The sequence below is a fragment of the Aquirufa regiilacus genome (assembly GCF_032470275.1).
Taxonomy (GTDB): Bacteria; Bacteroidota; Bacteroidia; order Cytophagales; family Spirosomataceae; genus Aquirufa; species Aquirufa regiilacus.
Genome location: NZ_JAVNWW010000001.1, coordinates 403,701 through 634,386 on the forward strand (window position 1 = coordinate 403,701; position 230,686 = coordinate 634,386).

General features: G+C 41.7%; 199 protein-coding genes and 2 tRNA genes (2 of these 201 only partly in view). 107 read left to right on the top strand and 94 right to left on the bottom strand.

What is annotated here, in order from left to right; translation table 11 throughout:
* The 14 genes from PQG45_RS01740 to PQG45_RS01805 all read left to right on the top strand — a co-directional run.
* Positions 1-1,066: the 3' portion of an amidohydrolase gene (locus tag PQG45_RS01740; protein ID WP_315575792.1), read on the top strand. The gene continues 257 nt to the left of window position 1, outside the view; only the last 1,066 of its 1,323 coding nucleotides appear in the window; its start codon lies off the left edge, out of view; it ends in the stop codon at positions 1,064-1,066.
* Positions 1,067-1,154: 88 nt separating this feature from the next.
* Complete coding sequence (locus tag PQG45_RS01745; RefSeq protein WP_315575790.1) at positions 1,155-3,485, top strand: alpha-L-rhamnosidase-related protein; 2,331 nt, start codon at positions 1,155-1,157, stop codon at positions 3,483-3,485.
* Between the two features lie 53 nt (positions 3,486-3,538).
* A complete protein-coding gene (locus PQG45_RS01750) occupies positions 3,539-5,617 on the top strand; it encodes a bifunctional aldolase/short-chain dehydrogenase (RefSeq protein ID WP_315575788.1) in 2,079 nt (692 codons plus the stop codon).
* Positions 5,618-5,622: 5 nt separating this feature from the next.
* Positions 5,623-6,882, top strand: coding sequence for a TIM barrel protein (locus PQG45_RS01755; protein ID WP_315575786.1), 1,260 nt, complete (start codon positions 5,623-5,625; stop codon positions 6,880-6,882).
* Positions 6,883-6,885: 3 nt separating this feature from the next.
* Positions 6,886-8,169 carry a carbohydrate kinase gene (locus PQG45_RS01760; protein WP_315575784.1) on the top strand — a complete coding sequence of 428 codons (1,284 nt, stop codon included), beginning with the start codon at positions 6,886-6,888 and terminating at the stop codon, positions 8,167-8,169.
* Position 8,170: 1 nt separating this feature from the next.
* Entirely contained in the window at positions 8,171-8,884 is a 714-nt protein-coding gene (locus tag PQG45_RS01765; protein WP_315575783.1) for a (Fe-S)-binding protein, read from the top strand.
* Positions 8,877-10,220 carry a lactate utilization protein B gene (locus PQG45_RS01770; protein ID WP_316070189.1) on the top strand — a complete coding sequence of 448 codons (1,344 nt, stop codon included), beginning with the start codon at positions 8,877-8,879 and terminating at the stop codon, positions 10,218-10,220. Before PQG45_RS01765 ends, PQG45_RS01770 begins: the two co-directional genes overlap by 8 nt.
* Positions 10,217-10,714: a LutC/YkgG family protein gene (locus PQG45_RS01775; protein WP_316070190.1), complete on the top strand. Its 498-nt coding sequence runs from the start codon at positions 10,217-10,219 to the stop codon at positions 10,712-10,714. The genes PQG45_RS01770 and PQG45_RS01775 overlap by 4 nt, the downstream gene beginning before the upstream one ends.
* A gap of 220 nt (positions 10,715-10,934) precedes the next feature.
* Positions 10,935-12,191: a Gfo/Idh/MocA family oxidoreductase gene (locus tag PQG45_RS01780; RefSeq protein WP_315575778.1), complete on the top strand. Its 1,257-nt coding sequence runs from the start codon at positions 10,935-10,937 to the stop codon at positions 12,189-12,191.
* A gap of 5 nt (positions 12,192-12,196) precedes the next feature.
* On the top strand, positions 12,197-14,755 hold the full coding sequence (locus PQG45_RS01785; protein WP_315575776.1) for a 3-keto-disaccharide hydrolase: 2,559 nt from the start codon (positions 12,197-12,199) through the stop codon (positions 14,753-14,755).
* A gap of 2 nt (positions 14,756-14,757) precedes the next feature.
* Positions 14,758-15,219 (top strand): (2Fe-2S)-binding protein, encoded by a 462-nt coding sequence (locus tag PQG45_RS01790; RefSeq protein ID WP_315575774.1) that lies wholly within the window; start codon positions 14,758-14,760, stop codon positions 15,217-15,219.
* Positions 15,216-17,300, top strand: a complete 2,085-nt coding sequence (locus PQG45_RS01795; protein WP_315575773.1) for a xanthine dehydrogenase family protein molybdopterin-binding subunit — start codon at positions 15,216-15,218, stop codon at positions 17,298-17,300. The genes PQG45_RS01790 and PQG45_RS01795 overlap by 4 nt, the downstream gene beginning before the upstream one ends.
* The gene (locus PQG45_RS01800) at positions 17,300-18,307 is read left to right on the top strand and encodes an acyltransferase (RefSeq protein ID WP_315575771.1); all 1,008 of its coding nucleotides are present in this window, start codon (positions 17,300-17,302) and stop codon (positions 18,305-18,307) included. The genes PQG45_RS01795 and PQG45_RS01800 overlap by 1 nt, the downstream gene beginning before the upstream one ends.
* A 38-nt stretch (positions 18,308-18,345) precedes the next feature.
* Entirely contained in the window at positions 18,346-18,861 is a 516-nt protein-coding gene (locus PQG45_RS01805; RefSeq protein WP_315575769.1) for a T9SS type A sorting domain-containing protein, read from the top strand.
* Position 18,862: 1 nt separating this feature from the next.
* On the opposite strand, the gene PQG45_RS01810 is transcribed toward PQG45_RS01805, so the two are convergent.
* Genes PQG45_RS01810 through PQG45_RS01835 form a run of 6 tightly spaced genes read right to left on the bottom strand, consistent with a single transcriptional unit; the run spans position 18,863 to position 29,814 of the window.
* Complete coding sequence (locus PQG45_RS01810; RefSeq protein WP_315575768.1) at positions 18,863-19,549, bottom strand: ABC transporter ATP-binding protein; 687 nt, start codon at positions 19,547-19,549, stop codon at positions 18,863-18,865.
* Between the two features lie 2 nt (positions 19,550-19,551).
* Entirely contained in the window at positions 19,552-20,805 is a 1,254-nt protein-coding gene (locus tag PQG45_RS01815; RefSeq protein WP_315575767.1) for an ABC transporter permease, read from the bottom strand.
* A complete protein-coding gene (locus tag PQG45_RS01820; protein WP_315575766.1) occupies positions 20,805-21,884 on the bottom strand; it encodes an efflux RND transporter periplasmic adaptor subunit in 1,080 nt (359 codons plus the stop codon). The genes PQG45_RS01815 and PQG45_RS01820 overlap by 1 nt, the downstream gene beginning before the upstream one ends.
* A 40-nt stretch (positions 21,885-21,924) precedes the next feature.
* Complete coding sequence (locus PQG45_RS01825; protein ID WP_315575765.1) at positions 21,925-22,698, bottom strand: hypothetical protein; 774 nt, start codon at positions 22,696-22,698, stop codon at positions 21,925-21,927.
* Positions 22,688-29,083: a beta strand repeat-containing protein gene (locus PQG45_RS01830; protein WP_315575764.1), complete on the bottom strand. Its 6,396-nt coding sequence runs from the start codon at positions 29,081-29,083 to the stop codon at positions 22,688-22,690. The genes PQG45_RS01825 and PQG45_RS01830 overlap by 11 nt, the downstream gene beginning before the upstream one ends.
* A 5-nt stretch (positions 29,084-29,088) precedes the next feature.
* Positions 29,089-29,814: a hypothetical protein gene (locus tag PQG45_RS01835; protein WP_315575763.1), complete on the bottom strand. Its 726-nt coding sequence runs from the start codon at positions 29,812-29,814 to the stop codon at positions 29,089-29,091.
* Positions 29,815-29,935: 121 nt separating this feature from the next.
* Here PQG45_RS01835 and PQG45_RS01840 point away from each other — a divergent pair, with 121 nt between their 5' ends.
* The 7 genes from PQG45_RS01840 to PQG45_RS01870 all read left to right on the top strand — a co-directional run bounded on the left by PQG45_RS01840 (position 29,936) and on the right by PQG45_RS01870 (position 42,602).
* Complete coding sequence (locus PQG45_RS01840; RefSeq protein ID WP_316070191.1) at positions 29,936-30,628, top strand: 6-phosphogluconolactonase; 693 nt, start codon at positions 29,936-29,938, stop codon at positions 30,626-30,628.
* 6 nt (positions 30,629-30,634) lie between these two features.
* Positions 30,635-31,987, top strand: coding sequence for a 3-oxoacid CoA-transferase (locus PQG45_RS01845; protein ID WP_316070192.1), 1,353 nt, complete (start codon positions 30,635-30,637; stop codon positions 31,985-31,987).
* A 105-nt stretch (positions 31,988-32,092) separates the two neighbouring features.
* The gene (locus PQG45_RS01850; RefSeq protein ID WP_316070193.1) at positions 32,093-35,107 is read left to right on the top strand and encodes a SusC/RagA family TonB-linked outer membrane protein; all 3,015 of its coding nucleotides are present in this window, start codon (positions 32,093-32,095) and stop codon (positions 35,105-35,107) included.
* 19 nt (positions 35,108-35,126) lie between these two features.
* Positions 35,127-36,803, top strand: a complete 1,677-nt coding sequence (locus PQG45_RS01855) for a RagB/SusD family nutrient uptake outer membrane protein (RefSeq protein WP_316070194.1) — start codon at positions 35,127-35,129, stop codon at positions 36,801-36,803.
* A gap of 54 nt (positions 36,804-36,857) precedes the next feature.
* A complete protein-coding gene (locus PQG45_RS01860; RefSeq protein ID WP_316070195.1) occupies positions 36,858-38,123 on the top strand; it encodes a metallophosphoesterase in 1,266 nt (421 codons plus the stop codon).
* A gap of 71 nt (positions 38,124-38,194) precedes the next feature.
* A complete protein-coding gene (locus tag PQG45_RS01865) occupies positions 38,195-40,624 on the top strand; it encodes a bifunctional YncE family protein/alkaline phosphatase family protein (RefSeq protein ID WP_316070196.1) in 2,430 nt (809 codons plus the stop codon).
* Between the two features lies 1 nt (position 40,625).
* Positions 40,626-42,602: a TonB-dependent receptor plug domain-containing protein gene (locus tag PQG45_RS01870; protein WP_315575752.1), complete on the top strand. Its 1,977-nt coding sequence runs from the start codon at positions 40,626-40,628 to the stop codon at positions 42,600-42,602.
* Here the strand turns inward: PQG45_RS01870 and PQG45_RS01875 are convergent, their stop codons facing one another.
* The 7 genes from PQG45_RS01875 to atpA all read right to left on the bottom strand — a co-directional run bounded on the left by PQG45_RS01875 (position 42,603) and on the right by atpA (position 51,966).
* Positions 42,603-45,278 carry a bifunctional YncE family protein/alkaline phosphatase family protein gene (locus tag PQG45_RS01875; RefSeq protein WP_316070197.1) on the bottom strand — a complete coding sequence of 892 codons (2,676 nt, stop codon included), beginning with the start codon at positions 45,276-45,278 and terminating at the stop codon, positions 42,603-42,605.
* A 59-nt stretch (positions 45,279-45,337) separates the two neighbouring features.
* Positions 45,338-46,555: a GNAT family N-acetyltransferase gene (locus PQG45_RS01880; protein WP_316070198.1), complete on the bottom strand. Its 1,218-nt coding sequence runs from the start codon at positions 46,553-46,555 to the stop codon at positions 45,338-45,340.
* Between the two features lie 657 nt (positions 46,556-47,212).
* Positions 47,213-47,289: transfer RNA gene (locus PQG45_RS01885), tRNA-Arg, on the bottom strand.
* Positions 47,290-47,330: 41 nt separating this feature from the next.
* Positions 47,331-48,608 carry a GTPase HflX gene (hflX, locus tag PQG45_RS01890; protein ID WP_315575747.1) on the bottom strand — a complete coding sequence of 426 codons (1,278 nt, stop codon included), beginning with the start codon at positions 48,606-48,608 and terminating at the stop codon, positions 47,331-47,333.
* A 60-nt stretch (positions 48,609-48,668) separates the two neighbouring features.
* Positions 48,669-49,490, bottom strand: a complete 822-nt coding sequence (locus PQG45_RS01895; protein WP_315575745.1) for a DUF2911 domain-containing protein — start codon at positions 49,488-49,490, stop codon at positions 48,669-48,671.
* 4 nt (positions 49,491-49,494) lie between these two features.
* A complete protein-coding gene (gene atpG, locus PQG45_RS01900) occupies positions 49,495-50,373 on the bottom strand; it encodes an ATP synthase F1 subunit gamma (protein WP_315575744.1) in 879 nt (292 codons plus the stop codon).
* 12 nt (positions 50,374-50,385) lie between these two features.
* A complete protein-coding gene (gene atpA / locus PQG45_RS01905) occupies positions 50,386-51,966 on the bottom strand; it encodes a F0F1 ATP synthase subunit alpha (RefSeq protein ID WP_315575742.1) in 1,581 nt (526 codons plus the stop codon).
* A gap of 232 nt (positions 51,967-52,198) precedes the next feature.
* On the opposite strand from atpA, the gene PQG45_RS01910 reads away from it, so the two are divergent.
* The 8 genes from PQG45_RS01910 to porD all read left to right on the top strand — a co-directional run bounded on the left by PQG45_RS01910 (position 52,199) and on the right by porD (position 59,978).
* Positions 52,199-52,951: an FKBP-type peptidyl-prolyl cis-trans isomerase gene (locus tag PQG45_RS01910; protein ID WP_315575741.1), complete on the top strand. Its 753-nt coding sequence runs from the start codon at positions 52,199-52,201 to the stop codon at positions 52,949-52,951.
* Position 52,952: 1 nt separating this feature from the next.
* Positions 52,953-55,052: a carboxy terminal-processing peptidase gene (locus PQG45_RS01915; protein WP_316070199.1), complete on the top strand. Its 2,100-nt coding sequence runs from the start codon at positions 52,953-52,955 to the stop codon at positions 55,050-55,052.
* On the top strand, positions 55,049-55,852 hold the full coding sequence (locus tag PQG45_RS01920; protein ID WP_316070200.1) for an inositol monophosphatase family protein: 804 nt from the start codon (positions 55,049-55,051) through the stop codon (positions 55,850-55,852). Before PQG45_RS01915 ends, PQG45_RS01920 begins: the two co-directional genes overlap by 4 nt.
* Before the next feature lie 2 nt (positions 55,853-55,854).
* On the top strand, positions 55,855-56,016 hold the full coding sequence (locus tag PQG45_RS01925; RefSeq protein WP_315575735.1) for a FeoB-associated Cys-rich membrane protein: 162 nt from the start codon (positions 55,855-55,857) through the stop codon (positions 56,014-56,016).
* Complete coding sequence (locus PQG45_RS01930) at positions 56,006-57,760, top strand: ABC transporter ATP-binding protein (RefSeq protein ID WP_315575733.1); 1,755 nt, start codon at positions 56,006-56,008, stop codon at positions 57,758-57,760. The genes PQG45_RS01925 and PQG45_RS01930 overlap by 11 nt, the downstream gene beginning before the upstream one ends.
* Before the next feature lie 18 nt (positions 57,761-57,778).
* Positions 57,779-58,669 carry an outer membrane protein assembly factor BamD gene (locus tag PQG45_RS01935; RefSeq protein WP_316070201.1) on the top strand — a complete coding sequence of 297 codons (891 nt, stop codon included), beginning with the start codon at positions 57,779-57,781 and terminating at the stop codon, positions 58,667-58,669.
* A 61-nt stretch (positions 58,670-58,730) separates the two neighbouring features.
* Entirely contained in the window at positions 58,731-59,048 is a 318-nt protein-coding gene (locus PQG45_RS01940; protein ID WP_315576186.1) for a DNA-directed RNA polymerase subunit omega, read from the top strand.
* Between the two features lie 21 nt (positions 59,049-59,069).
* Positions 59,070-59,978, top strand: coding sequence for a type IX secretion system protein PorD (gene porD / locus PQG45_RS01945; protein ID WP_316070202.1), 909 nt, complete (start codon positions 59,070-59,072; stop codon positions 59,976-59,978).
* A gap of 122 nt (positions 59,979-60,100) precedes the next feature.
* Here porD and tilS read toward each other — a convergent pair whose 3' ends face one another.
* Positions 60,101-61,432, bottom strand: coding sequence for a tRNA lysidine(34) synthetase TilS (tilS, locus tag PQG45_RS01950; protein WP_316070203.1), 1,332 nt, complete (start codon positions 61,430-61,432; stop codon positions 60,101-60,103).
* A gap of 57 nt (positions 61,433-61,489) precedes the next feature.
* On the opposite strand from tilS, the gene PQG45_RS01955 reads away from it, so the two are divergent.
* Both PQG45_RS01955 and PQG45_RS01960 read left to right on the top strand, forming a co-directional pair.
* A complete protein-coding gene (locus tag PQG45_RS01955; protein WP_316070204.1) occupies positions 61,490-63,022 on the top strand; it encodes an OstA-like protein in 1,533 nt (510 codons plus the stop codon).
* Positions 63,023-63,115: 93 nt separating this feature from the next.
* Positions 63,116-63,715 (top strand): T9SS type A sorting domain-containing protein, encoded by a 600-nt coding sequence (locus tag PQG45_RS01960; protein ID WP_315575725.1) that lies wholly within the window; start codon positions 63,116-63,118, stop codon positions 63,713-63,715.
* 127 nt (positions 63,716-63,842) lie between these two features.
* On the opposite strand, the gene htpG is transcribed toward PQG45_RS01960, so the two are convergent.
* A complete protein-coding gene (htpG, locus tag PQG45_RS01965) occupies positions 63,843-65,657 on the bottom strand; it encodes a molecular chaperone HtpG (protein ID WP_316070205.1) in 1,815 nt (604 codons plus the stop codon).
* Positions 65,658-65,746: 89 nt separating this feature from the next.
* Here htpG and PQG45_RS01970 point away from each other — a divergent pair, with 89 nt between their 5' ends.
* The 12 genes from PQG45_RS01970 (at position 65,747) to PQG45_RS02025 (ending at position 79,431) form a co-directional block, all read left to right on the top strand.
* Complete coding sequence (locus PQG45_RS01970) at positions 65,747-66,664, top strand: type IX secretion system membrane protein PorP/SprF (RefSeq protein ID WP_316070206.1); 918 nt, start codon at positions 65,747-65,749, stop codon at positions 66,662-66,664.
* A gap of 250 nt (positions 66,665-66,914) precedes the next feature.
* Positions 66,915-69,638: a 2-oxoglutarate dehydrogenase E1 component gene (locus PQG45_RS01975; RefSeq protein WP_316070207.1), complete on the top strand. Its 2,724-nt coding sequence runs from the start codon at positions 66,915-66,917 to the stop codon at positions 69,636-69,638.
* Positions 69,639-69,647: 9 nt separating this feature from the next.
* On the top strand, positions 69,648-71,174 hold the full coding sequence (odhB, locus tag PQG45_RS01980; protein ID WP_316070208.1) for a 2-oxoglutarate dehydrogenase complex dihydrolipoyllysine-residue succinyltransferase: 1,527 nt from the start codon (positions 69,648-69,650) through the stop codon (positions 71,172-71,174).
* A 45-nt stretch (positions 71,175-71,219) separates the two neighbouring features.
* Positions 71,220-72,626: a dihydrolipoyl dehydrogenase gene (gene lpdA / locus PQG45_RS01985; protein ID WP_316070209.1), complete on the top strand. Its 1,407-nt coding sequence runs from the start codon at positions 71,220-71,222 to the stop codon at positions 72,624-72,626.
* Between the two features lie 559 nt (positions 72,627-73,185).
* Positions 73,186-73,398: a helix-turn-helix domain-containing protein gene (locus tag PQG45_RS01990; protein ID WP_315575715.1), complete on the top strand. Its 213-nt coding sequence runs from the start codon at positions 73,186-73,188 to the stop codon at positions 73,396-73,398.
* A 172-nt stretch (positions 73,399-73,570) separates the two neighbouring features.
* Positions 73,571-73,756 carry a hypothetical protein gene (locus tag PQG45_RS01995; RefSeq protein ID WP_315575714.1) on the top strand — a complete coding sequence of 62 codons (186 nt, stop codon included), beginning with the start codon at positions 73,571-73,573 and terminating at the stop codon, positions 73,754-73,756.
* Positions 73,757-73,760: 4 nt separating this feature from the next.
* Positions 73,761-73,931 carry a hypothetical protein gene (locus tag PQG45_RS02000; protein WP_316070210.1) on the top strand — a complete coding sequence of 57 codons (171 nt, stop codon included), beginning with the start codon at positions 73,761-73,763 and terminating at the stop codon, positions 73,929-73,931.
* Positions 73,932-74,220: 289 nt separating this feature from the next.
* A complete protein-coding gene (locus tag PQG45_RS02005; RefSeq protein WP_315575711.1) occupies positions 74,221-75,276 on the top strand; it encodes an HlyD family secretion protein in 1,056 nt (351 codons plus the stop codon).
* A 1-nt stretch (position 75,277) separates the two neighbouring features.
* A complete protein-coding gene (locus PQG45_RS02010) occupies positions 75,278-77,437 on the top strand; it encodes a peptidase domain-containing ABC transporter (RefSeq protein ID WP_316070211.1) in 2,160 nt (719 codons plus the stop codon).
* Between the two features lie 279 nt (positions 77,438-77,716).
* The gene (locus tag PQG45_RS02015; protein ID WP_315575707.1) at positions 77,717-77,959 is read left to right on the top strand and encodes a hypothetical protein; all 243 of its coding nucleotides are present in this window, start codon (positions 77,717-77,719) and stop codon (positions 77,957-77,959) included.
* Positions 77,960-78,020: 61 nt separating this feature from the next.
* The gene (locus PQG45_RS02020; protein WP_315575706.1) at positions 78,021-78,914 is read left to right on the top strand and encodes a M48 family metalloprotease; all 894 of its coding nucleotides are present in this window, start codon (positions 78,021-78,023) and stop codon (positions 78,912-78,914) included.
* Positions 78,907-79,431 (top strand): stage II sporulation protein M, encoded by a 525-nt coding sequence (locus tag PQG45_RS02025; RefSeq protein ID WP_315575704.1) that lies wholly within the window; start codon positions 78,907-78,909, stop codon positions 79,429-79,431. Before PQG45_RS02020 ends, PQG45_RS02025 begins: the two co-directional genes overlap by 8 nt.
* Here PQG45_RS02025 and PQG45_RS02030 read toward each other — a convergent pair.
* Complete coding sequence (locus tag PQG45_RS02030) at positions 79,428-79,679, bottom strand: hypothetical protein (RefSeq protein ID WP_315575702.1); 252 nt, start codon at positions 79,677-79,679, stop codon at positions 79,428-79,430. The two genes, PQG45_RS02025 and PQG45_RS02030, sit on opposite strands and share 4 nt — an antisense overlap.
* 291 nt (positions 79,680-79,970) lie before the next feature.
* Here PQG45_RS02030 and PQG45_RS02035 point away from each other — a divergent pair, with 291 nt between their 5' ends.
* Entirely contained in the window at positions 79,971-80,885 is a 915-nt protein-coding gene (locus PQG45_RS02035; protein WP_315575700.1) for a DUF6734 family protein, read from the top strand.
* A gap of 70 nt (positions 80,886-80,955) precedes the next feature.
* Here the strand turns inward: PQG45_RS02035 and PQG45_RS02040 are convergent, their stop codons facing one another.
* The 5 genes from PQG45_RS02040 to asnS are packed head-to-tail and all read right to left on the bottom strand — an operon-like array spanning position 80,956 to position 86,097.
* Complete coding sequence (locus PQG45_RS02040) at positions 80,956-82,338, bottom strand: MATE family efflux transporter (protein WP_316070212.1); 1,383 nt, start codon at positions 82,336-82,338, stop codon at positions 80,956-80,958.
* Positions 82,316-83,623 (bottom strand): UDP-N-acetylglucosamine 1-carboxyvinyltransferase, encoded by a 1,308-nt coding sequence (gene murA / locus PQG45_RS02045; protein WP_315575696.1) that lies wholly within the window; start codon positions 83,621-83,623, stop codon positions 82,316-82,318. Before murA ends, PQG45_RS02040 begins: the two co-directional genes overlap by 23 nt.
* A 5-nt stretch (positions 83,624-83,628) precedes the next feature.
* The gene (locus tag PQG45_RS02050; RefSeq protein WP_315575694.1) at positions 83,629-84,291 is read right to left on the bottom strand and encodes a DUF4290 domain-containing protein; all 663 of its coding nucleotides are present in this window, start codon (positions 84,289-84,291) and stop codon (positions 83,629-83,631) included.
* A gap of 1 nt (position 84,292) precedes the next feature.
* Positions 84,293-84,667: a diacylglycerol kinase family protein gene (locus PQG45_RS02055; RefSeq protein WP_315575692.1), complete on the bottom strand. Its 375-nt coding sequence runs from the start codon at positions 84,665-84,667 to the stop codon at positions 84,293-84,295.
* The gene (asnS, locus tag PQG45_RS02060; protein ID WP_316070213.1) at positions 84,667-86,097 is read right to left on the bottom strand and encodes an asparagine--tRNA ligase; all 1,431 of its coding nucleotides are present in this window, start codon (positions 86,095-86,097) and stop codon (positions 84,667-84,669) included. The genes PQG45_RS02055 and asnS overlap by 1 nt, the downstream gene beginning before the upstream one ends.
* A gap of 101 nt (positions 86,098-86,198) precedes the next feature.
* Here asnS and rpoN point away from each other — a divergent pair, with 101 nt between their 5' ends.
* From rpoN to PQG45_RS02105, 9 genes are all read left to right on the top strand, one after another.
* The gene (gene rpoN, locus PQG45_RS02065) at positions 86,199-87,638 is read left to right on the top strand and encodes an RNA polymerase factor sigma-54 (RefSeq protein WP_316070214.1); all 1,440 of its coding nucleotides are present in this window, start codon (positions 86,199-86,201) and stop codon (positions 87,636-87,638) included.
* Positions 87,639-87,696: 58 nt separating this feature from the next.
* Positions 87,697-88,908 carry a PQQ-dependent sugar dehydrogenase gene (locus PQG45_RS02070; protein ID WP_316070215.1) on the top strand — a complete coding sequence of 404 codons (1,212 nt, stop codon included), beginning with the start codon at positions 87,697-87,699 and terminating at the stop codon, positions 88,906-88,908.
* Between the two features lie 121 nt (positions 88,909-89,029).
* Positions 89,030-89,103, top strand: a tRNA-Arg gene (locus PQG45_RS02075).
* Positions 89,104-89,635: 532 nt separating this feature from the next.
* Positions 89,636-89,935, top strand: coding sequence for a hypothetical protein (locus PQG45_RS02080; protein ID WP_315576744.1), 300 nt, complete (start codon positions 89,636-89,638; stop codon positions 89,933-89,935).
* A gap of 50 nt (positions 89,936-89,985) precedes the next feature.
* Positions 89,986-90,648, top strand: a complete 663-nt coding sequence (locus tag PQG45_RS02085) for a hypothetical protein (protein ID WP_315576742.1) — start codon at positions 89,986-89,988, stop codon at positions 90,646-90,648.
* A gap of 257 nt (positions 90,649-90,905) precedes the next feature.
* Positions 90,906-92,807, top strand: coding sequence for a hypothetical protein (locus PQG45_RS02090; protein WP_315576740.1), 1,902 nt, complete (start codon positions 90,906-90,908; stop codon positions 92,805-92,807).
* 57 nt (positions 92,808-92,864) lie between these two features.
* Complete coding sequence (locus PQG45_RS02095) at positions 92,865-93,767, top strand: glycosyltransferase family 2 protein (RefSeq protein WP_315576739.1); 903 nt, start codon at positions 92,865-92,867, stop codon at positions 93,765-93,767.
* A 1-nt stretch (position 93,768) separates the two neighbouring features.
* Positions 93,769-94,926 carry a glycosyltransferase gene (locus tag PQG45_RS02100; RefSeq protein ID WP_316070216.1) on the top strand — a complete coding sequence of 386 codons (1,158 nt, stop codon included), beginning with the start codon at positions 93,769-93,771 and terminating at the stop codon, positions 94,924-94,926.
* A 33-nt stretch (positions 94,927-94,959) separates the two neighbouring features.
* Positions 94,960-96,003, top strand: a complete 1,044-nt coding sequence (locus PQG45_RS02105; RefSeq protein ID WP_316070217.1) for an alkane 1-monooxygenase — start codon at positions 94,960-94,962, stop codon at positions 96,001-96,003.
* On the opposite strand, the gene PQG45_RS02110 is transcribed toward PQG45_RS02105, so the two are convergent.
* Complete coding sequence (locus tag PQG45_RS02110; RefSeq protein ID WP_316070218.1) at positions 95,995-96,462, bottom strand: Lcl C-terminal domain-containing protein; 468 nt, start codon at positions 96,460-96,462, stop codon at positions 95,995-95,997. The genes PQG45_RS02105 and PQG45_RS02110 overlap by 9 nt on opposite strands.
* Before the next feature lie 119 nt (positions 96,463-96,581).
* Between PQG45_RS02110 and PQG45_RS02115 the strand changes: the two genes are divergently transcribed.
* From PQG45_RS02115 to PQG45_RS02125, 3 genes are read left to right on the top strand one after another with little or no spacing between them, the layout of a single operon-like run.
* A complete protein-coding gene (locus PQG45_RS02115; RefSeq protein ID WP_316070219.1) occupies positions 96,582-99,599 on the top strand; it encodes a tetratricopeptide repeat protein in 3,018 nt (1,005 codons plus the stop codon).
* On the top strand, positions 99,600-101,279 hold the full coding sequence (locus PQG45_RS02120) for a hypothetical protein (protein WP_316070220.1): 1,680 nt from the start codon (positions 99,600-99,602) through the stop codon (positions 101,277-101,279).
* Position 101,280: 1 nt separating this feature from the next.
* A complete protein-coding gene (locus PQG45_RS02125) occupies positions 101,281-101,958 on the top strand; it encodes a hypothetical protein (RefSeq protein ID WP_316070221.1) in 678 nt (225 codons plus the stop codon).
* 3 nt (positions 101,959-101,961) lie between these two features.
* Here the strand turns inward: PQG45_RS02125 and PQG45_RS02130 are convergent, their stop codons facing one another.
* The 4 genes from PQG45_RS02130 to rsmA form a co-directional block, all read right to left on the bottom strand.
* Positions 101,962-102,288 carry a nucleotide pyrophosphohydrolase gene (locus PQG45_RS02130; protein WP_316070222.1) on the bottom strand — a complete coding sequence of 109 codons (327 nt, stop codon included), beginning with the start codon at positions 102,286-102,288 and terminating at the stop codon, positions 101,962-101,964.
* Positions 102,285-102,740, bottom strand: coding sequence for a D-aminoacyl-tRNA deacylase (dtd, locus tag PQG45_RS02135; RefSeq protein ID WP_316070223.1), 456 nt, complete (start codon positions 102,738-102,740; stop codon positions 102,285-102,287). Before dtd ends, PQG45_RS02130 begins: the two co-directional genes overlap by 4 nt.
* 3 nt (positions 102,741-102,743) lie before the next feature.
* Complete coding sequence (gene mgtE / locus PQG45_RS02140; RefSeq protein ID WP_316070224.1) at positions 102,744-104,120, bottom strand: magnesium transporter; 1,377 nt, start codon at positions 104,118-104,120, stop codon at positions 102,744-102,746.
* Positions 104,121-104,193: 73 nt separating this feature from the next.
* The gene (rsmA, locus tag PQG45_RS02145) at positions 104,194-104,976 is read right to left on the bottom strand and encodes a 16S rRNA (adenine(1518)-N(6)/adenine(1519)-N(6))-dimethyltransferase RsmA (protein WP_316070225.1); all 783 of its coding nucleotides are present in this window, start codon (positions 104,974-104,976) and stop codon (positions 104,194-104,196) included.
* A gap of 74 nt (positions 104,977-105,050) precedes the next feature.
* Here rsmA and PQG45_RS02150 point away from each other — a divergent pair, with 74 nt between their 5' ends.
* Positions 105,051-108,332, top strand: coding sequence for a PAS domain S-box protein (locus PQG45_RS02150; protein WP_316070226.1), 3,282 nt, complete (start codon positions 105,051-105,053; stop codon positions 108,330-108,332).
* Positions 108,333-108,446: 114 nt separating this feature from the next.
* The gene (gene clpB / locus PQG45_RS02155) at positions 108,447-111,050 is read left to right on the top strand and encodes an ATP-dependent chaperone ClpB (RefSeq protein ID WP_316070227.1); all 2,604 of its coding nucleotides are present in this window, start codon (positions 108,447-108,449) and stop codon (positions 111,048-111,050) included.
* Positions 111,051-111,344: 294 nt separating this feature from the next.
* On the opposite strand, the gene PQG45_RS02160 is transcribed toward clpB, so the two are convergent.
* From PQG45_RS02160 to PQG45_RS02180, 5 genes are all read right to left on the bottom strand, one after another.
* Complete coding sequence (locus tag PQG45_RS02160; protein WP_316070228.1) at positions 111,345-112,817, bottom strand: aldehyde dehydrogenase (NADP(+)); 1,473 nt, start codon at positions 112,815-112,817, stop codon at positions 111,345-111,347.
* A complete protein-coding gene (locus PQG45_RS02165; protein WP_316070229.1) occupies positions 112,814-113,641 on the bottom strand; it encodes a fumarylacetoacetate hydrolase family protein in 828 nt (275 codons plus the stop codon). The genes PQG45_RS02160 and PQG45_RS02165 overlap by 4 nt, the downstream gene beginning before the upstream one ends.
* Before the next feature lie 71 nt (positions 113,642-113,712).
* Entirely contained in the window at positions 113,713-113,931 is a 219-nt protein-coding gene (locus PQG45_RS02170; RefSeq protein ID WP_315576712.1) for a DUF2442 domain-containing protein, read from the bottom strand.
* On the bottom strand, positions 113,928-114,182 hold the full coding sequence (locus PQG45_RS02175; protein ID WP_315576710.1) for a DUF4160 domain-containing protein: 255 nt from the start codon (positions 114,180-114,182) through the stop codon (positions 113,928-113,930). The genes PQG45_RS02170 and PQG45_RS02175 overlap by 4 nt, the downstream gene beginning before the upstream one ends.
* Positions 114,183-114,270: 88 nt before the next feature.
* The gene (locus PQG45_RS02180; RefSeq protein WP_316070230.1) at positions 114,271-114,864 is read right to left on the bottom strand and encodes an IMPACT family protein; all 594 of its coding nucleotides are present in this window, start codon (positions 114,862-114,864) and stop codon (positions 114,271-114,273) included.
* A gap of 23 nt (positions 114,865-114,887) precedes the next feature.
* Between PQG45_RS02180 and PQG45_RS02185 the strand changes: the two genes are divergently transcribed.
* Complete coding sequence (locus PQG45_RS02185) at positions 114,888-116,450, top strand: NFACT RNA binding domain-containing protein (protein WP_316070231.1); 1,563 nt, start codon at positions 114,888-114,890, stop codon at positions 116,448-116,450.
* An 80-nt stretch (positions 116,451-116,530) separates the two neighbouring features.
* Positions 116,531-118,204, top strand: coding sequence for a sodium/sugar symporter (locus PQG45_RS02190; RefSeq protein WP_315576704.1), 1,674 nt, complete (start codon positions 116,531-116,533; stop codon positions 118,202-118,204).
* Positions 118,205-118,388: 184 nt separating this feature from the next.
* Here PQG45_RS02190 and acs read toward each other — a convergent pair whose 3' ends face one another.
* The 7 genes from acs to PQG45_RS02225 all read right to left on the bottom strand — a co-directional run bounded on the left by acs (position 118,389) and on the right by PQG45_RS02225 (position 127,240).
* Positions 118,389-120,278 (bottom strand): acetate--CoA ligase, encoded by a 1,890-nt coding sequence (gene acs, locus PQG45_RS02195; RefSeq protein ID WP_316070232.1) that lies wholly within the window; start codon positions 120,276-120,278, stop codon positions 118,389-118,391.
* 12 nt (positions 120,279-120,290) lie between these two features.
* A complete protein-coding gene (locus PQG45_RS02200) occupies positions 120,291-120,662 on the bottom strand; it encodes a response regulator transcription factor (protein ID WP_316070233.1) in 372 nt (123 codons plus the stop codon).
* Between the two features lies 1 nt (position 120,663).
* Positions 120,664-123,234 carry a sensor histidine kinase gene (locus PQG45_RS02205; protein WP_316070234.1) on the bottom strand — a complete coding sequence of 857 codons (2,571 nt, stop codon included), beginning with the start codon at positions 123,232-123,234 and terminating at the stop codon, positions 120,664-120,666.
* A 258-nt stretch (positions 123,235-123,492) separates the two neighbouring features.
* A complete protein-coding gene (locus PQG45_RS02210) occupies positions 123,493-123,711 on the bottom strand; it encodes a DUF6814 family protein (RefSeq protein WP_316070235.1) in 219 nt (72 codons plus the stop codon).
* A 22-nt stretch (positions 123,712-123,733) separates the two neighbouring features.
* The gene (locus PQG45_RS02215; RefSeq protein WP_316070236.1) at positions 123,734-125,290 is read right to left on the bottom strand and encodes an MFS transporter; all 1,557 of its coding nucleotides are present in this window, start codon (positions 125,288-125,290) and stop codon (positions 123,734-123,736) included.
* 33 nt (positions 125,291-125,323) lie between these two features.
* A complete protein-coding gene (locus tag PQG45_RS02220; RefSeq protein WP_316070237.1) occupies positions 125,324-126,706 on the bottom strand; it encodes a porin in 1,383 nt (460 codons plus the stop codon).
* A 108-nt stretch (positions 126,707-126,814) separates the two neighbouring features.
* On the bottom strand, positions 126,815-127,240 hold the full coding sequence (locus PQG45_RS02225; RefSeq protein ID WP_315576692.1) for an IS1/IS1595 family N-terminal zinc-binding domain-containing protein: 426 nt from the start codon (positions 127,238-127,240) through the stop codon (positions 126,815-126,817).
* A 93-nt stretch (positions 127,241-127,333) separates the two neighbouring features.
* Here PQG45_RS02225 and PQG45_RS02230 point away from each other — a divergent pair, with 93 nt between their 5' ends.
* The 3 genes from PQG45_RS02230 (at position 127,334) to miaA (ending at position 130,189) form a co-directional block, all read left to right on the top strand.
* Positions 127,334-127,792: a hypothetical protein gene (locus PQG45_RS02230; RefSeq protein WP_316070238.1), complete on the top strand. Its 459-nt coding sequence runs from the start codon at positions 127,334-127,336 to the stop codon at positions 127,790-127,792.
* Positions 127,793-128,004: 212 nt separating this feature from the next.
* Entirely contained in the window at positions 128,005-129,294 is a 1,290-nt protein-coding gene (locus PQG45_RS02235; RefSeq protein WP_316070239.1) for a DEAD/DEAH box helicase, read from the top strand.
* Between the two features lies 1 nt (position 129,295).
* A complete protein-coding gene (miaA, locus tag PQG45_RS02240; protein ID WP_315576687.1) occupies positions 129,296-130,189 on the top strand; it encodes a tRNA (adenosine(37)-N6)-dimethylallyltransferase MiaA in 894 nt (297 codons plus the stop codon).
* Here miaA and PQG45_RS02245 read toward each other — a convergent pair.
* From PQG45_RS02245 to PQG45_RS02265, 5 genes are all read right to left on the bottom strand, one after another.
* Positions 130,171-130,452, bottom strand: a complete 282-nt coding sequence (locus tag PQG45_RS02245; RefSeq protein ID WP_315576685.1) for a rhodanese-like domain-containing protein — start codon at positions 130,450-130,452, stop codon at positions 130,171-130,173. The two genes, miaA and PQG45_RS02245, sit on opposite strands and share 19 nt — an antisense overlap.
* 1 nt (position 130,453) lies before the next feature.
* Entirely contained in the window at positions 130,454-130,753 is a 300-nt protein-coding gene (locus PQG45_RS02250) for a rhodanese-like domain-containing protein (RefSeq protein WP_315576683.1), read from the bottom strand.
* Positions 130,754-130,755: 2 nt separating this feature from the next.
* Positions 130,756-131,526, bottom strand: coding sequence for a PASTA domain-containing protein (locus PQG45_RS02255; protein WP_315576681.1), 771 nt, complete (start codon positions 131,524-131,526; stop codon positions 130,756-130,758).
* 367 nt (positions 131,527-131,893) lie between these two features.
* Positions 131,894-133,219 carry a Gfo/Idh/MocA family protein gene (locus tag PQG45_RS02260; protein WP_315576679.1) on the bottom strand — a complete coding sequence of 442 codons (1,326 nt, stop codon included), beginning with the start codon at positions 133,217-133,219 and terminating at the stop codon, positions 131,894-131,896.
* 8 nt (positions 133,220-133,227) lie between these two features.
* On the bottom strand, positions 133,228-134,595 hold the full coding sequence (locus PQG45_RS02265) for a 3-keto-disaccharide hydrolase (protein WP_315576677.1): 1,368 nt from the start codon (positions 134,593-134,595) through the stop codon (positions 133,228-133,230).
* A 168-nt stretch (positions 134,596-134,763) separates the two neighbouring features.
* Here PQG45_RS02265 and PQG45_RS02270 point away from each other — a divergent pair, with 168 nt between their 5' ends.
* From PQG45_RS02270 to PQG45_RS02295, 6 genes are read left to right on the top strand one after another with little or no spacing between them, the layout of a single operon-like run.
* Positions 134,764-135,930: a trans-sulfuration enzyme family protein gene (locus PQG45_RS02270; RefSeq protein ID WP_315576676.1), complete on the top strand. Its 1,167-nt coding sequence runs from the start codon at positions 134,764-134,766 to the stop codon at positions 135,928-135,930.
* The gene (locus PQG45_RS02275) at positions 135,930-137,018 is read left to right on the top strand and encodes a complex I subunit 1/NuoH family protein (protein WP_315576674.1); all 1,089 of its coding nucleotides are present in this window, start codon (positions 135,930-135,932) and stop codon (positions 137,016-137,018) included. The genes PQG45_RS02270 and PQG45_RS02275 overlap by 1 nt, the downstream gene beginning before the upstream one ends.
* Before the next feature lie 54 nt (positions 137,019-137,072).
* Complete coding sequence (locus PQG45_RS02280) at positions 137,073-139,475, top strand: TonB-dependent receptor (RefSeq protein ID WP_315576672.1); 2,403 nt, start codon at positions 137,073-137,075, stop codon at positions 139,473-139,475.
* Between the two features lie 2 nt (positions 139,476-139,477).
* A complete protein-coding gene (locus PQG45_RS02285; RefSeq protein ID WP_315576670.1) occupies positions 139,478-140,620 on the top strand; it encodes a DUF4249 domain-containing protein in 1,143 nt (380 codons plus the stop codon).
* Between the two features lie 22 nt (positions 140,621-140,642).
* Positions 140,643-141,653 carry a ferrochelatase gene (hemH, locus tag PQG45_RS02290; RefSeq protein WP_315576669.1) on the top strand — a complete coding sequence of 337 codons (1,011 nt, stop codon included), beginning with the start codon at positions 140,643-140,645 and terminating at the stop codon, positions 141,651-141,653.
* A 1-nt stretch (position 141,654) separates the two neighbouring features.
* The gene (locus PQG45_RS02295; protein WP_315576667.1) at positions 141,655-142,524 is read left to right on the top strand and encodes a DMT family transporter; all 870 of its coding nucleotides are present in this window, start codon (positions 141,655-141,657) and stop codon (positions 142,522-142,524) included.
* A gap of 319 nt (positions 142,525-142,843) precedes the next feature.
* On the opposite strand, the gene PQG45_RS02300 is transcribed toward PQG45_RS02295, so the two are convergent.
* From PQG45_RS02300 to pdxA, 7 genes are all read right to left on the bottom strand, one after another.
* On the bottom strand, positions 142,844-143,734 hold the full coding sequence (locus tag PQG45_RS02300; protein WP_315576665.1) for a YicC/YloC family endoribonuclease: 891 nt from the start codon (positions 143,732-143,734) through the stop codon (positions 142,844-142,846).
* Entirely contained in the window at positions 143,731-146,178 is a 2,448-nt protein-coding gene (locus PQG45_RS02305; RefSeq protein WP_315576664.1) for a YfhO family protein, read from the bottom strand. Before PQG45_RS02305 ends, PQG45_RS02300 begins: the two co-directional genes overlap by 4 nt.
* Before the next feature lie 6 nt (positions 146,179-146,184).
* The gene (locus PQG45_RS02310) at positions 146,185-146,613 is read right to left on the bottom strand and encodes an FKBP-type peptidyl-prolyl cis-trans isomerase (RefSeq protein ID WP_315576662.1); all 429 of its coding nucleotides are present in this window, start codon (positions 146,611-146,613) and stop codon (positions 146,185-146,187) included.
* Between the two features lie 118 nt (positions 146,614-146,731).
* Positions 146,732-147,232: a tetratricopeptide repeat protein gene (locus PQG45_RS02315; RefSeq protein WP_315576660.1), complete on the bottom strand. Its 501-nt coding sequence runs from the start codon at positions 147,230-147,232 to the stop codon at positions 146,732-146,734.
* A complete protein-coding gene (locus PQG45_RS02320) occupies positions 147,232-149,664 on the bottom strand; it encodes an endonuclease MutS2 (RefSeq protein WP_315576659.1) in 2,433 nt (810 codons plus the stop codon). Before PQG45_RS02320 ends, PQG45_RS02315 begins: the two co-directional genes overlap by 1 nt.
* On the bottom strand, positions 149,661-150,569 hold the full coding sequence (locus PQG45_RS02325; RefSeq protein ID WP_315576657.1) for an NAD(P)-dependent oxidoreductase: 909 nt from the start codon (positions 150,567-150,569) through the stop codon (positions 149,661-149,663). Before PQG45_RS02325 ends, PQG45_RS02320 begins: the two co-directional genes overlap by 4 nt.
* Before the next feature lie 3 nt (positions 150,570-150,572).
* Positions 150,573-151,580 (bottom strand): 4-hydroxythreonine-4-phosphate dehydrogenase PdxA, encoded by a 1,008-nt coding sequence (gene pdxA, locus PQG45_RS02330; protein ID WP_315576655.1) that lies wholly within the window; start codon positions 151,578-151,580, stop codon positions 150,573-150,575.
* A 198-nt stretch (positions 151,581-151,778) separates the two neighbouring features.
* On the opposite strand from pdxA, the gene PQG45_RS02335 reads away from it, so the two are divergent.
* The 6 genes from PQG45_RS02335 (at position 151,779) to PQG45_RS02360 (ending at position 160,268) form a co-directional block, all read left to right on the top strand.
* Positions 151,779-155,639 carry a pyruvate carboxylase gene (locus PQG45_RS02335; RefSeq protein ID WP_315576653.1) on the top strand — a complete coding sequence of 1,287 codons (3,861 nt, stop codon included), beginning with the start codon at positions 151,779-151,781 and terminating at the stop codon, positions 155,637-155,639.
* Positions 155,640-155,644: 5 nt separating this feature from the next.
* Complete coding sequence (locus PQG45_RS02340; RefSeq protein ID WP_315576651.1) at positions 155,645-156,382, top strand: hypothetical protein; 738 nt, start codon at positions 155,645-155,647, stop codon at positions 156,380-156,382.
* Positions 156,383-156,788: 406 nt separating this feature from the next.
* Positions 156,789-157,682, top strand: coding sequence for a sugar phosphate isomerase/epimerase family protein (locus PQG45_RS02345; protein ID WP_315576649.1), 894 nt, complete (start codon positions 156,789-156,791; stop codon positions 157,680-157,682).
* Between the two features lie 25 nt (positions 157,683-157,707).
* A complete protein-coding gene (locus PQG45_RS02350; protein ID WP_315576647.1) occupies positions 157,708-158,919 on the top strand; it encodes a TCR/Tet family MFS transporter in 1,212 nt (403 codons plus the stop codon).
* Positions 158,920-158,999: 80 nt separating this feature from the next.
* Positions 159,000-159,731 carry an outer membrane lipoprotein-sorting protein gene (locus PQG45_RS02355; RefSeq protein WP_315576645.1) on the top strand — a complete coding sequence of 244 codons (732 nt, stop codon included), beginning with the start codon at positions 159,000-159,002 and terminating at the stop codon, positions 159,729-159,731.
* Between the two features lie 87 nt (positions 159,732-159,818).
* Positions 159,819-160,268 carry a hypothetical protein gene (locus PQG45_RS02360; RefSeq protein ID WP_315576643.1) on the top strand — a complete coding sequence of 150 codons (450 nt, stop codon included), beginning with the start codon at positions 159,819-159,821 and terminating at the stop codon, positions 160,266-160,268.
* Here PQG45_RS02360 and PQG45_RS02365 read toward each other — a convergent pair.
* Genes PQG45_RS02365 through PQG45_RS02375 form a run of 3 tightly spaced genes read right to left on the bottom strand, consistent with a single transcriptional unit; the run spans position 160,265 to position 162,252 of the window.
* Entirely contained in the window at positions 160,265-161,185 is a 921-nt protein-coding gene (locus PQG45_RS02365; protein ID WP_315576641.1) for a sugar phosphate isomerase/epimerase family protein, read from the bottom strand. The two genes, PQG45_RS02360 and PQG45_RS02365, sit on opposite strands and share 4 nt — an antisense overlap.
* Before the next feature lies 1 nt (position 161,186).
* Complete coding sequence (locus PQG45_RS02370) at positions 161,187-161,540, bottom strand: transmembrane 220 family protein (protein WP_315576640.1); 354 nt, start codon at positions 161,538-161,540, stop codon at positions 161,187-161,189.
* A gap of 10 nt (positions 161,541-161,550) precedes the next feature.
* Positions 161,551-162,252 carry a tetratricopeptide repeat protein gene (locus PQG45_RS02375; protein WP_315576639.1) on the bottom strand — a complete coding sequence of 234 codons (702 nt, stop codon included), beginning with the start codon at positions 162,250-162,252 and terminating at the stop codon, positions 161,551-161,553.
* 198 nt (positions 162,253-162,450) lie between these two features.
* Between PQG45_RS02375 and fsa the strand changes: the two genes are divergently transcribed.
* Positions 162,451-163,107: a fructose-6-phosphate aldolase gene (gene fsa / locus PQG45_RS02380; protein WP_315576637.1), complete on the top strand. Its 657-nt coding sequence runs from the start codon at positions 162,451-162,453 to the stop codon at positions 163,105-163,107.
* 12 nt (positions 163,108-163,119) lie between these two features.
* Positions 163,120-163,791: a cell division ATP-binding protein FtsE gene (locus PQG45_RS02385; RefSeq protein WP_315576636.1), complete on the top strand. Its 672-nt coding sequence runs from the start codon at positions 163,120-163,122 to the stop codon at positions 163,789-163,791.
* Here PQG45_RS02385 and porX read toward each other — a convergent pair whose 3' ends face one another.
* On the bottom strand, positions 163,792-165,357 hold the full coding sequence (porX, locus tag PQG45_RS02390; RefSeq protein ID WP_315576635.1) for a T9SS response regulator signal transducer PorX: 1,566 nt from the start codon (positions 165,355-165,357) through the stop codon (positions 163,792-163,794).
* Positions 165,358-165,486: 129 nt separating this feature from the next.
* Here porX and PQG45_RS02395 point away from each other — a divergent pair, with 129 nt between their 5' ends.
* A complete protein-coding gene (locus tag PQG45_RS02395) occupies positions 165,487-165,783 on the top strand; it encodes a HesB/IscA family protein (protein ID WP_315576634.1) in 297 nt (98 codons plus the stop codon).
* Positions 165,780-166,679: a Ppx/GppA phosphatase family protein gene (locus PQG45_RS02400; RefSeq protein WP_315576633.1), complete on the top strand. Its 900-nt coding sequence runs from the start codon at positions 165,780-165,782 to the stop codon at positions 166,677-166,679. Before PQG45_RS02395 ends, PQG45_RS02400 begins: the two co-directional genes overlap by 4 nt.
* Here PQG45_RS02400 and PQG45_RS02405 read toward each other — a convergent pair.
* From PQG45_RS02405 to PQG45_RS02430, 6 genes are read right to left on the bottom strand one after another with little or no spacing between them, the layout of a single operon-like run.
* Positions 166,668-167,558, bottom strand: a complete 891-nt coding sequence (locus tag PQG45_RS02405) for a DUF3078 domain-containing protein (protein WP_315576632.1) — start codon at positions 167,556-167,558, stop codon at positions 166,668-166,670. The two genes, PQG45_RS02400 and PQG45_RS02405, sit on opposite strands and share 12 nt — an antisense overlap.
* 31 nt (positions 167,559-167,589) lie before the next feature.
* Positions 167,590-168,486 (bottom strand): aldose 1-epimerase, encoded by an 897-nt coding sequence (locus PQG45_RS02410; RefSeq protein ID WP_315576631.1) that lies wholly within the window; start codon positions 168,484-168,486, stop codon positions 167,590-167,592.
* Positions 168,477-169,256 (bottom strand): TIGR02757 family protein, encoded by a 780-nt coding sequence (locus PQG45_RS02415; protein WP_315576630.1) that lies wholly within the window; start codon positions 169,254-169,256, stop codon positions 168,477-168,479. Before PQG45_RS02415 ends, PQG45_RS02410 begins: the two co-directional genes overlap by 10 nt.
* Before the next feature lie 3 nt (positions 169,257-169,259).
* Positions 169,260-169,424, bottom strand: coding sequence for a hypothetical protein (locus tag PQG45_RS02420; RefSeq protein ID WP_316070240.1), 165 nt, complete (start codon positions 169,422-169,424; stop codon positions 169,260-169,262).
* Position 169,425: 1 nt separating this feature from the next.
* Positions 169,426-170,280 (bottom strand): LysM peptidoglycan-binding domain-containing protein, encoded by an 855-nt coding sequence (locus PQG45_RS02425; protein WP_316070241.1) that lies wholly within the window; start codon positions 170,278-170,280, stop codon positions 169,426-169,428.
* Positions 170,267-171,016: a hypothetical protein gene (locus tag PQG45_RS02430; protein ID WP_316070242.1), complete on the bottom strand. Its 750-nt coding sequence runs from the start codon at positions 171,014-171,016 to the stop codon at positions 170,267-170,269. Before PQG45_RS02430 ends, PQG45_RS02425 begins: the two co-directional genes overlap by 14 nt.
* 63 nt (positions 171,017-171,079) lie before the next feature.
* On the opposite strand from PQG45_RS02430, the gene kdsB reads away from it, so the two are divergent.
* From kdsB to metF, 3 genes are read left to right on the top strand one after another with little or no spacing between them, the layout of a single operon-like run.
* Positions 171,080-171,832: a 3-deoxy-manno-octulosonate cytidylyltransferase gene (gene kdsB / locus PQG45_RS02435; protein WP_315576623.1), complete on the top strand. Its 753-nt coding sequence runs from the start codon at positions 171,080-171,082 to the stop codon at positions 171,830-171,832.
* A gap of 49 nt (positions 171,833-171,881) precedes the next feature.
* Positions 171,882-175,643 carry a methionine synthase gene (metH, locus tag PQG45_RS02440; RefSeq protein WP_315576621.1) on the top strand — a complete coding sequence of 1,254 codons (3,762 nt, stop codon included), beginning with the start codon at positions 171,882-171,884 and terminating at the stop codon, positions 175,641-175,643.
* A gap of 6 nt (positions 175,644-175,649) precedes the next feature.
* Positions 175,650-176,603: a methylenetetrahydrofolate reductase [NAD(P)H] gene (gene metF / locus PQG45_RS02445; protein WP_315576619.1), complete on the top strand. Its 954-nt coding sequence runs from the start codon at positions 175,650-175,652 to the stop codon at positions 176,601-176,603.
* Here metF and PQG45_RS02450 read toward each other — a convergent pair.
* Positions 176,600-177,130 (bottom strand): NUMOD4 domain-containing protein, encoded by a 531-nt coding sequence (locus PQG45_RS02450; protein ID WP_315576617.1) that lies wholly within the window; start codon positions 177,128-177,130, stop codon positions 176,600-176,602. The two genes, metF and PQG45_RS02450, sit on opposite strands and share 4 nt — an antisense overlap.
* An 89-nt stretch (positions 177,131-177,219) precedes the next feature.
* Between PQG45_RS02450 and PQG45_RS02455 the strand changes: the two genes are divergently transcribed.
* The gene (locus PQG45_RS02455; protein ID WP_315576615.1) at positions 177,220-177,576 is read left to right on the top strand and encodes a CoA-binding protein; all 357 of its coding nucleotides are present in this window, start codon (positions 177,220-177,222) and stop codon (positions 177,574-177,576) included.
* A 1-nt stretch (position 177,577) separates the two neighbouring features.
* On the opposite strand, the gene purS is transcribed toward PQG45_RS02455, so the two are convergent.
* Genes purS through selD form a run of 6 tightly spaced genes read right to left on the bottom strand, consistent with a single transcriptional unit; the run spans position 177,578 to position 181,716 of the window.
* Positions 177,578-177,829 (bottom strand): phosphoribosylformylglycinamidine synthase subunit PurS, encoded by a 252-nt coding sequence (purS, locus tag PQG45_RS02460; RefSeq protein ID WP_315576613.1) that lies wholly within the window; start codon positions 177,827-177,829, stop codon positions 177,578-177,580.
* Positions 177,826-178,542: a CDP-diacylglycerol--serine O-phosphatidyltransferase gene (gene pssA, locus PQG45_RS02465; protein ID WP_315576611.1), complete on the bottom strand. Its 717-nt coding sequence runs from the start codon at positions 178,540-178,542 to the stop codon at positions 177,826-177,828. The genes purS and pssA overlap by 4 nt, the downstream gene beginning before the upstream one ends.
* On the bottom strand, positions 178,539-179,180 hold the full coding sequence (locus PQG45_RS02470; RefSeq protein WP_315576609.1) for an MBL fold metallo-hydrolase: 642 nt from the start codon (positions 179,178-179,180) through the stop codon (positions 178,539-178,541). Before PQG45_RS02470 ends, pssA begins: the two co-directional genes overlap by 4 nt.
* Positions 179,181-179,210: 30 nt before the next feature.
* A complete protein-coding gene (locus PQG45_RS02475) occupies positions 179,211-179,912 on the bottom strand; it encodes an SAM-dependent methyltransferase (RefSeq protein ID WP_315576607.1) in 702 nt (233 codons plus the stop codon).
* Positions 179,909-180,670: an alpha/beta fold hydrolase gene (locus PQG45_RS02480; protein ID WP_315576605.1), complete on the bottom strand. Its 762-nt coding sequence runs from the start codon at positions 180,668-180,670 to the stop codon at positions 179,909-179,911. The genes PQG45_RS02475 and PQG45_RS02480 overlap by 4 nt, the downstream gene beginning before the upstream one ends.
* Complete coding sequence (gene selD, locus PQG45_RS02485) at positions 180,670-181,716, bottom strand: selenide, water dikinase SelD (RefSeq protein ID WP_315576604.1); 1,047 nt, start codon at positions 181,714-181,716, stop codon at positions 180,670-180,672. Before selD ends, PQG45_RS02480 begins: the two co-directional genes overlap by 1 nt.
* A 255-nt stretch (positions 181,717-181,971) precedes the next feature.
* On the opposite strand from selD, the gene PQG45_RS02490 reads away from it, so the two are divergent.
* Positions 181,972-185,289, top strand: a complete 3,318-nt coding sequence (locus PQG45_RS02490) for a TonB-dependent receptor (protein ID WP_315576602.1) — start codon at positions 181,972-181,974, stop codon at positions 185,287-185,289.
* A gap of 457 nt (positions 185,290-185,746) precedes the next feature.
* Here the strand turns inward: PQG45_RS02490 and PQG45_RS02495 are convergent, their stop codons facing one another.
* From PQG45_RS02495 to PQG45_RS02510, 4 genes are all read right to left on the bottom strand, one after another.
* The gene (locus PQG45_RS02495; RefSeq protein WP_315576600.1) at positions 185,747-186,718 is read right to left on the bottom strand and encodes a UDP-glucuronic acid decarboxylase family protein; all 972 of its coding nucleotides are present in this window, start codon (positions 186,716-186,718) and stop codon (positions 185,747-185,749) included.
* Positions 186,719-186,723: 5 nt separating this feature from the next.
* On the bottom strand, positions 186,724-188,034 hold the full coding sequence (locus PQG45_RS02500) for a UDP-glucose dehydrogenase family protein (RefSeq protein WP_315576599.1): 1,311 nt from the start codon (positions 188,032-188,034) through the stop codon (positions 186,724-186,726).
* A gap of 76 nt (positions 188,035-188,110) precedes the next feature.
* Complete coding sequence (gene pafA / locus PQG45_RS02505) at positions 188,111-189,724, bottom strand: alkaline phosphatase PafA (RefSeq protein WP_316070243.1); 1,614 nt, start codon at positions 189,722-189,724, stop codon at positions 188,111-188,113.
* Complete coding sequence (locus PQG45_RS02510; protein WP_316070244.1) at positions 189,711-190,178, bottom strand: type I restriction enzyme HsdR N-terminal domain-containing protein; 468 nt, start codon at positions 190,176-190,178, stop codon at positions 189,711-189,713. The genes pafA and PQG45_RS02510 overlap by 14 nt, the downstream gene beginning before the upstream one ends.
* A 72-nt stretch (positions 190,179-190,250) precedes the next feature.
* Between PQG45_RS02510 and PQG45_RS02515 the strand changes: the two genes are divergently transcribed.
* Complete coding sequence (locus PQG45_RS02515; protein ID WP_316070245.1) at positions 190,251-191,024, top strand: AMP nucleosidase; 774 nt, start codon at positions 190,251-190,253, stop codon at positions 191,022-191,024.
* On the opposite strand, the gene PQG45_RS02520 is transcribed toward PQG45_RS02515, so the two are convergent.
* From PQG45_RS02520 to argS, 4 genes are read right to left on the bottom strand one after another with little or no spacing between them, the layout of a single operon-like run.
* Complete coding sequence (locus tag PQG45_RS02520; protein ID WP_315576594.1) at positions 191,025-192,377, bottom strand: tetratricopeptide repeat protein; 1,353 nt, start codon at positions 192,375-192,377, stop codon at positions 191,025-191,027.
* A 13-nt stretch (positions 192,378-192,390) separates the two neighbouring features.
* Positions 192,391-193,299 (bottom strand): 1,4-dihydroxy-2-naphthoate octaprenyltransferase, encoded by a 909-nt coding sequence (gene menA / locus PQG45_RS02525; protein WP_316070246.1) that lies wholly within the window; start codon positions 193,297-193,299, stop codon positions 192,391-192,393.
* A gap of 3 nt (positions 193,300-193,302) precedes the next feature.
* Positions 193,303-193,881 (bottom strand): glutathione peroxidase, encoded by a 579-nt coding sequence (locus tag PQG45_RS02530; RefSeq protein ID WP_316070247.1) that lies wholly within the window; start codon positions 193,879-193,881, stop codon positions 193,303-193,305.
* 46 nt (positions 193,882-193,927) lie between these two features.
* On the bottom strand, positions 193,928-195,712 hold the full coding sequence (gene argS / locus PQG45_RS02535) for an arginine--tRNA ligase (protein WP_316070457.1): 1,785 nt from the start codon (positions 195,710-195,712) through the stop codon (positions 193,928-193,930).
* A 111-nt stretch (positions 195,713-195,823) separates the two neighbouring features.
* On the opposite strand from argS, the gene PQG45_RS02540 reads away from it, so the two are divergent.
* From PQG45_RS02540 to PQG45_RS02550, 3 genes are all read left to right on the top strand, one after another.
* Positions 195,824-196,390: an L-threonylcarbamoyladenylate synthase gene (locus PQG45_RS02540; RefSeq protein ID WP_315576589.1), complete on the top strand. Its 567-nt coding sequence runs from the start codon at positions 195,824-195,826 to the stop codon at positions 196,388-196,390.
* Positions 196,391-197,842 carry a CCA tRNA nucleotidyltransferase gene (locus PQG45_RS02545; protein WP_315576587.1) on the top strand — a complete coding sequence of 484 codons (1,452 nt, stop codon included), beginning with the start codon at positions 196,391-196,393 and terminating at the stop codon, positions 197,840-197,842.
* 70 nt (positions 197,843-197,912) lie between these two features.
* Positions 197,913-198,110: a helix-turn-helix domain-containing protein gene (locus PQG45_RS02550; RefSeq protein WP_315576585.1), complete on the top strand. Its 198-nt coding sequence runs from the start codon at positions 197,913-197,915 to the stop codon at positions 198,108-198,110.
* 7 nt (positions 198,111-198,117) lie between these two features.
* Here PQG45_RS02550 and PQG45_RS02555 read toward each other — a convergent pair whose 3' ends face one another.
* The 6 genes from PQG45_RS02555 to PQG45_RS02580 all read right to left on the bottom strand — a co-directional run bounded on the left by PQG45_RS02555 (position 198,118) and on the right by PQG45_RS02580 (position 200,682).
* Complete coding sequence (locus PQG45_RS02555; RefSeq protein ID WP_315576583.1) at positions 198,118-198,378, bottom strand: hypothetical protein; 261 nt, start codon at positions 198,376-198,378, stop codon at positions 198,118-198,120.
* Positions 198,379-198,415: 37 nt separating this feature from the next.
* Positions 198,416-198,571 (bottom strand): hypothetical protein, encoded by a 156-nt coding sequence (locus tag PQG45_RS02560; protein WP_315576581.1) that lies wholly within the window; start codon positions 198,569-198,571, stop codon positions 198,416-198,418.
* A 7-nt stretch (positions 198,572-198,578) separates the two neighbouring features.
* Complete coding sequence (locus tag PQG45_RS02565; protein WP_316070248.1) at positions 198,579-198,752, bottom strand: hypothetical protein; 174 nt, start codon at positions 198,750-198,752, stop codon at positions 198,579-198,581.
* A 182-nt stretch (positions 198,753-198,934) separates the two neighbouring features.
* Positions 198,935-199,564, bottom strand: coding sequence for an NAD(P)H-dependent oxidoreductase (locus PQG45_RS02570; RefSeq protein WP_315576577.1), 630 nt, complete (start codon positions 199,562-199,564; stop codon positions 198,935-198,937).
* 74 nt (positions 199,565-199,638) lie between these two features.
* Positions 199,639-200,205 carry a YceI family protein gene (locus PQG45_RS02575; RefSeq protein WP_315576575.1) on the bottom strand — a complete coding sequence of 189 codons (567 nt, stop codon included), beginning with the start codon at positions 200,203-200,205 and terminating at the stop codon, positions 199,639-199,641.
* Positions 200,206-200,217: 12 nt separating this feature from the next.
* Positions 200,218-200,682 carry a MarR family winged helix-turn-helix transcriptional regulator gene (locus PQG45_RS02580; protein ID WP_315576573.1) on the bottom strand — a complete coding sequence of 155 codons (465 nt, stop codon included), beginning with the start codon at positions 200,680-200,682 and terminating at the stop codon, positions 200,218-200,220.
* Between the two features lie 100 nt (positions 200,683-200,782).
* Between PQG45_RS02580 and PQG45_RS02585 the strand changes: the two genes are divergently transcribed.
* A complete protein-coding gene (locus PQG45_RS02585) occupies positions 200,783-201,394 on the top strand; it encodes a Maf family protein (protein ID WP_315576571.1) in 612 nt (203 codons plus the stop codon).
* On the opposite strand, the gene PQG45_RS02590 is transcribed toward PQG45_RS02585, so the two are convergent.
* Positions 201,391-201,717 (bottom strand): HesB/IscA family protein, encoded by a 327-nt coding sequence (locus tag PQG45_RS02590; RefSeq protein WP_315576569.1) that lies wholly within the window; start codon positions 201,715-201,717, stop codon positions 201,391-201,393. The genes PQG45_RS02585 and PQG45_RS02590 overlap by 4 nt on opposite strands.
* 144 nt (positions 201,718-201,861) lie before the next feature.
* On the opposite strand from PQG45_RS02590, the gene sufC reads away from it, so the two are divergent.
* The 6 genes from sufC to PQG45_RS02620 are packed head-to-tail and all read left to right on the top strand — an operon-like array spanning position 201,862 to position 206,283.
* The gene (gene sufC / locus PQG45_RS02595) at positions 201,862-202,614 is read left to right on the top strand and encodes a Fe-S cluster assembly ATPase SufC (protein ID WP_315576567.1); all 753 of its coding nucleotides are present in this window, start codon (positions 201,862-201,864) and stop codon (positions 202,612-202,614) included.
* A gap of 3 nt (positions 202,615-202,617) precedes the next feature.
* Entirely contained in the window at positions 202,618-203,862 is a 1,245-nt protein-coding gene (sufD, locus tag PQG45_RS02600; RefSeq protein WP_315576564.1) for a Fe-S cluster assembly protein SufD, read from the top strand.
* Positions 203,863-203,864: 2 nt separating this feature from the next.
* Complete coding sequence (locus tag PQG45_RS02605) at positions 203,865-205,091, top strand: cysteine desulfurase (RefSeq protein WP_315576562.1); 1,227 nt, start codon at positions 203,865-203,867, stop codon at positions 205,089-205,091.
* Position 205,092: 1 nt separating this feature from the next.
* On the top strand, positions 205,093-205,515 hold the full coding sequence (locus PQG45_RS02610) for a SufE family protein (RefSeq protein ID WP_315576561.1): 423 nt from the start codon (positions 205,093-205,095) through the stop codon (positions 205,513-205,515).
* 12 nt (positions 205,516-205,527) lie between these two features.
* Entirely contained in the window at positions 205,528-205,839 is a 312-nt protein-coding gene (locus tag PQG45_RS02615; protein ID WP_315576559.1) for an iron-sulfur cluster assembly protein, read from the top strand.
* Positions 205,840-205,869: 30 nt separating this feature from the next.
* Complete coding sequence (locus tag PQG45_RS02620) at positions 205,870-206,283, top strand: BrxA/BrxB family bacilliredoxin (RefSeq protein WP_315576557.1); 414 nt, start codon at positions 205,870-205,872, stop codon at positions 206,281-206,283.
* A gap of 72 nt (positions 206,284-206,355) precedes the next feature.
* On the opposite strand, the gene PQG45_RS02625 is transcribed toward PQG45_RS02620, so the two are convergent.
* Positions 206,356-209,163 (bottom strand): M16 family metallopeptidase, encoded by a 2,808-nt coding sequence (locus PQG45_RS02625; protein ID WP_315576555.1) that lies wholly within the window; start codon positions 209,161-209,163, stop codon positions 206,356-206,358.
* A gap of 96 nt (positions 209,164-209,259) precedes the next feature.
* The gene (locus PQG45_RS02630) at positions 209,260-210,663 is read right to left on the bottom strand and encodes a tetratricopeptide repeat protein (RefSeq protein ID WP_315576553.1); all 1,404 of its coding nucleotides are present in this window, start codon (positions 210,661-210,663) and stop codon (positions 209,260-209,262) included.
* 91 nt (positions 210,664-210,754) lie between these two features.
* Here PQG45_RS02630 and PQG45_RS02635 point away from each other — a divergent pair, with 91 nt between their 5' ends.
* The 6 genes from PQG45_RS02635 (at position 210,755) to PQG45_RS02660 (ending at position 216,839) form a co-directional block, all read left to right on the top strand.
* Positions 210,755-211,675, top strand: a complete 921-nt coding sequence (locus PQG45_RS02635) for a Ppx/GppA phosphatase family protein (protein WP_315576551.1) — start codon at positions 210,755-210,757, stop codon at positions 211,673-211,675.
* A 99-nt stretch (positions 211,676-211,774) separates the two neighbouring features.
* Complete coding sequence (locus PQG45_RS02640; RefSeq protein WP_315576549.1) at positions 211,775-212,446, top strand: MotA/TolQ/ExbB proton channel family protein; 672 nt, start codon at positions 211,775-211,777, stop codon at positions 212,444-212,446.
* An 8-nt stretch (positions 212,447-212,454) separates the two neighbouring features.
* Positions 212,455-212,865, top strand: coding sequence for an ExbD/TolR family protein (locus PQG45_RS02645; RefSeq protein WP_315576547.1), 411 nt, complete (start codon positions 212,455-212,457; stop codon positions 212,863-212,865).
* 1 nt (position 212,866) lies between these two features.
* On the top strand, positions 212,867-213,379 hold the full coding sequence (locus tag PQG45_RS02650) for a DUF421 domain-containing protein (RefSeq protein WP_315576545.1): 513 nt from the start codon (positions 212,867-212,869) through the stop codon (positions 213,377-213,379).
* Between the two features lie 66 nt (positions 213,380-213,445).
* Complete coding sequence (gene thrA / locus PQG45_RS02655; protein ID WP_315576543.1) at positions 213,446-215,908, top strand: bifunctional aspartate kinase/homoserine dehydrogenase I; 2,463 nt, start codon at positions 213,446-213,448, stop codon at positions 215,906-215,908.
* A gap of 1 nt (position 215,909) precedes the next feature.
* The gene (locus PQG45_RS02660) at positions 215,910-216,839 is read left to right on the top strand and encodes a homoserine kinase (RefSeq protein ID WP_315576541.1); all 930 of its coding nucleotides are present in this window, start codon (positions 215,910-215,912) and stop codon (positions 216,837-216,839) included.
* On the opposite strand, the gene PQG45_RS02665 is transcribed toward PQG45_RS02660, so the two are convergent.
* Both PQG45_RS02665 and rpsU read right to left on the bottom strand, forming a co-directional pair.
* Complete coding sequence (locus tag PQG45_RS02665) at positions 216,836-217,711, bottom strand: tyrosine-type recombinase/integrase (RefSeq protein WP_315576539.1); 876 nt, start codon at positions 217,709-217,711, stop codon at positions 216,836-216,838. The genes PQG45_RS02660 and PQG45_RS02665 overlap by 4 nt on opposite strands.
* A 39-nt stretch (positions 217,712-217,750) precedes the next feature.
* Positions 217,751-217,945, bottom strand: coding sequence for a 30S ribosomal protein S21 (gene rpsU, locus PQG45_RS02670; protein ID WP_315576537.1), 195 nt, complete (start codon positions 217,943-217,945; stop codon positions 217,751-217,753).
* A 126-nt stretch (positions 217,946-218,071) separates the two neighbouring features.
* Here rpsU and metG point away from each other — a divergent pair, with 126 nt between their 5' ends.
* The gene (metG, locus tag PQG45_RS02675) at positions 218,072-220,102 is read left to right on the top strand and encodes a methionine--tRNA ligase (protein WP_315576536.1); all 2,031 of its coding nucleotides are present in this window, start codon (positions 218,072-218,074) and stop codon (positions 220,100-220,102) included.
* A 213-nt stretch (positions 220,103-220,315) separates the two neighbouring features.
* On the opposite strand, the gene PQG45_RS02680 is transcribed toward metG, so the two are convergent.
* On the bottom strand, positions 220,316-220,792 hold the full coding sequence (locus PQG45_RS02680; RefSeq protein ID WP_315576535.1) for a hypothetical protein: 477 nt from the start codon (positions 220,790-220,792) through the stop codon (positions 220,316-220,318).
* 248 nt (positions 220,793-221,040) lie between these two features.
* Entirely contained in the window at positions 221,041-221,601 is a 561-nt protein-coding gene (gene pth, locus PQG45_RS02685; RefSeq protein WP_315576534.1) for an aminoacyl-tRNA hydrolase, read from the bottom strand.
* An 80-nt stretch (positions 221,602-221,681) separates the two neighbouring features.
* On the opposite strand from pth, the gene PQG45_RS02690 reads away from it, so the two are divergent.
* Positions 221,682-222,431 carry an SDR family NAD(P)-dependent oxidoreductase gene (locus tag PQG45_RS02690; protein ID WP_315576532.1) on the top strand — a complete coding sequence of 250 codons (750 nt, stop codon included), beginning with the start codon at positions 221,682-221,684 and terminating at the stop codon, positions 222,429-222,431.
* On the opposite strand, the gene rlmB is transcribed toward PQG45_RS02690, so the two are convergent.
* Positions 222,428-223,222: a 23S rRNA (guanosine(2251)-2'-O)-methyltransferase RlmB gene (rlmB, locus tag PQG45_RS02695; protein ID WP_390825806.1), complete on the bottom strand. Its 795-nt coding sequence runs from the start codon at positions 223,220-223,222 to the stop codon at positions 222,428-222,430. The genes PQG45_RS02690 and rlmB overlap by 4 nt on opposite strands.
* 41 nt (positions 223,223-223,263) lie before the next feature.
* Positions 223,264-223,866 carry an alpha-ketoglutarate-dependent dioxygenase AlkB family protein gene (locus tag PQG45_RS02700; RefSeq protein ID WP_315576528.1) on the bottom strand — a complete coding sequence of 201 codons (603 nt, stop codon included), beginning with the start codon at positions 223,864-223,866 and terminating at the stop codon, positions 223,264-223,266.
* A gap of 57 nt (positions 223,867-223,923) precedes the next feature.
* On the opposite strand from PQG45_RS02700, the gene PQG45_RS02705 reads away from it, so the two are divergent.
* Positions 223,924-224,694: a class I SAM-dependent methyltransferase gene (locus tag PQG45_RS02705; RefSeq protein ID WP_315576527.1), complete on the top strand. Its 771-nt coding sequence runs from the start codon at positions 223,924-223,926 to the stop codon at positions 224,692-224,694.
* Complete coding sequence (locus PQG45_RS02710) at positions 224,694-225,332, top strand: O-methyltransferase (protein WP_315576526.1); 639 nt, start codon at positions 224,694-224,696, stop codon at positions 225,330-225,332. Before PQG45_RS02705 ends, PQG45_RS02710 begins: the two co-directional genes overlap by 1 nt.
* Here PQG45_RS02710 and PQG45_RS02715 read toward each other — a convergent pair.
* Positions 225,329-226,864, bottom strand: a complete 1,536-nt coding sequence (locus tag PQG45_RS02715) for a LysM peptidoglycan-binding domain-containing protein (protein ID WP_316070249.1) — start codon at positions 226,862-226,864, stop codon at positions 225,329-225,331. The genes PQG45_RS02710 and PQG45_RS02715 overlap by 4 nt on opposite strands.
* Before the next feature lie 118 nt (positions 226,865-226,982).
* On the opposite strand from PQG45_RS02715, the gene PQG45_RS02720 reads away from it, so the two are divergent.
* Positions 226,983-227,555 carry a DUF3109 family protein gene (locus PQG45_RS02720; RefSeq protein WP_315576523.1) on the top strand — a complete coding sequence of 191 codons (573 nt, stop codon included), beginning with the start codon at positions 226,983-226,985 and terminating at the stop codon, positions 227,553-227,555.
* Complete coding sequence (locus tag PQG45_RS02725) at positions 227,555-227,884, top strand: MGMT family protein (RefSeq protein ID WP_315576522.1); 330 nt, start codon at positions 227,555-227,557, stop codon at positions 227,882-227,884. The genes PQG45_RS02720 and PQG45_RS02725 overlap by 1 nt, the downstream gene beginning before the upstream one ends.
* On the opposite strand, the gene mtgA is transcribed toward PQG45_RS02725, so the two are convergent.
* From mtgA to PQG45_RS02740, 3 genes are all read right to left on the bottom strand, one after another.
* Entirely contained in the window at positions 227,879-228,658 is a 780-nt protein-coding gene (gene mtgA, locus PQG45_RS02730) for a monofunctional biosynthetic peptidoglycan transglycosylase (RefSeq protein WP_315576521.1), read from the bottom strand. The genes PQG45_RS02725 and mtgA overlap by 6 nt on opposite strands.
* 215 nt (positions 228,659-228,873) lie before the next feature.
* Positions 228,874-230,013 (bottom strand): radical SAM family heme chaperone HemW, encoded by a 1,140-nt coding sequence (gene hemW / locus PQG45_RS02735; protein ID WP_316070250.1) that lies wholly within the window; start codon positions 230,011-230,013, stop codon positions 228,874-228,876.
* Positions 230,003-230,686 carry the 3' portion of a M16 family metallopeptidase gene (locus PQG45_RS02740; protein WP_315576517.1) on the bottom strand. 546 nt of this gene lie beyond the right edge of the window, so the window shows 684 of its 1,230 coding nt (coding positions 547-1,230); its start codon lies off the right edge, out of view; its stop codon occupies positions 230,003-230,005. The genes hemW and PQG45_RS02740 overlap by 11 nt, the downstream gene beginning before the upstream one ends.

Below are 230,686 nucleotides of genomic sequence, written 5' to 3' on the forward strand. Positions count from 1 at the left end.
AGGCGGAAAGCCAGGACCCGTTGTCGCATTACGCGCCGACATGGATGGTTTGCCGGTAACAGAACGAGGGAGTTTGCCATTTAAATCCCAAGTGACAGCCGAATTCAATGGCCAAAAAACGGGTGTTATGCATGCCTGTGGACACGATTCACATGTGGCAATTTTGATGGCTGTAGCTGAGATTTTAGCTTCTGAGAAAGCAAATTTGGCAGGTACGGTGAAATTTATTTTCCAACCCGCTGAAGAGGGTGTTTACAATGACAAAGGGGAAATGATCCTTTCTGGTGCCGAATTAATGGTTAAAGAAGGTGTGCTAGAAAACCCTAAAGTTGATGTGATTTTTGGATTGCATATTGCCGCAGGTTCGGATAATGGTGTATTGGAATATAAACCAGGCGCAACCATGGCGGCAGTAGACCAATTGGATATCAAAGTCAAAGGAAAACAAGCGCATGGCGCGAGTCCCTGGACGGGAATTGATCCGATTGTCATCTCGTCTCAAATCGTGATGGGATTACAAACCATTGTTTCTCGTTCCGTGAACATTACGGAGGATCCTGCCATCGTAACCGTGGGAGCCATTCACAGTGGTATCCGTCAAAATATCATTCCGGAGTCTTCTCACATGATTGGGACGATTCGTACGTTTGGGGTTGAACAGCGTCAAATGGTTCACCAACGAATCAAAGAAATTGCAACAAACATTGCCGAAAGCGGTGGTGGAAAAGCCGAAGTAACAATTGGTACAGGTTATCCCGTAACCTATAATAATCCGCAATTGGTCGAAAAAATGTTGCCAACGCTACAAGGGGTGAATGGTAAAGATCGTGTTCGTACTATCGCAGCCCATACAGGTGCGGAGGATTTTTCGTTCTTCCAACAAAAAATTCCTGGATTCTTCTTTTTCCTAGGAGCTCGTCCAGATAACAAAAAAGCTGATGAAGTTGCGGGTCACCATACACCAGATTTTCATTTAGATGAAGGCCATTTCCAAGTGGGTGTGAAAGCTTTGAGTAGTTTGGTTGTGGATTACATGGATATGGCACAACCAAAGAAAAAGAAATAGTCTATACTCCCCAGGTTAAAACCTGGGGTTATTAAAATTTGTTAACCCCGGGCTTAAGCCTGGGGTTTATTATGTAAAAGGTAAACCTATGAAAAAACTCATTCTATTCTTGCTCCTGGCAGGCCCTTTGGCCTATGCCCAAAATCTTAAACCCGAACTTTGGAATAAACCTTGGAAGGCCTCTTGGATTACTTATGCAGAAAATCCAAATCATGTTTATTCCTTGACCGGTTTAAAGGATTATGGCGTTTTTAAATTTCAGAAGAAAGTTAATCTAGCGGAAAAACCAAGCAAATGTCTCATTCACGTTTCCGGTGATAATCGCTACAAATTATACATTAATGGCACTTGGGTTTCTGCGGGTCCGGCACGAGGGGATTTGTATTTCTGGAACTTTGAAACCTTGGACATTGCACCTTATTTAAACGCGGGGGGGAATACCATAGAAGCCTTGGTTTGGAATGAGGGGAAAGGAAAATCAGAAGCCCAAATTTCGTATGCCACAGGTTTTATCTTACAAGCAGATGATGCTGCACAGGCTATTTTCAATACCAATATGGATTGGACGGTTGCCAAAAATGCGGGTGTCAGTCCGTTAGCCGTTCGCGTTCCCGGTTATTATGTGGCCGGTGCAGGAGAATTACAAGAATATGCCAAAGGTTGGTCTCCTTTCATCTCCGCAAAATCACTAGGTCCTGGTTTAACGAAAGGGGCGTCTATTGATGCGAAAGGCTGGATGTTGTATCCGTCTGCTATTCCTTCCATGGAACTAACATCACAACGATTTGCTTCCATTCGAAAAGGGGAGGGGGACTTGATTCACGGGAAGGCAATGACGATTCCTGCAAATTCTTCGGTGGATCTCTGGATCGACCAAGGAGTGTTGACAAACGCATATCCCCAATTGACCTTTAGCGGAGGGAAAGATGCCAAAATAGGTATTACTTATGCAGAGGGGCTATATGAGAAAAAGGCATTAAGCACAACCACAAAAAATAGTAATCACAAAGGCAATCGAAACGATATCGAAAATAAATACTGGTTGGGCCGCAAGGACAGCCTCATCGCCGATGGTGCTTCCCATACTTTTGAATCGATGACCTATCGTACTTTTCGTTATGTGCGTTTGACAGTAAAGACCGAGGCGGAGGCTTTGACCTTACAAGATTTCAAAAGTGTATTTACAGGTTTTCCTTTGCAAGCCAAAGCGTCTTTAAAGTCAGATAACCCGTTAATTCCGCAATTACTTGATGTGGGTTTCCGCACGGCGCGTTTGTGTGCGATGGAAACCTACATGGATTGTCCCTATTACGAACAATTGCAGTACATCGGTGATGCACGGATTCAAGCACTCGTAAGTATGTATTATGCGGGTGATGAGCGTTTGGTTCGACAGGCTTTGGACCACATGGATCATTCGAGAATTGCGGAAGGAATAACGCTGAGTCGCTATCCGACCGATTTGCACCAACAAATTCCGACGTTCTCTTTATGGTACATCGGGATGTTGCATGACTATTTGCGATATGGAAAAGATCCTTCATTCTTGAAAAACAAATTGGCCGGCATGCGCGGCATCTTGGATTATTTTGCCCGTTTCGAAGGAGCAGATGGGACATTGCAAAATATACCTTATTGGACATTTTCGGACTGGGTGAATGCGTGGCCACGGGGAATTGCTCCCGTGAGTCCTTCGGGTCGCTCGGCGGTGATTGATTTTCAGTACATGTGGATCTTGCAAAATGCAGCAGAGATTGAACGCTACTTCGGATATGCGGATATGGCGGCGCGCTATGAAGCAAAAGTGAAATCGATGAAACCTGTTTTGAAGTCCTTGTATTGGGATGCTGGTAGAGGTTTATTTGCCGACACGGAAGTACATGATAAATTTTCCCAACACGCAAATTCCCTTGCCATTTTGGCCGGTTTTGACGCTGGCGGGGTGTCAAGCAAGTTGCTGACTGACAAGGATTTAGCGCCCGCGTCAATCTACTTTAAATACTACCTTCATTTGGCATTAACCAAAGCGGGCAAAGGAAATGACTACGTAAGCTGGCTTGATAAATGGAAAGAAAACATCGACATGGGCTTGACGACTTGGGCGGAGACTTCCGACATTTCTACTTCGCGCTCCGATTGCCATGCCTGGGGTTCAAGTCCGAACATCGAATTTTTTCGAATTGTCTTAGGGGTTGATTCTGATGCACCAGCATTTGCCAAAGTCAAAATCGAACCACATTTAGGCGAGCTGAAAGAGGTAGATGGGGTTGTTCCGCATCCGCAGGGTGAAATTCAAGTAAGTTATAAACCTGGTAGCGCTTCGATTACATTGCCGGGAACGGTGAATGGTAGCTTTGTTTGGCAAGGAAAGAAATACCCTTTGAAAGCGGGTAAAAATAATTTGACTATCCCTAGGTAGGATAGGACGGTTGGCCGCTTTTGCCTATGTAGTTTTAAGAAAAAATAATTACCATGTACAAACACGTATCTTATCTCTGGGATGATGCCAAAGCGGCTGCACTCGCAGGGAATGAAGTTGACTTATTTATCTACCGTTCCAACATCTTAGGTGCGGATTTACGCATCACGAATTATGGCGGAGGAAATACCTCAGTCAAATTGCAGGACAAAGACCCGTTGACAGGTACAGAAACCGAAGTGATGTGGATCAAAGGTTCCGGTGGTGATATCGGGACATTGAAGAAGTCGGGCTGCGCGGCCTTGTACGTGGATCGTTTACGTTCGTTGACAAATGTCTACCGCGGTTTGGAACACGAAGATGAGATGGTGGAATTGTTCAATCATTGCATTTTTGATTTGTCATCCAAAGCGCCTTCGATCGATACACCTCTGCACGGATTCTTGCCTTTCAAACACATTGATCATTTGCATCCCGATGCCGCCATTGCGATTGCTGCGTCGAAAGATGGGGAGCAAATTACGAAAGAGCTTTTCGGCGGATTAATTGGCTGGGTAGGTTGGCAACGTCCAGGCTTCGATTTGGGCTTACAATTAAAAGCCTGTTTAGACGAAGCAGCTTCACGCGGTGTGCAATTGCGCGGCATCATGTTAGGTTCACACGGCTTGTTTACTTGGGGAGATACCTCGTACGAATGCTACGTGAATACGTTAGAGGTCATTGAAAAATGTGCGGATTACATTGAATCGAAAACGGCAACCGTTTTTGGCGGTGCTCGGATGTCTTCGTTTTCTGCAGAAGAAAGAGCTGCAAAGGCAGCTGCCTTAGCACCTGTTCTTCGCGGATTCTGTTCGTCGCACGTTCAAATGGTGGGACACTTCTCCGACGATGAACGCGTGTTGCAATTCATTAATTCGAATGATTTAGATCGTTTGGCACCTTTAGGAACTTCTTGTCCGGATCACTTCTTGCGGACGAAAATTTCGCCTTTGGTCTTGGGGTCGGATGTTTCCGTGGAGGCATTGACTCCTTTGTTCGAAGATTACCGCATCATGTACGGATCGTATTACGATTCTTGCAAACACGCGAATTCCCCCGCGATGCGTGACCCGAATCCGGTTGTTATTTTATACCCGGGTGTGGGTATGTTTACCTTTGCCAAAGACAAACAAACTGCCCGCGTTGCCGCCGAATTTTATACGAATGCCATCAACGTGATGCGTGGCGCGGAGGCGATTTCATCTTATACTTCATTACCTCGTCAGGAGGCTTTTGATATCGAATATTGGTTGTTGGAAGAAGCAAAACTCCAACGCATGCCAAAACCAAAAGCCTTATCTGGCCGTGTCGCATTTGTGACTGGATCCGGTGGGGGAATCGGAAAGGCAATTGCTAAAAAGATGGCGCAAGAAGGCGCCTGCGTGATTTTAAATGATGTGAACGCGGATCGTTTAGCGGAGGCGAAAGCGGAGTTTATTGGCTTATTCGGGAAAGATGTTGTTTCGACAGTCATTGCCGATGTGACCAATCAGGAATCGATTGAGGCAGCGATGAAGCAGACTTGCTTGGATTTTGGTGGGGTGGATTTGATCGTAAATAATGCGGGGATTTCTATTTCAAAAGGGATTTTGGAGCATACCCAAGCAGATTGGGATAAATTATATGATATTTTAGTGAAAGGTCAATACTTGGTTTCGCAGGCGGCGATTGCCGTGATGCGCAAGCAGGGTTTAGGTGGCGACATCGTGAATATCGTGTCTAAAAATGCTTTTGTTGCGGGACCGAATAACGTCGGTTACGGCAGTGCGAAAGCAGCGCAGGCGCACATGACACGTTTATTAGCCGCTGAATTAGGACCGGATCATATCCGTGTGAATACGGTGAATCCAGATGCGGTCATCGCGGATTCGAATATTTGGGCAGGCGGTTGGGCCGAAGGTCGCGCCAAAGCCTATGGCATCACCGTGGCTGAATTGCCAGCCTATTACGCGAAACGTACCCTATTAAATGAATCTATTTTGCCAGATGATATTGCCAATGCATGTTTTGCATTCGTGGGAGGCTTATTGAATAAGTCGACGGGAAATGCGCTAAACGTAGATGGTGGTGTAGCCGCTGGATTTTTAAGATAAGAACCATGAATATTTCGAATCATAACGAGGCATTATTAGCCCAACATACCCGCAGACTGGATTTCTTGAAATCCGAGGTGAACTTGCCAGCTGGCATTTTACAGAAATTAAAGGATTTTCAAATCGCGATTCCTTCTTGGGCTTTAGGCACGGGAGGAACCCGTTTTGGCCGCTTTTCCGGCGGAGGCGAACCGCGTAATTTGGAGGAAAAAATCGCGGATGTGGGTTTGTTGCATGCTTTAAATCAGTCATCGGGTGCGATTTCGCTGCACATTCCTTGGGATATCCCTACGGATCCTGCGGCGATTCGTACGCTCGCAGCCCAACACGGTTTAGCGTTCGATGCGGTGAACTCAAATACCTTTCAAGATCAAGCTGATCAAGCGCATTCCTATAAGTTTGGGTCTTTGCAACACGTTTCTGCGGCAACTCGGAAACAAGCGATTGTTCACAACATTGAGGTGATTAAACACGGCGTTGAACTCGGTTCCAAAGCTTTAACTGTTTGGTTATCTGATGGTTCTTGTTTTCCAGGTCAGTTGAACTTCCGTCATGCCTATGAACGCACGGTGGATAGTTTGCGTGAGATTTATGCGGCGCTACCTGCCGACTGGTCTTTGTATTTGGAATACAAAGCCTATGAGCCGAACTTCTATTCGACGACCGTGGGTGACTGGGGTGCGTCGTATTCGATGGTAAATAAACTAGGTCCGCAAGCGAAGACTTTGGTCGACTTAGGTCACCATTTACCCAATGCCAACATCGAGCAAATCGTATCGATCTTATTGATGGAAGGTAAATTGGGTGGTTTCCATTTCAATGATTCGAAATATGGCGATGATGATTTGACGGCAGGTTCGATCAAACCCTATCAGTTGTTCTTAATCTTCAATGAATTGGTAGACGGAATGGATGCCAAAGGAATGAATCATGCGAAAGATTTAGGTTGGATGATCGATGCTTCACACAATGTCAAAGATCCCTTAGAAGATTTATTGCAATCCGTGGAAGCGATTCAGATTGCTTATGCACAAGCGCTATTAGTGGACCGAAAAGCTTTAGAGGCGGCTCGTGAAGCGAACGATGTGGTGCGTTGCCAAGAAATTTTACAAGCTGTGTTCCGTACGGATGTGCGCGCACTAGTTGCTCAAGCACGTTTGGAATTAGGTGGAGCTTTGGATCCGATCGCCTTGTTCCGTCAAGAGAAATTGCGTGATCAATTAATCAAAGCACGTGGTGCGAAAACGGTCGCGACAGGATTGTAAAATATGAGCGTTAAAACACCTGTCATCGCGGTATTTGATATCGGAAAGACCAATAAAAAGGTGTTTCTGTGGGATACTTCGTTTCAGATTGTGTTTGAGAAACAACAGCATTTTGCAGAGATTGTAGATGAGGACGGCTTCGCTTGCGAAGATTTGGCAGCGCTGCAGCAGTGGATTGTTTCGACTTTTACGGAGATTTGCCAAATGCCTGAATTCGAATTGATCGGTTTGAATTTCTCGGCCTATGGCGCGTCGTTTGTTTATGTCGATCGGATGGGAGAACCTGTGGCGCCTTTGTATAATTATTTGAAACCTGCTACAGTGCCATTTCCCTATGCGGATTTTGGCGGTGAGTCGGAATTTGCTCGTAGGACGGCATCGCCTATCTTGGGCAATTTAAATTCGGGTTTGCAGGTGTATGCTGCGACTTATAAGCTTTTTTGGCCGGAAGTGTTTCAAGCCTTGCATTTACCTAATTACTTAGCTTCGCTTTTCACAGGGCGGTTTCTTTCAGAAATCACATCCATCGGTTGCCATACGGCGCTTTGGGATTTTGATTTAGGTCAATATCATCATTGGGTTTCAACCATCGAAGATCGTTTGGCACCCATTTCTTCTGTCGCTTTTGAGGAAATTGATGGCATCCATTACGGTTTAGGATTACATGATTCCTCGGCTGCTTTGGTTCCTTATTTACGGAGTATTTCGGAGGATTTTGTGCTTTTATCAACCGGTACTTGGTGCATTGCGATGCATCCGTTCAATGATTCGCCCTTGACTTCTAACGAATTGGCGAATGACGTCTTGTGTTATTTACAGCCAAACGGAAAGTCGGTCAAAGCATCTCGCTTGTTTGGAGGACATTTTCATGAGGAGCAGGTGGCTCGGTTAGAGCAGCATTTTGGGGGATCGTACAAGGATTTGAAATTTTCAGACGAGGTGTATGTATTAAAACCGAAAGCATCTTCCGTTTTCGAATGTTCCTTCGCTTCGCGAAATTTAGATGATTTTACAGATTTGGCTTCGGCGTATGATCAATTCATGGTAGATTTGGTAGGCCAACAAATCTTTAGTTTGAACCTATTGTTGAAAGATGCATCGGTCAAACAATTGCTTGTCGATGGCGGTTTTAGTAAAAACGAATGGTACATGCGCTTGTTGGCACATGCCTTTCCCAAACTAGAAGTTTATGCCGCAGAAGTGGCACAAGCAAGTGCTTTAGGTGCTGCTTTGATGGTTTACAAGGGAGAAATCCCTAAGAATTTAATTCAATTGAAACGATATTAGGATGCGCGTTGCCCTGTTTGTTCCATGTTACATTGACCAATTCTATCCGCAGGTTGCGGTGGCGAGTTTGGAATTGTTGGAGAAGCTGGGTTGCGAAGTCATCGTACCTACAGACCAAACCTGTTGTGGCCAACCGATGGCCAATTCCGGTTTTGCCTCGTCTACTGAGGGTTGTGATACTAATTTTACTAACAATTTTGCCGGTTTTGATTACATCGTGGGGCCATCCGGTTCTTGCGTGTTGCACCTGAAGGAACATCATCCTTCAGAGAAAATACGGAATTCGGTGTTTGAGATTTGCGAGTTTTTGACGGACGTGCTTCGAATCACGTCTTTATCAGCGAAATTCCCACATCGAGTCGGATTGCACCAAAGTTGCCACGGCCAACGTGGTTTGCGTTTAAGCTCGATGTCGGAGCGAAATGAAAAGCCCTTCTCAAAATTAGAAGATTTATTAAGTCTGGTGGATGGTATTCAAATTTCAAAGCCAGAACGTGCAGATGAATGCTGCGGTTTTGGTGGAACCTTCTGCGTAACAGAAGAAGCCGTTTCCGTGAAAATGGGACAGGATCGCATCAAAGAACACGATGCGAATGCAGTAGAATATATTGTGGGGGCGGATACTTCGTGCTTGATGCACATGGAGGGGATATTGCGCCGACAAGGTTCAAAGGTTCAGGTAAAACACATTGTCGAAATATTGAATCATGGGTAATCACGCGGAGGCTTCGGAGAAATTTATTGCGGATGCTGAGCGAACCGACTGGCATGATGAGACCTTGTGGTTTGTCCGTGAGAAGCGGGATAAGGCGTCTAAGGTTTTACCCGAATGGGAAGCGTTACGGGAACATGCCTCACAAATCAAGGACCATACCTTAGCGAATTTAGGCAGTTATTTGCAAGCCTTTGAGGCCAGAGCGCAAGCGAATGGCATTAAAGTGCATTGGGCTGCAGATGCTGCGGAACACAACGCGATCGTTCACCAGATAATTGCCGATCAAGGTGCTAAAATCTTGGTGAAGAGTAAATCCATGTTGACGGAGGAATGTCATCTGAACGATTATTTGGCAAATAAAGGTATCGAAGTGGTAGATACCGATTTGGGTGAACGCATTGTCCAATTCCGCCACGAAGCGCCGAGTCACATTGTTTTGCCCGCGATTCACTTGAAAAAGGAGGATGTGGGGGAGACCTTTCATCAACATTTAGGAACGCCCAAAGGAAATAAAGATCCACAATTTTTAACGGAGGCGGCCCGCCAACATCTTCGTGGTCATTTTCTGGCTTCAGAAGTTGCCATCACGGGTGTCAATTTTGCTATCGCAGAAACGGGCGAATTTGTGGTTTGTACGAACGAAGGTAACGCGGATATGGGGGCTCATTTGGCCAAAGTTCATATCGCCTGCATGGGCATCGAAAAAATTATTCCTAAACGGGAAGATTTAGCTGTGTTTCTACGATTGCTTGCTAGAAGTGCTACCGGGCAATTAATCACGACGTATTCGTCGCATTTCCATCAACCACGCGAAGGTCAGGAAATGCATATTGTTTTGTTGGACAACGGTCGGACGCGTCAACTCGCCGATCCGAAATACAAGAATTCCTTGAAATGCATTCGCTGTGCGGCTTGTTTCAATACTTGTCCGGTTTACCGTAGAAGCGGGGGACATAGCTATCACCAGCCAGTTGCGGGTCCTATTGGCTCTATTTTGGCGCCCAATATTGATAAAAAAGCAAATGCTGATTTGCCTTTTGCGAGCACACTATGCGGTTCATGTTCCAATGTATGTCCGGTGAAGATCAATATCCATGAGCAATTGTGGTTTTGGCGCCAAGACTTGATGGCAGCTGGATTAGCACCAGTTAGCAAATCGATTGGTATGAAATTGATGGCCTTCGTATTAGCTCATCCGGCAGTTTACAGGGTAGGAGGGGCACTGATGCGAAGATTTGCACCCATCTTAAATACGCGTTTAAATCCTTGGTACAAACAGAGGGAAATGCCGGTGGCACCCAAGGAGAGTTTTCAAGCATGGTATAAAAAACGATGAGCGCAAGAGATCAAATATTAGGTAAAATCGGTTCACAAGACACGGTCAAACATCCAGGAGTTTTTCAGGGAGCTTCGGAGGACTTTGATTTCAGGGCTTCCTTAGAAGTTGTGGGAGCCCATGTTGTTTCACAAGAAGAATTAGAAAATATTTTTCCGGGTCGGCGACGCTATGACTCGACCTTGGATGGTTTGAGTTTAGCGGAGATAGAGGTCCTGGAGATTGATGGTGCGTTTGGGGTTGCGGAGAATGGGGCGATTTGGTTAACCGAAGAAGCCTTACCTCATCGGGTGGCGCCGTTCATCTGCCAACATTTAGTCATTCATGTTTCTAAAATCGTTCCGAACATGCATGCCGCATACGAGGAATTAAAAAAGCCGAGCTCGAGTTTTGGTTTGTTTTTAGCCGGTCCATCGAAGACCGCAGATATTGAGCAATCGCTCGTGATTGGTGCGCATGGCGCTCGGAGTTTAACTGTCGTGATCAGAAGTTGATCGCTGCCGGGGTCGTAGACTCCCCGTCAGCGTCAACTTTTTCGAAGCGAAAGATACCCGTTTATTCATTCAGGAACTTGATTATTTTCATGGAAAGCTGATATTTTGGCTTGTTTTGCAGTACTTTGAGGGTGGTTTGGGGTGACGCTGCCGGGGTCTGCGACCCCGGCAGCGTCTATCAGAAAAATTTCCTATCTTGGGTCGCAAAACCTATTTAATTATGTCAGTTTCAAGAAGAAAATTCCTGGGTCAATCCGTCCTTTCCTTAGCAGCTTTCAGCATTGTACCCCGCCATGTGCTCGGCAAAGGCTTTATTGCGCCTTCCGACCAACTCACCAAAGCGATCATCGGTACCGGAGGCATGGGCCGCGGACATATTCCCTATGCGGGAACGAGAGTCGTTGCCTTGTGTGATGTCGATAAAAAAAACCTACAACTCGGATTAGATAAAGTAGAGAAAGGGGTGAAAGCCTTCTCCGACTACCGTGAAATGATCCAGCTTCCTGAAGTTGATATCGTGCACGTGGCAACTCCACCGCATTGGCATGGCATCATGGCAGCAGATGCGGCGCGCGCGGGCAAGGATGTTTGGTGTGAAAAGCCGATGACCCGTACAATTGGAGAAGGTCAGAAATTAAAAGAAGCCATTCAGCAACACGGTCGTATATTCCGATTGAATACTTGGTTCCGTTTTGAAGGGAATTTCTACGGATTAAACTGTCCTGTGAAACCCATGAAGAAATTAGTGGATTCAGGTCTTTTGGGATGGCCTTTAAAATTTACCGTCAGCAAACACACGGGTTTCGACTGGAAATTCTATTGGGTAGGTAAAACGGATTTGACGCCGCAGCCCATTCCGCCTGAATTAGATTACGATGCTTGGCTCGGGCCAGCGCCCTATAAACCTTACAACGTTCATCGTACCCATCAAACCTTCCGAGGTTACTGGGATTACGACGGGGGAGCCTTAGGTGATATGGGCCAACATTACATGGATCCGATTCAATATATGCTAGGTAAAGACAACGAAAGCCCGGTCTACGTTGAGGTGGATGCCCCCGTTCAAGATAAAGATGCTGTCGGAATCTTCAATCGCATTACCTATACCTATGCAGACGGATGCCAAATTGTTTTAGATGGCGAAGCCAAAGACGAAAAAGTTGCCTATATCGAGGGACCCAAAGGTAAATTATACCGCAATTTCAAGTCGGACATCCCCGATTTAGAACGGAGATTAGCGGAGTTTCCGGAACCGCCGGCCCAACAAATTGATTTTGTGGATTCGGTGAAAAATAGGACGCAATTCGCTTTGAATGAAGATAACGGTCATCGTTCATGTACACTCATCAACATGGGTTTAATCGCGATGCGTTTGCACCGAAATCTTAAATTTGATCCCATTAAACAAGTATTCATCGGTGATCCTGAGGCGAATAGCCTGATTAATCAGCCGATGCGTGCACCCTATATTCTTTAATGCTCATGAAATATCTATTCTTACTTTTCATCAGTTTACAGGCTTTTGCACAAAGCACCCGTGAACAACAATTGAATTTTCGTACGCAAGGAGCAAACGCTGCCTTGAAAACGGCTGCTTATGCGAGTAAGGGCCTATACGAACCGACTCAATCAACTGAAGCGTACATTTTAGCAAATGCCAAAAACATCGCGGAGTTGAAAGCCTTTCTTCGTGCAGACCTACCTGAAGCGACGCAATGTCAAATCATCAGTCTGATTGCCAAGCAAGATGAAAGTATCTTGCTGGCGAAGTATCCAAATTCAAAACCACAAGTAAGCGCTTTTATTTTGAAGCAATTGTTGGCTAAACCGCGCACAAACATCTCGTTGAAATCCTGGGATGCAGCGCATCAAAAAGCCTTCATTATTGCCGTTGGGACCTATAAAGCAAGCTGGGCTTTGCCGTTCATTCAAAATTCGAATTTCAAAACGGAACAGATCATTGCCCAGTTACAAGTTCAAGGAGCTAAAGGCTTGCCAGCTGTTTGGGACCTATTGAAAACCAATCAAGTAGATGCACAAAAAATTGCCGACCTAAGTACCACATTAGCGGCAAATGTGTTTTTAACGGAAAAGCTGAAGGCTTATGACCAGGCGTCAACAGCACAAAAAACGGTTTTCTTGACCTATGGAAGCGGTCGAAGATGGCCTGAGGTGAAAACCTTGGTTTGGCGTGCCGTGCAATCGAATCATCCGGAACGTGCGGCTGGTTTTGCTGCATTGACATCTTGGGTGGAGTTGAAAGATTTTGATCTGATTGCTGAAAAATTGTCCATTGCGCAATTGCCGAATGAAGTTAAAGCATTGCAAAATTGTATGGCCCAGCTTGTAAAACTGGATGGCACGCGCAATAGTAAAATCACCGCATTTGCACTTTCTGCCCCTCAAATAATCAATTGGGTTCCTTTCGTTCAGGAAGTAGCCAACTTGGATTGGTTGTACGCCCTAGGAAAGAAAAATGAAGAGGCGTTGAGTGCCTTTGTGCGAATTAACGGAAAGGCATTTTCGAATGTCGATCAACAAGTTTTGCGCTACCGCAATGCCTTGGATTTGACACAAAACTTAGAAACACGGGAACAGATTTATAAAGGATTAGCGAAATGCAATTCGTTATCGGCTATGCGGACTTTGTATTTGGGATTGAAAGAACCCAATATCAAGCAAATCGCCGTGGATGGATTAGCTGCCTTATATGTAGCCAGCCCCGATTTTCAAGGACAAATGACAAAAGAATGGGTTTTGGAAAATCAGTGGCAAATCTCCGACGGAGCCATTCGCGATCAGGTAATGAAGAGCAATCCAGTCCGAGGATTTTATACGATGTACAATGGCATCGATTTACGCGGATGGAAAGGTTTAGTTGCTAACCCAGTGAAGCGCAGATTAATGTCTGCGGATACCTTGGCCTTATTACAGCTAAAAGCGGATAAAGTTATGCAAGCTGGTTGGGAGGCGAAAGGAGAGGAATTGCATTTTACGGGTCATGGCGAAAATCTTTGCTCAGTGAAGGATTACCAAGATTTTGAAATGTTTGTGGATTGGAAAATCGAAAAAGAGGGTGATGCGGGACTTTATTTACGCGGTTCGCCTCAGGTTCAAATCTGGGATATTTCACTGACACGCGTAGGAGCTCAAGTAGGTTCAGGAGGTTTGTACAACAACCAGATCAATCCAAAGAATCCTTTGAAAGTGGCCGACAATCTTGTGGGTGAATGGAATACGTTTCGTGTTATGATGCGTGGAGAACGCGTAACGGTCTACCTGAATGGAGAATTAGTCGTAGACAATGTCATTTTAGAAAATTATTGGGATCGTAAAATTCCGATTTTCATCAAAGATGCGATAGAATTACAGGCACATGGTAACCACATTGTTTACAGGAATATTTATGTCAAAGAATTAGTACCACAGCCCACTTACAAGCCTGAAGAGATTGGTTTTGAGCCTCTTTTTGATGGCTCTTCCTTGTTCCAATGGACGGGAAATACGACCGATTATGTGCCTGTGAATGGAGAATTGGTGGTTGACCCGAAACGCGGAGGAAAAGGAAATTTGTATACCAAAAAGGAATACGGTGACTTTCATATGAAATTTGAATTCCAGTTGACCCCTGGTGCCAACAACGGTTTAGGCATTCGTACACCACTAGATGGTGATGCAGCTTACGTAGGTATGGAATTGCAGATTTTGGACAATACCTCACCCATGTATGCCAAATTACAACCTTATCAATACCACGGTTCTGTGTATGGAATCATTCCTGCAAAACAGGGATTCTTGAAACCAGTAGGCGATTGGAATGAGGAAGAGGTCATCGCGGAAGGGAATCACATCAAGGTTATATTAAATGGTGAAATAATCACGGATGGCGACATTGTGCTAGCCACCAAAAATGGAACTCCGGATCATAAAGAACATCCGGGTTTGTTAAACAAAACGGGACATATTGGGTTTTTAGGTCATGGTTCACCCTTGAAATTTAGAAACCTACGTATTAAAGAAATCACTAAAAAGAAAAAATAGTCATGGCAATTACATTGACGATTAATCGAAAGAAAGTAAGCTTGGACATTGACTCCAATACGCCACTTTTGTGGGCTTTGCGAGATCATGTAGGTTTATTAGGAACCAAATTCGGTTGCGGCATTGCCCAGTGTGGCGCTTGCACCGTTTGGGTCAATGGGGAACCGATGCGCTCCTGCGTCTTGCCCATTTCGGCTGTTGGTAATGCTCAGATCACCACGATTGAAGGCTTGGATCCTGCAGGAAAACACCCGATTCAAGCGGCATGGGATGAATTAGACGTAGCGCAGTGCGGGTATTGCCAAGCAGGTCAAATCATGACGGCTGCGGCATTACTCAAGAAAAATCCGCACCCTTCGAAACAAGAAGTTGTCGACGGCATGGCCGGAAATATTTGTCGGTGTGGTACCTATCACCGCATCCAAGAAGCCGTTTTATTAGCCTCTAAAAAAGCCAAAAAATGAAAACGACACGTAGAAATTTTATCCAACAGACTGCGCTCTTTACGAGTGTGTTTACTTTGGGATTTGATTGGTTTGAATCCAAAGGTGCTGCGATGGCAATTGCGAATGAGCCAGGCCGATTTAACGCTTTTTTGAGCATAGATGCCTTAGGCAAAATTCGTTTATATTCCCCCAATCCGGAGATTGGACAAGGGATTAAGACGGCCTTTCCTGTCGTTGTGGCTGAAGAATTGGATGTGGATTGGAGGCAAGTGGAAGTTCTGCAGGCCAATTTAGATACGCAAAATTTTGAACGCCAATTGACCGGCGGTTCGGGTGCATTGAAACACTCTTGGGAGCGTTTACGTAAAGCGGGTGCGAGTGTGCGTCAGATGATGGTGCAAGCAGCCGCGAATCAATGGAAAGTTGATGCAAGCACTTGTAAAACCTCCAAAGGATTTGTTTTAGGACCTTCGGGTCAAAAGGCCTCCTACGGTTCATTGGCAGCTGAGGCTGCTAAATTGCCAGTACCTGCAACGGTTACATACAAAGACCGAAAGGATTACCAAATCATCGGTACACGCGTACGCGGCGTTGACAATAAATCGATTGTGACCGGGAAACCTGTTTTCGGAATAGATGTTCGTAAGCCGGGTATGGTGTTTGCGCAAATTGTCCGTCCGCCATTTGGGGCGACCTTAAAGTCGTTTTCGGCGGAGGATGTGAAGAAAATGCCTGGCATCATTGATGTCGTTTCGTTCAAAAATAAGGTCGCGATTGTTGGTACGAGCACCTATGAAATCATGCAAGCACGTCAGAATTTGACTTGTTCTTATGGTTCTGAGGCACCTTTGGAAGGCAATGATACCCATCAGGCTTGGTTTGATGCGGGGATGAAATCGGATAAGGCGACGCTCCAACGGAAAGATGGAGATTTTGCAAAAGCCATTTCGGAGGCGACCAAAGTGATCGAAGCTACTTATGAATGTCCGTTCATTTCGCATAGTCCCATGGAACCGATGAACTTTTTTGCGGATGTAAAACCGGGATCTGTTTTATTGGCCGGTCCAACCCAAGTTCCCCAACCGGCACAAAAAGCGATTGCGACTTTGTTGGGCGTTCCTGAAAATACGATACAAGTTGAGTTAACAAAAATGGGCGGAGGTTTCGGTCGGCGCTTAAGCAATGACTTTGCCTTAGAAGCTGCGGAATTATCGAGTATCATCAAAATGCCAGTTTTGGTGATGTGGACACGTGAGGATGATATGGGTGGAGGAACTTACCGACCGGCTGTACGATACCATTTCAAAGCAGGTATTGATGCCAAAGGAAATATAACAGCATTTTACCTGCGTGGAGTAGGCTTGAATGCAGGAAATTCTACTCGTCAAGATAATTTTCCAGTCGGAGCCATTGACCATGTATTGATCGAATCGGTGGATCAAAAATCTGCGGTGACGACGGGTCCTTGGCGCGCGCCGATTACCAATTTCTTGGGATTTGCTGAGCAAGCATTCTTAGATGAGGTGGCCGAAGCAGCAGGAAAAGATCCCATTCAGATGCGATTGGATTTACTTGCACGTGTAAAATCAAATCCCGTGGGTAAGATTACGTATGAGCCTGATCGTTTTGCAGAAGTCATTAAGCAGGTGGCTGAAAAGTCACAATGGAAGAAGAAACCAGGTGTACATCAAGGATTTAGCGTGTATTTTTCACATTTTTCTTATGTAGCGCAAGTGGCTGAAGTTCAGGTTAAAAATGGAAAAGCGCAAGTCACGCAGGTGACAGCCGTGACGGATTGTGGTGAGGTGATCAACTTGAGTGGCGCTGAAAATCAAGTTAAAGGAGCGATTATCGACGGTATGGGTCATGCGATGTTTGCCAAATTGAATTTTCAGGCGGGCGTGACGAGCCCAACGAATTTTAATGCCTATCGAATGATCCGCGGTAATGAAGTTCCGAAAATAGATGCTTATTTTGTAGATAATGGTATTAGTCCTACGGGACTCGGGGAGCCAGCATTGCCACCCACGGGTGGTTCGATTGCGAATGCGATCTATGCGGCGACCAAAAAACGATTCTACAAACAACCCTTTTATTGATGGCAACTCCCAAAGTTCAATATTTAGATAATTTACGCGTCACAGCCACGCTGGCTGTATTGCTGATCCATTCGGCAGCTAATGTCTTGTTGAGCTTTGGGAAAACGCCTGATTCTGCTTGGTGGTTTGCTAATCTCTATAATGGCGGATTTCGCTATGCGGTGCCCATTTTCGTGATGTTGTCGGGTGCTCTATTGTTGCCACGAGAAGAAGAAATGGATTCTTTTTTTAAGAAGAGTTTTCAACGAATCATCGTTCCTTTTCTGTTTTATAATTCAGTGTTCGCCATTTTTAATTGGCAGGTAAGATACGGGGGTCGTTCGCTCGGTTTTGATTGGGTTTTTAACCAATATTTCGAGGGTGCCTCCTATCATTTTTGGTACATCTACATGATCGTTGGGGTATATTTATTTATACCCATCATAGGAACATGGGTTCGTCAAGCGAAAGAAAGTCACATTCAATTCTTTTTAGGCATGTGGTTGGTAACCATTTTGTTTGATAATCCCCATTTTCCAGGCTTATCGCTTCCGATTAAATTACCCTATTTTACGGGTTATTTGGGTTATTTGGTATTAGGTTATTATGTTGCTCGGCATGATTTTTCGCGCGTATTTGCTTGGGTTTTATTTCTTATGGGTACGCTTTGGACGATGGAAGGAACTTACCTGCATTCGCTCGAGGATGGGAAGTTTTATGGCTTGCTTTATGCGAATTTCTCCCCGAGTGTAGTCATGTCGACGACGGGATTATTCATGTTGTTTAAATCCTACGAAGGAACCTTACCGGGTACGATCGCAGTGCGGGATTGGATTAGCTCCCATAGCTATGGGGTTTACTTGGTGCATATTATGGTTTTGTTTTATTTGGTGAAAATCAAAATATATGGCGGGATGTGGCATCCGAGTATTGGAATTCCTTTGACAGCCTTTACCTGTTTATTGATATCGGGTACAATTGTGTGGGTTTTGCGAAGAATACCCTTTGGGAAATACATCGCAGGTTAGAATAAATTCGTAACTTTAAATCAAACTAGTTCGATGATATGAAAATTTACACACTGATTCTTGTCTTTTGTGCCTCACTTTCAGGTGTTTTTGCACAGACTATTAGTTCTTCTACGATAGCAGCTGGTGGTGGTACGCAGCAGATTAATGGTAAATATTATTCGCATGTCATTGGACAAGCAAGTGTCGTAACGGGAACGAGTGTACAGTCGGGCCTAACGATGCGTCAGGGTTTTAAGCAGCCGAATTTATTAGCGAAAAGTATCCAAAATTCAGGTTTGAAGATCCAAGTAGCGATTGAAAATCCCATCAGCTTTACCGTTTTCCCTAATCCATTCAAGGATAAATTACGTATTTCCTTTTCGGCGGAAAGCACAATGCCAACCTATGTTGCCATTTATGATATCGTAGGAAGTACCATGTGGCAGGCGACATATCCTGAGAAAATTTCAGAAATCAATTTGACGGAGTTTCAAAATTTCCGTCAAGGCAAATACATTCTACATGTATTGCAGAAAGGAAAGCCATTCGTTACCTCAATCGTTAAAGAATAAGTTAGTTGATAATTTTGCCATCTTGCATTTCAATAATGCGTGATGTTTTGCTGGCAAATTCATTGTCATGGGTAACAATTAGCAGCGTTTGCTGAAATTCTTCTGCTAGCTGCTGAAAGGTATGGAAGACGATATCGCTATTTTTCTTGTCTAAATTTCCTGTAGGTTCGTCACCCATGATCAATAATGGGTCATTGATTAATGCCCTTGCGATTGCGACGCGTTGTTTTTGTCCCCCCGATAATTGATTCGGCATTTTGAGCGCTTCATGTTCGATGCCCAATACTTTCAGTTTCTCATACGCCCGGTGTTCTACTTCTTTTTCACTGTATTTGCCAAGTTTTAGGCCGGGTAACATGACGTTTTTTAAGACGTTGAATTCATTCAATAGGTAGTGGAATTGAAATACGAAACCAATTTTCTCATTCCGGACTTGCGCGAGTTCCTTTTCATTTTTATCTCCCATTAAGACAGAATCAATGAATAGATCGCCTTCATAGTCGGTGTCCATCGTAGATAATATATACAAGAGGGTCGACTTCCCGCATCCCGATTTACCAATCACCGAAACAAATTCGCTTTGATTTAAGCTGAAATTAATTTCATCCAATACCTTGATCGTCATGGGATCATGGAAGTATTTGGTGATGTTTTTAGCCCGTAAAACTTCTTTATGGAGATGTGTCATACTTATTTACCGCGGATGATGATGACAGGATCTATTTTGCTGGCTTTTCGTGATGGAAAATAACCTGCTAAATAGGTTGTTACGATGGAAAAAATTGAGGCAATGATGTAAAAAATGGGGTTGTAGTTGATCGGGAATGTCTTGATTGTAGGTAATGAATCCGTGTTAAATGGAATGTTGTCGATAATATTGGAAATGCCAAAACCTACAAGTAAACCCATCGCGCCACCGAAAACGCCGATACTTAAGGCGATAAAAATGAAGATCATGTTTACATCCTTGCCTGAAAATCCAATGGCCTTCATGATGGCAATGGAATCCATTTTTTCGTAAATCATCATGTTCAGGATGTTGTAAATTCCGAAACCCGCTACGACCAATAATGTCACACCTACCGCATAGGAAATAATGGTCCTGACTGAACTACCCGTTTCAAATTGGGAATTTGCTTGTTGGATATCGATGGCATCCGTTTCATAATAACGTTGGTATTCAATTGCCATGGCCGGCGCTTGAAGAATATCTTCTAACTTAACTTGAATGTCGGTGATGTAATTATTCGATACCCCAAGCAGTTTTTGTGTGGTACTGATGGAACAATAACTTTGCACACGGTCCAAATCTTGAAGTCCGGATTGGAAAACGCCGACAACTTTTAATTGTAAACGTTCTCCTTTGCTAGTGGTTACTTGTACGACATCGCCAATGTTGGCCGCCATTTTATCAGCAACACCTTTGCCCAAAATAATGCTGTTCGGAATGTTTTTTAAATCCAGGTAATTGCCTGCTGTGACATAATCAGAAAACATAAATAGACGGTTTTCTTCATCGGGGTCTATTCCATTGATAACACCTGTTAGATCAACGCTTCCGACATTATAAAAGACCTGCGCATTAATTTTAGGTGCAACGCCGAGCACGCGGTCATCGCGTTTGATGGCCTGCATGATTTGTGCACTGTTGTAAATTTCCAGTCGTTGGTTTTTGGGTTTTACAGAACGAACAAAGTTTTTCGTTTGGGGGGATAGTAAATCAACGGGTTGAATTTTAGATACATTGATGTCGTGGTACAAGCGAATATGAGCCGTACGATTCATTATTAAGCCATCGAGTAGGTCATTGAGTCCATTCATGAAACCGAGTAAGGTTACAAACATGGCAATACTAAACGTAACGCCTACGGCCGCGACCAAGGTTTGTTTCCATCTGGCTAAGAGTAGTGAAATGGATACCTGAATGATTAGCTTAATATTCATTATTCGGGTTTAATCACTTGGTCTTTTGCTGTTAATCCGCTCACGATTTCTGCTTTTTGAAAGTCGGTCAATCCCAATTTAACGATCCGTGTACTTCCATCAGCTAAGCTAATGATTGAGTCGTTTTTGATGTAATTTCTTGGCAAGATGAGTACATTTTGCTTGGACTGCAGGATGATGTTTGCTTCGAAGGTAACGTTCGGATATAGTTTTTGGGGAGCCTTTGTAAAGACAGCTTCAATTAAGAATGTTTTGTTTCGTTCATTCATGATGGAGGCGATTTTGCTAACCTCAGCTTCAAAATATTCGTTTTTGTATGCGTCAAAAGTTATGGCAACTTTTTGGCCTAATTTCACTTTAAAGATATCGTGTTCATCTACCTGCATTTCCAATTTGTAATTTTGGGTATTGCCTAATGTCGCGATGGGTGTTTGTGGACTTACAAGTTCTCCTTTTTCTTTTAGCAGGCTAAAGATGGTCCCTTTTACCTTACTTTTTAAAATGAAGTCATCACTTTGTCTTGCCGAAATTTGTACATTTTTTTTAGTCTGAGCGGAGCTAAAATTGATTTGGCGCTTGAGGTCTTTATACCGTTGATTGGCTGAAAGGTAATTGGCTTTAGAACTTTGGTAATTGAGTTCTTTTTGTTCGAATTCAACGCGTGTGCCTACTTGCTGTGCCCATAATGCTTTTTGACGCACAAATAAACTAGAGTCAAGTTTCAATTTCGCTTTTGCGGTTTGTGCGAGCGCTTCGGCTTCCATTATTTTGCCTTGGTTATTCGCTGCATCATTGAAATTGGCTGCCAATTGGGCATTTTCCAAATTGAATTTTTGGGTCTCATTGGAAACGCGAAGTAGGGGAGTCCCCACATCAACGTTTTGTCCTTCTTTAACGTAAATTTCTTCGATAATTCCACTGACAGAAACGAAAGCTTGGTATTGATCCACTGATTTAACTGTACCCGAAGCGTAAATCGATTCGGTGATGTTACCCGTTGTAGGATTGATGCTTTCTTTCTTTTTTGAACAAGCGAATAGACTTATTCCAGCTAAAATGAGTAATGCTTTTGCTTTCATTTTGCTAAATTAAGCTTTTCACTCCATAGAAAAAATGATATTAGTCTCGAATGCAACGGACACTGAATCCGGCATCTTTGTCGTTTGTAGAGGTCGTTGACCTTCCGCTTAGGGTTGGAATTACATATGCGCGTGCATGGGTTGTCGAATATGATGTATTCGACCAATAATGGACCGTGCTTCCTCTTTCCCCAAGCGTCCCAGTAAGGCCTAAGTATCCCGCGGCATGCATTTTTAATTCCGAATTAAATAGACTTGTTAAATTTGTGGCAGCCAATTCTACTGCCTGCCATTCGACATAAGTGGGTAATCGCCAGCCGGTTCCTAATTCAATCGTACAAGGATCGTTTCCCGTCGCCCAATCTGTATTAACTAGCGCTTGGGCTGGCCATGCAGATGAAGGTGTTCGGGAAGATGTATATTGATATCCTTTTTTAGCCCCAAATTGCCAATACCAGCCTGAAGCTCCTTCTGTATTATCTGTTGCACTTGCCGGCGCTGAAGCTGATCCTAAGTTCTGTAAAATCCAACATTTGCTCTCTCCCGTAATGCTTGAATAGGCCAAGTTGTAGATAACCGTTTTCGCCACAGGTGCTACTCCTCTGCTCGTGATATGATTGACGATCATGTTGGTGCAAGGAGGCAAAATATTGAGTCTTCCTGTTGGTTCAACTCCATCAAGTGTTTGTTTCTTCCCCGCTTTGTTAATGAATTCTGCTCGCGTAGTGGATAGTCTTCCCTCTACCGTGATTGACTGCGCATAGACTGTGTTAATCGTAAGCAATACGATTCCGATGAAATATCTAGTATTCATAATCAAATTGGATTCGGTCGCCTGCAGCCAATGTAAACGCACTGTTGTTTGCAGGGATGTAGGTGACAGTTCGAGTACTCAAGGTATAGGCATTTTTATCAATCCGTACGCCATTGATAAACATTTGCACTTTACTGTTTGAGGCAGGTGTTTGTGTTAATGTAAAAGTTGTTTGTCCTACCGTAGCAGTAAACTGGTCACTTTCATCTGTATCTGGTGCCGAGACAGTCCAGGTAGACCCTACTACCTTGAGCACATATCCTGCTGTACTCGGAGCAAGACTTGTCACGGCACCTGTTCCGTTACCAATCAAAAGCGCTCCTGATGTAAGGGTTGTAGCTCCCGTACCTCCTTGATCGACCCCAACCGTTCCTGAAGAACTCAGTATTTTTGAGGCATCGGAGAAAACGACTTTGGAAGCTGTTAAGGCTGAATTGGTCAAATTACCCGTTACGCTTAAGGTTCCTCCAACACTACTGTTACCGGAACTTGTAATGCTCGCAAAGGTTTTCGCACCACCAAACGTTTGTGCCCCTGTATTGACTATACCAGGATTTGTAGCATCAGCAGGGCTGAGGCTTAAGACATTGTTACTGATTGTTAAGCCATTCGTTGTGCTAGTTCCCACAGAACCCACCGAAATAGCTGTTGGGATTGTCGCTGTCCAAGATGTGCCATTCCATGTCAAAACCTGACCATTGCTAGAAGGGACAATCGTTGCGATTGAACTCGTTCCATTTCCGATAACAACCCCATTCAAGGGAATACTTGCTAGCCCGGTTCCACCTTGCGCAACGCCAACGGTTCCACTCGAACTTAAGTTTTTACTAATATCGGTGAAGACTACTTTGGATGCCGTTAATGCCGAATTCGTTACAGTTCCAGTCACACTTAGGTTTCCACCGACACTTCCATCTCCTGTGCTTATAATGCTTGAGAAGGTTTTGGCACCAGCAAAAGTCTGAGCTGCTGTTGTCATGATACCCGCATTGGTCGCATCTGCAGGACTTAAGCTAATTTCCCCACCCGCGGTGATGGTTAAACCTTTCGCGGTAGAACTTGCATTTACTGTGCCGAGTGTAACCGTTGGGGATGCGTTTTCCACATTCCAAACTCCCAAACGAGAAACTAAGATTTGACCATTGGTACCTGGGTTGATTGTCGATAGGGCAGATGTTCCATTGCCTACGATAATTCCCCCACTTGTGAAAGTGCTGGCACCCGTACCTCCTTGATCCACGCCAACTGTCCCTGAAGAACTTAAGACTTTAGAGGCATCGGAGAAAACAACTTTAGATGCGGTGAGGTTTGCATTTGATAAATTTCCCGTCACACTCAAGGTCCCAGAACTTGTGATGCTTGCAAAAGTTTTAGCACCAGCAAATGTCTGCGTCCCGGTAGTTATTATACCCGGATTTGATACATCCGCAGGACTTAAACTTAACACATTGTTTGTGATTGTTAAGCCATTGGCTGAACTACTTCCTACGCTTCCGACCGTAACAGCAGTGGGTATCGTCGCAGCCCATGATGTGCCATTCCAAGTGAGAACCTGTCCACTCGCATTGGGTACGATGGTGTTAATGGCACCTGTTCCGTTTCCAATCAAGACTCCATTGGAAGAAATCGTTGATAAACCCGTTCCCCCCAAATTAACCGGCAAGCTTGCTGTAGATACCAATAAATTATTGGCATCCGTCATTACGACCTGACTCGTATTTGTTCCCGTCGTTTTCAATCCTGTAAATGCGCCGGTCGATGGGGTAGTCGAGCCCACGGGGGTATTCTGAATGCTTCCTGCTTGAATTGCCCCAGCCGTATTCATCCGCGTAATATTAGCATTCCCTAATTGAATGGTATTGTCGGCATTCACAACGGCTCCCGAACCAATCGCGATGGTATTGCTTAAGTTACCACTACCTACTCCTGCACCTTGTCCGATGGCGGTATTCCCAATTCCTGTCGTATTAGTACTCAAGGCTCCAGCTCCTATTCCTGTGTTGTTTGTCCCACTGGTGTTCACGGTTAAACTTTGATAACCGATTGCCGTATTGTTTGATCCAGTTGTATTGCTTGTAAATGCACTTTTACCCACCAACGTATTTGCATCGAGTCCTCCACCACCATTACCAATCATCAATTGATTGATTTTAAGATCTTGCGCAAAGGTTTTAGCTCCTGCAAGTGTTTGTGTTCCAGCAGTTAAAACACCTGGATTAGTCGCGTCTGCTGGACTTAATTTCAATTCTCCTCCTAAGAGCGTCATCCCATTTGGGGTACTGCTTGAATTAAGGCTACCCACGGTTGTGGCAACACCTAAACTACTAATTGCATTAGCTGACCACGTACTACCATTCGAGCTTAGGACATATCCTGATGCACCTGGGCTGATATAACCCATCGTGGTGCCTCCTACGAGTAAAGCATTATTTGTTAAGCTAGTTACACCTGTTCCACCGTTAGCAATCGCAAGCGTGTTCGTCACTTTCGTACTTAAATCAATGTTTCCTGCCAACATGGAATTGCTTACTTTCGAAGCGCCAATTGTCGTGACGCCCGTATTATTCATGGTAATATCTCCCGAAAGATTTCGTTCGACCGCGGCATTACTTGCATTTCCAATCAGCACTTTGCCATCATTTAAAATGGTGCCTGCCAAGGTAGTGTTGGACAAAGGAATTTCAGATACATTGGAAATACGACCTTTTGCATCAACGGTGATTTGCGGTATCAAAGCATTACTTCCATATACGCCCGCAGTAACGGTGGTATTGGCTAATGTCGTACTGATGGCCCCTGTTCCAGATCCCGTTAGATCACCACTCAATGTGATGGTTTGATCCCCTGTATTCGTTCCCGATATACTAGCATCACTCGCAACCGTTAAGATCTTCGTAGTCGTTCCACCCGCAATGGTAAACCCTGTAAGATTGCTTGTTAATTGTAAGCCATTGATGGTCTTATTCGTCAATGCTTCAGCCCCAGCTAAGGTAGTTAATGTACCGCTAGTAGGTAAGGTTACATTCGTTGCGGATGTTGTATTCAATATTAGGGCATTTGCTCCGCTTGTTGTCAAATTGCCACCCAAAGTAATGGTCTTACCTGTGTTGTTCACGCCTGTTCCTCCTTTTGCTCCCGATATTGTGCCTGTTATTTTGTCGTCCGAAACAGAACCTGAAGCTAATTTAGCATTGTTGATGGCACCATTGGAAATAATTGGATTAGTGGCTGATGAACTTGGTCCTGCCAAATCACCTCCTAAACGGACTTTGCCTAGTGTTAGGTTTGTCGCTTCCGTTGTGGAATTTGTTACCTGAGCGTCTACATAGTTCTTGTTAGCGACATCCGAAGATGCGGTAGGTGCATCCGTTTGTTGAATTTTTGTGCCCGTTGGGAAGACCAAATTTCCTCCCATGGTTGAACCTGTCAATTTCACATACCGAGCATCCAATGCTGCCTGACTCGTCGTGATTTCATTCCAAATACTACCATCGTAAATGAATGCTCGTCCATTGTTTGTTGCCGTAGGATCTGCTGAAACAATGTAGACGTCACTGTTAATAGGAGAACTAACAACAGGTGAAAAATTGCCTCCATTGTAGATACCCGTGTATGTAGTACCAAATCGGAGCGCAATGTTGCCATTGGCATCCGGTAAATAGCCATTGACTTTCTGAACGGCGCCTGTGATATCGCTTACGGGAATGGACGAAACTGTGGAAAACGGATTGCCTGCTTTCACATAACCAGCTGTTAAACTAGCTGTTCCTAATCCTCCATTACTTGTGGCCAGAATTGCATTGCCACCAATCGTTCCATTTAATAAAACGTTACTCATGGTTGCGCCTGTCGTTCGGACAACACTTCCAGTTCCAGATGTTGAAATCTCCGAAGGTGTTGCGGCCGTTGCGCCAAAATTTCCGATCAATTTATCAGGATTGATCGTCTGAAAATTTGCTAAGGAAATGCTTTGAGTCGCTAATTTGTTCTCAACATATATTTTTACGGCATGTTGCGTGGGGAATTCAATCGAACTATTTGCATCAATACTTCCATCTGATTTATTCGCCGTGTTCTCTTTCAGATTTAAAGCGGTTTGCGTTGCTGATCCAATATTGCCGGCTGCTGATGCATCTACATAGCTTTTGACTGCTTTTTGACTTGGGTATAATTGATCGCTTGGAGCGGTATTGCCTAGGTCGGTAGCGATGGATTTATTGCTGCTCAATTCTGCGCCAACAACATCAGCCACAGGAATCGTTAGATTACTCGTCATCGCTGCACTGCCGTTTCCTTTAATATAACCTGTCAAGGTTCCGTTTGTACCTGTACCACCATGAGATGAATTGACAATCCCGTTAACATTTTCTGCGTTTCCGGGAATACTGCCGGCTACTTTTGTGCCATCAACTCCAACTATTTTGGCATTCGTTACAGCTAAGTCCGCAATTTTGTTGCTGCTAATGCTATTGTTGGTAATCACGGGTGCACCAGCTGTGGACCCTGTTCCAGCTAAATCACCCCCTAATTTAATTTTACCAAAAATACTTGTTGTGGCATCCGGTATGGTTCCTTGTGCAATTTGGTTATCTACATAAGTCTTGACGGCTGATACACTTGGATATTTGGTGCTAGATGGAGCATCCGCTGCAATATCACTGCTTTTATTGGTTGAGGCTTCTGCTCCACTAATATCGGCAACGGGTATGGTGCTAACCGCCTGCATGGCAGATGTACCGAAACCTTTTACGTAGCCATTCAAAGTTCCTGCAACACCCGTACCGCCATGGGTAGGCAAGACTGTACCCGTTACGTTTGAAGCTTCTCCGGCAATATTTCCATTGACCTTCGTACCCGAGATTCCTGCAATTTTTACATCAGTGATAGCGGCATCCGCTACCTTACTCGTACTAATCGCATTATCGCGAATAATCGGGTTATCAGCGGTACTAATACCAGCTGCTAAATCACCTCCTAGGCGAATTATCCCCTTATCAGTCAAACTAGCATCTTGAATGACCACTGCGCCAAAACGCGCGTCTACGTAGGATTTGACTGCGTTTTGTGTAGGATACAAAGTATTACTTGTGCCTAATGCGGTTGCCGTTGACTTGTTTGACAGGTCTTCCTTGGTAGCATAATTGATTGATGCGGCTGATAATTCCTGCTGGACAAATGATGTCGTTGCTAATTGATCTGAATTCGTACCCACACCTTGTCTTACCCCAATTGTTCCCGTCGGGAGCGAGGGAGTTCCTGAAAATATAGGCGATATTTTGTCTGCTTTCGCGTTCAAATCGGCACTTAGTGCAATGCCCTGGGTGGCTTGATCCACATACGTTTTCACGGCACGCGCACTTGGGAATTTGATGTCGGATGTTCCATCGGTAGGAATGCTCAAGGTCTTGTTACTGGTATTTTCCTTTAAGACTAAACCTGGCACCGTGGGATTAATAGCCGTTCCAGCCAAATCGCCTGCCAATTGTATTTTTCCAGCTGCTAATGTTGTTGCATCCGGTGTGCCTGAGACCGTTACGGTCGAAATCACTTGATCTACATAGGTTTTTACGGCCCGCTGACTGGGGTATAATTGATTACTCGGATTCGTGTTTCCTAAATCCGTCGCGGCTGATTTATTTCCTAAGGATTCAAATGAACCACCTAAACCATTGATTTGATTAACTAACGTCGTTTGATTCTGATTAATTTGATTGTTTTGTTGGTCAATGCGAGCACTGAGATTCTGCGTGATAAGTATCGTTTCATTTAACAACTTGCCTTGTTCCTCTATTTTGGTTTCGAGCGTCAATTGTTGATTCTTGATTAAAGTAAACGTAGTTAAATTCTCTGTTTGGTTATCTGTAATTCTTTTCTCTAAAGGCTTCAAATCATTTGCAATCAAATAACCCGCGTCATTTGTAAAGTGTGAAACAGCTTTAGGGGCATTATTGATGTTTTTATATTCCACCGCGTCCGCATAAAGCGCATATGGGCTATATAAAAGTGTCTGATTACTTACTTCCAGGAAATTGGATTGCCCCTCGATTTTGACCGCAACCACGAGTACCTTGTTTTGGCCACTCCATACCAATTGGTCAAAATTTGAACCTGTTGATTTTTTGCCTTTACCAATTGTCAAATTGATTAAACCAAACTCATCCGTTTGCGTCTCGTGTGTTTCTTCAAAATCAATCGAGTTATTCGTTTTTAGCGTAAAACGAATTGTGACGGTCTTGTTTTGAAGTGCTTGGCCTTGAATAAAAGTTCCTGGAATTTGATAAGGACTTGGATCCTGAATGACAGCCTGGTATTGGATTCCTTTCGTTTGCGCAAAACTTATGAATGCAAACGGGATGAACATAAGAATAAGTAAATATCTTTTCATCTGATTTATTTTGATAGTGGTTGAATGGTAATTCCAAAGAGAATACTCGTGGGACTGATGGCTAAACTCGTTCCTTGTGATTGTTTGGGGGATAGGCTCGATACTTGACGGTAGGCAATGGAGATGCGAATATTATCAGATATTGTTTGTTGGACCCCTACCTGATATCCTCCCATTCCCAAGATTCCATTAAACTGAATGTCATCCTTCAAATCCATGAACCGATTGTTTACCCATTGATTTCCATGAAGTAACTGTGAAATCTGTAAAATACCGGATGCCTGCATGCTCAAGCCTTTGTAGAGTTGTTGCGTGTATTGAAGGGATGGGCTAATTCCGATATAATCTGTTTGGTAGCTATAGGATACATTGGCAGCATCTCCTACTGCATTGTATTGGTTGATATTTAGTTCTACGCCCCACTTGAATTTACCCAGGAGCTTCGCTAATCCTGTATGTTGATTGAAGAAAATGACCTTAGGGCTTGATTTTAACAATAGGGCAGCCGTGTCAACTAATTTTCGCTGGTATTGTACGGCATAAATATTGCCTGAACCCGTTTTAATGCCTGCAATCGCATTGCCCGCATTGTTTTTAAAATCAAAGGTCGTCAGATTAGTCCCTGCGTGAAAACTCCATTGTTGGGCGCTAGATGTATAGGTTATGAATAGGAATAATAGCCATATAGCTACTTTTCCCTTCATCGCCTGGGCGATTAGGTGTGCGAACATATTTTATTAGAACTAGATTATACTGCAAAGTAGCAATTTCAATCGGTAATAAATATCAGAAAACTGATAATCTGTTGCTTTATGCGGAGGCATTACGTTATTTTAGTGAAAAGATTGAAATATGAGAATATCAAGAGTTGCCAACTATCAGGAATTGAGTGCATTAGCAGCTAGCTACATCGTTGAAGAAGTTAAAGCAAAACCCGATTTGCTTTTTTGTGCAGCCACTGGTGGATCTCCTACGGGGATGTACGCGGAAATGCGCAAAGAGAAGGAAGTATTTCATCAAATGCGGGTCATTAAAATGGATGAATGGGGAATTATTCCTTCAGAGCATCCTGACTCTTGCGAGTCCTATCTACAAAAACACTTATTGGAGCCGCTCGACATTCCAGCGAATCGATATGTGAGTTTTGATCCTAATTCAGCAGTTCCAGAAAAGGAAATTCAGCGCATTGAATCCTACATTCAGGCGAATAGCCCGATGGATATCTGCATCCTTGGTTTAGGAAAAAATGGTCACATTGCCTTCAATGAACCTGCCGAATTTCTGCAGCCTGGTTTTCATAAGGCCACATTAGCTGAATCAACGATTCAACATGACCCTGCCTTGTCGCAAGGCGCCGAACCAGCTTTCGGTTGGTGTGTCGGTATGCAAGGTATTTTGCAATCAAAAAAAATCATCTTCTTGGTCACTGGAAAAGGCAAAGAGGCCGCATTGGAGCAAATATTAACCAAACAAATTAGTACGGATTGTCCGGCATCTTTTCTTTGGTTGCATTCTAATGTGGAATTAATCACGGATTATCAATAGCCGACAATGAATAAAGTTTTCAATAACGCCGGAGAAGCTATCCATGACATACATGCAGGTGTGAGTATCCTCATGGGTGGTTTTGGTTTAACGGGTGTGCCTGAAAACTTAATCACTGCGCTGGTTGACCGAGGAACTTCTGAAATCACATGTATTTCCAATGAAGCTGGTTTAGCCAATTTTGGTATTGGCCGATTGCTCAGTCGAAAACAAATTTCGAAAATGATTTGCTCCTATATCGGGGAAAATCATTTGTTCGAAGATTTAATCATCCATGGGCATCTGGCCGTGGAATTAGTCCCCCAAGGCACCTTGGCTGAGCGCATTCGTTGCGGAGGCGCAGGCATTCCAGCTTTTTATACGCCAGCAGGAGTCGGGACGGAGGTCGCTGCAGGGAAAGAAACCTGTGAATTTGAGGGTAAAAAATATTTATTGGAAAAGGCCATTACAGCCGATTATGCTTTTGTCAAGGCATGGAAAGGGGACACAGAGGGTAATTTAATCTATAAAGGAACTTCTCAAAATTTCAATCCTGTCGTGGCCATGGCGGGTAAAATCACCATTGCCGAAGTAGAAGAATTGGTTCCTGCGGGTTCTTTGGATCCGAATCAAATTCATACGCCAGGCATTTATGTGCAGCGCATTTTTCAAGGAAAGGACTACGAAAAGCCGATCGAGCACTTGACGCATCAATTGGATGCGGAGGAAATCAAGGAGCTAAGTCCGGAGGATCTCAAGAAAGAAATCATTGGAAAGCGTCTTGCCCAAGAAATTAAGGATGGCGATTATGTGAATTTGGGAATTGGTATTCCAACCCGCGTTGCGAATCACATCCCAAAGGGAATGAAAGTGATTTTGCAATCGGAAAATGGTTTGTTGGGCATAGGTCCATTTCCATTGGAAGGGCAGGAGGATGCAGATTACATCAATGCGAGCAAACAAACCATTACCGTTGAGTCGGGTGGATCTGTTTTCGGATCCGAACAAAGCTTTGCCATGATTCGTGGGAACCATATTGATGTGACGATTTTGGGTGGAATGGAAGTTTCGGAACAGGGGGATTTGGCCAACTGGAAAGTACCCGGAAAAATGGTCAAAGGCATGGGCGGCGCGATGGATTTGGTCGCTTCAGCGGATAAGGTGATTGTTGCGATGTTGCAAACTACTTCGGATGGTAAATCTAAACTGGTCAGTTCTTGTTCTTTGCCCTTGACGGGCGTCCGTTGTGTGACCCGTGTTATTACGGAATTAGGCGTGTATGATATTTTGCCAGGAGGAGGATTTAAGCTCATTGAAATCCAACCGGGTGCGACATTTGAGCAAATTCAAGCCGCAACGCGTGGTCGATTAGTCAAATAGTATTTTTTGATGATTTAATTTTTTAACATTCGCATAATAATCGTCTAATCGAGTTTGTAAAAGCCTTGTATATTTTTATGGCTTACAAACTTAATTAAACTATTTATGAGACTACTCGTACGCGTTTATACGTTAGAGCTCTTACAAAAAGGACGTAAAATGTCATTTTTGTTGGCTGGCGTAATTGCCTTACTTTGTTTGCAAACGGTTACCGTATATGCACAAAGTTTAAAGGTTTCCGGGAAACTAATTGATGCCACGACCAAAGAGGCTCTTGTGGGCGGATCTATTTCAGTTAAGGGTACCAATCAAGGAACAACAGCGGATGCTTCAGGTCAGTATTCGATTTCAGTGAATTCCTCAACAGCAGTTCTTGAATTTAAATACGTTGGTTATGCCACTAAATCCGTGGCTGTGGGAAATCAATCGATAATCAATGTATCCTTAGCACCGAATGCGGCCGACTTAGAACAAGTGGTTGTCGTAGGTTATGGTACGCAAAAGAAAACGGACGTTACGGGTTCTGTGAAGTCTGTTGCTAGTGCAGCGTTTAATAAAGGAATCATCAACTCTCCTGAGCAGTTATTGCAAGGTAAAGTAGCCGGTGTCAATGTGACTTCCGCAACGGGTGAGCCTGGTGGAACTCAAGGAATTACGATTCGTGGACCCGGAGGTATTCGTTCAGGATCTACACCTTTATTTGTTATTGATGGTTTAGCGTTGGATAACTCATCGACGGGCGGTGGAAATCCGTTGAACTTTATCAATCCTCAAGACATCGAAACAATCGACGTGTTGAAAGATGCCTCTGCCACAGCTATCTACGGTTCACGTGGTGCGAATGGTGTCATTTTGGTTACAACCAAAAAAGGAAAAGCTGGAACATCTAAAATTGAATTTTCTACGTCAGTTGGTGTAAGTTCAATCACTCGCGCTTTACCTGTTTTATCTGCGACAGAATTCCGTAAGCAAGTAGTAGCAAATAGCGGTATTTTAGAAGATTTTGGTGCAAACACGGATTGGCAAAAAGAAATTACACGCCAAGCGATGACTAAGAATTACAACCTAAGCTTAGGTGGTGGTGCTAATAAATTGACTTATTATGCTGCTTTCGGTGCACAAATGCAACAAGGTATTTTGAAAAACAATCAATTGGATCGTTTAACGGGCCGTATGAATGTGAATCAAAAATTCTGGGATGATCGTTTAAACTTAGATGCTAATTTAAGCTTCTCAAATACGGTTAATGAGCGTCCTGCGATTGAAAGTTTATTGGGTACAGCACTTTCGAATAACCCAACGCTTCCAACGTATGCTCAGGATGGAAAAACACCCGCAACTTTTGTCAGTCAATCTAACCCATTGACCACGTTGCAATTGTTTAAAGATATCAATACGACAAACCGCTTTATCGCCAATATTTCACCTTCAGTGAAATTGACAAAAGGTTTGGTATATCGTATGAACTTTGGTTATGACAACTCTACTTCGGTACGTGATGTGCAGACGTTGGCAAGTAACGTTCCTAAGATCGATGGTCGTTTAGATACCTATAACACAAGCAATTTGAACAATTTGATTGAAAACTATTTGACCTATAACCTTGATCTAGGAGATCATAGTTTTGCGGCTTTAGTGGGTCATTCCTATCAAAAAATTCAATACCAATGGCGTACGTTTAGTATCAATAAATTCCCTATCGTGCCTACGGAGCCAATCTACAATCCAGGTATTGGTCAGGAATTAACATTGGCAACGAATAAGCCGGCTGGTTCTGCCTTTATCAATGAATTGCAGTCGTTCTACACACGTTTGAACTACCAATACCAAGATAAATACTTAGCTACAGCGACGGTTCGTGGGGATGGTTCATCTAAATTTGGTTCAAACAATCGTTATGGTATTTTCCCATCCTTCTCTTTGGGTTGGAGAATTTCAGAAGAGCCTTTCTTGAAAAACACCTCGATCAGCAACTTGAAATTACGTGGCGGCTGGGGACAAACGGGTAACCAAGAAATCCCACCCAAAATTACGCAACCTTTATTTACCGCAACCGTGGGTTCTACAACTTCATATCCATTGGAGTCAACAGGTAGCTATCCGGCAGGTATCACGTATTCTCGTTTAGCGAATCCAGATATCCAGTGGGAGGTTTCGACGCAAATGAACCTTGGTTTGGATTTTGCCTTCTTAAATGGTGCTTTGTCGGGTTCGATCGATGCGTTTAATAAGGTGTCTACAAATATGTTGTTAGAAGTTATTCCTGCGGATCCTGTTCAGCCTGCTAGTTCCGTTTGGACGAATGTGGCCAACATGGAAATCGTGAATCGTGGGGTTGAAATGGATTTGGATTATAAATTCGAAACTAAATCAGGCATTAAATTCAACGTGGGTGGTAACTTAACCTTGATCAATAACGAAGTAAAAGGATCTCCTTACTCGGTGATTCCTTCAGGTTCAGCTTCTGGCTCGGGCTTGACTTCAGCAACAATTAATGGCTATATCAATGGCCAACCGATAGGAACATTTTTCTTGAAAGAATTTACTGGTTTTGATGCGAATGGAATGAGTGTTTATAAAGATCAGGACGGTGATGGAATTGTAACAGATAAAGATCGTATTGCAGCGGGTACAGCTTTGCCTACGACGCAGTACAACTTCTTTGGAAATGCATCCTACAAAGGATTTGATCTTTCATTGCAATTCAATGGGGTATCTGGAAACAAAATCTATGACAATACTGCGAATGCTTCCTTTTACAAATTGAAGATTGCGAAGAACACAAACGTTACGCCTGCTGCTTTTGCAGATTCAAAAGAATCAATCAATAATGCGGCGCCTATTTCAACACGTTATTTGAAAGATGCCGCGTTCCTTCGTTTAAACAACTTGACTTTGGGATATCAGTTGCCAACGGCCAAAATGGGCATTAGCAAGTTTATCTCAAGCGCTCGTTTGTCGCTAACGGGTCAGAACCTTTGGGTTAAAACGAAATACGATGGATATGATCCAGAAGTTAATAAGGATAACTCAATCAATGGCGTCTTGTCTTATGGTATTGATTACCTAAGCTACCCGAAAGCTAAATCTGTGATTGTTGGTTTAAATCTTACATTCTAATTTGAATACCTACATAGAAATGAAAAAGTTAAGAAATATAGCCATGATAATGGTGGGGATGACAGCCTTAGTAGGTTGCTCCGATTTAAATGAAAAAGTTTTGGATGAGTACAATGCTGCCGGTTTAACAGATAAGCAAGCTGCTGATGGGATGATTGCGCCGGTATATGCCGTGTTGCCTACAATATTCCAACATACTACTTTGTTTGCCTTACAAGAGATCTCTACCGATGAGGCGATTTTGCCCTACCGGGGCGGTACAGACTGGGGTGATAATGGAATTTACTTGTCATTGCATAAGCATGAGACAACAAGTACGGATCCTAACGTCCGTAATGTGTGGAATGCAGTTTTGGCAGGTATTTCACGTTCTGTGACGGCAATTAATTCATTGAAATTGAATAGCGATCCGAATTCTAAATTATACCTTGCTGAGGCGCGTGGTATGCGTGCTTACTACAACATGATCATGTTGGATTTATATGGTTTGGCATTTTCCAAAGAGGATTTGAGTGAAGTCACAACAATTTTGCGTGGTGAGGCGGCGATTGCTTATATCAAAAGTGAATTGTTGGCAGTTGAGCCTGTTCTATCAACATCGGTAGGCCCAGGTCGTCTAACTAAAGGCGGAGTTTGGGGTTTATTGGCACGCTTGCATCTAAATGCGGCCGCTTGGCGCGATCCTTATGGAGCACATTCGCATAAAGCAGAAGATATGGATAAGGTTATCGAATATACAGATAAGATTATCAATTCGGGACAATATGCCTTATCAGCAGATTATTGGGATATCTTCTCGAATGCCAATCATACAAATAAGGAATTGGTGTTTGCGATCGATCAACGTGCCGAATTGAATGGTCACAACCGAATGTCTTATTTCTCGTTGGCCAATGATCAGCGTCCATTGCCAGCTTATCCAGCGGCAAATGGTACAGACGGTCCAGCCATCACGCCTACGTTTTATCAATCATGGGTTTCTGCCTATGGTTCAGTAGATCCAGCTGAGGCTGACCCACGCTTCTATAAGCAAAATGTAAAAAAAGAGGATAACCAATGTGTGGATCCGGCAACTTATAAAATTGACCGCGGAATATTACGTGGCCAACAATACGGTTTGATTTACAAGAGTGGAGCATTCGTTAAATGTGCGGATGGTAAGTCATTACAGGTAGGTAAGATTGTTAATACACGTGGTAAAGGAAATCCGATGGTGAATCACACGGAGCAAGTTGATTATACAACGGCAGGTAGTGATTACAGTACAGGTTTCCGCGTTGAGAAATATGAGTTCTCTGACAAATCATCATCAGGTCGTAACTTCGGAGAGGCAGATTTAGTGATTGTTCGTTTAGCGGACGTGTACCTCATGCGTGCTGAAGCTAAATTACGCAAGTCGAACGATGTATCTGGGGCACTAGCGGATGTGAATAAAGTACGTTTATCTCGTACGGCTAATTCACCAGCGACGGCATTGTCTACCATCAATTTAGATTTATTGTTACGTGAGCGTGGCTTTGAATTCTACTGGGAATTACAGCGCCGGACGGATTTAATTCGTTTTGGTAAATATGAGGACAGTTGGACCGAGAAAACGAACACGAATAAGAATATGCGTGTTTTCCCAATCCCACAAACGGCGATTGATGGCGCATCTAACTTAACAGGTTATTTGAAGCAAAACGCTGGTTACTAAAATTGTGTATCTTGAAGGCGCCAATCTTTTTTGGCGCCTTTTTTTTGACCATCTATGAAAAAAATCGTCTTTTTTTGTTTGCTGCAAGCAAGTATTTGCCTTGGCCAAAATGCCCAAGTTATTCGTGGCCCTTATTTGCAATCTGTTACGCCAACCTCTGTTTTGGTACATTGGCGGACGAATGTTCCCACAGCGAGTCGAGTGTTTTATCAGGCCAAAGGGAAGGTCCTAGAAAAATTAGATACAAACCGGGTGACGGATCACGTCTTGGCGTTGAATCAGTTAAAACCGAGTACGCGCTATACTTATCAGATTGATTCGAAATCTTTTGTTGCAGATCGGTATGTGGTGACGGCTCCTGCCTTTGGTTCAGCGCAAAAGGTACGTATTTGGGCCTTGGGAGATTTTGGAGATGGTTCCGCAAGCCAAAAAGCCGTGATGAAATCCATTGAAGCGTATACCCAAGGAAATCGCCCAGATGCCTGGATCTGGTTAGGGGATAATGCCTATAACAATGGAAAGGATGAGGAGTATCAGAAGAATGTGTTTGATGTATACCAACAATCCTTTCTGCAAAATCTTCCCATCTATCCATCCCCCGGAAATCACGATTATGGTGGGAAACACGATCCAAGTTTTCCTCCCTATTTTAAGATTTTCAATATGCCTTCTGAAGGCCAAGCTGGTGGTGTTAGCTCGCTTTCGGAATCCTTTTATTCTGTGAATTATGGCCCGGTTCATCTAGTTGCTTTGGACACTGAAATGCGTGAATCTTCTGGAATGATGCTAAAAGATGGAAAGGGGGAACAAGTGGACTGGTTAAAGAAAGATTTAGCAGCCAATAAATTACCGTGGGTCGTTGTGTATTTTCATAAGCCACCTTATTCCAAAGGTTCGCATGATTCTGATATAGAATTGGATATGAAGTCCATGCGTGAAAACATGACATCTATTTTCGAGGAATATAAAGTTGACCTGGTTATTGCGGGCCATAGCCACGTTTACGAACGTAGTTTCCCCATGCGAGGGCATGCTGGCGTGAATGAAACCTTTGATGCGTCTAAACACGTAGTAGCTCAATCTATAGCGCCCAATCAGTATGTTGTGGGACCGAACGGCCAAGGCGTGATTTACGTGGTGAGTGGTTCTGGTGGAAAAGTGGGAGGTCAGCGTCCCGGATATCCGATGAAGTCATCTGTGTATACGAATAACACAATTGGTGGGTCCGTTATAATGGATGTAAGTAAGCATAGGTTCAATTTAAAATGGATTCAATCGGATGGTGTCCTAGGCGATGAATTTGTCATCGAAAAGAAATAATATCAAATTGTTAAATCGTGACATGAACCCTTTTTTGCTCAGTACTTTGAACTAATTTAAACAAAAAAACTATGCGCCATCTCGTAATCCTATGTGCCGTTTTGTTTGCACTTCAATTAAATGCTCAATCGGATTTAAAAACGCAATTAGCATCCAAACGCGTAACGCTTCCAAATGGTTGGAAATTATCACCTCACGGTGAATCATTGGCGCTCGGTGATTTGCCTTTACATGTGGCTGTTTCGCCTAACCAAAAGTATTTGTTGGTGACTAATAATGGTCAAAGCGTTCAAAGTTTACAATTGATCGATGTCGCTTCCAATCATGTATTAGATTCGAAAGAATTACCTAAATCTTGGTATGGATTAAAAGTCGCGGCCAACAACAAAACGGTTTTTGTCTCAGGTGGAAATGACAATGTTATTTTGGTTTTTGAAATCGAAGCGGGTAAGTTGGTTGAAAAGGATAAAATTGCTTTAACCACGGAAAAGAAGGCCGTGATTTCTCCTGCGGGTATTGAATACGATGATGCGACAGGAATTCTTTATGTAGTTACGAAAGAGAATAATTCCTTGTATGTGATTGAAGCCAAAACAAAAACAATTCTTGCCCAACATACATTGCCAGCAGAAGCGTTCACATGTTTGTTCAGCAAGAAAAAAGACATTTTGTACATCTCGGTTTGGGGTGGTCGCCAAATCCTCCCTTTTCAAATTTCTACCCATAAATTCATGTCGGCTATTCCAGTAGGGGATCATCCTAATGAAATGTTACTGACTAAAAATGGTCAATTTTTATATGTTGCGAATGCGAATGATAATTCTGTTTCCGTGGTGGATACCCGTATTGGAAAAGAAATTGAGGTATTAAATGCGGCTTTAGTTCCCAATGCACTTGCGGGTAGCTCGACCAATGGTTTGGCACTTTCTGCTAATGAAGAACGCTTGTATATTGCTAATGCCGATAATAACTGTTTAGCGGTTTTTGAAGTTGAAAAGCCTGGACAATCCAAGTCACTTGGTTTCATTCCTGTTGGTTGGTATCCTACTTCTTTGCAGGTTGTCAAGGGTAAATTATATGTAGCGAATGGTAAAGGCTTTTCATCCTTCGCGAATCCAGATGGTCCAAATCCGATTGAGAAAAAGCAAACGGTCACCTACCAAAAGTCAGACAATAATAAAAAGGTGCGTACAGGTTACATTGGGGGATTGATGAAGGGGACGATGTCCATTTTCAAAGAACCAACAACCCAAGAATTAGCGGTTCTTTCCGAGGCTGTCTATCAAAATACGCCTTATACCAAGGAAATAGAATTAAGCGCGTTAGGTGAAAAAGGCAATCCGATTCCCATGAAGGTGGGCGATGCTTCGCCGATTAACTATGTATTCTATATTTTAAAAGAGAATCGTACCTATGACCAGGTTTTGGCTGACGTGGCTGGAGGCAATGGAGATACGACCTTGTTGTTGTTTGGGGAAAAATATACCCCGAACCAACATAAATTGGTAAAGGAATTTGTCTTGTTGGATAATTTTTATGTGGATGGTGAAGTAAGTGCGGATGGTCATAACTGGTCGACTTCGGCGCATGCGACGGATTATCTAGAGAAAACATGGCCAACTTCCTATGGTGGACGTGGCGGTAAATATGACGGCGAAGGTAATCGAGCCATTGCGAATCCGAAGAATGGATTTATTTGGGATTATTGTAAACGTGCAGGTGTTTCTTATCGAACCTATGGTGAGTTTGCGGATAATTTCAAACCCAATATTCCGTCCATTGCGGATCATTTTTGTCCTGATTTTGCTTCGTTTGATCAAAATGTGATGGATACGACCCGTTTTCACGCTTGGAAAAGAGATTTCGATCGATTACTTGCGCTGAACCAAGTGCCTCGTTTTAATTCATTGCACTTTCCCAATGACCATACAGAGGGTCAGCGCTTAGGTAAAAAGACACCTTTCGCATATGTAGCGGATAATGATTATGCGATAGGTTTATTTATTGAACACTTGTCCAAGTCACCTATTTGGAAAGAAACGGCTGTATTTATTGTGGAAGATGATGCGCAAAACGGACCTGATCACGTAGATGCGCATCGGACTACAGCCTATCTAGCTGGTGGATTTGTTAAACGCGGATTTGTGGATCACACGCCATATTCCACTTCATCTATGTTACGTACAATGGAATTAATCTTAGGCTTAGCTCCGATGAGTCAGTATGATGCCGCTGCGACTCCCATGTTTCGTAGCTTTAGTTTAACACTTAATGTGACCCCTTTTGTTCATGAAAAGCCTCGGACAAATTTATTTGAGGTAAATGTATTGGATACACCGAGTGCTCAAAAAAGTGCCAAATTCGATTTCAAGAAAGAGGATTCGATTCCAGATTTGGAGTTTAGTGAGGTGATTTGGAAGGCGGTAAAAGGGGAAGATTCTGTCATGCCCGCTCCTAGAAGAGCAGCTATTTTAGCCGCTTCAGAAGCAGATAAGGATTAATATGAATTTAGTTTTAGTAGGTTTGTTAAGTGTCCGAATGGCCATCAGTGGTCTTTCGGACACTTTAGTTAATGTGGTAGTTAGTGCCAGCCGACAACCCATAGCTAACCAGCGTTTGGCGATTCCGGTTTATGCTGCCAAAGTACAAAGCAACTCGGTGATGAATACACCTGAAGTACTCTCAAGCGTTCCTGGCGTATTTTTACAGCGTACAAATCAGGGTGGAGGATCTGCCTTTGTTCGCGGTCTGACAGGAAATCAAACTTTGTTGGTTTGGGATGGCATTCGCTTCAATAATTCCACTTTTCGCTATGGTCCAAATCAATATTTAAATACGATAGATCCTTTTTCGCTAGATCAAATCGAAGTGGTTCGTGGTTCTGGTTCAGTTCAGTATGGATCGGATGCGTTGACTGGGGCGGTGCATTTGATTTCTAAAAAGCCTTCGTTTGGGACGAAATCTTGGTCAGGCCAAATTTTGGGCAAAGGAATTAGTCAAGGTATGGAGCTGAGTGGTTTAGCTCGTTTGAATTTTCAATCAGCGCGTAGTTCTTTTTCCATATTAGCGGGTAAGAAAACATTTGGGGATATAACGCGAGGTGGTAATGGCGCATTTCAACGACCTACGGGATATGAAGAGCAAAACCTACAGCTACAATACCGCCAAAAATTAGGTGATCAATGGACCTTAGAAAACCTAATCCAACAAAATGTGCAGGACCACGTACCGGTTTACCATAAAATTCAATTAGAAAAATTTGCCTTAAACGAAATGACTTTACAGTCTTATCGAAGGGCTTATTCGCGCTTATCTTATCAAGGAACGAAATCTTGGTTGCAGTCGGCAGAATTAACGGCCTCTATCCAAGCGAGTAAGGAACAGAGAGCCTTGCAGAAAAAGGGGAGTGCTACGTTGCGCAATGAAGAGGATCAAATTCTGACTGCTGGATTTATAGGCCAAATCAAAAGTGAGTTCATTCCAGGCCTGCACAGCACGACGGGTATCGAATATTACTCGGATAAGGTAAGTAGTAGCCGACAAGATGTTAATTCGAAAACAATCGCCTTGCGCGCATTATATCCAGATAATTCGCGATACAATACGTTCTCTGTCTTTAGCTTACATGAATTCGAATACCGCTCCTGGCAAGTGCACGCCGGATTGCGTTACCAACAAACTTCGTCGTTTTTACCCGACACGACTGTCGGAAATTCCACGATTTCACTGGGAGCGTTTGTTTATGACGGAGGTCTTTCATATGCCATAAACCCTCAGTTGACTTTTTTTGGATCGCTTTCATCCGGATTTCGCGCGCCTAATTTAGATGATTTAGGGAGTTTGGGGATTGTTGATTTCCGCTATGAGCAGCCAGCTTACCAGTTGAAGCCGGAATACTCCTTGACGAAAAACCTTGGATTTCGTATCAAAAGTCACCGTTTTCGAGCGGAATGGTCCGCTTTTCAAACCTCTTTGACGAATTTAATTACGCGCATTAAAACCGCTGAGGTCATACAAGGATATCCTGTATATCGAAAAGAAAATGTAGATCATGCCTACTTATATGGTTTCGAGTGGTCGCAAACCATAGCAGTCAGTGAACGTTTTCGTATAGGGAATTCGATTTCCTATGTTTGGGGTCAAAATCAAACTCAAAAGGAACCCATGCGCCGCATTCCACCGTTCAACGGAAATGTTTCACTGAACTACCAACGAAACAAGGGAAACGTCGCACTACTTTTGATTTTTGCTGATCGGCAAGTTCGTTTGAGTGCAGGAGACAAAGAAGATAATCGAATGAATCCGATAGGCACTCCGGGCTGGGGAATTCTTCAACTCCAGGCAAATTATAAAATAACACCCCACATTCAGCTGGGAATGCAGGGAGTTAATTTAGGAAATGTCCCTTATCGGATGCATGGTTCTGGAATTGACGGTATGGGCCGTAGTCTACACATGCAATTGGGTTATGAGTGGTAATTAGTGATTTTTTCGCTGATCAGCTTCGTCATCCATTTCTACCGTTTTCTTGATTTTACGCCAATCGATTGTTTTATTATATCTAATCAGGGTTTTATCCGCATCGAATATCCGTTTATCAGGGAAGCTAAATTGGTAGGGTTTGTAGTCAGGTTTATCCGTGAAGAAGTCATCTAAGATACTCGCGGTTTGATCGTAATGGTTTACGGCAGGAACGCCTAATAGCGTATAAATTACACGTAAAATCGAACCAAAATTTGCATGACGGTGGGAAACATAATCGCGTTTTACATAGGGTCCAGCCATCATCAAAATGCTGCGGTGCGCATCAATGTGGTCAATACCTCCTTGTGGATCGTCTTCAGTTACGATGACCAACATATTTTTCCAATAAGGCGTGTGGGACAGGAATTGCAGCATGCGTCCTAATGCCAAATCATTGTCAGCCATAAAGGAAGACTTATATGGAAAGCCAGCTGTTGAATCCAAATCGCCGCCGTGATCATTGGGTAATTGAATGGTAATTAATGCCGGCATTTTTTCTTTGCCGCTCAACCATTTCTCAGTGAATTCGTTCTCGAATTGTTCAACTCGAAATTGGTCTGGAATGCTCGTGTTAAAACCCGCATAATTGTGACTCGTATTTTTAAATAGCGCTTTCTGCATAGGAACCATCACAATGTGACCAGCTCCCGTTATTGTATCTGTCCAGTCTTCGCGTACGTGTCCCGTTTCATTCGCTTCACCAAAATTATAAAATGGAATATTTTTACGTTCTAAAGCTTCCCATATTCCTCCAATTTCCGCATAATCTTCAGGGTCCATACTGCCCGTTGAGCCTGGGAATCTACGTCCTGGAGCTTCCGAAAAGTAGTTGGCCGATTTACTTACACTAGAGTTCGTTTCCACCCATTCATTCGGGATGACACCCATCATCCAGTGATGTCCGTGTATGGATGCGTCACTATCGCAATAGAAATTATCACTCATGGAGAATGCTTTGGCAATTTGATGGTGGTTGGGTGATACGTCAACGTTCCTAAAGGTTTTGTTTTTTTCGTATACAGTTCTATTTAGTCCATAACGCGCAATGCTTGAATCACCATTAGCACCTTTAAATTGGCCAAAAAATTCATCATATGTTCTGTTTTCCTTCGTGATGTAGACGATATGTTTGATAGGTGATTCACCTGGTTTTGCGATTGAAAATGTCTTGTTGTTTCTGTTCGAACCGTCTTTAATAACAAATGTATTATTTTTTACGACGTTCGTAAACTGGGCTAATTCAGTCGCATTTGGCATCGGGATTGCCTGAAAGGTACCTAGTTGTACATCGCCAATATAGGTTCCCTGCTTAGGTGCTTTGTAGCTAGCGCCGCCGTTTGGTCCAGCACCGTAGCCCCGACAAGATGTTACGTAGAGGGTCTTTTCATCTTCCGATAATTTTACACGGGTAGGTCCCCAACCCGTTGGGATGAATCCGGTTGTTTTGGTTGTTTTTACATCTATTACTGCCACGGCATTTAAGCCAAGAAGCGTCACGTATAACGTTTTTTCATCCTTGCTTAATGTCAAACCGAAAGGCAAATATCCTCGACGTTTATCTAATAATGTAGAAAATTGAATTGGAATATGGCTTTTGATTTGTTTGGTTTTGTAATCGATTACAGCAATGTTATCATTGGTGGCATTGCTGACATAGACAAATTGTGATCCCACGGCGATCGAGTTTGGACTCGAACCTCCGACCACTTCCATTTCCTCGACCATTTCACCTAGTTGAAACCCGGGTTTGTATTTTTTTACGGTTTGATTTGTAAGTAAATCTATTTGAAAAACGCTCATGGCCTCATCCGTTCGTGGATTCCCTAATCCTGGAATTTTCTTCCCATCGATGATCGTCCCCTCGCGTGATTCCTTGGTATCATTTCCAAAAGGATGATAGGGAATATATTGTGTTTTAATGTTTTCAGGTGTCGTACCTTCAACGATGGGGTAAGCATACATGCCTACGTTGGCCACAAAGGCATATTTATGATCAGGACTTAACGTAATTCCAAAGGGCAATCGACCGGTAGGCGTACTTGATTTTAGGTTGCCCGAAAGTAAGTCGATGCGGACCATGCGGTAATTCGCTTGGTCGAGTACGAGCAATTCATTCTTTTCTGGTATGATGACCATGTCGGAGGCAAAACTGTCACCAAAGGATTTTTCACCGATTTTACCATCGAGTGAAATAGTTCTTAAAACATTCCCTGTTTGAATGTCTACTTGGTGAACGTTCCCGGCGTCACCGCCACTGAGGTAAAAGCTTTGACTATCGGAAGCAAACACGATTCCTAAAAAGGAGCTCTTACCATAGGGTGAGTTTTTGTCAGATGTGCCGAAATCAGGGAATCTTTTTGAAGACTGGTTGCTTAAGTCAATGCGCGTAAATGCGGCATTATGAATGGTGATGGCCCATTTTTTGTTTGGACTTATGGATAAACCAAATGGGTCATCTGTGATACGTAGGGTTTTTCCAGCTGGTGTAACATAGCGTCCACTTGGGAGTACGGAATGACCGTTCGTGTCAATTTTGGCAAATTCGTTTAAGCCAGGTACTTCGAGAATTTGTTGGGCTTTCGCAGTTGATAAGCTTGCTAAGCAAGCTAAAAGGAGTATCAGTTTCTTCATGAATGATCATTATTTCATGAAAGGTAATTAATTAGGTAATGTTCAAGGTTATGGGAATGTCAAGATTTAAAAGGATTTCGTTCGATCCATTTGACTTCGGGTTCCAAAAGTTTAAAAAAGAAGCCTAAATATCGGTTGATCAGTTTGTTTTCGTGTTGCATCCAGCCGTATAATTGTTCGGGTTGTGCACCTACGGAGCTTTTAATCTCGAGGGCTGTTCTACCAAAATTGATGCGTTTGAAACCATTATGAATACTACAGCCTACCATGTCATAGAGCATATTCAGGTAGAGCATTTTTTCACGTTGTACTTTCTCATCATAGCCTAAGAAATAGGTTTCTAAGATTTCGTCGTGGTGGATGAGCGTATTAAACCCAATGAGTTGGCCGTTTTCGAAATACGCGAAAAAGCGGAAAGCGTCACCTAATTCTTGCTTCAATGCGTAGAAATGGTTTTTAGCAAGGAAAAAAGTGTTAAATGGGGCATTTTCGGCTACATGGCGATATAGCTGGTTAATTTCAGTTTCTAATTGTTTGATTTCCTCCAGCGTTAATTGGCGTTTTTCGATTCCGTCTGCTTTTTTTCTAGCGCGCTTGTACTGATCTCTGTATTTTTTTGTGAGCGCTAGCACGTAATCAGATTCTTTTTTCCAATCAGAATGAAGATCAAAAAACATGTTCGGCTGGGAACTGAATTCCAAACTTTTTTTAAATGTAGGTAAGTCAAACATCGAGCGATCTGAATGCTCAAAATCCTTGAAAATGCTATGGTGTGGCGCTGGGTTTAAGGTCGACAAATAGTGCTTTAACGTTGTTAAAACGGCTGATTTATCTGCTTTATTACTGAATGAAACCGCGTGCTGTCCAGTTAACATATTATTGCCCAAAATGGCCAATTTTGAGGAAAATTGTTTGAATAATAGGTTTCGCAAGCTGCTTAGAATTCCATTGTCTCTACTTCCAAATCCATCTAGTTGGGCCAAATCGACCTGTTGCAACATCGCTGTGGCGATTAATTCTTGTTGCTGGTAAATCCCGATGAATTCACATCTGATATTGGAGGGTGCTGAATTTTCCAATACGCGCAAATATGCTGATTGTAGGAACAAGCTTTGAGCTGAAACCTCATCCCAATTTTCTGGGAGGGTATCGGTTGATGAGAAAATGCGGTATTGATAGATCAAGTAATAGAGTTTTCGAGAGTTAAACCGATGTGAAAGGTTTTTTGTTCCCGGTGGTTTTTGTTTGGACGCGAAGCTTCGCGTCTGATGTTCCATCTAAATAGACGAGAAGTATCGCGTCGCTACAGAATATAATTGATTCGAATGCGACCAAGGCCGTATCAAGCGTTTATGAAACGGCTCAACGTCTAACGTCTAACGTCCAACGTCTATTTTCGTGTGGCCCCGCCGGGAATCGATTCGAGCGCGACCCCGGCCGTATCAAGCGTTTATGAAACGGTCTAACGTCTAACGTCCAACGTCCAACGTCTAAAGTCCAACGTCTATTTTCGTGTGGCCCCGCCGGGAATCGAGTCGAGCGCGACCCCGGCCGTATCAAGCGTTTATGAAACGGTCTAACGTCCAACGTCTAAAGTTCAACGTCCAACGTCCAAAGTCCAACGTCTAAAGTCCAACGTCTATTTTCGTGTGGCCCCGCCGGGAATCGAGTCGAGCGCGACCCCGGCCGTATCAAGCGTTTATGAAACGGTCTAACGTCTAAAGTCCAACGTCTATTTTCGCGTGGCCCCGCCGGGAATCGAGTCAAGCGCGACCCCGGCCGTATCAAGCGTTTATGAAACGGCTCAACGTCTAACGTCTAAAGTCCAACGTCTAACGTCAAACGTCTATTTTCGTGTGGCCCCGCCGGGAATCGAGTCGAGCGCGACCCCGGCTGTCTCTAGCGTTTAGAAGGAGCGCTCCTCTGCTTCTCTCTGGGTGGCCCCGCCGGGAATCGAACCCGGATCTAGCGTTTAGGAAACGCCTATTCTATCCGTTGAACTACAGCGCCAAAATCCTTATCTCTTCACTCTTCACTCTTAATTCTTCACTCCTAACTCTCCTCCGGTACCACGCCATCATTGTATCCCATCAAGTGGTTGGTATCCAGCCAGTTCGGGAATATTTGGAAGTGTTTTTCCTTGATGATATCCATCACCATTTCACGTAATTCAGCTAAATTAGAACGTTGTTCCGCCGAAATAAATACGGTCTTCGGTGTGTTGGTCTGCCAATGGGATTGCTTTAAGAAACGTGTGACACGCTCCATTTTGGTCAATTCTGGATTCCCATCTTCATCCACCGCTGCTCCCTCAAAGAACACATCCTCGACATTGTAAAGGTCAATCTTATTGAATACTAAAATCGTAGGTTTATCGCCAGCGCCCATTTCATTCAAGATGCCCTGCACAACTTCTATTTGCTCCTCGAAGTTGGGGTGAGAAATATCCACAACGTGTAATAACACATCTGCCTCTCGCACCTCATCCAAGGTCGACTTAAATGATTCGATTAATAGGGTAGGGAGTTTACGAATGAATCCTACTGTATCAGTTAATAAGAATGGAATACCATCCCAAACCACCTTGCGTACCGTAGAATCAACGGTCGCAAATAATTTATTTTCAGCAAAAACATCTGCTTTGGCCAACTTGGTCATCAAGGTTGATTTACCTACGTTGGTATAACCCACCAACGAAACGCGAACCATGCGGTCCCGATTCTTTCTTTGAGTAAATGATTGTTTATCAATCGCAGTCAACTTATCCTTCAAGAATGCAATACGGTCATTGGCAATACGTCGGTCAGTTTCCAATTCTTTTTCCCCTGGACCACGCATACCCACTCCACCACGTTGCTTGGAAAGGTGAGACCACATACGCGTTAAGCGGGGTAACATGTATTGATATTGCGCTAACTCCACTTGTGTTCGAGCCTGAACAGTCTGTGCCCGTTGGGCAAAGATGTTTAAGATCAACAAGCTTCGGTCGAGTACTTTGATTTCTTTGCCCAACAACGAAATGGTTAATTCGATGTTACGGACTTGCGAAGGACTTAAATCATCATCAAAAATCATGATGTCCACATCTTTGGCAATGACATAGGCGATAATGTCATCCAATTTTCCCTTCCCTACATAGGTACGATTATCGGGTTTGGCTAAGTTTTGAGTAAAACTTGCCAAGGTCACGACACCTGAGGTAGATGCCAAAAAGGCCAATTCAGCCAAATACTCAGCTGTTTGCACCGCATTTTGTTTTTGCGTCGTCACAGCTACGAGTACAGCTGTTTCTTGATCTTCTCCCGTACTAAATCCTAGTTCTTCCTTCATATCTGATGCTAAAAAAAGCCTTCCTGTTAAGAAAGGCTTTTGATGCGAATTAAGTTCAATTTATAAACTTTGAATCAATTTTTGATTCAAGGTCACGTAATCTTCGTTTTTTCCTTCTTTGGCTAAGGTAATGGATTTTTCAGCACTTGCTTTCGCAGCAGCTTTATCACCCAACTTCGCTTGAATTTTTGCCTGTAAATGCAAGACCCAATACGCAGATGGATTAGCGGCAACTGCTTTGCCTACCCATTCCAAAGCTGTCTTTAAATCACGACCGGTCTCATAGTAATAAGATGCTGATTCGAAATAAGGACGTGTATCAGCTGCCATCGCTTTTTCAATAGAAGTTGCGATTTTGGAATCAATCTCTGTTTCGATAGGCACCGAAACCGCTACCTTCTCCCATGAGATAACCAAATCCATTTTGTTGGCCATCACATTCGCGAAATGAATAGAAAATGATTCTACAGATTGTGACAAGGTTGTTGTTGCCAATTTCACCTTTAAAACATCTTCGGCAGGATTGTAATTAAACACGCCATTCGTGCCTTTGTTGAAGATGATTTCCCAAGAGAATTGAGATGGGATTGTTAATAATTGGTAAGTACCCGCCTTCAAAGCTTGGCCTGCGATTTTGACATCTTCGCCAAAAGTTACGCTGGTGGGTGAATTAGCACCTGTGCGCCATAACTTTCCAAAAGGAACTACATCACCAAATATCTTACGGCCTTTAATGACAGGGCGTGAATATTTGACTTCCACAGCAGATAAAGAAAAGTCTTGTTTGATACTTTGTCCAGGACTTGGCGCAGGCATTTTAATGCCTTGGGCGAAAGCACCTGTGGAAAGAACCCATAAAACCATGAACAATACTTTTTTCATCTTCTTAAGCGGATAATGCCTCTGCTCCACCGACGATCTCAAGGATCTCCTTCGTAATGGCTGCTTGGCGTGAACGGTTATACTCTAATTTCAATGCCTTAATTAATTCACCAGCATTATCAGTTGCTTTATCCATCGCCGTCATACGTGCTCCATGCTCAGAAGAATTAGATTCTAATAAAGCGCGGAAAATAGACAACTTGATAGACTTTGGAATTAATTCCGAAATAATTTTCTCTTCAGATGGCTCGAAGATGTAATCAACAGCACTAGCCTTTTCGCTTGATTCCTCTGCTACCAAAGGAAGTAATTGCTCTGTTTGAATAATCTGTGTCGCCACGTTTTTTGAGTAGTTGAAGATTACTTCAACAACATCAAATTTTTTCTCTGTGAAGGATGCCAAAACGGCATCGCCAATTTCACGTACGTTATTGAAGTTCAAACGCGTAAAAATATCCGTATGTGCTTCATTAACGTTGTAACCACGACGAGAAAGATATTCTGCACCTTTTTTGCCTAATGATAAAATCTCCACTTGGCCAGCTGCATGCAAGTCGGCATATTTCTCTTGTACTAAAGCCATCGTTGCTTTCCCTACGTTCGCATTAAATGCGCCGCAAAGTCCACGGTCTGATGTTACGACAAGGATTAATGCACGCTTGATTTCACGCACTTCAGTGAAAGGATTTTCTGCGCCGGCTTCCGTTTGAGCTGAAACCGTTGCAATCATTTCTGCTAATTTCTTAGCATAGGGGCGCATTTGGTGGATGGCATCCTGTGCACGACGCAACTTCGCTGCCGAAACCATTTTCATGGCTTTGGTGATTTGTTGCGTCGAGTTAACGGATACAATTCTATTTCTTACTTCTTTTAAGGAAGCCATAGTATTCTAATTTTATGCTTTGTATTTAGCTGCTACTTCATTACCTACACGCTTCAAGGTAGCGGTTAAGGTATCATCGTATTTCCCTTGACCCAACGCTACTAACGTATCATTTTCTGTCGCACGTAATACTTGAATGAAATCTTGTTCGAATTCACGAACTTTTTCTACCGGTACATTATCCAAGTTACCTGTAGTTGCTAAATAAATCATCGCAACTTGCTCCTCCACCGGTTGTGGTGCGAACTGAGGTTGCTTCAACATTTCTAAGTTACGACGACCACGGTCAATCGTTAATTTCGTAGATGCATCTAAATCAGAACCAAACTTCGCGAAAGCTTCTAACTCACGGAATTGTGCTTGATCTAATTTCAACGTACCCGCTACTTTCTTCATGGATTTGATCTGCGCGTTACCACCTACACGAGATACCGAGATACCTACGTTGATCGCTGGACGAATACCTGCGTTAAACAAGTTTGTTTCCAAGAAGATTTGACCATCGGTAATCGAAATTACGTTGGTAGGAATATAAGCAGATACGTCACCCGCTTGTGTTTCAATGATTGGAAGGGCTGTTAAACTACCGCCACCTTTCACGATTCCTTTGATTGACTCTGGTAAGTCATTCATGTTACGCGCGATTTCATCCGAATTGTTGATTTTCGCCGCACGCTCCAATAAACGGGAGTGAAGGTAGAAAACGTCACCTGGATACGCCTCACGTCCTGGTGGACGACGTAACAATAAAGAAACTTCACGGTATGCTACCGCTTGTTTTGATAAGTCATCATATACAACTAATGCTGGACGACCTGTATCACGGAAGAATTCGCCAATCGCAGCACCTGTAAATGGTGCGTAGAATTGCATCGGAGCAGGATCACCTGCAGATGCTGAAACGATTACTGTATATTCCATTGCGCCAGCTTTACGAAGCGTTTGCTCGATTTGCTTAACGGTAGATGCTTTTTGACCAATGGCTACATAGATACAGAAAACTGCCTCGCCCTTGTCATAAAATTCTTTTTGATTGATAATTGTATCGATACAAACAGCTGTTTTACCTGTTTGACGGTCACCGATCACCAACTCACGCTGGCCACGACCTACTGGAATCATAGCATCGATCGCTTTGATACCTGATTGTAAAGGTTCTGTTACCGGTTGACGGAAAATAACTCCTGGTGCTTTACGCTCCAAAGGCATTTCGTATAAAGTACCAGCGATAGGGCCATTACCATCGATAGGCTCACCTAAGGTGTTTACAACACGTCCTAAGATACCATCACCTACCTTAACAGAGGCAATTAAGTTGGTACGCTTAACGGTATCGCCTTCTTTGATTTGGCTTGAGTCACCTAAAAGTACAGCTCCTACGTTGTCCTCCTCTAAGTTCAAGGCTAAGGCTTTCAAACCGTTTTCAAAAACGATCAATTCACCTGCTTGTACATTCGAAAGGCCGTAAATACGAGCCACACCATCACCCACTTGGAGTACAGTGCCTATTTCTTCTAATTCTGCTTGAGTTTTCGCTTGAGATAATTGTTCTCTCAAAATTGCCGAAACCTCATCTGGTCTTACTGATGCCATACTAAAGTTTTATGAAGAGTTTAATTTTTTTACTATATAATTTCGGGTGCAAAATTAGCTAGGAAATTTCAATATTCCCATAACTTCATCAAAAAATGAGCTTAATCATAAGACTTTTTTTAGATTCAAGAATTCGCAGATAATATGCCGCTGTTAAATGCCGTTAATTTTGTTGAGTGAGCCACAATTTTCGTGTATCTTCGAAACTTTAATTTGATTTAACTCCATAACTATGCAATTATCATTCATTCGTGTTGCGCTGTTTGCCGGCATCTCCTGTTTAACTTTCGGGTCATTCGCCCAATCAAAACCTAAAACAAAACCTAAGCTTACTGTTTCTGTTACGAAAGTTCCTGTCAAGCCATTCAATTCGTCGATTGACTCCGTTTCTTATGCGGTAGGTGTTCTCGTAGCGCAAAATTTCAAGTCGCAAAATGTTACCCTGAATCCTGATATGGTTGCCAAGGGCTTTGCTTCTGTGACTACAGGTGGTACTTTGTTGATTAATGAGCAAGAATGCCAAAGCGTGATGAATAACTTCATGATGAAAAACCAACAAGCGCAAATGGCTGAGCAAGCAAAACAACATGAGCCTAATCGCATCGCCGGGGAGAAATTCCTTGCCGAAAATAAAACGAAGGATTCTGTCATCACAACCGCTACAGGCTTACAATACAAAGTAATCAAGATGGGTGACGGTCCTAAGCCTAAGGCTTCCGATAAAGTAAAAACTCATTACCATGGAACATTGATCGATGGTACCGTGTTTGACTCTTCAGTGCAACGTGGTGAGCCTGTTTCTTTTCCTGTTTCTGGCGTTATTCCAGGTTGGGTAGAAGCACTACAATTAATGCCTGTTGGCTCTAAATTTAAATTATTTATTCCTCAAGAATTAGCTTATGGCATTCGTGGGGGTGGTCAAACCATCAAACCTTATTCGGCTTTGGTGTTTGAAGTTGAGTTGATCGCGATCGAAAAAGAATAATATGAAAAGGATACTTCCGATTTTAATTCCACTTTCTCTCTTGGTTGTCGTTTTCTTGCACGGGAAAACGCAAGGTAAATTGGAGGTGGCTACTTACCAACAAGGTGATTTGCAACCGACGGATACCCAACGGAAGGTGGAGCGATTGGTTTTTGGTATTTTGTCCAATTACCATTATCGGAAAGTTCCTGTGAATGATTCCTTGTCATCAAAGATTTTTGATGCCTATTTAAAGAATCTAGACCCTAATAAGGTCTATTTCCTCGCATCGGATATCGAAGAAGTTGAGAAATACCGTTTCACGATTGATGAGCAATTGAACCTAGGTGATTTGACCTCAGCGTTTCAGATTTATAATCTGTACCAAAAACGCATGTTGGAGCGTTTTGCCTATGTCGATAAAATCATCAAGCAACCCATGGATTTTACTTTGGACGAGACCTATCAGCCGGATCGTGAAAAAGCGGCTTGGGCAAAATCAAGTGCTGATTTAGATGACTATTGGCGTAAAGATGTTAAACGCCAATTGGTTGATTGGAAAATTGGAGGTAAAGCGGATACAACGGCTGTACGTGAATTGAATGATCGTTACAAGCGTTCTGCCAAATACATGGCTCGTACGCGTGCTGAAGATGTTTTTCAGGTTTTTATGAATGCCTACACGGAAAGTATTGATCCGCATACATCTTATATGATTCCCAAAGCTGCTCAAGAGTTTAATAAAGATATGGCTCAAAGTTTTGAGGGCATCGGAGCTACGCTTCGTTTGGAAGGCGATTATGTGACGATTCAGGATTTGGTTCCCGGTGGACCCGCTTTTCGATCCAAGCAAATCAATCCGAAAGATCGCATCGTAGGTGTGGCTCAAGGAGATGATGGTGCTTTTGTGGATGTGATTGGTTGGTTTACGGACGATGCCGTCAAATTGATCCGCGGTCCGAAAGGAACTGTCGTTCGATTGAAGATTTTGCCAGGTTCGGGTGTGACGGGTTCTCCCACTTCGGAAGTTCGCATCGTACGTGAAAAAATCAAACTCGAAGAGCAAACGGCCAAAAAAGAAATATTGAATTTCAAGCAAGGTGCTTCAACTTACAAATTAGGTTTGATTACGATTCCTATGTTCTACCGTGATTTTGAAGGTGCACGCAAACGTGAGGCTGATTTTAAATCAACTTCCGCAGATGTACGTAAGTTCTTAAACGAATTCAAACAAGAAGGAATTGATGGTCTTGTGATTGATTTGCGGAACAATGGGGGAGGATCTTTGATCGAAGCTGTTGAATTAACGGGTTTGTTTATTCCAAAAGGTCCCGTCGTGCAGCGCAAGCAGTCGGACGGAAAGATTTCACAGGAAGTCGACCGAGACCCCATGCAAGTTTATGACGGTCCCATGGCGATTATGATTAACCGTTTCTCTGCTTCGGCATCGGAAATTTTTGCCGCTGCGATTCAAGATTATAAACGGGGTATTATTGTAGGAGAGCAATCCTATGGTAAGGGAACTGTGCAGTCGGTAATCGACCTAGATAATTACATGGCGAATGAAAAGGATCCCGTAGGCCAATTGAAAATTACGTTGGAGAAATTCTACCGCGTGAATGGTTCTTCTACGCAACATAAAGGTGTTAGTCCCGATTTTGCTTTGCCGTCAGCCTTTTCTGCGGAGGAGTTTGGAGAAAGTTCTCAGCCTTCGGCATTGCCTTGGGATATGATCCCTACAACGGCTTATACGCCTACGAATAATATTGTTGCGCCAACTTTGGCACAATTACAAGCTGCTTTCCAAGCACGTTTGAAGACAAAACCTGATTTGATTAAACTGAAGCAGGATTTTGAACGCTGGAAAAAGATCAAGGAGCAAAATTCTATTTCCTTGAATATGGAGAAGCGTAAAAAGGAATTGGACGAGCAGAAGAAAAAGCCGGATGAGTCTCAGGCCATCATGGATGCTTTAGGTGCGACAGAAGAGAGCCCAGCGGATAAGGACAAAAAAGAAAAAGCGGCTGATAAGCATGCAAAAGATGCTTATTTGAAGGAAACCCAACAAATTTTGTCGGATTGGATTTCAAGTGGAGCTCATAAAATTGCGAAAGTAAAATGATCGACTTAGCTGTCATCCTGGAAAATGCAAAACCCCTCGTGCGCGAAACGGGTGTATGGATTCAATCCATGGTGGACAATATTGGCGAGTCAGATATACAATACAAGGGTACGAACGATTTGGTTTCCTTTGTGGACCAAACGGCCGAAACTCGATTAAAAGCAGGTCTTTCTGCTGTTTTCCCGGAAGCGGGATTTGTGGCTGAAGAATCTGCATCAGATTACAGCGAAGTTGGCGATGGTTATTATTGGGTCATTGATCCTTTGGATGGCACAACAAATTTCCTGCATCGATTGCCTATTTATGCCGTTTCCGTAGGTTTGATTTACCAGAAACAACCTATTTTGGGTTTAATCTATGAGCCAAACCGCGATGAATTGTTTTATGCGGCGAAAGGACACGGAGCTTATTTGAATGAGCGGACGATTCAGGTGTCCCAACAAGCCTTCATGAGTAAGAGTTTATTGGCGACCGGTTTTCCCTATTATGATTTCTCCTACCAGGATCGATACTTGTCTTTATTGAAGGAATTGATGCGTACTTCCCATGGGTTACGCCGGATGGGTGCTGCAGCGATTGATTTAGCTTATATGGCCTGTGGTCGATTTGAAGGCTTTTTTGAGGCTAATTTGAAGCCTTGGGATGTTGCGGCAGGTAAGATTATCATCGAAGAAGCTGGCGGTCGTGTGACCAATTTTAGTGGGGGAGATGCTGTGATTTTTGAAGGGGAAATCATTGGGGCTGGTCCCATCTTTGATGAATTTTTAGGAACTTTACAGGGCAAATGGTTTGTTGATTAAGCATGGAACAAATAATCATCTTCTTGGTTTTTGCTGCTGCACTCTTCTATTTAGGAAGATTGGTGTATCAACAATTTTGGGGTAAAACGGCGGGTCAATGCGCCAAAGGTTGCGGTACTTGCGCAGCCAGCTCACTCGATAAAATCGAATCCATTGAAAGATAAGGAAAGCGGAAAAATTGTTGATTTGCAAATTATCCGAAGGATTTATGGCTTCATTAAGCCTTATAAATTCCGGTTCTGGTTTCTCGTAGGCCTTATTTTGTGCATGGCGGGTGTGTCACCCGTGATTCCCTTGATGATTCGGTATACGCTTGACCACTTTGTGAGTTTAGATAAAATGGCCGACTTGCTTCGCATGTTCTTCATCATGATTGCGGTGCTTTTCGCGCAGACAGGGCTTCAATTTTCTACGAGTTATTTGGCTGGTTACCTGGGACAAACGGTTATTCGTGATATCCGTGTCCAACTCTATGCCAAAATCGTTGATTTGAAACTAGCCTTTTTTGATGCGACTCCTATCGGCCGACTGGTTACTCGGACGGTGTCTGATATCGAGACTTTGAATGATGTGTTTTCGGAAGGCTTGGCATCTATTGCTGGGGATTTGTTGCAATTGTTTTTGATCATCGGGGTGATGTTTTACACCGATTGGCGCTTGACATTAGTGATTTTAGCGACAGTGCCGTTCATGGTATTTTCAACTTATGTTTTTAAAGAATACATCAAGAAATCCTTTAACGAGGTGCGGGGAGCTGTGGCGAATCTGAATTCGTTTGTTCAAGAGCATATTTCGGGGATGATGATTGTACAATTATTCCATGCCGAAAAGCGGGAATTGGCGAAATTCAACAAAATCAATGAGGATCATCGCGATGCGAATATTCGCGGTATTCTAGCCTATTCGGTTTATTTTCCCGTAGCCGATGTGATATCCGCGGTGGGTTCAGGTTTTGTGGTTTGGATGGCTTCGACCTATATTTTGAAAGAGCAAATTACGGTGGGGACACTGACGGCCTTCATTATGTTCATTAACCTCTTTTTCCGACCAATCCGGATGCTTGCGGATCGTTTTAATACCTTGCAAATGGGGATTGTTTCGACGGAGCGTATTTTGACTTTGTTGGATTCAACAGATTATATTCAGAATAATGGGAAGGTTTTGGCTGATGAATTGAAAGGAAACATCGAATTTGATGATGTAAGCTTTGCTTATAATGAACCGGAATGGGTTGTTAAAAATGTAAGTTTTGAAGTTCCTTCGGGACAAACGTTGGCGATTGTCGGTGCAACGGGTGCTGGGAAATCATCTATTATTGGTTTATTAGGCCGTATGTATGATTGCCAGCAAGGTCAAATTCGAATTGATGGCGTTGCGTTACCAGCATATGAGATTCACAGTTTGCGTAAAAATATAGCGATCGTCTTGCAAGATGTCTTTTTGTTTAGCGCATCCATCGCTTACAATATTCATTTAGGCGATACAGCCATTTCGCAGGAAAAGATTGAAGAAGCCGCGAAGGCGGTAGGTGTGCATGATTTTATTATGTCGTTGCCAGGTGGCTATGCCTATGAGGTGATGGAACGTGGCGCTACGTTGAGTGTGGGTCAGCGCCAACTTATTTCTTTCGTTCGTGCCATGGTGCATGACCCCAAAATTATTATTTTAGATGAGGCAACATCTTCGGTTGATTCTGAGTCGGAGGGCCTAATCCAACAAGCGATTGCTACCCTGATGCAAGGACGAACGGCAGTCGTGATTGCGCATCGCTTATCTACGATTCGTAATGCGCATCAGATTTTGGTGATGGACAAAGGTGAAATTAAAGAACGAGGAACGCATGAGGCGTTATTGAAGCAAGAGGGATTGTATGCGCAATTGTATCATTTACAATTTAGTCGTAATTAATCCGTATATTTGGGGCTTATGAAATTGAAAAATTATATTCTAGTTGGTTTTATTGCATTGCTCGGCTTGAGTTCATGCGGTAAGTTTGAGAAGTTCCGTAAGAATGCGAGTTTGCCTGTCAAGTACAAGGCTGCCGTGGACTATTATAAAAAGAAAGATTTTGACAAGGCAAGTATCTTATTTGATGAGATACTACCCTTAATGAAGGGAGATTCTACCCAAGAAATGGCCACCTATTATCAGGCATATTGCGATTTCAATTTAGGGAATTATACCCTAGCGAATGCGCATTTCAAGAAGTTTTATGAGGTTTTTTCGCGTAGTGAATTTGCAGAAGAAGCCATTTATATGTCTGCATTTTCCTTGTACAAGGATTCTCCCAATTTTAACCTGGACCAAACAGGTACTTTGTCAGCGATCAATGAATTGCAGAGTTATTTGAATAATTATCCAGACACGAAATTCAAGGATGAATGTTCGAATATGATTAAGGAGTTGCGTCGCAAGTTGGAGCGCAAGGCTTATGAAAAAGCGAAATTGTACCATAAAACATCCCCCTTTAACGTGGCATCCTTGAAGTCATCTGTGATTGAAATCACAAACTTTCAGCGTGATTTCCCAGACTCGGATTACAATGAGGAAATGGCTTATTTGAAGGTATTGGCACAATATGATTTGGCAAACAGTACCATTGAATCCAAGCAAAAGGAACGTTATTCCGATGCATCTAAGTTTTATTTAGAACTCGTAGACAAATATCCACAAAGCGCCTATTTGAAGGATGCGGAGAAGATGTATGTGAAGAGTAATGTGGAAGTAGAGCGCATTGCTAAACTTGAAGCAGAACAGAAAGCGTTATTAGAGAAAGAGAAGTCGAATACGTCTAAATTGACCACGAGTCCCCAATAGTTTATTTCAGAAAATTATCTTATTTTTGCAACCTTAATTAAAATTCAAAGAGATGTCTAAGATCCAAACCAATCCATCAATCATTACGCGTGATGTAGATAAAATTGCTGCAAAGACAGGTAATACATACGAGTCCATTTCGATTATTGGACAACGTGCACGTCAGATTTCAAGCAAAATGAAGGAGGAATTATCAGGTAAATTATCTGAGTTTGCTTCATCGGTAGATAATTTAGAAGAGATTTTTGAAAACCGTGAGCAAATCGAAATCTCGAAATACTACGAGCGTATGCCAAAGCCAAGCGCAATTGCCATTGACGAATTTTTGGCTGACAAAGTAGATTTCAGAGAACGTACAGAAGGAACAGACGAAAACTAATCTTTTTTCGTTTGATTTCATATGAAATCCATTCGCATACTAATATTCGCGATATTATGTCTCGGTTCTTGGGCAACGAAAGCCCAAGAACTACAGGCAACAGTGACGATTAACACCGAGCAATTACAGCTCGATCAACAGCGAGGATCCTCGCAGATCTATTCCGAACTTCAGCGTACCTTACAAGATTTTTTGTCCAACCGCCGTTGGTCCAATGATAATTTTGCGCCTGAAGAAAAAATTAAGTTGAATATCAATTTATTATTGACCAAAGCGAGTTCTCAAGGAGATTTTGAGGCTAATGCACGCATTCAAGTCTTGCGACCTGTGTATGGTACTTCCTATGAAACGGTAGTCTTGAACATGATCGATAAAAATTTCAATTTTAAGTATCAGCTGGGCACGCCAATAACGTACAATGACAATAGTTTTATCGATAATTTGAGTTCATTGATGGCCTATTATGCCTATTTGTCTCTCGCTTATCATTATGATTCGATGGGATTGCGTGGGGGAGAGGCTTTTGTGCAGAAATTGGCAAATTTGACGAATTTGGCCCAAAATTCAGGTACGGGTTGGGGGAATGCCTCCGACATTCGTTCGCGTTTTGCGATTTCGGAGAATTTGATGAACCAACAAATTCAAGGGATGCGCGATGTGAATTATAGCTATCACCGTTTGTATTTGGATACATTTAAGGAGAAACCAGACGAGGCTCGTAAGGGTATTTTAGATTTGTTGATGCAGATTCGTCAGATCAATCAAATCCGACCAGGTGCTGCAAGTATTCGTGTATTTTTTGATGCCAAGAGTGAGGAGATCTTTTCCATCTTGGATGAGGCGGGTGCGTCTGAGCGCCAACAAGCCTTTGCTTATTTAAGTTTACTAGATCCCATTCGGACCGAATCTTATCGAAAATTAATCAGGTAGATTATCAGTTTTAGGAACGTTAGAGTTCTATTTCCTCTTTACCTTTGGCAATCCTCCAAGGTTTGCCAAAGGTAGCTGAGGCATGCATGAAAATTAGCCTAAAAACATGACCCAAGGACGTGCTAAACCTTTGGTTTTAATTCGAAAATCATCACCGTTTCCGTTTTGTCAGAAACCTTGAATCGATTGTCTATTCGATGGCCCACAATCCATGCAACAGAACCTTTACTCAGCATTAATAGGGTCGTTTTCTTGATATTGAGTGCTACTTTTTTGTCGGTCAGAAAATCTGAAATAAGCTTTTTGGAATTCATGCCCAGCGGGCAAAACCAATCGCCTTCTTGTGACTTGCGAATTTCCAAGGGAAATGTTAAGCTATCCGCATCGAGACAAGCAATGTTTGCCTCTGTGGGTACCTTGAAATCTGCCGTATTTTCTTCGACATAAATATGTAATTCTTTTGTTCCTAAGTCGATGATTTCATCTTCTTCTTGGACTAAGATGGGCTTGTACTCCGACTGGTCTTTAGGACTTAATACCCATTGATTACGATCGATATTTAATGTAAAAAGTGGTGATTCGAAGATTTTACCCACTTTATCTGCAGGATGATTTGTGATCTGTGCGATTTGATCTCCGTTAAAAGCGAGGCTTTGAAGCCAGCGTTGTTGCATGACTTTTTCACGGGCCGTTTTATCATTTAATTGGACGAAAAGGTTATTCGCTGTGTCACTTTTGATATTCGCCTCTTGCCACATGGCATATTCTTCCTGAATCCATTCCTCGATGTCGCGAATGCGTTCACTCGTTTGTGCGAGGGTTTCATCAAAAGTGGAATTAAGCTCTTGGAACTTGGGCATGATTTCATGGCGGATGAAATTACGTTGGTATTTCGTCGATTCATTCGACGAATCTTCGCGCCATGCTAAATGCTTTTCTACCACAAGGTCGAATATCTGTTCTTGATTCGCGAACAACATCGGTCGGATAATGTGGCCATTCTTTAATGGGATACCATGGAATCCCGCTAATCCGCTTCCTCGCGTTAAATTTATCAAGACAGTTTCAGCGCTATCCATTTGATGGTGTGCGGTTGCGATGTATTGATATCCTTCCCGCTGGCGGATTTCTTCGAACCAGTTGTAGCGTAACAATCGCGCGGCCATCTGAGTCGAAATTTTCTCTTTTTCGGCAAAGGCTTTGGTGTCAAATACGATGTTGTGGTAAGGGACTTTCAGGGTTTTGGCGAATTTCTTCACAAATACCTCGTCGGCCAGGGATTCTTCTCCGCGTAAACTGAAATTCACATGCGCAATTCCAAAATTGAATTTTGCCAACGAGAATAGTTTGGCTAATACCACCGAATCAATCCCGCCGCTAACAGCAATGAGGATTTTGTCTTCGGGTTGAAATAAATTCTCTTTTTGGATAAAATGGATGAAATCTTCCAGCATAAAATTGGTAAATTGCGCGTTCAATTGATGATGCGAAATTAACGATTCGCAATGAACATGCGGCAAAAATACGGATTATTCCTCTTTTTCTTTTTGATGCTCCCGGCTTGCTTGCTTGCGCAAAGTCAGCTAGAGGTCATTCGTGCCGACAGTCTTAATGGGATGCAGCAGGAGCTAATCATGCGAAAAACGTTGATTGGGCGGGTATTTCTCCGACAAGGAACTACGACTTTAGCCTGTGATCAAGCAGTTTTAAATAGTTCCACGAATAATGTCGAGGCTTATGGCCATGTGAAAATCATTCAAGCGGACACCGTGACGATTACGGGAGATACGGCTGTGTATATAGGCGATACGCGACAGGCATACATCTCGGGCAAAGTCAAATTAGATGATCATACCATTGTGCTGTCAACGAATAAGTTAGATTACGATATGAATTCTCGGATGGCTATTTACCATACGGGTGCTAAAATAATTGACAAAAAATCTACTTTGTCGAGTCGGGAAGGATTTTACAATACCGTTACGAAGAACTTTCTCTTCAAACAAAAGGTCCGCGTTTTGGATAAGGATGGAGGGAAGCTGCAGGCTGATTCCCTCAAATATAACACAGCATCTAAGGAGGCTTATTTTATCGCTCCTACGGAAATTATTACGAAAAAGGATACGGTCCTAACGAACGCGGGCTTCTACAATACACAAAGCAAAGTGTCAAATTTCACAGGTCGGTCGACTGCCAAAACCGACGAGTATATTCTTTCCGCGGATACCTTGTTTTACGACAGTCCCACGCAGATTGGTGTAGCACGCGGTCGGGTAGAGTTTTTAAGCCAAAAACAAAAGGTGATTTTGACGGGTGACCACGGTCGGTACGCAGGAAAAACGGGAATTACGCGGGTTTATGGGCGTGCGCTGATGCGAAATATCGGCGAGCAAGATACCTTGTATTTGACGGCTGATACCCTTGTGTCGATGCAAAATAAGGTCGATTCTACGCGTAAATTGTATGCATATAAAAATGTCTTACTCTTTAAATCCGATTTCTCCGGTAAATGTGATTCACTCGGTTACGACACGAAGGATTCGGTGATACATTTTTATCAAAAACCGTTGCTGTGGACGAATGATTCCCAGTTGCAAGCGGATTCGGTATCTATGTACATGACCAATCAGAAAATGCGAGAGATGCGTTTACGTGGTCATTCTTTCGTTATTTCAATAGATTCTGCCTCCCATTATAATCAAATTAAAGGTCGGAAAATGTGGGTATTCTTTGCGGATGATTCTCGCTTAAAGAAAGTGCAGGTCGACGGCAATGGAGAGAGTGTTTATTATGTCGTGGATGATAAGAAAAATACCACGGGCTTAAATCGGGTCGAATGCAGTCGGATGAATCTCTTTTTCCAAGAAAATAAAATCAACAAGATATCGTTTATCACGAAACCCGAAGCGAAGTTCGTGCCTCCCAAAGAGTGGAAGGAAGAGCTTGAGTATTTGGACGGGTTTAATTGGCGGTCAAAGGAAAAAATCACATTGCCGATGGTCTTGGAGCGTGTTCAGCAGACTCCGACTGTTAAAAAACCTTAAAATTCGGCATTTTGTCATTGGATTTGGACCGTTTGCCCATTGTGTGCGTTTTTGTTTGCGCGAAAGACTTACCTTTGATTATTCGATTATCCTATGATTCAAGCTGTACGTAACACTTTCTTTTTTGCTTTGCTGCTGGGTTTTTTAAGCCCCGTTTTTTTGCATGCGCAAATAGAAGGAAAATCGAAATCTCGATTAGCGATTCAGCGAACAGCGCAGCGTGTCAATTTACCTATATTGTTGTCTAAGCGTTCGTTTCATGTGAATCCGGCATTGCAAACAAATCTTGATTTGAAGCAGAATTCATACCTCACACAAATCATGAAATCCAGTTTTGCAAAACCTTCAACTACGACGATTGTAGGTCAGGTTCCAGACCGGAAGTTGGTTGAGGAGAACAGCAATAATAGTAATTATTTGTTTTATAATGACCGCATTCAGGTTTCACATGCCTATCCAAATCCAGCAAGTGATTTTTTGGATATTGATTATCAGGTTGTAGGTAATCAGGAATTACGATTAGGCTTTTACAATGTGTTGGGCGAGCAAGTGAAGGAATTTGCTTTAGATCGAGACCAAAGAACGCTTCGAATCTCTTTGCGTGATTTTTCTTCAGGCATGTATTTGTATCAATTGTCTATCGACGGTCGGTCGGTGGCTACCAAGAAAATTATCGTTCGCAAAGGCTTATAAAAAAACCCGGATGGAAGACCACCCAGGTTTTTTGGATTATAGACGATGGACTATAGACGATGGACTTTTGACTGTAGACTTTTGTTTTTTCTAATGTCTAATGTCTAGTGTCTAATGTCTGGTTGTGCTATTGCTTCGCAATTGTTCGTTTGATGAAAGCCGTCAAATCAGCTCCTGTCAATAAATTCTGCGACAGTAAAGCTAAATCTGAGATTTGTTTTGCCAATGCTTTTTGCTCATCTTCGGATTCCAAACCGGCTAATTTCCCAATCAAAGGGTGATTCGCATTGACCGTGATGTTATAGGTTGTTGGCATTGACCCAAACATCCCCATGCCACCTCCATTTTTCGACATTTCGCTCATGCGACGCATGAATTCATTTTGCGTAACAATCGCTGGTAATTCATCAGGCGACATGGCCTCTACAGCAACGACTTTTTGTTTGTCATTCAAGGTTTCTTCGAAGACTTTCTTCACGCTCTCTTTTTGCGTATCACTAAGAACTGCTTCTAAGTTGATTCCCGTGTCGATTAATTTATCAATTCGGTCTGCATCGACGCGTTTCCATTGGGTTTTCTCCAATTTCGCTTCCATGGCTTGAATGAAATGACTATCAATCAAGGAATCAAGTTTTAGAACCGAGTACTCTTTTTGTTTGGCGGATTGAATAAAGGCATCTTGCTGTTGTTCATCAGTCGTATAGAGATAGACTTTGTTGCCATCTTTATCCGTTTGAGCTGCTTGAACTTCTTCAGCGTATTCGTCTAACGTAAAATATTTGTCATTCGTATCTTGAACTAAGCAAAAATTCATCGCACGTTCCATGAATTTCTCATCAGAGATCATTCCGTATTTTACGAATAGTCCGATGTTCGCAAATTTCTCTTCGAATGCTGCGCGGTCTGCTTTGAATAGGTCGGCCAATTTATCTGCCACTTTCTTCGTGATGTACGAGTTGATTTTCTTGACATTCGAATCCGCCTGCAAGAACGAGCGGGAAACGTTCAATGGGATATCCGGTGAGTCGATGACCCCGTGCAACAACATTAAGAACTCAGGAACGATGTCTTTGACTTCGTCCGTGATGAAGACTTGTCTGCTATACAACTGAATTTTTTCGCGTTGCAATTGCATTTCGTTCTTCACTTTCGGGAAATACAAAATTCCTGTTAAGTTGAATGGATAGTCCACATTTAAGTGAATCCAGAACAAAGGTTTTTCCTGCATCGGATACAATTCGTCGTAGAATTGTAAGTAATCTTCATCCGTTAAATCGGATGGTGATTTCGTCCAAATGGGATTTGGGTTATTGATGATTTTCTCTTGGAATTCAATCGGCATAGGTAAGAACTTGCCATACTTATCGAGGATCGATTTTAAACGATACTCTTCCAAGAATTCTTCCGAATCTTCCGCAATGTGAAGGATGATGTCCGTTCCACGTGTTTTCTTTTTGGCAGAACTAATTGAATATTCGGTCGAACCATCGCAGATCCAACGCGCTGCTTCAGATCCTTCTTGATACGATTTTGAAATAATTTCCACTTCCTTCGCAACCATGAAGGCGGAATAAAATCCTAGGCCAAAATGACCGATGATTCCTTTGTCATCCCCTTGGTCTTTGTATTTCTCTACGAATTCTGTAGCTCCGGAGAAGGCGATTTGATTGATGTATTTTTTTATTTCTTCGGCCGTCATCCCGATTCCGTTGTCGGAAATCGTGATCGTTTTCTTATCCTTATCGAAGCTTACTTGAACTTTTAAATCACCCAATTCCCCATTGAATTCCCCTATGGAGCTCAATCGCTTGATTTTTTGGGTGGCGTCTACGGCATTGGATACCAACTCACGAAGGAAAATCTCGTGGTCAGAATAGAGAAATTTCTTGATGATGGGAAAAATGTTCTCAGTGTGAATGGAGATGTTACCTGTTTCTTTCATGTTTAATTGAGATTAAAAATCATAAATTTGAATTCCGTAGGTTCAAATGTTAGTCCAAAACCTTTCGGAATGTCATATTGTCAGTTTTTATGCGAAAAGTTGTTGTTTTTTTATTGATGAGTTTGCCTCTTTTTGCCCAGCAAGAATCCTTGCGCATGGTCTATCCCTTCATGCCATTGGCCATTAATCCGGCAATCGCTGGTGCCAAAGGCGTAGGTTCCATCACCGGGATTTATCGAAAAAAACCGCTGTTTCAGGGTGGGATTACGAATACGGCATCGTCCCAACAATACTTTAGTTTTGATATGCCCATCGCACAGGAAAAAGGAGGTATCGGTTTTTTGGCATACAATACAGATCAATCGTATGCCTTGGCATCGGGTGGAATCGCTGCGAATTTGGGATTAGCGGCTGTTGCTGCTAAAAATTTTGCGTGGGGGAGAGGAAACTATGTTCGAATCGGTGTGCAGGTGGGCGTGAATCAATATCCCATCATTGGTAAAAGTGGTACAAGTGTTTTGGGTGGTCATTATGGTTGGGGGGTACATTACACCCGCGGTGATCTACAAGTTGGCTTTAGTTCGCCCGCAAATTCTTTTGAATCGAGTTATGGGTCCATGCATAAGCCTATGTACTTGTCGGGGCAATATATCTTGCACCTCAATCAACATGCGGTCAAGCTAGGAGCGATCCTGCGAAACCAACAAGAAACGATGAAATCAGACTATTATGCTGTTTTTTGGTTCAAGGAAAAAGTGGGTGCTGGAATTTGGTATCAGGGTACAGGATCGGAATTAGGTTCAAAGGCACTTTTAGGTAGTTTAGAAGTTGCCCTCGGGAAAAACTTTCGCGTGGGATATGCCTATGATTTTTTAGGAGAATCTACGGCTTATTATCCTGCGGGCTTTGGTTCAACGGTTTCTTCGGAACGCGCAGGATTTCACCAATTATTCATCCGTTACGAGGTAGATTTAGGAAATGGGAAAATCGCGGAATTCCGGCCTTAAGTAATAATGCAATTTCTTTGACTTTGGTAGGATATAATTGTAATAAATAAAGAATTTTTTGGTGCACGAATAAATAGGATTTTTTCCAAAGAAATTTGTGCTCTTATATGGTATAAAAACCCGTGAATTGTTGGGTTTTATTGCCAAGAGTATATTAAATTGCGAGGATTTTTTTCGCGAGAATTAAATTTACCTAAACCAAAACAATAACGTTTGAAACTTTTCTAGTCGAAGGCTGGAATTTTACATTATGGATCCATTTTCCTACGTTGCCAATGCAGATACCCAAGTCATCGCTGACTTGTACGAAGCATACAAACAAGACCCCAATTCCGTAGATAGCTCTTGGAGAGATTTCTTTAAGGGTTTCGATTTTTCACAAACCTGGTTAACAGATGCGCCTGTGGGCAATGCTGCAGATTCTGCACATGTTCAAAAGGAAATGGCTGTTATCTCACTCATCAAAGCTTTTCGTTCACGTGGTCACTTGTTGTCAAAAACAAATCCGGTTCGTGAGCGCAAAGATCGCCAGCCGCGTTTAGGTTTAGCTGATTACGCGCTTTCGGATGCTGATTTAGATACCGTGTTTCAGGCGGGTGTTTTCTTGGGAATTGGTCCTGCGACTTTACGTCAAATTCAAGAGGCTTTGCATAAGATTTATGCCGGGACAATTGGTTTTGAGTATTCGTATATCCGCGAGGTAGCTACGAAAGAATGGTTGCGCAATAAAATTGAGAAAGAAGCTTTGTCTTTCAACCCATCGTTTGAAAAGAAAAAGCATATCCTTCAGAAATTGAATGAAGCTGTCGTTTTTGAAAATTTCTTAGGAACAAAATACTTAGGCCAAAAGCGTTTCGGACTTGAAGGTGGTGAATCAACCATCGCGGGTTTAGATGCGATTATTAATACGTCGGCCGACTTAGGTGTCAAAGAAGCCATGATTGGTATGGCACACCGGGGTCGTTTGAACGTTTTGGCGAACATCATGCATAAATCCTACGAATCGATCTTTGATGGTTTCGAAGGAAATGTACCGAATGAGATTCATGGGGATGGTGACGTGAAATACCACTTAGGTTATTCATCGAAACATATTTCACCTAACGGTAGTGAGATTTCTTTGAAATTAGCTCCGAATCCATCACACTTAGAAGCCGTAAATCCTTTGGTTGAGGGATTCTGTCGGGCAAGTGCTGATGCCCATTACCATGGCGATTATTCGAAAGTAATGCCTATTTTGATTCACGGAGATGCGGCGGTCGCTGGCCAAGGTATCGTGTATGAAGTGACGCAAATGGCGAAATTGAAAGGTTATTCAACGGGTGGAACGATTCACTTTGTGATCAATAACCAAGTAGGTTTTACGACGGATTTTGAAGATGCACGTTCTGCGATTTATTGCACGGATGTTGCGAAGATAATTGACGCACCGGTGTTCCACGTGAACGGAGATGATCCGGAAGCAGTGGTTTTCGTATCGCGTATTGCTGCTGAGTTCCGCCAGGAGTTTGGCCGTGATGTATTTGTGGATATGGTTTGTTACCGTCGGAATGGACACAACGAATCTGATGAGCCTCGTTTTACGCAGCCTACTTTGTATGCGAATATTACGAATCACCCGAATCCACGTGAAATCTATACACAGAAATTAATCAAGCAAGGAGAAATCGAAGCGAAGTTAGCGGAGCAAATGGACGCCGAGTTCAAAGCCGAGTTGCAAGCGCGCTTGGATTTGGTGAAACAAAAAGTTCGCCCTCCATATATTCCATTAAAATTGGATAATGCTTGGTCAGAATTGCGTTACTCTACCGAAAAGGATTTCGAAAAATCGCCTAAAACAGCCATTTCTCTAGCAATCATTGATCAAGTAGCTAAAGCCATCACAACCTTGCCAAAAGGCTTTGTGGCTTTGAAGCAAATTGAAAAAGTAATTGCCGACCGTAAAGTATACTTTGAAAAAGGTGAATTAAACTGGGCTACGGCTGAGTTATTAGCATACGGTTCTTTATTGGTAGAAGGCAAAGCAGTTCGTTTGTCGGGACAAGACGTACAACGCGGTACGTTCTCACACCGCCATGCTGTATTGCATGATGCGAATACAAATGAGAATTACAGTTCCTTAAATCATATTTCGGATAAGCAGGAAACAGCACAAATCTATAACTCATTATTGTCGGAATACGGCGTATTGGGTTATGAGTTTGGTTATGCCTTAGCGAATCCGAATGCCTTGGTTATCTGGGAGGCACAGTTTGGTGATTTCGCCAATGGCGCGCAGACGATGATTGACCAATTTATTTCGTCGCACGAATCGAAGTGGGGGACACAAAACGGTTTGGTGATGTTGTTGCCACATGGCTATGAAGGACAAGGGCCGGAGCACTCAAATGCACGTCCAGAGCGATTCTTACAATTAGCAGCGGAAAACAACATGGTGATTGCGAATTTGACAACACCAGCCAATATTTTCCATGCCTTGCGCCGCCAATTAACTTGGGAGTTCCGTAAGCCATTGGTGGTGATGTCGCCGAAATCTATTTTCCGTCATCCGAAAGTTGTTTCGAAATTGGATGCCTTTACGAAAGGTTCATTCCAAGAAGTGATTGGAGATGAATACGCAGACAAAGCAAATGTAAAACGCGTATTGATCTGTTCAGGTAAAGTTTATTTTGATTTATTGGATCGTCAAGAAAAAGACAAGCGCAAGGATGTTGCGATTATCCGTTTGGAGCAATTGCATCCATTCCCGACGAAGCAAGTTGAAGCGGAATTAGCGAAATACAAATCAGCGGAGATTTTCTACGTGCAAGAAGAACCGGAAAACATGGGCTATTGGTCGTATGTGATTCGTGAGTTCGGTTGGTCACGTTTCAGTAAATTAGTCGCACGTAAGAAATCGGCCTCACCGGCGACAGGATTCTTGAAGGTGCATGGAGAGGAGCAGGCAGCATTGATAAACAGAGCATTTGAATAATCGAATATTATGGCTATAGAAATGAAAGTGCCCGCTGTGGGCGAGTCAATCACGGAAGTAACGGTTGCTACTTGGAACAAGAAAGAAGGCGATCACGTGAAATTAGATGAGGTATTGTGCGAACTTGAGTCGGACAAAGCCACATTCGAATTGCCAGCTGAGGCTGAAGGTATTTTGCACATTGTGGCAAAAGAAGGCGATGTTTTGCCAATCGGTGCGATTATTTGCACGATTGAGGCGGGCGGTGCGACAGCATCGGTTACCATAGCAGACGCCGCTCCAGCAGCTGTTGCCGCTCCTGCACCTGCAGCAGCAGCGCCAGCACCGGCTTCAGGCCCAACGACTGTTTTGGAAGTTAAAGTTCCGGCGGTAGGTGAGTCAATTTCAGAAGTTACTGTTTCGGTTTGGAATAAGAAAACAGGAGATGTTGTTTCCTTGGATGAAGTTCTTTGCGAATTAGAGTCAGATAAAGCGACCTTCGAATTGCCAGCGGAATCAGCGGGTGTGTTAGAGGTGATTGCTCAACCAGGTTCTGTGGTTCCGATTGGAGGCTTGTTGGCGAAAATCACGGTAGGTGGTTCCGTTTCAGCAGCACCAGCGGCAGCTCCAGCTCCAGCAGCGGCTCCGGCAGCAGCTTCAGCTTCTGACGCAAGCTATGCAGCAGGACATCCTTCGCCAGCAGCATCAAAAATATTAGATGAAAAAGGAATTGCGGCAGCTTCGGTTGCGGGTTCAGGAGTAGGTGGACGTATTACCAAAGAAGATGCAGTAGCAGCTTCGAAACCAGCGGCGGCTGCACCAGCAGCAGCTCCGGCTTCAGCCCCAGCGGTCGCACAAGGCGGAACGCGTCGTGAGAAAATGAGTTCATTGCGTAAAACAGTTGCCCGTCGTTTGGTGGCTGTGAAAAATGAGACGGCGATGTTGACGACCTTCAATGAGGTTGACATGAAGCCGGTCATGGATTTACGTGGAAAATATAAAGATAAATTCAAGGAGAAACATGGCGTAGGCTTAGGCTTTATGTCCTTCTTCACGAAAGCGGTTTGCGTAGCCTTGAAGGAGTACCCTTCGGTGAATGCGAAGATCGATGGCGATGAAATCGTGTTCCACGATTATTGCGATATTTCGATTGCGGTTTCTGCACCGAAAGGTTTGGTTGTTCCAGTGATTCGTTCGGCAGAGAACTTGTCATTAGCGGGCATCGAATCAGAAGTGGTTCGTCTAGCAGGAAAAGCACGTGAGAATAAATTGACTTTGGAGGAAATGACTGGCGGAACATTTACGATCACGAATGGTGGGGTATTTGGTTCGATGCTTTCTACGCCGATCATCAATGCACCACAAGTAGCGATTTTAGGTATGCACAATATCGTTGAGCGCGCGGTGGTCGTTGACGGTCAAATCGTGATTCGTCCGATTATGTATTTGGCTTTATCGTATGATCACCGCATCATCGATGGCCGTGAGTCGGTAAGTTTCTTAGTTCGCTTAAAGCAACTATTAGAGGATCCAGCTCGTTTATTGTTAGATATTTAATGACTAGAATAGGCCTCACGGGGCCTATTCGCTTTCAATCGCCTTATGCAAGAATTTGATGTTGTCGTAATTGGTTCGGGTCCTGGTGGATATGTTTCGGCTATCCGTTCGGCCCAATTGGGTTTCAAAGTTGCCATCGTGGAGAAATATGCCGTGATGGGTGGAACTTGTTTGAACGTGGGATGTATTCCTTCCAAAGCGTTGTTGGACTCTTCGGAGCATTACCACAATGCGGTACACACCTTCCAAGAACATGGAATTGATATCGCTAAACCGAAGGTGAATTTGGACCAAATGATCAAGCGTAAAGCGGGTGTGGTTTCGAATTTGAATGCGGGAATTGCGTATTTGATGAAGAAAAATAAGATCACGACCTTCCATGGTTTGGGCTCATTTGATTCTGCCAAAACGGTAAAAGTAACCAAAGAAGATGGTTCTTCGGAAGTGATTGCCGGTAAAAACATCATCATTGCGACGGGTTCAAAGCCTACGATTCTTCCGTTCATTCCGGTGGATAAGGAGCGTATCATTACGTCGACGGAAGCCTTGAAAATGAAGGAAATTCCCAAGCATTTGATCGTGATCGGTGCAGGGGTAATCGGCGCGGAATTAGGATCCGTTTATGCACGTTTAGGATCGAAGGTTTCCTTTGTGGAATTTGCAGATAGCATGATCGCGACGATGGATAAGACGATGGGCAAGGAATTACAAAAGTCAATTGCCAAATTAGGCGCTGATTTTTACTTGTCACATAAAGTAACAGGTGCATCCGTGAAGGGGAAAGAAGTGACGGTGAAGGCACAAGATGCTTCGGGTAAGGATGTAGAAATTAAAGGAGATTATTGCTTGGTGTGTATCGGTCGCCGACCGTACACAGATGGTTTGAACTTAGCTGCGGCGGGTTTAACGGCCGACGAGCGTGGTCGGGTAGCGGTCGATGAGCATACGCTTCAAACGTCGGTTCCGGGTATCTATGCGATTGGTGATGTTGTCCGTGGGGCGATGTTGGCACATAAAGCAGAAGAAGAAGGAACATTCGTAGCGGAGGTCATTGCCGGTCAAAAACCACATATCAATTATAACTTGATTCCGGGTGTTGTTTACACGTGGCCAGAAGTGGCTTCGGTAGGGAAGACGGAACAAGAATTGAAAGCGGCAGGTATTGCTTACAAGGAAGGATCATTCCCATTCAAGGCATTAGGACGTGCGATTGCATCGGGCGATGTAGATGGTTTGGCGAAGGTATTGGCGGATGCAACGACGGATGAGATCTTAGGGGTTCACATCATCGGTGCACGTGCAGCGGACATGATTGCGGAAGCGGTTGTGGCGATGGAATATCGGGCATCTGCGGAAGATGTAGCGCGCATGTCACATGCGCATCCAACCTACACGGAGGCGATGAAGGAAGCTTGTTTGGCGGCGACGGCGAAAAGATCCATTCATTCGTAGAGAGAGTTAAGAGTTAAGAAGTTTCTTGAATATTGATAGTGCTGGCTGATGCTGGCACTATTTTTTTGATTTTTGGAGACGAGATTATTTCGCGTCCATTTACCATAGGTTAAAACCTGGGGTTAAAATTTTATATCCTCAGACTTTAGTCTGAGGTAGACGCGCGGTATCGCGTCTCTACAGGTTAACCAGACGCGATTATTTCGCGTCTAGTCCTCAGGTTAAAATCTGAGGTTAATTTATAACCCTAGGCTTCAGCCTAGGGATTAAAAAGTTCCTCACGTCTTTGCTTGAACAGTACTCCAAAAGTTGGACAACATATTGGGTGTTTCTCTAGTCAGACTAGATAGGTTCATAATCCTCAATATACGAATCTGAATATTGAACGTCGGAGATTTATTTTTATCATATCAGTCATATATTAAAGACTTTCTTCGTATCATTGAAAAAATAAATAGTATTTACAATTACTAAAAAGAATCAAATGGGTGCAGGAATGCCGCATTGAAAAACCAAAGAAGCCTTTTTTTATAATTTGTAACCTATAACCACTAATCATATGAATTCGATGAACTATAATTTCATGCCATTTTCTATGCGCGAAAATCGAATTATTAATCTAGCCAAAGAGGGCTTGACGAATAAAGAGATCGCCTTGCAATTGAATATTGAAGAGTCTACCGTGAAGTGCCACCGCCGAAATGTGATGCGAAAATTAGGCATCAAAGGCAAGGTTGCTTTTTTGAGGTTTTTACTAAATGCGCCTCAGTAATTTTATTTTAGTTGTTATTTGCTGGGGTATGTACTACTAAATTACTACCAGAATACTACCTAGGTGGTATTGATTTGCCTCGTTGAGATTTCTAGGTTTACATCGCACATGCAAGTGCTGGTGGATCCCGAAAAACCAATGAAGAGTAGGGGATATTTTTAATTCAAGAGTTATGGAAAAGTTTAAATCTCTTCATTTAGAAGAATTAACTGATTTTCAGTTAAAAAAAATTGAAGCTGGAAATCCTTATGTTATTGGACTTTTAGTTTCATTGGCAGGAACTATCCTGTACGAATGTGTAAATGACTGGAATGCAAACGTTGCTGCATTTAATGCTGGTAGAAAATCAATAAAATAGAAAAATGGAAAAGACAAACTTTGATAAAGATTTTAAATCTTTAACTCCTCAAGAACTGATTTTATTAAATGGCGGAGATAATGTAACTCAATGGTTGTTTTACAAGGCTGGTCAGATATATCAATCTATTGTAAAAGAAATTCAAAATAGCCACCCTGCAGAATATTATAAATAGTATTTAAAATAAGAAAGCTTAATTTACTAGTTAGGTTAGGACCTTTTTCCCTAACCTAACTAAACTTAAAAATATGGAAAATAAAAAATATTTGTTTATGCTGTTTACTGGTATGTTAACTGGAATCATTATTTATAAGATAATTAATTTTCTTATGGGAAAGTATCTATGACCAATTTTTGCCCAATCTCCCTTTTAAGCCGCAAAAATGAGAAACCTTGAAATAGAAAATAGTCTGGAAAACTTGATCATAAAAAATCGGGTTAAAGGAGCTACTTTCTATATTTTCATGCTACTCATTTTGTTAGGGGCAATTTCGTCTCTGCCATTCATCTATGTAGATGTCTCTTCTCAAGCTCATGGTTTTGTTCGTCCACTAGGTGATAATGTTCCCATCATTTCATTGGTAAGTGGAAATATTCAAAAGATTAATTTAAAGAATAACAAAACCGTTCAAAAGGGGGATACTTTATTGATGATTAACCCGCAAAGTATCAATTCGCAGGTGTCTGTAAATGTTGATTTTCAAAAGCAAATCCAGCAAAATATTGCAGATTTAGATCATATGCTCAATGGAGAATCCAATTTCTTTATAAAGCTTCCCCATAATCAGAGTGACCTGGAGAAATACTTAGCCCAAAAAAAGGAATTGATTTCCAGGATTCGTGCTATAACGCTAATATTTCATCGAAATAAGAAATTATTCATAGACCAGGTAATTCCACAGGCTGAATTTGATAAAATTGAGGACGAAAAGATTGTCGCAGAAGAGGCTTTGAGTTCTTTCGAAAAGAAGCAAATAGCGCAATGGCAGCAGACTAAGAAAGAATTGATGGAGACAAAAAAGAACTACGAAGGGGATCAACGCAAATTTGAAATCGAAAAAAAGAATTACCTCATTATCTCTCCTATATCGGGGACCGTCGTTAATTTCAAGGGATTTGCCACACAATCAACATTAGGGGCTGCTACTCAATTGGCAGAAATTTCGCCTGACAATCCTTTGATTGTAGAATGCCAGGTAAATCCGAAAGATATCGGCTTGATAAAAATGGGTCAGTCCGTTCGATTGCAAATGGATGCTTTTAATTATAACCAATGGGGATTTTTAGAGGCAAAAGTTTCGGAAATTGATCATCATCCTGTGGTCAATAATAATGAAATTTTCTTTCGGGTTAAGTGCTCTTTATCGAAACACAAACTCGAGTTAGCGAATGGATATACCGCAGAGGTTCAAAAGGGAATGTCCTTAGTTGCTAGGTTCATTATCACAAAAAGGAGTTTGTATCAATTGCTTTTTGATAAAGTTGATGCATGGCTTAACCCTTCCATTAATCCTGCCTAATATGACTTCAATCAAAGTTAAGCAGCATGATATCAAGGATTGTGGGGCAGCTTGTTTGGCATCCATTGGTAATCATTATCATCTTCATTTACCCATTGCTAAGATTCGTCAGCTAGCTAGTACCGATATCAGAGGTACTAATGTACTCGGCATGATTCAAGCCGCGGAGAAAATGGGGTTTTCTGCCAAAGGGGTCAAAGGGGGTATTGAGGCTTTACCTCAGATTCCTACGCCAACAATCGCTCATGTTATTCTAAAGAATCAGTATCATCACTTTGTCGTTATATATAAAGTGGGTAAAAATTCGATTGAGGTGATGGATCCTGCATTTGGTAAAATAATCAAATACTCGATGGACGAATTCAAGGAAATTTGGTCAGGTGTTTTAATAATAATAGCTCCCAGCGCACAATTTAAAGTATATAGTGAAACCGTTTCGCCCTATAAACGTTTTTGGGAATTAGTCCAGCCACATAAATTCACGCTTATTCAATCGATTGTAGGGGCTTTGTTATATACGATATTAGGATTGTCGATGTCGATATATATCCAAAAGATAACCGATCATGTTATCGCGGATGGGAATCGAAATTTACTTAACCTGTTGAGTGCGGGCATGCTATTGATCATTTGTCTACAAGCATTTCTGGGGAGCAAGAAATCAATTTTTATGATGAAATCGGGCCAATTGATGGATGCTCAATTGATATTGGGGTATTACAAACACTTACTCCATTTACCTCAGCGATTTTTTGATACTATGCGCATTGGCGAAATCACTTCTCGCATAAATGATGCAGTGAAAATTAGGAATTTCATCAATGAAACTGCGATAGAAGTCATTCTGAACCTCTTTGTTGTATTGTTTTCCTTTGCACTCATGTTTACCTACTATTGGAAATTAGCATTGATTATGTTGCTTGTTGTTCCATTATATCTGTTGATTTATTTGATTATGAATCGATTAAACAAAAAGGTAGAGCGTAGGATCATGGAGGATGCTGCTGAATTAGAAACGCAAATCGTGGAATCCATTGGCCAAATTAGAACAGTTAAAGAGTTTGGATTGGAGGCCACCATGAATCAAAAGTCGGAATCACGCTTTGTGAAATTGCTTTTCTCAGGAATTAAATCGGGCTATAACTCCATATTTGCAAGTACGAGCACTTTCGTTTTAGCCTCTTTTTTTACCGTTATCCTAATGTGGGCTGGTGCTGGATTTGTATTGGATAGACAAATCACAACGGGAGAACTCTTCTCATTTTATGCGCTGATTGGTTTCTTTACAGGACCTATTGCATCTTTGATTGGTTCCAATAAGTCGATTCAAAATGCCTTAATAGCCGCAGACCGATTATTTGAAATCATGGATCTAGAAAGAGAGAAAATGGAAAATAAAATCGATTTAGATCGAGAGTCAATCGGAGATATTGTATTTGATCAGGTTCATTTTTCCTACGGAACAAGAGTGGATGTTTTTAATGCACTTTCATTAAGCATTGAAAAAGGGAAAATGACCGCCATCGTAGGGGAAAGTGGTAGTGGCAAGTCTTCATTGTTTTCAATTATTCAGGGTTTATACCCTATACGAGAAGGTTGCGTGAAAATTGGAGAATTTGATCTTAATCAAATTAATCCACAAAGCCTGCGACGTTTAATCGTTTCGGTTCCCCAAAACACTCAATTGTTTTCGGGGAATGTGATCGAAAATATAGCCATTGGAGACCCTAATCCTGACATCAAACGCGCAATAAGTTTATGTAAAGAATTGGGAATTTCTGAATTTATTGAAAAAATTCCTACTTCCTACGAAACGCCATTGGGCGAAAATGGGGCCATGCTTTCAGGGGGGCAAAAGCAGCGAATCGCCATAGCTCGAGCTTTGTACCGTGACCCTGAAATCCTGTTATTAGATGAAGCTACATCTGCACTAGATACACATTCTGAACAAATAATTCATCAAGTATTTGACAAATACAGAATGCAAGGCAAAACCATTTTGGTGATTGCGCATCGACTCAGTACGATTATGCATGCAGATCATATAATCGTTTTACAAGCTGGTAAAATAGCCGAACAAGGCTCTCATGCAGACCTTGTGGTGATGAAGGGGGAATATGCTAGTTTAATCAAGGGCACAATGGAAAGAGTTGATATATAAAACACGTTGAATGGGCCATTCTTGGTTTTATGTTCGAATGCACACAATGTATAAGGGATTTTATAGATATACTTAAGTGCTAAATTCAGAAATAGTTAAATCTCAAATGATTATTTGTAAACTCATTTTGGGATTACTACTACCAAAATACCACCAGAATACTACCTAGGTGGTATTGATTTGCCTCGTTGAGATTTCTAGGTTTACATCGCACATACAAGTGCTGGTGGAACCCGAAAAACCAATGAAGAGTAGGGGAGAAATGTAAATATATTCAAGATGAAAAAATGGAATCTTTTTGCTGGACTTTTCTTTTCAATCTCAATAATGGGTCTTGTAAAGCAAAATAATGTTACGTTCGTAAGTGCAAAAGCTGCAGCTGTGATTGCGGATCATTATCATTTGAACAACACGCAAGGTTATATTGTAGGTGCCGTGGGAACATATGCGGGATTTGCAATTGGTACTTATTTCGGTGGTCCAATTGGAGGTAGGGTAGGAATGTTTGTTGGTGGTCTCTAACTTATAATATGCTAGAAGATTTAATCATTCATCAAATCTTCTAGCATTTAAAAACATCATTATGATCGATAGAAGATTGACTTTCGCTCTAGTAACGACTGTAATTCCTGTCATTACCTTATTTGCTAGTTTGGCAGCTGAGATACTTTTTAGCAAAAATCAGAAATTTTTTGAGTCAATTAAACAGTTTAAAAGTGGCTTTGACTTTGTATATTTTATTTTGTTTAGTATCATAGTTTTTGTTTTAAGTTATACTTTCTCACCCATATTAGACAATCAAGATAAGAATCAAGCCGGCAGCATTTTAATTTTAATTTTTTTCATCGTTTTTTTCTATGGACTCGGTCCACTTTTATATCCAATTGTAATTCTATTTCGATCGAGTAGATATGAAGAATATAAGGATATGGAAAAAATTATTCAGGTTGAAATGAATTATGCCGTTAAGGTTCGAATTGTGAATCGTGAGTTAATCAACGCATTTGCAACGGGAATACTTCCTTTTTCGAAAATTATATTAATTGGTATGCCTTTGTTAACGGATTTAACTAATGACGAATTAAAAGCTGTAATAGCACACGAATTAGGACATACAAAAAAGCATCATCTATTTTATTTGATGCTTATCATGATCGTAATACAGATAATTATTATGATTATTTATAATCATATGCTTTTGCCATTTTTTCTTCTACATAAGTTTGGCTGGCTTGTTAAAGGAATCACATTCGGTCTCCTTTTAGTAATATCTAATGAAATTTTGGGCTTCTTTCAGAGAAAAATGGAGTATGACGCTGATAAATTTGCTGCTAAAATTGTTGGAAAAAATAGTATTAAGAAAGCTCTTGAAAAGTTAAATAAAATAACGGGAGGGAAGCTTCAAGTAAAGTCAATTTCACACCCTACACTTGAACAAAGATTACTTTCTATTGAGGAGTCATTTTCAAATGAGTAATACATTTTGGTTTTACACGTGTTTGTTTTTCTGGATTTCAGGTGTATTTCTAGCTAGCAATTTAACATATATTATCCCGATTGCGGATCAAGCGGTTAATTCAGTATATGAATCCATGTCATTTTGGGAAGTGTTTTGTTATCTATTCAAAACGAATATTACAGTTGGTTTACTCTGTTGTTACATGGGCTACGCGACTGCGGGTTTAATGACAGTTTTTATTTTGATGTTTAATGGATACTTATTCGGTATGGCCTTATTTGTAATTGCAAAATTACAACATCATGAAGTTTTGGAGTTTGGACTTCTGATTAAACTATTTGGACACGTTCCTTTAGAAATAATATCATTTTGTTTGTTTGGAATGTATGGATTATCTGGATTTAATTTTGTCCTAAATTCAAATTCAAATAAAGAAATCCTATCGGATCTGCCTTCAATAAAATCTATTCTTTTCCCTTTTGTGTTATTGGTAATTGCGGCCATTATTGAGTCTTATTCAATCAAGAGTTTTTAAATATCATTCGCTATGAAATCTTTAATACGAAGTGCTTTTCTGTTTTTAACGCTGAAAATAATCTTTTCAATTATAGCAACTGAAGTGTTAATCCAAGGTATGTCAAATGAAGGCTTAATGGTCGCTCGTATAACAGCGATTTTTTCAATAATTTTTTCAACAACTTTTAATTGCTTGTTTATCAATTGCATATTATTAGTGATTTGGTATGGTTCAAACTTATTTCTAAATGATTTGAAATTTGACATGTTTATACCCGCATTTCATATTTTTTTTATTATTCTGATCACTGCTGAAATACTTAAATTCGGTTTCATTTGGATTTTTTTGATTGATGAAATATCGAATCTAGATGTGACCTCATTAGATTTTTCACACCAAATTGAGCTTACTAATTTTCATCGATATAGTCGAGTTGTAGATATTTTTTCGATTGTTTTTTCTGTTTTTTTATTTGGTGTTGAGTTGAAACAGAAATTGATGCCAAAATTAATTATTAGCTTTTTTTTCTTAATCATATTTTTTATGGCAACTCTTTTATGAAAATCATTCAATCATTTTGGTCTAAACCATTTGCCTTTCCAGCTGCAAATTCTTTAGAAGCAAGATCTCAAGGAGGCTTTTCCAATGAGAGCCAATTTATATATACTTGGGCGCTTTCATTACTTAGCCTCAAGGAGGTTTTTCCCCATGTTCATTTAAATACTGATGAAAAAGGCAAAAAAGCTTGGATCGACTTTTTTGAATTTCCTTATGATTCCTATTCTACTTATATGGGTGCGATTGAAGAGTTTCCTTCAGATCTATGGTCAACGGGAAAATTACTTACCTATGCTGGAATAAAAGAACCATTTGTCCATTTCGATGTTGATGTAGTTTTAGGAAAGCATTTTGATCGTGATAAATTAGAACAAGAATTGTTCGTGGAATTTCATTATGATGATTGTATTCTCAAACGTTACGATAAGATCATACAAGGACTGTTAAATTACGAGATAAAAATGTCTCCAGAATTCAAAGAAATAATAGCACAAAGTGACTTTGTGTACAAAGATTATAATTTGGGTATTACTGGTGGCTTTGATTTTGATTTTTTCAATCGATATGCTCAAAATGCTTTAAACGATCTTAAGCGAAATATACCGTTTCTTTCAAATGTCGACAGTACTACTAAATCATTTTTAAATTGTTTTTTTGAGCAATATTGTTTCTATGAAACGTCAAGGATTGAATCAAAATGTGTCAATAAATTAGTGGGAACTACGTTAAATTTAGATTTTGATTATCAAAAACATAAAATTGATTCAGGTTATAGAAACTTTGATTTTGTTCATTTTCACGGAGGTTATAAACGATTGTACCCTGAGCTTTCCGGGAAATGGCTAAAGGAATATTATCCAGATTATTACAAAAACATTAGTGAGAAAATTGCTTATATAAATTCAAGTCAATAGTCAAATTGGATTTGTTGTATATTAGGCAACAAGAGAAAATAATATCCAATGTATGACTACAAGGCTAACTCTAATCCACCGTCATTGCCTCCAAATCAATCGTCTTCGCCCTTGCATAGAATCTCCACGAAAGCAAGACCGACGAACAAACCAAACTAGCCGTTAAGCCCATCCAGATGCCCACAGCGCCTACGCCCTCGTAAATCCCAATGTAGTAGGAGAGTGGAATGCCAATGCCCCAATACGAGAAGATCGTAATGCCTGTAGGAATGTTGACATCCTGAAGTCCACGCAGTAAACCCAAAGAAACCGCCTGAATACCATCAAATAACTGAAAGATGGCTCCCCAAACAACAAGTGTTACTGCAATCGCAATCACTGAGGCCTCTTGCGTATAACCTCGAACTAATATGTCCTTGCCAAAGAAAAAGACAAGCGCACAAAAGCCCATAAACAAAATAGATAGTACCAAGGCCGCATTTCCCGAGGTGAAAATGCCTGGACGATTCCGTTCCCCGATATCCGCTCCAACCAAAATTCCTCCCGCCGCTGCGATCCCAGTTGCCATCATGTAAGTCAACGAGGCCATATTAATCGCGACAATGTGGGCCGCTTGTGCCGTGACGGAAATCCAGCCCATCATGACCACCGCCATTCCAAAGGTCGCAATCTCAAAGAAACCCTGCATACCGGATGGAATACCGATTTTCAAAATGGTTTTTTCTAACACGTTGGACTCAGCATGTACGTGCTTTTTCGCTAAATACTTGCTGAAATCAGCGATTTTAAACACATAAATCGCTAATGCAACCGTCATTACGATACGAGCTAGCAACGTTGCGATCCCAGCCCCAAACAATCCCATCGCTGGAATAGGTCCTGAGCCATTAATGAAAATATGATTGAAGATTATATTGAATATCAACGCAGCCAAGGTAATGTACATGGCCACCGACGTTTTCTGTAAACCATCCGTAAAGCTTTTGAAGGCGGAGAACAAAAAGGTTGGCAAGACCGAAACAGCAATCAAGGCTAAATAGGGCAGGGTCAATGCCTTGTTGGCCGCCGTCTGTTGAAACAAATCATAATTCATTCCTGCCAGCCCAATCAGCAACATGGTCACGACACTGAGTAAGATCGCCACGCGAATATTTGCGCGAAGTAAATTCCCACACTCGGAGAAATCGCCCTCAGCCTCAGCTTTTGAGATCATCGGTGCGACAATTTGCATGCAGATTAAGCCAACAATCGCAATGGTAAAGAAGATACTTCCTGCCATGCCCGATGCGCCCAAACTTTCAGCTGCGCCGGTCGACATTTGGCCTACCTGAATCGTGTCGGCTAAGCCCATGAGCATGACCCCGAGCTGTCCAACCACGATCGGTGTCGCCAATCGAATTGTCTGCTTAATCTTCGCCTGAAATGCCATGTTAAATACGAACGATTTCCGCACCGATCGCATTTAAACGCGTATCGATGTTTTGGTAACCGCGGTCAATTTGCTCGATGTTGTCGATGATGGAAGTGCCGTTTGCCGACATCGCCGCGATCAACAACGATACGCCCGCACGGATATCCGGAGACGACATGCGAATGCCTTTCAAAGTTTGCTTTCGGTCGAAACCAACCACCGTCGCGCGGTGTGGATCGCAAAGGATAATCTGCGCACCCATTTCGATCAAACGATCCACGAAGAATAAACGCGATTCAAACATTTTTTGGTGAATCAATACCGTTCCTTTCGCCTGGATGGCTGTCACCAAAATGATCGACAACAAGTCAGGCGTGAAACCTGGCCATGGATGATCCGAAATGGTCAACATTGATCCATCGATGAAGTTTTCCAATTCATAATGCTCTTGCGAAGGGATGAAAATATCATCGCCACGGAATTCCATTTTGATACCCAATTTCTTGAATACCTCAGGAATGATTCCTAATTCTGGAATTTGGCAGTTTTTAATCGTGATTTCTGATTGTGTCATCACGGCCATCCCGATGAATGAACCGATTTCAATCATGTCGGGAAGCATCGTGTGCTCCGTTCCGTGAAGCACATCCACACCCTCAATGACTAATAAGTTAGAACCGATACCTGAGATCTTAGCTCCCATGCGGTTCAACATCTTCGATAATTGCTGTAAATAAGGCTCACAAGCGGCATTGTAGATCGTTGTCGTACCTTTTGCAAGTACGGCAGCCATCAAGATATTTGCTGTTCCTGTCACCGATGCTTCGTCCAATAACATATAGGCACCTTGCAATTGTGAGGCATCTACTTCGTAGATTCCACCATCTTCCGGGCTATAGTTGAATTTGGCACCTAATTTCATGAATCCGAAAAAGTGGGTATCCAAACGACGACGGCCGATTTTGTCTCCTCCGGGTGATGGAATACGTCCTTTTTTGAAACGAGCCAAAGTTGGCCCTAATAACATCACAGATCCACGAAGGGCAGCTGCCTTTTTCTTATAGGTTTCTGATTCCAAGTAATCAATGTTCACTTGGGATGCATCAAATTCAATGCTGGTTTCCGATAAACGACGCATGCTCACGCCCATGTCACCCAAAAGATCGATCAATTGGTTGACATCGCGGATATTCGGAATGTTGTGAATCGTAACAGGCTCAGCTGTTAAAACCACCGCACACAAAATTTGCAATGCTTCGTTTTTTGCTCCTTGGGGAGTGATTTCCCCCTTCATCCGGCGGCCACCGGTAACCTTAAATGATGCCATAAATCTTACTTATTTTTACGGTAATTGTTATTACGATTGTTGTTGTTATTTCTGAAGTTGTTATTCTTCCGGAAATTATTGTTCCGGTTGTTATTGTTGTTCGGATATTCTGGGGCATTGTATGCGTTACGCGCATTGTTCGCCACTTTGGCATGTCCTAAGGTTTCTTGCGATAACTCGTCGACGATACTGCCTAACAGGTTCTCCGACATGTCCTTAATGTTCTGCCAAATGACCGAATCATCCACCGTGTCTTTGTTCCAAGTTACATAGAAGCCTTTCATCAAACGGGCGATGTAAGCGACCAAAATCTTTTTGTCCTCTAATTTATCCTCAGCAATGGCACGTAGAATTAATAATTCCACATTACGTCCATAGTGCTTGAATTTCAGGTGGTGCTGGTTATAAGCCACTTTACGTGGCGCTTTCCCTACCGACTCCGGTGATGGGGGAGGAAATGGTCCTTGCACATCCAATTCGAAATTCGACATGATAAACAAGTCATCCCAAAGCTTTTTGGAATAATCTTGGCTGTTGTCCTTCATGTTGGGATGAATCTGTTTCATCAAATCCACCATGATAAAGGCATATTTGGTACGTTGCTCGCGGTCGGCGATGGTCATGATGTAATTGACCAATTTTTGTACACTCGATCCGTATTCTTTCATATTAATTCGAAAATGTTAACCACATCACCAGATGTGGAAATGCAATCAGGCAAAATACCACGATTGCCCACAAAGACATGACTAATACAGCTCCTGCTGCATAATCTTTTACTTGTTTGGCCAAAGGATGTTGCTCCGGCGAAACCAAATTCGTAAGGCGTTCCATCGCCGTATTGATTAATTCAGCGACCCAAACACAGGCAACGGCAAGGCTTATCCAAATCCATTCCTGTGCCGAAAAGTCCAATTTAAAACCAACGTAAATCACCAAGGCCGTCGCGGCCAAGTGTATTTTGGCATTTCTTTCTTGTTTGATCAGATTGAAAATCCCATCAAGCGCATGCCCAATACTTTGATTTAGCTGTTTGAAAAACATTAAAATTCGGCTGTTTTAGGTGTTCTTGGGAAAGGAATCACGTCGCGAATGTTGCTCATTCCTGTTACGAATAATACCAAACGCTCAAAACCCAATCCAAAGCCCGCATGTGGCGCAGATCCAAATTTACGTGTCTCTAAGTACCACCAGATGGATTCTTCCTCGATGCCTACTTCCTTCGTGCGTTGCAATAATTTTTCGTAATCGTCCTCACGCTGCGATCCGCCAATGATTTCACCAATGCCCGGGAATAAAACGTCCATTGCACGAACGGTTTTGCCGTCTTCGTCCAACTTCATGTAGAATGCCTTGATGTCTTTCGGGTAATTCGTAAGGATTACGGGTTTTTTGAAGTGTTTTTCAACCAACCAGCGTTCGTGTTCCGATTGTAAATCGATGCCCCATTCAACCGGGTATTGGAATTTACCTTGTTTGTGCGTTTTCGATTGCAACAAGATGTTGATCGCTTCCGTATAGGTAATACGTTCGAAATCATTCTCCGTCACAAAACGTAACTTTTCAGTTAAGCTCAATTCCGATTGCTCTTCTTTTTTCTTCGTTTTTTCTTCGTCCAAAAGACGCTTCTCTAAAAATGCGATATCATCCGCACAATGTTCTAATGCGTATTTGATACAGAATTTGGTGAAATCTTCCGCCAAATTCATGTTGTCTTCTAATTCATTAAAGGCAACTTCCGGCTCGATCATCCAGAACTCGGCCAAGTGGCGCGTTGTGTTTGAATTCTCCGCACGGAACGTAGGGCCAAAGGTATAAACCTTTGATAAGGCCATCGCGCCCAATTCGCCTTCCAGTTGGCCAGAAACCGTCAAATTCGTCTCCTTGCCAAAGAAATCTTCTTTGAAATCTACCTTTCCATCTTCGGTCAACGGAGGGTTCGTAGCTGGTAAGGTCGTTACACGGAACATTTCTCCAGCACCTTCTGCATCCGATCCTGTAATGATGGGCGTATGTAAATAGAAGAATTGGTTTTGATTGAAATAGGTGTGAACCGCATAAGCTAATGCATGGCGAACACGTAAAATAGCCGAAAATGTATTTGTCCGTGGGCGTAAATGCGCGATTTCACGTAAGAACTCCAAGGAGTGTTTTTTCGGTTGTAAAGGGTATTTTTCAGGATCAGCAGTCCCGTAAACTTCGATGGAATTTACTTGTAACTCGACCGATTGCCCTTGGCCCTGTGAAGGAATCAAGGTACCAGTCATGGCAATACATGCCCCAGTCGTTACTAATTTCAATGTTTCTTCTGAAACAGCTCCATCCGAAACGACACCTTGAATGTTGTGAATCGTTGAACCATCGTTTAAAGCAATGAAAGCAACATTGGCTGAAACGCGTTTGGTACGAACCCAACCTTTGATAACAAGGCTTTGGTTAGATGGGGATAAGGAAAGGATTTCTTTAATTTGCATAAATGATTCTCAGTAGCCCTGTATTGGGCGCAATAAGCCTCAAAAATACCACAAAAAAACCGAATTTTTTCAATTATTTTTGCATTTAAATTTACGCCCTTATGCAAGGTTTATCCATTAATTTGTCGCAACAGCAACGACTTTCTCCGCAGCAAATCCAGCTGATTAAGTTATTGCAAATCCCTACAGCCGAATTGGCTGCACGGATTGAAGCGGAATTGGAGGAAAATCCTGCTTTGGAAGAGGGGATTTCCGAGGAGCGATTGGAGGAAATGGAGGATCGTGAGACGGTAGATGACCTCGCAAATGATGAAATGGCCATTGATGATTATCTACAAGATGATTATGCGGGCTATAAAATGGCGGGGGATTCCTATGATCCCAACGAGGAGATGCGAGAGCGTCCGATGCCCACCGTTCCAAGTGCCGAGGAATTCTTGTTGATGCAAATTGGTTTTGTGATTACCAACGAACGGGAGCGCATCATTGCCGAACAATTGATAGGTTCATTAGAAGACGACGGATATTTACGTCGGAATATTGAGAGCATTGTCAATGACTTAGCTTTTACGGTTGGCTTTGAGACCGACTACCAAGAAGTGGAACGAGTACTCTTACAAGTTCAGCAATTGGATCCTGCGGGAATCGGAGCGCGGGATTTGCAGGAATGTTTGTCTATCCAGTTGCACCGCAAACATTTTGCCGACGAGCATGCGTTGCAAGTAGCGATACGTTTGATTGATCAGTATTTTGATGAGTTTTCGAAAAAGCATTACAGTCAATTACAACAGAAATTAGGTGTCGATGAGGCTTTACTTAAGCAAGCCATCAACATCATTACGCATTTAAACCCGAAGCCCGGAGGAAGTGAAGCAGGGGAGGTGGCGCCGTTTTTACAACCTGATTTTATTGTAAGCCAGTCGGACGGGAAATTGGACATTAAATTAAATGGCAAGAATGCGCCAGAATTGCGTGTGAGCAAGTCATTTCAGGAGATGTTACAAACTTATTCCAAAGGGGATAAGCAACAAAAGGAGGTCAAGGAAGCGGTTACCTTCATTAAACATAAGTTGGATTCTGCCTCTTGGTTCATTCAAGCGATTCAGCAGCGGCAGGGAACCTTGCTGAAGACGATGGAAAGTATCGTAGGCCAACAGTATGATTTTTTCTTGACGGGAGATGAATCCAAGTTGAAGCCCATGCGCATGAAGGAAATCGCGGAAGTTATCGAAATGGACATTTCGACGGTTTCTCGGGTGGTATCGGCTAAATCTGTACAAACAGATTTTGGGATGTATCCCTTGAAGTATTTCTTTTCGGAGGGGATTACGCATGAGTCTGGGGAGGATTTTTCTACCAGAGAAGTGAAGAATATCTTGCGAGATTTAATTGCTGGCGAATCAGCTGGCCATGCCTATTCCGATGAGGAATTAGAAGGTTTGTTGGCAGAAAAAGGCTTTGTCGTAAAGCGCAGGACCGTAGCCAAATACCGCGAACAGTTGGGAATACCAGTTGCTCGTTTGCGTAGAAAAATGGAGTAAATCCGTGTAGCAATTAGTTGATTTTCTATTACCTTGTGGATTCTAAACCTATCATTCAATGAAAAAAATGTTGCTTTTAGGCCTCTTGGTTCCCTCCATGCTTTTTGCTCAAGAAATTAAAGTTCCTACGGGTTTTTCCGTTGCTGAAATCGCTAAAAATCAAGGTTCCGTGCGTCACATTGCTGTTTCCAAACAAGGCCATGTGTATGCCAAATTATCCAAATTAAAGGATGGGAATGGGATTATTCAGCTCAAAGACACGAATCAAGATGGGGTTTTTGAGGAAGAAACCCTTTTTGGGAAATATCCTGGAACTGGCATCATGATTGATGGCGAATATTTTTATGCATCATCAAACAAGGGTGTTTTTCGCTATGCCTTGAATGCAAAAGGCGAAATTGCCGACTTAAATACCTTTGAAACTATTGTAGATGGATTACCCGATCATGGTCGGGATAATGCCAAGCCCTTTGTTTTTGATGCAGGTAAAAAACATATTTATGTGACAATTGGGTCCTGGAATGATCCTTGTCGGGTCCCTGGCACCGGTCAAGGCATGAACCCATGTGCGGTATTGGATTCTGCGGGTGGGGTATGGCAATTTGATGCGAATAAATTAAATCAAGGTTTTAAGGATGGTATTCGATATGCCACAGGCTTGAAAAATGCGGTGGGGATTACGTGGAATCCACAAACGCAATCGCTCTTTGCCATGGCACACGGTCGGGGACAATTCCACGATTTTTATCCGCAATACTACACGCCACAGCAATCGCAAGAATTACCTGCCGAGGCGATGTATGAATTCAAAAAGGCGGGTGAAGATGCCGGCTGGCCTTATATCTATTACGACCAAAAGCAAAACAAGAAAATCGTTGCTCCCGAATATGGAGGCGATGGAAAGAAGACGGGAGGAGAAAAAGCATTGAATCCGGTTGTCGCTTTTCCGGCACACATGGGTCCGAATGACATCCTGTTTTACCAAGGGAATCAATTCCCCGCAAGGTATAAACAGGGTGCATTTATTGCCTTTCATGGCCAATCTTCGGAATTGAAGAAAGGGTATTTGGTAGCCTTTGTACCTTTTAAAAACGGCAAGCCGAGTGGGAAATGGGAGATATTTGCGGATAATTTTGCTGGAACGGATTTGGCAAAGCCGACGGGACCTATTCAGCATCGTCCTTGTGGATTGGCGGAAGGACCGGATGGATCGCTGTATGTTAGTGATGATTTAGGAGGAAGTATCTATCGGATTCAATTTAAAAAATAGCAGCAAGTGCTTGTGAACGATGCACTTAGCTTTTTTGATGATTCTGCTTCGATATTTTTTTTCGAATGAATGTTTCGATTTTTAAAAACTATTTCTACCTTTGCAGTCCCGAAAGGGCAATGGTTGCGTAGCTCAACTGGATAGAGCATCTCACTACGGATGAGAAGGTTTGGGGTTCGAATCCCTACGCGACCACTGATAAAAGACCTGCACGAACGTGTGGGTCTTTTTGTATTTACGATATTCATGCGGGCTTAACTGCAGTGAGTCTACTTCCCCACATTAATTATGCTAAATCCTATTAGCTAGCTCAGCAGTAATAAAAAGTGTAAGCCGATTTATATGTTAAGATTGCTGAATAGATGATTTTAAGCCTTATTAGCATTAATGTTGATCAATCTCATGTAGCAAATGTGGCCTAAATGAAATGCTCTTTTTACGCCAAAGTTGATCAAACATACAAATACCTAGTTGCTCTAATCATGAGCATTATTCCCTGATACCTTTTTATTGTTTTCGTTCGATTTAGATCGAAAACCACATGCTATTTCTGATGATATTATCCGTCAAGTCCACTTGAAATCTATTTATACTACCAAAATACCACTAGAATACTACCTAAGTGGTATTGATATGGGCATTTCTATGCGATAGATTTGGAGCATGCTGCGAGGCAATGGTGAAACCCGAAAAACCACTCAAGAGTAGGGGATCGAATGTTCAGAAAATGAAGAAAATAGCTGCATTTTATGCTCTGAAAAAATACTATTTCGTTGCCATGGCGATAGTTTTGCCGTTTTTTATTTATGCCTATGATCCAACGGTAGGTTGTGAACCCGAATGGAGATTTTTCGGTTGGAGTCGTTCAATTTGTGGTTTAGATGGAGGATCACAAGGTGTTAGTCATTCCCATCTACCAGACAATTCACATTGTGTTTATTATTATGATGAATATAAATATTTTTTTGGCTTTCAAGTTGAGCATCGAATAGCACAAGTAACACAACCTTGCCCTGAAAACGAATAAATACTATTATTCAAAAAATGTATTTAATTTTAATAAAAGTATTTACGTATATGAAAAATGAAAGAATTGTACATCTGAATTTAATTATCTTGATGGGTCTGCTTTTATTTAAATTTAATGCGTACCCTAACGAATTGAAGGTTGAAATAGCGCAGAATTCTGATTCAACAAAATCATATTTGCTCGAAGAAGTGAAAGTTTTATCGGATAAATTTGAAATAGTTGAGACCGAGCAACCCAAAAGAAAAAAGAATTATTCATTTATTACCAAAGCTCCATCTCAAATCGGGATGCTGTTTGATGATGAAAATCTAATTGGTAAAAGACCTAGAAAATTGAAGATTTATTTTGATAAACTTAGTTCCAATAACTATACTTTTCAAATTCTAGTTTATTCATTGGGAACCGATTCACTCCCTTCAGCATTGTTAAATAAACAAGAGCTTGCGTTTTCATCCAATAAAATAGGTTGGAACGAGCTACCTCTCAAATTAGATTACCTAACTATTCCCCCAAATGGTATTATTTTTATTGTGAATTTCTTTGCAAAATCAAAAGATATAAATGAAGTAACGGATCGGATCGCGTTGGGGAGATATTCTACAAAAAAACGGTTTTTTGTGCGTCCAACGAGTCAAAATGAATGGATCATTTTTAGCTCATTTCATGGGGGTAAGATTGGGCCTATGATGAGGTTAATAGCTGGAAATTAGATTAATACACAATATGGTATTCGATAATCCATTTAGGCCGACCTTATGATCATTTTGTAAAATATCCCATAAGCCGCATTTTTGCTCTAAGCGTTAGGCTTGATAAATGTGACTCCGTGGCAATCAAATCTTTTTCAATATTTCAAGTTTACGAAGGTGAAAATATTAACCCTTATTGACCACAGATAAAAGACCTGCACGAACGTGTGGGTCTTTTTTGTATTTATCCTTAGCTTTGTTTTCTATAATTATTTGAATTGAATTCAATCCTTAGCTATTTACGAGAACCCATTCAAAAAACATGGCATTTTTGGCTGTACGCTTTTGGTATAGTTTATCTAACATTTCCTTATTTACGTTTATTTGAAGAGCCCGGTTTTGGATTAGATCCTTCTTGGCAAATTGCCCTGAATTTATTGCGGGGCAAACAAGGAATTTGGGGGAGCGATTTCGTATTTACTTATGGGCCTTTAGGGTCTTACATTTACCGACTTCCCATCTTAGTTCCCGCTTGGAAGCAATTGCTTTATGATGGTTTTTTCTTTCTGAATCTCATCTATTTTCATGCCACCTGTTTTCCCAAACAGGCTAAATACTACCATCTGATCGTATTTTTCTGCTTCAATCTCTTTTCATTTGAGATGATTGGAGAAACCACCGCTTTTCTGTGGATGTTTTTAGGGATGTATCATGGATTTGTTGCCCTTTATGCCGAATCAACTTGTAAACGCGTTGCTTCTCTCGCTCTATCCTTTCTTTTATTAGGTATTATATTTTTCAGCAAGGCTAATTATGGGATCATCGTTTGGGCATTTTTAGCGGGTTTAATTGTCGTGATGGTCATTCAAAAGCGACTATCTTGGTGGCTGGGTGTATTGTTTGTCGGTTTGTTTGTGGTGGCACTTATGGCTTGGGCGCAATACCTGGATACCAACTTATTCCTGTATTTTAAAACGAGTTTACACATCATCGCCAATTACAATGCGGGGATGTCCGTTTTTCCAGATGCATTCGAAAAGATGACTGCCGCAACTTATGGCGTTTTCCTGTTGCAGGTGGTTTTTACGCTATACCTGGTCATGTATGCCCCAAAGCAAGCTTGGTCGGAGTATTTTTTATTAGCTACAGGACTAGGGATATCGTTTGTTTTGTTGAAATACAGCTTTGTGCGCGCAGATTCGGGGCATTTTACGGCTTATGTTAAATTGATGACCTATGTGGGACTTTTAATCGTTGCACATTCTACGCTGTTAGCAATGCGACGCATTTACTTGCTTTTAATGCCCGTGTTATTTGCCCTCTATGTGTATTTATATGTTCCGCTTGTCGGATTTACGGCGCTTGGTCTTTGGCATGGTATCAAATACCGCCCCTATATTTTGGCGAATTATTTCCAAGGAAAACGGGAGCCAGCACCTGCTGGACAACGCTTGCCCGAAACATTTTTAAAGCGGATTGCCAAACATTCCGTTGACGTCATTCCTTATGAGGTTTCCTGGGTCAATACGCATAAATTGAATTATGCGCCTCGGCCTACGCTTCAGAGTTATTTAGCAGGTGATCGCTATTTGGACAGTTTAAATGAAGTTTATTTTGCGTCGAAAAAAGCCCCCGATTTTGTTATTTATGGCTTGGAAAAATCAAGCTTAAAGTATCCATGGTCTGAGGAATCCTTTACCCAAAAAGCTTTGTTGATGCATTATGAAATCGTAGATTCCAATGATTCTATGTTGCTATTTGCCCGTAAACCGCAACATCGAAAACTTCGGTTGGTATTTACGCGGTATGCGCGTCATTCACTCGGGAAGGAGATTAAATTGGGCGTTCTACAAGCCGGGTATTTACGTGAAAGTACCTTTGAAACAGCGTATAGTTCACAAGGCAATTTGGTTAATCTATTGTTTCAGCCGCCCCAATTAATGGCAGAACTTAAATCGGGAAATGTTCGTGAGCGTATTCGTGTCGCGCCTAATTTGTTGAAAAAAGGTTTTTGGTCAAATAACTTAATCTTGAATTTAGCACAAGCCAAAAAATTCTATAGCGGAACATCGGATTCTTCGAATACCTTAGAATCCATTAAATTCAGCGAAGGACAATTTTTTCACGGAGGATTCAAGCCCGTCATTCTCGTCACGCATCGTTACTATCGGATAGAATAACGCTAAATGCCTTGTGAATCCACGGGCTAATGGTAAATTTGTTGAAATTCTAGGTGCATGACCCAAATTACGGCAATCATTTTGACGTTTAATGAAGAGAAACACATTGCTCGCTGTATCAAAAGCTTGCAAGCGGTTTGCTCGCGTATCTGCATCATTGATTCTTTTTCCACGGACCGTACAATTGAAATTGCTAGCAGTTTAGGGGCTGAAGTATATGCACATGCTTGGGAAAATAATTACGCCAAACAGTTGAATTGGGGTATTCAAGCGGCGCAAATACAAACCGAATGGACCCTGCGGATTGATGCAGATGAATATTTGACCGAGGAGCTTCAACAAGAAATCAACCTAAAATTGGCAGCCCTGTCATCCCATATTTCTGGAATCGAGTTTACACGTAAAGTGCTATTTAAAGGAAAATGGATTCGATTTGGAGGGTTTTATCCGATTCATCTGTTGCGACTCTGGCGCACAGGTTTAGGTGCCTGTGAACAGCGTTTGATGGATGAACATATCGTTCTTTCGCAAGGGGAAACCATTCGTTTTGCGGAGCATGTCGTGGATGAAAATTTGAATTCCATGCATTGGTGGGTAAGTAAGCACAATAATTATGCACGCCGCGAAGCTGCGGATGTATTGAATCAAAAATATCAATTCACGTTTACGACTGATTTGTCGGCGGCGGGTAACAGCCAAGCACATGTGAAGCGTACAGCTAAAAATAGTTTGTATAATCGGTTGCCTCTTGGCTTGCGTGCTGTGGCCTATTTTATCTTTCGGTTTATATTCCAATTAGGATTCTTGGATCATCCGAAGGTTTGGGTATTTCATTTTATGCAAGGGCTTTGGTATCGTCTTTTAGTCGATATGAATATCTATGAGGCGGAAAAAGCCGCGCAAAGCAATCCGGAACGCTTGAAGGAAATCATTCAGCAGGAGTGGAAGATTGAATTTTAACATGCATCAAAAAGATCATTTATTGCATTTGTGTTCCTATTCGTACGAATCAGGAGGACCTGCCAGTGTGATCTTGAATCATTCTCGCTTTCAGATTGATTCCGGCATGGACGTCACGATTGCGAGTTCTATGGATCAAGCGCATCACGCTTATCCTACCGCTCCTGGTGTTCATTTAGAAATATTTAAGCAGAGTATTTTTTCGCGTATCCTTTCGGAATTCTCGTGGACTTTGTTGTTTTGGTTTATTCGAAAACGGAATTCTTTTCAATACGTTCATATTCATGGACTTTGGTATTTTGGCGCTTTACTGCCATTTATTATCCCTAACAAGGCTAAAAAAATTGTTACCATCCATGGTTTTTTAGATCCCTATGCTTGGAATCGGTCCGCTTGGAAGAAAAAACTGCTCTGGAATGTTATGCAAAAACGTTTCCTCCGACAGGCAGATTTGATCCACGTGATCAGTAGGGAAGAGGAGCAAATTGTCTTGGATTTATTCCCCGACTTGCGTTCGAAAATTGTATTCATTCCCAACGGAATTGAGGATCCGATAAAATCAACCTTGCCAGCTCCTGCGCCTGATTTTGTTGATCGCATTGTGAAAATTAAGGCCAAAAGCTCTTTTGTGTTTTTATTTTTAAGTCGAATCAATCGAAAGAAGGGCTTGGATATATTGGTGCATGCATTTGAAGAACTAAGTCGTCTCCATGGTTCAGCCATCCATTTAATTATTGCAGGTCCTCAAGATGATTATTCAGAGGAATTAGATAAGCAGTTGGCAACTTACCCGCATGCGAATATTGATGTATTTGATGTTGTTACCGGATCCAATAAAGCGTATTTATTAGAGCAGGTGGATGCATTTATACTGCCAAGTTACTCGGAGGGTTTTTCGATTGCCGCGTTAGAAGCGCTTGCGTATAGCAAACCGAGTATATTAAGTACGCGGATTGGTTTTGCCGAAGAACTGATTTCTGCCGATGCGGCGCTTATCTGTGAACCTTCGCAAGCGTCGGTTTTGGAAGCGATGCAGAAACTTTATACAGATACTGATTTGCAAACTCGATTAGCAAAAAATGCACGGGCTTTGTTTTTGGCCAACTATCAAATTGAGCAAGTCGCTGCTGATTTTATTATGGCAATAAAACAAGTTTAAATTGTTATTATTGTGGAAATAAGTTGATTAGCTATGCGCATTATCAAGTACATTCTTCCCTTTATCTTATTTGCCGGAGCCTGGCTTTCTTACCATTCTGTTGGAATGGCTTGTTGGGCCAGCATCCTTTTTAGCTTTCTATTCATTCCATTCGCAGAATTGTTCTTGCCCGCTAATGAACAGAATTTATCGGATGAGGATGAAATCGCTGCCAAAAACAATCCGATTTATGACCTTGTGTTGTATGTAGCCTTTGCCTTGCATCTTGTCTGTTTATTTTATTTTTTAAATGCTGTAGCTGAAGCTGATATTTCTACGCTAGATCGAATCGGGAGAATCGTAACCGCTGGATTATTGGCTGGTATTTTTGGAATTAATTTAGCGCATGAATTAGGACATCGTAGCAACAAGGTGGAACAAGGGATGTCAAAAATTTTGTTGTCAACCAGCTTGTACATGCACTTTTTTATCGAGCATAATCGCGGTCATCATACGCATGTGAGCACGCCAGATGATCCGAGTACAGCCAAATATCGGCAAAGTGTGTTTGCTTTTTTCTTCCAAACAATTCCCGGAACCTACATGAGTGCTTGGCGGATTAATGCGAAGATTTTGAAGAACCAACAAGTCGGCTTTTGGTCTATACATAATGAAATGTTATTCTTTCATTTATTTCAAGCAGGATTACTGTTGGGAATATATGGGATTTGGGGTTTAACTACCCTAGGTTATTTTTTGATTTCAGCAATGATTGGAATATTATTGCTTGAAGCTGTTAATTACATTGAGCATTATGGATTGATTCGTCCTTTAAATGCGAATAATCGGTACGGACGTGTTCAGCCGGAACATTCTTGGAACAGTAATCATCAATTGGGTAGAGTGCTGCTTTTTGAGTTAAGTCGGCATAGCGATCATCATTACTTGGCTTCCAGAAAATACCAAATACTGCGCCACCACGATGGTGCGCCTCAAATGCCTACGGGATATCCTGGTATGTTGATTTTAGCTTTGATTCCACCGGTGTATTTCGCCATCATGGACCGACAAATGCGTAAATACGGCGTGTTAGAATGATCGAACTGCTTTCACGAAGCATTTGAAATCCTTGAAGTAAGACGCTTGGAGTCCTGTCTGTAGATTATGTGTCCAAGCATTTTGTTTGTCTACTTCTGATGATGTCCAATACCAGGATGATTGGAAAATGCTTCCTCCGCCTACTTTTTTAAGATTCAATTTGGGATGAATCAATTCGAATTCTTCTTTGGAAGGCAATCGCCAATCGGAAAATCCGCCTACCTGTAAAGAATCACATGCTTTTAATGCTTCGTTGTAATCCAGTTTGCCTAGATTTTCAACAGCTACGATTAAGCCGTGTCCGTTTTTTTCATAGATAACATATCCACCATTTTTAACGTTGGGAAGCTTTTTATTCGGGCTTTGAGCAGAAGATGCAAAGAAACAGAATGAAAGGATGCTGAATATGAATAAGTTACGAATCGTCATCGGATGGTGTTTGTTGGTAATATCTTTCAAAATTAGATAAAATAAGTCTTAGAGGAAATTAATTATCACTTTTATCGTTAGAAAGGGGAGATAAATTTGAAATAAAATTTGTATTATTGTAATAACCCTAAATATACATCTGTTCGTAGATGAAAAAAAGATTATTTTATTTTAGTGTTTTAGTCATAAGCGTGTTCTTTGTTCAGCCGTTTGAAATGCATGGGCAGCAAACGGTTAAATTAACTGACCCTTACGAGCATTTCCGTCAAGCAAAGTTGTTATTTGATTCGAACAACTTTCCCGCTGCGCAAGAAGAATTCCGTTTTTACCTTAAAACGTTACAGGAGAGTACTTCCTCCTTGATATCGGAACGCACGATTGTTGAATACTACATTGCTATGTGTTCGATTTATTCCATGCGACCAGAGGCGGAAATTCAAGCTGTCAAATTCGTTTCGGATCATCCAGAAAGCCCTTTCTCAGCCAAATTGATTACAGAAATTGGTGTGTTTTATTATGAAACAGGGGATTGGGCTCGTGCGATTAAATATTTGAGTAATTCATCTCAGACGAATTTAGAGCATAAATACTACTTGGCTGTTTCCTATTATAAATCGAACCAATACAAGGAAGCCTTAGCCCTTTTTAATTTATTGAAGTTTGAGTCGGAAGATGAGTTTTCTTTGCCAGCAGCCTATTATGCTGGGGTTATGCATTTTCATTCCGAAAAATTTGAACAAGCGATCGAGGACTTTAAACTCGCCAGCGCAGACCCTAAATATGCTGCTGAAGCTCCTGTTTGGATTAGTTCAGCTTACATGAAATTAAATCGGTATAATGATTTAATTGGCTATGTTAAGCCGATTTTGGCGGATAGTTCTTACCAGCAGTCTTCGGGAAATTTGGCATCCATCATTGCTGAGCTACAATTTCAAAAACAAGATTATGTGAATGCCGCGAAAAGTTATGCGGTTGTCAATGAAAAATCGCCTCTGATGATGAATCGTGAGCGAAATTATAAGTTTGCTTTCGCCTTGTATAAATCAAAGCAGCTGGATGAAGCACTCTTATTACTTGCGAAATCTGATAAATCGAACGATTCCCTGGGTCAAGAAATGGCTAAAACCCGCGCGTTGATTTTAGTGGACCAACAAAAATGGGACCTTGCTTACCCAGCGCTGCAGGAGATTGCTGCAATGCCTTTTAATAAGGAATTAGCTGAAGAAGCGTATTTGATGTATCTAAGTTTGTTGCAGCAAAATCAACAATGGCCTACTTTGCTGAAGGAAATTAAATCCTATCAGAAGCGTTTACCACAAAATAAACAGGGTGAATTGTTGGTTTCTATGGCAATCGATGCATTGCAGAAACAGGCAAGTTTGTCAGCCATGGAAGATTTTATGTTGAATTTTCCGGTAGGCAAAGTAAAATTCCAGGAACTTTATCAAGCGACTTGTTATCAGATTGCTTCCAAGGCCTATGAAAAACAAGAAGATCGTCGGGCGATCATCTATTACAAGAAATCACTTGATTTTGCCGTGAATCGTGAGATGGCTTGGTATGCACGGTATGCCTTAGCGGAAATGCTTGCGCGGTCAAATAAGAATTCGGATGCCATTAAATTGTATGTTCCCTTGTTGGCGGAAACGAATGTGCCAACGGGATCTCGGGAATTGAGCCAACGAATTCGCTTAAGTTTGGCCCATTCTTTCGCCTACATCACGATGTATGATCGTTCGTTGCAATATTTTGAGGAATATGTAGCTAATAAGTTAACAGGGACCCGTTCCGTAGATGATTTGCGTAATTTGGCTGAATTGTCAATCGCGAAAGGAGATTTAACAACCGGCCTCAAATATTTCGATGAAGCCATTCAGCAGAATTCTGCCCAAACGACTAGTATGCTGGAACGTAAAGCCTTGATTCTTTTTAATCTAAGAAAATTCAAAGAGGCTTCAGAAGTGTACCTCGCTTATAGTTCGAAATTCCCGAACGACCCACAAGCGGACAAGATGTTATACCAAAGTAATGTTGCTTTAGCGCGTTTGCAAAAAACAGAAAGTTACGCGGCTGTTGTTCGCAATACGACCCAATTTATTCAAACGAAATCGACTATCAATCCGATGTTTGCCCCCTTCTTATTGATTAGGGCTCAAGCTTATGAAAATACGAATCAATGGTTTTTAGCCATGGATGATTACGTGCAAATCGTACGTAAATACACAACCGATTCTTCTGCCAAAGAGGCAATTATTGGTGCCACGGAATTATTGAAAAAAGCAGGCCGTCATACGGAGGCGATGGAATTGTACCATGTTTATGCAAGCCAACATGGAGATGACCCAAGTTTGGCTGATCAGTGGTTCGACATATGTACGGAAATGTTCCAGCAGGCTAAATATAAATTGGTCGTTCCTGAACTTGTTCGTTTGATTCAAGAATATCCAGCCTATGGGCAATCAGATGCTATAAATTACATGTTAGGTGTTGCCACCTACCACACCAAAGATTTTGGTAATGCCTTGATTTACCTAAAGCGTAGCCAGCAGGGCGTAAGCTATGCTAATAAATCCCAATGGGTGATGGCATTGATTTACGAGGAGCAGAAGCACGCTGATTTGGCAATAGGCCAATTGGTGGATTTAAAGGCTAATATGGCCTTTCAAGATACGCTCATGGTCGATGTACAGGATAAGTTGAAACAATTGTATGGCCAACAAAAGAAATTTGATTCACTGAATCAACTTTGGGTTGACTTAGATGCATCTGATTCATTGCGTAAGAGTCAATGGGCTGTCGAAATAGGCCAATACGCATTGGATGCTGTTGAGTATAATTTAGCTAAAAAATGGTTTTCAACCTCGGTCGATTATAATCAAGATGAAGTTGGGGCCAAAGCGGCAATAGCCTTTGCCAAAGTATTGTCACTGCAGAAGGAGTACAAGCAATCGAATGATTGGTTGGTCGCTCAATTTATTCAATCTGAAAGTCGTTATTATCACTTGCCAGATGCTACGGTAGGGCAGGCCTATCTGTCGATGGCGGATAATTTTATTCAACTAAAGAATAATGCACAAGCCAAGGCCATCTTACAAAGTATTTTATCCAACTCGTCGGATGATGCCGTTAAAGTATTAGCCAAGAAAAAAATGGAGGGAATTCAATAGATGAAACAGATCATTTTACTTTTTATTGGCCTGTTTGGTTTGCTTCATCTAGCCTATGCGCAAGAATCACGTATCGATCGTTCCACGATCACGATACCGAATTCTACACGTGCCGTGATGAACTTAAAGGTAACAGATCGGTCATATTTGCCCATGAAGACCTTTGGTCAAACAGCCAATGTACCTTTGGTTGTTAAACTGAAGGAATCTGCTTGGGCAATTGACTCCTTACCTAAAATTGAGGCTCCTGCAGCGCAAGAAATGCGTACGGATGAGAGCAATAAAACGGCTTATGGCGAGAAGTTTAAAAATTCAATTCTCTTAGGAGCAGGAAATTACGGTCATTCCTTATTTGATTTTAATGCAAGTCAAAGTGCCAAAGAGAATAAATTCTTAGGCGTTTATTTGCATCATGATGCCAATCTATTTGGACCTGTGCTAGCTGAATATTCAGCTAGAAGTCAGAATTTAGCACGTTTAGAAAGCCGTTCCTTGGGACGAGTGAACTATTGGGAGAGTACGTTGGAATATAAAATGTTCTCGAATTACTATTATGGCCTAGCGGAAATACCATCGTATGTGAAAGCGAGTGATCTGTTGGCTTCTTACACGCGTATGAGTGCTTCAGGTAAATTAAGTAGCGCGAAAAAGTCGGCAAACTCAGACTACATTTTAAGTGTTCAGGCTGATCAGTTGACGAACCCACAAGATTTAAATGAATTAATCATTCAAGGGCATGGAATGTATGCGCATAACATGTCGGAAAAACTTCGTTTCAAGTTGGCCGGAGATTATATTTATTCGGAATTTTCGCCTAACGCCACCCTGCAAAAATGGAACCGTAACCTGTATCGACTAAATCCCCATTTAGCCTATAAAAGTTCACGCGTTAGTTTGAATGCTGGATTTATGTTTGTTACTGAATTTGATGATCCCTTAGTCGAGAAAACCAGTGTTTTTCCCATGTTGCAAATGGATTTTGGTGCGTCAGATTATATTCACTTGTTTGGTGGGGTAGGAGGAGATGTGCAATTCAATTCATTTAATGGCTTTTTAAAGCAAAATCCTTGGATGCGTGTTCCAAGCCAATTGAAAAATACGAACCAAGTAGGCCACGTTTATGGGGGAATTAAGGGTATTGGAGGGAATAAAGTGATTGATTTTGAAGCTCAATATGATTATGCAGAGTATTCTGATTTACCTTTTTACGTCAACGCGGTTACAGCTACGAATAAGTTCGATATGCAATACCGAGGCGGCTTAGAGAAAATTCAGGTAACAACCTATACGGCTAATTTGAATTTGAACTTCACGTCGCAGTTTACCTCAAGTTTTAAATTCAACCATGTCATTTATCAGCAATTGGGTGTTACGTTCAATGCACCACATGTTCCAGCTACGACTTTGTCATGGATTAATTCATGGCGCATTTCGCCTAAATTCTTACTAGCACCCGATGTTTATTGGATGAAATCGCTCTATGCCCTAGAACCTGTCAAAAATCAGTTAATTCAGATGGACGATATTTTGGATGTCAATTTGAAAATAAATTACTTTATCAAACGAAATTTAAACATCGGTTTGTCAGGCAATAACCTATTGGGTAAAAACTATCAAAAGTATTATCAATACCAGGTTCAAGGCTTGAATGCAACCCTTTCATTCGCTTATTCTTTCTAATATGAAATACATTCTTTCCATCTTGGTTTCTCTCGTACTTTTTGCCTGTGGCTCTAGTAATTCGGAGGTAAAAGTAAATCCAACACGTAGTTTGAATGAGGTTTTGGCTTGTGAAAATTTGGCTGGTCTTGAGAAAAAGTATGGGAAAGATTCCCTTATTGCGGACACGACTTGGGTGATTGGTGATGATAGCTTACGCGGAACGATATTATACCCCAATTCAAGCCGTCAAGTATATGTATATTACAGCGACGGTCAAATCGTGGATGTAACCATCGTAGGGAATACATCGGAATGGAAAACGGATTCAGGTTTATTGCTAGGTATGCCACTCCAATCGGTTCAAGCAATCAATCAAAAGAACTTTACGCTTTCAGGATTTAATTGGAAACATGCTGGTTCTGTGGTTTCTTGGGAAGGTGGAAAATTGATGGGGGATAACACGCTCGGCCATCTAGCCTCTTTTTCAAATGCATCCAATCAACATGAAGGTATTTCCGATGCTGAGTACCAACAAATTTCAGGTGAAACTGAATTTGATGTACGTCATGAGCTTATTCAAAAATTGAATCCTAGTTTGGATTTGATCTCCTTAGTTCGTCCGTTTATTCCCAACAAAGAGGAAGGGAAAAGCATGGGCAAGCGTATCTCGGATAGCCAAGTTCCAGCAGGAAAATAATTCTTATTTCAGTTTGGGATTGTTGTGATGCCGATCTGCATCGCGGATGCTTTTTTTGTCCAAATTCTTCGCCAATGCCTCTGTTAGATTAATTCCTGTTTGATTAGCTAGGCAGATTAATACGAAAAGTACATCGGCCATCTCATCTCCAAGGTCTTTGTTTTTGTCTGATTCTTTCTCAGATTGTTCTCCATAACGTCGAGCTATGATGCGGGCAACTTCGCCTACCTCTTCTGTTAACATCGCCATATTCGTGAGTTCGTTGAAGTAACGGACACCTACTGTTTTGATCCACTGGTCAACTTGCGCTTGGGCTTCTTCTAAGGTCATAATGCGTTGTTTTTCGAATCAATGATGATGGTTACTGGGCCATCGTTACATAAACTTACTTGCATATCTGCGCCAAAAACACCCGTTTGAATAGGGGCACCCATGGCGTTAGAAAGTTTTTCGATCATTAGCTCATATAAAGGAATTGCTTGTTCGGGTCTGGCTGAGGCCAGGTAACTTGGGCGATTTCCTTTGCGCGTATCCGCGTATAAAGTGAATTGACTAACTAATAATAGTTGGCCAGAAACCTGTTCCAAAGAAAGATTCATTTTGCCTTCGGCATCCGAGAAAATTCGCATGCCATGAATTTTTCCAACGAGGTAATCGACATCAACCGCTGTGTCATCTACATGGATGCCTAAAAGAATAACGAATCCTGTACCAATGGAGGCATGTAGTTGGCCATCGATGTGCAAAGTAGCTGAACTTGCGCGTTGAATAACTGCTCGCATTGGCTACAATAAGAAATAGACAATCATGAAATAAACCCCATAACCCAAGATGTCATTGGTCGTTGTGATGAATGGTCCGGATGCCACAGCTGGGTTAATTTTTAATTGGTTTAGGACCAAAGGTGTAATTGTACCCATTAGGGAAGCCAGCATAACGACGGCAAACAAGGAAAGGGATACCGTTATAGACAACATAATCTCACCGCTATCAATTAACATCGAGCAACCGAAAGCAAAAATAGCCGCAATGAGGGCATTAATTAAGGCGACAACAAATACTTTTTGAAGACGTTTCCACAAAGTCGTGTCTAAACCACTTTTGTCTGCGAGCGACTGTACGATCAACGAAGAAGATTGGATACCCACATTTCCACCCGTAGAACCAATCAAGGGAATAAAGGCAGAAATAGCAGGTAATAAAGCAATGGTGTCATCGAAGCGATCAATAATTTTGGCAGCTAAAAAACTACCAACCATGCCACCGATTAACCAAGGTAAACGAGAACGAACGAGTAGCCAAACGGAGTCATCTTCTTCAACGTCTTCTGAGATACCGGCCATGACCTGAATATCTTCTTGTGCGGATTCTGTAATAAAATCGACCACGTCATCAATCGTAATACGACCGAGTAATCTACCTTGTATATTCACGACTGGAATTGCCTCCAAATCGTATTTTTGCATTAAATCGGCAACTTCTTCGCCGGTGCTATATGTCTGAACTGATACGATTTCATCTGCCTCGTATACATCTTGAATCTTCGAGCCGCGTTTCGCTAAAATGATTTTTTTTAACGACACGGTACCCAATAAAATGCCATCATCATCGACAACGTATACGGAGAATACTTTTTCTACATCTTCAGCTTGGCGGCGAATCTCCTCCACACATTCCGTTACGGTCTGAGTAACATTGATTTTGATTAACTCCTTTTGCATCAAACCACCCGCACAATCTTCATCGTAATGCATGAGGTCAATGATAAAACGTGCTTGTTCGCGGTCTTTTAGGAGGGCAATTACTTCTTCACGTATACGAACGGGTTGTTCATTTAATATATCCACCGCATCATCAGAATCAACGATGTTGATGTATGCAGAGATTTCTTTGGAGGTGAAATTCTTTAAGAACTTCTTGCGATCATCGGTGTCTAAAGCCGAAATGATGGCAGCGGCAATTTTGGTGTCCAATAACTGAACTAAATATTTCGATTCATCCCCATTTAATTCATAGAGAATAGATGTGATATCTGCGGGGAATAAATCCTCAATCTTGGCAATGATTTCATCCTTCGCCTGATCGATGATCAATTGGCGAATTTCTTCAAGGAACTCTTTGGTGAGCTCAAACGGAAGGTGTTGTACGTTGATTTCTTCCATGATTGAGTGAATTAGATTGAAGGCGCAATTACGGAAATTTTGCCCAAAATGCAGTTAAGGCTTTGTTATTTTCTTAGGCTCCTAAGTACCCATTGGCTTCCCACAAAAGGGTCAGCGTCGTGAATTCCTCCACTCCCAATTGCTCTGCTCGTTTTGTCAATAAAGGATGATCAGGCAATTGCATCGCACGCAAGGCATTTCGCAAGGTCTTTCTTCGTTGGTTAAACGCCATTTTGACCAGCATTTTAAAATGCTTTGGGTCACATGCTAATTTCTTGTCGAAATTGCGGACCAACCGAATGACTCCCGAATTGACTTTCGGAGGCGGTGTAAATACCTCGGGTCCTAGGCTAAATAGATATTCGATATCGTAATAGGCTTGAAGTAAAACGCTCAAGATGCCATAATCCTTATTGCCTGGTTTCGCTGCTAAACGAACGGCTACTTCCTTTTGTAACATGCCCACCACTTCTACGCATTGGTCTTTGTATTCCAACACTCGGAAAAATATCTGTGTGGAAATGAAATAGGGAAAGTTTCCTACGATTGCGAATTTCTCATCCCCGAAAATATTCTCAAGGGGATAGCGCAAAAAGTCACCATCAATCAAACGTGTTCCTGTAAATTCTAAGTAATTCTTACGCAGGTAGTCCACCGATTCCTTGTCAATTTCAATGAGGTAGGTTTCGTAATCCGTTTTCTTGACTAAATATTGTGTCAATACGCCCATACCTGGACCAATTTCCAAGACTTTTTTATAGTTGGCATAATCCTGCAAGCCATCCACGATGCGTTGGGCCGCATCTAAATCATTCAAAAAGTGTTGACCTAAATTCTTTTTTGCTCTTACTTGCACGTGTTCTTGGGGCTTAAGGGTACGCGAAATTACGCCCTTTTTTGTACATTTAAGCAAAAATAGGGAATAAAGCAATGGCTGCTTGGGCAAATAAGACAAAGGACGATCTCATTCAGGAAATACAGGAGCTGAAAAAGCAATTGGATGTTCTTGAAATAAATGATGGTATTGCGTCTGATGCTACTTCAAAGGAGAACCTGATCAAAACGCTTGATGGCCTAAAATTATTTGGCATCATCATGGCGCTCGATGGAACAATCGTTTTTGCCAATGCCTATACCCACCAATTATTGAATTACAAAGCGGGCGAATTAAACGGGAAAGATTTCTTTGGTACCTTGTTACCGGAGGGAGAAACCGAAGACCGCCGCGCTTCATTCCAAAAAGCCATTGCTTCGGGTGGTTTATTTGAGGATCGTGAACGGAATTACGTCACCAAGACGGGTGCCATGAAATGGGTGGAAGTCGCCTCAACGATTGTTCAAGAAGCCGATCAAACGACCTATTTAAGTATTATTGGGGAGGATATCACCGAACGTAAAAAAGTATCCGAGGCCCTAAGTCGGTCCAACGCCCAATTACAAGACCTGATTAACAATACAACGGATTTAATTCAAATCACGGGTGTTTCGGGGCGCTTTTTGTTTGTCAATAAGGCCTGGTTAGAGACCATGGGTTATTCTGAAGAGGAAGCGCGCGATTTGAGAATGCAGGATGTACTCCATCCTGAATTTGCCCACGTGACCCAAGCCCAATTCGATTTATTGAGTAAAGGGGAGGAATTGCCTGAATTTACTGCGGTGTTCAGGCGGAAGGATGGGCGCCGACTCTATGTTTCGGGCTCTGCGACATGTCGTTTTGAACGAGGCGCACCGACAGCCTATCGTTGTATCTTACATAACTCGACCGCGAAAGTTCGTGCGGAACGTGCCAATAAATTGTTCTCATCCATCGCTCAGGTAGCGATTAATTCGACCAACCTGGACGATTTGTATGTGAACATTCACAAGCAATTGGGCGAGGTTATCGATGTGAAGAATTTCTTCATCGCGCAGTACGATCCTGGCAAAAGCTATTTATACTTCCCTTATTACATCGATGAGTATTTTGACTCGCGTGTCCATTTTACTAAACGTAAATTAGGGAATGGATTAACGGAATATGCCATCATGGCCAATAAACCCTTGATTTTGCATGATGATGACATCCATCAACTCGCGAAAGACAAGAAGATTTATTTATATGGCGTGGTTCCCAAAGTAATGCTTTGTGTTCCCCTTCGTATAGGTGATCGGGTAACGGGAATCATTGGGGTTAAGTCTTATGAGCGTGCGAATAAGTACGAAAACCGAGATCTGGAATTACTAGACTTTATCTCAAGTCAGGTTGCCGTTGCTATTGCACGCAAGCAAGCGGAAGAGGCTTTGGCGCGAGAGACAGCACGGTTGAATGCGATTTTTGAAGGCAGTTCCCACTTGATGTGGTCAGTGAATAAACGATTGATGTTGACGAGTTTTAATCACGAATATGCTGAACTTTTGGAGCAGCAATTGCAGATTAAACCGCAGTTGAATTTTAGTACGGAGAGCATGGGTTTTCAATTGGTTGCGCCGAATGAGCGCCGACCGTTGGAAGATAAATATAAACTAGCCTTCCGAGGTCAAAAGCAACATTTTGAACTCGAACTTGCCACAAAATCTGGCGAGCAAAAGTGGTTGGAAATTTACCTGAATCCCATTCAGTCGGGCGGAAATATTGCGGAGGTGTCCGGTATTGCGCGTGACATCACAGATTTAAAGAAGTATCAAACCCAACTGGTCGAAGCGCGTGAACAGGCGGAGCATTCCTTGAAGGTGAAGGAACAGTTTTTGGCCAATATGTCCCATGAGATTCGTACGCCTATGAATGGGGTGATCGGCATGGTAGATCTATTGTGCGATTCGCCATTGAATGAGGACCAGCAAGATTACCTACAAACAATTCGTAAATCATCTGAAACGCTCCTTCATATTCTGAATGATATTTTGGATTTAGCCAAAATCGAAGCTGGTAAAATGGTTTTGCATTCAGCCGATTTAGTATTCGAAGATTTATTAGATCGTTTGATGTCCTTATTTACACCTATTGCTCATCAAAAGGGGAATAAGGTCGCTTATTCGATTGCTGAAGATGTACCTAAGGTTGTGGTAGCGGACGAAACGCGCCTTTTACAAATCTTATCGAATTTAACTTCCAATGCACTTAAGTTTACAGAAAATGGTTCGGTGACTATTTCGGTGTCGACGGCGAAGAAGACGGATAGGCAAGTTGATTTGTTGGTGCGCGTGACAGATACCGGAATTGGTATCAGTCCAGAAAATTTGAAGAAACTGTTCTCTGCGTTCCAACAATTGGATAATTCAACTTCCAAGAATTACGGTGGGACTGGATTAGGTTTAGCGATTTCTAGGGAATTCTGTAAGATGATGGAAGGGGAGATCGGCGTAGAATCAGCGGAAGGCCAGGGAAGTACGTTTTGGTTTACGGTTCGCTTAGCCATCGGCGACGCCTCAAAAGCCTCGTCTATTTCAAAAGCAGAACGGTTTGATATCGCAGGAAGCTTGAAAGAAGTTCATGCACGGATTTTATTGGTGGATGACAATGCGACCAATCGCAAAGTTGCCTCCCAAATTTTAATGAAAGCTGGTTGTGTTGTTGAAACAGCCATTAGTGGACAAGAGGCAATCGATCGCTTGTCGCTAGATTCGGCTTTTGATTTGGTCCTCATGGATATTCAAATGCCTGAAATGGATGGGATGGAGACAACTCGCCGACTGAAAAAATCGGTATCGGAATTGCCACCAATCGTCGCCATGACGGCGTATGCGATGAAAGAAGATCGAGAGCGATTCTTGGCTGCGGGTATGGATGATTATTTAGCCAAACCGATTCGGGCCCAACAACTCATTCAAATGGTGGGGAAATGGGTGCATGATGGACATGCGCCGGAGGAAAGCATCCAAGATCATTCCTTGGAGGTTGTCGATGAAGAAGTTTTCAAATCTTTATCCGATGCCGTAGGTGGAGATCCTGTATTTGTAGAAGGTATGTTACTTGAGTTTATCGCGGAAGCGGAGGAGCAAATTCTACAGGCTGAAAAAGCTTACGCTGCGAACGATTGCAAGGGTGTTCAGTCGGAGTTACATACGTTAAAAGGGAATTCGGGTACCCTAGGTGCCGCACAAGTGCATATCCTTTGCGAAAAAATAGAGTTGAAGGCGAAGGTTTGTGAGTTTAGTCAATTTCCTGTTGAGATCGCAGCGCTGAAGGAAGCACTGGCTGCATTCAAGCAAGTGATTTCGGACAGATTCGCCTAATACGTGCCATAATGGCCGATTTTTGCTCGTGAGTTCTACTTCAAGCCCGCCATTATTTCCGTAATTCATTTATGGTTGTTCATTTGCACATACCCCTGCAAATATTTTAACCACATGAATCCAAATAACTACACATCCCAATCGAGTATCATCATTCAGCAGGCGATGGAAATTGCACAGGAGCGAGGCCAACAAGCCATCGAAACGGGGCATTTATTGCTTGCGATTTTACAAGATGATACCCAAACCGCTTCTTTTCTCTTAAAGAAATTAGGCGTGAATCCCACCCAAATCCAAACAGCCTTAGGCCCTATCTTGAATACCTATCCAAAGGTATCAGCAGGTGACCAAGCCTATGCAAGCAATGCCTTGCAACAAGCCTTGCAGCGCGCAGATAAATTAAAGGCAGATTTTGGGGATACGTACGTAAGCGTGGAATTATTGTTTTTGTCCTTGTTGGATGGCAACGATTCCGTGGCCGATGCCCTGAAAAAGCTCGGATTAACAACCAAGAATTTTAAAGAAGCAATCATCGAACTTAGAGGAAATAGAAAAGTGAACGATCCACATGCAGAAGGTACTTACCAGTCTTTGGAAAAATACGGTAAGAATTTAAATGAATTAGCGAAGGCGGGTAAAATTGATCCGGTGATCGGACGAGACGAGGAGATTCGTCGGGTCTTGCAAATCCTGTCCCGTCGTACCAAAAACAATCCAATGTTGGTAGGTGAGCCGGGTGTAGGTAAAACAGCAATTGTAGAAGGCTTAGCCCAACGAATTGTATCTGGCGATGTGCCTGAGAATTTAAAATCCAAAATTGTCATGTCCTTGGATATGGGATTGTTGGTGGCCGGCGCTAAATACAAAGGAGAATTTGAGGAGCGTTTGAAAGCGGTCATTAAAGAGGTGACGGATTCCGATGGTGAGATTGTCTTGTTCATTGATGAGATTCACACCTTGATTGGTGCTGGAGGTGGGGGAGAAGGAGCTATGGATGCGGCGAATTTACTGAAGCCAGCTTTGGCGCGTGGTGAATTGCATGCAATCGGTGCGACGACATTAAAAGAATACCAAAAATACATCGAGAAGGATAAGGCCTTAGAGCGTCGTTTTCAATCGGTGATTGTAGATGAACCCGATGTAGCTGATGCGATTTCCATTTTGCGGGGTATCAAAGATAAATATGAGTTGCACCATGGAGTGCGTATTCAAGACGACGCGGTGATTGCCGCCGTAGAATTGTCAAGCCGATATATCTCAGATCGTTTCTTGCCAGATAAGGCGATTGATTTGATGGATGAGGCGGCAGCCAAAATGCGTTTGGAGATTGATTCCGTGCCTGAGGCGATAGATGATATCCAACGGAAGATTATGTCGTTGGAGATTGAGCGTGAAGCGATTCGTCGGGAAAATAACAAGGAAAAAGAAGCGGTCTTAAATCGAGAATTAGCCGATTTGTCGGAGAAACGTGATGCACTTAAAGCGCAATGGCAGTCGGAGAAGGGGGTTCTTGATACCATTCGTGCTGAGAAAGAGAGGATTGATAAGTTAAAACTCGAAGCAGATCAAGCGGAGCGCCAAGGCGATTACGGCAAGGTAGCCGAGATTCGGTACGGTCGTTTGGTTGAATCGGAACAGAAGTTGAAAGATTTACAGGCCCAGTCCCAAGGAGAGAATGGTATGTTGCAGGAAGAGGTGACGGCTGAGAATGTTGCTGAGGTAGTTGCGAAGTGGACGGGTATTCCCGTAAGTAAAATGTTACAAACGGAAATCGAGAAGTTGTTACATCTTGAAGATGAATTGCACAAACGTGTGGCGGGTCAAGATCAAGCGATTGAATTGGTTTCTGATGCGGTTAGACGCTCGCGTGCGGGTTTGCAAGACCCACGCAGACCCATCGGTTCTTTTATCTTCTTGGGGACGACTGGGGTAGGTAAAACGGAATTAGCGAAGTCTTTGGCATCTTACCTGTTCAATGATGAGAATGCCATCGTTCGAATTGATATGTCGGAGTACCAAGAGCGCCATGCGGTTTCCCGCTTGGTGGGAGCGCCTCCGGGATACGTAGGTTACGATGAGGGTGGTCAATTGACGGAGGCCGTACGCCGTAAGCCTTATTCGGTAGTCTTACTTGACGAGATTGAAAAGGCGCATCCGGATGTTTGGAACATTTTATTGCAGGTGTTGGATGAAGGCCGATTGACCGATAACAAGGGTCGGACGGCGAATTTCAAGAATACGATTATTATCATGACTTCGAATATCGGTAGTCATGTGATTCAGGAAAAATTAGGCCAAATGGAGGGCTGGAACAATGCCATCTTAATGGAGGAAGCGAAAGAGGAAGTGATGGTTCTGTTAAAGCAACAAGTTCGTCCGGAGTTCTTGAATCGCGTGGATGAGATTGTATTATTTGAACCATTGACAGAAGAGCATGCGCGTAAGATATTGACTATCCAATTTAAGGAGATTCAACATCGCTTAGCGGAGCAGCACATTACCATCGAAGCGACGGAGGAGGCATTGAATAAATTAGCCAAAGAGGGATTTGATCCCTTGTATGGCGGTCGGCCGATGAAGCGTGTACTCCAAAGGGTCGTATTGAATGAATTATCAAAATCCATTTTATCGGGTAAGATTCAGAAGGAATCCGCGGTGTTAATGGATGTGGATAAAGAGGGGAATTTGACCTTTGAGAATGTAGAGGTAGAGATTTAGGTCTTTGGCAAAGCTTCAAGCTTTGCCAAAGTTTGAGGCGCTTTACGCCGATTCCCCAGACTAAAGTCTGGGGTTTTTAATTTTAGCCCTAGGCTTTAGCCTAGGATGTGTGATTCGCCGGTTCTACAGACTAAAGTCTGGGGTTTTTAATTTTAGCCCTAGGCTTTAGCCTAGGGTGTGTGATTCGCCGATTCGCCAGACTAAAGTCTGGGGTTTTTAATTTTAGCCTAGGGTGTGTGATTCGCTGGTTCTACAGACTAAAGTCTGGGGTTTTAAATTTTAGCCTAGGGGTTTCTAAAAATTCTGCCAACAAACCGGTCTGGTAAACCGGTAGATGGCCTCTGTTCCTACGGAAGTGCTCCGCGCATCGGAAGTAGCCGGGAAAGGTCCGCCGTGTACCATGGCTGGGGAAACTTCGACACCGGTAGGAAAACCATTTAATAAGATCCGTCCAACCTTTTGGCTTACTTCATCGATGAGCTCATCTAAACTCGCTAAGTCAGTTGGTTCCGCTTGAATCGTAGCGGTTAGTTGGCCCGGCATTTGTTCTGTAAATGCAATCATCTCATGTAAATCCTTGCAAACGACAGCTACTGTACAAGGTCCAAAAACCTCTTCCAATACTTCTGGGTACGCTATTGCCTCACGAACCGTGGTGCTAAATAAACTAGGAGCTGGAATTTCAGAGGCTGTTAGTCGGGTCGTAGCAGGATGGTGATTTAATGTATTCCAACCATGTGCAAAGGCATCTTTGATACCTGCTGTTAGGAATGTGCCCAGGGGCATAGCATCTAATTTGGATGCGAGCGAAGTTAAGAAAGCTACATCTTTTTCGAGCAATACGATCAAGCCTGGATTGGTACAAAATTGGCCTACACCTAAACAAATGGATTGACTGAATGCATCTGCCAGTCCTTCGCCTTGCGTGGCAATTCGTTCACTGAATAGGTAAACGGGATTGATGGAGCCCATTTCCGCATAGACAGGAATAGGAACTTCCCGGCGAACGGCTAGATCGAATAAGGCTTTTCCACCGCGGTAAGAGCCCGTGAATGCGACTGCTTTTGTGATGGCATGTTTGATCAAATATCCTCCTATTTCATGTCCCTGTGCATGCAGTAAAGAAAATGTTCCATCCGGCATACCGCTTTTTTGTGCCGCTTTTTGGATCGCTTGACCTACTAAATCACAGGTATTTGGGTGCGCAGGATGTGCTTTGAAAACAACTGGGCAACCAGCAGCTAAAGCTGATAAGGTGTCTCCGCCCGCGACAGAAAAGGCTAATGGGAAATTACTTGCCCCAAATACAACCGTTGGGCCCAAAGGTATTTGTTTTTGTACCAATCGTGGTTTCGGCAGCGGTTGGCGTTCCGGCATTGCCTCATCCACGATTTCTCGTTTCCAGGATGGGTTTGAGATAAAGTTCGCAAATGCTTGAATTTGGCCGATGGTCCGACCGCGTTCGCCTGTGATGCGTGCTTCCGGAAGTCCAGATTCAGCGCAAGCGGTTTGGATTAACACATCTCCGATGGCCAAAATCTCTTCGGCGATTGAGTTTAAGAAGTTTGCTCGTTGGGCATCTGATAAATTACGATATACTTTAAATGCCACGGAGGCTTTGGCTAATGCCTCATTTGCTTCTTCGTCCGTGGCTTCTACAAAAACTTGGGGAAGTACTTCGCCCGTGGTCGCTTGAATTCCTTGGAAATTCCGGTGCCCTGCTGCTTTCGTTTGAAAGCCGATAATCTGTTTTCCTGTTAAATTCATGGGTGTACGGTTTGAATCAGCGTGCCGATGGGTTCGATTTGAATATATATTTCGTCGTTTGCTTGTAAAGTAAAAGGAGGATCAGGTACGATGCATGTCCCCGTCATGAGGTAAGCACCTTGTGGGAAACTCATTTCACGGGTCAAATAATCTTTGAGCTCTACATGGCTACGTTTCATTTGCGAAATTTGGGTGTCGCCTTGAAAGACCTCCTGTTGACCGCGGAAAATTCGCATGGCGATGACTGTTTCGGGTGCGAGGGATTTTTCCGTCACCAACAAGCAAGGTCCGATGCCTGCGGAGGCGTCGTATACTTTCGCTTGTGGGAGATAGAGGGGATTTTCTCCTTCAATATCGCGCGAACTCATGTCGTTTCCGATGAGGTATCCGGCGATTTGTTTGTTGCGATTAATAAACAAGGTCAATTCGGGTTCCGGTACGTTCCATGCTGAATCCTTACGGATTTTAACGAGGCCATGTTGGCCTACTGCTCTTAATTTATTGCCTTTGTAGAATATTTCGGGTCTTTCTGCGTCGTAAACTTTATCATAAAAGGTGTCGCCGCCAGATTCTTTGGATTCTTCCATGCGGGCAACTTTGCTACGTAAATAGGTCACGCCCGCTGCCCAAATTTCTTGAGATTCGATGGGTGTTTGAATCACTTCGCGTTGATTTGTCCCAAAAGACTGTTTTTCGCAGAATTGAAATAAATGATCTTGGTTAATGCAATCATCCCAATTTTCGGATAGGATAGGGGTCAATTGCCCTGATGCATTTTCGATTTGAATACCCGAATCGACGCGGTAGATTTTGTAGTAGTTCATAGGTTTAGCTAGCATGTAAGATGCTTTAAACAAATCTACTCAATGAAAGTCGAAGGGAAAAGGGTGGAGGCTTATAAATTTGGAAAGGACAGGTCTTCGTCGATGAGCGGCCAATGCACTCCAAATCCCGACGGACTTATTTTATATGTATTTCGTTCGATGGAGGATGCGTGCATCAATTTTTGAGAAATATCAGCTATTGCCGTTTTGATTGATTTTTCTTCACCTTGGATAATGATCATATCACCCTCAAATCGAATTTCCCGAATGTGTTTTTGATTTGATTTCATTGGTAAAAGTTGAAATAATTATTCCAAGTTTTGATGATTCTAGGCAATTGCTCGATTAATAGTTCTTCAATTTCTCTTTGCTGCATTGGTTTCAAATTAAACGAATTTGCATAGGATATCATATTCAATTTTTGACTAATCCAATATTTTACTTCTGTTTCCCCTTTTATTGCATGAATATGCATTTGTTCGTTTCCTTCATTGGAATAAAAGAATACTCTCCAGCCTTGTTTGCGAAATATTGTGGGCATTTCAATTGATTTGCCACAAGTACACGAATGATTAGTAGGCTTTTTGATTCGAAACTGATATTCAGTTTCGAATATCAATTAGTTGGGTTCAATACATTTCCAAAGCCTTATCAAAAGCATTTTGGACCTCCGCTGTGATGCGATGCGGGAAGGACAGCTTATACCAACAGTCATTATTGACCTCTTGCTCGACAATTTGAATGGGAAATTTTTTGATCACTTTCATGACTTCATTCATCTGTGGATAGCTGAAGCGTATTTCTAGGAAATCCATCGGTTCGATTTCAATAATATCGGCTGCTTCAAAGGCTTCGATGCTTGCTTCTTTGTAGGCTTGAATTAATCCAGGCACGCCTAATAAGGTTCCGCCAAAATAACGAACGACTGCAACGAGCGTATAGTGAACATTCGTTGATAAAATCGTATTTAGAATAGGTTTTCCGGCACTTCCTGAGGGTTCTCCGTCGTCGTTTGAACGCGCTTCTTCGGGTGTAAAACCGAGTCGGTAGGCGTAACAAATATGTCGGGCCTTTGGATGCAATTCCTTTAAGGAATTTATCTGTTCCTTGATATCTTCGATATCTTTCACAGGAAATACGTATCCGATGAATTTACTTCCTTTATCTTTGTAGAGCCCCTCGGCAGGTTGTGAAATGGAAAGGTAGGAATCGGGGAGCGACATGCGAGTAAATAAAAATTCAATTTATGCATAACAATCATTTTTTCCTACGAATACTGGCGCGGGAGCTTCGTCAAATTTTGACGTATGCACGGCTCAAGCAATGTTTTTCGCAGGAGAAAGATGAATTGGTTATTGGATTTGAACGCCAAAATGGCCAAGATTTTTGGATCAAATGTAGTTTTGGATCACAGTTTTCTAGCATGCAATTTCCAACTGATTTTCGCCGAGCTGGCCGTAATTCGGTTGACTTGTTTTCGGATTTACTGTTGCATGAAGTTCAAGATGTTCGCGTTTTTGAGAATGAGCGAGCGATAGGATTATACTTCTTAGGCGAGCAGGTACTTGTTTTTAAGTTGTTTGGCAATCGTTCGAATGTCATTCTATTTCAAGCGGGGGAACACCAAGGCCAATTTCAAAAACGTTTAGGCAAGGACTTTGAATTATCTCTAAGTCAATTGGATCGAACAATCGATCAGTCTTATGAGGCGTTCCATCAAGCCGACGGGGATTGGATGGCTTTATATCCAACCTTAGGTAAAGAATGTACGTCTTATTTTCAGCACTTGGGCTATGTTAATTTAACGCAATCCAAACAATGGGATTTACTTCAAAAGACTTTGGAGGCTTTGGAGGAGCCATTGATTTCGATTATCGAGACTCCCAAAGGTATTGCATTGACGCTTTTTCCTGTTGATCAAGAAGCCTTATATCAAACGAAGGATGTGTTTGACGCCTTGAATCAGTTCTTCTCCCTGCATTATTCTGTTGGAGAGTTCAGAAGGGAGAAGGCCTTGTTGATGGAAACCTTAGGCAAATTACATTTGAAGGCAATTCATTACTTGGAAAGCCTTGAAAAACAACAAGTCAAACGCGATTCCAGTTTAGCTTATGAGGAGATAGGCAATATATTGATGGCCTTTTTGCATCTGATTCCGGTAGGAGCGAAGTTGGTCGAACTCGATAATTTTTATCACGGAGGAAAAGTCACCATCAAGTTGAATGCCCAATTGTCGGGTCCTGAAAATGCGGAAAACTATTACCGTAAGGCGAAGAATTTTTCCAAAGAGATTGCGCAATGGGAGGTAACGGTAGCTCGGAAAAAGGCTGAAATTCAGGAATTAGGTGAGCAGTTAAAGGGAATCGAGACTGCGCAGGTTCGTCGGGAGTTAAAGCCTTATTTGCAATATTTGAAAGTTCAAGAGTCCACGAAGCAATCATCGGATGAATTGCCCTTTAAGCAATTTTTGACAAGCGGTTGGACGATTTGGGTGGGAAAAAATGCAAAGAATAATGACTTGTTGACGCTGAAATATGCGAAGAAATTTGATATTTGGTTGCATGCGCGCGATGTTTCGGGTTCACATGTGATTATTCGAAATCCCCAACAGCAAACGGTTCCCAAGCATGTAATTGAGAAGGCTGCAGAACTCGCAGCGCATTTTTCGAAGCGTGCAACGGAGTCACTTTGCCCTGTTATTGTAACTGCGAAAAAGTATGTTCGAAAGACGAGGGATTTATTGCCTGGTCAAGTCATTGTGGATCGCGAAGAGGAAGTTGTTATGGTTAAGCCCACCTATTGGGAATAGTATAATTCCGGTAAATCCTTTTCTTTTCTCCTGAAATACTCTATTTTCGCAAAGATTACCCTTAACTAAACCCTCGTTTTATGCAAGCACATAGTTTACAGCTGCTCGATTACCTCGTATTTTTATTCTATTTCATTGTCGTTTCAGGCTACGGTTACTGGATTTACAACAAGAAAAAGTCAAAAATTGCGGATTCAAATGATTTCTTTTTAGCCGAAGGTTCATTAACCTGGTGGGCGATTGGATCATCCTTAATTGCATCAAATATTTCGGCAGAGCAGTTTATCGGAACTTCAGGTGACGGATTCCAAATGGGTTTAGCGATTGCAACGTATGAATGGATGGCGGCAGCGACGCTCTTAATCGTTGCGATTTTCTTCATGCCAATCTACCTGAAGAATAAGATTTTCACCATGCCCCAGTTTTTAAATAGACGCTACAATTCGACTGTGAGTTTAATTATGGCCGTTTTCTGGTTGTTATTATACATCGCGGTTAACTTAACTTCTATTTTGTATTTGGGTGCGTTAGCGGTTTCGACGATCTCAGGATTAGACTTCACGGTTTGTATGATTGCCATGTCGGCATTTGCCATCGTTATTACGCTAGGTGGTATGAAGGTTATTGGTTATACAGACGTTATTCAAGTAGTATTCTTAGTATTAGGAGGTTTGGTTACTTCTTATTTGGCTTTAAATTTAGTTTCTGAACGATTTGGTGGTGACGGAGTTGTCAATGGTTTAAATCATTTAATGACAAAAGCCCCGGATCACTTCCACTTGATATTTAGCAAAGACAATGCAAACTATCCATCATTGCCAGGTTTGGCGGTGTTAATTGGAGGTATGTGGATTGTCAACTTGAACTATTGGGGTTGTAATCAGTACATTACGCAACGTGCGTTAGGGGCTGATTTGCCTACGGCGCGTAACGGTATTATGTTCGCTGCTTTCTTGAAAATGATGATGCCTATTATCGTGGTTTTACCCGGTATTGCTGCTTATTTATTATGGAAAGACGGTATGTTCCAAGAAGAAATGATGAAGGATGGGGTTTTGAGTAAGGATAATGCATACCCAGTATTGTTAAACTTATTGCCTGTTGGCCTGAAAGGTTTATCCTTTGCCGCATTAACAGCTGCGGTTGTTGCTTCGATGGCGGGTAAGGCGAATTCAATCTCAACGATTTTCACGTTGGATATTTATAAGAACTACATCAATCCCAATGCATCTGAGAAACAATTGGTTTCGATTGGACGTATTGCGGTGGTTGCTGCGATAATCATTGCTATTTTAATTGCTCCATTTATGGGCATTGATAAGAAAGGTGGTTTCCAATTCATTCAGGAATATACAGGGTATTTTTCACCGGGTATTTTTGCCTTGTTTATCATGGGATTCTTCTGGAAACGTACTACTTCAAAGGCAGCATTATTCGCCTTGTTAGGTGGTGTGACTTTCTCCGTGGTTTCCAAGTACATTCCAACATGGACAGGAGTTACTGATAGCATCTTCTACTCATCATTCCAAGATGCAGATGGCATGTATGTGATTCCTTTCATTGATCGTATGGGATGGGTATTTACATTCTGTATCACTTCGATGGTCGTAATTTCATTGCTAGATCCTGAGTCTAAGAACAATCCAAAAGGCTTGGAAATCGATGCGAAGATGTTCAAATTGGCACCTTCATTCATCGTAGGTTCTGTGATTATTGTGATGATGTTGTTGATGTTGTATACCTATTTCTGGTAGTTATGAGTTAAGAAGTAAGAGTGAAGAGTTAAGAGTACGGACTCACTTTATTGCTCACGAAAAAACCTCAGGATTTATTCTGGGGTTTTTTTGTAAAATAATTGCCCGAAGTTTTCACCTCGGGCAATTACTATATTCTTAACTCTTAACTCTTCACTCTTCATTCTTCACTCTTAACTCTATCTTATTGCGCCCCGGCAATAATCGAATCCACCACACTTGGATCTAATAAGGTCGATGTATCGCCTAAGCTTCCAAACTCACCTTCAGCCACCTTCCGTAATATACGACGCATGATTTTGCCTGAACGGGTTTTAGGTAAACCTGTGACGAATTGAATCTTATCCGGTTTAGCGATAGGTCCAATGACACGAGCAACAGTAGCCAAAATATCTTTGCGTGTTAAGTCATCGTTTATGGTTGGGTGTTCGCAGATAACATAAGCATAGATTCCTTGTCCTTTGACATCATGCGGAAATCCTACTACAGCGGATTCAATGACTCCCGTGTGCATATTGATAGCATTTTCCACCTCGGCAGTTCCGATTCGGTGTCCAGAGATATTCATCACATCATCCACGCGCCCTGTTATGCGGTAATAGCCATCCTCATCACGCATACATCCGTCTCCCGTAAAATAAAGTCCTTTGTACGTCGAGAAATACGTTGTCTTGCAACGCTCATGGTCGCCGTAGGTTGTACGAATGATGGAAGGCCATGGGTACTTAATGCATAAGTTTCCATTGACACCGTTTCCTTCGATTTCTTTGCCATTTTCGTCCACTAAAATCGGTTGAACTCCTGGTAATGGAAGCGTAGCAAAGGCTGGTTTTAGCGGTGTAATGCCTGCTATAGGGGAAATCATTAATCCTCCCGTTTCGGTTTGCCACCAAGTATCGACAATAGGGCAATTGCCTTGACCAATTTTCTCATGGTACCATTGCCATGCTTCTTCGTTGATCGGTTCTCCTACGGAGCCTAATACGCGAAGCGAACTTAAATCTTTGCCTTCCAACACCTCGTCGCCGAAGCCCATCAATGAGCGAATCGCCGTAGGAGCTGTATAGAAGATGTTCACTTGATGACGTTTGATGATGTCCCAAAAACGACCTGCATCTGGGTAAGTCGGAATTCCTTCAAATAAAACAGAAATTGCGCCATTCAATAAAGGTCCATAAACCAAATAGGAGTGACCTGTGATCCAACCGATATCAGCTGTGCAGAAAAATACATCGCCCGGATTATATTGGAAAACATTAGCAAAGGTATATGCTGTGTAAACCATGTATCCTCCGCAAGTATGTACAACACCTTTCGGTTTGCCTGTAGATCCTGAGGTATACAGAATGAATAATGGATCTTCCGCATTCATCGGCTCTGGAGCGCATTCAGCAGATGCCTGTGCTTCTTCCTCTTCCCACCAAAGGTCACGGCCTTTCAACATGGCTACGGGAGTCTTGGTACGTGTTTTAACAATGACCGTTTCTACACATGGACATGAAAGCAATGCATCATCCACGGTTTCTTTCATCGGGATGTTTTTATTTCCACGAACCGCGCCGTCCGTTGTAATGACAATCTTGCATAAGGAATCATTGATACGATCCGAAATCGATTGCGCAGAAAAACCTCCAAAAACCACCGAGTGAATTGCCCCGATGCGTGCACAGGCTAATACAGCGATGGCTAATTCTGGGATCATCGGCATGTAGATACAAACGCGATCTCCTTTTTTGACACCTTGCGCTTTCAATACATTACTGAATTTACAAACGCGAGCATGCAATTGACGATAGGTCAAGGTAATGGCCTCGTCGCCGGGTTCGTTGGGTTCATAAACGATTGCGGCTTGGTCTGGAATGGTTTTCAAGTGGCGATCTAGCGCATTGGCCGTTATATTCATTTGGCCGTCTTCGAACCATTTGACAGAATAATCGTCAAAACTCCAATCTAAAACTTTGGTAAATGGCTTAATCCAATCGAATTCGTTGGCAATGTTTGCCCAAAATCGCTCTGGGTGATTTACACTTTCAGCGTAGGCCTCATGGTATTGTGCTAATGATGTAATTCTCATGTTGTATGTAGGTTAGTTTTTTAGTTTCTCGTATAATTCATTAATTTTTTTCACCAAGTCTCGGTTCGAAAAGGGCTTTGGGATATATAGATCTGCACCCATTTCGTAGCCTTTTTCAATATCAGATTCAGCGATTTTTGCCGAAATGAAAACGACCGCTGGTTGATAGGTGGGTTTTAACGCTTTGGCTTGTTGGCATACGCCATATCCATCCACCTTGGGCATCATGATGTCCAAAATGATGACTTCGGGTAATTCTTTTTCGATGAGTTGGATGGCTTCCTCACCATCGCGCGCTACAAATACCTGATGGCCTTCCTTTCGCATAAGGAAATCGAGTGACATCAAGATGGCAGGCTCATCATCTGCGATTAAAATTCTCATGTTAGGCGGTTTTTTGAATTGGTAATTTAAGGATAAATTTAGCGCCATGACCTAATGAACTCTCTAAATGAATCGTTCCTTTGTGCATTTCAATGATTTTTTTCGAAATGGATAAGCCCAACCCAGAGCTGTCAATTTTACGATTGGGATTATCCACTTGTTTAAATTTCTCAAAAATTTGATCATGAAATTTGGGGTCAATGCCAAACCCATTGTCTTCCACATCCATGCATATATGTGTTGCATTTTCATACAAACGAATTTGGATCAGTCCTTTGCTAGGTTCCACATTTTTGATGGCGTTGGAAAGTAGGTTGATGATCACCTGAACCAATTTTTCGAAATCGCCTTCAATTTGTCGGTGGGTCCGTTTTTGACTGACATCTACTTGAATATCAACCTGATTTTGTTGGGCTATCGCTGTAAAATTCAGCATGGCTTTTTCGATAACAGCTCCTAAATCGATGGGACGCATATCAAAATTCACTTTTCCTGCGGCTAATTTTTCTAAATCGAGGACTTGGTTGACGAGCCGACTTAATCGATCTGATTCTTGAATGATGGTTTCCAAAAAGGCTTTTCTTTCCTCGGGACTGATGTCATCATGATCGACCATGATTTCCGAAAGTGACCGAATCGAGGTGATAGGGGAGCGAATTTCATGCGTAACCGTGGTTAAGAATTCATTCTTTTGCGCATCAATTTTAACTAATTCAGCATTGCTGGCTTGAAGGTCTCTTGATTTCTGTAATAAGTGGATGACTTCCGACATCCCAATTTGTTCTTCTTTTGAAATGGCGGCAATGATTAATCGCGCGGAGGTAGAACCCACAAAACCTGCTAATATTTTCTCGGTTTGTGTTACCAAAATGGGGTCAGCATAGATTTCGCTCAAGGATAGGTTATTGGCCTTTGCGATTTGCTTGAGTCTTTGCTCGGTATTGATTTTGCCAATGAACCCGGTAAGCGCTTGTCTTAAATCTCTCAATCGCGCTTTTCCGCGCCAGATTGTTGAGTTTTCGATGTTTTTGGAATACTCAAATACATCCACAAATAGATAGGATTGGTTGGCATCTTTTCCGTTTTGCTTGCTGATAATGGAAACCGCATAAAGCGCTAACAGATTGAACGTAATGGACCAATAGGCGGCATTCGAAACAGGGTTTAAGCCTTCAATGCGAAATGCATCCGTGGAAATTCCGAAAGTTGGTAGAAATAATAAGGCTGCACTAATGGAAAATCCGATTAAAATACCTGCCAAAGCTCCTTGCCGACTGGCCTTTTTCCAATATATCCCAAGAATCGTTGCTGGGGCAAATTGGGCCACAATCACAAAGGAAGTCATCCCAACGGAAACTAGATTGACTAAACTTTCTGTTTCGCGGTAGTGAATATAGCCTAATAGCATAATGGCCACGATCATGCTGCGGCGAATGTTTTGATTGATCGAGCCTAGTTGGTTTTGATTATCACTAAAAAAGCCTTTTTGTCGTAATAACAATGGCATGATAAGGTTATTGCTAATCATGGAACTGATGGCCATGGTTTCCATGATGACCATCCCCGAAGCAGCTGAAAATCCACCGAAATAAACGATGAACGCTAGCAGTTTGGAATGAAAATAGATCGGTAATCCTAGCACATATAAATCCGAGTTTAATCCACTTGAGTTCAGTAAAGCATATCCTGCAATTCCCAACGGAATGACGAATAGATTAATTAGCAACATGTAGAGTGGGAATATCCATGAGGCCTGCTTAAGGTTTTCTTCTTCACCTATTTCAACGACTGCGACATGAAATACGCGAGGAAGAAACAAAAAGGCAATTCCGCAGAGGATAAATTGGATAAACCAGTTGCCATATCCGCCGTTGGTTTCTATACTCGGAAGTGAGATATTTTTGAGCTGTGGTGCGGCTTCCCAGCCTTGGTAAATTTGGTAAGAAATATAAATTCCGACGGCTAAAAAGGCTAGCAGTTTGATGATTGACTCCATGGCAATGGTGAAAATCATGCCTTCGTGTTTTTCGGAAGAATCAAACTTACGGGGCCCTAAAACCAAAATAAATAGGGTGAGTGAAATAAAAAGTAAGAAAGAAGGGTCTTGGTAAAATGTCGCGCTGGGCGTGGATTGTGTGATTAAATCAAAACTTTGCCCGATGGCTTTTAATTGCAGACCGATGTAGGGGATCCCAGCGAATAAGGAAATCAATGTCACCCCTAAACCGATTCTGCTGTCTTTGCCGTAACGCGTTGAAATGAAATCGGCAATGTTTGTAATGTTATGAATCTTCGCAATACGAACCATTTTTCGCACAAATCCCCATGCGAGGATCATCACTAAAGTAGGCCCTAAATAGACGCTTAGAAAACTGAGTCCATTGCTTGTTATTTGGCCTACGGAACCATAAAATGTCCATGCAGAACAATATATAGCCAAGGATAAGGCATAAATAAGGGGGTTGTTTATCAAGCTTTTGTTTTGCGCTTTTTTCTTTTCAGCCCAAAAAGCCAAAAGGAAAAGGATGCCCAAATAAGCAATTGACAAGAAGGCTATCTCCCAAACGCCCATGTATTATTTTGATTTACGATTTAAGATGATTCCTGTGCTAACGATGGCTCCAATCCAAACCACCAGGAAGTACAAGTAAATAAAGGGGATGCCGAAGACGCTTTTTTGCGAATCAAAAAAATGGAGAATGGGGAAATTTAATAATCCCAAAAACACTATCGCCACTAAAATTAATCGGTTGTTTCGCATTCTGCTAATATAACAAGCGCCTACCTAGCGAATGATGCTAGGTAGGGCGCTTGTAAGTTTGTTTGTTGATTATACGTTATCAAACTCGCCAGTCAAGGAGTAATATCCAAATACTGACATTCCAATGGAAATTAACGGAGCTAATACACACGTATAAATAATCGCAGGTACTAAATCGTTTCCTCCTTTTTCCCACAACGGGAGTGCTTGGAAATACACTAAATAAATGCCTGCTGCCACACCTAGTGCAATCCAAACAAGGCCTAAAATTTTCTTTATCGCGTTCATTTTAAATTTTCTTTATAGGTTACTAGGCGTGTTTTTTGTCGCCTTTGATGTAAATGAAACCAATGACTACACATACGCTGACCAAAGCAATGGGGTAATTCAAGCCTTCCAAATACGGTTTTGCTATGCTTGCCACTTGGCCTGCTTCTTCAGCCACTTTGTTTGTGTCTTTTGCCGTTGTTACTAAGAATGTTGCAATCGCTGGCATCAATCCTCCGAAGATACCATTTCCAATGTGATATGGCAATGACATCGATGTATAACGAATTTTGGTCGGGAATAACTCAACCAAGAATGCGGCTATTGGTCCATATGCCATTGTTACAAAGGAGATTAACAAAAATACCATTCCGATCAATGTCCATTTATCAGAATCATTGATGGTGATTGTTTCCTTCACATCAGCTTTCGGAGCTTCAGCTGTTTTATCTGCTAATACGACCAATTTACTTACTTTTTTGTAGGTCGCTCCATCCGTATAGCTACGTGTAGTCGTAGTTGTGATTAAGGAATCAACCGTTGATTTAGCATTTAGCGCTTTTGTCTCCTCGATTTTTTCAGAACCTGCAACCACTTCTTTGTTCTTCACACTAACCGTTTCGTACATTTTATCGAAGATGGGACGATACGCGAATACTGCGATTGCCATACCAGCTAACATGATCCCTTTACGGCCAATTTTGTCGGATAAAGCACCAAAGAAGATGAATAGGGGAGTTCCCAACAATAAACCAATCACTAAAATGGTATTTGTTTGAATGTCATCTAGATTACAAATTTTCAATAAGAAAGTTTGCGCATAAAATTGACCCGTATACCAAACCAAACCTTGACCCATGGTTGCGCCGAAAAGGGCTAACAAAACGAATTTTAAGTTTAATTTATTGCCAAAAGACTCCTTCAATGGATTCGTAGAAATTGCACCGTCTTTTTTAGCCTTTTCAAACATAGGAGATTCTTCCATGTTGCGACGAATTAAGAATGAAATGCCGACCATGATGATCGAAAGCAAGAAGGGTACGCGCCAGCCGTAATCATCAAAAGCTTCTTTGCTCATGGATGAACGAGTCAACATAATAACGCCCAAGGAAATAACTAAACCCACCGTAGCTGTCGTCTGGATCCATGATGTGAAGAATCCACGACGCTCAGCTGGTGAATGTTCGGCCACGTAGGTAGCTGCACCCCCATACTCACCACCTAAGGCTAAACCTTGCAATAAACGTAAAGTCAATACGATGAACGGAGCCCAACCACCAATGGTCGCATATGAAGGAACCAAACCGATGGCAAAAGTAGCGCCACCCATCAACATCAATGTAACCATAAAGGTATATTTACGGCCAATCAAATCACCTAAGCGCCCAAATACTAAGGCTCCAAAGGGACGAACCACGAAACCTGCTGCGAATGTCGCTAAGGTATTTAAGAAGGCAGCTGTCGGATTGTCCGTTGGGAAAAATTTGGTCGATAATACGGTTGCTAAGGAACCGAAAATGTAAAAGTCATACCACTCGATGAGTGTGCCGACTGACGAGGCGCTAATGATGTACGCCAGGCTTTGTTTTTTTTGTGACATAGTTTTTTGGATTAAATGGTTTATAAGATAAGTTTATAGGTAGTTGGCAAATTGAATAACAAATTCTCCTTTATAATCACTGATATTATCCTTGCTTGAATAAATAGGGCGTGAAGAATACTGGAGGGTAATTTTGGAATTGTGTCCGTCGATGTAGAAGTTTGATCCAATATCAAAATAGCTACCCGCGGCAGGCAATGCATCCAATTGTTTTAAGGTGTAGGCTACGAAGGGTTGCACACGTAATTTAGGACTATCAGAGTTTTTAGGCAACAATAATCCTGCTTGTGTATACCAAATAGATCCTGTGCCGACTAAAGGTCTTGCATTTCCTGCACCTGCTAACGCTTTTGTACCTGTATATGCTGGATCAATCGTTCCTGGATTCATAATACCTGTATTTCGTAAGTAGTTAGGGCCAAAATCATTTAGATATAATGCTGAATAAGCGGTAATGGCCATGTTTTTCTTTTTGTCACCGATAGGCATATCGACAAATGCATCCACCGCAAATGAATTGATTGCATGTTTGGATTTAAGACCATTCGTTTGACTGATTGTTCCTTCCGGTTGGTTGTAAAAACCGGCACCTAAATTAAATACGCGTTTCGTTCCTACATAAGTACCTACTGTATAAGGAAGTAGGTTTGACTCTTGATCTAAGAATTGGTACATGGCATATCCTCCTGTGGATAATTTGCTATCTCCGTTGTTATCTACCGCGATTGCGGCATTTGAGGTACTAGCATTTGTCGGAGTTAAATTCGTAGCAAAGGGTTTGTTCATATTCAAGCGGTAATCAAGTTTTCCGAGCTTTCCTTTTGCATAAATACCGTACAAGCGTGCAAATTGGTCGCTATTCTCAATTAATGGCCAGTTGAAGATGGGAGCATCCACAGCCAAAAAGTTCAAGGTACTAGCTGATGTCATACGTGAAATTCCGTTGAAATAATGTAAGCCAGCGCCGAAGGAGAGTGTATTTGGGCTATCTTTGGTAGCTAATTTGATTGCATATTCACTGTAGGCATCATGGAAAAACATTTGTGGTTTTTTTCCTGCGCCGTAGCCACCAGTTCCGGAAGTAGCAGATCCGCCGCCTTGTACAAACGATTGATTGTTGACACCAAAGTGTAAAACAACCATGTAGCGTGGTGAGATTTGCGAGTACGCCAAAATACGAATGCGGCGCGCGCTGATATCCAGGGTGTTGTCTGATGGTGTACCATTGACTAAGGTGCCTGGATTGTTGTCGATGGAACGGGCCCAAATTTGATTCCAAAGGACAAAGCGCATGTACTTGGATCCCTTCTCGTTGAAGTTCATTTTTAACCCGGCGCCATAATCTTGAGAACCTTGGGCATTCAGTCCAAAACTTCCCAGTAATAAGGCAAATAGAATAACAGAAGACGTTTTCATTTGAATATAAGTTTAAAGGGTTTTATTTGCATTTTTTGGTTGAGCAAATATTTCTTAATTCTAATGAAATCTATTCTTTTGCTATAGCAATGCTAAATTGATATAGATTTATATACTTTTTATGCGTGTCCATTGAATCACCATGAATTTGTCGCCTAATTCCGTGATAATCATGCCTTTGTTACTGAGGTTCCCGGGTACGATTACAAATTCAGAAAGTTCTTTGTGGTTAAGGATGCGGTAGGTAGGGGTATAGAACTCTTGTTTGGGGATTTTGATTCGGTATTTTTTTACCCAATTCATCACGGAAACATGGCTAATTCCTAATAGACGCTCAATTTCGCGGTAACTCACTCCTTCAATGTACAGCTGAAGCGCTTTGATCACATAATAACTATCGATGCTTTTGCCCATTTTGGATACGGTAAAGTTGTATCCGCAGGATTTACATTTAAATCGCTGTTTTTCGTTGATAATGCCATTTTTTGCTACTTCATAGGAGGAGCATTGCGGACAGGGTGTATTGGATGCCATCGATATCTATATTATTTTAGCAAAGCTATAGAAAATTACCAAAAATGGTAATAAACGGAGAAACTTTTTACTTTTGTTTATTCGAATTACAAAATGACAGAATTTAAAGAGAACCAGCGATTTACTCAATGGTGGTTATGGCTTATTTTATTTGGTTCGTGGATTACCCTAATTTATGCCATTGCCCAAGATCCCCCTCAATCAAACCTTGGTTCTATTGTTTCCTATGCCATAGGCATGTTATTGCCCATATTTTTTTGGCAGATGCGCTTGATTACGCGCTTGACCGACGAGGGAATTTATGTTCGTTTCATTCCTTTTCACTTGAAAGAGCAATTTTACCCTTGGGATTCGATTGAAACTGCACAGGTTCGGACTTACAGTCCCCTTAAAGAATATGGTGGCTGGGGAATCAAATACGGGTTTAATGGACAAGGAAAAGTATATAATGTAGCGGGGAATCAAGGGCTTCAGCTTGTATTTAAATCAGGTGAAAAACTATTGATTGGAACACAAAAACCGGAAGAGATTCAAGCCGCAGTTCGCTTGTAGCTTATCAATTTCTTGGGCAATTTATGTCCTTAAAAAAACGTTCGCAAGTTAATAGCCACGCTGCCGGGGTCATGACCCCGGCAGCGTTACCCACCGCGCGCGGCTGAAGGCCGAAAGCGCGAAATGCCAAAATAAAGCCGTAACTTGCGGCATCATTATGAGGATGCTTGTTATTTCCAGTTATTACTCATAAGCACACATCTTCATTTTATATGACATTTCAAGACTTACACCTCATTGAGCCAATCTTAAAGGCGCTCAAAGAGGAGGGTTATTCTAACCCAACCCCCATTCAAGCTCAAGCAATTCCGATTGTATTAAAAGGCACCGATCTTTTAGGTTGCGCTCAAACAGGAACCGGAAAAACAGCTGCTTTTACCTTGCCTATCATCCAATTGATGGATGCCAAGCAAACCTTCCAAAAACCGAAAAAAATTCGTGCCTTAATCGTAACTCCCACACGTGAATTAGCTATTCAAATCGGAGAGAGTTTTAAGGCTTACGCACGTCATACCGCTTTAAACTACACCGTTATCTTCGGTGGAGTAGGGCAGAGCCCACAAGTTTCCGCGCTTCGTGCCGGTGTCGATGTGGTTATTGCCACGCCAGGTCGTTTATTAGATTTGATGAATCAAAAGCATTTGTCGATTGCCAACGTAGAATATTTCGTCTTGGATGAGGCCGATCGTATGCTCGATATGGGTTTTATTCATGATGTACGGAAGTTGTTGGCGGCTTTACCTCGTCAAAGACAGTCCTTGTTTTTCTCGGCAACCATGCCACCTGAAATCGTCCAATTGGCTGCCTCTATCTTACGTAACCCCGCTGAAGTTTCGGTAACGCCCGTTTCTTCTACAGTGGAAATTATCAACCAATCCGTGTATTTTGTTGATAAAAACAACAAGAACACCCTTTTGCTCGATATCCTCGAAGATACCAAAATCAAAACGGCGCTAGTATTTACCCGTACGAAACATGGTGCTGATAAGGTCGTTAAGGTCTTATTAAAAGCGGGTGTTAAAGCAGAAGCGATTCACGGAAATAAATCCCAAAATGCGCGTCAAACTGCATTGAAGAACTTTACTGCCCAAACAACCCGAGTATTAGTTGCAACCGACATCGCCGCGCGTGGTATCGATGTGGATGATTTGGAATACGTGATTAATTTTGAACTTCCGAATATCCCAGAAACCTATGTTCACCGCATCGGTCGGACAGGACGTGCGGGAGCTAATGGTACCGCGATTTCCTTCTGTGATATTGAAGAAAAAGCCTATTTGAAGGATATTGAAAAGGTTATTGGTAAAAAAGTACCTGTTGTGGAAGCGCATCGCTACCCCATGAAGGTCTTAACGGTTGAGAAAAAAGCCAAGCAAGGACCTCCTAACCGTAGTGGTAAACCAGCTGGTTCGGGTGCTCCAGCAAAACCTGCCGAAAACCCGCGTTCATTCGATAAAGCAAAAGCAGGCCGTAAATGGTACGGCAAAAAGAATACATATTAAGATGAAAAAAACACTTTTGGTCATTGCGGGTCCTACGGCTGTTGGCAAAACAGCTTTATGTGTCGAAATGGCCAAAAGCTTTCATACCGAAATCATCTCCGCCGATTCCCGGCAATTTTACCAAGAATTAAGTATTGGCACAGCTAAACCTAGTGTTGAGGAGCAGGGTGGTGTCCCACATCATTTCATCGATTCACATTCCATTCACGATTATTTTTCCCCTGGGGATTTTGAACGCGATGCGCTTAATATCTTAGCTGATTTATTTCAAACGCATGATGTCGTCATTTTAACAGGTGGTTCGGGTTTATACCTGAAGGCCTTGATGGAAGGATTGGACGATATGCCAGATGTCGATTTAGCTTTGCGCGAACGATTAATGAAAGATTTGGAATCAGATGGTTTGGAATCCTGCTTCGCTCAATTACAGTGCTTAGATCCCGAATATGCGGCAAAGGTGGATGCTCAAAATCCCCAACGGGTCATTCGGGCCTTGGAGGTATGTTTGTCGACGGGTAAATCGTACACGTCATTCCGCAACCAACAAAAAGCAGAGCGTCCCTTTGAGATGATTAAAATATGTTTGGATCGGCCTCGCGAGGAATTATACCAACGAATCGATGCCCGCATGGACATGATGTTGAAGGCCGGATTAGTTCAGGAAGCCAAAGATTTTGAAGCTTTTCAAGACCGCTATGCCTTAAAAACCTTAGGGTATAAAGAAGTATATGGCTTTTTTCGTGGCGAATACGACGAGACTGAAATGATCAGGTTATTAAAACGCAATTCTAGACATTATGCCAAAAAGCAAATGACTTGGTTCCGCCACCAGGATGATTTTGAATTTGTACATCCCGATAAAGCATTGGATTACATTCAGGGCAAGCTTAAATAGGCTTCCAATCCCCCTGTGACATTTTGGGCTTGATAGCCTTTGGAAGTAAGGAGCCGACAAGCAATTTGGCTTTGTGTTCCGTTGTAGCAAATCACTGTGTACAACACAGTTGGATTTAGTTCGTTTATTCGAGCCAACAAATCGTCCAAGGGTATGTGAATACCCCCTAAATCAAAATCCGCTCGTTCTCTGGGCGTTCGGATGTCCAACAGGGAAAGAGCGGAGAAGTTTTCCTTGAAATCGTTCGCGGAAATGGATTGCATCTTAATAACCAGCGGCTTGCCACGCGAGCATACCACCTAATACATTGCGTACATTCGTGTAACCCTCGCTTTCGAGGTATTCCTTCGCACGACCTGAGCGTGCACCTGAGCGGCAATGAATTAAGATTTCTTGGTCTTTTAACGCTTCGATCTCATCTAAACGATCGGGTAATTCGCCCAATGGAATCAATTTCGCGCCAATATTGAATTCATCGAATTCATATTCTTCACGTACGTCGATTAAATTTAGGGCTTCCCCTTTGTCCAAACGTTCTTTTAGTTCTTCAATTGTAATATCCATGATTATTGATCTTCGCCACCCACAACCCAAAGGTCGATCAGGTCGCCAGGTTTAACACTTGTTCCTTCACATGTCGCACAGCTCTGTTTAAAGACAGTTCCTGCGGGAAATGCATCGTTTGCTTCATAGGTGATTTTACCTACTTTTAAATTCATGCCTGCCAAAACAATGGTTACTTCGTCCATCGGTTTACCCACAAAATCAGGAATCTCCATGTCGACATCCGCCGTACCATTTCCAATGTATAAATCGACCATGGTGCCTTTTGGAATACTAGCTCCTGCTTCGATTTTTTTGCCAAAGGCTTGTACTTCAATGACTTCCTTCACACGCGGATCGTTTACTTCATGCACAATTCCCTTGCGTAATCCCGCGATATAAAGTTGTTGTTCTGCACTGCGAACCGATAAGCCTACCAAGGTTGGTAACTTGATCGTTGGTGGTGTCTCTGAATTAATTGTAATGTAAATTTTACGTCCCGATTTGACCAAAGCATTTGGCAAAGGATATTGTGACAAGACTGTCAAAGGAGGTTTATCAGCCGTATAGGTACAATCTGCTACTTCGTAAGATAAATCATTTGCATCAATCGCCTCTTCCATTTTATCCACAGTCATACCTTTTAAATTAGGCACCTGAATCGTTTCGCCATGGTGCGTACTCCAAGGTAAATACACGAAGAAAAAGCCAAAAAATAACACAAGAAACAACGAGATTAAAATCGCGATGTGCGTGATTAAGTCTTTCTTAGATTGCGTGGGTATTTGAGCCATATGTGGAAATACGTATTTGTTGCAAGATAGTTAAAACAATAACGCAAGGCAAATGGAAAGAATGAGTTAAGAGGTAAGAGGTAAGAGTTAAGAGGTGCATGGTGTAATTTCAAATGTCCACCGTTGAACATCATTCTTAACTCTTCACGCTTAATTCTTACCTATAAAATTTAATCTGTCCAATATCAATTAGACGCGAAGTATCGCTTCTCTACAAGCCAGCATCCAATGTCTAACGTCTAAAGTCCAAAGTCCAAAAAAAATCCGAAGCAAAAAGTATTCAGTTGCTTTCACACACTGGTACAATTCACTTCGGACTTAATTCCTCCGGACTCCGGACTAGCGACTAGTGACTGACGACTAGCGACTAATACTTAAAAATTTTATCTCCCGCCATCACCTCTTGCGTCTTCTCATCAAACGTAACGCGTTGGCCCGTGCGATAAGCTGCATTCGACATAATGGTCGCGATAGAGTGTTGGTAACCAGCTTCAATCGGTGCATTAGGAGTCTTGCGTGAACGTACACATTCCATCCAGTTTTTCACGTGGTTGAAGGTTAATGGATCATTTCCAGTATTGGCATCTGACTCAACTTTCGCTCCTTCAATTTTCATGGTAGGAAGTAAGTTGGCCTGCATACCCATCGCTTTTGCCTCGCGTGCTTGTAGACCACCGTTTGGTGAAATCATATTGGTATCCAAGTTTAATTCACCCCCGTTTGAGTAGTAAATTTCTTTGGTACCTCCAGCTCCATTCGAGAAGCGTGATGTAAACTGAACTTGGAATCCTTTATTTCCTTGACCGTAGTCGAAAACGACTGTTAGGGTGTCTGCATTTTTCCGACCGTCATTCCATTGGTAGATACCGCCGTTGGCAACGACCGAGTTGGGATGCTTTAAGCCTGTAAACCAGTGAACGGTATCGATTTGGTGCGACATCCATTGACCTGGAATACCGGATGAATATGGCCAAAATAAGCGGTACTCTAAGTATTTGCGTGGGTCAAATGTATCCGCAGGACGGTTCATCAAGAAACGCTTCCAGTCGATATCGGATTCTTTCAAGATGCTTGTCAACTCTGGACGTCTCCAACGACCTGGTTGGTTTACATTCCACATCAATTCCACCATTTTGATATCACCAAATTTACCCGATTTGATAAATTCTTCTGCCGCCCAATAGTTCTCTCCCGAACGGCGTTGCGATCCGATTTGAACGATTTTGCCTGATTCCTTCACCGCTTTCAATACCGCGCGGTTATCTTCCATGGTTTCAGCCAATGGCTTTTCTGTGTAGGTATCACAACCTGCTTTTACCGCTTCAATCGTATGCAAGGCATGTTGGAAATCCGCTGTGGAAATGAATACGGCATCAATGCCTTTGGCCGAGTATAATTCCTCATTATTACGATAAGTTTGAATTGTACCACCTAATTCTTTTTCTAAAAATGCTTTTCCTTCATCGCGACGACGATTCCAAAGATCCGATAGCGCGACCATTTCAAAGTTCATGCCTTTCGCCAAAGCCTTGAACGGAGGCACATGGGATGCGCGGTGACGGTCTGAAAAGCCAACACAGGCTACACGAACACGGTCGTTTGCCCCAATAATCTTACTGTATGATTTGGCACTAAACGCAAGTGTTCCCAGCGTCGCCAAAGCTCCTTTTTGTATGAATGATCTTCTTTCCATGGTAAGGTTTAGTTAATTTCTCTGATTTTGATGTTTTTGTAAAACACAGAATCTCCGTGTTCTTGAAATAAAATGGGTCCTTTGTCTTGCATACCAAATCCATTCCATTTAGCATGTTTGCTATGCGCAACAAGTACCTTGAAAATATTGCTTTTTCGCTCGTATTCGATCACTTTGAAGCCGTTCAACCAGTGTTGAACAATGTTGTTTGGATATACAATGATACGTCCTTGATTCCATTCGCCAATTTTCCGTTGGAAACGTGGATCTAATTTATTCGAAGGAATAATGTCATATAAACTCGCCAAGGTACGATTTCCTACTGTCCCTAATTTGGCATCCGGATGTTTCGCATCATCCAATACTTGGTATTCTAAACCAATTGCCGACATGCCCGAATCATAGGTCTCATTCACAAAATATTTCACTCCTGAATTCGCGCCCTCCGTTAATTTGAAATCAAATGTTAATTCGAACGCACCAAATTGTTCATTCGTTAAGATATCACCACCATTGCCTGACTCTTTTCCGCCTGATGAATTGACATGCAAAGTTCCATCTTCTACCGTCCAAACCGTTGGCGGTGCCGTTGTCTTGAATGCCGAACGGAAACCTGTTAAGTCCTTTCCGTTGAATAATAATTTAAAACCTTCCGCTTTTTCTTGCTCGGATAAGTTGTTCAACATGTAATTTTCAACCACCGTTTTACCATCTAAGGGACGTGGTTGCATGTCTTTGCCTGTTTGAATGCGGATGTTTTTCCACATCACTTGCATGCCTGGTTTCATTTCGCCGTAGATCGCATGTACTTGAAAGGCAATGAATCCTTTGGCTGTCATATCATCGACCAAATACGTCACAGGTACGTCATTAATCCAGGTGCGAATCGTATGGCCAATCGCCTCAATGCGGTAGTGGTTCCATACATCACCTAATTTGAATGCTTTTTTAGCTTCCGGTTTTAATTCATTTTGAGATAACCAGCCCCGACGAGATTCGTCGTAGATACCGCCCGACCAGCCGCGTGTTGATGGATCAATTTCCGCTTGGTAGCCATGAACGACTCCGTTATTATAGCTTGGGATCGATAAACTACGGAATTGAATACCCGAATTCATTTTATTGTCCACTTTCAAATCGACTTCCAAGATAAAATCGCCGTATTCTTCTTCAGTTGCCATGAAAGAATTGCCCGTGCCAGGAACTGTCGTCCCAACCATCACGCCATCCTTCACCTCGTAAATTGCTTTACCGCCTAATTGTTTGAATCCTTTAAATGTCTTACCATCAAAGAGATTCGTCCATTTTTGGGCATTTGATTCAAATGAAAAGCACAAGAGCGCAGCGCTCAAGGCTAGTAGTAATTGTTTTTTCATAGTTCTAATTTATTGTCTCTTAAAGGAAGCTCAACTCCGAAATTTACTCATTTGCCTTGAAATTATTCAGTTTGTTTGTCGGCCTCTATCGGTTAAAAAAATACTGAATGTCGAATAGGTCCGTTTTCCCACTATTCTATTACTTTTGTAGATTAATTTTATAGCCTGATGCAAAAACAAACAAAAGCCATTCGTATTCAAGCCGAACGTTCTCACAACCGCGAACATTCTGTGCCGCTTTATTTAACATCGAGTTTTACATTCGATGATGCTGAAGAAGGACGCGCCATATTCGCTGAAGAGAAGTCGGGAAATATCTATTCTCGCTACATGAATCCCAACGTGGATGAATTCGTAGAGAAAATGGTGATGTTGGAAAATGCCGAGGACGGTTTAGCATTCTCAACAGGCATGGCTGCCATTTTTGCGTCGATGGCAGGTTTGTTGAAAGCCGGCGATCACATTGTTGCTTCAAACGCTTTATTTGGATCATGTATCCAAATCTTAACGAAGATTACGGCCAAATGGGGTATCGAATGTACGTTTGTTCCAGGTGCTGATTTAAAAGCTTGGGAAGCGGCTATACAACCGAATACGAAGTTTTTATTCTGTGAATCTCCTTCGAATCCAGGATTGGAATTGATTGATTTAAAGGCACTGGCCGACTTGAAAAAAGGGCGTGATATCGTTTTAGCCGTTGATAATTGCTTTGCTACGCCCATCTTACAAACACCTTTGGATTTAGGGGCTGATTTAGTGATTCACTCGGCAACCAAATACATTGACGGACAAGGTCGTGTGTTAGGCGGTGTAATCTGTGGCAAGAAAGTCTATATGGATGAGATTCGTTTCTTCGCACGTCATACAGGACCGTCTTTATCGCCTTTTAACGCTTGGATTTTATCCAAAAGTCTAGAATTATTAGATCTACGGATGCAGAAACATTCCGAAAATGCGCAGGCTTTGGCTGAGGCGTTGGATGGACACGCATCTTTGGTCCGAGTAAAATACCCGTTTTTGAAATCACATCCGCAGTATGACTTGGCTAAACGCCAAATGAAATATGGTGGTGGAATATTAACCTTAGACATCAAAGGGGGGTTTGAAAAAGTAGTCGCTTTTAGCAAGGCTTTGAAAATCGCATCGATATCACCGAACCTCGGAGATTCAAGAACGATTATTACGCATCCGGCCTCTACGACCCATGCCAAAATCGCTGCCGAGGAAAAAGTAGCCTTAGGTATTACCGATGGACTTGTTCGCGTTGCCGTGGGCCTTGAATCGATCGACGATCTGAAGGCCGATTTCATACAAGCGTTAAACGCGATTCAATAATGTTCATCGCGCTCCTCATATGTCTGGTTTTGTTGACGGTCAACGTCATCATCGGTGTGTATGTCGAGCGCAAGCTGTCTGCATTTATGCAAGACCGTTTGGGGCCTATGGAAGTGGGTAAATGGGGGCTTTTACAAGTCTTTGCTGATTTACTTAAGCTCATTCAAAAAGAAGATATTGTGCCTAATTTGGCACAAAAACGGCTCTTTTTGTTGGCACCTTGGATTATCTTCTTATCAATTTTTGGGGCATTTTCGGTGGTGCCATTAAGTTCGGGAACCTGGTTACAAGGGTCGCAAACCGAGATGGGAATCATGCTCTTGATGGGCATTGTATCCTTGGATACCTTGGGTATTTTGCTTGCTGGCTGGTCCTCCAATAATAAATATGCCTTATTAGGGGCTATTCGTTCAGCAGCCCAATTGGTCTCTTTTGAGATTCCATTAGGTTTAACGATTTTGTGTGTGGTGATTATTTCAGGGAGTTTGAATTTGCAGGAAATTGCGGGCCAACAAGGCATTTTTTCTTCTGAAGTACAATATTTGTTTGGTTTGAAGGCCTTGGGTATAGAGGTTCAATCCATTGGTGGGGTTTTGGCATGGAATGTAGTTCGGATGCCCTTGTTTTTTATCCTATTCATTTTGTATTTCATTGCCTCACTAGCAGAGGCTAATCGGGCGCCTTTTGATATTCCAGAAGCTGAATCGGAATTAGTTGGCGGCTTTCATACGGAATATGCGGGCATGCGCTGGGCACTACTATTTTTGTCGGAATATGGCATGATGCTCCTCGTGAGTGTTGTGGGTGTTATTTTGTTTTGGGGAGCTTGGTATTCACCTTTCCCTAATATCGGTTCGCTGCGCTTGGCTGATTGGACCAACGGGACTCCGGGTACGATCACAGCTACACTATGCGGATTTGCTTGGATCATGTTGAAAACCTATGTGCTTATCGCCATTCAAATGTGGGTTCGGTGGACATTACCTCGCCTTCGTGTGGATCAATTTATGTATCTCTGCTGGAAAGTACTCATTCCTTTCGCTTTGCTATTCGTCGCAATATCAGCTCTTTGGTCGCTACTCGGGTGAGATAAGTCTGAGAATTTGTGTATCATTACCCTTTGCAAATTATAATCTCTTTTCATGTTTAAAACAATTACTCGATTTTGGCTCTGCCTTGCAATCTTATTTTCTACGAATCTCTACGCACAGGAGCACCTTTTGCCTGTCCTGAGTGGAAAAGTCATTGATGCTCAATCCGGCGAAGCTATTGTAGGAGCTACGATTTCGGTCGATTTCAAAAAGTCAGGTGCGACAACCGATGCAGCTGGACAATATAAAATTTCCTTGCCTTATGGTGAGTATGTACTCAAAGTGAGCTCGGTGGGATACAATCCTTATCGGACAAAGGTTTACATGCAGAGCAATTTGGAGATCAATGTGGAATTGAATGATGTCACGAAGCAATTGGAAGAAGTAATTGTTTCAGCATCTTCGAACAAACGTGATATTCAAACGCCATCCCTAGGGGTAACCGTTCTAAGTTTAAAAGGAATCAAGAAGCTTCCTACCATGATGGGTGAGGTAGATGTAATTCGTAGTTTGCAATCGCTTCCTGGCGTTTCATCAGTAGGAGAGGGCGCGAATGGCTTAAATATTCGGGGATCGAATGTTGATCAGAATTTGATTTACATCGATGATACGCCCATTTTCAACCCGACGCACATGTTCGGTTTGTTTTCTGTTTTCGCATCCGATGCAATTCGTGATTTAGAATTATATAAAGGCGGTATCCCTTCTCGTTTTGGAGGAAGAACGGCTTCGGTGTTGGATATTAAAATGATTGAACCGAATACCGACAAGTTTAAAATGCAAGGTGGGATTGGTTTGGTTTCCAATCGGATCATGGCAGAAATACCTGTTGTGAAAGAGAAATTGAGTGTTTTAGTTGCAGGCCGACTATCTGCCAATGACTATTTATTCAAGGCCTTTGCACCCGTGGATTTGAAGAATATTCGTGCGAATTTCTCCGACATTGCGACTAAAATTTATTTTAGACCCAATCAAAAAAATACGATTTCATTATCCGCTTATTTAAGTCATGATTACTATCGTGTGGATTCCCTATTTAGCATTGAAAATGTCATAGCGAAGCAAACATCCTTTGATTATGGCCATAAAAATGCTTCTTTTCATTGGAATCATTATTTTTCTCCTAAGTTAAGTATGCTGGTAGCAGGTGCGATGTCTAATTATTCGACAAAAACCTATGCGCCAGATTCGGTTAATACCATCAACCTGAATAGTTCGATTTTATATCGAAATGCATCCTTGAGTTTTGATTACCAACCTGTTGAAAACCATAAGTTTAATTTCGGTACTTCCGTAACGGGCTATGATATTAATCCAGGCGTCTTAAATGATGGCGTCGTTTCGCGTGTTTCATCGGTGATTTTGCCAAAGGAAAAATCGATCGAAGCAGCTCTTTACCTGGATGATGAATGGAAAATGAATGAAAAGCTGACGATTCAATTGGGGATTCGTTACACTAAATACTGGCGCATCGGCGCAGGAACGGTGAATGAATATGCACCGGGTCTTATGCCATCCATTAACACGGTTGTTAATAAAAAGGAATATGCAGATGGGGAAGTGATGGCCTCTTTTGGTGGTTTCGAGCCTCGTTTAACCATGAAATATTCGTTGGCAGAAAATACTACAATGAAATTAGGCTATAATCGCCAGCAGCAGTTTTTCCAATTGTTAACAAACAATACGACGCCTTTGCCAACGTCCCGTTGGAAGACCGCCGATTCCTTCATAAAACCTCAACAAAGTGATTTTGCATCCTTAGGATTTTTCAAAACGTTCAATGATAACGTATTTGAAGTTTCATTGGAATCGTATTACCGCAACGTTCGAAATACCTTGGATTTTGTTTCAGGGGCTAACTTACAGTTAAATCCTAACATCGAGACCCAATTAATCACGGGTAAATCGAAAGCTTATGGTTTTGAGTTGATGTTGCAGAAGAAGAAAGGGGAGAACTCAGGCTGGATTTCGTATACTTATGCGCGCGCATTCAATCAAATGGTTGGCGATTTTCCAGAGATTCAATCCATCAACAATGGGAATTGGTTTGCAACAAATTATGACAAACCCCATTCGTTTAATGTGATGTGGAATATTCAGCCATCTACGCACCACAGTTTCTCATTTACATTTGCTTACAATACAGGTCGGCCATTTTCTTCTCCATCGGGTAGTTATGAAATCGGCGGTAAAAAGTATGCCGTTTTCGCGGAGCGTAATAATGATCGCGTAAGAGATTACCATCGATTAGATTTTTCATGGACGATTAATAATCCATCTATGAAGCATAAGCGCTGGGAAGGAAGCTGGGTATTTACTGTGTATAATTTATACGGTAGACAAAATCCTTATTCTGTTTTCTTTAAGTCAACTAAGAATGGCTTAAAAGCGTATGAGTTAAGCGTTTTTGCTTCTCCATTTATTTCGATGACCTACAATTTTAAATTTTTATAAGAATGCCATTTCCTAAAATTTTCCTATATCTTTTTGTTCTTTCCCTGTTTTCATGTGTTCAACCCATTGAAAACTTTGTTCAGAAGGACGCGACTTCTTATGTGACCATTGAAGCGGACATTTCCGATGATCCGGAATTATGTAAAGTTCGGTTGACCAATTCTGCTAATCGAATTTTATCTGTATTGGCACAGCCTATCACGAAAGCCGAGGTGTATGTGATGGATGACAAGGGAGTTAAAACATATTTTTCAGAAGTGATTAAACCTTTTGGTACCTACTTGCCACCAGCTGAATTTCGTGGAAAAGTAGGCGCTAGTTACAAGTTATTTGTGAAGACTTTGACGGGAGAACAATATGAAAGTTCGGTTGAAACCATGCGGGCTGTACCTGAAATCGAAAATTCCATTGTTCGCTTTGAAGCCTTAGATCAATATGCGATGGTAGATCCTCGTCGTGCAGGTTTTACGGTCTATTTGGACTTTAAGGATTCACCTACACAAGGCGATTATTTCATGTGGAATTGGAAGCATTTCGAAAAAACTGAGTTCTGTGCAACCTGTACAGATGGTGGTCGTTTCGACTTTGTTAAAACCCTTGATTGCGTCATGCCGCGTTTTCCTAATAATAACATTTTGAACTACCGTTGCAATGGGAATTGCTGGGATATCTCGACCAATAACGATTTGAATGTGTTTTCGGATGTTTTAACAAACGGTCAGCGTGTAGTGGGCCGACAAGTTGCCCGCTTACCCTTTGATGGATATGGTTTGTATTATTTCAGATTGGAGCAACGTTCCATTACAAAAAGTGTTTACAATTTCTATCAGTCGTTGATTTCTTCTCAACAATCGACAGGGTCATTGTTTGACGTGCCGGCGGAAACGCGTTTTAGCATTAACATAAAATCGGTAACAAAACCGAATGAAAAAGTGTTAGGTATCTTTAATGTGTTTTCGGTACGTAAAAAGATATTTAATATCGACCGTAGAAAGGATATTCCTACGGGTTATGTGCCAATAACCTTCCCAGTACCTGGCGTAACTTATGCGTGTCCTCCGGGATCTGTCGGTTGTCAAGATTTAGCTCCTTGTGTAGAAGGACCATTACGGACAAAAATTACGCCAGAAGGTTGGGTGTTCTAATTAATTAGGCCAAATTTGTGCTATGATTGGAGTTCTATTAGTGAATTTGGGTACGCCGGATAATCCGAAAACCCCTGCTGTACGTAAATATTTACGTGAATTTTTAATGGATGGTCGGGTAATCGATTTTCCTTACATCTTTCGTACGATTCTAGTAAATGGAATTATCGCACCTTTTCGTGCGCCGAAATCAGCCAAAATTTATCAAGAATTGTGGGATGAGCGTGGGTCCCCGCTTAAGTATTACGGAGAGGACGTTGCGCGTGATTTACAAGCTCAATTAGGGGACGCATATTATGTGCGCCTAGCGATGCGTTATCAATCGCCAGATATGAAGTCGGCCTTAGCCGACATGCAGTCAAAAGGCTTAAAGAAACTTATTGTCATTCCTTTCTTTCCTCAATATGCTTCAGCAACGACGGGTTCTGTATATGAGCGCGTAATGGAATTGATGAAAGATTGGCAAGTGATGCCGGATCTTTCTTTGGTTAGTTATTTTTATGATCATCCTGCTTTTGCTAAGTATTTCGCAAGTAAAGCGGCAAATTACCAAAAGGACGTCGATTTCGATTATTATTTATTCTCTTACCATGGAGTTCCTGAACGCCATATTCGTAAGGGAGATTATTCGAAAAACACTTGTGTTTTCGGAACTTGTTGCGAAAGTATCACAGAGAAAAATCACGGATGTTATCGGGCGCAATGCCACGAAACAACGCGTCGAATTGCGGCGGAGATGGGCTTGAAGCCGGGTACATTTGGTACGGCATTTCAAAGCCGCTTAGGTCGTGATCCTTGGTTACAGCCCTATACGGATGAAACCATCAAGAAATTAGTAGCTGAAGGAAAGAAGAAAATTTTGGCATTCTCGCCTGCTTTTGTTGCCGATTGTTTGGAAACAACGATTGAGGTAGGAGAGGAGTACAAAGAATTGTTTGAAGAAGCGGGTGGAGAGCATTGGCAGTTGGTGGAAAGCTTGAACAATTCCCCGGAATGGGTAGGTATTTTAGAAGACCTCGTTAAAAAATCATAAGATGTTGTATTTAATTCTTTCTGTTGTTTTCTCCGTTTTATTACTAGTGAACTTCAGAGCACATGCGCGCTTTCAAGTGGATACGCGCATCGCCATTTTATTGAATTACCCCGTTTGCTTTCTAACGGCCTATCTACATCAGCCCTCGGCGTTACCTTTACATTGGCCTGCATCTACGGATACGGCGTTGATGATCGCGATGGGCATTGGTTTTGTCATTACCTTTTTGCTATCTGGATTTTCGACGCAGAAGAATGGGATGGCACCTACTTCATTGGCCAATAATATCTCTTTGGTAATTCCGGTACTCATCAACTTATTTATCCTCAAAACAGGCGGTGAAATCACTTGGTCAATTGCTGCTGGATTAGCGTTCTCATTTGGCGCTATTTATTTCTGTAGCCCAAAGGTAAGTTCGACAGCTGGCGTTAAACCCGTTGTTTCATTGTTGTTAGCCGTATTTGTGGCTTACGGACTAACGAATACACTTTTTAGTTATCTAAATAGTACCTTGACGGCTCAGGTTGGTGGTACACTTCCTTTCATCATGATGTTATTAATCGGCTCGATGGCTGGATCTGCGCTCGTTCTTGTATGGAAGTCGGTGAATGGTACCTTAAATTGGAATCGTAATTCTGTTTTAGCGTCAATCCCCTTGGGGCTACCAAACTTCTTCTCATTTTATTTCTTGCTGAAGGCCCTAGATGCCTACCAAAACAATGCGGCAGTCGTTTTAACGATGTATAATTTGAGCGTTATTTTACTCAGCACCATTGCAGCCTATGTCTTTTTTAAGGAGCGCTTAAGCCAAAGGCAATGGATTGGGTTGGGATTGGGATGTGTGGGGATAGCGTTGTTAAACGGATTGTAGAGAGCATTATGCATTTAATCCTCAGACTAAAGTCTGAGGTTATAAATCATCTCTTGGCTTCAGACGTATGTTTATTTATTCGCTACAAAATCATCCAACGTCCAATGTCTAAAACAATCTGAGATTTCTGTCTTTAGGAATCGGCGTGAAAAACGCCTCAAACTTTGGCAATCCTGAAAGGTTTGCCAAAGAAAAAATATCGTCTAACGTCTAAAACAATCTGAGATTTCTGTCTTTAGGAATCGGCGTGAAAAACGCCTCAAACTTTGGCAATCCTGAAAGGTTTGCCAAAGAAAAAACCTCTTACCTCTTACCTCACTTAAAGCACATTCGCCGTCTGCTCCTTAATCTTCTCCAACTCATCCTTCATGTTCACCACAAGGCGTTGAATTTGCGAGTCATTCGCTTTGGAACCAATCGTATTAATTTCCCGACCAATCTCCTGCGCCATGAAGTTTAATTTCTTGCCATTTCCTTCCGCTAGGATATCAATGAAGTAACCTAGATGCGTATTTAAACGCACTTTTTCTTCGGAGATGTCGAACTTTTCGATGTAGTAAACGACCTCTTGCTCGAAACGGTTTTTGTCGAAATCTTCGTTTAAGCCGAGCTCCAACAAAGACTTTTTCATCCGTTCACGAATACCGGGCATACGAATTAAATCTTGTTCTGTTACTTGATGTAAGCCAGAAGCTATCGAAGCAATGTATTCTCTGAATTTATCTTCTACAATTTTTCCTTCCCGCGCACGGAATTCTTTACACTCAGCAACGGCCTCCTGAATCGCCTCGTAAATCACCTGCCATAAGGCTTCGATTTCCTCGTCGGATTCTTCTTTGGTGTCTTGAGAAATACTTGATGGGACATTCAATGCCTGCAAATACAAAGCCCCCTCATCTAAATTGGATACGCCCAATTCAGTAGCTACACGCTTTAGTTCTGCATAATACAAAGCAATCTGACCCTGTGGTAAAATGCTTGCATCAGCACCGTCATGATTCTTTTGGATTTGTACGCTCAATTCAATCTTACCACGCTCTAATTGTTGCGTCAAGAAATTGCGAATTTCGATTTCACGTGCGGATATCGATTTGGGCAGCCGACAAAAAATATCGGTAAACTTCGAATTCAAGGTTTTTACCTCAACACGTATTTGTAACTCTTGCGCCTCTTTTTGGGATTTCCCAAAACCGGTCATTGAATAGATCATGCGTCTGTTTTTGTTTGTTTTTTAATCGTAAGGCCAATAGCCAAAGCGATAAATACGAGTAAGCCAATGGACGCGAATCCATCAACATTTTTGCCCATTTCAACCGAATAGGGCTCAAATTTAAATTCAATGGTATGCTTGCCCGCTGGCACAACTAAACTCCGTAGGACATAATTCGCTCGGGCATGTTGCACTGATTTGCCATCTACATAAGCCTTCCAATCCTTATTTCCTCGGTAATAAATTTCCGAGAATACCGCTAAACCTCCTTTGTCAGAATTTGCCGTATAGGTCAAATGATTCGGTTCATAGGTTTGCAATTGAATGCTTGACACCGCTGTTGAATCCAATCGCAATGCTCCAATGACCGCACGATCTTGCTCCTCTATAATTGCCTCGGATGCCGGATTAATCTTTTCAATGCCATTCAATGCCTCATCTGCATTCTTAGCCCATTGAATCGATTGAACAAACCAAGCGTTTCCTAAGGCGGCTGGGTTGGTTTGAACAGCTGGTTGGCCCGCTGAGTCCGCAACAATGATGTATTTGGTATTCAACATGTTCAATACATTCATTTGGCCTGGATTACCTGCAAAATATTTCTCAATCAATTCCTGGTAACGACGCAATTTAGCCGCATGATAACCCCCTAAGGATTGGTGATAATAACTCGTCGTCGCGTCATTCATAAAGGAAACCGTCGAGTTTAACACGCGGAATGTTCCATGATCAGCTAAGATTTGTTGGTCGACAGCGCTGGGTTGAATCTGCTCTTCCAACGTACTCTTCGAAACAAATGCATCCTTACCAAAATAGCGTTTGGCAACTGGAGTCAAATCAAATATTCCTAGCAATACGATTCCAATCACCCATACCGATTTCTTTACTTTCGAAAGACTCGCGCTATATACGAATGCGGCTCCTAATAGAATAATGACCAAGCTTCTAAACGCATCTGCCTGAAACAAATCAATCCGATCCAAACGGATGCTATTCCAAATCGCTGCATTCAATGTAGGATCTTGAATGATCGCTGCGCCATCTTGTGCACCTTTAAAGTCATAAAATAAATCCGGTAATATCCCAAATAGCAAACATAAGCCGCCACTTAACCCGACCGCATAAAGTAGCGGTTTCTTAATTTCAGCTAATGTCGGTTTGTGTTTCGCTAATTGAATCAATCCCATCAAAGCCAAGCTCACCATGCCAAATTGTACAAAAGATAATACCATTGTGATAGCTCGGAATTTATTGAACATCGGAATGTAATCAAACCACACATAGTTCAATGGGAAATTCTTTCCCCATGCCATCGTTAAAAACAATACCGTAATTCCTAATATCCACCACTTTTCGCTAGATTTTACATAAAATGCCGCGAATAAAAACAAGAAAATCACCAAGGCTCCTGCATAAGCTGGACCGGCTGTAAACGATTGTTCACCCCAATAGGTTGGCGCCTTTTCTACAAATCCCAAAACTTGGTCCTCCGGAAACCCTGCATCCACCATCGTTTTATAGGTGGCAGATTTTGTGCCTCCTAAATCTCCTTGGGATGCTCCTCCCTTGAAATTAGGGATTAATAAAGTTCCCGTTTCAGATATTCCATACGACCAATCAAAGGCATAGCCACTGTCTAATCCATCTCCACGTTTGGCATTTGCGGCTAATTCAGACTTTCCACGGGTTGTCTCTTTGGCATAATCATAGTTATTCCAAAGACGCATGCCGTGGGTTCCGATGGCAAGAATTAATCCGAGGCCCAACAATAATCCTCGGGTGTACCAATCGATTAAGGTCTTATTTCGGTACGACTGAATCAACATGTACAGCTTATAAGCCCCAATAATGAAGAATAAATAATAGGTAATTTGAACGTGATTGGCATATAATTCCAAGGCCATCGCCAAGGCAAATACTGCAGCTCCTAACCATTTGCGCGTTCCCCAGCACATGCGAATACCCGCAAGCACCATGGGCGCATAGGCTAAAGCCAACACTTTGGAAGTATGTCCTGCCGGAATAATAACCAAATTATAGGTTGCAAAGGCGTAAAATACGGCTCCCGCGAATCCCAACAGGGGAGAAGCTCCCATCGCCCACAGAAATAAATACATCCCCAATAATTGGAGCATGATCAGATTCACGGGTGTTGGGAATAAATTGGTAATAAAACTGCCCAAATAGCTGGAAATGCTATATGGATATGAGCCGGAAATCTGATAGGTGGGCATCCCCCCGAACATCGAGTTGGTCCACCAAGCATCCGTCCCGGTTGCTTTTTTAAATTGAATGCTCTCCTGTGCCGCCGCCTGGGCCTGCATAATATCGTGTTGGATTAATACCTTTCCTTGCAACACAGGGCCACAATACAGAAAGCTTATTACAATAAACCCGATAATAACGAGTCCATGGGGGACAAAGGAGCGCAAATCAATTTTCATAATTCTTTATTGAATACTTACTAATTCCAATTCAAATGTTAAATCACGGCCTGCCAAAGGATGATTGGCATCCAAAGTCACATGTGTTTCTGTCAAGTCTGTAATTACAACCTCTACCACATGACCACCATCTTGGTGCATGCTCAAGGAAGCACCTAATTCCAATTCAATATGTGGTGGGATTTGTGCACGTTCAATCGTTACCGTATTTTCTGGAGAATGCTCGCCATAAGCCTCAGCCGCAGGGATTACAACGGTTTTTTTCTCACCAATTGTCATTCCCGTTACGCCATCATCGAAACCTTTGATAACCATTCCTGAACCTAATTGGAATTCTAAGGGAGTACGGCCAACCGAAGAATCGAAGATTGCTCCATCATCGTGTTTTCCTGTGTAATGTACGGCTACTTTATCGCCCGTTTTTGCAATAGACATGTTGTTAAAATTAATCCCGCGTACAAAATGGCACCCAGGCAGTAAATAAATTGATTTCTTTTTCTAAGCTCAAAAGCCTATCCTTCAAAGTTCAGGATTTTTTTTGCTTTTTCATAGCCTATTCCGGTCGCTTTAAGCTGCGGCAATAAATATTTAAATAGCCCAAAGAAAGCGTATCACCCAAATCTGCCGCATACTGAAAATCGTAACAGGCGTCGGTCACATTTCCGGTACTCATCAACTTAACCCCACGGTTAAAGTAAGCCTCCGGATAATAAGGATAGATCGCGATGGATTTTGAGTAATCCGAAATCGCTCCCTTTTCATTACCCATTTTGGATTTAAAATAGGCTCGGTAAAAATAGTAGTCGGCATGATCATCCTCTAGGCGTATCGCCCGCGTTATATCAGCCACCGCTCCCGTGTAGTTTTCCAAAAATCCCCGACTAATTCCTCTCGAGAAAAGAATTTGTGGGTGCTTCGGGTATTTAGCATGGGCTAAGGATAACAAATCTGTTGCCTCTTGAAATTTGCCCTCTTTGATTTTCGTTAAGCCCAAATTGTAGTCGATCATACAACCACTCAATAAGAAGCAAGCTAAAATGAATAGGTATCTCATTACTTAAATGTTACAATGGATATTCCAGCACCTCCACGGTCGGCATGTTCATCTTGAACCAACTTAACCTCACGATAGCGCTTTAATTGTTCTTTGACCAAATTGCGCAAAATGCCATCGCCTTTGCCATGTAAAATGCGTACTTCGGGAACGCCTAATAGTAAGGCATCATTCATGTATTGATCTAAAATCACATAGACTTCTTCTCCACGCTTTCCGCGCACATCAAGTGTTAAACCGAAATGAGCCATCCGATCATTCATATCGATTCCGCGCATGGCCGCTCGGGTCGATTTTTCCGCTTTGGGGGCTTTGACTTGTTCCAATCGGTTTAATTTGATGGTACTGCGAATGCCACCCAGCGCAACAACGGCGTCCTTGCCTTTCATTTCCAAGACCTCACCTACAGCGCCTTCGCCGTCCGCTTGTTTAATCGCGACCCAAGAGCCAACAGCAATGGGGCCGTTAATCGTCGCTTTTTGCACTTTTTCAGGTGCAGCAGGAGCTTGAACTTTTAATTTCTTCTCTGAGAATTCATTGAGGCCTTTTCGGATTTCCTTAGTCACCTCTTTCTCAGCGGATTTCTCCTTAATTTCTCGAATGGTCTGTTCAATTTTCTGATTGGCATCTTTGACCAATTGCTTGGCCTCCGATTTCGCCTGATTTAACAAGCGTTTCTGCTCTACTTCTAAATGATTCTTTAAGCTCGCATATTGCTCTTTGATGCTTTCTGCTTGAGCTAATTGAACCGACAAACTCGTGTTTTTTGCTTCCCAAATCTGCTTTTCCGTCTCCGTTTCCATCAACAATTTGTCGAAATCTACTTGGCTTTTGCCTAGCTTTTTACGGGCATTTTCGATGATTTGATTCGGCAATCCTATTTTTTGAGCAATCTCAAAGGCAAAGGAACTCCCTGGTTTACCCATGTCCAAAATGAACTGGGGTTCCAAGTGTGTCGTATCATAGCGCATCGCCGCATTGAATAATCCCTGCTTGCGATCCGCTAAACTTTTCAGGTTGCCAAAGTGCGTGTTGATTGCGCCATAAGCACCCTTGTCGGCCAGTTTCTCCAAGATCGATTCCGCGATGGCTCCACCCAAAGAAGGTTCCGTTCCGGTACCAAATTCATCCACCAACAAAAGCGTTTTCTCCTGCGCATGGGCTAGGAAATATCGCATATTACTCAAGTGCGAAGAGTAGGTACTCAATTCATTTTCCAAGTTTTGCTCATCCCCCATATCCAAAAAGATTTGGTCGAAAAAGCCCATGGTTGATCCCTCTGTCAAGGGTACCAAACAACCCGCTTGGAATAAATACTGCAATAGACCGATCGTACTTAAGGTGACCGATTTACCTCCTGCATTCGGTCCTGAAACGACCATGATGCGTTTTTGGTCATCTAAGGTGATGTCCAAGGCTTTAATTTTCTTGCCTATTTTTGCTAAGGATTCTTCCAAAATAGGATGTCTTGCGCCTTTCCAGTCGACCCAAGGACTCGATTTCAAATGGGGTAAAATGGCATCGTGCTCAATCGCCCAAACGGCTTTGGCACGAACAAAGTCAATAATTCCTATCCACTGATACCATGCTGAAAGCATGGGAACCATGGGGCGAACACGGTCAGATAAACGCGAAAGGATTTGAATGATCTCCCGACGCTCTGCGGATTCCAATGACTTGATTTCATTGTTTAATACCAATGCATCTGCCGGTTCTAAGTAAACTGTTTTGCCTGTATCGGATTCGTCTTGGACAAATCCCTTGATTTTACGCTTATGCTCCGCCGCTAAGGGGATTACCATCCGACCATTACGCAAGGTCAATGAGAAATCTTTACTGACCCAACCTTCCTTATAGGCTTGTTGGATATAAGAATCTAATTTCTTCCGTAGGTTTTGTTCTTCGGCAAAACGTTTCCGTCTTAAGTCACCTAAGGCCGCTGATGCCGTTTCCTTGATTTGACCATTCATGTCAAACACGCGATCTAACTCTTGAATGATCGGAATGATTTGTCGGAAATTAGATCCCTGCTCTTCCTCTTTATTCAGGTAATTTTGCGTGATCTTGGCTATTTCAGGATATTTCTCTCCATCAATGCTTGCGAAAAAACGAATGACCTGATACAGAATGTCCAAGCCACGATGCCAATCGCGCCATTCCTCGGGAGCTAAATAATGCCCATCTAAGGTCAAGGGAGCAAACCACGGTCGTAAATCAAAATAATCTTGTTGGGGCCACTCACCTCCATGCTCCGCCATGATTTGTTTCATCTCATTCACTTGTTCTACCCATTGTTTGACAACGGGAAAACGCGTGGAGAATTTCATTTTGGCCGCATATTCCGAACCCATCGGGCTCAAACAAGCCGCTTGAATGTGTTCCTTGATCTGGTGGAACCCGAGTTTTTCAGCAATGTTTTCCGGATAATTCATAGCTGATAATGGGCTTTAATTTTGTCGATGAGGGTATCGTTGATTTTCCAATAACTTTCTGTGGTCCAACCAGCAACGTGCGGGCTGAATAGGGTCGTGGGGTGTGCTGCAATTTGCTCAAAAAGGGCTTTTTCTGCTGTAGACCACGTGGCCAACTTTTCATTGGGTAATACATCTAGCGCTAGTCCACGTAGTTTGCCGGTTGATAGACCATTGGCGATGGCTTCCAACGAACAAACAGCCCCACGAGAACTATTAATCAAGACAATCGGCTTCTGGAATTGCTCCAGGAATGCTTGATTGATCATTTCTTTGGTTTCTTCAGTTAAGGGTATGTGCAAACTTAGAATATCGGCATGTTCAAATATATCCGCTAAGTCATGTGTCGCTGGGGCATATTTATCATAGGCCATGATTCGCATGTCGAAACCTTGAAGTTTCTTAGCTAGGCTTTGTCCCATGTTGCCAAAACCGATGATTCCCAAGGTTTTGCCTTGTAATTCCCAACCCCGATTTCCTTCGCGGTTCCAGATTCCTTGTCGAACTTCTGAATCCGCGGTATTGATTTTACGTGCCAGTGTGATTAATTGGCCTATCACATGTTCGGCCACCGCATCGCGATTGCCTTCATTGGCACTGAATACTTGTATCTGATTTGCCTCGCAATAATCCACATCAATCAAATCCAATCCTGCTCCTGCGCGCGCAATAAATTCTAAATCTGAATTAGCTAATTCGTCAAGGCCAAGCTTCATTTTGGAACGTAGCACTAATCCTTGATAGCCTTTTAATTGTACGTCTTGGGGATGTATATGGGGCTGATCGTCCACCTCAAAACCCAAGGACCGTAAGTCCGCAGCGAGGGATGGATGAACTTCATCAATGATCAAGACCTTTTTTGCCATAGACTAAACGTGCATACGATTTTTGACCAAATCAATGGCTAAGAAGAATGCATGTAAAAATGAGCTTGGATCAGCTTCGTTTTTACCTGCAATATCATAGGCTGTCCCATGGTCGGGTGAAGTACGGATGATCGGTATACCCGCTGTAAAATTTACGCCTGTCTCAAAGGCGATGTATTTGAAGGGAATTAATCCTTGGTCATGATACATGCCCAACACCCCATCAAATTCCTTGAATTGTGCTTTTCCGAAGAATCCATCAGCAGGGTAGGGCCCGAAAACCAATACGCCTTTCTTGCGGTATTCTTCAATGACGGGTTGAATAATTTCAAGTTCTTCTTGTCCTAATAGTCCCGATTCACCTGCATGCGGATTAAGTCCTAAAACGGCCAATTTAGGCTTTTCAATGGCAAAATCTTCTTGTAAACTTTGCAAGAAGACATCGATTTTGCTTTTGATTAATTCCTTGGTTAATGCTTTGCTGACATCTTGCAAGGGTAAGTGACCCGTAGCTACGCCCATCCGGAAACCATCACTCACCATCATCATCAAGGCGTTTTTTGCCTCGAAACGTTCGGTTAAGTATTCGGTATGGCCGGGGAATTTGAAGTCCTCCGACTGAATATTATGTTTATTGATAGGTGCTGTCACGAGGGCCGAAAGTAATCCTTTATCCAAATCTTGAGCCGCACGGTCTAAGCATGCAAATGCTGCTTTCCCAGCTTCTGGTGTTACTTTACCAGGTTCTACGACTGTGTTAGCATCTTCCCAGCAAGTTATTAAGGATGTGTGCCCTTCCGTAGCTTCTTCCATGGAAGTGATGCTATCGATTGACCAATCCTGTAAATCCAATTGTTTTCGATAGAATTGAATGACTTGTTGGGACCCGTAAATCACCGGCGTACACCATTTTAAGATACGCTGACTGCCCAAGGCTTTCAAAATAACTTCAGGACCGATGCCATTGTAGTCGCCTAAGGTAATGCCAATAAAAGGTTTCGTTGCGCTCATATAAAATGGGTGAAATTTGGGCTTGCAAGTTAAGAAATTTCACATCAAGGAAGTAGATATTTTTTCAGTCGCGTTTATTTTAGTAACGAAGCCAATAAAAATTGTAAATTTTCAAGTTTTGCCAAATAAAATCGCAGTCATCGCACTTAAATCCCAATTATTTTATCATTTTTGTTACAATGCACTAAATTTATTAGCATGCCAAAATCATACGTTAAGAAAATCTCGAGTCTTCTCATCGCAAACCGCGGTGAAATTGCCATCCGTATCATGCGTGCCGCTTCTGAACTGGGAATCAGGACTGTTGCGGTTTACACCTTTGAGGATCGCTATTCACTTCACCGTTACAAAGCAGATGAGGCTTACCAAATCGGAAAAGACAACGAGCCCCTAAAACCTTATTTGGATATTGAAGGCCTTATCACCTTGTGTAAGGCAAAGAAGATCGATGCCATTCATCCCGGGTACGGGTTCTTATCGGAAAACGTGGTTTTAGCACGTCGCTGTAGAGAAGAAGGCATCGTTTTTGTAGGTCCTTCTCCTGAAGCGATGAATGCGTTGGGCGACAAAGTAGCTGCCAAAGTTGCTGCCTTGAAAGCAAATGTACCGATGATCCAGGATTCCAAAGGAGATATGTCGGTGTATGAAAATGCACTATCGGAAGCTCGCCGTATCACCTTCCCCGTGATGGTGAAAGCCGCTGCCGGGGGTGGAGGTCGCGGAATGCGTGTGGTTCGTACAGAAGACGAATTGGAAAAAGCACATTCGGAAGCGAAAAATGAGGCCAAAAATGCCTTTGGTGATGATACGTTATTCATCGAGAAATTCATCGATGATCCGAAGCATATCGAAGTGCAGTTACTAGGTGACCAACATGGTAATTTGGTTCATTTGTACGAACGTGATTGTTCCGTTCAGCGCCGTTTTCAAAAAGTTGTCGAAGTGGCTCCTTCTTTTGGTTTAAAGGAAGAAACGAAGCAAAAATTATATGCATACGCATTATCAATCGGTAAGGCGGTAAATTATTACAATGCGGGTACGGTTGAGTTCTTGGTTGACAAGGACGAAAACATCTACTTCATTGAGGTGAATCCACGTATTCAAGTGGAACACACCATTACCGAAGAGGTAACAGGTATCGATATCGTGCGTACCCAAATCTTGGTTGCGCAAAATTATAAATTGTCGGATCCCGGTATATTCATTCAGAACCAGGAGGATATTCCGCTAAAAGGTTTTGCCATTCAGTGTCGGATTACGACAGAAGATCCATCGAATGGATTTAAGCCCGATTTTGGTACTATTATTGCGTATCGGAATGCAGCAGGTTTTGGAATTCGTTTAGATGAGGGTTCCTCTTATCCTGGTGTGAAGATTTCGCCATATTTCGATTCGATGTTGGTGAAGGTTTCTGCCAAAGGCCGAACCCTTCGTGGGGCATCTGAGCGGTTGAACCGTGCATTATCTGAATTCCGTATTCGCGGGGTAAAAACCAATATTCCTTTCTTGCGAAACGTAATTACCCATCCTGTATTCCAAGAGGGTAACTGTACGGTTCCTTTCATCGCGAATCATCCGGAATTATTTAACATTAAGCCTACACGTGACCGTTCTACAAAAGCTTTGCGCTATTTAGGGGAGGTGATTGTGAATGGTAATCCCGATGTGAAGGTGAAGCCTTCAGCACCATTCCGCATGCCGATTATTCCTTCTGTAGATGAGTTGGCCGAATTCCCACGTGGACACAAACAATTATTGACGGAATTAGGGCCGGAGCGCTTCGCGAAACACATACGCGATTCGAAGCAAGTCTTATTTACCGATACGACTTTCCGTGATGGACACCAATCGCTCTTAGCGACCCGTGTTCGTACACAAGATATGTTGGCAGTAGCCTCCGGTTTCGCGAAAACCTTCCCGAATTTATTCTCGATGGAGGTTTGGGGCGGAGCAACTTTTGATGTGGCGATGCGATTCTTGCATGAATCCCCATGGAGGCGTTTAGAAGAGTTTAGAGAGGCGATGCCAAACATGCTTTTGCAGATGTTGTTCCGTGGTTCCAATGCCGTGGGCTATTCGGCGTATCCTGATAATTTGATTGAGAAGTTCGTTGAGAAATCTTCGGAATCTGGCATCGATGTCTTCCGTATTTTCGACTCCTTGAACTGGATAGATGCGATGAAGGTGTCGATCAAAGCCGTTCGTGAGCGTACGCCAGGTATTGCGGAAGCTGCTATTTGTTACACGGGCGATGTGTTTACGAATGAGAAGTACAACATGCAGTATTACTTGGACATGGCCCGCCAATTGGAAGATGCAGGCGCTCATATCCTTTGTATTAAAGATATGGCAGGTTTGTTACGTCCATTCCAAGCAGAAAAATTAGTGACGGAATTGAAGAAGGCGGTAGCGATACCGATTCATTTACATACTCACGATACAGCTTCGGTTCAATCGGCGACTTATTTGAAAGCAATCGAGGCAGGCGTTGATGTGGTTGATGGAGCTTTGGCGGCGATGTCGGGCTTAACTTCCCAACCGAACTTGAACTCTTTAGTAGCCATGATGCAAGGCCATCCGGCGGATAGTGGTTTGGATTTGGATGCGATGAATGACTACTCCAATTATTGGGAAGCGGTTCGTACCATGTATTTTCCATTTGAGTCGGAGTTGAAAGCAGGTACTGCGGAGGTTTATAACAATGAAATTCCGGGAGGGCAGTATACGAACCTTCGTGGCCAAGCGATTGCCTTGGGTGTAGGTGATAAGTTTGAATTATTAAAAGACAATTATTCGGAAGCGAATAAGTTGTTTGGTGATATTGTTAAAGTGACTCCTTCTTCGAAAGTAGTAGGGGATATGGCCATTTTCATGACGGCGAATAGCTTATCAGCAGAAGATGTATACGCCAAAGGTTCTACCTTATCTTTCCCTGAATCCGTGAAGGATTTCTTCAAAGGAGGATTGGGTCAGCCGTATCAAGGTTTCCCAAAACAATTGCAAGAGATCATCTTGAAAGGAGAAACCGCATATGAGGGAAGACCGAATGACAATTTAGCTCCAATCGATTTTGACAAGGATTTTGCCGCATTTGTTGCGAAATTTCCAGATAATGAAGGCGGATTCTTAGATTACTTGTCATATAAAATGTATCCCAAGGTTTACGAGGATTTTTACAAGAATCAAGCCTTGTACGGGGATTTGTCTGCGATGCCTACACCTGCCTTTTTCTATGGCTTAAAGCAGGATGAGGAGATCATGATTACCATTGAACCGGGTAAGACGATTATCGTGAAGTATCTATATATGTCGGATCCTGATGAATCGGGTTTACGTAATATTACCTTCGAATTGAACGGTCAGGCGCGTCGTTTGAAAATCTTGGATAAAAACATCAAGGTTGAGCGTGCACAGCATGCAAAGGCGAAAGCCAAAGGAGATATCGGTGCGCCTTTACAAGGTCGCTTGAGCCGTATCTTGGTGAAACCGGGTGAGGAAGTGAAGAAAAATGCGCCATTGTACGTGATTGAGGCGATGAAGATGGAATCGATTGTGTCGGCACCGTTTGAAGGGATTATTGGTAATGTGGTCTTGAATGAAGGAACGGTCGTGGAGCAAGAGGATTTGGTGTTGACGTTGGAAGAAGCCAAATTGCCTGAACCCGATGTCGAAGAATATTTATTCGTTTACGGAACGTTGCGTCGTGATTGCGGGAATGATTTACATCGTTTGATTGCGCGTAATTCGGATTATGTGGGCATGGCGACTTATCAAGGCCAAATGTATCAAGTAGCAGATTATCCTGGAATTATTCCCTCAGATAATGCCAAAGATCAGGTGGTAGGGGAGTTGTACTTGCTTTCGAATACGATTAAGTTGTTGAATGTCCTGGATGAATACGAGGAATTTGATTCAGAAAGCTCTGAGAAATCCTTGTTTATTCGTGCGCATGTAACGGTGAAATTAAAGGATAAGGAAATTACTTCTTATGCGTATTTGTACAATAAGCCGATAGATCAGAAAACACGTATAGCTTCCGGCGATTATTTAAAAGGATAATTAGGATGAAAAAGCTGCTTTTGTTCTTGCTGATTTCAAGTCCAATATTCGGTCAAAATCTTTTGACTAAAGCACATGCACATAACGATTATGAACACGAAAGGCCTTTTTACGAGGCCTTTTCGTTGGGCTTTGGTTCCATCGAAGTGGATGTGTATGCGGTGAATGGCCAACTGTTAGTAGCCCATGATGTGAAAGATTTAAAAGCAACTCGGACCTTTCAGAATTTGTATTTGGACCCCTTGGTTCGTGTGTTGGAATCAGGTAAAGCGGGGAATTTTCACCAATTATTAATTGATAGTAAGACTTCTGCTGACTCAACCATGCCCTTGTTAGTAAAAGCCATCGAACCATACAAAGACTTATTGTTGAAAAATAAATTCCGCATCGTCATTTCAGGTAACCGACCTGTGGTTTCGGATTATGTCAAATTTCCTGCATGGTTAACTTTTGACGGTCGGTCGAATGAGGAGGTGCCATCCTTTTTAGCCTCTCATGTTGTGTTAGAGAGTGAGGCATTTTACAAATTTGGTATTTGGAATGGAATAAGTCCGATGACTCCTACATTGCGGACGAAGCTGAAGACTTATGTAGATAAAGTTCACGCTTCTGGACGTGTGGTGCGTTTATGGGCGACACCTGAGAGTTTAATGGCTTATCAGTCCTTGTTGGATTTGGGCGTAGATTACATCGGAACGGATCAATTGATGGCTTTGGCGGAGTATTTGAAGGTAAGCCGTTAGTGTTTGTTAGTCCCAGACTTTAGTTTTGTGATTCCTAGGCTGAAGCCTAGGGTTATAAAAGTATTTAGGTTTTTTCGCACTTGACATTATTATTGGGACCCTTATGCTAAAGCCCAGGGATAATTTTTCTATGTAGAGACGCGATACCTCGCGTCTATTTTTTGTAGATTTTGCAAGATTTTTCTTCCCAATGACATTATTCTGGTTAACCCTAGGCTAAAGCCTAGGGTTATAAAAGTATTTCGGTTATTAGCCATTGTTCCCTTTTTTATCTCTGATATTTTTTGTTGTTTTATGTGATAAAACCTATTTAAACAACTGAGCTCCAACGTCTAATGTCCAACGTCTAACGTCCAACGTCAAAACTCTTACCTCTTACCTCTTACCTCTAAACTCTCACCTATCTATGTTATCTCGTCGTCGATTCCTTGCCCAAAATTCCCTATTGGCTTTGGCTGCATTTTTGCCAACTGCCAAATCCAAATTCTTTCGCATGGGTTATTCAGCTATCACCTGGGGTGGTAAGGATGAATTAGCTATCGAGGAGTTATCTGGGTTAGGATTTAAAGGCATCCAATTGCGTGCGAATACGTATGCCAAATACAAGGACAATCCGGCTGAGATTAAGGCATTATTGGATTCGAAAGGGATGTCATTGGTCATGTTTTCGAGCGGGAATGTGGAAATTGATCCTGCAAAAAAGGAAGCAAATGCTGCGATGCACTTAAATCATGCCCGTTTTGTTAAGGATTTGGGTGGTTCGTCGATTCAGTTAACAAACAGTTTGCGGAAAAATAATATCCCGCCCACGGCTGATGAATTAGCCCGTTTGGCAGTTGCGATGAATGAAATCGGAGCGTTAACGAAAGAGATAGGCATTCAGGCGACCTATCACAACCACATGAATCAATATGGTGAGACGCCGGAGGAGGTTGATGCCTTAGTAAAGGCTATGAATCCAGCCTATGTTCGTTTATTATTGGATGTCGCGCATTACCATCAAGGCGGAGGCAAGCCAGCGGAGGCAGTTTTGAAATACCAAAAGGTTTTACATAGCCTTCATATCAAGGATGTAGAATGTCCAATTCAAGGTGATTCAAATCCGAAGTCATATAAATTCGTTGAATTAGGTCGGGGTAATGTAGATCTCCTTGGTGTATTTGCCGCTTTAGATAAAATCAAGTTTTCAGGCTGGGCTATTGTAGAATTAGATGCTGTTCCTGATAAAGCAAAATTGCCCGTTCAATGTGCTCAAATCAGTAAAGATTTCTTACAAGGTAGAATTGCGTATCAATTTTAGTAAATTGCCGACTTAATTTATTGATATGATTAAAAAGCGCGACGCTGCCATTGGTTTTATTTTTGTGACCTTGTTGATTGATGTAATGGGCATTGGGATTATCATTCCCATGATGCCTACCTTGATTCAAGGTTTTACGGGAGGTGATTTGAGTGTCGCCTCTCAATATTCTGGTTGGCTAATGGCTTCCTATGCCATTATGCAATTCGTATTTTCACCAATCTTGGGTGGATTATCGGATCAATTCGGTCGGAGACCGGTGATTTTAGCATCCCTTTTTGGTTTCTCATTGGATTATTTGCTGTTGGCAAATGCCCCCAACATCACCTGGTTATTTGTAGGTCGAATCTTAGCGGGTATTACAGGAGCAAGTTTTACCACGGCACAAGCCTATATTGCTGATGTGTCCACCGCTGAAAATCGTGCAAAGAATTTTGGTATGGTCGGGGCGGCTTTTGGACTAGGATTTATTGTTGGACCTGCGATTGGGGGCGCTTTAGGTAATATCGATGTGCATTTGCCCTTTTATGCTTCAGCAGCCTTGACGATGGTGAATGCTTTATATGGTTATTTTGTGTTGCCAGAATCGTTGAGTTTAGCAAATCGCCGACCGTTTAATTGGAAGCGTGCGAATCCATTTGGTTCTCTGAAACACATGTCGAAATACCATCCACTTGTTTTGGGATTAATTGCCGGATATTTCTGTGTTCAATTAGCGAGTCAAGCACATCCGAGTACTTGGTCCTATTTTACGATGAAAGTTTTCAATTGGTCTCCTGATGAAGTAGGTTATTCTTTGGCTTTTGTTGGATTGATCGTTGCAGTTGTTCAAGGGGGATTAACGCGTGTCATTACACCCAAAATAGGGGAGCGGAAAGCTATTTCGTACGGTTTATTGCTTTGGGCTTTTGGATTCTTATTGTTTGCATTTGCGACGGAATCGTGGATGATGTACGCCTTTATGGTTCCCTTTGGATTAGGAGGATTAGCTGGTCCAGCATTGCAGAGTTTAATTACGCAGCAAGTGGGTGCCAATGAACAAGGAGAATTGCAAGGAGGTTTAACAAGTCTTCAGTCGATTACAACGATTTTAGGGCCTTTATTTGCATCGAATTTATTCGCTTATTTCACGACTTCGGAACATAATTTTCCTGGTGCAGCTTTCTTTGCTGCGGGAATTGTCGGTTTTTTAGCGTGGGGAATTATCATGCGATCTATTCCTGAAAATAATCAGTAAACTGATAATTGGTTTGAATTAAGGTTTAATGGACATAGAATTATGAGAGAAATTAATACCTTTCGAAAAATAAAACCCTTATGAAAAATACACTAAATACCTTATTCTTGGGATTGCTTTTATGCAGCTCAATCGTTTTAAATGCTCAATCCACAGAAGAGGTTTTGGGTAAACATCAAGCAGCCATGGGAAGTCCTGAAAAGTGGACGGCGGTAAAAAGTTTGGTGATGAAAAATAAATTCAGTGTTCAAGGGATGGATATTGAAAGTAAGACATCCATTTTAGTGGGTCAAGGTTTCAGAACGGAAGTTGAGGTGATGGGAAATAAAATTATTACGGCAATCAATGGCGAATCGGGATGGATGATGCGTCCCGCGATGATGGGTGGTACTGGAGAGCCAGAAACTATGCCAGCCGACCAAGTTAAAATGGCAGCTTCGCAAAAAAACATCGGATCGGCTTTGATCATTGCACAAAAAGAAGGAGCTAAGATTGAATTAGAAAGTAAAGAGAAGTTGGATGGCGCTGATGTTTATTTGTTGAAAGTCACGAAAGATGGCGGTGATGAAACGCAAGTATATGTTTCTGCATCCACATATTTTATTGTTAAGGTGACCGGGAAACAGAAAGCTAATGGACAAGAGGTTGACACAGAAGTTAACTTTTCAAATTACAAGGCTGTCGATGGTTTGTATTTTCCTTATACGATGGAAACAACAAGTCCCATGGGCGGTATGATGACTGTGGAGACGGTTACAGTTGAAATTAATCCAAACATTGATGCGAATATTTTTGCAAAACCTACGAAATAGGTAATGCTTTATTGAATAATAAAGGGGCCTTGTTGCCCCTTTTTTATTTCTGACTAATTCGTACTTTTGTCATTCATTAATCCTTGTATGAGATACATTTATATCCTGTTGAGTTTAAGCATGTTATTTGCATGCCAAACGGATGCTAGTTTAGACCCCAAAACGAAAACGGAAATTCTATTAAGTACAACTTGGCAGATTCAAGAAATAACGGCAAGTGGTTATTTAAATGGTACGGTTTATCAACGAGGTAGAACTGCAGAAGGCTCACAATACGATATGTCTAAGATTCGCTTGACATTTTATGCAAACGGTACATGTCTAGCCATTGATAATACAGGCAATAATACGGCTTCAGGTAAATGGAAACTGATTAACAACGACTCACAATTACAAATTTCTGAAACGAATTATTTTGTTCTAGATGGTATAGGAGAAATTAATAGTCTGTTGAAAACCGAATTTGTATTTTCTGGTACACGTAATTACAAGTCGGCCTACGTGAATGCTTCCGTAAAAATGGTACCTGCTCCCTAAGGCAAAAAGGTGTTTATGTGATTCCTTGCCATATAAATTGCTTTTTGGACATCATCATCCGAGCCTTCAAATGCCTTGTCTTCAACCTCAATTACGATGGGTCCCCGGTAACGCACATCATGTAAAGCACTAATGAATTTACCCCAATGAATATCGCCTAAACCCGGCAATTTGGGTGAATGATACTCCAAGGGATTTGCCATAATCCCCACCCGATTTAATTTATCTGGATAGACTTTTACGTCCTTTAAATGGATATGGTGCAGTTTTTCTGCATAATGGTAGATTGGATACAAGTAATCCATTCGCTGCCAAACCATGTGCGATGGATCATAATTTAAGCCAAAATTTTTCGACGGGATGATGGTAAATAATTGATCCCAAATTTTCGGTGTTGTCGCTAAATTTTTGCCACCCGGCCATTCATCATCTGTGAAAAACATGGGGCAGTTTTCGATGCCAATTTTTATTTGGAGCGAATCAGCTAAAGCAATGATTTCAGGCCAGACTTCTTTGAATTTGTCCAGATTGTAAGCGATGTTTTTTGTGAAATCACGGCCAACGAACGTGTTTACCACCGGTATTTCTAAGACTGCAGCGGCACGAATAATTTTCTTAATATGTTCCCGGTAAAACAAGGCTTGTTCCTCATTGGGATCCATGGGATTCGGATAATAGCCCAACGCGGAGATTTTTACGGGATGTTGTTTTAGGTACGTCTTTAAATTCAATAGGCCTAAGGAATCGAGTTGGTCTACGGCTATGTGGCTTACACCCGCATAGCGACGGGTATCGCTATTTTGAGAAGGCCAACACATCACTTCGACGCATGCGAAGCGAGCACGATGTGCAAAATCCAAGACTTGTTCCAAGGATAAATTGGGCAATATCGCCGAAGCAAAACCTAATTCAAGCATTTTATTTTTTTTCTGAGATGAAATAAATGGCAAACGAAAATGAAGCGATCCAAAGTCCTACGGCCTCACGAGCTAATTCTTGATTCATCGTTTTCATCGCTAAACCATCTGTCATGAATCCTTCCCAAGCGGTCATTTCAACCCATAATTGTATGCCTGCACATGCACTCAGTATAAATAATATTGCGAGTAGCTCTTTGTTGAAATGTCCTCTAAATGCCTGAAAGGAGACGTATGAAGCTACCCCGTAAATGGGCATCCATAAAATCGGATCGGGATCGTTGAATTGCCAATACGTAAATAATAAAAAACTTAGGGAAAAGAAGATTCCTAAAAAGGATATTACTTTTTTCATTTTCATCGGGTTAATTACATAGGTTTTCTACAGCCTCTTTGGCTCCAGGGTATTTTAATTTTTGAGCTTGTTGTAGAGCGAAACATGCCTTCTCTTTCTCGTTTACTTTATAATAACTTAAACCCATCGCGTAGAATCCTTTGCTAAAACTTGGGTCTATTTGAACGCAGGATTCGAAATCTTGATTGGCTAGTGCGTATTTTTCTTGTTGGAAGTAGATGTTCCCCCGATTATATAAGGCATTGATTTCCTTTGCGTTTTTTGAAATGCTTTGTGTGAAGTCGGCAACAGCGGCATCCGATTTGCCTAATGCGGCATGTACGATTCCCCGTTGTAAATAAGCAGCACTCGAATCAGGTTGTAGTTTTACGGCAGCTTCTGTAGGTGCTAAGGCAGCTTTCCACTGTCCTTGCTCCATTTCTAAGGCCCCTAAGTTTAATTGTGCGGTATATAAGGAAGGCTTTAATTCAATGGCTTTTTGGTAGTTGGTGCGTGCCTCAACCCAACTTTTCTCTTGAAATGCAATAACCCCTTGAAGATTGTAGGCTTCAGCTAGTCCTGGATTTTTTTCAAGTGCTTTCTTAATGGCTTCTTTGGCAGATACTGTTTCCCCTTTTTGTAAACGGCTTTTGGCCTCTTGCAGCCAAGAGTCTGCATCTGAGGAGCAGGCGAGTAATAGGAGGGAAAGGCAGATTGTGGATAGGATTCGCATATGTTTAATTTGAAATTAAAGTTAAGGGGTATTCGGAAATTATTGGCATATATTTTGAAAAAAGCGCAGATTTTGCCATATTTGCATCGGCAAATTACCAGCTCCCGCTGAATCCTCCAGGTCGTGAAAGAAGCAAAGGTAGGTTGGTTGTAGCGGTGAATTTGCCATTTTTTTTTGTCCTTACACAAACCTATCCATATGAAATTTTTTATCGACACGGCTAATCTAGCCCACATCAAAGAAGCACAAGATTTAGGTGTTTTGGATGGTGTAACAACAAATCCTTCCTTAATGGCCAAAGAGGGCATCAGCGGAAAAGATAACGTTTTACGTCATTACAAGGCAATTTGTGATTTAGTCGAAGGAGATGTTTCTGCAGAGGTTATCGCTACGGATTACGAGGGGATGATTCGTGAAGGTGAAGAATTGGCGGAATTAGATGACAAGATTGTCGTTAAGATTCCTATGATTAAGGATGGTATCAAGGCATTAAAATATTTTTCTAATCGGGGCATCAAAACAAACTGTACGTTGGTTTTCTCTGCGGGTCAAGCATTATTGGCTGCCAAAGCGGGAGCAACTTATGTTTCCCCATTTATCGGTCGTTTGGATGATATTTCGTTTGATGGCATGGATTTGATTGATCAAATTCGTGTGATTTATGATAATTACGAGTTTGATACACAAATTTTAGCTGCTTCCGTACGTCACCCTATTCATATTATCAAATGCGCTGAAATCGGTGCGGATGTTATGACAGGTCCTTTGTCTGCGATGTTAGCCTTATTAAAACACCCATTAACGGATAGTGGTTTAGCTACATTTTTAGCTGATCACGCTAAATCGAACCAATAATACCCTTTTTTTATGTCTGTACTTTCTTTTGAAAATGTTCATATCTCGCAGGAAGGAATTCCTACGTTAACAGATATTTCGTTAACAGTTGAAGCAGGCGAATTTTATTACCTCATTGGTAAATCAGGTTCCGGTAAAAGTACGTTCTTTAAATCTATTTTTGGCGAATTAGTCATTGATTCGGGGGCTGCTCAAGTTGCAGGCTATGATTTGGTAACCATTAAGAACCAAGACATTCCTTATCTGCGTCGTAAATTGGGTTTTGTTTTTCAAGATTTTCAATTGCTAACCGATCGCAATGTAGAGCGTAATTTGGCTTTCGTATTGGAAGCTACGGGACATAAAGACCAAACGGAAATTAAAACGCGTATTGAAGCCGTTTTGGAACAAGTAGGCATGTCAAATGCGATTCACAAGCGTGTTCATAAACTATCCGGTGGTGAACAACAACGTATCGCGATTGCCCGGGCTTTATTGAATAATCCCGTTTTAATTCTTGCCGATGAGCCTACGGGTCATCTTGATCCAGAGGTTTCCATTGAAATCATGGATTTGTTTAAGCAATTAACCCTGCAAGGAACTTCCATCATCATGGCTAGCCATGATTACCACACCATTCAACGCGTTCCTGGCAAAATCTTGAAATGCGAGGGTGGGAATATCGTTCCCGTAAATTCACTTTAATTATTTCCCGGTCAAGTAAGTTACCGGAATGATGCATTCCTCCAGGGAAATACCACCATGCTGGAAGGTATTTCGATAGTGGTTTACATATTGATTGTAGTTGTTTGGATACGCAAACATATAATCTTCTTTCGAAAATACATACGAGGTGGATACGTTTGGTTTTGGTAAAAATAATTGCTCTGGCTTCCGACAAACCATCATTTTGTTCGAAGCATCCCAATTTAAATTCTTCCCTTGTTTGTAGCGTAAATTGGTATTCGTACTGCGATCTCCGATGATTTTAATCGGGTTTTGTACCCGTATCATGCCATGATCCGTGGTAATAATAACACGACCTTTTTTCTCCGCAATGCGCTTCAAGAAATCGAATAGGGGGGAATGCTGGAACCAACTCGCCGTTAGACTCCGGTAGGCTGATTCATCGGGTGCTAATTCCTTAATCATGGCCATATCGGTTCGTGCATGGGAGAGCATGTCAACAAAATTGTACACGACAACATTGAGTTGATTGGTCAATAATTTGTTAAAATTATCGACGAGCTGTTTTCCTTGGTACTGATGGATAATTTTATGATATGAGGCCTTCCCGTCTATTTTTAAGCGTTTTAATTGTTCGTTGAGGTAAAATTCCTCATGCTGGTTATAGCCTTCCTCATCCTCTGAATCGCCTAAATCAAATACCCATTTGTCGGGGTAATTTTTTTGTATTTCCATCGGCATCATCCCTGCGAAAATAGCGTTTCGCGCATAAGCCGTGGTTGTAGGTAAAATCGAAAAATAGGTCTTCTCATCTTCCACTTGGAAATAATCTTGGATAAACACCTCCAAGGTTTTCCATTGGTCATAACGTAAATTGTCAACCAAAATAAAGAAGAGGGGCGATTTGTCTTGAAGGCGCGGAAAAACATATTTGCGCATCATTAAATGACTCAAGATCGGTGTGTCGCTATTGGGCTTTTGTAACCAGGACTCATACGAATTCTCAATAAATTTACTGAAATGGACATTGGCTTCCGACTTCTGACTAATCAGGACATCCGACATCGATTTATTCTCCGTTTGATCAATTTCCAATTCCCAATAAGTCAGCTTCTTGTAAATTTCAGCCCATTCCGAAGCGTTTAAATCATCTTGATAGCGCATGGAAAGTTCCCTGAATTCTTGTTGGTAACTCAGGTTTGTCTTCTCATCCTCCAAACGTTTCTTGTCGAAGATTCGTTTTACTGAAAGTAATAATTGGTTTGGATTGAGTGGTTTGATGAGGTAGTCGGCAATTTTAGATCCGATTGCATCCTCCATAAGTTCCTCTTCCTCGGATTTGGTAATCATGATGACAGGAAGGTTAGGTCGAATTTGCTTGATGGCAATCAAAACCTCAAGACCTGTCATACCAGGCATGTTTTCATCCAAAAATAAAACGTCGAATTTTTGCTTATTCACTAGGTCTAATGCATCAGCGCCGGAATTGACTGCTGTCACTTGATAGCCTTTGTTTTCTAAAAATATGATGTAGGGAGTTAATAAATCAATTTCGTCGTCTGCCCAAAGAATGGAATAATTCATGCTGTATATTTTATCAACTAAACGTAGCGATACGTTTTTATTGCTTTAAAATCCTTAAAAAATGTTAATTACAAAAAGCTTTATAGCAGGTTAAATTTAACTAAATTTGCGCAGGCTTTCATTGCATGTATGTCAAATAATTCTCCTATTTCATTCTCAAGCGCAGCGTACGAAAATCTTGTTGCACTTGTCCAACAGGGCAAGATGCCTGAGCCCTTTCTGCGGGTTGGTATGCGCGGGGGAACATGTGGCGGAACATATGTCTTAGGTTTTGATCAAAAAACGGAATTTGATGAGGAATACCTCATTCAAGAAATCCCCGTGGTTATTGATAAAAGGCAATTATTATTTGTTTTAGGCACAGAAATAAGCTTTGAGCCTAGTGCCAATGGTTTTTACTTACATAAACCCAATCCCATCTCATGAAGTTTGCTGCCATAGATATCGGTTCGAATGCTGCTCGTTTACAAATATCCAGTGTATTGGAAAATGACGGGATGATGAGTTTTAAACGCGTTGAATATGTCCGTTTTGCCTTACGTTTAGGTCACGATGTATTTAGTCATGGAACAATTTCACCTGAATCTGAGGTGCGTGTATTTAAGTTATTGCATGCTTACAAGTTGCTGATGGATTTGCACGAGGTACAAGATTATTCCATTTGTGCTACTTCAGCCATGCGGGAAGCCGCAAATTCGGCTGAACTTGTAACGCGTATCCATAAGATTTTGGATATGAAAATTCAAATTATCGATGGGGCACGTGAAGCAGAATTAATCAATGATGTTGTCGTTAAATCCCTAAACCCGAAGAAGAATTACCTGCATATCGATGTGGGTGGTGGTTCTACCGAATTGAATTTTTACCGCAATCAAGAGAAATTCGCATCAAAATCTTTTAAAATTGGTTCTGTGCGCTTACTGGAAGGTAAAGAAAAAGAAGGCGATTGGGATAAAATGAAAAAATGGATCTCCTTACAAATGGAATCTCTGAAAGGACCTGTTCATGCTGTCGGTACAGGAGGTAATATCAGTAAATTATACAATCTGTCCAGTCAAGTAAGCGATGAGAAAACCATGGATATTGATGAATTACAGCGCATCACTGACTTCATTAGTTCTTATTCTTACGAGGATCGCGTAAATAAATTGCGTTTAAATACAGATCGTGCTGACGTGATTGTGCCTGCTGCTTCAATCTATTTGACTGCCATGGAATTAGCGGGTTGCCAAACAATTTTTGTGCCTGACCTAGGACTGAAAGATGGTATTATTCAAATGTTGCATGAGCGGATGCAGCAACGTAAAAGATCAATTAGCTAGTCGATATAAGACACCCATCGAAAGTATTTGAGAGTATTGCCAATTGGGATCTTGGTCATAATCCTTGAAGAGTACTGCTTGTAAATTCGTACTAACGTATTTGTTGACCTTCATCGTGAAATTCGCATCCAATCGGTGCACAATGCCGTTTGCATAGCCCATCCGGAAGTAGTCCACCAATGCCGAATAACGCGCTTTCATGTTGATATTCTGGAAAATATCTTTTTCAACATTCATCAAATATTGAAAAACGAATTGGTTACGAATGTTATCGCCGGGTTTCTCCAAACCAAATAGGCCAGCTCTAGAAATTCGCTCATCAAACACAAAGGTTTGGCGTAAACTTCCTACACCAATTCGCGTATAAAAGGATTTGTCTGGATGATACTCAAAACCCATGGAAGAGGTTAAATAAGCTGGTGCGAAAATGTTTGACACCAATGAATCTACAGGAATTCCCTTCGTATTCTTTTTCCCGTATTCGAAACCTTGGAAAAACTGAGATGAAAAGTTGGTTGAACCATAAAAATCCCATCTGGGGCTTATTCGATAACCGGCTTTAAATTCATAAAAGATTCGATCAACGTTCTTTCGCAAGCTTTGTGAGCGGTTTTGAAGAAAACCTACTTGTAGATTTAAATCGCTATTTAAACGCCAATTGTTATTGATTACTTTCGCGGAATGGTTTAAAAACCAACCGATGGCGAAGGTGTTGGTTCCTCCACCTTTCCAGTTGTCGGAAAAACTCGATTGATTTAAATTAATCCCCGTATTGAAGTCTCTTTTCCATTTACTTGCTAAACTATCAGCCACAACATCCGCTTTTACGGCATGTATACTCGATATAAGTAGCACAAGAAAAAAGAATCGTTGCATCATAATTACAAATGTACAAAAAGGTTTTGCCTATTTAGACTGCATTGTCGGCTTTTTCATACCAAATCTTAACGCTTGATTGAAAGATCTCGTTCGGAGCTAAGATGCGTAATCCATCTCCGGTATTAAACGCATCGGTATTTGCCGACATCGGTTCGATCGCTACGCAGTTTGAATTTTCAGGTGCAAATACAACTAAAAAAGGGAAATCGATACTGGATTGTTCTAGGTACAACGATTCCTTTTTCTGTTTATTATACAGGTTTGTAATGTGTTTCGTCTTGGGTTCCAGCCTAAATACATTGTCCAATACCTCTTTGCCAAGATCTACTCCGGCACTCGCATCAAAGCTTTCCTCGCGCAAGGGAATCATTTGGCTATCGGAATGGAATTTACTTATGGAATCAAATCGTATGATCCAATCTGCCAGATTTCCTTGCGTTAGATTGAAATATGGATGCCAACCGCATGCAAAAGGCATATTGCCTGAACCTATATTTTTCGCTTGAAACTGCAATTGAAACGAATTGTCAACTGAAAAGGAATAGGATAATTGCATCTCAAACGGAAATGGGTAAGCCTTTTCTTCTGCGTCATAATGATACGTTAGTGTAGCTTTCGAAGCCTCAAGGCTTATGTCAAATGGCATTCGTGCCAACAGCCCATGAATGGCGTTGCCTAAGTTAGGTTCGTTAACCGGCAACTGATAATTTCTTCCTTCAAAGGAATAATTGCCATTTCGCACTCGATTCACCCAGGGGCTTAATAATGCACTGGGGTGATAAGGATTTTCACTGTTGGCAAATTGATTTTCAAAGGGAATTTTAATGACATTCCCAGCCCAGTTTAATTGAGTTAACATTCCTCCAAAGGCTGGAATTATTTCAAAATAGGCTGTGCCATCAGGGCTTTTTATGTTAACTATTTCCATATCGTTTTCTCTTCAATGCCCATACCGTACAGGGCAAAATCATATTTAACAGGGTCATTAGGATCCAAGGCCCGTAAGGTATCCGTTAATTCAACGGCTTTTTTCCAGTTGGTAGGTCCTGGTTGAATCAATTGTAAACTTTCTGCGGTTCGTAACGCGTGTACATCTAATGGGCAAACCAATTGATGTGGTTTGATTTTATTCCAAATGCCAAAATCAACCCCAGCCTCATCTTGTCTCACCATCCAGCGCAAAAACATGTTGATGCGCTTGCATGCCGAATTTTTAGCAGGAGAGGCTATATGTTTTTGTGTGCGTTGCGGCGCAAATTCATCGTTGAAAAAATGCGCGTAAAATCGATTGATGGATTGTTCTACAGTAATTTCTTCGTCCTGATATTGCGTACTAAAAGCTGCTTCTAAGCTTTCGTTTGCCTGGTAATGCCGTTTGAAAAATGAAATAAAATACAAAGCGTCCGTGGCATTAAAGGTTCGATGTTTGAACAATTCAAAGCGTTTTAGGTCGCTATCTTGATGTTGGAGGATGAATTGAAGTGGGCTGCCGTCCATCAAATCGATTAATTCATGCGCCTTTGAAATGATTGTTTTTCGTTGGCCCCATGCCAACACAGCCACCCAAAACCCCATGATTTCAATGTCTTGCTTCTTCGTAAAGAGATGCGGAATCTGGATGGGGTCGTGTTCGATAAAGCGTGTATGATTGAAAAAATGGAATTTCTCATCCAATAATTTAATCACATGTGCTTCCATGGCCTATTTTCTGTTACCAAAGAAAGCCAATAACCGCGATGGTAAGGATAGCACCCAAACAGCAACAGTTATGACCGTTGAAAATGCAGCAATAAACGGATAGGAGAGGATGAATAATACCTCAAAAGCGATTGTTCCTGCCGTGATAGGTCTTTTGCGTTTGGCCATCTTATTGAACTAAATAGCTGATTTCTGCCCGGATTCTTTTGTCCACCGCATTCAAACGTTCAAATGCTTTGGGAGATAGCTTGATGATTAATTTGCTATCTGTATTAGGTAGACGGCCAATCACCTTCACCCAAATACTTTGTCCATTAGCAAGGTTTTTAACTAATACCAAGGTTCCTATGGGTGCCGATTTATGTAAGGCTAAATATTTGCCTGAATTATCGGGAACATCAATTAATTCAGCCATACCGGTCTCAATCGTCTTGCGCATGCCGTTGGCATCCGTTTGTTCTGCTGCAGCCGTAGGTGCTTTGGTTTCTTCGGTTCCTTTCGTGGGTAATTGCGCCGACTTATCGATTGGAGTTGTTGTTGAAGGAGCTGCTACCACGAGTCGTTGACCTTCTTTCAGCACATCGGAAGTTAGGTTATTCCATTTACGAATTTCGGCCATGGTAACTTTGTACATGTTTGCCACGGTCAATAAACTTTGTTTCGCAGTTACCATGTGGATCCCAGTTGAATTTCGCGGTTTCTCTTCGGGGGTTTTTTCCAAAGCTTTTGCAACGGAAAGCAATGTATTTGTACTTTCATCCAGGTAATGCAAAGGGATAAAGACTAATTCGCCCGAATTTACGGGTATTTCAATCTCGGGATTGACTTGTTTGAATTCGGCCAACGATAAGTTGAATCGCTTCAAGACATTGTAAAGGTTTTGTTTCGGGCCTACTTTATAGACCAAATAGGTCTTGTTGTTTTCTTTTTTCAAGCCTAATGAATCAAGGCTGTTACTCATGCCACGGAAAGTGCCTACTAGCATGACGAATAGAATAGCGAAGCGAAGTTTATAAATCTGCATAGATGAAAAGTTCACGTTTATCTTTGATGAAAAATAAAGTATTTTGCACGCATTGGAAAGTGTGGTAACCCATCAACTCCCCTTCGGCTAAAGTCTCTAAAAACAGCGTATTGAATTCAAAATCACAAATTCTGAGCTGGTTTTTCCAAGTCTTCTCGTAAATATAATAAGAAAATATCAGCTTATTCGAGCCTTCCCAATAATCCATCCCTTTTCCGATTTTTTCCTGAAATTTTTGATCAAATAGGGTGACGAATGCCTGAAACTCTGCCTGGCTTTCCTCGAAATGCATGGGCGATTCAACTGATAAATTGCTTATTATTTTATTTGAATCTAATGAGGCTTGTACCTTTCCGGTTGCTAAATCAATTATTCCTTGATTCGTAATCAATTGTTGGTTTTCAAGCGTACTCCATTGCTTGATCGGTAGCGAATAACGCAATGCCCCGCTCGGGAAATCATAGGCTTCCAATCCTTCTATACCCGGGTTTTTCCCTTGTCGGAGCCTTAAGAATACGCCTCCGTCGGCTAAGCCGGCCAACCACTGAAGTGAATGATTGTGTTCGGGTGCTTGGGGATTTGCATTGAGAGACAAGGAATGTAAATCCAATGTAAATGTTTGAATTTGTTCTGAATTGCGTGTTTCAATCCACACCTTTGGTTCGGTAACTGTTCCCCAGTAACCCAAACTCCAAATCGTATCAGTAAATTGGTGATTGAATATTTTTCGCATCATTCAGAAAGCATCTTCGTCAATTATGTGCAAATTTGAGAAAAATTCATCACTTAAGTTTGAAAAATGATGCATGACAAAAAAGTAATTGCCATTATCCCTGCTCGATTCGCATCTACCCGTTTTCCTGGGAAACCCTTGGTTGATTTAGGTGGCAAGCCCATGATTCAGCGTACTTATGAACGTGTCATGGCTGTTCAAGGTTGGCATCGTGTTGTCATTGCGACGGATGATTTGCAGATAAAAGTAGTTGCAGAAGGTTTTGGTGCAGAGGTCATTATGACGCATGCTGACCATGTTTCTGGTACAGATCGCTGCGCGGAGGTTTTAAGCAAAATAAGTGAAGACATTGATTATGTCGTTAATATTCAAGGGGATGAGCCTTTTATTGAACCCGCGCAACTGCAAGAGTTGGCGACTGGGTTTATAACAAATGCACCTATTTTGACTTTGATTAAGCAAATAAAAGATGCAGATACGCTCTTCTCTGTCAATACACCCAAAGTTGTGGTGAATAGTCGGGGAGAAGCTTTATACTTTTCCCGTCAAACCATTCCCCACCTACGAGGCAAGATAACAGAACAATGGCTGGCATCTCACATCTATTTTAAACACATTGGATTGTATGCTTATCGTGCCGATATTCTGAGGGAAATAAGTCTGCTAAAACCGAGTCCTTTGGAATTGGCGGAATCCTTGGAACAATTACGTTGGCTCGAAAATGGCTATGTCATTCAAACCATCGAAACGCAATATGAAACGATGGGAATTGATACGCCAGAAGATTTGGAAAAAATCAAAAAAATGGGTCTAGTTTAGGCAAATTTCGGCTCATCTTTTGAGCGTTTTGTGGTATATTTGCAGGATTATGCAGAAGCCATCTATATACGAACAATTGCGCCAACGGATTTTAGTCCTGGACGGTGCCATGGGTTCATTGATTCAAGAATATAAATTATCGGATGCCGATTACCGTGGTGATCGGTTTAAGGATTTTCCGCACGAGGTAAAGGGAAACAATGATTTGCTTTCCATCACACGACCGGACGTTATCAAGGAAATTCATGCCAAGTATTTTGAGGCAGGCGCTGATATTGCCGAAACGAATACATTCTCGGGTACGTCCATTGCGATGGCCGACTATCACATGGAGGATTTGGTATATGAATTAAATTATGAATCTGCTAAAATTGCCCGGGAGGTTGCTGATGAATTTACGGCAAAAAATCCTCATAAGCCGCGTTATGTGGCTGGATCGATTGGACCCACAAACCGTACACTTTCCTTATCTCCAGATGTAAATGATCCTGGTTATCGGGCCGTTACCTTCGATGAATTAGTAGAAGCTTATACCGAGCAAGTACGAGGTTTAGTGGATGGTGGAGCAGATGTATTATTGGTCGAGACGGTTTTTGATACGCTGAATGCGAAAGCTGCGCTATTCGCAATTGATCAGTTTTTCAAGACGAATCCTAGCAAGCCTTATTTGCCTATCATGGTTTCAGGTACGATTACGGATGCCTCGGGTAGAACCTTGTCGGGCCAAACAACGGAGGCGTTTTTAACTTCCATTTCGCACATGCCACTCTTATCGGTAGGTTTAAACTGTGCATTAGGAGCTGATTTGATGCGTCCCTATGTCAAGACGCTTAACGATAAATCACCTTTTTATGTATCTGCGCACCCGAATGCGGGTCTGCCGAATGAGATGGGTGAATACGATCAAAGCCCAGAACAAATGGCTGAGGTTATCGAGGACTTTTTACAGCATGGTTTTGTGAATATTATTGGGGGATGTTGTGGGACGACTCCTGCACACATTCGTGCCATTGCTGAAATTGCAGCTAAATACGCGCCACATCAACTGCCTGTAACTGGTCATAATCAAAAACTTTCAGGCTTAGAGCCTCTGGAAATCACCGAGTTGACCAATTTTGTTAATGTGGGTGAACGTTGTAACGTAACGGGTTCAAAGAAATTTGCTCGCTTGATTCGCGAAGAGAATTTCGAGGAAGCCATTGCAGTTGCCCGCGAACAAGTAGATGGCGGTGCTCAGATTTTAGATGTCAACATGGATGAGGGGATGATTGATGGCGTGAAAATGATGCCACAATTCCTGAATTTATTGATGGCGGAACCGGATATCGCGCGATTGCCTATTATGATTGATTCATCCAAATGGGAGGTCATCGAAGCAGGGTTAAAATGTGTGCAAGGGAAATCTGTTGTTAATTCAATCTCCTTGAAAGAAGGAGAAGAGCGATTCATCGAATTAGCGAATAAAGTAAAACAGTATGGTGCTTCCGTAGTCGTGATGGCTTTTGACGAAACGGGTCAAGCGGATTCATACGAACGTCGGATTGAAATTTGTGAACGTGCCTATCGGATTTTGGTAGACCAAGTGGGCTTACCCGCGGAAGACATCATTTTCGATCCGAATATTTTAACGGTTGCGACAGGAATCGATGAGCATAATAATTATGCGAATGATTTCATCAAAGCGACGAAATGGATTAAAGAAAATTTACCCCTAGCTAAAGTATCAGGTGGGGTTTCCAATATTTCCTTCTCTTTCCGCGGTAACGAACCCGTTCGAGAAGCAATGCATACGGTCTTTTTGTATCACGCGATCAAAGCGGGTATGGATATGGGAATCGTGAATGCTAGTCAATTAGGCGTATATGATCAAATTGACCCAGTACTTCGCGAATTATGTGAGGATGTTCTGTTGAATCGGAATGCTGAAGCAACAGAGAAATTGGTGCATTTTGCCGAGACGGTAAAGTCGGTGGGTAAAGAGGCCGTTATCGATGACGCATGGCGTTCATTGCCTGTCAACAAACGTTTGGAGCATGCCTTAATCAAAGGTTTGACGGAGTTTATTGATGAGGATGTGGAAGAAGCGCGTCAATTAGTAGAACGTCCTATCCAGGTGATTGAAGGTCCTTTAATGGATGGAATGAATGTGGTGGGTGACTTATTTGGTGAAGGAAAAATGTTCTTGCCGCAAGTGGTAAAGTCGGCGCGTGTCATGAAAAAGGCCGTTGCTTATTTATTACCATTTATCGAAGCTGAGAAGCAAGGGGGAGAAAGTTCATCGGCGGGTAAAATTCTAATGGCTACGGTTAAAGGCGATGTGCATGATATTGGTAAAAATATCGTAGGCGTCGTTTTGGCATGTAATAATTATGAGGTAATCGACATCGGGGTGATGGTGTCATGTGAGAAAATTTTGGCAGCTGCTAAGGAGCATAGCGTTGATATCATCGGTTTATCGGGCTTAATTACGCCATCTTTGGATGAGATGGTTTATGTGGCCAAAGAAATGGAGCGCCAAGGATTTAAGGTGCCTTTGTTGATTGGTGGAGCAACAACCTCTCGTATACATACTGCAGTTAAGATCGATCCGCATTACAGCGGTCCTGTTATTCACGTGCTGGATGCGTCGCGTTCCGTTCCTGTGGCAGGTCGTTTGTTGCAAAGTGAATTGACCTCGCAAGAAATCTTCAGCGAGATTAAACAAGAATATGCGGAATTACGGGTGTCGCATGCTGCACGCCAACAAGAAAAAAATTACTTGTCGATTGAGCAAGCGCGTCAAAAATCTACTGGAATCGATTGGGCTGGATTCAAGGCTAAGAAGCCGAGTTTCTTGGGTGTGAAATATTTCCAAGATTATGATTTAGCGGAAATAGCTCAATACATTGATTGGACGCCATTCTTCTCGACTTGGCAATTGTCAGGCAAATATCCTCGGATATTTGAGAACGAGACGATAGGCCAAGAAGCAAGGAAATTATTCAATGATGCGCAAGCGCTGTTAAAGGAAATTGTTGACAATAAATTATTGACCGCCAAAGCGGCATTAGGTTTCTTTCCCGCGAATGGATTTGGGGATGATATTATTTTGCATGATATCGTGGAGCAGGTCAAAGAAGTTCCTTGCGACAAACATGGGGTTCATACACATATCGAATACGATATCGTTCAAAAGGATGAAACATCGGATTCGAATGCTTGGTTACATCATTTGCGCCAACAAGGTCAGAAGGCTGCTAGTCTTCCCAATCGATGCTTGAGTGATTTTGTTGCCCCATTGGAAACAGGAGAAACGGATTACGTAGGAGCTTTTGCTGTGACAACTGGCGTTGGTATTGAGGTTTTATTGGAACGCTTTGAAAAAGAGCATGATGATTATAATTCCATCATGGTGAAAGCCTTAGCGGATCGTTTGGCAGAAGCTTTTGCAGAATTGATGCACGCACGCGTGCGCAAAGAGTTCTGGGCTTATGCTTCTGAAGAGAACCTGAGCAATGAAGAATTGATTTCGGAGAAATACCAAGGCATTCGTCCGGCTCCAGGTTATCCTGCTTGCCCAGATCATACCGAGAAAAAGCGATTATTTGAATTGCTAGATGCTGAAAAGCAATTGGGAATTGAATTAACAGAAAGTTATGCGATGCATCCCGCTTCATCGGTTTCAGGATTCTATTTTTCTCATCCAGAAAGTACTTATTTTGGATTAGGTAAAATCGCGAAAGATCAAGTCTTGGATTACGCTTCTCGTAAAGGAATGAGCGTAGAGGAAATTGAACGTTGGTTAAGTCCAGTATTAACCTATGATGTTTAAAATAGCATGACAAAAATTACACAATATATTGAGGAAGCGAAGGGGAAAACATTATTCTCTATTGAGATTATTCCACCGATGAAAGGCCAACATTTGGGTGAATTAGTTTCCCACATTGAGCCATTGATGGAATTCAATCCACCATTCATCGAGGTGACCTATCACCGCGAGGAATATGTAGAAAAAATGGTTGATGGACTTTTGAAGCGGATTCCAATTCGGAAGCGTCCGGGTACCTTAGGTATTTGTGCTGCTATTATGCAGAAATTCAAGGTAGAAGCCGTTCCGCATGTCATTTGTGGCGGTTTTACCAAAGAGGAGACGGAAGATTTCTTAATTGATTTACATTATTTAGGCATCGAAAATGCGTTAATTTTACGAGGCGATCAGGAAAAAGGGGAGGAAAGGTTTATTCCTAAACCCGGGGGACATGCGTATGCCAATGAATTGGTCGAACAAGTTCACGCCATGAATCAAGGGATTTTATTGCATGAAGAAACGGAATCCTTGCCCACCAACTTCTGTATAGGCGTTGCGGCTTATCCGGAAAAGCATTTCGAAGCCGTTTCATTGGATGAGGATATGCGCTTTTTAAAACAAAAAGTGGATGCCGGTGCGGATTATATTGTGACACAAATGTTCTTCAATAATCAGCATTATTTTGATTTCGTTGATAAATGCCGTGCTATGGACATTCATGTGCCCATTATTCCTGGTATTAAGCCAATAGCGACTGCACGTCAACTTGAAATTTTACCTGAAATTTTCCATTTAGAAATGCCAGAGGCCTTGGCTTCTGAGGTTAGAAAGTGTTCAAATAATGCTGCAATCAAACAAGTAGGCGTAGAATGGGCGGTCCAACAAGGTAAAGAATTGATTCAAGCGGGTGTTCCTGCTTTGCATTTCTATACCATGAGTAAATCCGATAGCGTTCATGCCATTGCCTCGCAATTGTTCTAGCTAACATCTTTCCAGTTTTCCCCTTTCTTAATTCGCGTCACCTGGGTCGAGGTGATACCGAATTGCTTGGCAATCATTTTAGGCCTACTTTTTCCAGATAGAAGCATTTGCTTGATGATCTTAACCTTCCCTGAATTGAGCTTATAATGTTTGCCCGTGGATGGTTTCCGCTTATTTATGTTGGCTGGATTCAGTCGGTTATGTGCTGTCAATTGGGGACGCGATACCCATTTTAGGTTGTTCACTTCATTATTTAATTTGTCATAATCGAGGTGAATAACAAAAAGATCATCTGCAGATTGCTTCGCTACGAAATGGAGCGCTACCAATTTATGTAAGTAAAAGTTTACATGTTCGGTACCAATCCGAATATTAAGTGTTCGATAGCCTTGGATACTTGAGCCTTGTAAGATTTTTTGATGCTTATTTCGAACTCTGCCAAAGTTTGAGATTTGATAAATTTGATCAGTCGGAATGGGCAATTGAATAAATGCCCATTTTTCCGTCCATGTAGAACGTGTAAGCATAAGATTGTGTGTTAGTGGTTGTAATTGAGCGTTAAGCTAAGCTAAAATCGCGAGATATTTCACTATTATTGTACCAACAAACTGATAATATGCGCGTCTTAGTTTACGGAGCTTCCACGAATCCTACTCGATATGCTTATTTAGCAACAAATCTATTGTTGGAGAAAGGCCACGAAGTGTTTTTAGTCGGAATAAAAAAAGGAGAGGTTCAAGGAATTGAGATCCAAAATAATCAGCCGATTATTTCTGAAATAGATACGGTGACATTGTATGTCGGCCAGTCACACCAACAAGATTTGTTGGCATATTTAAATCAATTAAACCCTAAGCGTGTGATTTTTAATCCAGGAACTGAGAATCCTGCATTAATGTCTGCGTTACACAAACAAGGTATTGAGGTAGAAGAGGCCTGTACGCTCGTGATGTTGCATACAGGCCAGTTCTGATTTAGATCGCAGTTAGCGTAAATTCGAATTCCTCCATAATCAGGTTCGCCAATAATTTCTTACAAGCTTCCGTTACAATCTCATTCGCCGCTGCTTCTGTTGCTGCTTCTAATTGTAAAGTGATATGCTTTCCAATACGAACATCAGATACTTGCGTGATATTTAAGTTTTGTAAGCCGATACGAACTGCTTTTCCTTGTGGGTCAAGAATTTCTTTTTGAGGCATTACATTGATTTCGGCGATGAATTTCATTTTTGAATGGATTTATTTAACGAAAGAATACCTGAGAGAGCAATATAAGATATCACTAAAACAGGGAAAGCTGCAAATTTAAGCATTACTAGCAAAGCAACGCAATAAATTAAAAATAAGTATTTGCTTTGATTATCGGCCCAAGACCATGTCTTGAATTTAAAGGCCATCAAAGGTAATTCAGATACGAGTAAATAACTCATTAATATACTGTAGATCAATAGACCTTGGTAATGTAAAATATAAGTCGTGTATTCCGGTTGGAAATGTAAGATCAAAGGCAATGAAGCTACCAAAAGACCATTTGCCGGCGTAGGAACACCAATAAAGGAATCCGTTTGACGTGTATCAATGTTGAATTTTGCCAAACGATAGGCCGACATTAATGCTAATGAGAAGACTAAGAAAGGCTTGTGAAAACCAAAAGGTCCAGTTGTACATTGAGCTCCACAACTTTGTTCCACTAAATTCAAAAGCATAAAGCTTGGGAGTATTCCAAAAGAAACTACATCAGCCAATGAATCAAGCTCTTTGCCTAATTCAGAATAAGCTTGCAGAAGGCGCGCCAAAAATCCATCCAAGAAATCACAAACCAAGGAAATGAAAATGCAATAAGATGCATAAAGAACGTTTCCTTGCATTACAAAATACAATCCCATGCAACCTGCTAACAGGTTACCTAAGGTCAATAGATTAGGGATTTCCTTTTTCATGCTTTAACAAATGGGTTTGAGATTTTTTCTGCTGATATCGTTGTTGACGGTCCATGTCCAGGAAATACGTTTGTTTCCCCTGGCAAGGTATATAATTGCGTTTTGATACTATTTACCAAATCTGCGTGATTGCAGAGTGGGAAATCCGTCCGACCAATACTGCGTTTAAACAAAACATCCCCTCCAAATACCCATCCCATGGATGCCTCATAAAATGCCACATGCCCCGGCGCATGTCCGGGTACGAACAAAACCTTGAAATTCATTTCTCCCACCTGAATTTGTTCATCGTTGACTAGCCAACGATCGACTTCGGCAGCTTGGAAATGTGGGAATCCGTAAACCTGTGCACGGTTGATTGCATCGTCCAACAAGGGTTTGTCGAATGGGTGTAGACAAAAAGGAATTTTATAGGTTTGTTGGAAATAAGCAACACCTAACACATGATCAATGTGCGCGTGTGTATTCAGAATATAATGAAGCTTAATTCCTTTTGACTCGATAAAGTCTTGCATTTCTTTTCGCTCTTCATAGGTATAGCAACCTGGATCGATAACGATCCCATTACCTGCGTCATCCCAAACGAAATAGGCATTCTCTTGAAACGGGTTACAGGTAATAGCTTCTTGGTAAATCACGAAAATAAATTTTGGTGCAAATTACGAATTTTATGAGCGACCCAATAGGAAGATACAAGGTTTTTTGTGCAGGTCGGGCTTCTCTGCCGCCCATTGTTGTAAGCTTTTCGTTTGCGTAAATCCCGTAGGGTCTTGGATGTTGCAGCCAATTGCCAACAATTGATTTCCGGGTAATTGCTGAATTAAATCATCCAGCATCGCATTGTTTCGATACGGTGTTTCGATGAATAATTGGGTTTCACCCGTTTTCTCGACATCTTTTTGTAAGGTTTCGATGCGGCGAATTCGCGCAGCGCGATCGATAGGTAGGTATCCATGAAAGCGAAACTGTTGGCCCGAAAATCCCGAAGCCATCAATGCTAATAGGATAGAGGAGGGGCCAACCAAAGGTAAAACTTCGATTCCCATTTCCTGTGCTATAGCAACCGCCAATGCACCCGGATCGGCAACACCGGGACAGCCTGCTTCTGAAATGATACCAATCAATTCAGCAGAAATATGCTTGTTGAAAAAATCGGTAACTGTTTTCCGCTCTGTATCCTTATCTAAAATTTCAAACGTTAAGTCATCGATTTGAATGCCTAATTTTAACTCACTGATGAATCTACGCGCGGTTCGTACATTCTCTACGAGAAAATGTTTCGTTTGAAGAATGGCTTGTCGTACTTCTTCCGGGAGAACTTGTGCGGCTGTTTGTTCTGCTATGGGGCAGGGGATGAGCACTAACTTCATAGAATTTCTTTTAATACCTGAATAAATGCTTCCGGTTGGTCTGCCTGTACCCAATGCCCCGCGTTTGGTATTTCAATCAATTCGAAATTGGGGAATATCTCAGCAATATATCGTTCATCTTCCGGTTGGATATAATGTGAATTCGCCCCTTTGATGAAATATGTTTCTGTTTCGCAGGCATTTTTGATGAACAGCTCATGCCCAACCACATCTATGTTTTTGGTGATAACGGGTAAATTGATTCGCCAAGCAAATGCGCCTTCGGAATTGCGGTACAGGTTCTTCAGTAGAAACTGGCGCACACCTTCATTTTCCTCAAATCGCTTCATGTGCTCGTTGGCATCATTTCTGCTTTGTATCGCTGAAAGATCTACGGAATTTAATCCAGATAAGATACTAGTGTGGTGAACCGGATAGAATTTAGGAGCAATATCCACCACAATGATTTTTTGCGCGATTCCTGGGTAATTTAAGCCAAACTGCATGACCGTTTTGCCGCCCATCGAATGACCGATGATGATCGGATTTTCTAGGTGATGGTCTTCGATAAATTCTCTCAAGTCGGCAGCCATCACTTGGTAGTCGAATTCGTCCGACCAGGGCGATTGACCATGGTTGCGTTGGTCTAACAAAAATACTCGGTTGGTTTCGGCGAAAGCCTTGGCAATGCCTAACCAATTATCGGAGGTGCCAAATATTCCATGTAGAATGATGATGGGGGTTCCCGTTGTGCCAACGGTGCGGGCGAATAGTTTCATTAGGCTAAATAAATGGCTTTATCTTTTGCTTTGGTTAATTCTCCGATGGGGCTTAATTCCAATCCATGCGATGATGCAAAGGATTCAAATTCAGCAGTATGTTCAGCTTCTACAGCGATTAACAATCCTCCTGATGTTTGTGGGTCCGCCCCAATGTATTGTTGGCGTTCATTGATTTCATCACTTAAACGATGACCATAGCTCGCTAAATTTCGAGAAGTACCGCCTGGAAAGCATTTTTGATCTAAATAGAAAGCGATATTCGGGAGCAATGGTAGGCTTTCAAAGTCAATTTTGGCACTCAGGCCTGAGCCATCAGCCATCTCGACTAAATGGCCAAATAAACCAAATCCAGTTACATCTGTAAGTGATTTCACATAAGATAAAGGTCCTAAATGTGCTCCGAATGAATTCAAGGTGCTCATTTGTTTGACTGCGCGACCCAGGTCACCTTCGCTAACAATCCCGCGTTTTTGTCCGGTTGTTAGGATACCAACGCCCAATGGCTTTGTTAAATATAGGATACAGCCTTCTGTGGCTGTGTCGTTTTGTTTGAGCTCTTCTTTTTTTACTTTTCCGGTTACAGCTAAACCAAATATCGGTTCGGGAGAGTCGATGGAATGACCACCGGCTAATGGAATGCCAGCTTCTGCACATGCAGCTCGACCACCTTCGAGTACTTGAGCGGCAATTTCAGGAGCTAATTTTTCGATGGGCCAACCTAGGATGGCAATAGCCATAAGTGGAGTTCCACCCATCGCATAAATATCGGAGATTGCATTGGTCGCAGCAATTTTACCGAAATCAAAAGGGTCATCGACAATCGGCATGAAAAAGTCTGTCGTTGAAATAACAGCTTCTCCATTTTGCCAATCGAAAACGGCAGCATCATCTCGGCTCTCATTACCTACAAGTAACAGGGGGTGATGTTTCTTGGGAGTATTTGATTTTAGAATCGTATCTAATATCTGAGGGGAAATTTTACATCCGCATCCTGCACCATGTGAAAATGCCGTTAATTTAATGGGTTCGTTGTTCGTTTGCATAATTTGAATTCTTAGGCAAAATTATTCTTTAAATAGTTAAAAATTATCTTTCTGTTAAATTTAAAATGATTTTAGGACTAATCTAGGGCTGTATAATGCGAATAGGTAAAATTAATATGCCTTTAATGCTAAATATCAGATAATTATATGGCAAATGGATGCAAAAGCTTTTCGTTTATTTTTGGAGTATTTGATTTTTTAGGTTTATTTTGTGGCTTAATTCTTCAAATTAAAATATAACTAAATTCCAAATTTATGCAGAGAAGATTTATTACTCATTCTGTGTTGTTAGGAGCATTTTTAATGCTTTTGATGGCACTACCCATTGGGCAAGTATTTGCACAGGGTTCTACCACTTCCGCTTTATCGGGAAGTGTTGTTGATGAAAAGGGTGAAGGCTTACCGGGAGCTACGGTAATTGCTATTCACGAGCCAACAGGTTCTCGTTACGGTGCGTCTACACGTGCTGACGGTCGTTACAACATCGTAAACATGCGTGTGGGTGGTCCATACAAAGTTTCTGTAACTTTCGTAGGTTACAAAGAAGCAGTTCAGTCAGGTATCGTTTTAACGTTGGCTTCTGAACTACGTCAAAACTTCAAGTTAGAGGTAAATCAATCTCAATTAGAGGAAGTAAAAGTAGTTGCATCTCGTTCATCTGTGATTAACTCAGGTCGTACGGGTGCTGCAACAACCGTTTCTAACTCGAGTATTACAACGTTACCAACTTTGAATCGTTCATTAGGTGATTTTGCTCGTTTAGATCCACGTGCGAATGGTTTGAACTTTGCAGGTCGTAATGCATTGTACAACAACATTACGGTTGATGGTGCATTCTTCAATAATACATTTGCTTTGTCATCTACGATTGGTGGTCAAACAGGCGCTTCTCCTATTTCAGTAGATGCGATTGATCAGTTCCAAGTAATCATTGCTCCTTATGACGTACGTCAAGGTATGGCAACGGGTGCAAACATCAACGTGGTAACGAAGTCGGGTACAAACGATTGGACGGGTTCTGGTTATTATTTTGGAACAAACGAAGGTTTGGTAGGAAATAAAATCGGTGATGCGACAAGTCAATATGGTAAATTTAACCGTGGTCAATATGGTGCTCGCGTTGGTGGTGCCATCATCAAGAACAAATTATTTGTTTTTGGCTCATTTGAGCAAGAGGCAACTACGGAGCCAGGTTCAAACTTTGTTGCAACTCGTACGGGAACGGAGCCTAATAAATCAATTGCGAAAGCAGAAGATTTAGATCGTTTGAAGCAATTTTTGTTAACTAAATATAGCTACGATCCGGGTGCTTACGAGAATTACAACAAAGAAAAGTATTCTCAGAAGGCCAATTTGCGTATCGACTGGAATATTTCAGATAAGCACAAGTTCAACTTCAAGTACAATTACTTGCGTTCTTATGCTGATATTTCTCCGTCTAGCTCAGGATCTTTATCCGGTGGTCGTAACCCATCTGCTAATGTATTGCCTTTCCAAGGATCTTTATATCGAATCAATAATAACTTAGATTCATACATTGCTGAATTGAACTCGACATTCTCAAATTCAATTTCAAATAACTTCACAGTAGGTTATACCGCGATGCGCGATTACCGTGAATCTCCTGTGAATAATAACGCATTCCCAATGGTTGATATTGGAAACGGAAACTTGAATGAATTAACGGCATTTGGTTATGAGCCATTTTCGGCGAACAACCGTTTGGATTCTGACGTTTTTCAAATGTCGGATAACTTAACAATCTACAAAGGAAAACATGTATATACCTTAGGTATTGCTTATGAAGCCAACTCATTCTTGAATGGTTTTGCGCCTAATTATTTCGGTGGTTACCAATTTAGATCAATTGATGACTTTATTGCATCAGCAACTTCTGGAGTATCAAATGCTGTGCGTTTTACACAAAACTCATCGAACTATGCGGAGTTTCCATTTGCTGAAATGAAAGGAAGTACATTCTCTTTCTATGGTCAAGATGAAATTACAGCTGCTAAAGGCTTGAAATTGACATTTGGTCTACGTGGTGATGCAACTTCGTTCCCATCATTCGATGAGCCTAAATACACGAATACATATGTTCCTGCATTAACTTTCCGTGATGGTGTTAAATTAGAAACGAACAAATTTCCAGGTACAACAATATTGTGGTCTCCACGTTTCGGATTTAACTGGGATGTGAAAGATGATAAAACGACACAAATTCGTGGAGGTTTAGGCATCTTCTCAGGTCGTGTACCTTATGTTTGGTTGTCTAACCAATTATCAAACAATGGAGTATTGTTTAGTTCAGAAACATTAAATAACCCAACAAACCGTCCATTTAACGCGGATGTTAACGCATATCGTCCTGCTGTTGCTTCAACAGTTAATCCGATTGCTTATAACTTAGCGGTGACTGATCCAAACTTTAAATTCCCACAAATTTTCCGTGCGAATTTAGCTGCTGATAAGCAATTCGGAGATGGTTGGATCGTATCATTAGAAGGTATCTACACGAAAGATATGAATGCGGTTTATTTAGAGAACGTAAACTTACCTAATTCAGCTGTGAAAGCTGTAGGTGCGGATAATCGTACGATTTTCTACACAGCTTCTACTGCAGGTATCCCTACGAATACACGTATCAATCAGATTTACGGAAACGTAAAAGGTGTTAATGCTCCCGCTGCAGGAAACTCAGCAACTGCACCTAACATCTCTGATGCAATTGTTATTAAGAACACAGATTTAGGTTATTCATATGCTGTTACAGCAACGATTTCTAAAACTTTTGAAAACGGATTATTTGCTTCATTAGCTTATACAAACTCTGATTCTCGTTCAGTGAATGATGGTGGTTCGATTGCACAATCACAATGGAGAGACCGCGTTGTTTCGGGTGATCCAAATGAGAATGTTGCATCTTACTCTTCGTACATGCAATCGCACCGTATCAACGCATATGGTTCGTATAAATTGAATTACTTGAATGAAAAGGCTTCGACTACATTTGGTTTTACTTATTCAGTAGCACCAGCAGGTCGTTTCTCATACACATATTCAGGTGATATGAACGGAGATGGTCAAACTGCAAATGATTTGATGTACATCCCTCGTGGACAATCTGAAATCATGTTGAAAGATTTGGGAACATACACCGCTGCCCAACAATGGAATGATTTAGATAAATACATCTCTCAAGATGCTTACTTATCATCTCGTCGTGGCCAATATGCAGAACGTAATGGTGCTGAGTTACCTTGGGCTGCTAACTTTGATTTCAAAGTAATCCAAGATTTCTACATCAATGTTGCTGGCAAGAAAAATACATTACAATTTACTTTGGATGTGTTTAACTTCGGTAACTACGTTTCTCCACAGTGGGGTTTAAACCAATCTGCACTTCGTGCAGGCTTGTTGAGCTATACGGGTAACGATGCGGCAACTGGCAAGCCAGTTTTCACATTCCCTTACCGTTCAGGTACAACACCATTATCTGAGACTTTCCAACGTTCTTTTGGACTTGGATCTCGTTGGCAAGCACAATTCGGTGTTCGTTATATCTTCAACTAAGATATTCCAAATCCGAAATAAAAAGGCTGCTCGAAAGAGCAGCCTTTTTTGTTGGTCCATATTTCTTTGGTCGTATATATTCCCTAGGCTAAAGCCTAGGGTTTTTAATAACCCCAGACTTTAGTCTGGGGATTAGATGCGATACCTCACTTCTATCTCTTTGGCAAACCTTCCAGGATTGCCAAAGTTTGATGCGTTTTTACGCCGATTCCCTAGGCTAAAGCCTAGGGTTTTTAATAACCCCAGACTTTAGTCTGGGGATTAGATGCAATACCTCGCGTCTATCTCTTTGGCATACCTTCCAGGATTGCCAAAGTTTGAGGCGTTTTTACGCCGATTCCCTAGGCTAAAGCCTAGGGTTTTTAATAACCCCAGACTTTAGTCTGGGGATTAGACGGCCAAGTATCGCGTCTCTACAGAAAGCACAAAAAAAGACCGGGTTTCCCCGGTCTTTCATTTAAAACTCTTTATGATGTGCCATTCGATGTAAATCTTCAGGACTTAATGACTTAAAGTATTCATAAGTGATTTTGAGTCCTTCCGCGCGGGATACTTTGGGTTCCCAGCCTAAGATCGACTTAGCCTTGGTAATATCTGGTTTGCGTTGCTTAGGATCATCCGTAGGCAACGGAAGTGATATTAACTTTTGGCTTGTGCCTGTTAATTTGATAATCTCTTCACCAAACTCCTTGATTGTAATTTCATCTGGATTTCCGATGTTCACCGGGTGTGGATAGTCGCTTAATAATAAACGATAAATACCTTCGACTAAATCATCTACGAAGCAGAATGCTCGTGTCTGAGAACCATCTCCAAACATCGTTAAATCCTCGCCTCGTAATGCTTGTCCAATGAACGCTGGTAATACACGGCCATCATTCAGACGCATCCGTGGTCCATACGTGTTAAATATACGAACGATACGCGTTTCTAGGCCATGATAGGTATGGTAAGCCATGGTCATTGCTTCTTGAAAACGTTTTGCTTCATCATACACGCCACGTGGCCCTACCGGGTTAACATTTCCCCAGTATTCTTCGGGTTGCGGATGTACTGTTGGGTCTCCATAAACCTCCGACGTTGATGCGATTAATACGCGTGCATTCTTGACACGTGCCAAACCCAAACAATTGTGGATACCTAGAGAGCCCACTTTCAAGGTTTGAATTGGAATTTTTAAATAATCAATCGGTGATGCTGGAGAAGCGAAATGCAAAATGTAATCTAATTCTCCCGGTACGTGAATGAATTTAGACACGTCGTGGTGATAGAATTCAAAGTGCTCCAATTTGAATAGGTGTTCGATGTTTTTTAAATCACCTGTGATCAAATTATCCATGGCAATCACATGATAACCTTCTTTGATAAATCGATCACACAAATGCGAGCCCAAAAATCCTGCTCCTCCTGTTATTAATATTCTTTTCATGATAACTAGTTAACTGATTGGCGACCTACCGAATAGTATGTGTAGCCTAATTCTTGCATTTGAGGTAATTCGTATAGGTTCCGACCATCAAAAATGACTTTGTTTTTCAATAAGGTTTCCATGCGCTCAAAATCAGGCGTTCTGAATTGTGGCCACTCGGTTACAATCAATAATGCATCTGCACCATCAATCGCGTCATAAGGAGTTTTTGAATACTCTACGACATCCCCAATTTGATCTTGTACATTTTTCATTGCCTCGGGATCATATACACGTACTTTGCATCCTAAGGCTAATAATGCTTCAATGTTGTACAATGCTGGTGCCTCACGAATATCATCTGTATAGGGCTTAAATGCTAATCCCCAAATTCCGATTGTTTTACCTGCTAAATCATTTTTGAAATGCCCCTGGATATAGGGCATCAATTTCGTCTTTTGCAATTCATTGACACGCATCACTGAATCCAAAATGTGGAATTGATAATCATTCTCCTCAGATGTTTTAGCTAATGCTTGCACATCTTTTGGAAAACATGAACCGCCATAACCAATACCTGCAAATAAGAAACGCTTACCGATACGTGAGTCAGTACCGATGCCACGACGAATATCGTCTACATTAGCACCTACCTTCTCGCATAAGTTGGCAATTTCATTCATGAACGTAATCTTGGTTGCTAAAAATGCATTAGCGGCGTATTTGGTCATCTCCGCAGAACGCTCATCCATGAAAATGATGGGATTTCCTTGGCGAACCAATGGCGCATATAATTTGCTCATCATTTCCTTGGCACGATCTGATTGAGTTCCAATCACAACGCGATCTGGCTTCATGAAATCTTCTACCGCAACTCCTTCACGTAAAAATTCAGGATTTGAAACAACGTCAAAAGGAAATTTTGCCTCTTTGGCAATCGCAGTTTGAACCAATTCGGATGTACCTACAGGTACAGTACTTTTATCAATAATAACAGTATAATCTGCTAATAAGGGTCCTAAGTCGTTGGCTACCTGTAAGATGTATTTTAAGTCGGCAGATCCATCCTCGCCCGGAGGCGTAGGCAATGCCAAAAAGATGACTTTTGCGCCTTCGATACCCTCTGATAAAGAGGTTGTGAAGTTTAATCGACCTTCATTTACATTCCGATGAAACATATCCTCTAAGCCTGGTTCATAGATAGGAACAATCCCATCTTGCATCTGCTTGATTTTTGCTTCATTAATATCAACACAGGTTACGTGATTTCCTGTTTCCGCGAAACATGTTCCTGTTACGAGTCCTACATATCCTGTTCCTACTACCGCAATTTTCATATAGCTACTTTCTTGATTTAGTTCAAAAATTGACCACTAAATTAGGTATAAATCTTTAAATAATATAAATGTTGACCTACTTAGTTTGAATGACTTTTCCAATGCTACCTGATGGCTCCATGCAATTCAACCAATTCGCCAATGTAGTAGAAATGTCACTGATTTCTGTACGGGTACTAATTTCTTGAGGTTTTACTTTCCAACCATAAAATAAGAGGGGTACATGGGTGTCATAAGCATAAACCGTGCTATGTGAAGTTCCTGTTTTATACCCGATTAACCACTGGGGTTTTAACAAAAGCATAAAGTCTCCACTTCGCGCCGGATTATAGCCATTTTGTAAAATGTTTTTATAATGGCTAATGATTGATGCTTGACTTATGGCTTGCAAATCAATCAAATCAGCAAAACCATCCTGTTTTTCCATCGATTGGCGAACGACTTGCATTAAGTCCGTACGCGAAATGCCCATTTTTTTAATGGTAGCGGCATTGAAATGTAATTGGGAATTATCTTCACCAATCAACAAATCTACATCGCCATAGGCCGTGCTTAACGCTTTCTTCAAATCTGAAACGGCTTTCGTGCGATCAAAAATGCCACCTGGTAATTTCTTGCTTTTGATAAAGCCTGGTATTTCAGCAACCGCATGGTCAGCTGTCAAAAACACCAACACTTGGTCTTTGCCATATTGCTTGTCCAAATAGGTTAATAGTTCTGCAATATCGCGATCCAAACGTAAATAGGTATCCTCTAACTCGATGGATTGTGGCCCAAAGCTATGACCAACATAATCGGTAGAAGAGAAGCTGATAGCCAAGAAATCCGTAGTGCCTCGCTTACCTAATTGCTCCGCTTGTAGCGCCTGAATAGCAAAATCTTTGGTTATTGTATTCCCATATGGACTCGTACGGATTAGTTCCAACGGGTTTCCTCCTTGTAAAGTATGTGGAAATACGGGTGCTGATTCGCCCGCCATTTTGCTCTCAAATTCGCCAGCATCGGGTGCACTTGTGCGATAAGTATCAATCGAGTATAAGGTGTTCCAACCTAATTTCGTGTATTTCTGCGCGCGCTCCTCTGCATTGAATGCCTGAACCCAGGTAGGCAATGCCTTCATGTAAAAGGAAGATGTAATCCAACGGCCTTCTTTCGAATCATACCAATAGGCTGCATCGGCTGTGTGACCACCGGGTAAAATTGCTCCGCGGTCTTTTAATGCGATGGCAATTGTTTTGCTCTGGTAGTTTTGAGCAATTTTTAATTGATCCGTGATTGTGCTCGTCCACAGGTTTTTGGGTGACATAAAACCTGTTTTTCCAGTAGTACCTACAGTCGTTACGGTCGAATCATCCGTGCAGTAAACTTTTTTGCCCGTTGCACGATCCATCCATTCATTGCCCACAATCCCATGAACCGCAGGTACTGTTCCCGTGTATACACTCGCATGCCCCGCGGCAGTGACAGTAGGTGCATAGTTATAATGATTGTCTTGGCAATTCAGGCCTTCGCGCATCATCCGTTTTAAACCATTTTCGCCGTAACGATTCGCAAAACGATATAAATAATCATAGCGCATTTGATCTACGACTATACCTACAACGAGTTTTGGTCGTGCAGGCTTATTTTGTGCCAATAGGTTATTGCTACCCAATAAAAGTAGTCCTAATAGTATGCTAGTTATTTTCATAATAGGAGGGGAAGTGTGCTAATTGTGTCGTTTCTTGTTTGTTGGAATCGATTTGATAAATATGGTTTTCTTGGCCATTCGTTAGGACCACGTATTTGGCTTGATTCTTCTTCTGATATTGACTAGCCTGCTGGAATGTAATGGATGTGATTTCCACATGGGGGGCTTTACATTCAATCAACATAAATACTTGTCCTGTTGAATCAAATACTTGAATATCCGTCCGCCGATTTAATTGATCGATCTTATGGCTTCGCTCAATCTGAATCGTACTTGTCGGGTAATTTAAATGCTTGGTCAGGTAATTTAGGCAATGCTGACGAACCCATTCTTCCGGGGTTAATAAGCGATATTTCTTACTGATCCCATCAAAAATGTAAAGTTTTCCTTCCTTTTGCGTTATTTTGTAATCAAATGCAGGAAAGACAGCGACTAATTCAGAAGTAGCAAGCATAAGTTGAGCTTAAAGCTAAACCCTAAATTAATCTATTTGTTGATTAATTTCATTAACTAACAGAACATATTCATGAAAACAAAGGAAGAGATCGTACTAAATTGGTTGCCTCGTTACACGGGCACACCCTTGGAATCATTTGGGCAATATATCTTATTGACGAATTTCAAAAATTACGTGGATATGTTCGCCGAAAAGTTCAATGTGGAGATTTTAGGTCATGATCGTCCGATGCAAACAGCGACTGCCAATAACATCACGATTATTAATTTCGGTATGGGTTCTCCCATGGCTGCAACGGTGATGGATATTCTTTCAGCCATCTCGCCTAAGGCGGTTTTGTTCTTAGGTAAATGCGGCGGATTAAAAAAGAATTTACAGTTAGGGGATTTGATTTTACCAATCGCTGCGGTCAGAGGAGAAGGAACTTCGGATGAATATTTACCGAAAGAAATCCCTGCCTTGCCATCTTTCCGTTTACAGCGCGCCGTGTCATCCATGATTAAGAAACATGAATTGGATTATTGGACTGGCTTGGTTTACACGACGAACCGCCGCGTCTGGGAGCATGATGAGGCTTTCAAATCGTATTTATCTGATATTCGTGCTATGGGTATCGACATGGAAACGGCCACAATTTTTACGGTGGGCTTTGTCAATAAAATACCCCATGGTGCATTATTGCTTGTTTCAGATAATCCCATGACACCCGATGGCGTGAAAACGGAGGCATCTGATAAAAAAGTAACGACAAGTTACGTGAACTCCCATTTGCAAATTGGTATCGATTCGCTGATTGAATTAGCTGAATCTGGAGAGTCCGTCAAGCATTTGCGTTTCGAATAATTAGTTGCAGTGTTCTCGGATAACTTGGTAGGCCTGATTGTAACCTAATTCGCCCGATTTACTTAAATCCATGCAACCCGTATTATCTCCCAATGCGAGTTTGATGATTCCACGTACATAATACGCTTCCGCATATTTAGGATTTAATTTGATGGCATTGCTACAATCCTGAATGGCATTTCGTTGGTCACCCAGGTTGGACTTCGCCACCCCGCGGAAGAAATATGCTTCAGCATAAATGGGATTCAATGCAATTGCGCGGTTATAATCTTCCATCGCCTGTTTTGAATCACCTGATTTTGCTTTGGCAGAACCCCGGTTAAAATATACCTCTGCACGTTCTGTTGAGAATTCGGCAATTTTCAATTTGTCTTGTACACCATTACGCAATTCATCCAAAAGAGCTTTTGTCATTTTGGTATCGTATATGATTTTAGAGGCCTCATTGTTGCCAATCTCTGCTGCTTTTGTATAATCTTCGATAGCACCACGCGGATCGCCTAATTTTGATTTTACAAAGCCTCTGCCATAATAGGCTTCTACCTTGGACGGATCCATTTCAATGGCCTTGCTAAAATCTTCCAATGCGCCTTTTTCTCCATTTTCGCCACGGAAGTTTTCCAATTGTGTTTTACAAAATCCAGCATGATACCAATCATCTGCGTTATCAGGGCTTAATTTTATAGCCTCTTCGAAATCTTTCAAGGCTGCTTGATATTCGGCTAATTTCATTTTTGAAAAAGCACGATTGGATAAGTAATTTGAACGCTTTGGGCTAATTTCAATCGCCTTATCAAAATCCTCAATACTGCCTTTGTAATCTGCCAATTGTGCTTTTGCTTCTCCGCGCGCCGCTAATCCTGGGGCATATTCTGCATTCAATTCCAAAGATTTGTTGAAGTCAGAGAGTGCTCCGCGGTAGTTGGCTAATTTTGATTTGGAAATTCCCCGACTGAAATAGGCAGTAGCTTCCAAAGGATTTAGGCGAATCGCCTCGTTATAATCTTGGATAGCAACTTTGTGGTTTTCTTGTTTGCTGTAGCTTTGACCACGCGCTATAAAGGCTTCGTAATAGGTAGGTTTTAATTCGATTGCCTTATCGAAGTCTAGAATGGCTCCCCGGAAATCTTTTAAATTATACTTAGCAAATCCCCGATTGTAAAATGAAATGGGATTAGGATTAGCCACGTTCTTCTCAATCTCCAAACTGAAATTACGTAATGCATCCGCATAATTTCCTGTTTTGTTCTGCGTTAAGCCCAATTCTAAGTAATTGCTAGTGTCTTGAGCAAATGTGGCTGTTGAGCTTGCGCTTACTATTGTCACAAAAAGGATTGCGTATAGATGCTTCATAGTTTTTTCGAGGTTATTGGATGATTTCGCTAATACCGAATAACAAAATTAATAATAAAGTTCTTAATGCCGTCTTCTTTAGATAAGGATCTATTTCAGCGGGTGTCATCGTTGGCTTTAATTCACGCAACATGATGATAATGGGGTAGTAGCCGAGTAAGACAAGTAAATTGGCTGTAGGCGTTGAACCTAATCGGTAGACGATCAAATGGTAAAATGCGAAGGGTAATATGCCCAGAATAAGTAAGGCCTTTTGATAGAAAAATCCTTTTGCCTTTCCGATACGCACTGGGATGGAATTTTTACCTGATTTCTGATCGTTCTCAAGATCACGCAAGTTGTTGAGGTTTAATACGGCCACCGACAACAAGCCACATCCTGCCGCGGGGTAGGCCATGTGAAAGGGAATGGATTTGGTTTGTAGAAAATAGGTCCCCATAGTTCCTACTAGGCCAAAAAAGATGAATACGGATAGATCTCCGAGTCCCATGTAGCCATAAGGTTTTTTACCTACGGTATATGCGATCGCCGCAATAATACACGCAACGCCTAATCCTAAAAAGTTTAACCAAATTTCCCAAGAGGCATCTTGCAAACTATAGGCTAAAAGACCAATACCCATTAAAAAAGAAATGCAAGCCGTTAGTATAACGACTTGCTTCATTTCTTGACGATTGATTTTGCCGGTTTGAACAGCTCGTAAAGCAACTTTACGGTCTTGATTATCAATACCATTTGCCGAATCACCGTAGTCATTCGCAAAATTCGAAAGTACTTGTAATCCAACCGTTGTTAAGATGGCCAACGCCGCTATCATCCAATCAAATTTACCATTCGCGTAGGCTAATAAATTCCCCAACATGATACTTGCAACTGCAAGTGGCAATGTTCTTGGCCTAGCCGCTTCAACCCATCTATTCATGTATTACTTTGTCAATGCTGCTTGAAATTCTGCACTTGATGGTTTGATTCCCGAAGCAAAGAAGTTGGTCAATTCACCTTTCTCATTAATGACATACTTGCAAAAGTTCCAAGAAGGTTCTTTTTCGTTCCAACCGTTTTGTGATTTATCACTTAACCATTGATATAAATCACATTTTCCAGCTCCTTTCACAACGACTTTTTCCATCATTTGGAATGAGACACCGTAGTTTTTCAAGCAAAAAGATGCAATTTCTGAATTTGAACCTGGCTCTTGACCTCCAAATTCATTCGCTGGGAAACCTAAAATAACGACTTCAGGATTTGCTTTGTGAAATGCTTCCCAGTCTGCATATTGTGGTGTATATCCACATTTTGATGCTGTATTTAATACAACAATTTTCTTGCCTTTGAATTGGCTGAAATCAATTTCTTTTCCATCAATCCCTTTCATTTTGAACGAGAAGAAGTTCTTTTCTGCCGACTGAGCTACCTCAGTTGGGCGTTCTACTGCTACTTTTTGTGTGAATGGCAATGCCAATGCGGTTAAAAGTGATCCGATTTTCATAAGGCTGACGATCATGGTGATAAGGATTAAGAGGATTATTAATTTGTATTTTTTTTTCACGTTACATACGTTCTGGAGCAACTATCCCTAATAACGCTAGGGATGCCTTAATTGTTTCACCTGTTAAGGAAGCTAAATTTAACCGAATGTTTCGGCTATCTTCATTTTCTTCATTTAAAATACTCAATTCATTGTAAAATTTATTGAATTGCTTCGCCAAATCATAGGTGTATTGTGCTATGACTGAAGGTGCAAATTGCGCTGCCGCCTCTTGGATTTTTGATTTATAGGAACCTAATAAATAGATTAGTTCTTGTTCTGATTCCGCTAATTGATACGATTTGTCTTTTGTGATTCGCATATCAATTCCCATACTGGTTGCTTTGCGTGTCATCGAGCAAATTCTTGCATGTGTATATTGAATAAACGGCCCTGTATTTCCTTGGAAATCAATGGATTCTTCTGGATTGAATAACATGCGTTTTTTCGGGTCAACTTTCAATAAGAAGTATTTCAAAGCACCTAATCCCAATTGGTTAAACAAGGCATTTGATTCCTCAGAAGTAAAGCCATCTGTTTTGCCCAATTCCATCGTACGACTTTGAGCTGTATTGACCATTTCGGCCATAAGATCATCTGCGTCTACAACGGTACCTTCGCGCGACTTCATTTTGCCACTTGGCAAATCGACCATTCCGTAAGAAAGGTGATAATTGCCTTCCGAGAAAGGTTTGTTCAATTTCTTTAAAATATGGAATAATACCTCAAAATGGTAATCCTGTTCATTTCCAACGACATAAACCGAACGTTTAGCACCAAAATCTTCAAATTTCAATTGCGCTGTCCCCATGTCTTGGGTGATGTAAACAGATGTACCGTCCCGACGTAAAACTAGCTTTTCATCCAATCCTTCTTCTGTCAAATCAATCCAAACAGATCCATCGTCTTTTCTGAAAAATACGCCTTGTGCTAAGCCTTCGTCAACTAGCTTTTTGCCCAATAAATAGGTATTTGATTCGCGGTAGATTTTATCAAAACTAACGCCCATTTGCGCATAACTCTTCGCAAATCCGTCGAAAACCCAGGTATTCATCTGCTCCCATAGCGCAATAACGCTAGGCTCATTTTGCTCCCATGCTAAAAGCATTTCTTGTGCTTTCAGTAGGATTGGAGCTTGTTTTTTTGCCTCTTCCGGGTCTATTCCTTGTTGGACCAAAGTTTCGATTTCCACTTTATATGCCTTGTCAAAGGCGACATAATATTTGCCAACTAAATGATCTCCTTTTAATCCACTTGACTCTGGAGTTTCGCCATTTCCAAAGAGTTGGTAGGCCAACATCGATTTGCAAATATGAATTCCGCGGTCATTAACTAAATTCGTTTTAATGACCTCATAACCAGCGGCATCCAAGATTTGTGATACGGAAAAGCCTAAAAAGTTATTGCGTAAATGGCCTAAGTGTAAAGGCTTATTGGTGTTCGGTGAGGAATATTCAATTAGAACCTTTTCATTTTTGTCCGCTAATGCAAATGGCTGTGCATCTTGGTTAATTCCAGCCAAGATTTCTACCCAAACGTCACTTGCTAAACTAAGATTCAAAAAACCTTGAACTACTTGAAATGCTTTGATGTGCTTGTTGTTGGCCAACATATATTCACCTAAAAGCTGGGCAATTTGAGCGGGAGCTTTGGCAGCTTGCTTGGTATATGGAAAAACAACGAAGGTAAATGTGCCTTCGAATTCCTTTTTGGTTTCTTGTAAAACGATTTCTTGCGCATCGATTGAAAAAAGACTTTGCAGTCCTTCTTGTAAACTTTTTTGAATCGATTGTTGGATACCTAGCATGTTGAAATCAACGGGTTTAATGAAAATTAATGGCTGCAAAGGTAGCCAATTAAGGGCAAACATTGACTCATGAGGGGCATTTTTGACGAATTTAATCTTACCTTTGTGCCCATGACGCCAAATCTATATCATGATGCGATTACCTCTTTGAAATCAGGAGGAGTCATTTTATATCCCAGTGACACCATTTGGGGATTAGGTTGCGATGTACGCAATGATTCAAGCATTGAAAAGTTGTTGCAAATCAAAAACAGGCCTGCTGAAAAGGGCTTAATTGTTCTGATTTCTAAAATTGAACAATTGAGTGAATATGTGGAAGAGGTTCCTGAAATCGCTTGGGATTTAGTTGATTTCGCTGAAGATCCCTTAACGGTTATTTATCCGAAAGGAAAAAATGTAAGTGCCCATTTATTAGGCCCTGATGGAAGTATTGCCATTCGTTTGGTCAAAGATGAATTCTGCAAAGGTTTGATTTATCGCTACCAACGCGGACTTGTTTCTACATCTGCCAATATTTCGGGTGAACCATCGCCCATCGATTTTGAAAGCATTTCGGGGTCGATCAAAGAACAGGTGGATTATATCTTGAAAAACCCGAACCCTGTGAAGGGAAATAAAAAACCATCTAAAATTGTCAAATTGGGATTGGGTGGTGATTATTCGTTGATTAGAGGATAAATGAAGACAGGGCAGGAGATTATTTCAGAAGCTATTTTTCGTCGTATTGGACTAGCCGCCGATCGCATTCAAATGGAATCCTACGTGGTAGGAGGATTTGTTCGTGATTCAATTCTTGGGCGGCCATGTAAAGATATCGATATCGTATGTATCGGTTCTGGAATTGCGCTTGCCGAAGAAGTAGCCCGTGAATTTGATTTACCTGATCATAGTGTTTCGATTTTCAAGAATTTTGGCACCGCCATGTTGAAAGTCGATGATTGGGATCTAGAGTTTGTTGGGGCGCGAAAGGAGTCTTACCAACGGGATTCTCGGAAGCCATTGGTCATGGAAGGAACTTTGGAAGATGACCAAAATCGGCGAGATTTTACGATCAACGCCATGGCGGTTCAATTGAATCAAGCAAATTGGGGTAAATTATTGGATCCATTCAATGGAATTGCTGATTTAAAATCAAAGATTATCCGTACACCCCTAGAGCCTGGTATTACATTTTCGGATGATCCTTTGCGCATGATGCGTGCGGTTCGATTCGCGAGCCAATTGGGATTTGACATCTTTCCGGAGACCTTTGAAGCCTTGCAAAAGGAAAATGAGCGCTTGGAAATCATTTCGATGGAGCGGATTTCGGAGGAATTGAATAAGATTATCTTATGTCAAAAGCCTTCATACGGATTCCTTCTATTAGATGCTTGTGGTTTATTGGCTCGAATTTTCCCCGAGTTTGTCAAGTTGAAAGGCGTAGATACGGAAGAAGGGAAGGGGCATAAAGATAATTTTTATCACACGTTACAGGTATTAGATAATATATCGCAGCATACGGATGACCTTTGGTGGCGTTGGGCTGCGATTTTACACGATATTGCCAAGCCACAAACCAAACGTTTTGTGAAAGGGAAAGGCTGGACATTTCATGGCCACGAGGAAATGGGTGCTAGGCAAACCCCTTCGATTTTTAAGCGGCTAAAATTGCCATTGAACGAGAAAATGAAACTTGTTCAGAAATTAGTCCGCTTGCATTTGCGACCTATCGCCTTGTCGAAGGAGGAAATTACGCATTCTGCCTTACGCCGCTTGTTATTTGAGGCTGGTGATGAATTGGAAGCACTGATGACACTTTGTCGGGCTGATATTACATCAAAGAATGGCGATAAGGTTAAGCGTTACCTACGTAATTTTGATCTCGTAGAAGAGAAATTGAAGGAAGTTGAAGCAAGTGATTCCTTACGTAATTTTCAGCCTGTTATTACGGGTGAGATGATTATGCAGGTGTTCGATATTGGACCTGGTAAAGAAATTGGCTTGATTAAAATTGCGGTACGTGAAGCGATTTTAGAGGGAAGTATTCGAAACGATTTTGAATCGGGTTGGCCTTTAATGATCAAAGAAGGTGAACAATTAGGTTTAACGCCCATCCTAAGTCTAGCCGATTTTCTAAAATCAATAGCTTGATTTAGATTATCAGTTTTTTCGGTTAAAAGTTCTTGGGGCTTTTATACATTTAGTGGTTAAACCTAACCACATGAATCACGTCATTCGAAACATTCGGAAAATGCGCATTGATCGCGAATTATCGCAAGAAAATGTAGCGTTCAATTTGAAAATCTCCCAAAGTAGCTATGCGAAATTGGAATCAGGGCAGTCTAGATTAAGTATTGATCGATTGTACCAGCTGGCTGTTTATTTTAACGTGCCAGTTGAAGAATTGCTTAAAAAGTAAACAGTCCCTAATTTGGGACTGTTTGCATTTCTTCAAGTTTTTGTCTGATCCTGTTTCCGATGGATTCAATGGCTTTCGTAAATAATTCTGGAACGATGCGTTCGATTTCTTCCGTAGGGAGGTCATCCGGAACTTTCAGTTCTATGATTTTGAAATGGCCATTTATCTTAAGTTTAACACGCTTATTGGCATCTTGAAACTCTTCAATTAAGTTGCTGCGGAAACTTTCCAGTTGGGATTTTATTCCTTCGATTGTTTGTGTTTGCATCTGTATGGTTTTTATGGCGGGGCAAAGCCCCGCCTGTTTATTTGATCAAATTTGCTAGGTCATGAAGTACGCCAACGGCCCAATCAAAGCCTTCTTTAAAGCCTTTTTTGAAATCATCAAACCAGCCACCCCCATGAATATTTTGAAGTTCATGTAACGAAAGGTTTTCCCATGTTGTTTTTATCTTTTCCATGATACGCTTAGAGTAAAAATGCAATTATACCGCCTGTGTATATCACAGCTGCAATCACGACGGCGACTCCCGTGATAATGCCAAACGTTTCCCAGAAACCTCCGCCATCGATCTGGATGAGTTCCATCATATTTAATTCTTGCATGCCCCATGCGGACACAGGGAAAAATTCTTTTTTCATGATTTTACATGTTTAAAGGGTTAGGTATTTGTTTATTGCTCGAGCAGCATGATAAAATTACGCGCTTGCAAACACTTTGATTATTCTTTATTCGAGTAAGAAATTCTAATTCTGCCTAAAAAACTGATAAAAAAAGGCCGCCTGTTGGGGCGACCTTTTTAAAAAAAAGAAATAGGATTCAATTATAAACGAACAAATAATTCGTCTTTTGAATAACGCACTTTGGCAGCGTTTGCCATGTAGTCAGATGATGCATCACGTTCGCCAACGGCTAACATTAATACGGAGTGTAATCCTTTGGAAGACAAATCTAATAATTCATCCAATTTGGCTGGGATAAATCCTTCCATGGGAGTTGAGTCAATCTGTAATTCAGCTGCAGCAGCTAAAGCTGTGCCCATCGCTAAATAAACTTGACGTGCTGCCCAATTAGCCTGTGCCTCTTGTGGACGATTTAACATCGAGCCAGCAATGGCGCCACGGTAATCCCCTAAAGCTTCTACAGGCACATTGCGTGTTTCAGAAACCAATTGCATAAATGCATCAATTTTCTCTTCCGTCACTTGATTCCAAGCAGCAAATACTAAAACGTGTGATGCTTCTACTACTTGTGGTTGGCCATAAGCAATCGGCTGGATTTGCGCGCGCAATTCCGGATTCTCGATAACAAATACTTGGTAAGGTTGTAAGCCAAAACCCGAAGCAGAAAGACGAATCGCATCTAAAAGGCTTTCAATTTTATCCGCAGAGACCTTGTTTCCGTTCATGCGCTTCGTCGCATAACGCCAAGATAAATCATTAATTAAAGACATGTTGTTGATTTTTATTATAGTAAAAAAATAAAGCCGAGGTGCAGATTTACACCTCGGCCCTTAAGCAGATTGAATTATTCGCTAATTAAAGAAACAACCAATTTGAAGTCATCCATGATTGCTTTGTCGCCAATTGAATCAAAGAATTTCTTTGAACCATATTGGATGTTGTAATCTGTACGATCAATTGTGATAGTAGCTTTCGCAGCAACTTTTCCGCCTTTTACTGAAATTTCAGCTGGGAAAGAAATTGATTTTGTGATTCCTTTGATTGTCAAATTACCCGTTACTTGGCTTCCTGCAATCTTTGTGATTACGAAAGATGCACTAGGGAATTTTTCAACTTCAAAAAAGTCTCCAGAAGTGATATGGCCGATGAATTTTTGGTTGTAACCTGGATCTGTGATGTCCAATGCCTTGATTGTTTTCAAGTCAATTGTAAAATTTCCGCCCACTAATTTATTTCCATTTACATTCAAAGCACCTGCAGAGATACCTACTGTACCATTGTGCTTTCCCGTTACTTTTTCTGCATACCAAGCGATAGAGCTAGCTGCTGTATTTACTTTCACTGCTTTTGGTGCTGCGAAAGATGCGATGCTCATTACGAGCGCTGTCAAGATTAGGCTTACTTTTTTCATTTTATTTATTGTTTAATTGTTAGTAAATACATTTCTAATTTCGTCCAAGATTTCATTTAGTTGATCCATCTTGTCGATGCTAATGCCGGCGAAGTTCTTTTCCCAGGCCAACTGCACATGATCAATTTCCTCTAATAAACTCAATCCCGCCGGTAGAATCATTACGTCAACCGCTCGGCGATCTTGTGGGCACTCACGTCTAAGAACTAATTTTTTCTCTAAAAGTTTATCCACTAATCGAGAGGCATTAGACATTTTGTCCATCATTCGTTCTGTGATTCCTAAAACGGTAATCGGATTGTTTTGTTGTCCGCGCAAAATTCGCAAAACATTGTATTGTTGAGGTGTCAGGCCATAAGGTTTTAATAATTCGTGCGTTTGCTGCATCATCCAGTTACCTGTAAAAATGATATTGACAACAGCTTTGCTCGTTGGCGAATTAAATTTGGTCTGCTTTAAATCCTCTGAAATTCCCATACTTGAAATTTGATGTAGCAAAATTAAATGTAATTACATTAATTACAAATGTTTTTAAAATTTATTTTTCAAAAGGTCCTGATAAATCTTATTTTTGGTGATGCAAGATACTTTTAGCCTTCAATTTCCTTTTATTCTCGCTTCTAATTCGCCTCGTCGGAAAGAGATTTTAACCCAAGCTGGATTTCAGTTCTCCGTATTGCCTTCAGATGTGGACGAATCTTTTCCTGTCGATATGAAAGCGCAGGAGGTTCCTGTTATGCTCGCTGAGCGTAAAGCAAAAGCATTGTTGGAATCGTGCGCAAGCTCCTTGATCTTAGCTGCTGATACGGTTGTGATTTTGGAGAATGAAATTCTGAATAAGCCGCTCGACAAGCAGGATGCCTTACAGATGCTTCAGAAGCTGTCTGGTAAAACGCATGAAGTGGTGACCGGGATTGCTTTGGCAAGTCCGCAAGGCATTGTTACCGCGGCTGATTCTGCGTTTGTGACATTTAGGGAGCTGGCCAACTGGGAAATGGAATGGTACGTACGCGGCGGGTCATCTTTAGATAAAGCCGGTGCCTATGGAGTACAAGATTTTATTGGTATGGCCGGAATTGAGCAATTGAATGGTTCATTTTACACGGTGATGGGTTTACCTATCTACCGCGTGTATGAATTAATGAAACCATTCATTTTGGAATCCAAACAAATGCCCTTAGGTATCTAGATCGAGAAGCTCTCGCCACAACCACAGGTACGCGTCGCATTTGGATTTTTAAATTGGAAGCCTTTCCCATTTAAGCCGTCTGAGAAATCCAATTCAGTTCCTGCTAGGTATAAAATCGATTTTTTGTCAACCATCACCTTAACGCCCTTGTCTTCGAAGATCATGTCGCTTGCTTGGGGTTCAGATGCGAAGTCCAATTGGTACATCAAGCCAGAACAACCACCACCTTCCACAGCAACGCGAACGTTGAATGCTTCCGTTAATCCTTCTTTCTGACGAATTTCTTTAATGCGATTCGCTGCAATTTCTGAGATCGTGATCATGGTATCTTTCGTTTTTGTAGCACAAAGGTAAACAAAAAATAGATAAATTTTAATGTTATTTAGAGTGAATCTAAATAAACTATGGTTTTGTATGTGTTAAGGTTTTAATTTTGTGTTTCATTAGCCTTATTCAACAAGAACGATATGTTATCAATTAAAAATTTACATGCGCGCATCGGAGAAAAAGAAATTCTTCGTGGAATCAATCTGGAAATCAAAGCCGGCGAAGTTCATGCCATCATGGGACCCAATGGTTCTGGTAAATCAACGTTAGCGTCCGTATTAGCGGGTCGCGAAGATTACGAGGTAACGGATGGGTCAGTTGATTTTTTAGGTAAAGATTTATTGGAGCTTGCTCCTGAGGAACGTGCCGCTGAAGGTGTTTTTTTAGCTTTTCAATATCCAGTGGAGATTCCAGGTGTTTCTACGACCAACTTTATGAAGTCGGCTGTTAACGAAATTCGCAAATACCGCGGTGAAGAGCCTTTGGACGCTGTTCAATTTTTGAAAATGTTCAAAGAGAAAATGGCCTATGTTAACATTGACCAATCTTTATTGAGCCGTTCACTAAATGAAGGTTTTTCAGGTGGTGAAAAGAAACGAAATGAAATTTTCCAAATGGCTGTTTTGGATCCCAAATTGGCTATTTTAGATGAAACCGATTCAGGTTTAGATATCGATGCCTTGCGTATTGTCGCTGAAGGCGTAAATAAATTGAAGAGTCCTACAAATGCTACGATCGTAGTTACCCACTACCAACGATTATTGGATTACATCGTCCCTGATTTTGTACACGTGCTTTATAAAGGCCGTATCGTTAAATCGGGTACAAAGGAATTAGCACTTGAATTAGAAGAAAAAGGGTACGATTGGATCATTTCGGCATTAGTTGATTAACACATGGCAACAGATACACTAGTAAGTATTTCCCTCGGGAAAGAAAAACAAGCGGCCATGGATCGTTTCTTGGCCAAAGGATTTCCTACCAACAAATGGGAGGAATGGAAATATGCATCATTAAAGTCTTTAAATGACATTGATTGGAATTGGAACTCGTCGGAAATACCTGCGAATTCAACGGCAACTTCGATCGATGCATCTTTACATTTGCAATCCTTGAACGGGAAATTTACCGCTTCGGGCGCTTTGCCCACTGGCGTTGAAATTCTCGAATTTTCAGTCTTTGCCCAGCAAAATCCTACATTTATTGCTCGATGGGAAAAGCGTAATCAGATCTTGGATCAAAACTCCATGTATGATTTGAACGATGCATTAACCTCATCGCACCAGGTCATCTGGGTGAAAGCAGGTGTTAGCTTGGATAAACCAATTGTGCATCAGCTTTTGGCAGATGTCAGCATCGCCTCGGCCATACAAAGTAAGTTGTTAATTTACATTGAAAAAGATGCCAACATTACTTGGGTCGATGATTTGCGTACTAATGCTTCCTCAGATGCCATCTTGTCGAATTACGTTCAAGAAATTTGGGTTGAAGAATCAGCACATTTGACGTTCATTAAAACGCAAGATTTTGCGCTGAAAACGACACATATTGATCATACATTTATATACCAACAAGGCAATAGCCAAGTGGATATGTTTACTTTTTCCATCAATGGAGGATTTGTTCGTAACAACTTACATTTCTATGTGGATGGAGAAAATGTCCTTTCGAATTTGAACGGATTGTATGTTCCCGGAAATAATGAATTCATCGATTCGCACACGGTTGTAGATCACCGCAAACCGAATTCTGAATCAAATGAATTATATAAAGGGGTATTGCTTGGTAATTCTACAGGCGTATTCAATGGAAAGATTTTTGTTCGTCCTGATGCCCAAAAAACAAATGCATTTCAATCCTGTAAGAATGTATTGGCCTCTGATAAAGCGACCATGAATACGAAGCCTCAATTAGAGATTTGGGCTGATGACGTGAAATGTTCGCATGGTACGACTACGGGCCAACTAAGTGATGAGGCCTTGTTTTATATGCGTTCACGTGGTATTTCACAAGATGCAGCAAAGACCTTGTTGATGTTGGCATTTGTCCAACAAGTAATTGATAAAGTTGAAATTCCTGACTTGAAAGAGTCGATTTCCAATCGAGTAGTAGCGAAAATGGAACAAGCTTTAAGCGCATAATCATGGCAAACAATTTTGATATTGAGCAGATTCGTAAGGATTTCCCCATTTTAGACCAACAAGTCAATGGAGCTCCTTTGGTATATTTTGACAATGCAGCAACGACACAAAAACCTCAAGTGGTCATTGATGCGTTGAACAAATATTATACATTAGATAATGCGAATATCCACCGTGGATTGCATACGCTCGCTGAGCGTGCAACAACGGGTTATGAATTGACGAGAACGAAGTTGAAGGACTTTCTTAACGCTCCTTCCACTGACCAAGTAATTTTCACCTCAGGAACGACTGCTGGGATTAATTTAGTGGCTCAGACATACGGTCGGGCAAATTTCAATGCAGGAGATGTTATTCTCGTTTCGAATTTAGAGCATCATTCGAACATTGTTCCTTGGCAAATGATTGCGCAGGAAATGGGAGCGGAGGTTGTCGTAATCCCTGTAGATGAGGTAGGCGTATTAGATATCACAGCTTATAAAGGCTTGTTGACAAATCGTGTTAAGTTTGTTGCGGTTAATCATGTCTCCAATGCGATTGGTACAATCAATCCCATTAAACAAATGATTGAATTAGCGCATGCTGTAGGGGCTAAAGTGTTAATTGATGGCGCACAATCTGTGGCTCATTTTGAAATAGATGTTCAAGCATTGGATATCGACTTTTTAGCCTTTTCGGCACATAAATTATTTGGTCCAACAGGTGTAGGTGTATTGTACGGGAAACGTGAGTTGCTCGAAGCGATGCCGCCATACCAAGGGGGAGGGGAGATGATTAAGGAAGTTAGTTTTAGCGGTACTACTTACAACGAATTACCCTATAAATTTGAAGCAGGTACTCCCAATATCGCAGATGTATATGCTTTTGGTTTTGCCTTGGATTATTTAAAATCCTTGCCAAAGAATGCTGTTTGGGAGCAAGAAAAAGCATTGTTGGATTATGCAACAGAACAATTAACCCAAATTGATGGTTTGAGGATTGTCGGTCAAGCACCCGAAAAAATTGCAGTTGTTAGTTTTGTAATTGATGGTGTACATCCGCAAGACATTGGTGTTTTGTTGGATAAATTTGGTGTCGCGATTCGTACGGGTCACCATTGTGCGCAACCCTTGATGGCTCGTTATGAATTAGTAGGAACTTGTCGGGCGTCCTTCGCGTTCTACAATACGAAATCGGAAATCGATTTGTTTGTAAAGGCATTGAAACGTACGATTATGATGTTGAGTTAATATGGCAACAATAAAAGAAACCCAAGACGAATTAATTGAGGAGTTTGGTCTTTTTGAAGACTGGGCTGACAAATACGAGTATTTGATCGATTTAGGGAAGAAATTATCTCCGATGAACGAAGCATTTAAAACGGAGGAGAATGTGATCAAAGGTTGCCAAAGCAAGGTTTGGTTACATGCAGAAAAGCAAGGTGATCAAGTTGTTTTCTTTGCTGATTCAGAGGCGATCATTGTTAAAGGAATGATTAGCATGTTGATTCGTGTATTATCGAATCATACGGCAGCGGAGATTATGCAGGCTGATTTGTATTTTATTGATCAGATTGGAATGTCTCAGCATTTGGCACAGACACGTTCAAATGGCTTAGTTGCCATGGTAAAACAAATGAAAAATTACGCTGTTGCATTTCATGCAATCGCTTAAGTTAATTACAGCATGACGGAAGCAGAATTAAAAGAAGAGGTAGTAAAAGCAATTAAGACGGTGTATGACCCCGAAATTCCGGTGGACGTATATGAGTTGGGCTTAATCTATGAGATTAAGATTTTTCCGGTCAACAATGTCTATATTTTGATGACTTTGACTTCTCCTTCTTGTCCATCAGCAGAAAGTATCCCGGTGGATATCGAGAAGGCGGTTCGGGAAGTGGAAGGAATTGCGGAAGTATCTGTCGAGTTAACGTTTGATCCTCCATATTCGCAAGATATGATGTCAGAGGTTGCCAAATTGGAACTTGGCTTTATGTAAGTGTGTTTAGCAAATTAAAATATAAATAATATGTATCCAGAACATTTAGTACATCCCATGCGGATGGATATCGTAGAAGGTGGATTTCAAGAATTGAAGTCGGCTGCAGAAGTAGAAGATACCATGGCGAAACCAGGTACAACCTTGTTGTTTATCAACTCCGTTTGTGGTTGCTCGGCATCTACAGCGCGTCCAGGTGTGAAAGCTGCGGTTGCTGCTTCAGCGAAAAAGCCAACGAATTTAGCAACGGTATTTGCGGGAGTTGATCAAGAGTCGACGCAAAAGGCACGTGAATATACATTGCCTTATCCTCCATCATCTCCATCCATCGCATTATTTAGAGATGGTGAGTTAGTGCATTTTGTAGAGCGTCACCACATTGAAGGTCGGTCTGCTGCATTAATCGCTCAGCATTTAGAGGGCGTATTTGAAGAGTATTGTTAATAAAAAAGGAGCCATGAGGCTCCTTTTTTATTATTGAAATAAAGAGCCGTTCATTGAACGGCTCTTCTTGTTTTACTGCTTTGGTGCACCACCCACTGCGCCAGACTCTGACGGTGTGTTTTTGGCCTTCTCAGCCATCTTCTTGGCAGCACCTTCGTAATCACCCGCTTTGATGAAAGACATCTTCGTCAAGTCGATTGTTTTGCGCGTAGCTTCTAGAATTTGTTCCGAAGATAGGTTTTTTACCTTATTCTCTAAATCCTCAGACCATTTTAAATTACGTCCTAAATATAGGTTGCTATTTAAGGTGCCCACTAATGCATTGTCTTGTGAGCGCGTCACTTGTCTTGCTTGAATCCATGATTTCTTTGCCTCATCGATTTCTTTCTGCGTAAAGCCCTCCTTCAATACCTTCTCAATTTCCTCTTTGAAGGCTGCCTCTAATTTGGCAATGTTCTCAGGTGCATAAATCGCATAACCTAAAAAAGCTCCATTTTGATCCAAAGGACTTGCCGCAAATTGTGAACCTACACCATAGGATAAACCTTCTTTCTGGCGGATACGATTCATTAAACGTGAACTTAAGCCACTGCCTCCGCCCAACATATAATTGCTCAATTCAAGGGCCGCATAATTAGGATCCGAATCTGAGATTTTTAAAGGTTGGTAAGCTAAGAAGAATGCATTCGCTTTATCAGGAGTTTCGATCGATTTAACCTGACCTCCATTTTCATGGAATTTATCCGGAACCCGCGTAAATGACTTTGGTGATTTCCAATCAGCTAATTCGGCTTTTACAAAAGTTTTAATTGAAGCCTCATCAAAGTCTCCAACGACAGAGAAGGTTGCATTTGAAGCGCCATAAAAACCTTTGTAGAAGGCAATCGACTCTTCTAATTTAGCCGCAGTATAACGTTCGGTTTGTTCCGCCATCGTAGGTTGGTAACGCACGTCATTCTTCGCATAATGTCCGGTACGCCATTGTCCCAAAACATCCATTGCTTTCGCTTGCGGCTCTGATTTTTGACCTTCAATTTGCGTCAAATTCTCTTGCTTTAATTTCTCAAACTCATCTGCTGGGAATACCGGTTGCTTCAATGCTTCCGCAACCAATTGCAAGGCTGGCAATAAATTCTCACGAGTTGTTTCGATTGATACATTCGCTTGACGCGCCTCACCTGAAATCGAAACACGCGCTTTTAGCTTATCCAATTCATCTTGGAATTGTTGGCGTGTATGCTTTGCTGTTCCTTTTGTCAACATATCTGCCGCCAAATCGGCTGCAGTTGCTGTTCCCAATAAGGTTTTTTCATCACCAAAACGTAAGGTTAAACGGGCATATACCGAATTTCCACGTGTTTTCTTCGGTAATAATGCTAAGGTTACACCAGCAATTTTCTCCGTTTTTGTACGCGCATCAATGTTGCTTGGAGATGGGTCAAATGCTTCTCCTTCTGCTACAGCTGCCTTTCCTTTGAAATCTTTTAATACTTCCGCAACGTCTTTTGCTTCCGGAATTTCTGCACGCTCTGGTTTATCTGTTGGATAGAATACACCGGATGTACGATTCGCCGACTTGAAATATTTTTCTGCCACGCGTTGAACATCTGCCGCGGTAACTTTTTCTAATTGGTTACGCGTATGGAACAACAAGCGCCAGTCACCTTGAGCGATGTATTCAGATAATCCCACACCAACACGTTGAGCATTGTTCAATAATAACTCGATGTTTTTGATGCCCTTCGTTTTGATTCGATCAACCTCTTCTTGCGAAGGGGCTTTCTTTACGAATTGCTCAATCGTTTCAATCATGATGTTCTTCACTGAATCCACCGATTTATTTTTCAATACCTCAGCACCGAAATAAACCAATCCTGGCTCTTTTAATTGCATGGTATAACCGAATTGGCTTGAAGCTTTTTTCGTATCAATTAAGGCTTTATAAAGACGACCCGATGGTGCATCTGTTAATAAGTCAACCAATACATCGCAAGCAATGAAATCCGGATGTAGGCCTGATGGAATGTGGTAAGCTATGCCCACTTGTTGGACATCGCCTACTCTACGTAAAGTAACTTCACGTTCCCCATCTTGTGTAGGTTCAGCCGTGAATGTAGGTGTTAAGGCACGCTCAGGACGAGGAATGATGCCAAATTTTTCATTGATTAATTTCAAGGTCTTTTTAGCATCAAACTTACCCGCAACGAGTAAAACGGCATTATCGGGTTGGTAATATTTACGGTAATAAGCTTGTAAATTCTCAATAGGCACTTTTTCGATATCAGAACGTGCACCAATCGTTGAGTTACCATAGTTATGCCATAAAAATGCAGTCGATACGACACGCTCCATTAATACAGATCCTGGGTCATTTTCGCCACTTTCAAATTCATTTCGAACCACCGTCATCTCTGTCTCTAGTTCACTTTTAGCGATGCGGGAGTTGATCATACGATCAGCCTCCATGTCCAATGCCCAATCTAAATTCTCATCTGTGGCAGCAAAGGTTTCAAAATAGTTTGTGCGATCTAACCATGTTGTTCCATTGAATTGCGCTCCGTGGTCGGAGATTTCTTTAGCTACTTCTTTATGCTTTTCCTTCGTTCCTTTGAAAACCATGTGTTCCAATAAATGGGACATACCCGTTTCGCCGTAACCTTCGTGGCGAGAGCCAACTAAATAGGTGATGTTTACGGTGATCGTTTGTTTGGATGGATCAGGGAAAAGCAAGACTTTCAATCCATTGGCTAATTTGTATTCCGTAATTCCTTCAGCCACAGTGACTTTTTCTGGAATAGGTAGGGATTGGGGCTTTTGTTGGGCAAAAACATGCATGCCGAGGCAGAAGATTGCCAAACCAGTGTAGAGTAGTTTTTTCATGAGAAAAATTTATAAATTTTACGAATTTAATGAAGTTGATTTGTCACGCGCAAGCTTTTGGATAAGTGGCAGAAAATCGGGGCAATTGGAAAATATTTATTTCTTGTATTGCTGGATTAACTTGAAAATAGCCTTCTGGGTTTCCAGATTTGGGAAATAATCGAAAATGAGTACATGTTTATCGTAGTCCAGCATTAAGCCTGTCTCTAAGAAATGAAATGCCTCTTTAAATTGTGCAGCTTTAATTAAAAAGATGGCTGAACGATAATACAATTCGGCCTCTTCCGGTAATTCATCGATGGCGGAAAGCATGATGTCGGCTGATTTTTCATAATCCCCTAACTCAAAGTGCATTTGTGCCCATTTGACCCAAGTAGGGGCAAAGAAAGAATCCAATTCGAGTGATTTTTGAAAGGCTTCATCTGCAGAGATGGAATTACCTAAATAGGCTTCCACATCGGCTAATCCCGTCCAGTAGAGGGGATTCGTCTCATTGAGCTTGATTGCCTTTTTAAGAAAATGCAAGGACTCGAACCATTTGTCTAATTCAGTTAAGCAAACGGCTAATCCATAATAACCTTCGTCCCAAAGTGGATCAATTTTGACCGCATCTTTATAATAGGTTAGCGCCTCGTTAAATTGTTTTTGGCGCTCTAAACTGGCACCTAAACAGCAATATAACTCCGGATTCGGTTCGTCATGTTGTAGGCAAAGTCGGTAGGCTTCCTCTGCTTTCACATATTCCTCCAAATTCATGTAGGTATTGCCTAAATTGAATAGGGAAGAGGCAAAAGTGGGTTCGATGGCTAACGAATATTCGTAGGCATCGATTGCCTTTTCATATTTTTTCTGTTTGGAATAGGCAATGCCCAAGTTGTACCATGCCGTGTATGAAAAGGGGTCTTGGTCGATGAACTTTTCGTAATAGGGGATACTCTCCTCAATTTTCCCGATTTCATCTAATGCATTTGCTAATTCAACTAGCGCATTTTCATTTTCAGGATTATGCTCGAGCGATTTCTTGAACATATCCACCGCCTCCCGTGGTTTCGGCCATGTTAAATAGCATAGGCCTAAGCGGAAATAGACATCATCTTTTTCTTCTGCATATTCCAAAATGTGCAAGAAAATCTCCACAGCCTTCTCGTGTTGCTTTAATTGGCTCAAAAGTGAACCTTTCACCATTAATAAATCGAGGTCGGTCGGAAAGAGCAGCATGGCGTTTTCGATCAACTCATACCCAGCTTCAGCCTGCTGCATTTCGCCCAAAATTTGGGCTTTAAGTGTAATTAATTCTAAGGTATAAGGGAAATGTTCCAAGCCGATGTTGCAGGCTTTTAAACCTTCATCAAATTTTCCCTGGATGAAATAATGCTCCGCGATTTGCTCCAACGTGTCCAAATCAAAGAATGAATTCTCATCCTCATTGAGCATTTTTTCGAAGCGATTTAACGAAGATTGAATATCCTCCTTATGGTCATCAAATTCAGGATCCAGCATCTAGGAAATTTGGGTTGGAATTAGTTCTAAATTACGAATTGTTTTTTAATAAACAGCCTTTCGATGTACTTTTGTTCTAAACCCCTACAGGATGCCACAGCCACGTGCGATTATTGATTTAGGAACGAATACTTTTCAGCTTTTAATCGCTGAAAAGGATGCATCGAATGGAAAGATGAACGTGTTATACGAGGACCACCGACCGGTTGGTTTAGGCAAAGGGGCCATGGAAACGGGTTTTCTGCAATTGGACGCGATGGCAAGAGCCCTCGAAGCTTTGGAACGATTTCATTGGCATGCCCAAGATAAAGGCTGTATTTCCATACAAGGAATAGGGACTAGTATTCTGCGAAATGCGAAAAATGCAGGTGCTTTTATTGAATTAGTTGAAGCGCAACTGGAAATCCCCATGGAAGTTATTTCGGGAATTCAAGAGGCTGATTATATTTTTCAGGGTATTCGGCATTCATTGCCTGAGCCTTGGAATGAAGTTTCATTGGTGATGGATATCGGCGGTGGTAGTGTGGAATTTATTCTTTTTCAAGGCCAAACGATTTTATTTAAAACGAGCCTGGAATTAGGAGGGTTGAAGTTGCAATCGCTGTTTAACCTAGAAGGGGAGTATGATACTAGCATAGCTGTTGAGTTAGATGCTTACATTCAGTCGGGTTTATCTTCCTTGTATGCGGCTTGCAAAGAACATCATCCCGTTTATTTGATCGGTGCTGCAGGTGCGTTTGAAACCTTGGCGGATATTCAACTGGCACAGGGGCATTTAACGCAAATGGACAAAGCAAATCCATTGGATTTGCCTGCTTTTTATGATTTAATGGACCAAATGGCAACAATGAGTATCACAGAAAGGCAATCGATTCCAGGGATGAAGGCTTTTCGTGCAAGTATGCTGCCATATGCAAATCACCTGATTAAGCAGGTCTTTGTCCAAACATCGATAAAGGATTTGTGGATGTCCATGAACAGTCTCAAAGAAGGCTATTGGTACAGTTCATAATAATAATTTGAATAAATGCGGGCTATTTTTTTGAAAAAGACAATAATTTTGGCCAACTTTAAGTTTATATTAAATCATTAAAATTTTCAACAAAGCTATATGTCTTCACATCTTAATTTTATTCTGTTAGATGCTGCTCAAGTCGAGGAATTCACTGTATTAAGTTTATTGGAAAAAGGGGGATACGTCATGTATCCGATTTTATTCTTGTTTACAGCAGCCTTGTTTTTATTCATTGAGCGTTACTTATACATTCGTAAGACATCTCGTATTGATGAGAATTTTCTTCACAACATCAATGAATTGCTATTAGCTGGTAATATTCAAGGTGCTGTTACATATTGCAAGAATTCTAAATTCCCGATTGCTAATTTATTAGAGCGTGGATTAGGTCGTTTAGGTTCTCCCATTCGTGATATTGAAGATGCGATTGAGAACAAAGCGAAGTTGGAAATCTACAACATGGAGAAGAACTTAGGTATTTTAAGTTCAATTGCGCGTATTGCACCTATGTTTGGTTTCTTGGGAACAGTGACGGGTATGATTCGTACGTTCCATAACATTTCGACATCGAACAAAATTGAAATTTCAACGATTGCATCCGGTATTTATGAGAAGATGGTGACATCTGCGTCGGGTTTGATCGTGGGTATTATTGCTTATGTAATGTATACTTTGTTGACGACGATGATTGATCGTTCGATTAACAAAATGGAAATTGTTGCCATGGATTTCATTGACTTGTTACACAAGCCAGCCAATAAAAAATAATTTATCCTATGAATTTTAGAAAGCGCGAACGAGAAGCATCGGAAGTAGAAACAGGCGCCCTAGCGGATATTCTATTTTTTCTATTGATGTTTTTCTTAATGATTTCGACCTTAGCATCTCCTGATGCGATTCGTTTATTGTTACCCAAAGCTGATTCAACGAAAGTAACGCCACCTGTTGTGGAGTCTATTCGGGTATCTGTCGATGCGAGCAATAACTTCTTTATTGATGGAAATGCACAACCCTTTGCATTGGATCAAGTGGACGGTCAATTGAAAGAAATCTTAAAAACCAAAAAAGCCAATTCCTTGATTATCTCCATTGATAAATCGAGAACGGTTCAGGATTTAACTGATGTTTATGATTTAGCTGCTAAGAATAACCTTTCGATGGTTATGGCAGCCGAAAAGAAAAAATAATATGGAAGGCTTTGTCATCATCGCCCTCAAGTCAATAGCCGTCTACGTATTCATCGTGGCGGCTATTCGTCTTTTTGGGAAGAAGGAATTTGCACAATTGTCTGTCGTGGACCTTGTATTTATCTTATTGATATCGAATTCTGTTCAAAACGCGATGGTCGGTTCTGACTCATCACTTTCAGGTGGATTGGTGGCAGCTTTTGCTTTGTTTTCGGCCAATTACGTCATAAAAAAACTCGAGTTTCTATTTCCTTCGCTTCGTAAAGTGGTTGAAGGGGAGCCCATTGTCCTCGTTTATCAAGGTAATATAAATGAAGCCGCCTTGGCAAATGCCTCGTTAAATAGGGAGCAATTGGATGCAGCTATTCGTGAACATGGTGTCGCTTCGATTGCAGAAGTGAATTTGGCTGTTTTAGAGGTAGATGGTACTATTTCCATCTTGTCTGATAATTATCAAAAAATTTCGAAAAGAAAGCAGAAAGGTCACAGAGTTCTTGGGGGAAATACCGTCTAAACTAGTATATTTGTAGACTTTACTTAGCTGTTTGTAGAGCTAAGGATCATTTCATGTTCTTTTCTAATGGAAAAAATATTAAAATTCGGTGGTACCAGTTGTGGGAGCATTGCGAGTATCGAATCAGTTTTGGCAATTATCGAAGCTAATCATCAAGTAAAATCTTCTTTCGCTGTTGTGTTTTCTGCCATGAGTGGCGTAACAAATGCTTTGTTAGAAGCTGGGGCAACGGCAGCGAGTAAAAAGACGCTTGAGCCTACCATCATCGAAGCCTTAGAAGCACGTCATTTTGAAGTGATTCGTCATTTTATTCCGGTTACGGCCCAATCACAAGTTATTGCCCAGATTCGTACGTTGGTCAATGAATTACGCGATGTATTGAAAGGCATCAATCTGATTCAGGAGATTTCTCCTAAAACATCCGACTTATTGGTAAGTTTTGGGGAGCGACTATCAACGGCCTTAATTACGGCAATTTTGAAGCAACGCGGATTACCCGTTCGGTTTTTGGATGCGCGAGATGTGGTCAAGACAAATCAGCAGTTTGGGAAGGCCGAAGTGCGTTTCGCTGAGTCAAATGCCTTGATTCAGGCTGATTTCAACGCACATGCAAATGAAATAGCATTGATTACTGGTTTTATTGGTTCCAATGATGCAGGGGACACAACGACCTTGGGTCGGGGAGGTTCTGATTATACCGCGTCTATTTTTGGTGCTGCCCTCGATGTAAATGAAATTGAGATTTGGACGGATGTAGACGGCATGATGACGGCAGATCCACGCAAAGTGGCTGCAGCTTTTACAATTCCTTCGATTTCTTACGCGGAAGCCATGGAGTTAACCCATTTTGGTGCAAAAGTGATTTATCCTCCATCTTTGCAACCAGCCTTTGCGAAAAATATCCCTATTCGGGTATTAAATACATTTAATCAGACATTTGAAGGTACTGTTGTTTCCAAGGTTTCTTCGCCGAGCCCATATATTATTACAGGCATTAGCTCCATTGATGAGTTGGCACTTGTGAATGTGCAAGGATCTGGAATGATAGGCGTTGCGGGTGTTTCTGCCAAATTATTCACTGTCCTCGCGAAAGAGAAGATTTCCGTGGTATTAATTTCGCAAGCCTCATCGGAACATTCCATTTGTTTCGCGATTGACCCGCAAGTTGCCTCGAAAGTTGATAAAATTTTAGCCAAAGAATTCGCTCAAGAAATTGCTTCTGGTGATATTGAGGGCATTGATATCCAACGAGATTTATCTGTTATCGCGGTTGTAGGAGAGGGGATGCGCAAGCATACGGGTGTGAGTGGTCGATTATTTTCTGTATTAGGTAAAAATGGAATTAACATTGTTGCGACAGCGCAAGGTAGTTCCGAATTAAATATATCGGTCGTAATTGAGAAAAAAGACCTTTCAAAGGCGCTGAATGTCATTCATGAGACTTTCTTCTTTTCTCAAATCAAGACCCTGAACTTGTATTTAGTAGGTGCCGGCTTAATCGGTAAAACTTTATTAAACCAATTGGTTGGCCAAGAGCGCTATTTGGAAAAATACAAAGGACTGCGCATTCAATTAGTTGGTATCGCAAATTCGCGTAAACAATTAATTAATCCGGCTGGTATTTCGATTGATCAAGCGATTGAGTTATTGGATTCGGATGGAGAATCAGCTTCTTTAGCCGACTTTGTTGAACAAATTAAGCGTTTAAATTTGCCAAATTCCATCTTTGCGGATTGTACGGCAAGTAAGGAAATCCACCAACATTATTTGGGGCTCTTTGAAGCAAACGTATCCGTTGTGACGCCAAATAAAGTAGCAAATTCGGGACCATATGCGCAATATGCGGCATTGCATCAGACAGCCTTAAGCAAAGGTGTGAAGTTTATGTATGAGACGAATGTGGGGGCGGGTTTGCCCGTGATTAATACCTTGCAAGGCTTGATTGCCTCAGGAGATCGATTCGAGAAAATCGAGGGTATACTTTCGGGAACCTTGTCGTTCTTATTTAATCAATTTGTACCGGGTAAATCCTTTGCCGCTGTATTACGTGAGGCGAAGGCAAAAGGTTATACAGAACCAGATCCACGCGAAGATTTGAGCGGCATGGACGTGGCGCGTAAGATCTTGATTTTGAGTCGGGAAATTGGTTTGAAATTAGAGTTTGCAGATATTACGATCGAAAAAATTATTCCGTCCGCATGTGAGGCCGCACCTACGGTGGATGCCTTTTTCGAGGAATTAGATAAAGCGAATAGTTATTTTGAAGCCATGGTGAATGAGGCATATGCCGAAAAGAAAGTGCTTCGTTACATTGCCAAATTAGAAAATCAAAAGATTTCGATTGGTTTGCGTGCAGTTGGGGCTGATCACCCATTCTATCAGATGGATGGCGCTGATAATGTTATTGCTTTTACAACGAAGCGTTATCATGACCGACCTTTGGTGATCAAGGGTCCTGGAGCGGGAGCTGAGGTGACAGCATCAGGTGTTTTTGCGGATATTGTGTCAATCGGTAGCTATTTGTCTTAATATGGAAAGTATACGCGTATATGCCCCTGCAACAGTAGCTAATGTAGCCTGTGGATTTGATATTTTTGGATTTGCGGTGAATCGTCCAGGCGATGAGGTCGTATTAACGAAAAAAGCGTCTCCAGGGATTGTTATTAAGGAGATTACTGGGGATGAAGGTCGATTGCCTAAGGAAGTTGCCAAAAATACTGCAGGTATAGCCATTTTGAAATACTTGGAATTTATCGGCCAGCCTGATCAAGGTTTTGAGCTTTCTTTACATAAGGATATGCCTTTGGGTTCCGGTTTGGGATCATCTGCTGCTTCTGCTGTGGCAGGCGTTTTTGCTGTGAATGAGTTAATGGGTAAACCTTTAAGCCAGAAAGAATTATTGCCTTTCGCGATGGAAGGCGAGCGTGTAGCTTGTGGCTCTGCCCATGCAGATAATGTGGGTCCTAGTTTATTGGGGGGCTTTGTTGTCATACGGAGTTATGATCCTTTGGATATCATACAATTACCTACGCCGACTGATTTATATGCAAGCATTGTGCATCCACAGATTGAGGTGAATACCAAAGATGCGCGTCGGATTTTAGAGCGAGAAATCACGTTAGGCAAAACGATCACCCAAATGGGTAACGTGGCAGGTTTAGTGGCGGGTTTGTTGACTGCAGATTATGATTTGATTGGACGTTCGCTTGTGGATGTCATCGTGGAACCGGCTCGTTCTATATTAATCCCTCAATTTCAAGAAGTTAAAGCGGCTGCATTAGGAGCTGGTGCATTAGGTTGTTCTATTTCAGGTTCCGGTCCATCCTTGTTTGCCTTGTCGAAAGGCGAGGAGACGGCGAATCAAGTGGCACTAGCGATGTCGAAGGCCTTCAATTCGGTTGGGATTGATTCCGAGTCCTATGTTTCTCAGATAAACCAACAAGGTCCCATGATCCGTTAGGCTTTCGGGTGTGCTTGTTTGTAGATTTCTTTTAATTTTTCCATCGAATTGTGCGTGTAGACCTGTGTCGCAGCGAGATTCGCATGTCCCAATAGTTCTTTAATGGCATTTAAATCCGCACCTCGATTTAATAAATGCGTCGCATAACTGTGTCGCAATACGTGTGGAGATAATTTTTCAAGCGTACTTACTTCACCCAAATATTTCTTGACTAAGCGTTGGATAAACATGGGGTAGCAGGGTTCCCCTTTGTCAGTTAGCAACAAACTGTGGCTTTGAAAAGGGTTGAGCGATTGGTATTGTTTGACGAGGTCCACGAGCAGTTGGGGCATCGGAATGATACGCTCCTTATTTCGTTTTCCAATGACCCTCAAGGTTTTTGAAGCAAGATTGAGCTGTTGGTTCGATAATTGGATCAATTCCGCCAACCGCATGCCTGTACCATAGAGCAGCATTAAAACCAGCTGGTCGCGTACCTCTTCGAACGTGTTTTTGGGTATTTCTTGTTGGGCAAACACCTGTTCCATTTCAGATTCACGTAAATAAGTCGGGAGCGACTTACTCGTTTTGACCATGCGAATGGTTTGCATGGGATTGTCTGTTACATCGCCTCGGCGTTGAAGGTATTTGAAAAAGGTCCGCAGGGTAGCAAGCTTCCGATTAATTGAACGGTTTTGGATGCCTATATTGGATAGCTCAACGAGCCATAAACGAATGGTTTGAGCTTTAATTTGTGTTATTTGATGGCTGTCGAGCGCCAGGAAATCAAGAAATTGGATGAGGTCAATTTCGTAAGAACGTAGCGTTAGAGGACTTAATCGCCGTTCTACTTGAAGATGTTGTAAAAAAAAATTGACTACTTCGCGATTCATAGATCGAAAGTAGTCAATTCTAAGAAAAATCGAAACAAACTAGTTGTTGATATTTCCGTATGTCGTTTGCTTGTAAGCAGCGCGAATCATTTCCTTACGACGAGCAATTGAAGGTTTTTCAAAAGCAGATCTTCTACGTAATTCTTTTACCACGCCTGTTTTTTCAAACTTCTTTTTAAAGCGCTTAAGGGCTTTATCAATTGACTCGTTCTCTTTGATCGAAATAATTAACATGTATTTTTTCCTTTTTGAATTAAAATGTCTGCAAAGATAAATTTATTTTTTTGATTGTGCAAGCAGTCTTTTGGAATTTTATGAGTGAAAATATCCTATTTTTGTAGTTCATTTTAAATCAATTGTATGTCGGAGTTTTCACGGACAACTGTCACGGCCGCTTTAATCTATGCAAATGGTCCTATTCACATTGGACACTTAGCCGGATGTTACTTGCCAGCTGATATTTATGTGCGCTATTTACGTTTAAAGAAGCAAGACGTCATTTTTGTTTCGGGTACGGACGAGCATGGAGTGCCTATTACAATTAAGGCACAAAAGGAGGGGAAAACGCCGCAGGAAGTGGTTGATTATTATTATGCCAATATCAAATCCTCGTTCGAGGATTTTGGAATATCGTTTGATATTTACGGAAGAACATCGGATCCTGCACACCACAAGATGTCGCAAGATTTTTTCTTGCATTTGTATCAGGAGGGGAAGTTTATTGAGGAAGTTACGGAGCAGTATTACGATGAGGCGGCAGATCAGTTTTTAGCCGATCGGTATATCACGGGTGAATGTCCTAAATGCCATCAACCGGGCGCTTATGGGGATCAATGTGAGAAATGTGGGTCTTCTTTGTCACCCACGGAGTTAATTAATCCGAAATCGTCATTAAGTGGAGCGTCACCGATTTTAAAAGAAACCAAAAACTGGTTTTTGCCTTTGGATCAATGGCAAGATTCTTTAGAGAAATATGTCAATTCGCATCCTGAATGGAAGCCAAATGTGAGTGGTCAAGTAAAATCTTGGTTACAAGATGGGCTTCGTCCGCGTGCCATGACGCGTGATTTAAATTGGGGTGTGCCTATTCCTTTGCCTGATACGGAAGGGAAAGTGCTTTATGTATGGTTTGATGCGCCGATTGGTTATATCTCGATGACGAGCCAGTTGACGGCCGACTGGGAGAAATATTGGAAGGCGAAGGATAGTCGGATCGTACATTTCATTGGTAAGGATAATATCGTTTTCCATTGTTTGATTTTCCCAGCCATGTGTATGGCACATGGGGAATTTCAATTAGCGGATCAAGTTCCTGCGAATGAATTTATGAACTTGGAGGGGGATAAAATTTCAACTTCACGTAATTGGGCAGTTTGGTTGCATGAGTATTTGCAAGATTTTCCTGGTAAGCAAGATGTGTTGCGTTATGCGTTGACTGCTTCAAGTCCAGAAACGAAGGATGCTGATTTTACATGGGCTGATTTTCAGACCAAAAACAATTCTGAGTTGGTTGCCATTTTGGGGAATTTTGTCAATCGGGCTTTTGTGTTAATGGATAAGAATTTCGAAGGCATTGTGCCGCCAAAAGCTGCAGGTACGGGTCTTGAAGAAGATGTTAAGCAAGCTTTGGCTGATATTCCTGCCAAATTAGAAGCAGCGTTAGCGAATTATAAATTCCGAGATGCTTTGGTATTGGCGATGGAAATTGCGCGTATCGGAAATAAGTATTTGGCAGATGCCGAACCTTGGAAAATTATTAAAGAGGATAGGGAAAAAGCAGGAACGGTATTGAACTATGCGGTTCAATTGGTTGCGCATGCTTCCGTTGCATTAGAGCCATTTATTCCATTTACGGCCGCGAAATTACGTACAGCCTTAGGTATGCAGGAATTAGATTGGAATAGTATAGGTGATTTTGAATTGATTCCGGCCGGACAAAAGCTGGTTAACCCCGGACTTTTGTTTGAGAAGTTGGAGGACGACGTCATTCAAGCACAGGTAGATAAATTAACACAAACAAAAGCGGCGATGGAATTAGCGAGCAAGCAAGTGAACCCAATCAAGGAGACGATTGATTTTGATGCATTTACCAAAATGGATTTGCGCGTCGGTCACATTACTGCTGCAGAAAAGGTAGAAAAGAGTAAGAAACTTTTGAAACTGGCAGTTAATGATGGTCAAAAAGAACGTACAATTTTGAGTGGTATTGCTGAGCATTTTGAGCCTTCAGATGTAATCGGCCGACAAGTTTGTTTCTTGGCAAATTTAGCGCCACGAAAAATTATGGGCCAGGAGAGTGAGGGGATGATCTTGATGGCAGAGGATGCCGATGGTAGTTTAGCATTCATGCAGCCAAGCAAGGATATTTGGAATGGTGCATCGATAAGTTAATGGGAATCGATTAAATAAAAATAAGGCCAGAAGAAACTTCTGGCCTTATTTGTTTAACCTCTAAACCTATTTAACTATGAAAATTTATACAAATATAGATGTTTTGTTTGAATAATATGAGTTTAGTGCAAAAAAAATAAAAAAGGCGCCGTCAGAAACAGCGCCTTTTTTGATTACCTCTAAACCTATTTAACTATGAAAACTACTTACAATCTAATTTTGAAATACAACGATCAAATCTTGATTTTGGTCTGATTCGTTATTGAAATCTGCCTCAATTTTCGGTTCAATGGCCAATACAGACCAAATTGCGTTGATTGCTTTTGCAGATTTGTTAATTTCTTTCACCCAAGTATTCGTTTTTTCATCCGAAACACCCGCTTGGTTTACAATGGATTGAACTGTCTCGTTGAAAAGAGCTTGTTCTGCCTTGCTAGCTTTTAAGTAAGCCGACTGGTTGTTTTGATAATTCTCTAAAATCGAAATTGTTAAACTTGCTGATGTAGACGCGTAAGCTCCTACAAAATCTTTCTTTATCAATGACTGAATTACTTCAGATAGGGTTTCTTTTTTGTGTGACAATACTGTTGTCGACGCATCTACATGTGATGCCGTTCCGCTCGCTTTTACCGCTGTTGCTGTTAGGCTTAGTCCTACTAAAACGCTAACCATTAAAATTTGCTTTTTCATAAATTCGTTATATTTATTAACTAAATCAACGATACAAAATTATTGCATTTTTTTAATATAGCAAAACTTGCTTTTGGACAATTTTGGAACTTAAAATTTATTATTTTTTGATTTTGAATGTGTAATCAGAATTTATTATATGTATTTTTGGTATATTCCAAATATTATTTGGATAACAATTGTAAACCTTCGGGATAATTCTAAATTAAAAATTTAGGAAAAATTATAAAATTCTTTAAAAAGTACAATCATTGGTTGTATTTGTTCATTGTTTGTTGGATGCCTTGAAGGCAGAAGGAATCAATGATCTCATTGGATCGATTTAGGATGAATGGGATTAGTCCAATTTCTTCTTCGGAAAAGTTACTTAATACAAAATCGGCTTGCCGACCTTTTGAAAAATCGGACCCGATGCCCATACGTAAACGTGCATATTCCTGTGTATTCAAGATGCCTTCTATGCTTTTGAGTCCATTATGTCCACCGCTTGATCCTTTTGGTTTCAAACGAAGTGTTTCAAACGGAAGTGCGATATCATCTGTTAGGATTAATAGACGTTCATTTTCGATTTTTAATTGTTGGCACCAATAATTAACAGCCTTTCCGCTCAAATTCATGAAGGTACTCGGTTTCAATAAGTGTATTGTATGTCCTTTCAACTTGTAGGATGTGACAGCACCTAATCGGTCTTGCGTGAAGCTAATTGATTTATCCTTGGCCAAGTAATCCAAAGCCATGAAGCCGATGTTGTGACGGGTAAAAAGATATTCGGGGCCGATGTTGCCTAAGCCAACAATTAAGAAGTTCATGCGTTATAAATATTTATACAAATTACGCGCAAATTTTTTAGAACACCTCGAAGGCATTACCTTCGGTAAAAATTTTCTCCATGAATAAGATTGCATGCATCACGGGCGCGAGCTCAGGAATTGGTTTGGCGACTGCTAAGGCTTTGTCGGCTGAAGGATATCAATTAATCCTTTGTGGTCGCCGCTTGGAACGCCTGGAGGCCTTGAGCAAGGAATTGACGACTGATTCTTATCTATTAACATTTGATGTACGCGATCGTCATGGGGTAGAGGCAGCTTTTCAGTCACTTCCTGCTGCATGGAAAAAGATTGATGTCCTAGTTAATAATGCGGGAAATGCACATGGTATGAGTCCGATTCAAGACGGGGACCCTGCCGACTGGGATGCGATGATGCACAGTAATGTGGATGGTTTATTAAATGTTTCGCGAATAGTTATCCCGGGCATGATTGAACAAGCTTCTGGTCATATCGTAAACCTTTCATCGATTGCGGGCAAACAAGTCTATCCAAATGGAAACGTGTATTGTGCCTCCAAGGCCGCTGTAGAAGCACTATCGCAAGGGATGCGTCAAGATTTAAACGTACATGGAATTAAGGTTTCTAACGTTGCGCCCGGGGCTGTTAATACCGATTTTTCTGCTGTTCGATTTAAAGGGGACCAACAAAAAGTGGATGCCGTTTATGCAGGATATGAGCCACTTGTTGCGGAAGATATTGCTGATGTGATTCGTTACATCGTGACAGCGCCGGCACATGTTAATATTGCCGACGTGACCATTTTACCGAAAGCGCAAGCCTCGGCTACCCAAATATTACGAAAAAACTAGAGGCCTCGTTGGCGAACTGTCTCGAAAATGACAACACCAGCGGCAACAGACACATTTAGTGAGCCAACTTGGCCACTTTGTGGAATAACGGCTAAATCGTCTGATTTGCGGATTAATTCATCTGAGATGCCATCTTCTTCGGATCCCATGATGATGGCTACTGGGCCACTGTAATCAACTGCGTAAACCGAACTGCGTCCTTTTTCTGTACAGGCAACGACCTTTAATCCGGAGTTCTGTAGGAAATCAACGGTTTGAAGGAGGCTATCTTCACGACAAACAGGAATGAAGTTTAGGGCTCCCGAAGAAGTCTTCATTGCGTCACTATTGATTTGAGCAGCGCCACGAGCAGGAATTACGATAGCATGGATGCCCGCACATTCTGCTGTACGTGCAATGGCCCCGAAATTACGGACATCGGTAATGCGGTCTAATATTAAAATGAATGGAATTTCACCTTTTTCAAAGGTATCAGCAATCACATTCTCCAATTTAGCATAATGAATCGCTGAAACGAATGCAATAGCACCTTGGTGGTTTTTACGCGTAATGCGATTCAATTTTTCCAAGGGAACTTTCTGTACTTGAATACCTTTTTCACGGGCTAAATCAAGGATTTCACTGTTTCCAAGCTCGCGTTGAACTAATAAACGGTCAATTTCTTTCCCCGAACGAAGTGTTTCTAATACGGATTGTACCCCGAATACAAACTCTTTGTTTTCTGTTTTTGGACTTGTAAAATGTCTAAATGGGCGCTTGAATGGCTGTCTTGATTCGTTTTCTTCTGACACGTTGATTGCTGTAAATTTGATACGAAGGTCGGCATTTTTTTTCAAATCATCTGTCTGAATGTCAAATTAAGCCTAGGTTCCATGATTTTTTTTGATTTTGGCAAAGCGTGAATCCAATGTGTTTGGGTGGTTCCCTGCATCAATAATAAGCTTCCTGGTGCTAATGTTACACTTACTTTTTCTTCGGTCTGTTTATGTTTGAATTCGAATTTGCGGGCTGCTCCAAAACTAACTGAGGCAATGCAGGAGTTAGGTATGATGGTTTTCTCATTGTCGGCATGCCAACTCGCCCCTTCGTTTCCGTCGTGGTAATAATTCATTAAGCCACCGTTGAAGGCTATTTTCGCTTTTTTTTCGATGGCCGATTTGATCAACAATAAAGTAGGAGTCCAGGGCAAACCTATTTTTGTGCGTCCAGAATATGTATAGGGCTTTTCGTAATCGGCATACCAGGCAACCTTTCGAAGGGTTTGAATGACTTTGCCAAAGATGACGACTTCATCATGTTTCCAAGGTATTTCATCTGTAAGGATGCGCAGAAATTCATGGCTTTGTTGGGCGGTAAAAAAATCTGCGTAGTAGAAAACCTCCCCGTCATAGGGTAGCAGGTTTTGATCAGGCGATATTGGAAACAAGGAAAGCATATTTCAAATTACAGATTCTACCTTAAAAATTTTACCTTTGTGTCAAATTTAATCTGTATGTACAAAACTACTGAAATTGCTTCGTCTGAAATTCCTTCTGATAATCCTGTTCACCAGCGTTTATTGTTTCCTTATCAACATGTTAGCCAATTGGTTGGCGGAAATGTATTGGAGATCGGTTGCGGAACAGGTCGTGGTGTAGCTGTTTTAGCAGATAAAGTTAGTGCCTATACCGGTGTAGATAAAAATACGGAATTGATGGCAAGTTTGTCGGCAACATATCCTGATTTCAAATTCATCGATATGTTTTTGCCGCCATTGAAGGATTTGCCTGATAATCATTTTGATTTTGTGATTACATTTCAGGTAATTGAGCACATTGAGAATGATGCTTTTTTCTTGCAAGAAGCTGCCCGCGTGTTAAAGCCCGGAGGGAAATTATATTTGACTACGGTGAATCGCGACTTTTCATTATCGCGTAATCCATGGCATGTGCGTGAATATTTAGCGAATGAATTAGGGGATTTGATGAAGAAATATTTCTCTGAAGTCATTATGGAAGGAGTTCATGGAAATCAAAAGGTCATGGACTATTACGAGGCGAATAAGAAATCCGTGAAGAAAATTACGCGTTTTGATATTTTCAATTTACAATATCGTTTACCACGAACTTGGTTGCAAGTTCCTTATGATATCGCGAATCGCTTGAGTCGCTTATCGATATCGAAATCGAGTAATGATTTAGTAAATTCTATTCAAGTGGATGATTATTTCTTGAGTGATAAGCCTGCTGAATCATTGGACTTCTTTTATACAGGAATCAAATAATGGAATTCATCGACGAAGCCATTGAAGAATATTCGAGACTTTTTACGGATAAACCCTCGGATTTATTGCAATCATTAGATCGTGAGACACATGCGCGCATCTTACAGCCTCGTATGCTTTCAGGGCATTTACAGGGGCGTTATTTGTCCATGTTGTCCAAGTTGATATCACCTCAATTAATCGTTGAAATAGGTACTTATACAGGTTATTCTGCTCTATGTTTAGCAGAAGGATTAAAACCAACGGGTAAACTCATAACGATTGATATCAATGAGGAGTTGGAAAGTTTTACCCGTTCCTTTTTTGATCGTTCTGAATATGCGAAGCAAATCGATTATCGGATTGCGGATGCTCAGCAGGAATTGACTTCTGTTGAAGGTCCTATTGATTTGGTTTTTATCGATGCGGATAAGCGCAATTATGCGAAGTATTTTGATTTAATTATTTCCAAAATGCGCCCGGGAGGATTGATATTAGTCGATAACGTACTTTGGAGCGGCAAAATTGTTGACCCTAAAGCAACAGATAAATCTACAAATGCTTTGCGTGATTTTAATCAAAAGTGTTTAGAAGACCCACGCGTGGAAAAAATGCTTTTGCCACTTCGTGATGGGCTATACATGCTCCGAGTAATCTAAGGCTTCAACTTGATTTTTTGGCCCACTCGGATGCTTGGATTTTTACCTAGGTTATTCCATTTGATTAGGTCTTCAATGCTGACTTGGTAGATTTTTGAAATCTTGAACAAGGTTTCTCCAACTTCTACTTCATGAATATAGAAAACGGTTCCTGCAGGTTGTTTAGCTACTTCAGGTGCGATGATTGGAGTTTCTTTGGAAGGATTAACTTGTGTTTGCTCCATAATCTTAGTTTCCCCCTTCGCTTCAGATCTAATCACGATTTCGCGTGATTCCGCGGGAGCGATGTAAAAGGTTTTTTCAGAATCATTGGATGAAATCTTGCGTACCTCTTCCACTTCTACTTTGAAATCTTGTTCCTGTGTCGGTTGGACTTTTTTTACGGGTTCTTCCTTGGCACTTTTTTCTTCTAATTTTTGAGCAATAATTTCCAACATTGGTACACGACGATTGACCTTGATTTTTTGGCCTATCGTAATCATACTCGATAAATTCATGTTATTTAGACGAAGTAAATCGGCTAATTTCATTTCATATTGCGTGGCGATATTACTTAAATTATCCCCTGAAACGACCGTATGCGTTCTAATTTCAAATTGATCGCTTAGAATCTGCTTATTCTGTGTTTTTACCTTTTTGGTGGGTACATATAGTTTTGTCGAATCGACTGAAGCTGTAAAAATAGGCTCCTCCTGTTTGATTTCATCGGAGTTGAATACCTTCAAATTCGATGGATGATATAGCGTATAGCTTTTGTCTGATGGAATCCAATCCTTTAAAATCCATGCATTGTAGCGTTTTAAATCATCGTAGCTGATTTTTAACTCATCGGATAATTCATAGAGGTTTTTACCCTTCGTATCGATGTGTGTTACCAAATTTGTGCTATCGTTTAAAACAGGTAAACTAGCCATTTGCTCCGCCCAAAATTCTTTATAAGCTAAGAATCGTAAGACATACCAGTCGGTCGATGAATCCACCTCAATCTCCGTTTTTCCTGCCCAATTGCCTGCATAGGGTAGTTTTTTAATTGTACCTAAGCCTACACGGTAGGACAATAATGTACTAACCCAATTGTTTAATACACCGTTGTTCCGGGTGAAATAATTAACAGCTCCTTTTGTTGCTTCGATGATGTGACGGCGTTCGTCAATGTCCTGGTCCACTTTAAGCCCAACATCCTTGGCTGTCTCCAATTTAAATTGCCAATAACCCACGGCATTTGATGTGGAGACTGCATTCGGATTCAGAGAGCTCTCTTGAACACATAAAAATTTGAATTCCGGTGGGATATTTCCTTTTGTTAAAATGGGTTCAATAACCGGGAAATAGAGACGCATCTTGTCGACAAGCGACGCGATGTATTTTTTATTTGCCCCCAACATAGCAAATTCCTTCTCAAATATGTGCTTAGCTGATGGATGGATGGATACTCGAACATTTCCAATGGAAATGGTATCCGGGATGGCATGGTTAGCCCAAAGATTTCCAACAGATAAAAGAAGCAGTATGAGTAGGAAGGATTTTTTCAAACGGGCTTTTGTTATTGATGCAATTGCAAAATTACCAAAATATTTCATTTAACGGAAGGCATTCCTTTTTATTGCGCATCGTAGAATTAGCTTTACCTTTGTGTAAATTTTGATTCCTATGATTTTAATTGACGATACCGTAATTAGTGAAGATGTTGCAGATGAGTTTTTTGTCTGTGATTTGACGAAATGCAAAGGTGCTTGTTGTGTGGAGGGTGATTTGGGGGCGCCGCTAGAACAGGATGAATTAGCGATTATGGATCGCATTCAAGATGAAATTCGTCCATTTTTGTCGGAAGACGGTATCGCTGAAATTGCTAAACAAGGCAATTATATTCTAGAACCCGACGGCGATTATTCTACGCCGATTATCGCTGGTCGCGAGTGTGTTTATGCCATTTACGACGATAAAGGCTATTTGAAGTGTGGTATTGAACAAGCCTATTTTGCTGGGAAAACGGATTTTCGTAAGCCTATTTCCTGTCATTTATATCCGATTCGTATTCAAAAGTTGGCTGAATATCAGGCAATTAATTATGAGCGTTGGACGATCTGTTCGGATGCTTGTTCGCATGGAAAAGAGTTAGGTGTACCTGTGTACAAGTTCTTGAAGGATCCTTTGATTCGTAAATTTGGTACCAAATGGTATGCGGAATTAGAGCGTGAGATCTCAGAACGTCAATTGGATTAATGTCTTCTTCTACTAATTCATTTGATTTAATTTATCAGGTGGTTCGCGAGATACCAGCGGGCCGAGTAACGTCTTATGGTGCGATTGCGGCTTATTTAGGAATGAAAGGTGGCGCACGGATGGTAGGTTGGGCGATGAACGCCTCGCATACCATCGCAGATATTCCCGCACACCGTGTAGTTAATCGCAATGGGGTGCTGACAGGTAAGAATTTTTTCGGTGGTGACCGTATGGAGGAATTGCTAGCTTCCGAAGGAATTCGGGTTCAAGATGATCAAATCCTTGCATTTAAATCCCATTTTTGGGACCCTTCAATCGAATTATTATAAGTTTCTCAGGAATTTTTTGCCTCCCAAAGCGCTCATTTGGCGTTTAATGTACGAAGTACGTTTACTTACGTAGCCGGATGGATTTTTGATCGAAAAGCGAATGGGATTGGGTAAGCATGCGGCAATGCGAGCTGCTTCTGTTGTACTCACATCGGCGGCAGTATGTCCATAAAAACGTCTGCATGCCTCTTCTACACCAAAGGTCATTTTGCCCGTTTCAGCCACATTCAAATACACCTCCATAATTCGCTCCTTACCCCAAATAAACTCGATTAATAGGGTAAAGTAGGCTTCTAACGCCTTTCTGAAATAGGAGCGACCCTGCCAAAGGAATACGTTTTTGGCAACTTGTTGGGAAATCGTACTCGCTCCCTTAATTCGTTTTCCTTTTTGATTTTTGATTAAGGCTGTCCCCATGGCTTCGAAGTCAAATCCATGATGCTCGGGGAATAATTGGTCTTCGGAAGCAATGACCGCCAAGGCGCAATTGCGGTCGATTTCCTCATAGGAAGACCATTGGCTGTGTATTTTACTTGGTTCTCCGTCCATCAATGCATCGATTTTTCGAGATGCCATCGTAGGAGTGAAGTAAACAGGAATAAACTTAAAAAGGACCACGGCCACAATGGTGCTGATCCAAATGTAAAAGAGTAATCGGCCTATTTTCTTTAGAAAGGATGAGGACCCTTTTTTAGGTGCTTTATTTAAACGTTCGAACTTATTGCTTCGAGTTGTGGAGCGGGAAGTATTGGTTAGATCGACGCGTTTGGCCATGGGGTTAATTCAATAAAGTTGTGAAGGCAAAAATACAAAAAATGAGCTAAGATTGGAGCAATCAAGTAAATAGACCTTTTGATCGTATCAATTCCACAGGCGGAAGTCAGGGGTTAACATTTGTAATATAAGCTCAAGCTTTAGTCGGAGGAATCGACGAATTACATTCGTCTCAAACTTTGGCAATCCTGAAAGGTTTGCCAAAGAGGACATCGCTACAATACAAAGATTTCCGCCGACAAGCCATCTGCAATTAATTTACCTTTACCCACAAGCTTTAGCTGATTATTCGAAATTTCAGCATATCCCGATGTCACCCAAGACGCAATCTCATCCTCAGGAAAAGGAACACGAATGGTAGCAAATCGTTCCTTTAAATAGTTCAAATCAATTCCCCAATGTGTGCGTAATTGCGTCATGATGTACTCGTTAATCTGATTCTCCGGACTTAATTGCTCAATTTCGGCTGGCATTATGTCCTGCGAAATTTGCTTCACGTAGGTAGCATTATTGGCTACATTCCATTGCCTTGTTGTTTGATTAAAGCTATGCGCCGCTGGACCTATACCCAAATAAGATTCCTGCTTCCAGTAACTCGAATTATGCTGTGATTCATGGCCCGCTTTGGCGAAATTAGAGGTTTCGTAGGCCGTAAAACCCTGATTCTCTAAATATTGGTGTGTGTATTCGAAACAGGCCGACATATTTTCTTCCGGCGTTTCCTGCATGAGACCTTTTTTTAATTGGTGGCCAAAAACAGTTTTTGGTTCAATGGTTAAACTGTAGGCCGATATATGTTGGACGCCAGTCTCGACCGCTGCTGCGAGGTCTTCCTCCAACATTGCCATACTATTCGATGGAATCCCATAGATCAAATCGATGCTGATGTTGCTTAATCCAATCGCTTGCGCATCCTGAATGGATCTTCGAGCTTGTACGACATCATGATTCCGATTCATAAATGTCAAATTAGCGGCATGAAATGATTGAATTCCGATACTTAAACGGTTCACCCCTAATTCCTTTAAGACCAAAAGGTATTCGGGTGTTAAATCTTCGGGGTTGGCCTCTAGCGTGATTTCTGCTCCTGGTAAAATGTCAAAATATTGATGAATGGCCTCGAAAATGGACGATAATTCGCTTGGGCTTAAGGTAGAAGGTGTTCCACCTCCAAAATATACCGTTGATAAATCTCGAGTGCCTAGGTAATCCTTCTGAAGTTCAATCTCTTTGATCAATGCATGGACTAATTCCGATTTTCCCGCTAAACGCGTAGAAAAATGGAAATCACAATAGTGACAAGCTTGATGACAAAATGGGATATGCAGGTAGAGATGCACCGAATTAAGGTTCAAATATCAAGTAACTCAATTGCTCGGATTGCAACATTTCTTGGGCTAATCGCTGCAATTGCTCAGATGACACGAAGTCGATTTGCTCAAAGATCTCTTCAATGGTTTCGATTTTCTCGCGGTCTAAAAGACTTTTGGCCATCATCAACATGAAATTCAAATTGCTTTCCTCCGCCATGGCCATTTGTCCCTTTAATTGTGATTTAATTTTCAACAATTGTGCCGGGCTTAAACTACGATCCTTTAATTTGTCGAATTCCTTGTGAATCAACTTGATTGATTTATTAACCTGGTTCGATTCCGTTCCAAAATAAATTGCCCAAAATCCTGAGTCAACATAGGAGGTAAAATTTGCTTCAATCGAATAGACCAATCCTCTTTTTTCACGAATTGACACGTTCAAAAGCGAATTCATGGAAGGCCCCCCCAATAAATTGATCAACATGAAAAATGCTAAACGATCTGGATGCTTGATGGCATAGGATTGGCTGCCTAAAGCCACATGTGATTGATTTAGTCCTCGTTTCGTGATTCGCTCTGATGGAAACATGCTCGGAGGTGCGATGCGTTTGACCTGATTCCGTTTGACAGGTATTTGTCCCACATGTTTTTCGGCCCATCTAAATACTTTGTCGTGGCTATGTTTTCCGATCGAGGAGATGACAATCCGACTCGT

What these genes read in the sequence shown, in the direction of transcription:
- PQG45_RS01745 (WP_315575790.1), top strand. Translation starts at nt 1,155, where the DNA reads ATGAAAAAACTCATTCTATTCTTGCTCCTGGCAGGCCCTTTGGCCTAT.
- PQG45_RS01750 (WP_315575788.1), top strand. Translation starts at nt 3,539, where the DNA reads ATGTACAAACACGTATCTTATCTCTGGGATGATGCCAAAGCGGCTGCA.
- PQG45_RS01755 (WP_315575786.1), top strand. Translation starts at nt 5,623, where the DNA reads ATGAATATTTCGAATCATAACGAGGCATTATTAGCCCAACATACCCGC.
- PQG45_RS01760 (WP_315575784.1), top strand. Translation starts at nt 6,886, where the DNA reads ATGAGCGTTAAAACACCTGTCATCGCGGTATTTGATATCGGAAAGACC.
- PQG45_RS01765 (WP_315575783.1), top strand. Translation starts at nt 8,171, where the DNA reads ATGCGCGTTGCCCTGTTTGTTCCATGTTACATTGACCAATTCTATCCG.
- PQG45_RS01770 (WP_316070189.1), top strand. Translation starts at nt 8,877, where the DNA reads ATGGGTAATCACGCGGAGGCTTCGGAGAAATTTATTGCGGATGCTGAG.
- PQG45_RS01775 (WP_316070190.1), top strand. Translation starts at nt 10,217, where the DNA reads ATGAGCGCAAGAGATCAAATATTAGGTAAAATCGGTTCACAAGACACG.
- PQG45_RS01780 (WP_315575778.1), top strand. Translation starts at nt 10,935, where the DNA reads ATGTCAGTTTCAAGAAGAAAATTCCTGGGTCAATCCGTCCTTTCCTTA.
- PQG45_RS01785 (WP_315575776.1), top strand. Translation starts at nt 12,197, where the DNA reads ATGAAATATCTATTCTTACTTTTCATCAGTTTACAGGCTTTTGCACAA.
- PQG45_RS01790 (WP_315575774.1), top strand. Translation starts at nt 14,758, where the DNA reads ATGGCAATTACATTGACGATTAATCGAAAGAAAGTAAGCTTGGACATT.
- PQG45_RS01795 (WP_315575773.1), top strand. Translation starts at nt 15,216, where the DNA reads ATGAAAACGACACGTAGAAATTTTATCCAACAGACTGCGCTCTTTACG.
- PQG45_RS01800 (WP_315575771.1), top strand. Translation starts at nt 17,300, where the DNA reads ATGGCAACTCCCAAAGTTCAATATTTAGATAATTTACGCGTCACAGCC.
- PQG45_RS01805 (WP_315575769.1), top strand. Translation starts at nt 18,346, where the DNA reads ATGAAAATTTACACACTGATTCTTGTCTTTTGTGCCTCACTTTCAGGT.
- PQG45_RS01810 (WP_315575768.1), bottom strand. Translation starts at nt 19,549, where the DNA reads ATGACACATCTCCATAAAGAAGTTTTACGGGCTAAAAACATCACCAAA.
- PQG45_RS01815 (WP_315575767.1), bottom strand. Translation starts at nt 20,805, where the DNA reads ATGAATATTAAGCTAATCATTCAGGTATCCATTTCACTACTCTTAGCC.
- PQG45_RS01820 (WP_315575766.1), bottom strand. Translation starts at nt 21,884, where the DNA reads ATGAAAGCAAAAGCATTACTCATTTTAGCTGGAATAAGTCTATTCGCT.
- PQG45_RS01825 (WP_315575765.1), bottom strand. Translation starts at nt 22,698, where the DNA reads ATGAATACTAGATATTTCATCGGAATCGTATTGCTTACGATTAACACA.
- PQG45_RS01830 (WP_315575764.1), bottom strand. Translation starts at nt 29,083, where the DNA reads ATGAAAAGATATTTACTTATTCTTATGTTCATCCCGTTTGCATTCATA.
- PQG45_RS01835 (WP_315575763.1), bottom strand. Translation starts at nt 29,814, where the DNA reads ATGTTCGCACACCTAATCGCCCAGGCGATGAAGGGAAAAGTAGCTATA.
- PQG45_RS01840 (WP_316070191.1), top strand. Translation starts at nt 29,936, where the DNA reads ATGAGAATATCAAGAGTTGCCAACTATCAGGAATTGAGTGCATTAGCA.
- PQG45_RS01845 (WP_316070192.1), top strand. Translation starts at nt 30,635, where the DNA reads ATGAATAAAGTTTTCAATAACGCCGGAGAAGCTATCCATGACATACAT.
- PQG45_RS01850 (WP_316070193.1), top strand. Translation starts at nt 32,093, where the DNA reads ATGAGACTACTCGTACGCGTTTATACGTTAGAGCTCTTACAAAAAGGA.
- PQG45_RS01855 (WP_316070194.1), top strand. Translation starts at nt 35,127, where the DNA reads ATGAAAAAGTTAAGAAATATAGCCATGATAATGGTGGGGATGACAGCC.
- PQG45_RS01860 (WP_316070195.1), top strand. Translation starts at nt 36,858, where the DNA reads ATGAAAAAAATCGTCTTTTTTTGTTTGCTGCAAGCAAGTATTTGCCTT.
- PQG45_RS01865 (WP_316070196.1), top strand. Translation starts at nt 38,195, where the DNA reads ATGCGCCATCTCGTAATCCTATGTGCCGTTTTGTTTGCACTTCAATTA.
- PQG45_RS01870 (WP_315575752.1), top strand. Translation starts at nt 40,626, where the DNA reads ATGAATTTAGTTTTAGTAGGTTTGTTAAGTGTCCGAATGGCCATCAGT.
- PQG45_RS01875 (WP_316070197.1), bottom strand. Translation starts at nt 45,278, where the DNA reads ATGAAGAAACTGATACTCCTTTTAGCTTGCTTAGCAAGCTTATCAACT.
- PQG45_RS01880 (WP_316070198.1), bottom strand. Translation starts at nt 46,555, where the DNA reads ATGGAACATCAGACGCGAAGCTTCGCGTCCAAACAAAAACCACCGGGA.
- hflX (WP_315575747.1), bottom strand. Translation starts at nt 48,608, where the DNA reads ATGAAGGAAGAACTAGGATTTAGTACGGGAGAAGATCAAGAAACAGCT.
- PQG45_RS01895 (WP_315575745.1), bottom strand. Translation starts at nt 49,490, where the DNA reads ATGAAAAAAGTATTGTTCATGGTTTTATGGGTTCTTTCCACAGGTGCT.
- atpG (WP_315575744.1), bottom strand. Translation starts at nt 50,373, where the DNA reads ATGGCTTCCTTAAAAGAAGTAAGAAATAGAATTGTATCCGTTAACTCG.
- atpA (WP_315575742.1), bottom strand. Translation starts at nt 51,966, where the DNA reads ATGGCATCAGTAAGACCAGATGAGGTTTCGGCAATTTTGAGAGAACAA.
- PQG45_RS01910 (WP_315575741.1), top strand. Translation starts at nt 52,199, where the DNA reads ATGCAATTATCATTCATTCGTGTTGCGCTGTTTGCCGGCATCTCCTGT.
- PQG45_RS01915 (WP_316070199.1), top strand. Translation starts at nt 52,953, where the DNA reads ATGAAAAGGATACTTCCGATTTTAATTCCACTTTCTCTCTTGGTTGTC.
- PQG45_RS01920 (WP_316070200.1), top strand. Translation starts at nt 55,049, where the DNA reads ATGATCGACTTAGCTGTCATCCTGGAAAATGCAAAACCCCTCGTGCGC.
- PQG45_RS01925 (WP_315575735.1), top strand. Translation starts at nt 55,855, where the DNA reads ATGGAACAAATAATCATCTTCTTGGTTTTTGCTGCTGCACTCTTCTAT.
- PQG45_RS01935 (WP_316070201.1), top strand. Translation starts at nt 57,779, where the DNA reads ATGAAATTGAAAAATTATATTCTAGTTGGTTTTATTGCATTGCTCGGC.
- porD (WP_316070202.1), top strand. Translation starts at nt 59,070, where the DNA reads ATGAAATCCATTCGCATACTAATATTCGCGATATTATGTCTCGGTTCT.
- tilS (WP_316070203.1), bottom strand. Translation starts at nt 61,432, where the DNA reads ATGCTGGAAGATTTCATCCATTTTATCCAAAAAGAGAATTTATTTCAA.
- PQG45_RS01955 (WP_316070204.1), top strand. Translation starts at nt 61,490, where the DNA reads ATGCGGCAAAAATACGGATTATTCCTCTTTTTCTTTTTGATGCTCCCG.
- PQG45_RS01960 (WP_315575725.1), top strand. Translation starts at nt 63,116, where the DNA reads ATGATTCAAGCTGTACGTAACACTTTCTTTTTTGCTTTGCTGCTGGGT.
- htpG (WP_316070205.1), bottom strand. Translation starts at nt 65,657, where the DNA reads ATGAAAGAAACAGGTAACATCTCCATTCACACTGAGAACATTTTTCCC.
- PQG45_RS01970 (WP_316070206.1), top strand. Translation starts at nt 65,747, where the DNA reads ATGCGAAAAGTTGTTGTTTTTTTATTGATGAGTTTGCCTCTTTTTGCC.
- PQG45_RS01975 (WP_316070207.1), top strand. Translation starts at nt 66,915, where the DNA reads ATGGATCCATTTTCCTACGTTGCCAATGCAGATACCCAAGTCATCGCT.
- odhB (WP_316070208.1), top strand. Translation starts at nt 69,648, where the DNA reads ATGGCTATAGAAATGAAAGTGCCCGCTGTGGGCGAGTCAATCACGGAA.
- lpdA (WP_316070209.1), top strand. Translation starts at nt 71,220, where the DNA reads ATGCAAGAATTTGATGTTGTCGTAATTGGTTCGGGTCCTGGTGGATAT.
- PQG45_RS01990 (WP_315575715.1), top strand. Translation starts at nt 73,186, where the DNA reads ATGAATTCGATGAACTATAATTTCATGCCATTTTCTATGCGCGAAAAT.
- PQG45_RS01995 (WP_315575714.1), top strand. Translation starts at nt 73,571, where the DNA reads ATGGAAAAGTTTAAATCTCTTCATTTAGAAGAATTAACTGATTTTCAG.
- PQG45_RS02000 (WP_316070210.1), top strand. Translation starts at nt 73,761, where the DNA reads ATGGAAAAGACAAACTTTGATAAAGATTTTAAATCTTTAACTCCTCAA.
- PQG45_RS02005 (WP_315575711.1), top strand. Translation starts at nt 74,221, where the DNA reads ATGCTACTCATTTTGTTAGGGGCAATTTCGTCTCTGCCATTCATCTAT.
- PQG45_RS02010 (WP_316070211.1), top strand. Translation starts at nt 75,278, where the DNA reads ATGACTTCAATCAAAGTTAAGCAGCATGATATCAAGGATTGTGGGGCA.
- PQG45_RS02015 (WP_315575707.1), top strand. Translation starts at nt 77,717, where the DNA reads ATGAAAAAATGGAATCTTTTTGCTGGACTTTTCTTTTCAATCTCAATA.
- PQG45_RS02020 (WP_315575706.1), top strand. Translation starts at nt 78,021, where the DNA reads ATGATCGATAGAAGATTGACTTTCGCTCTAGTAACGACTGTAATTCCT.
- PQG45_RS02025 (WP_315575704.1), top strand. Translation starts at nt 78,907, where the DNA reads ATGAGTAATACATTTTGGTTTTACACGTGTTTGTTTTTCTGGATTTCA.
- PQG45_RS02030 (WP_315575702.1), bottom strand. Translation starts at nt 79,679, where the DNA reads ATGTCAAATTTCAAATCATTTAGAAATAAGTTTGAACCATACCAAATC.
- PQG45_RS02035 (WP_315575700.1), top strand. Translation starts at nt 79,971, where the DNA reads ATGAAAATCATTCAATCATTTTGGTCTAAACCATTTGCCTTTCCAGCT.
- murA (WP_315575696.1), bottom strand. Translation starts at nt 83,623, where the DNA reads ATGGCATCATTTAAGGTTACCGGTGGCCGCCGGATGAAGGGGGAAATC.
- PQG45_RS02050 (WP_315575694.1), bottom strand. Translation starts at nt 84,291, where the DNA reads ATGAAAGAATACGGATCGAGTGTACAAAAATTGGTCAATTACATCATG.
- PQG45_RS02055 (WP_315575692.1), bottom strand. Translation starts at nt 84,667, where the DNA reads ATGTTTTTCAAACAGCTAAATCAAAGTATTGGGCATGCGCTTGATGGG.
- asnS (WP_316070213.1), bottom strand. Translation starts at nt 86,097, where the DNA reads ATGCAAATTAAAGAAATCCTTTCCTTATCCCCATCTAACCAAAGCCTT.
- rpoN (WP_316070214.1), top strand. Translation starts at nt 86,199, where the DNA reads ATGCAAGGTTTATCCATTAATTTGTCGCAACAGCAACGACTTTCTCCG.
- PQG45_RS02070 (WP_316070215.1), top strand. Translation starts at nt 87,697, where the DNA reads ATGAAAAAAATGTTGCTTTTAGGCCTCTTGGTTCCCTCCATGCTTTTT.
- PQG45_RS02080 (WP_315576744.1), top strand. Translation starts at nt 89,636, where the DNA reads ATGAAGAAAATAGCTGCATTTTATGCTCTGAAAAAATACTATTTCGTT.
- PQG45_RS02085 (WP_315576742.1), top strand. Translation starts at nt 89,986, where the DNA reads ATGAAAAATGAAAGAATTGTACATCTGAATTTAATTATCTTGATGGGT.
- PQG45_RS02095 (WP_315576739.1), top strand. Translation starts at nt 92,865, where the DNA reads ATGACCCAAATTACGGCAATCATTTTGACGTTTAATGAAGAGAAACAC.
- PQG45_RS02100 (WP_316070216.1), top strand. Translation starts at nt 93,769, where the DNA reads ATGCATCAAAAAGATCATTTATTGCATTTGTGTTCCTATTCGTACGAA.
- PQG45_RS02105 (WP_316070217.1), top strand. Translation starts at nt 94,960, where the DNA reads ATGCGCATTATCAAGTACATTCTTCCCTTTATCTTATTTGCCGGAGCC.
- PQG45_RS02115 (WP_316070219.1), top strand. Translation starts at nt 96,582, where the DNA reads ATGAAAAAAAGATTATTTTATTTTAGTGTTTTAGTCATAAGCGTGTTC.
- PQG45_RS02120 (WP_316070220.1), top strand. Translation starts at nt 99,600, where the DNA reads ATGAAACAGATCATTTTACTTTTTATTGGCCTGTTTGGTTTGCTTCAT.
- PQG45_RS02125 (WP_316070221.1), top strand. Translation starts at nt 101,281, where the DNA reads ATGAAATACATTCTTTCCATCTTGGTTTCTCTCGTACTTTTTGCCTGT.
- PQG45_RS02130 (WP_316070222.1), bottom strand. Translation starts at nt 102,288, where the DNA reads ATGACCTTAGAAGAAGCCCAAGCGCAAGTTGACCAGTGGATCAAAACA.
- dtd (WP_316070223.1), bottom strand. Translation starts at nt 102,740, where the DNA reads ATGCGAGCAGTTATTCAACGCGCAAGTTCAGCTACTTTGCACATCGAT.
- mgtE (WP_316070224.1), bottom strand. Translation starts at nt 104,120, where the DNA reads ATGGAAGAAATCAACGTACAACACCTTCCGTTTGAGCTCACCAAAGAG.
- PQG45_RS02150 (WP_316070226.1), top strand. Translation starts at nt 105,051, where the DNA reads ATGGCTGCTTGGGCAAATAAGACAAAGGACGATCTCATTCAGGAAATA.
- clpB (WP_316070227.1), top strand. Translation starts at nt 108,447, where the DNA reads ATGAATCCAAATAACTACACATCCCAATCGAGTATCATCATTCAGCAG.
- PQG45_RS02160 (WP_316070228.1), bottom strand. Translation starts at nt 112,817, where the DNA reads ATGAATTTAACAGGAAAACAGATTATCGGCTTTCAAACGAAAGCAGCA.
- PQG45_RS02165 (WP_316070229.1), bottom strand. Translation starts at nt 113,641, where the DNA reads ATGAACTACTACAAAATCTACCGCGTCGATTCGGGTATTCAAATCGAA.
- PQG45_RS02170 (WP_315576712.1), bottom strand. Translation starts at nt 113,931, where the DNA reads ATGAAATCAAATCAAAAACACATTCGGGAAATTCGATTTGAGGGTGAT.
- PQG45_RS02175 (WP_315576710.1), bottom strand. Translation starts at nt 114,182, where the DNA reads ATGCCCACAATATTTCGCAAACAAGGCTGGAGAGTATTCTTTTATTCC.
- PQG45_RS02180 (WP_316070230.1), bottom strand. Translation starts at nt 114,864, where the DNA reads ATGTCGCTCCCCGATTCCTACCTTTCCATTTCACAACCTGCCGAGGGG.
- PQG45_RS02185 (WP_316070231.1), top strand. Translation starts at nt 114,888, where the DNA reads ATGCATAACAATCATTTTTTCCTACGAATACTGGCGCGGGAGCTTCGT.
- PQG45_RS02190 (WP_315576704.1), top strand. Translation starts at nt 116,531, where the DNA reads ATGCAAGCACATAGTTTACAGCTGCTCGATTACCTCGTATTTTTATTC.
- acs (WP_316070232.1), bottom strand. Translation starts at nt 120,278, where the DNA reads ATGAGAATTACATCATTAGCACAATACCATGAGGCCTACGCTGAAAGT.
- PQG45_RS02200 (WP_316070233.1), bottom strand. Translation starts at nt 120,662, where the DNA reads ATGAGAATTTTAATCGCAGATGATGAGCCTGCCATCTTGATGTCACTC.
- PQG45_RS02205 (WP_316070234.1), bottom strand. Translation starts at nt 123,234, where the DNA reads ATGGGCGTTTGGGAGATAGCCTTCTTGTCAATTGCTTATTTGGGCATC.
- PQG45_RS02210 (WP_316070235.1), bottom strand. Translation starts at nt 123,711, where the DNA reads ATGAACGCGATAAAGAAAATTTTAGGCCTTGTTTGGATTGCACTAGGT.
- PQG45_RS02215 (WP_316070236.1), bottom strand. Translation starts at nt 125,290, where the DNA reads ATGTCACAAAAAAAACAAAGCCTGGCGTACATCATTAGCGCCTCGTCA.
- PQG45_RS02220 (WP_316070237.1), bottom strand. Translation starts at nt 126,706, where the DNA reads ATGAAAACGTCTTCTGTTATTCTATTTGCCTTATTACTGGGAAGTTTT.
- PQG45_RS02225 (WP_315576692.1), bottom strand. Translation starts at nt 127,240, where the DNA reads ATGGCATCCAATACACCCTGTCCGCAATGCTCCTCCTATGAAGTAGCA.
- PQG45_RS02230 (WP_316070238.1), top strand. Translation starts at nt 127,334, where the DNA reads ATGACAGAATTTAAAGAGAACCAGCGATTTACTCAATGGTGGTTATGG.
- PQG45_RS02235 (WP_316070239.1), top strand. Translation starts at nt 128,005, where the DNA reads ATGACATTTCAAGACTTACACCTCATTGAGCCAATCTTAAAGGCGCTC.
- miaA (WP_315576687.1), top strand. Translation starts at nt 129,296, where the DNA reads ATGAAAAAAACACTTTTGGTCATTGCGGGTCCTACGGCTGTTGGCAAA.
- PQG45_RS02245 (WP_315576685.1), bottom strand. Translation starts at nt 130,452, where the DNA reads ATGCAATCCATTTCCGCGAACGATTTCAAGGAAAACTTCTCCGCTCTT.
- PQG45_RS02250 (WP_315576683.1), bottom strand. Translation starts at nt 130,753, where the DNA reads ATGGATATTACAATTGAAGAACTAAAAGAACGTTTGGACAAAGGGGAA.
- PQG45_RS02255 (WP_315576681.1), bottom strand. Translation starts at nt 131,526, where the DNA reads ATGGCTCAAATACCCACGCAATCTAAGAAAGACTTAATCACGCACATC.
- PQG45_RS02260 (WP_315576679.1), bottom strand. Translation starts at nt 133,219, where the DNA reads ATGGAAAGAAGATCATTCATACAAAAAGGAGCTTTGGCGACGCTGGGA.
- PQG45_RS02265 (WP_315576677.1), bottom strand. Translation starts at nt 134,595, where the DNA reads ATGAAAAAACAATTACTACTAGCCTTGAGCGCTGCGCTCTTGTGCTTT.
- PQG45_RS02270 (WP_315576676.1), top strand. Translation starts at nt 134,764, where the DNA reads ATGCAAAAACAAACAAAAGCCATTCGTATTCAAGCCGAACGTTCTCAC.
- PQG45_RS02275 (WP_315576674.1), top strand. Translation starts at nt 135,930, where the DNA reads ATGTTCATCGCGCTCCTCATATGTCTGGTTTTGTTGACGGTCAACGTC.
- PQG45_RS02280 (WP_315576672.1), top strand. Translation starts at nt 137,073, where the DNA reads ATGTTTAAAACAATTACTCGATTTTGGCTCTGCCTTGCAATCTTATTT.
- PQG45_RS02285 (WP_315576670.1), top strand. Translation starts at nt 139,478, where the DNA reads ATGCCATTTCCTAAAATTTTCCTATATCTTTTTGTTCTTTCCCTGTTT.
- hemH (WP_315576669.1), top strand. Translation starts at nt 140,643, where the DNA reads ATGATTGGAGTTCTATTAGTGAATTTGGGTACGCCGGATAATCCGAAA.
- PQG45_RS02295 (WP_315576667.1), top strand. Translation starts at nt 141,655, where the DNA reads ATGTTGTATTTAATTCTTTCTGTTGTTTTCTCCGTTTTATTACTAGTG.
- PQG45_RS02300 (WP_315576665.1), bottom strand. Translation starts at nt 143,734, where the DNA reads ATGATCTATTCAATGACCGGTTTTGGGAAATCCCAAAAAGAGGCGCAA.
- PQG45_RS02305 (WP_315576664.1), bottom strand. Translation starts at nt 146,178, where the DNA reads ATGAAAATTGATTTGCGCTCCTTTGTCCCCCATGGACTCGTTATTATC.
- PQG45_RS02310 (WP_315576662.1), bottom strand. Translation starts at nt 146,613, where the DNA reads ATGTCTATTGCAAAAACGGGCGATAAAGTAGCCGTACATTACACAGGA.
- PQG45_RS02315 (WP_315576660.1), bottom strand. Translation starts at nt 147,232, where the DNA reads ATGAGATACCTATTCATTTTAGCTTGCTTCTTATTGAGTGGTTGTATG.
- PQG45_RS02320 (WP_315576659.1), bottom strand. Translation starts at nt 149,664, where the DNA reads ATGAATTATCCGGAAAACATTGCTGAAAAACTCGGGTTCCACCAGATC.
- PQG45_RS02325 (WP_315576657.1), bottom strand. Translation starts at nt 150,569, where the DNA reads ATGGCAAAAAAGGTCTTGATCATTGATGAAGTTCATCCATCCCTCGCT.
- pdxA (WP_315576655.1), bottom strand. Translation starts at nt 151,580, where the DNA reads ATGAGCGCAACGAAACCTTTTATTGGCATTACCTTAGGCGACTACAAT.
- PQG45_RS02335 (WP_315576653.1), top strand. Translation starts at nt 151,779, where the DNA reads ATGCCAAAATCATACGTTAAGAAAATCTCGAGTCTTCTCATCGCAAAC.
- PQG45_RS02340 (WP_315576651.1), top strand. Translation starts at nt 155,645, where the DNA reads ATGAAAAAGCTGCTTTTGTTCTTGCTGATTTCAAGTCCAATATTCGGT.
- PQG45_RS02345 (WP_315576649.1), top strand. Translation starts at nt 156,789, where the DNA reads ATGTTATCTCGTCGTCGATTCCTTGCCCAAAATTCCCTATTGGCTTTG.
- PQG45_RS02350 (WP_315576647.1), top strand. Translation starts at nt 157,708, where the DNA reads ATGATTAAAAAGCGCGACGCTGCCATTGGTTTTATTTTTGTGACCTTG.
- PQG45_RS02355 (WP_315576645.1), top strand. Translation starts at nt 159,000, where the DNA reads ATGAAAAATACACTAAATACCTTATTCTTGGGATTGCTTTTATGCAGC.
- PQG45_RS02360 (WP_315576643.1), top strand. Translation starts at nt 159,819, where the DNA reads ATGAGATACATTTATATCCTGTTGAGTTTAAGCATGTTATTTGCATGC.
- PQG45_RS02365 (WP_315576641.1), bottom strand. Translation starts at nt 161,185, where the DNA reads ATGCTTGAATTAGGTTTTGCTTCGGCGATATTGCCCAATTTATCCTTG.
- PQG45_RS02370 (WP_315576640.1), bottom strand. Translation starts at nt 161,540, where the DNA reads ATGAAAAAAGTAATATCCTTTTTAGGAATCTTCTTTTCCCTAAGTTTT.
- PQG45_RS02375 (WP_315576639.1), bottom strand. Translation starts at nt 162,252, where the DNA reads ATGCGAATCCTATCCACAATCTGCCTTTCCCTCCTATTACTCGCCTGC.
- fsa (WP_315576637.1), top strand. Translation starts at nt 162,451, where the DNA reads ATGAAATTTTTTATCGACACGGCTAATCTAGCCCACATCAAAGAAGCA.
- PQG45_RS02385 (WP_315576636.1), top strand. Translation starts at nt 163,120, where the DNA reads ATGTCTGTACTTTCTTTTGAAAATGTTCATATCTCGCAGGAAGGAATT.
- porX (WP_315576635.1), bottom strand. Translation starts at nt 165,357, where the DNA reads ATGAATTATTCCATTCTTTGGGCAGACGACGAAATTGATTTATTAACT.
- PQG45_RS02395 (WP_315576634.1), top strand. Translation starts at nt 165,487, where the DNA reads ATGTCAAATAATTCTCCTATTTCATTCTCAAGCGCAGCGTACGAAAAT.
- PQG45_RS02400 (WP_315576633.1), top strand. Translation starts at nt 165,780, where the DNA reads ATGAAGTTTGCTGCCATAGATATCGGTTCGAATGCTGCTCGTTTACAA.
- PQG45_RS02405 (WP_315576632.1), bottom strand. Translation starts at nt 167,558, where the DNA reads ATGATGCAACGATTCTTTTTTCTTGTGCTACTTATATCGAGTATACAT.
- PQG45_RS02410 (WP_315576631.1), bottom strand. Translation starts at nt 168,486, where the DNA reads ATGGAAATAGTTAACATAAAAAGCCCTGATGGCACAGCCTATTTTGAA.
- PQG45_RS02415 (WP_315576630.1), bottom strand. Translation starts at nt 169,256, where the DNA reads ATGGAAGCACATGTGATTAAATTATTGGATGAGAAATTCCATTTTTTC.
- PQG45_RS02420 (WP_316070240.1), bottom strand. Translation starts at nt 169,424, where the DNA reads ATGGCCAAACGCAAAAGACCTATCACGGCAGGAACAATCGCTTTTGAG.
- PQG45_RS02425 (WP_316070241.1), bottom strand. Translation starts at nt 170,280, where the DNA reads ATGCAGATTTATAAACTTCGCTTCGCTATTCTATTCGTCATGCTAGTA.
- PQG45_RS02430 (WP_316070242.1), bottom strand. Translation starts at nt 171,016, where the DNA reads ATGATGCGAAAAATATTCAATCACCAATTTACTGATACGATTTGGAGT.
- kdsB (WP_315576623.1), top strand. Translation starts at nt 171,080, where the DNA reads ATGATGCATGACAAAAAAGTAATTGCCATTATCCCTGCTCGATTCGCA.
- metH (WP_315576621.1), top strand. Translation starts at nt 171,882, where the DNA reads ATGCAGAAGCCATCTATATACGAACAATTGCGCCAACGGATTTTAGTC.
- metF (WP_315576619.1), top strand. Translation starts at nt 175,650, where the DNA reads ATGACAAAAATTACACAATATATTGAGGAAGCGAAGGGGAAAACATTA.
- PQG45_RS02450 (WP_315576617.1), bottom strand. Translation starts at nt 177,130, where the DNA reads ATGCTTACACGTTCTACATGGACGGAAAAATGGGCATTTATTCAATTG.
- PQG45_RS02455 (WP_315576615.1), top strand. Translation starts at nt 177,220, where the DNA reads ATGCGCGTCTTAGTTTACGGAGCTTCCACGAATCCTACTCGATATGCT.
- purS (WP_315576613.1), bottom strand. Translation starts at nt 177,829, where the DNA reads ATGAAATTCATCGCCGAAATCAATGTAATGCCTCAAAAAGAAATTCTT.
- pssA (WP_315576611.1), bottom strand. Translation starts at nt 178,542, where the DNA reads ATGAAAAAGGAAATCCCTAATCTATTGACCTTAGGTAACCTGTTAGCA.
- PQG45_RS02475 (WP_315576607.1), bottom strand. Translation starts at nt 179,912, where the DNA reads ATGAAGTTAGTGCTCATCCCCTGCCCCATAGCAGAACAAACAGCCGCA.
- PQG45_RS02480 (WP_315576605.1), bottom strand. Translation starts at nt 180,670, where the DNA reads ATGAAACTATTCGCCCGCACCGTTGGCACAACGGGAACCCCCATCATC.
- selD (WP_315576604.1), bottom strand. Translation starts at nt 181,716, where the DNA reads ATGCAAACGAACAACGAACCCATTAAATTAACGGCATTTTCACATGGT.
- PQG45_RS02490 (WP_315576602.1), top strand. Translation starts at nt 181,972, where the DNA reads ATGCAGAGAAGATTTATTACTCATTCTGTGTTGTTAGGAGCATTTTTA.
- PQG45_RS02495 (WP_315576600.1), bottom strand. Translation starts at nt 186,718, where the DNA reads ATGAAAAGAATATTAATAACAGGAGGAGCAGGATTTTTGGGCTCGCAT.
- PQG45_RS02500 (WP_315576599.1), bottom strand. Translation starts at nt 188,034, where the DNA reads ATGAAAATTGCGGTAGTAGGAACAGGATATGTAGGACTCGTAACAGGA.
- pafA (WP_316070243.1), bottom strand. Translation starts at nt 189,724, where the DNA reads ATGAAAATAACTAGCATACTATTAGGACTACTTTTATTGGGTAGCAAT.
- PQG45_RS02510 (WP_316070244.1), bottom strand. Translation starts at nt 190,178, where the DNA reads ATGCTTGCTACTTCTGAATTAGTCGCTGTCTTTCCTGCATTTGATTAC.
- PQG45_RS02515 (WP_316070245.1), top strand. Translation starts at nt 190,251, where the DNA reads ATGAAAACAAAGGAAGAGATCGTACTAAATTGGTTGCCTCGTTACACG.
- PQG45_RS02520 (WP_315576594.1), bottom strand. Translation starts at nt 192,377, where the DNA reads ATGAAGCATCTATACGCAATCCTTTTTGTGACAATAGTAAGCGCAAGC.
- menA (WP_316070246.1), bottom strand. Translation starts at nt 193,299, where the DNA reads ATGAATAGATGGGTTGAAGCGGCTAGGCCAAGAACATTGCCACTTGCA.
- PQG45_RS02530 (WP_316070247.1), bottom strand. Translation starts at nt 193,881, where the DNA reads ATGATCGTCAGCCTTATGAAAATCGGATCACTTTTAACCGCATTGGCA.
- argS (WP_316070457.1), bottom strand. Translation starts at nt 195,712, where the DNA reads ATGCTAGGTATCCAACAATCGATTCAAAAAAGTTTACAAGAAGGACTG.
- PQG45_RS02540 (WP_315576589.1), top strand. Translation starts at nt 195,824, where the DNA reads ATGACGCCAAATCTATATCATGATGCGATTACCTCTTTGAAATCAGGA.
- PQG45_RS02545 (WP_315576587.1), top strand. Translation starts at nt 196,391, where the DNA reads ATGAAGACAGGGCAGGAGATTATTTCAGAAGCTATTTTTCGTCGTATT.
- PQG45_RS02550 (WP_315576585.1), top strand. Translation starts at nt 197,913, where the DNA reads ATGAATCACGTCATTCGAAACATTCGGAAAATGCGCATTGATCGCGAA.
- PQG45_RS02555 (WP_315576583.1), bottom strand. Translation starts at nt 198,378, where the DNA reads ATGCAAACACAAACAATCGAAGGAATAAAATCCCAACTGGAAAGTTTC.
- PQG45_RS02560 (WP_315576581.1), bottom strand. Translation starts at nt 198,571, where the DNA reads ATGGAAAAGATAAAAACAACATGGGAAAACCTTTCGTTACATGAACTT.
- PQG45_RS02565 (WP_316070248.1), bottom strand. Translation starts at nt 198,752, where the DNA reads ATGAAAAAAGAATTTTTCCCTGTGTCCGCATGGGGCATGCAAGAATTA.
- PQG45_RS02570 (WP_315576577.1), bottom strand. Translation starts at nt 199,564, where the DNA reads ATGTCTTTAATTAATGATTTATCTTGGCGTTATGCGACGAAGCGCATG.
- PQG45_RS02575 (WP_315576575.1), bottom strand. Translation starts at nt 200,205, where the DNA reads ATGAAAAAAGTAAGCCTAATCTTGACAGCGCTCGTAATGAGCATCGCA.
- PQG45_RS02580 (WP_315576573.1), bottom strand. Translation starts at nt 200,682, where the DNA reads ATGGGAATTTCAGAGGATTTAAAGCAGACCAAATTTAATTCGCCAACG.
- PQG45_RS02585 (WP_315576571.1), top strand. Translation starts at nt 200,783, where the DNA reads ATGCAAGATACTTTTAGCCTTCAATTTCCTTTTATTCTCGCTTCTAAT.
- PQG45_RS02590 (WP_315576569.1), bottom strand. Translation starts at nt 201,717, where the DNA reads ATGATCACGATCTCAGAAATTGCAGCGAATCGCATTAAAGAAATTCGT.
- sufC (WP_315576567.1), top strand. Translation starts at nt 201,862, where the DNA reads ATGTTATCAATTAAAAATTTACATGCGCGCATCGGAGAAAAAGAAATT.
- sufD (WP_315576564.1), top strand. Translation starts at nt 202,618, where the DNA reads ATGGCAACAGATACACTAGTAAGTATTTCCCTCGGGAAAGAAAAACAA.
- PQG45_RS02605 (WP_315576562.1), top strand. Translation starts at nt 203,865, where the DNA reads ATGGCAAACAATTTTGATATTGAGCAGATTCGTAAGGATTTCCCCATT.
- PQG45_RS02610 (WP_315576561.1), top strand. Translation starts at nt 205,093, where the DNA reads ATGGCAACAATAAAAGAAACCCAAGACGAATTAATTGAGGAGTTTGGT.
- PQG45_RS02615 (WP_315576559.1), top strand. Translation starts at nt 205,528, where the DNA reads ATGACGGAAGCAGAATTAAAAGAAGAGGTAGTAAAAGCAATTAAGACG.
- PQG45_RS02620 (WP_315576557.1), top strand. Translation starts at nt 205,870, where the DNA reads ATGTATCCAGAACATTTAGTACATCCCATGCGGATGGATATCGTAGAA.
- PQG45_RS02625 (WP_315576555.1), bottom strand. Translation starts at nt 209,163, where the DNA reads ATGAAAAAACTACTCTACACTGGTTTGGCAATCTTCTGCCTCGGCATG.
- PQG45_RS02630 (WP_315576553.1), bottom strand. Translation starts at nt 210,663, where the DNA reads ATGCTGGATCCTGAATTTGATGACCATAAGGAGGATATTCAATCTTCG.
- PQG45_RS02635 (WP_315576551.1), top strand. Translation starts at nt 210,755, where the DNA reads ATGCCACAGCCACGTGCGATTATTGATTTAGGAACGAATACTTTTCAG.
- PQG45_RS02640 (WP_315576549.1), top strand. Translation starts at nt 211,775, where the DNA reads ATGTCTTCACATCTTAATTTTATTCTGTTAGATGCTGCTCAAGTCGAG.
- PQG45_RS02645 (WP_315576547.1), top strand. Translation starts at nt 212,455, where the DNA reads ATGAATTTTAGAAAGCGCGAACGAGAAGCATCGGAAGTAGAAACAGGC.
- PQG45_RS02650 (WP_315576545.1), top strand. Translation starts at nt 212,867, where the DNA reads ATGGAAGGCTTTGTCATCATCGCCCTCAAGTCAATAGCCGTCTACGTA.
- thrA (WP_315576543.1), top strand. Translation starts at nt 213,446, where the DNA reads ATGGAAAAAATATTAAAATTCGGTGGTACCAGTTGTGGGAGCATTGCG.
- PQG45_RS02660 (WP_315576541.1), top strand. Translation starts at nt 215,910, where the DNA reads ATGGAAAGTATACGCGTATATGCCCCTGCAACAGTAGCTAATGTAGCC.
- PQG45_RS02665 (WP_315576539.1), bottom strand. Translation starts at nt 217,711, where the DNA reads ATGAATCGCGAAGTAGTCAATTTTTTTTTACAACATCTTCAAGTAGAA.
- rpsU (WP_315576537.1), bottom strand. Translation starts at nt 217,945, where the DNA reads ATGTTAATTATTTCGATCAAAGAGAACGAGTCAATTGATAAAGCCCTT.
- metG (WP_315576536.1), top strand. Translation starts at nt 218,072, where the DNA reads ATGTCGGAGTTTTCACGGACAACTGTCACGGCCGCTTTAATCTATGCA.
- PQG45_RS02680 (WP_315576535.1), bottom strand. Translation starts at nt 220,792, where the DNA reads ATGAAAAAGCAAATTTTAATGGTTAGCGTTTTAGTAGGACTAAGCCTA.
- pth (WP_315576534.1), bottom strand. Translation starts at nt 221,601, where the DNA reads ATGAACTTCTTAATTGTTGGCTTAGGCAACATCGGCCCCGAATATCTT.
- PQG45_RS02690 (WP_315576532.1), top strand. Translation starts at nt 221,682, where the DNA reads ATGAATAAGATTGCATGCATCACGGGCGCGAGCTCAGGAATTGGTTTG.
- PQG45_RS02700 (WP_315576528.1), bottom strand. Translation starts at nt 223,866, where the DNA reads ATGCTTTCCTTGTTTCCAATATCGCCTGATCAAAACCTGCTACCCTAT.
- PQG45_RS02705 (WP_315576527.1), top strand. Translation starts at nt 223,924, where the DNA reads ATGTACAAAACTACTGAAATTGCTTCGTCTGAAATTCCTTCTGATAAT.
- PQG45_RS02710 (WP_315576526.1), top strand. Translation starts at nt 224,694, where the DNA reads ATGGAATTCATCGACGAAGCCATTGAAGAATATTCGAGACTTTTTACG.
- PQG45_RS02720 (WP_315576523.1), top strand. Translation starts at nt 226,983, where the DNA reads ATGATTTTAATTGACGATACCGTAATTAGTGAAGATGTTGCAGATGAG.
- PQG45_RS02725 (WP_315576522.1), top strand. Translation starts at nt 227,555, where the DNA reads ATGTCTTCTTCTACTAATTCATTTGATTTAATTTATCAGGTGGTTCGC.
- mtgA (WP_315576521.1), bottom strand. Translation starts at nt 228,658, where the DNA reads ATGGCCAAACGCGTCGATCTAACCAATACTTCCCGCTCCACAACTCGA.